Here is a 225,519-nt window from a genome sequence, read left to right on the forward strand (position 1 = left end):
CGGCGTGTCGTCGCCGACGTGCGGCAGGAGGAGGTGTCTCCCCGGGTCGGCTCAGCTCGTGGGCAGGACGAACAGGAGCCACGTGATCACCGGTGCCGTCACCACCATCCCCGCGCCCCAGCCGAGCATCGTGCGGAACAGCGGCCGCCGCTCCTGCTCCGGCGCGGTGGCCAGGGTCAGTGCTCCGACCGAGGAGAAGGGGGTGGAGTCGACGACGGTCGCGGAGATCGACAGCGCGATGATCATTCCGGTCACACCGACCTCGCCCTGGACGAGGAACGGCACCGCGAGCGGGATGAGGACTCCCAGCAGGCCGGCGCTGGAGCCGAACGCGGACGTGAACGCGCCCACCAGGCAGAGCAGGTACGCGGTGAGCAGCGGCGCACCCAGCGCGGCGATCCCGCCGCCGATCACGTCGACCGTGCCGTAGCGCTGCAGTGCCCCGACGAAGGTCACGATGCCGCAGATGAGCAGCACCACCGACCACACGATCCGCTTGTCGGCCAGCTGGAAACGGGACGGGAACGTCAGGTGCAGCAGCGCCGCCGCGATCAGGGCCAGGAAGCCGATCTCCAGGTCGAGGACGAGGGCACCGACGGCGACGGCGACGATGACGACGAGCGTCACCATCTGGTCCAGGCGCAGCCGGGTGCGATCCGGGACGTCGAGGGACGGCTTCGTGGAGGTCGTGCCCGAGGCCGCCCCACCGGGCCCGGCATCGACCGCTCTGCTCGTCGCGTCGCCATCGGCCACATGTGTCCCGGCACTGCCCGCGCGGACGAGCGCGGCGGCGCTCGTCGCCTGCTCGTGACGTCGGCGCAGCAGGTCGCGACCGCCGAAGCAGAGGTAGATCACGACGGCCAGCATGATGTTGTACGCCGCGTTGCCGAGGAAGAGTTCGGCGGCGGAGACCTGGAGTCCGTTGTTCTCGGCGGTCTGGCGGACGATGACCGCAAGGCCGTTGAGCGGCGAGAAGTTCCCGAGGCACGAGCCGTGCATGACCATCAACGCCGCCATCCGGCGGTCGATCCCGTAGCGCTCACCCAGGCGCATGCACAGCGGGGCCAGCATGGCGACGCCTGCCGGGCCGAGTGCGCCCGCGGTGGTCGGGATCGCGGAGAAGACGAAGATCAGCCACGGGACGAGGACGGGGCGGTCGCCCACCAGTTCGATGGCTCGATCGACCAGCCACTCCAGGGTCCCGTTCACCGCGGCCAGGCCGAACAGGTAGGTCACCCCGACCAGCAGGACGAACAGATCGGGGGGGAATCCCGCGATCGCCTCGTCGGGGCTCTCGCCGACGACGAGGGTGCCGACGAGGAATGTCGCGATCAGTGCGAGTGCGCCGATGTTGACCGGTCGGACTGTGCCCACGATGAACACGAGTACGAGGGCCACGACGCCGATGACGTGGATGGACACGGCTCTCCCGCCGACGGTGGGTCGCGCGGCGACCGGGACGGCACGGTCCCGCCCTTCGGGGTTGTTCGCCGCAGGAAGGAAACTTCCTCTGTGATGCAGAAGGACTTTCTGCCAAACTCTCGACTGTGTCAATACACACGGGAAGCCCGGCAACAGGGGGATCCATGGAGATCGAGGACGGGGCCACGGCTCGGACGGGGGCGGACCTCGTCGTCGAGTGCCTGGCCGCAGAGGGGGTCGACCTGGTCGCCGGGGTGCCGGGGACGACGGTCATGGACCTGATCGACAGTCTGGCCCGCCAGCAGGCCGTCCGGTTCGTCTCGACCCGTCACGAGCAGGTGGCGGGGTTCCTGGCCGATGGTGTGTCCCGGTCCGGTGCGGGGGTCGGGGTCTGTCTCGTCTCCCGTGGCCCTGGAGCGGCCAACGCCGCGATCGCCGTGCAGAACGCCTACGACGAGTCGGTGCCGCTGGTGCTGCTGGTCGGGCAGGTGTCTGCCGGGGTCGTGGAGCGCCGCGCGTTCGAGGAGTCCGACGTCGTCGCCACGTTCCGGCCGATGAGCAAGTGGGCCGTCGAGATCCATCAGGCGGAACGGGTACCGGAGCTGCTGCAACGTGCCGTCCGCACGGCCGTCGGTGGCCGCCCGGGACCTGTCGTGGTGTCGCTGCCGCTGGACGTGTTGCAGGACGTCGTGGACGACGCTGTCCGCCCGGCCGTGCGCTCACGGACCCACCCGCCGGGCCCGGCTCCCGCGGCGGTGCGGGACGCGGCCGCGCTCCTGCGCGCCGCAGAGCGCCCCGTGGTGCTGGTCGGCGGTGGTGGTGGCGGGGACCCGGCCGCCGTGCTCGAGCTCGCCGACCGGCTCGGAGCTCCGCTGCTCACGACATGGCTGCGGCAGGGCTCCGTCCCGCACGACCATCCCGCGTTCCTCGGTGCGCTGGGCTACGGCGCGCACTCGGTGACCGAGGACGTGGTCCGCGACGCCGACGTACTGGTCGCGCTGGGCTGCCGGTTCTCCGAGTTCACGACCAAGCGGTGGACCCTGGTGTCGTCGGACACCCGGCTGGTCCACGTCGACGTCGACCCGGAGGAGCTCGGGCGGGTGTACCTGCCGGAGGTGGGCATCGTGGCCGACGTCGCGCTCGCCGCCCGGGCGCTGACCGAGGCTGTGGACGGGACCGCACCGGACCTGGCCGCGCGCCGCGCCGATCGCCGCAGTGCTCTGCGGGAGTCGTACGAACGGGCGTCCTCCCTCTCCTCGCCCGCGCTGGCCGACGACGATCCCGCCGGGGGCGTGAGCAGTGCGGCCGCGGTGTCCGCCCTGCAAGGGATCGCCGACACCGACGGCGTCCTGCTCGTGCAGGACGCGCCCAGCTTCGGCCCGTGGAGCCACCGCTACCTGCGCCTGCACCGCCCCGGGTCGTTCTTCGGCTCCGCGGGCGGGGCGATGGCGTGGGGCCTTCCCGCCGCGATGGGGCTGGCGCTGGCCCGCCCCGGCCAGCGCGTGGTCGCGGTCAGCGGGGACGGCAGCTTCTGGATGGTCGCCCAGGACTTCGAGACCTGTGTCCGGGAGTCGATCCCGGTCGTCAACGTCGTGATGAACAACAGCGCCTACGGCAACACCCGCGACCGGCAGCGGGCGGCGCATGCTGGGCGCTATCTCGGGGTCTTCTACGGCAATCCCGACCTGGCCGAATTCGCCCGGTCCCTGGGCGGTTACGGCGTACGGGTGACGGCCGACGACGAGCTCGGCCCGGCGCTGGAGAAGGCCCTGGCCCAGGACGGCCCGGCGATCGTGGACGTCGTCCAGGACCAGATGTATGGGCTGCCGCCCGGGCTGCTGCCCCCGGCAGCCCGCTGAGTCCGCCGTGTCGGAGAGGCTGCGGCTCCCGGTGACGGTGTCGGCCACCCGCCGGCCTCTGCCCGGGCGTCACGAGCAGCTCCACGCCTGGGCGGCGGAGCTCGGCGCCGAGGCTTCCCGCGTCCTCGGCCACCTGGACTCGCAGGTCGAGCGCCACGACGACGGTGCCGTCACGGTCGCGTTGGTCTTCGACAGCGCGGCCACGCTCGCCGTCTGGGAGGCGAGCGCCTCGCGGGCCCGGTGCCTGGCTGCCGCCGACCTGCTCACCGACGGGGCACCGGCCCCGGTCACCGTCGGCCGGGCGCAGCCTTCCGGTGCGCCGCCCCGGTGGCGGACGGCCGTGGTGGTCTGGGCCGGCTTGTTCCCGTTCTCTTTGCTGTTCACCGCCACCGCCGGCCCGGTCGTGACGACGTTGCCGGTGCTCGCCCAGTCCCTGGTCACCAGCATGGTGCTCGTCCCGCTGGCGGTGTACGTCGGCATTCCGCTGGTCAACGCGATGCTCCGTCGGTGCGGTCGTTGACCCGCCCTCCCGGCTGTGCTCACCGACTCCGGCAGTCGCACGAACGACGGCGACGAGCCCGACCCGGATCCGCCCCCCCCGAAGGAGCTGAACATGATCTGCGAGGAAGACATGACCTGCGAGACGAGCGGGCGACGCGCCGCGGGGCGCCCCGGACCCGGAGGTCCCCGATGAGCCGCGTCCCGCTCACCCTGGCCTGCTGGGACTACGACCGGACCCGCGCGCTGGCCGACGGCACCGTCCGGCCCGACGGCGTCGACCTCACCTATCTGAGCCTCCCGGTCGAGGAGACCTTCTTCAGGATGCTCCGGCACCGGGAGTTCGACGCAGCAGAGATGTCACTGGGGTCCTATGCGACCGCAGTCGCGGCCGCACCGGACGCCGGCGGTCTGATCGCGATCCCGGCGTTCCCCTCGCGATCGTTTCGGCACCACGGCATCTACGTGAACGGCGACAGTGGGATCGAGAACCCGTCGGACCTGGTCGGCTGCACGGTCGGCGTGCCCGAGTACCAGCTGACGGCCGTGGTGTGGATCCGCGGGATCCTGGCCGACCGGCACGATGTCCCGGTGGCGTCGGTGCGGTACCGGACCGGTGGCATGCACTCTCCGGGCCGGGTCGAGAAGCAGGCCCTGGACCTGCCGCCGGAGATCGACGTGGCACCCATCGCTCCGGACCGGACGCTGGTGGACATGCTCGTCACCGGTGAGATCGACGCGCTCTACGCGCCCCGCACGCCACGCCCGATGCTCGAGGGCCGGCCCGAGGTACGACGCCTGTTCGCCGACCCCCGCGCGGTCGAGGAGCAGTACGCCCGGGACACCGGAATCTTCCCGATCATGCACACCGTGGTCCTGCGGCGGGACGTCTACGAGGCGCGGCCCTGGCTGGCCGGTTCCCTGCTCAGTGCGTTCGAGCAGGCCAAGTCGCTCTCGATGGCGCGCATGGCGGAAACGGCGGCGAACCCCTACGCCGTCCCCTGGCTCTACGACGAGGTCGAGCGGATCCGAACGCTGCTGGGCCGGGACTTCTGGCCCTACGGCCTCGATGCGAACCGCCGGACGCTGGACGTTTTCCTTCGCTACGCATACGAGCAGGGCCTGACCGACCGCCAGCTCGCCCCCGCTGAGCTCTTCGCGCCCGAGACACACGAGGCCTACGTCATCTGAACTGCGTGGCCGCTTCGTGGAGGCCATCGAGCAGACGACCGGTGTGGAGCCACCGCTCGGGTAGGTCCGTTCAGCCCGGGCGCCGGCAGGGTGAAGTCGGCCAGCACGCCGCGGACGCCCCAGGGACGGAGGACGGTCAGCGCCGCATGGGCCAGTGCTGTCGGGGTAGAGGACGTCGACGAGGCGGTCACGTGTCGCGCCCGCGGCCGGTCGACCGTCCTGAGGAGTACCGGAAGCACGACGGGGACGGCACGGGTGTGGGGGAGCCCCGCGCGGTGTGGGGTGCGGTTCAGCCCTCGAGGTGGTGCCCACCGGACCTCGGCGGGCATGGTGCATGCCGTGTCGGGCTGTCCTCGACGGCTCGCGTGGGCGAGGGCTCTCTGCCCGGACGTCCGCCGTGGCGCTCAGTCGAACGCTGACGCGGTACCGCAGGAGGGACGCGAGATGGAGGGGCCATGCGCGATCCGTACTGGGTCTCTCTCAGCGCTGCGCTCGGGCTGGCCGGCAGCACCCGCTACGCCATCGGATTGGACACGAGTTCACATCCGCGAGCGGGTCGGCTGAGATCCGGTGTGTTCCTACTCCGTGGCCTGGTCGACCACGGCGGCCTGGAGCGTGACTACGCCCGTACCGCACCTGTCTCGACCTACCTGTTCTCCGATCCCCAGCACCACCCCGAGCGGTGAGACGGTGTCCCGCCCGACCGCGGCCCACGGCTCCGACGTCGTAGGCACCCTTGCCCTCGCCGGCCAACCGTCCACACTGGCACCCGGCCGGCAACAGCTGGACGTGCAGATGATCGCCTACTGGGCCTTCGCCCGCACCGGCGACCCGAACGGGCCCGTGCCTCCCCGGCATGGCCGGCCACCACCCCGACCTTCGTCCCGGCGCTCGAACGGACCGCGGCACCGGGACCCGGGCCGGTGTGCCGATGACAGGTGGGTCGAAGAGCGAACGACGTTCCTCCCTTCGTAGGGGCGTGGTCCTCCGCCGGAACGATGCGCAGAATCGGATGAGATCAATACCGTGCGTCCCATGTCGCGAACCCGTCGGACCGCGGTCGGTGGGGTCTCCCCGACACCGGATTCGGAGCGCCTCCTGGCGCCGGATCTGGCGCGGGGGGTGATGCTGCTGCTCATCGCCCTCGCCCACTCCCGGATGCTGCACGCGGGCGGGAACCTGCTCGCCAGACCTGCCGGTGGCGGCCCGGTGGACGTCGCCGTGCAGTGGCTCCTGACCTCCGTCGTCGACGGGCGGGCCGCGCCCCTGTTCGGGCTCCTGTTCGGCTACGGCCTCGTACAGATGACCCGGCGCCAGACCGGCCCGGGCGGGGACCCCGCGAACGCGCGGCGGCTGATCCGGCGGCGCGGTGCCTGGCTGGTCGTGTTCGGCATCGCCCACGTCGTCCTGCTCTACAGCGGTGACATCATCGGTTCCTACGGCGTGTTCGCCCTGCTGTTCGCCGGTGTGGTGACCTGGTCGGGCCGTCGGCTGTGGACGGTGTTCGTGGTCACGCTCGTGTTCGGGGTCGCGTCTGCTACTGCCCTGCAACAGTTCGCCGCGGACGCTCCGCTGGCCGTCGGGGCGACCCTGCTCGACAGCGCGGTGCTGCGCGCGTCTGCCCTCGTGGTGCTGCCCCTCGCCGGGTTGAGCGTCGCGCCCGCGGTACTGATCGGGGTCTTGGCCGGCCGGATGCGGCTGCTCGAGCAACCCGACCGCTACCGGCGTCTCCTGACCCGGGTCGTGCTGGTCGGTTTCCCGGTGGCGGTGCTGGGCGCGCAGCCGGTCGCGCTGCAGGCGGTGGGTGTGTGGGCCCCGGACTCGGTCGTGGCCGGTGTGCTGGCCGAGGCGACGTTCGCGGCGACCGGTGTCGCCGGGGGGCTGGCCTTCACGGCCGCGATCGCGCTCGTGGCGGACCGCCTCGGCCGGCGGCGCGGACCGGTCACGAACGCGTTGGCCGCCTGCGGTCGCCGGTCGATGACGTTCTACATCGCGCAGTCGCCGGTGTGGTTCGTCGCCACCGAGCCGGCGTTGCTCGACCTCGGCGGCCGGCTCGGCGCCGCCGCGGCTGCCGCGGTCGCCGTCGCCACCTGGATGGCCACCGTGGTCGTCGCCGCTGCTCTGGATCGCGCGGGCCGGCGGGGGCCGGCCGAGGCCCTGCTGCGCCGCCTCACCTACGGCGCCGGGCGAACTGCTCCACGCCCGGCGACTGCCTGACCACGTGCGCAGGGCGCGTCAGCAGCCCTGCGTGTTCCGGAGCTGCAGGCGGTACGAGTCCGCACCGCGACGCGGAGCGGACGGCGGGTGGCGGCGCGTGCGCTCAGGCCCCACCGGAGCGCAGCGTCCGGAGGTAGCGAGCTTCGCTCGGCGGCACGCCAGGCACCCTGACGACGCGCCCGTCGGTCAGCTCGAGCCGCACCACCTCGTCCCCGGGGCGTGGGTCGAGTACCGCTGCCACCCGGCACCAGGGCAGGGCCGTGCCCGACAGTACGAACCGGATGCCCCTGTCGGAGACGACCGCCACCGGCACCAGCCACAGCGCTGCGATGATCACCACGGTGATCGGCGCGAGCACCAGCCATGCCGACGTGTTCTGCAGGATCGACAGGTAGATGCCGACCGCCAGGGGTGCCCCGACGAGCATCGTGAACCAGCTGCGGGTATATCGCGCGCCCCAGTACGTCCTGCGGCCGGGATTCGGCTTGTCTTCCATCGTCGCCTACCGCCGGGTACCTGCGGCCGAGGTCGGTTCCGGCAGACATCCCGAACGCGGCGGACCGGACAGTCGCACCACAGCCGGAGGACGGTCCATGTCGTGATCCCGGGTCGCGCTCCGATGCAGGCCGGCGTTGTACCGACGCGAGAGGCGGTCTCGTGTCGCCCGAGCACCGCAGGCGCGGGCGTCGGACCGGCCGGGCGGCGTGCTGACGGGCTCGCCCCCCGTGGGCTTCCGGCTCCTGGTCCACATCGTGGTCCTGTACCCGCGACAGCGGGGAGTATCGCCGAGACCGGCGGTGCATCCGGTCACCGGGCGCCGGTCGAGTTGCCGGGGCGCGGCAGGAACCGGTGGTGCAGCGGGGCGGCCCCAGCGCCGTCCTGGCTCCATGGCAACGGAATACCGTCGCGGTCGCCGCCGGGCTCGGCCGGCCGCTGGTCAGCCTTGTTGTCGGAGGTGACGACGGTGGGATCCGTGGTCACTGTTCCGCTGGTGGCCGCTGCCGAGGCGGCGCGGCGGGCGAGAAGTCCCACGGCGGACGGACATGGAGGATCGGGTTCCGGGCCCTCGGCTACGTTCGCGCAGGGTGCGGCTCGGCGGCACCGCGTGTGCGGCGCGGTAGCAGGCCCGCGAACCGCGACGGGTCACCGAAGACCCACCTCGTGGCGATCTCGCCACCCGTCACGGTCGCGGGTTGCGGCGGGGCGGAATCCGGGTGGTCCTGGGCTCGTGCCGTGAGGTGTGGGCCGCGACGATTCGGGTAGCTGCACGGCACCGGGTTGAGTACAAGCTCGCCGTTCCGCCCGGAGCGCTCCGCGCGCGACGGACCTGTGCTGGGAGCCGACCATGGAGAATCTCGGATCTGCGACCCCCGGCGGTCGTACCTCACCGCCCCGACCGGGCGCGGAGCGACCGTTCGTGACCCACCCTCATGACGGCACGACGGTCATCCGGACACGGGGCCATCTCGACTCGGCCTCCGGTGGCCGGTTGTTGCGCCTCCTCGATGCGGAGATCGAGATGGCCCGGACCGGTCACCGACGGCTCGACGTCGTCGTCATCGACGTGTCGGCGTCGGACACGATCAGCCGAGGCGGCCCCGAGGCGCTCGCGCACGCGCTTCATGCCTGTACCCGTCGTCGGATCGGCTTCGCCGTGGCCGGGACCTTCGACCTGCGTTTCCTGTCGCCCGCCGCGCAGCGGAGGTTGGCTGCGCTCACCTGGTACCCGACCGTCGAGGTCGCCATCACCTCCGCCACCGGGCGGAGGTGACGTTCCCGGCGGATGTCTGCCGACGCCGGGTCAGGCGCACTTCACCGGTTGCGGCCTGCGCGCTCGGCGGGGTGGTGCGCCGGGTCGGCCTCGGTCAGCAGGCGGGAGTGGTCGGCCCGCTGGTCGTCGGGGCGCGCACTCGCGACCCCGACGCTCATGCTCAGGGTGCCGCGGGCGGCCCTGTCGTGAATGACGGCGAGTGCCCCCACCGCGTGCCGGATCCGCGCCTCGACCCGGCTCGCGTCGGCGAGACCGGTGTGGGGGAGCAGCACGACGAACTCCTCGCCGCCGTAGCGGGCCGGCAGGTCGGTCGGGGTCCGTAGCGTCGACCGGATCGCTGCGGCGACCACGACGAGGACGCGGTCGCCAGCCGGGTGGCCGAAGCGGTCGTTGTAGGACTTGAACTCGTCGACGTCGAGAATCAACAGGGACAACGGCTCGCCGCGGACGCCCCTGGATTGTCCGGCTGTGGTGGGGTCCCGGTCGAGGCGGCGGCGGTTGGCCAGACCGGTCAGCCCGTCGGTGTCGGCGGCTCGGCGCAGATTCTCCAGGTCGTCGTGCCGGCGGCGGTCCGCTGTGGCGTCGCACCGGTCGAGGGCGGCCACGACCGCGAGGTTGGTGGCCATCACCAGGGCGAGGAACACCTGGGCGAGGATCATCGCCGTCTGCAGGCTCGGTGTCGCCGTGACGAACGGGCCGTGGCCGAGCCGGGTCAGCCCCGGGGTGACCGGGACGGCGACGAGCGCCCCCCCAGGGTGGCCCCCATGGCGCCATGGCGCACGGCCATGACGGTCAGCGGTACCGGAAGGAGGAGGGGGACGAGCAAGAGGACACGGACCTGTTCCTGTCACGCCCATCGGGGCCGTCGAGCCGCAGCGTTCACACCGCCCCCGCCCGCGCCGGGCGACCCGGTGCTGGGGATCGAGGGGCTGCGCCGGGCCGGGCGTTGGTATGCGGCGGGGACCGCCCTGGACGATCCCGAGGTCAGTCCCGTCGACGCCGACCTGCGTGGACTCGGCCGGATCGCCGCCTTCGTCGGCACCCGGGCCCTCCTCCTCGCTGACGCCGGGCGGCTACAGCGTGACGCCGAACGGGCGGGGCAGGAGATCGAGCTGCGCCGGTGTCCGGGCATGTGCCACAACTGGATCATGCATCCGCTGCCCGATGCCCGGGTCACGACTCGGACCGTCCGACGAGACCGGCGAGCGCGGCCCGGCCGAGCCCGTCCCGGCGTCGGTAAGTGGCGATCCGCCTACCCACCGAGTCGTCGGCCACGTGCTCGTTCTCCCATGAATCGCGTGATCGTCGCAGTGGATCTGACGGCCTTGTGACGGCGAATCTCGCTGGTCAGCTGCGGTGATCGGAGCGGCGTTCGAGGAATACGGTGTCCCGCCAACGACCGTCGTGCTGTCCGATGCGTTCGCGGACGCCGAGGGTGCGGTAGCCGGCAGCGCGGTGCAGAGCGAGGCTGACGCGGTTCTCGGGGAAGATCGAGGTCTGCAGGGTCCAGAGGCCGGCATCGTCCGCGGCGCAGACCTGCCGACGGATGAGTGCTCTGCCGACGCCGCGGCCCCGGAAGCCGTCGGCGACGTAGATCGAGGTCTCTCCGACGCCGCTGTAGACGGGCCGGGTCGAGACGGGGCGCACGGCGGTCCAGCCCACGACCTGGTCGTCGATCTCGGCGACCCAGCGGTGCTCGCGCAGCCAGCCGGCGTCGAGGTCGGTGCGGTCGGGCACGTCGGTCTCGAAGGTGGCGTGCCCGGTGGCGATGCCCTCGCCGTAGATCCGGAGCACCGGGTCCCAGTCGTCGTCGGTCATGGCGCGGACGGTGACGTCGTCGGGGATGTCGTCCGGGCAGCAGGGGCCGGGGGCGAGCAGGCCCATGACGGCGTCCGCGGCGTGAGGCAGGCCGGTACAGCAGTGCGGATTGACCGTGACCTGCGTGGTGGTGCCTTCCTTGCGCAGGATGACGAAGCCGGTGTCGGCCAGCTTGCGCAGGTGGTGCGAGCAGGTCGCCTGGCTGATGCCCACCAGCTCGGCGAGCCGGCCGACCGGGACCGGGTTCCCGGCCGTGGCGACGGCGTGCAGCAGACGCACCCGCACCGGCTCGGCGAGGCAGGCGAACCAGTGCGCGTAGGTGGTGGCGTCGTGCGCAGGGAGCTGTGCTGCCTGCGAGTCGGTGTGGAGCACGCTCATGAACCCAGTATCGACGACGATCGATGGTTGCATCCATTGATGTGGGTCGATACATTCGGCCGGATTAATCGATACGCATCGATGGAGGCGGGATGGACGAGAGTGCGGGGCTGCCGGTCGTGGTGATCGGTGCCGGCCCGGTCGGGTTGGCTGCGGCGGCCGAGCTGGCCGAACGTGGCGTGGAGCCGCTCGTCCTGGAGGCCGGGGCGAGCGCGGGAGCGTCGGTGCTGGAGTGGGGCCATGTCCGGCTGTTCTCACCGTGGGGCTGGCTGATCGACCCGGCCGCGGAGCGGCTGCTCGCCCCGACCGGGTGGGTGAGCCCGGATCCCGAGGCCTATCCGACCGGTGCGGAGTGGGTCGCGGGCTACCTTGCGCCGTTGGCCGCTGCTCTGGGGGAGCGAGTGCGGACCGGGGCTCGCGTGGTGGGAGTGACCCGCCGCGGCCGGGACCGGGTGGTCGACGCCGGTCGCGACAGCGAACCGTTGATCGTGCGGACCGCGGACGGACAGCGCATCGCGGCTCGAGCGGTGATCGACGCGTCGGGGACCTGGACGAGCCCGAATCCGCTCGGCGGTGACGGTCTGCCCGCGGTCGGTGAGGCGGAGGTCGCGCAGCGGGTGCGGGCCGTGATCCCGGACCTGACCGATGCCGCGCAGCGGGCCCGCTACGCCGGTCGGCACGTCGTCGTCGCGGGGTCGGGGCACTCGGCGTCGACCGCGTTGGCCGGCCTGGCGACGCTCGCCCGTGAGGAGCCGGGAACCCGGATCTCGTGGGTGCTGCGCCGGCCGGGCTTCGGTCAGGTGTTCGGCGGTGGCGAGGGTGATCAGCTTCCCGCTCGCGGGGCGCTCGGGGTTCGGGCGTCCGAGGCTGTCGGAGCCGGGCTGGTGGATCCGGTGTTCGGATTCCGCACCGAGCGGATCGAGCAGGTGGCCGACGGGACGGTGGTCCTGATCTCGGACGAGGCTCGCACGCTGTCCGGCGTGGACGAGGTGCTCGTGCTGACCGGGTTCCGGCCCGAGCTGGGCTGGTTGTCGGAGGTGCGGACCGAGCTGGATCCGACGCTGCAGGCGCCGGTCCGGCTGGCGCCGCTGATCGACCCGAACGTGCATTCCTGCGGAACCGTGTACCCGCACGGTGCCGCCGAGCTGGTGCACCCCGAACCGGGGTTCTACCTGGCGGGGATGAAGAGCTACGGGCGCGCGCCGACGTTCCTGGCCCGCACCGGCTACGAGCAGGTCCGATCGATCGCCGACGCCCTGATCGGTGATCACGAGGCTGCCGCACGCGTGGAGCTGGTGCTCAACGAGACCGGCGTCTGCGGGGGAGCGGGACTGTTCGACGCCGACGAGTCGGACGCCGCGACGGCATCGGGTAGCGGTTGTTGCGGTCCCGCCGTCCCTGTTCCGGACCCGGCCGGGGCGGCCTCCTCGTCGTGACCTCCGACGAGTCGACGACCCGGCCCGCTCGCCGTCGCGGTGGGCGGTCCGGCGGAGGGTTGACGTCCCGTGGCCGGTGGCGGGTCCTCGCGGTCCTGTGCGTCACCGAGATCACCAGCTGGGGGGTGCTCTACTACGCCTTCCCCGTGCTGGCGCCGTCGATCGCGGCCGACACCGGATGGTCCGTCCCGTCGGTCACCGCGGCGTTCTCCGCGGGGCTGGTGGTCTCCGCGCTGGTCGGGATCCCGGTCGGGCGTGTGCTGGACCGTCACGGTCCCCGCTGGGTGATGACCGCGGGCGCGGTCGTCGGCGTGCCGGCCACTCTCCTGATCGCCGCGGCCGGATCGTTGCCGGCCTTCGTGGCGGCGTGGCTGCTGGCCGGGACCGCGCAGGCGGCGACGTTCTACCCGCCGGCGTTCGCGGCCCTGACCCGGTGGTGGGGTTCGGACCGGGTTCGTGCGCTGACCGTGTTGACCCTGGTCGCGGGCTTGGCCAGCACCGTGTTCGCCCCGCTCACCGCGGCGTTGCTGGAGCGGTTCGGATGGCGGGAGACCTACGTGGTCCTCGCCGTCGTCCTCGGGGTCGTCACGATTCCGGCGCACCTGTTCGGGCTGCGCGGCTCGTGGCCCGAGCCGGTCGCCGATCCCGTCCACCACGGCGCCGCTCCGGCGGTCGTCGACGACGATCCGGCACGGATCCGGCACAGCAGGGCGTTCGGACTGCTGGTCGTGGTGGTCACTCTCGGCGGGTTCACCAGCTTCGCCGTCACGGTCAACCAGGTACCACTCCTGCTCGACCGCGGGATGTCGACCGATCTCGCCGCCTGGGCCCTGGGTCTGGGCGGACTCGGACAGGTCCTCGGCAGGCTCGGCTACGGCCCCCTCGTCCGGCGCAGCACCGTCCGTGGCCGCAGCATCGCCGTGATGGCCGCGCTCGGCACGACCACGATCCTGCTCGCCGTCCTGCCCGGGCCGGTGTGGGCACTGATCGCAGCAGCGATGCTCGCCGGCGCCGCCCGCGGGATCTTCACCCTCCTGCAGGCCACCGCGCTGTCGGACCGCTGGCACCCGCGCGCCTACGGCCGCCTCAACGGGATCCTGTCCGCACCCGTCATGATCGCCGTGGCGATCTCCCCCTGGGCGGGGAGCGCACTCGCGGGTCCGCTGGGCGGCTATCCCGAGGTGTTCGTCGTACTCGCCGGAGCCGCAGTGGTCGCCGCCGCTCTGGCCGGTGGGACCCTGCCGCGTCGAGGGGACTGACGGCGGCGACCCGGTCCGACCCCATCTGTTCACTTGACCCATGGATTCGATGCTGATCAAAATAGACGAGTGTCGAACCAGGAGCCGATCTGTCGCTCGGTGCTCGTGGAGCGCCCCCTCGACGAGTCGGAGTCGACCGAACTCGCACGAGTGTTCAAGGCACTCGGGGAACCGGTACGCCTGCGGCTGCTGTCGCTGATCGCCTCGCACGCGGGGGGCGAGGCGTGTGTGTGCGACCTGTCCGGCGTGTTCGAGGTGTCCGGCCCGACGATCTCGCACCACCTCAGGGTGCTGCGCGAGGCGGGTCTGATCACCGGGGAGCGCCGGGGGACCTGGATCTACTACCGCACGGTCCCGGCCGCTCTCGGTCGTCTCGCGGGCCTGCTCGGTCCCGCCGCCGACACCCACGCGGCCCCTGTATCCACCGCACCTGCGAACTGACGTACGAGGACTGACGTGACCACCCAGAACACCACCGACGACGGTGCCGCTGTCGTCGCCCGGCTGTCGACCCTGGACCGCTTCCTGCCGGTCTGGATCATCGCGGCGATGGCGGCCGGCCTGTTGCTCGGCCGCCTGGTCCCCGGGCTCGCCCCGGCGCTGGACGCCCTGGCTGTCGACGGCGTCTCGTTGCCGATCGCGCTCGGCCTGCTGATCATGATGTACCCCGTGCTGGCGAAGGTCCGCTACGACCGCCTCGACACCGTCACCGGCGACCGCAGGCTGCTGCTGACCTCGCTGCTGCTGAACTGGGTCCTCGGCCCGGCGCTGATGTTCGCGCTGGCCTGGCTGATGCTGCCCGACCTGCCCGAGTACCGGACGGGTCTGATCATCGTCGGGCTCGCCCGGTGCATCGCCATGGTGATCATCTGGAACGACCTCGCCTGCGGTGACCGCGAAGCCGCCGCCGTGCTGGTCGCGCTGAACTCGGTGTTCCAGGTCGTCATGTTCGGCGTGCTGGGATGGTTCTACCTCTCGGTCCTGCCCGGATGGCTCGGCCTGCCGGTGACCGACCTCGACGTCTCCACGGGGGAGATCGTCACGTCCGTGCTGATCTTCCTCGGCATCCCGCTGCTCGCCGGTTACCTCACCCGCAAGCTGGGAGAGCGGGCCAAGGGGCGTGACTGGTACGAGGGGAAGTTCCTTCCCCGGATCGGGCCGTTCGCGCTGTACGGCCTGCTGTTCACGATCGTGCTGCTGTTCGCCCTGCAGGGCGAGGCCATCACCTCACAGCCCCTCGACGTGGCCCGCATCGCGCTGCCGCTGCTCGCCTACTTCGCCCTGATGTGGGCCGGCTCCTACGCTCTCGGGCGGGCCGTCGGCATGGGCTACGAGCGCACCACCACCCTCGCGTTCACCGCCGCCGGCAACAACTTCGAGCTCGCCATCGCCGTCGCCATCGGGGCGTTCGGCGTGACCTCCGGGCAGGCGCTCGCCGGCGTCGTCGGGCCGCTGATCGAGGTGCCGGTGCTGGTCGGGCTGGTCTACGTCTCCCTGTGGCTCCGCCGTCGCCTGTTCCCGGCACGGCCCGATGCGGTGTCCCGCACCTGACCCACCACGTCCACACCACGATCGCCCGTCGAGGAAGAAGGCCCGCCATGACCGGTCCGTGGCACCGCGACACCCTCTCGATCGACCAGCAGCTCGCCCTGACCACTGCGGCGACGAACCTGGCCCGGGAGTTCGACGACACGTTCGGCAGGGAGACCATCGAGCGGTTCCTGCACTCGTCCTACGGCGAGTTCGCCGGCCGCGCGGTCGTGCTGAACTTCCTGCCGCTGCTGGCCGAGCGCTTCGCACGCCAGCGGCTGCGGGCCCTGGCACGGGTCGAGGGCGATGGCGACGACGGACGACCGGTCGCGCTGTTCCTCTGCACCCACAACGCCGGCCGGTCACAGATGGCCCTCGGCTTCTTCACACACCTGACCGGGGACCGGGCCATCGGCTGGTCGGGCGGCTCGTCCCCTGCGCACACGGTCAACCCGGCCGCCGTGGCGGCCATGGCCGAGGTCGGCATCGACATCAGCTCCGAGTTCCCGAAACCGTGGACCGACGAGATCGTCCGGGCCGCCGACGCGGTGATCACGATGGGCTGTGGCGACGCCTGCCCCATCTTCCCCGGCCGCCGCTACGAGGACTGGGACATCGCCGACCCGGACGGTCTCGACCTCGACGCCGTCCGTCCGATCCGGGACGCCATCGAGCAGCGGGTCCGCCAACTCGTCGACGAGCTGCTGCCCGCCCCGGTCTGACATCGACCCCACCCCCGGACCACCGATCCCAGGAGAGCACCTGATGGCCCACGCCATCCCCGAAGTCCTGTTCGTCTGCGTCCACAACGCTGGCCGGTCCCAGATGGCCGCCGCCCTGCTGGACCACCACGCCGCCGGGACCGTCCGTGTCCGCTCCGCCGGCTCCGCTCCGGCCGAGAGCATCAACCCCGCGGTCCGCGAGGTCATGACCGAGATCGGTATCGACCTCGGCACCGAGATCCCGAAGCGCCTGACCACCGACGCCGTCGGCGCCGCCGACGTCGTGATCACCATGGGCTGCGGCGACGCGTGCCCGGTGTTCCCGGGCAAGCGCTACCTCGACTGGCAGCTCGACGATCCCGCCGGGAGGACGGTCGACGAGGTACGGCCGATCCGCGACGACATCGACGCCCGGGTCCGTGCGCTGCTGGGCGAGCTGACCGGTGGCACAGCGGGGGCGGGACCGTCGTGACCGCTATCCCTTCGGTCCTGTTCGTCTGCGTCCGCAACGGCGGCAAGTCCCGGATGGCTGCCGGCCTCATGCGGGCCGCTGCCCAGGACCGGGTCGAGGTCCACTCCGCCGGCACCAGCCCGGGCACTGCCGTCAACGCCCTGTCCGCGCAGGTACTGGACGAGTCCGGTGCGGACATCACCGGTGAGACGCCCACGCCGATCTATCCTGAGCTGCTCCAGCGCGTCGACCTCGTGGTCACCCTCGGCCGGGAGGCACACGTCGACGGCGGGGACACCGAGGTCCGCAACTGGGACACCGACGAGCCTTCGGCACGAGGGATCGAAGGACTCGAACGAATGCGCCTGATCCGCGACGACATCGCCGCTCGGGTCGACCTGCTGCTCGCCGAGCTGGCCGGTCCACCGCCGGGATCGTGAGGCCCGCTCATGCCGTTGTCGACGTTGCGGCCGGCGCGTGCACGCCCGCCACCGCGGGCCCGTCCGAACGCACGACGGTGCTGCGCATCGGCTGCGCCGACCGACCGTCGCCCTGCCCGACACCCTGTTGCGTCCGTGCCGCCCGGGGTCCGTTCGACGAGTGCGAGCAGCGTGCCCGGACCGGGCGCCGGACCGTGACCCGCCCGATGCACCACGGCAGGCACGGACCGGTCGCCCCGTCGTCGAGCAGCCCGAGCCTCTGTCGGACGGCCGAGCACGGCCGGGTCGACGACGGCGCCCGGCTCGGCCAGCACCACGTGCTCGAGCCACCACCGCCGGGACGACCGCCCGGCGCCGGCGGCCTGCAGCGTCAGGTCGATCCGGGCCGCGGCCGGCTGCACCCCACCCCGCCGATGCTGTGGTCGGCGACGACCGGGTCCTCGGTGGTGACCGTGCGGGATGCGGTCATGTGACGAGCTCGAATCCGTCGCCGGCGACGACCCGCCCGTTGACCTGGAGATCGACGACGTGGGTGCCGGGGTGGTAGCGGCGGGTTGTGACCTCGCGGACGGGGTGACGCTTCTCCAGCACGCGGCTCTCGCCGGGCCCGAGCTCGACCGCGGCGAGCTTGAACACCTTGGGCAGGGTCCGCCCGTTGCCCCGCACGTGGTGCACCACGTGGTCGACGGCGACGGTGTGCGCCCGCCGGTCGGTGTTGCGGATCTCGGCGCGCAGGGTGACCGACTCGCCGAGCCGGATGGTGACCGGGCTGAGCACCAGCCGGTCGGCCCGGACGTGCTCCCCACCGGTGACGCCGGACAGGGCGAGCGCCCGCTGGTCCCCGTTCTTCACCAGCACGCGCAGTGCGTGCCTGCTGATCCACGCGGTCTCGGGGGTCGGACTCTCCACCGCCCAGCGCTCCAGCACGTCCAGCACGGCGTCCGGGTGGTCGCGGGCGATGTCGTTGAGGTTAGGCGGGCCGCCCCGCCGTCGAAGTGTCGCTTCAGGCCGTACTCCGTCATGGACGTACTCACTCTCCGGGGTCGCTCGTCCTTTCGGTCGGCTCTGCTCCTGTCGTGCGGTGTCCCCGTCGCCGACCCAGTAGCGGCTGCGGGCGAACGGGAACCGCGGGAGGTCTGACATTCCGGGGCCGGGCCGCCGGGTCGACCTCGGGATCGGTGGTGTCGGACGGGCCGTCGTGTGCGGCGATCTGCAGCTCCGGATGGTCCCGCAGCAGCCGGCGACGGTCGCCCGGTCGGACTGCACGACGGCCGTCGAGCCGTTCGCGGGTACCGGCGCGCTGCTCACGAGGCGCGACGGTGGTCATGACAGGACTCCTCGGGGAGATCGACGTACCATCGGTACGTTCGAGAAGGCCGTAGCACACTCACATACCGACGGTACATGAGTTCGGGAGGGTCCATGAGCGGAGTGCGGATCCGGCAACGGGAGCAGACGCGGAAGGCCCTGATCCGCGAGGCGCGGACGTTGTTCGCGCAGCGTGGCTACGGTGCGGTCGGACTGGCCGAGATCGTGGCCGCCGCGGGCGTCACCAAGGGCGCCCTCTACCACAGCTTCGACGGCAAGATCGGCCTGTTCCGCGAGGTCCTGGCCCAGGTCCAGGCGGAGGTGGCCGACCGGGTGTCCACGTCGGTCTCCTCCGACGCGGACCCCTGGACCTCGTTCGTCGCCGGCTGCCGGGCGTTCCTCTCGGTGTCCAACGTCCCGGAGCTGTCGCGGATCATGCTCATCGACGGGCCCGCCGTCCTCGGCTGGTCGGAGTGGCGCCGGCTGGACGAGCAGACCTCCGCGCGTCATCTGGCGGAGTCGCTGCAGCAGCTCGTCGACGACGGGGTGATCGTGTCCCAGCCCGTCGAGCCGCTGACCCGGCTGCTGTCCGGCGCGATGAACGAGTCCGCTCTGTGGCTGGCGGAGTCCGGGCGTGCGGGGGACGGGGCAGCCGTCTGGAACGCCTTCCACGGGCTGCTGTGTTCGCTCCGCGAGCGGCAGCCGCACGGGCGCGGTCGCGCCACGGCTGGTCAGACATCGGTGGTCCCGTAGTCGTCCGACGGCCCGGTGGCGTGGCGCGCGATCGGCTCGTTCGCCTCCGACGGTGTCGGACGGGCGCCTCCTGCGGACGTGGGGCCTGTCGCGTCCGTGCCGTGGTCTCACCGGGGAGGCCGCGGCACGACGTCGGCGTGCGCCTGCGTCCGGTAGGGGACGTCGGCGATCGAGGGTTGCGTGCGTGCCGACGGCCGGGCCCCGGGCTCCCGCATTCATGGGGCCACCGTCCTTCGGCCGCGTCCTCATCGGACCGTTGTGACGGGTGCAGCACAGCACGGGTGCCGCCAGGATCTTTCCCGGGGAATCCTTCCTGCGTAGCTTAAGAGGTATGCCTAACTTAAGTCGCCGGGTCTTCCTCGGTGCCGCCGTGTGCGGCGCACTGCTCTCCGGGACCGTCGCCTGCGGCAGCGAGCCCTCCGGCGCCCCCGACACCGCCCAGGGCTCGGTCACGGTCACCCACGCACTCGGCACCACGACGGTGCCGCCGGGCGTGGCGCGGATCGTGGCCCTCGGGCCCACCGGGGTCGACGTCGCGCTGGCCCTCGACGCACCCGTCGTCGGAGCATCCTCCAGTGGTAGCGAGTCCGGTCTCGCCCCGTGGACGTCGCAGGCCCAGGGGGCCTCGGACGTCCAGGTGCTCCCCGTGAGCGGCGAGGCCACCGAGGTGGACATCGAGCAGGTCGCGGCCCTGAAGCCGGACCTGATCTTCGCTCCGGGCTACTTCGCCCTGGAGAAGTCCTATCCGCAGCTCAGTGCCATCGCGCCGACGATCGGCTACCAGAAGGGTCCGGCCCAGGACACCTGGCAGGAGATGACGACGCAGCTCGCGACGGCGCTCGGCCGGCCGGCCGACGCCGAGCAGGTCATCGGCCGGGTGCAGACGAAGCTCGACGAGACGCGGGCGGCGCACCCGGCCCTGCAGGGCGCCACCTACACCTTCGGCTTCGTGCAGCCCGGCGCGGTGACCGCGCTGCGCGACCCGGACGACGCGATGAACTCGGTGCCCACGGCGCTGGGACTGTCGCTGTCGCCGCAGATCCTCGCGCTGCCGAAGGGGGAGTCGTTCGGCGTGCAGATCTCCTCCGAGCAGATCGCCTCGCTCGACGCGGACGCCCTCGTCCTGTTCGACGGCGGCGACGCGGAGGCACGCAGGACGCTCGAGCAGAACCCGCTGTTCGAGCGGCTGCCGGTGGTCCGGCGCGGGGCCGTCGTGAACTACGACTACGACGAGTTCATCGGGCTGCGGAACCCCTCCCCGCTGTCGATCCCGTGGATCGTCGATCGGATCGCCCCCCGCCTGTCGGAGGCCGTGTCCCGGTAGTCCGAGGAGTGGTCCCCGTCCGTCCACAGCGGCCGGCGCCGGTGTCCCGGTGCCGGCCGCCGTCGTGTGCGGAGCGTGGGTCTGCGGGCTCGGATCCCAACCGAACGGCGGCGACGGGGCCGGGGTCCGACGTGCCGCACGACGTCTCGCTGACGCTGAGTAGTTTCACCCGAAAGTGTGACAGCGTGCCCGGAGAAGGTCGCCGACCTGGGGATTCGGGCGGTGTGGGGTTTTTGGGTGATGTCACTCTCTAGGCGGGACGAGGATCGGCGTGCTGAAGTTAGCCTCGGCCCGGCCGGACCTGGTCTCCCGGGTCGTCGCGATGGCCGCGCACGCCCGGCTCGGCCCCGTGCAGCGGGCGGTCACCGCCGGCGAGATCGCGCTGGCCGACGCCGGGGTCGAGCTGCCCGAGGACTACCACGCCGCGGTGTCCGCGCTGCAGTACCTGTCGCCGGCGACCGTGCGCACCGACCGTGAGGCCCAGGACTGGCTGGACATCCTGGCGTTCGCCGGGGCCGGTGTGTCGAAGGGGCACCGGGCCCAGCTGCAGGTGTCGATGGCGCTGCGCGACCGGACCGAGGCCTACCGCGCGCTCGCCGTCCCGCTGCTGGTGCTCGCCTTCGCCGACGACGCGGCCATCCCGCCGCACCTGAGCCGCGAGGTCGCCGACGCCGTGCCCGGCGCCCGCTACGTCGAGATCGCCGACGCCGGGCACTACGGCTACCTCGAACGGCCGGACGAGGTGAACCGGGAGACGGTCGCGTTCCTCAGCGGCCGGTAGCGGGCGCGGCCGCCACCCGTTCCAGCGCGGGGCGGAGCCGGTCGAGCAGCCAGCCGGTGGACACCACGTTCGGTGCCTGCAGCGCGATCGCCTCGTCGAGGCCGATCGGGACGTACGTCGTGCGCGACAGCGCCCGCGCGACCACCGGGTCGCCCTCGAAGCGCCGCCGGTCGGCCGCGGTCGGGAAGCTCATGACGACCAGATCGGCCTCGGCCAGGCGCCCCGCCTCCTCGTAGGACAGCGCGACCGTGCCGGGGGCGACCCCGTCACCGGCGGGCGGGTCGGTGGCGAAGGTCGGCGGCAGACCCAGCCCGAGTGCGCGGGTCAGCGCCGTCGACTGGTTCGCCGGGTCGACGATGACCGGGATGACGTCCCCCCTCGCCTGCCCGACCAGCACCGACCGGCCGGCGAGACGGGGCAGCTCCGCCCGCAGTGCGGCGACGGCGCGGTCGGCCCGGGCGATGAGCTCCTCGGCCCGGTCCGGGACGCCGAGGGCCGCCCCGATCCGCCGGGCGTCGTCCTGCATCGTGGTGCCGAACAGCGTGTCGCGGTGGACGACGGTCGGGGCGATCGCGCTCAGGCGCTCGTAGGCGTCGCGGTCGGTCACGAGGTAGGACGACACGGCCAGGACGACGTCCGGGCGGTACGCCGCGATCCGCTCCAGCGGCAGCGGCTCCAGCTCGTCGATCGTCAGCACCCCGTCCGGGAACGGCGCGAGGTAGGGCGCCTGCGGCTGCGACTCCCCGGCGTTGCGCAGGCCGCCGACGACGTCCGCCCCGAGCTCGCGCGCGAGAGCGACGTCGGCCGCCCCCAGCGCGACGACGCGCTGCGGACGGGCCGGGATCGTCGTCGCCCCGAAGGCGTGCTCCAGCGTCAGCGGGAACCCGGCGTCGGGTTCCGCCGGACCGGGGCCGGGTGGCGTGCCGGTGCACCCGGCGACGAACAGCAGGGCCGCGGCGACGAGCGCGACGACCGACGAGCGGGCCGGGGAGACCGGTGGGGGACACACACCCCGACAGTCGTCCGCGGGCGGCTCCGGGTTCCGGGGAGCGGCGTCCCCCACACCCGTGGCGGTCCGGCGACCTCACGCGCAGACGCGCCCGGGGGCGTGGGCGCGCCGTGACGGACCGCCGGGGACCCGTCGGGGCGCGTGACGTGCCGCGTCGTTCCCGGTAGGTTCCGCTAGTGAACAGCTGATCACCTCACGACGGCGTGGGTGCGCGGAGCGCGGTCGTGGCCGAGGAGGACCCGCCGATGAACATCGCCACGCTCCTGCGCCGCAGTGCGGCCGACCACCCGGCGGACGTCGCGCTCCGGCTGGACGACGACGAGGTCGACTACGCCGGGTACGCCGAACGCGGCGCCCGCTTCGCCGCGTACCTGAGGCACACCGGGGTCGAGCCGGGGGAGCGGGTCGGGTTCCTCCTGCCGAACTGCCCCGAGTACCTGGTCGGGCTGCTCGGTACGTGGCAGGCCGGCGCGGTCGGCGTGCCGCTCAACCGGATGTTCCCCGACGCGGCGCTCCGCCACGTCGTGCGCGACTCCGGGCTGCGGGTGCTCGTGCTGCCCGCCGCGGACCGGGACCGGGTCGCCGCGCTGCTGGGCGACGAGTGCCCGGAGCTGCTGACGACCGACGGGTTCGCCGCGGCCCTGGCGGCCCACGAGCCCGCGGCCGACGTGCTGCCCCGGCTCGACGGCGAGGACGCCTGCATCATGTACACCTCGGGCTCGACCGGGGTGCCGAAGGGCGTGCGGCAGACCCACCGCAACCTCGCCGCCGAGGCGGAGGGCGCCATCGGCCGCTACCGGCTCACCGCCGCCGACCACGTGCTGAACTGCATGCCGCTGTTCCACGTCGGCGGCCTGCAGCTGGCGAGCCTGCCGTTGCTGCTGCTCGGCGGGCAGATCACGTTCATGCCGCGCTGGGACGTCGTGCGGTGGCTGGAGCTGGCCCAGGAGCTGCGTCCGACCTTCGGTGGCCTGATCTCCACGATGATGATCGACGTCGGCAACCGGACGGTGGGGTCGCCGGTGGTGCTCGACTCCTTCCGGATCTGCATGTTCGGCGGTTCCCGCACCCCCACGGCCGCGATCGAGCGGCTCGAGGCGGGGACCGGGATCGCGGGCGTGGAGATCTACGGCCAGACCGAGCAGAACGGCCTGGTGGTCACCTACGGCCCGGACGACGTGCGGCGTCCGGACTCGATGGGCACCCCGCTGGAGCAGATCGTGCGCACGCGGCTCGTACCCGTCGGCGGCGGCCCGGACCTGCGCCCGGGGGACGACGGCGTCGGCGAGCTCTGGGTCCGGGGGGACGCGGTCACACCGGGGTACTGGAACATCGACGTCCCGGAGAAGTGGTCGGCGGACGGCTGGTTCCGCACCGGTGACCTCATGTCGCAGGACGCGGACGGCTACCTGTACTACGTCGACCGGATCGACGACATGATCGTCTCGGGTGGGGAGAACGTGTTCCCGCAGATGGTGGAGGAGCACCTCGCCGACCATCCCGACCTGGCCGAGGTCGCGGTGATCGGCACGGCCCACGAGCGCTGGGTCGAGCAGGTGACCGCGGTGGTCGTCCCCAACAAGCCCGGCGTCACCGTGGAGCAGATCGCCGCCTGGTGCGCCGCCGACCCGAACCTGCGGGGGATGCACGGACCCAAGCGGATCGAGATCGTCGACGCGCTTCCCCGCACGGGCAGCGGCAAGCTCGACCGGCCCGAGCTGCGCGCGATGTTCCCCTGACCCGGCGCGGGGCCGCCGCCCCGGTCAGCCGGGCAGCAGGGCGACGGGGACGTCGACGAGGCGGCTGCGCAAGTACTCGCCCAGCCCCTTGGCCTGCGGGTCGGGGCGGGTGGCGGAGGCGACGCCGGCCCCCAGGATCCCGACCACGACGATGTTCAGTGCGCGCAGGTTCGGCAGGGCGAAGCGGCGGATCTCCAGCCCGGCGGCCTCCGGCAGCAGCTCGCGGACGCGCTCGACGGTGAGGTGGCCGCGCAGCCACGCGTACTCGTCGTCGGTGCGGGTCCAGAGCCCGATGTTCGCGTTGCCGCCCTTGTCGCCGGAGCGGGCCGCCGCGATCTCGCCCAGCGGCAGCCGCCGGGTGGCCCCCGCCACGGGTGCCGGCACGACCGGCTCGGCCGGGGCGGGGATCCCGGCGGTGACCGGGCTGTGCGGCACCGGTGTCGTGGTGCCGTCGGGCAGCGTGACCAGGTGCTCCACCTCGGAGGCGGGCACCAGGGTGGGCCAGTACACGCCGAAGGCGCTCTCGGACGAGGGTGGCGTCGTGGTGTGGAAGCCCGGATAGCCGCCGAGGGCGAGCTCCATCGTGGTGTTGGAGAAGGCCCGCCCGACCGTGCGTCGGTCGGGATCCTTCACGGTGACCCGCAGGTGGGCGGTGGCCTCGGCGTTGGTGGGGGCGTCGGGGTGGTCGAAGCGCAGCAGCTGCGCGTCGAACTCGGCGAAGCGCTCCCGCCCGCCCAGCAGCTCGACGAGCTGCTGCTCGGCCCAGGCGGCCTTCTCCTCGATCCGGGTGCCGGTGAGCACGAGGGTCATGGTGTTGCGGTAGCCGCCCTCGTAGTTCAGCGCCACCTTGAGCCGGTCGGTGGGCGCGCTGCCTCGGGTGCCGGAGATCAGTACGCGGTGCTCGCCGTCCTGCGTGAGCTGCAGCGAGTCGAAGTGCGCCACGGCGTCCGGGCCGAGGTAGGCGGGTTCGCCGATCTCGTAGAGCAGCTGGGCGGTGACGGTGCCCGGCGAGACGAGCCCGCCGGTGTCCGCGTGCTTGGTGATCACGCTGGACCCGTCGGCGGCGACCTCGGCGATCGGGAAGCCGGGGTAGCGGCGGTCGGTGATCTCCTCGAAGAAGGAGTAGTTCCCGCCGGTGGCCTGCGGGCCGCACTCGATGACGTGCCCGGCGGCCATGGCGCCGGCGATCGCGTCGAAGTCGGTGCGCTCCCAGCCGTGCCACCACGCGGCGGGGCCGACGACCACGGAGGCATCGGTGACCCGCCCGGTGACGACGACGTCCGCATCGGCGCGCAGGGCCTCGGTGATGCCCCATGCGCCCAGGTAGGCGTTGGCGGACACCGGGTTCACCCCCGCGTCGGCGAGCGTGACGCCGGTGTCGAGGTGGGCCAGGGTGTGCCCGGCGGCCTGGATGTCGTCGAGCCGGTCGACCAGGTCGTCGCCGTGCACGTAGGCGATCCGCGGGGCGAGGCCGAGCCGCTGCGCCAAGGCGGTGAGGTCGGACGCCAGCCCGGCGGGGTTGAGCCCGCCCGCGTTCGACACGATCCTGATGCCGCGGTCCAGGCAGGTGCCCAGCACGTGCTCGACCTGGGTGAGGAAGGTCTTCGCGTAGCCGCTGGTCGGGTCCTTCCGCCGCGCCTTGTAGAGGATCAGCATCGTCAGCTCGGCGAGGTAGTCGCCGGTCAGCACGTCGATCGGCCCGCCCTCGACCATCTCCCGCGCGGCGGTGATGCGGTCGCCGTAGAAGCCGGAGCAGTTGCCGATGCGCACCGGTGCGCGGGTCATGCGGGCCCTCCTGCGGGGGTACGGGTCGGGGCGGGGAACGCCGCGGTGACGGCGCCGGGGGCGCGGCCGGGGCCGGGCGGGTTGGCGAAGGTCTGGGCGATCGAGACCCAGTCGGCGGCGACCGGCCCGGTCGTGGCCACGTCGGTGTCGTCGGGGTGCCTGCGCTGGGTCGCGACCAGGCAGAAGCCCAGGGCGGAGCCGGTGACCCGGTCCGCGGCGTCCTCCGGGCCCCAGGTCCACAGCGCGCCGGAGGGGGCGACCAGCTCCACCCGCACGGGCGCCTCCGGGACCTCACGGCCGTTGTTGCGGAAGGTGAAACCGAAGGTCTGCACCCCCAGGTGGGCGACGTGGCGCAGCCGGTCCGTCGGCTCCCGGAGCATCCCGAGTGCGTCGGCGACGTCCTGGCCGTGCGCCCAGGTCTCCATCAGCCGGGCGGTGACGGAGGACAGGGCGCTCATGTCCGGCCCGTACCAGGGCAGCCGGGTCTTCGGCCCGATGCCGCGGAAGGTGCTGACGAGGGCGTCGCGGGCCCCGGCGAACCAGGCCCGGACCTCCTCGGCCCGCAGACCCGCGTGGTCCGCGGCGATCCGGTCGGGGAAGCCGGGCCCGAGCTCCTGCAACCCGTCCGCCCGCGTGCGGAAGGTCGCCGGGTCCGTCGCCGCGAGGGTGGCCGCCTCGTCGAACCAGGCGAGGTGGGTGAGCTGGTCGCGGACGGTCCAGCCCTCGGCCGGCGTGGGGCCGCCGATGGCGGCGTCGTCGAGATCGGCGACCATCGCGCGGACGACCGCGCTCTCGGCCTCCAGGTCGTCGAGGACCGTCTCCATGGTCACCATGGTCAGGCCCCCTGCCAGACGGGGGCACGCTTCTCCCGGAACGAGAGCGGGCCCTCCTGGGCGTCCTGCGACAGGTAGACCGGTTCCCAGATCTCCTCGGCACGCTCGTAGGCCTCGGCGCGGGTGTGGCTCGCCGACAGGTACACGGTCCGCTTGGCCGCGAGCACCGACAGCGGGGCGTTGGCCGCGATCCGCTCGGCCAGCCGCTGGGTGTGCCCGCGCAGCTCGGCGGCGGGCACCACGTCGTTGACCAGCCCGTGGCCCTGCGCCTCGGCCGCGCCGATCGGGTCGCCGGTGAGCAGGATCTTCATCGCGACCCGCGGCGGGACCAGCCAGGACAGCGGCGCGGCCCACGGGGAACCGCGACCGATCCTGACCTCGGACACCGCGAAGCGGGCGTGCTCGGCGGCCACCACCAGGTCGCACTGCTGGGCCAGGAGGAACCCGCCGCCGTAGGCGATCCCGTTGACCGCCGCGATCGTCGGCTTGGGGACGTCGATGTTGCGGCCGAGCTGGGGCAGGAAGTCCGGGGGCGGGACCCGGAGCGCGACGTCGTTCATCTCCTTGAGGTCGCCGCCCGCGCAGAACGCCTTCTCCCCGGAGCCGGTCAGCACCAGGACCTTCGCCGTGTCGTCGGCGTTGAACCGGTGGACGCCGTCGAACAGGCCCTCGCGGACGGCCCTGCTGAGGGCGTTGCGGGCCTCGGGGCGGTCGATCGTCAGCCAGGCGACGCCGTCGGTCACCTCGTAGGTCACGTCGCTCATGTCAGGCCTGCGCCTCCTCGATGACGGCGAGGACCTCGCCGGACTCCACGGTGTCCCCGACCTGCACGCCCAGCTCGGCGACGGTGCCGGCGACCGGGGCGCGCACCAGGTGCTCCATCTTCATGGCCTCGAACACCACGACGACCGCACCCCGCTCGACCTGCTGCCCGACCCCGGCCGCGACCCGGACGACGGTGCCGGGCATGGGCGCGAGCAGCGAGCCGGGGGCGGCGTCGGTGCCGGGCTCGGGCAGCCGGGCCCGCTCGGTCAGTGTGGTGGCGCCGAGCGCGCTGTCGACGTGGACGGTGTCGCCGACGCGGTGCACCCGCACGGCGCGCCGCACACCGCCGACCTGCAGGTCGACCCGGTCCGCGGTGGCGGCGAGCACGGCCGCGCCCGGGAGCGCGGTCCCGTTCACGCCGGCCTCGAGCGTGCCGCGGCCGAGCCGGTAGGTCACGTCGAGGTCGGTGTCGCCGGCCCGGTACTCCGCGTGCTGGAAGGCGCTGCGGACGTTCCGCCAGCCCGACGGCACCGGCTGCTGGACCGCGGCGCCCGCCCGGCGGTCCGCCTGGTCGGCCAGGGCGGCGACGAGGGCGTGCACGGCGAGGGTGGACTCCGCCGGGGTGCCGACGAGTGCGGTGGGCTGATGGCGGGTGAGGTAGCCGGTGTCGGTCCGCCCGGCCAGGAACTCCGGCTCGCGCAGGACGGCGACGAGCAGGTCCCGGTTGGTGACCGGGCCGTGGATCTCGGCCTCGGACAGCGCCCGCGCGAGCTTCCGGGCGGCCTCGGTGCGGGTGCGGCCGTGCGCGATCACCTTGGCCAGCATCGGGTCGTAGTGCGTCCCGACCACCGAGCCGTCCCGCACACCGGTGTCGACGCGCACACCGGGCAGGGCGGGCACGGAGAACCGGTGGAGGGTCCCCGACCCGGGCAGGTAGTCCCGGCTCGGGTCCTCGGCGTAGAGCCGGGCCTCGATCGCGTGCCCGGTGATGGTGGCCCCGGTGGCCTCCACGGGCAGCGGCTCGCCCTCGGCGACCGCGATCTGCAGCGCCACCAGGTCGAGGCCGGTGATCTCTTCGGTGACCGGGTGCTCGACCTGCAGACGGGTGTTGACCTCGAGGAAGAAGAACTCGCCGTCCTGCGCCATGACGAACTCGACGGTCCCGGCGCCGGTGTAGCCGATCGCCGCACCCGCGGCGACGGCGGCGTCCCCGAGACGGGTGCGCAGCGCGTCGTCGACGGCGGGGGAGGGGGCCTCCTCCACGATCTTCTGGTATCGGCGCTGGATCGAGCACTCCCGCTCGAACAGGTGCACCACGGTGCCGTGCGTGTCGCCGAAGATCTGCACCTCGACGTGGCGCGGGTCCTCGACGAACCGTTCGAGGAACACGGTGCCGTCGCCGAAGGCCGACGCGGCCTCGCGCCGGGCCCCGGTCACGGCGTCGACCACCTCGGACGCGGAGCGGACGATGCGCATGCCGCGTCCGCCACCGCCGAAGGCGGCCTTCACCAGCAGCGGGTAGCCGATGCCGTCGGCGAGGGCGGAGACGGCGGCGGCGTCGGCCTGTGCGGCGTCGTCGATCGTGGCGCCGGGCAGGACGGGCACGCCCGCCTTCTCCATCAGCTCCTTCGCCGCGATCTTCGAGCCCATCGCCTCGATGGCCTCGACCGGCGGGCCCACGAACGTGATGCCGGCGGCCGCGCAGGCGCGGGCGAAGTCCGCGTTCTCGGACAGGAAGCCGTAGCCGGGGTGGATCGCGTCGGCGCCGGTGAGCAGCGCGGCCTCGATGATCAGGTCGGCGCGCAGGTAGGTCTCCGACGGGGCGGCGCCGGGGAGCCGCACCGCCTCGTCGGCGGCCTCGACGAACAGGGCGTCGGTGTCCGGGTCGGAGTGGACGGCGACCGTGACGATGTCCAGGGCCCGCGCGGAGCGGATGATCCGTTCGGCGATCTCCCCGCGGTTGGCCACCAGCAGCTTGTGGATGGTCATGCCTCACTCACATCCGGAAGACGCCGTAGCCACGCTGGCCGGCGACGATGTTCGAGTGCGCGGTCGACAGGGCGATGCCGAGCACGGTGCGGGTGTCACGGGGGTCGATCAGGCCGTCGTCGTAGAGCCGGGCCGTGACGAAGAAGGCGTGCGACTCCTGCTCGATCTGGGCCTCGACGGCGGCGCGGTTGCGCTCGTCGGCCTCGGCGTCGAACTCCCGGCCCGACGACGCGGCGGACTGCCTGGCGACGATCGACATCACGCCGGCGAGCTGCGCGGCGCCCATGACGGCGAGCCGGGAGCCCGGCCAGGCGAACATCAGCCGCGGGTCGTAGGCGCGTCCGGACATGCCGTAGTTCCCGGCGCCGAAGGACGCGGCCAGGTTCAGCGTGATGTGCGGGACCTTGCTGTTCGCCACCGAATTGATCATCTTGGAGCCGTCCTTGATGATCCCGCCCTGCTCGTAGCTCTTCCCCACCATGTAGCCGGTGGTGTTCTGCAGGAAGATCAGGGGCGTGTCCGTCTGGTTCGCCAGCTGGATGAACTCCGAGGCCTTCTTGGCCTCCTCGCTGAACAGCACGCCGCGGGCGTTGGCGAGGATGCCCACGGGGTAGCCGTGGATCGACGCCCAGCCGGTGACGAGGCTGGTGCCCCACAGCGGCTTGTAGTCGCCGAACCGGGAGCCGTCGACCACGCGGGCGATCACCTCGCGCGGGTCGAAGGGCACCTTGATGTCCGACGGCGCGATGCCCAGCAGCTCGTCGGGGTCGTGGACCGGCTCGTCGGCGGGCAGCGTGGGACCGGGGCCGAGCTTGCGCCAGTTGAGTTCGGAGACGATCCGGCGCCCGATCCGGATGGCGTCGCGCTCGTCGACGGCGAAGTGGTCGCACAGGCCGGAGACCTTGGCGTGCATCGCGGCGCCGCCGAGCTCCTCGTCGTCGGACTCCTCTCCGGTGGCCATCTTCACCAGCGGCGGGCCGCCGAGGAACACCTTGGCCTGCTGGTCGACCATCACGGCGTGGTCGCACATGCCGGGCACATAGGCGCCGCCCGCGGTGGAGTTGCCGAAGACGAGCGCGATCGTCGGGATCGCCATCGAGGACAGCTCGGTCAGGTCGTGGAAGATCTTGCCCGCGGGCACGAACAGCTCGGACTGGGTGGGCAGGTCCGCCCCGCCGGACTCGACGAGGTTGATCGTGGGGAGCCGGTTGATGCGCGCGATCTCCAGGGCGCGCAGCGTCTTCCGCAGCGAGTACGGGTTCATCGCGCCACCGCGGACGGTGGGGTCGTGGGCGATGATCATGCACTCGACGCCGGAGACGACGCCGATCCCGGTCACGATGGAGGCGCCCACGGTGAACGGGGTGCCCCAGGCCGCGAGCGAGGAGAGCTCGAGGAACGCGGCGTCGCGGTCGAGGAGCAGCTCGATGCGCTCCCGGACGAGCAGTCGCCCGCGGTCGCGGTGGCGCTGCTGGTAGCGCTCGCCGCCCCCGGCGATGGCGGTCCGGACCTGCTCGTCGAGCTCGGCCAGGACCGTCTCCGCGTGCGCGCGGTTGGCGAGGTAGACCTCGTCCGAGGTGTCGAGCGCGGAGCGCAGGACGGTCGTCACGGGTGTCCCCCCTGGTCCGAGCGGGCCGGGCCCGGGCCGTGTTCCCGGAGGTCCCTGTGCCCGGAGCTCTCCCGAACGTCCACATCGACTCCTCTGCGCATCCGGCCGGCCGGGCGTCGTCGCCCGCAACGAGTGCATCGTCGTTCACTAACCATGCCGGTGGCAAGTCCTGTCGCCACCACCGGCCGGGCCCGGCGCGGGCGCGTCCGGACCCGCATGGGCGGCCCGGCCGCGGCGTCGCGCCGGCGCCCGGGAAGTTGTGAACGACGAGTGACTAAGGGCTTGTGGTCGGCAGGTGATGCCGCGATGCTGTCCGCCTCAGGTGAGCTCGGCAAGGAGGCTGGTGTGGACCTGCAGGGACAGCTCGGGACGATCGATGTCACGCGCCTGCGCGGACGGCGTGCGGTGAACCGCTGGGAGCGGACCTCGGTCGGGGACGTGTTCGAGCGCCTGACCTGGAGCTACCCCGAGAAGACCGCGCTCACCGGCCGGCCCGGTGCCTACGGCGAGGAGCGGTTCGCCTCCGTCACCTACCGCGAGGCCGACGGGATCACCAGCCAGGTCGCCCACGCCCTCGCGGCCCGGGGGCTGGAGCCGGGCGCGCGGGTGCTGCTGTTCTGCGAGAACTCCGTCGAGGCCTACCTGGCCAAGGTCGGTGTCGCGAAGGCGGGCATGGTGGCCGTACCGGTGAACCCCGCCCTCGCCCCGGACGTGCTCGAGCACCTGATCGGACAGGCCGAGCCGGGCCTGGCCATCGTCGACGCGGAGCTGTGGCCGCGGGCCGAGCAGGCGTTCACCGCCACCGGCCTGCGGGTCGGCGCCACGATCGCGATCGGCGGCGGGCCCGTCGCGGGGAGCCCGAGCTTCGGGGGTCTCCTCGACGGTCTGCCGACGACCGAGCCCGACGTCGAGATCCACGCGGACGACATCTGGGAGATCCTCTACACCTCGGGCACCACGGCGATGCCCAAGGGCGTGATGATCTCGCACGGGTCGACCCACCTCGCCGCGCTGAACTTCACGGTCTCGCTGACCCGCGGCCTGCGGGTGGAGACCGACCTCAGGGTCGCCACCGCGCTGCCGATGATCTACCACGTCGGCGACCAGATCTTCACCTTCTCGGCGTTCCTGGCCGGTGGCTCCCTGGTGCTCGGCCGGCGCCCGCTGCCCGACCAGCTCGTGGCCACGATCGCCGAGGAGCGCCCGACCGCGCTGTGGGCGGGCTCCCCGCAGTTCGTCGCCGCGATCGACGCCGTGGCGGAGCGGACGGGCGCGGACCTGTCCAGCCTGACCGTGCTGGTGTACGGCTGGGGAGCCCTCGAACCGGCCGTGTACGCGCGGCTGCAGGACCGGGCCCCCGGCCTCGTGGTGCTGGGCATCTTCGGGCAGACCGAGGCGATCGCCTGCCACCGGTTCTGGCCCGCCACGTGGAGCGAGGTCTACGCGCGGACGGCTCCGTCGGTGAACTACGTCGGCGTCCCGAGCCCGCTCCTCGCCTCCGACGTCGTCGACGAGACCGGGGTGTCGGTTCGGGACACCCCGCACGTCCCGGGCGAGGCGGTGTACCGCAGCCCCGTCGTCACGGCGGGCTACTACCTGAACGAGGAGGCCACGCGGGAGGCGTTCCGCGGAGGCTGGTTCCACTCCGGGGACAGCGCATCCGTCGACGAGGACGGTCTGCGGATCATGGTGGACCGCTTCAAGGACATCGTGAAGTCCGGTGGCGAGAACGTCTCCAGCCTGCGGGTGGAGTCCGTCCTGCACGGGCACCCGGCCGTGGAGAAGGCGGCGGTGATCGGGCTGCCGCACCCCCGCTGGGGCGAGGCCGTCACGGCGGTCGTCGTGCTGCGGGAGGGCGCGGAGGCCGACGCGGAGTCGATCATCGCGCACTGCCGGGCGACGCTGGGCGGGTACGAGACGCCGAAGGCGGTCGTGTTCGTGGACGGTCTGCCCGAGACCGTGGGCGGGAAGGTCCTGAAGTACCGGCTCCGGGCGCGGCACGGCGCCCTGTTCGAGCAGGTCTGAGCGCGGACGATGCGCCCCGGCGCGGCCGGCCCGCGGCCCCGCCGGGGCGGGCCGCGGGACGACCGGCACACCGGTCACGCCCAGCGCAGCGGGTCGTCCTCCAGTGCGGAGCGGTCCCAGCGCCCGAGGTCCGCGGCGGCCCCGTAGGTCGTGCGGAGGAACTCGGCGACCGCGCGGTCCGGGTCCGGTGCGGCGCGGGCGATCTCGTAGGGCAGCAGGAACTGCTGGAAGTCCGCGCTGTAGAAGGCACCGTCGGGGCCGACCGGGGCCTCGGCGAAGCCGTCGGGCGCGGGGTAGGCGTAGGAGTAGAAGGCGCCCTCCTCGCCGCCACCGGGCCAGAAGCCGCAGCTGGACAGCTCCCGCGAGTAGCCCTCGACCATGACCCAGTCGCCGCAGTTGGGCACTCCGCCCGGGTGCGGTGGCGCCGTCCGACCGGAGAAGCGGGTGCAGGCCAGGTCCATGCCGCCCCAGAAGAAGTGCACCGGGCTGACCTTGCCGACGAAGTGCGACCGGAACTCACCGATCACCCGGTTCGCCTGCAGCAGCTGCCGCCAGAACAGGGTGGCCGCCTCGGCGTCGTAGGAGGCGTGGGTGTGGTCCTCGGCGAACGGGATCGCCGGGTCGACCTCGTTGGGGTGCGGCCGGATCGGCGCGGAGACCCCGAGCCTGTCGAGCACGTCCAGGACCGTGCCGTAGAACTCGGCGACCGGCATCGGCGCCAGCCCGAAGCCGAGCGCGCCGCCGTCGCTGCTGCGGACCTCGAGCCGGTGGCCCAGCAGGTCCAGCTCGATCTCGAAGGCCCCGGTGCCGAACGGGACCGCCGACGTCGTCAGCCCGCGCGGGCCCACGTACAGCGTCACCTGCCACCAGTGGTTGAGCAGCGGGGCGTGGGCCATGCGGATCTTGCCCACGATCTGGGTCCACATGTGCAGGGTCTCGCGGGTGGCGGTCCAGTCCGCCACGCGCAGGCTCGGCCAGCTCGTCGTCGTGCTGCTCATCGGGTCTCCTCGTGGGCGTGGGTCGGCCGTCGCCCGCGTCAGCGGTACTCGGGGTTGGTGTGCCCGGGGTGTGTGCCGTCGTCCCAGGCCGTGCGCTGGTTGCCGTGGGCCGGGAACCCGCCCGCGCCCCGGATCATCGCAGCGAGGTGCATCAGGTTGTAGGTCATGAACGCGATGTTGCGGTTGGTGAAGTCGTTCTCCGGACCGCCGGAACCCTCGTCCAGATAGGACAGGCCGGGGCCGACCTCGCCGAGCCAGCCGGCGTCGGCCTGGGGCGGGACGGTGAACCCGATGTGCTGGAGGCTGTAGAGGATGTTCATCGCGCAGTGCTTGAGGCCGTCCTCGTTGCCGGTGAGCAGGCACCCGGCGACGCGGCCGTAGTAGGCGTACTGGCCGCGGGGGTTCAGCACGCCCGAGTGGCCGTACAGGCGCTCGATGACCCGCTTCGTCACGGAGCTGTTGTCGCCCAGCCAGATCGGCCCGCCGATGACGAGGATGTCGGCGGCGAGGACGCGGTCGAGCAGTGCGGGCCACGCGTCGGTGTCCCAGCCGTGCTCGGTCATGTCGGGGCGGACGCCGGTCGCGATGTCGTGGTCGACGGCGCGGAACCGGTCGACGCCGACCCCGTTCGCCTCCATGATCTCGATGCTGCGGTCGATGACGCCCTGGGTGTGGCTGCGGCCGGGGGAGCGGTTGAGGGTGCAGTTGACGTAGGTCGCACGGAGCCCGGTGAAGTCCGGACTCCCGGACGGCGCGGACGCATCGGTGGGTGCGGGGCGGGTCACCCGGCGAGTGTCGGGTCCGGCCGGTCCCGGCGGATCGGTCACCGGATCGGTCGCCGGGACGATCCGGACGACGTGGTTACGGTGGTGCGACGGATCGGCCGTGCCACGGTCGCCGGCGGGACGGGGCTGCGGGGGATCATGGAGCTGTTCGGGCGGCGTACCGAGACCGCGGCGCTGGAACGGTTGCTGGCACGCGCGGCCGGCGGCGCGGGTGCGGCGCTCGTGCTGTGGGGGGAGCCGGGAATCGGCAAGACCGCACTGGTCGACCACGTCGTCGACGCCGCGTCCGGGGTCACGGTGCTCCGGACCCGGGGTACCCGGATCGAGACGGGGCTCGCCTTCGGCGCACTGCACGCGCTGCTGTGGCCGGTGCTGGACCGGCTCGACGAGCTCCCGGACCCGCAGGCCGCCGCGCTGCGCGGCGCGTTCGGGATCAGCCGGGACCCGGCCAACCGGTTCCTCATCGGCGCGGCCGTGGTGTCGCTGCTCTCCGGCCTGGCCCGGGAGCGGCCGGTGCTCGTCGTCGTCGACGACGCGCAGTGGGTCGACGAGGCGACGGCGCACTGTCTGGGCTTCCTCGCGCGCCGGGTGCGGACCGAGCCGGTCCTGGTGATCCTGACCGACCACGCGGACCCGTCCCCGGGGCCGTGGGACGGGGTGCCGGCGCTGGAGGTCGTGGGCCTCACCGACGACGCCGCCCGCCGGCTGGTCGCCGCCGCCGTCCCCGGCGCCGACGAGGCCCTCGTCGAGGGCACGGTCGCGACGGCGGGGGGCAACCCGCTCGCGCTGCAGGAGCTGCCCACCGTCGCCCGCGACGCCCGCGACGGGGCGTCCGGGGAGCCGATGCCGGTGGGGCCCCGGTTGCGGCAGGCGTTCTGCGCCCGTGCCGAGGCGCTGAAACCGGCCACCCGGGCGTTGCTGCTGCTGGCGGCCGCCGAGGGGCGGGGCGACCGGCACGTCGTCGACCGGGCCGGTGCCGGGTGGGGTGTCGACGCCTCCACCTGGGACGAGGCGCTGCACTCCGGGCTGCTGCAGGCCTCGGGCCCCCGCCTCCGGTTCCGCCACCCGCTGGTGCCGGCCGCCCTCTACGACGGCGCCCCCTTCCCGGACCGCCGGGCCGCGCACCGCGCGCTGGCCGCGGCGCTGCCACCCGAGGCCACCGAGCACCGCGCCTGGCACCTGGCGGCCGCCGCGGACGGCGCCGACGAGGACGTCGCGGTGCTGCTGGAGCAGGCGGCCGCCCGGTGCCTGGAGCGCAGCGCCGGCCCACTGGCGGCACGCACGCTGCGGCGGGCCGCCGACCTGTCACCGGACCCCGTGGACGCCGCGCGCCGGCTGGCGCTCGCCGCCCGCGCCGCCTGGGACGCCGGCGACGCCGAGGGGGCCCGGCGGCTGCTCGACGACGCCGAGCGCCTGGGCGGAATGGAGCCCGTCGTGCGGCGCAGCGGCGGGCTGCGCGGGATCCTCGAGTTCACCGTCGGCCTCTCCGAGCGCGCCCACCACTACCTGGTGGGGGACATGGCCGTCGTCGACGGGACGCGCACGGCGATGGAGCTGGGCACGGTGGCGGCCCGCGCGGCGTGGTCGGCGGGCCGCCCGGACCTGCAGCAGACGGCGCTGGCGCGGCTGCTCGCCCTCGACCCCGCCGGCGAGCCGGCACCGGTCATGCGGACGCTGCGGTCCTGGTGGGCCTGCTACGACGGGACCGGCCGGGCCGCCGGGCCGCTCCCGGCCACGGACGCCGCCACCGTCGGCCTGCTCGGGACCGTGCCGTGGGAGCTGCTGCCGCCCGTGCCGCTGGCCCAGGCCTGCGGGGTCGAGGGGCCCCTGCACGACGTGCTGCGGATGCAGGCCGCGCAGCTGCGGCGGCGGCACGAGCTCGCCGCGCTCGCGATGGTCCTCGCGCAGAGCGCGGTCCTCGACGTCGCGGCGGGCCGGTGGGAGACGGCCGAGGCCGGGGCCACCGAGGGCCTGCGGCTGGCCGAGGAGGTCGGGGCGGACCACGTGGCGAGCCAGTGCCGGCTCTGTCTGGCCAACCTGGCCGCGGCCCGCGGCGACGCCCCCGGACTGGACGGCCACACCACCCGGGCGCTGGCCGTCTCGGTCCTGCAGGGGGTGCGCGCGCTCACCGCGTCGGCGTACTGGGTGCGGGGCCGGGCCGCGCTGTTCGAGGGCAGGCCCCGCGACGCCCTGCACCACCTGATGCCGCTCGGCGAGCCCGGCCACGAGGCCGCCCACCCCACGTTCGCGCTGCTCGCCGCCCCGGACACCGCCGAGGCCGCGACGCAGGAGGGCCGTACGGAGACGGCCGCGGCCCGGCTGGTGGCCGTCGAGACGTGGGCCCGGCGGACCGGCGCCCACTGGGCCCGTACCGCCGCCCACCGTCTCCGTGCCCTCGCCGCCGGCGGCCCGGACACGGAGGCCGCGTACCGGGCTGCGCTCGACGGCGCGGGTACCGTCCCGGATCCGTTCGAGCAGGCCCGCACCCGGCTGCTCTACGGCGAGTGGCTGCGGCGGGTCCGCCGGCGCGCCGACGCCCGGCACGAACTCACCGGGGCGGCCGAGACCTTCGCCCGCCTCGGCGCGGCGCCGCTGCGGGCACGGGCGGTGCGGGAGCTGGGCCTGGCCGCGCAGTCCGGGGCGCGGCACGAACCGGCCGGAGCCGGGCTCACCGCCCAGGAGCTGCGGGTCGCCCAGCTGGCCGCCGAGGGGCTCACCAACCGGGAGATCGCGGCCCGGCTGCTGATCAGCCACCGCACGGTCGGGCACCACCTGGGCAGCGTCTACCCCAAGCTCGGCGTCACCTCCCGTGCCGAGCTCGCGCGGCTCGACGTGGCGGGCGACCTGAGGTTCCGCACCCCCGGGCGCAGGCAGTGACCCGGCCGCCGGTAGGTGACCGATCGCGCGCCGGCTCGCGTCGGAAGCGAGCCGTCCCCACCTGCCGTGGGCGAGGCGCGTCCCCGTCCTGGACCACGGTGCCGGCCACCCGTCGGAGGCGGCCGGCACCGTGGCCGGGGAGCGGAGCTCAGAAGCCCCGCGCGAGCCGGTGGTAGGCGTTGTTCCACCGCAGCTCGTGCAGGAAGGTCCGCGGGCTCGTGGTGTCGCCGATGTGCACCAGCTCGGTCCCGACGATCTCGGCCAGGTCGTCCAGGGCCTCGACGCCGACGGCGGTCGACAGCACCGTGTGGTGCGGGCCGCCCGCCATCAGCCAGCACTCGGCCGAGGTGGCCAGCGACGGCTCCGGGACCCAGGTCGCCGTCGCCACCGGCAGCCTCGGCATGGGCTCGTCCGGGTCGACGACCTCGACGTCGTTGCTGACCAGGCGGAAGCGCTCCCCGAGGTCGCAGATGCCGAGCACCACGCCCGGGCCCGGGTCGGCGGTGAACCGCAGCCGGACCGGGTCCTCGCGCCCGCCGATGCCCAGCGGGTGGATCTCCAGCGACGGCCGGGACCCGGTGATGCTCGGGCAGACCTCCAGCATGTGCGCCCCGAGGATGCGTTCGCGGCCGGGCCGCAGGTGGTAGGTGTAGTCCTCCATGAACGACGTGCCGCCGGGCAGCCCGGTGGCGACGACCTTCACCGCGCGCAGCATCGCCGCGGTCTTCCAGTCGCCCTCGGCGCCGAAGCCGTAGCCGTCGGCCATCATGCGCTGCACCGCGAGACCGGGGAGCTGGCGCAGTCCGCCGAGGTCCTCGAAGTTCGTGGTGAACGCCTGCGCGCCCGCCGCCTCCAGGAACGAGCGCAGCCCGATCTCGACCCGCGCGCCGTAGCGGAGCGCCTCGTGCCGGTCGCCGTCGGGGAGCAGTTCGGGGACGACGGCGTAGACCTCGGCGTACTCGGCGACGAGCTTGTCGACGTCGGTGTCGGGGACCTGGTCGACGACGGCGACGAGGTCGTTCACGCCGTAGGTCTGCACCGACATCCCGAAGACCCGGGTGGCCTCGACCCGGTCGCCGTCGGTCACGGCGACGTCGCGCATGGAGTCGCCGAACCGGACCAGCCGCAGCGAGCGCAGCTCGGCGGCACCGGCGGCCGCGCGGGTCCAGGTCCCGATGCGGTCCCGGAGCACCGGGTCGGAGACGTGCCCGGCGACGGTCTTGCGGGCCAGGCCGAGCCGGGTCTGGACGTAGCCGAACTCGCGGTCGCCGTGCGCGGCCTGGTTGAGGTTCATGAAGTCCATGTCGATCTCCGACCAGGGGAGGTCGACACCGGCCTGGGTGTGCAGGTGCAGCAGCGGGCGGGTCAGGGCCTCGAGCCCGGGGATCCACATCTTCGCCGGGGAGAAGGTGTGCATCCAGGTGATGACGCCGAGGCAGCGGTCGTCGGCGTTGGCCTCCAGGCAGATCCGCCGGATGGCGTCGGCGTCGGTGAGGACGGGCTTCCACACCACCCGCACCGGTATCTCGTCGGCGGTGTCGAGCCGGTCGGCGACGACCTTCGACTGGTCGGCGACCTGGGCGAGGGTCTCCTCGCCGTAGAGGCCCTGGCTCCCGGTCAGGAACCAGACCTCGTAGCTGTCGAGCAGCGAGCCACTCATCGGACGTCCCTCCTGCGGGGTGCGGCGGCGCTCAACGCTGCCCGTAGACGTTCTGGTAGCGGTCCCAGAGGCTGTCGATCTCGGCCTGGGGGATGGGCACGGTGTCGCCGAGCTGGCGGGCGAGGTGCACGGTGCGGGCGACGTCCTCGCACATCACCGCGGCCTTCACCGCGGCACGGGCGTCGGCACCGATGGTGAACACGCCGTGGTTCTGCATGATCACGGCGGGGGAGCGGCTGCCGGCCAGTGTCTCGACGACGCCGCGGCCGATCGACTCGTCGCCGATCAGCGAGAACGGACCGATGGGGATGTCCCCGCCGAATTCGTCGCTCATCGCGGTGAGCACGCACGGGATCGGCTCGGCGCGCGCCGCCCATGCGCTGGCGTAGGTGGAGTGGGTGTGCACCACGCCGCCGACCCCGGGCATGGCCCGGTAGACGTGGGCGTGCGCCGCGGTGTCCGACGACGGCGTCAGGTCGCCCTCGACGGGGGTGCCGTGCAGGTCGCACAGCACCATGGTCTGCGGGGTCAGGTCGTCGTAGGAGACCCCGCTGGGCTTGATGACCATCAGGTCGTGGCCGGGGACGCGGGCCGAGACGTTGCCCGCCGTCCAGACGACCAGCCCGTAGCGGACGAGCTCGGCGTGCAGCGCGCACACCTGCTCGCGCAGCCGCGCCACGGTGGCGGCGACGCCGGGGGAGGCCAGGGTGTCGGTCATGCGTCGAGGTCTCCTTCTCGCTGGGCGCGCGCCTCGCGGCGGATCGCGCGCAGGCGGTGCATCACGTCGTCGCCGCCCCGGCCGAAGTGGTCGTGCAGGCGGGTGTACTCGGCGAACAGGGCGTCGTAGGACTTCGCTGACTCCTCGTCGGGCAGGTGTGCGCCCTCCCGGACGCGGCCCATCGCGGCGGCCGCGGTGGGCATGTCGGGGTGGACCCCCGCGGCGACGGCCGCGTGGATCGCCGAGCCCAGGGCCGGGCCCTGCCCGGTCTCGACGACGGTGAGCGGCAGCCGGGTCACGTCGGCGTAGATCTGCATGAGCAGGGCGTTGCGGGTGAGCCCGCCGGAGACGATCAGCTCGGTCACCGGGATGCCGGAGGCCGCGAAGGTCTCCACGATCATCCGGGTGCCGAACGCGGTGGCCTCCAGCAGCGCCCGGTAGGTGTCCTCGGGCCGGGTCGCGAGGGTCTGCCCGACGACGACGCCGGACAGCTCGTGGTCCACCAGCACCGACCGGTTGCCCGAGTGCCAGTCGAGCGCGACGAGCCCGTGCTCGCCGACCGCCTGCCCGGCGGCCAGCTCGGTGAGGTACTCGTGGATGCCGAGCCCGCGCGCCCGGGCGGCCTCGTGGTGGGCGGGCGGCACGCCGTGCTCGACGAACCAGCCGAAGATGTCGCCGACGCCGCTCTGCCCGGCCTCGTAGCCCCAGAGCCCGGAGACGATGCCGCCGTCGACGACACCGCACATCCCGGGCACCTCGCGCAGCACGTCGGAGCTCATGACGTGGCAGGTGCTGGTCCCCATGATCGCGACCATCTGCCCGGGCCGGACGGCGTTCGCCGCGGCGGCGGTGACGTGGGCGTCGACGTTGCCGACGGCGACCGCGATCCCCTCGGGCAGCCCGGTCCAGCCTGCCGCCTCGGCGGTCAGCGTCCCGGCGACGGCGCCCAGCTCACCGATCTCGTGGGCGACCTTGGTCTCGGCGAACCCGGCGAAGGCCGGGTTCAGCGCAGCGAGGAAGTCGCGGCCGGGGTAGGCGCCGTCCTGCAGGATCCCCTTGTAGCCGGCCGAGCAGGCGTTGCGGACGTAGCGGCCGCACAGCTGCCAGACGATCCAGTCCGCGGCCTCGACCCAGCGCTCGGTCCTGGCGTAGACCGCGGGGGCCTCCTCCAGGATCTGCAGACCCTTCGCGAACTCCCACTCCGAGGAGATGAACCCGCCGTAGCGGGGGAGCCAGCTCTCGCCGCGTTCGGCGGCGAGGGCGTTGATGCGGTGGGCCTGCGGCTGGGCGGCGTGGTGGCGCCAGAGCTTGGTGTACGCGTGGGGCTCGTCGGCGAGGTCGGGCACCTCGTTCAGCGGGGTGCCGTCGCGCAGGGTCGGGACCATGGTGCAGGCGGTGAAGTCGGTGGCGATGCCGACCACCCGCGCCGGGTCCACCCCGGCGGCGGCGACCGCCTCGGGGACGGCGCGGCGCAGGACGTCGACGTAGTCCGACGGCACCTGCAGCGCCCAGTCCGGCGGCAGGCGCAGGTCCGGCCGGCCCGGCAGGGCGTCGGTGACGACGGCGTGGGTGTAGGCGTGGACGGCGGTGCCGAGCTCGGCCCCGTCGGCGGCACGGACGACGGCCGCCCGTCCGGACAGCGTCCCGAAGTCGACGCCCACCACGAGGGCGTCGGTGGGGTCGACCGGTGGTCGGATCATGAGCACTTCCTCGGGTCACGAACGCGGCCGACCGGAGACCGGTCGGCGGCCGGATGTTATCGCTAACAGCATATGGGCTCAATGGTCCCCGGACGAGCGAACCCTGCGAACCGTTCACGGCGGTGCACGCTCACTCTCCGGTCGCCGTCGGGTGAGAAAGTGCGGTGGTCGGGGATCGTCGGGCCGGCTCGGGACGGAAAGACGCGGCGCATAACGGACGGGTAACGCCACTTCCGTGGCGACGACGGTGTGGTTAACGTTCACATTTCCGGGTTCAGTTCCCGATCGGGCGCGTCCCGCCCGCTGCCGTCTCGACGAGGAGATCGCCTGTGTTCACGAGGATGCGCACCGTCGCCGTCGGTGCCCTGCTGGTACTGGGTCTGGCCGCCTGCGGCGGCGAGGGCGCCGGGGGAGGTGGCGGCGCGGGGGCCGGGGAGGCACCCGGCGACCTGACGGTCGGGGTCTCCATGCCGACCCAGACCTCCGAGCGGTGGATCGCCGACGGCAATGCCGTCCGCGACCAGCTCACGGCCGCCGGCTACCAGGTGGACCTGCAGTACGCGAACGACGACATCCCCACCCAGTCCCAGCAGATCGACCAGATGGTCACCAGCGGGGCCGACCTCCTGCTCGTCGCGGCCATCGACGGGACCGCCCTGTCCGGGCAGCTGCAGGCGGCCAAGGACGCCGGCATCCCCGTGGTCGCCTACGACCGGCTGATCCGGGAGAGCCCGAACGTCGACTTCTACGTCACCTTCGACAACTTCCAGGTCGGGGTGGCACAGGCGAACGCGCTGCTGCGCGGCATGGGTCTGCAGAACGCCGACGGGTCGCCCGGCCCGGAGCGCGGCCCGGTCGTCGTCGAGCTGTTCGCCGGCTCGCTGGACGACAACAACGCCTTCTACTTCTTCGACGGCGCCATGTCGGTGCTGAAGCCGCTGATCGACGACGGCACGGTCCGGGTGAAGAGCGGTCAGACCACCATCGAGCAGGCCGCCACGCTGCGGTGGGCGCAGGAGACCGCGCAGAAGCGGATGGAGGACCTGCTCACCTCCTCCTACAACGACGGCAGCAGCCCCGACGGCGTCCTCTCGCCCTACGACGGCATCTCCCGCGGTGTCCTCACCGCCCTGCAGAACGCGGGCTTCGGCACCCCGGCCAAGCCGATGCCGACCGTCACCGGCCAGGACGCCGAGATCGCCTCGGTCAAGCTGATCGACGACGGGGTGCAGAGCTCCACGGTCTTCAAGGACACCCGTCAGCTGGCCGAGCAGGCGGTCGTCGCCGCGAAGGCGTTCCTCGACGGGGGCACCCCCGAGGCCAACGACACCACCACCTACGACAACGGGGTGAAGGTCGTCCCGTCCTACCTGCTGCCGGTCCGGACGGTGTTCAAGGCCGACATCGCGCCGGTCCTGGTCGACTCGGGCTACTACACGGCCGAGGACGTCGCCCGCGGCCGCCAGGGCTGAGTCCCGCGACCGGCCCCACCCCTTCCGTGACGGAGGACGACGTGACCGACCACGATCCCGGCGGCGACCCGCCGGACACCATCCTCGAGATGCGCGCCATCACCAAGACCTTCCCGGGGGTGACCGCGCTGTCGGAGGTCTCGCTCGCCGTGCGCCGCGGCGAGATCCACGCGATCTGCGGCGAGAACGGCGCCGGGAAGTCGACGCTGATGAAGGTGCTCTCCGGGGTGCATCCCGCAGGCACCTACGACGGCGAGGTCGTGCTGGACGGCCGGCCCGCCCGGTTCACCGGGATCCGCGACTCCGAGGCCGACGGCGTCGTGATCATCCACCAGGAGCTCGCGCTGGTGCCGCACCTGTCGATCGCCGAGAACGTGTTCCTGGGCAACGAGCGGCGCGGCCGGCTGGGACTGGTCGACTGGCGGCGCACGCACGCCGAGGCCGCCCGCCTGCTCCGCGAGGTGGGGCTCACCGAGAACCCCGCGACGCCGGTGGGCCGGCTCGGTGTCGGCAAGCAGCAGCTCGTCGAGATCGTCAAGGCGATGACCAAGGACGTCCGGCTGCTCATCCTCGACGAGCCGACCGCCGCGCTGAACGACACCGACTCCGCGCACCTGCTCGAGCTGATCAGGCGCTTCCGCGACGACGGCATCACCTCGATCATCATCTCGCACAAGCTCGACGAGATCGTCTCCACCGCCGACCGCACCACCGTCATCCGGGACGGCCGCACCGTCGAGACGTTCACCGTCGCCGACGAGCCCGCCCCGCGGAACCGGATCATCCGCGGGATGGTCGGCCGCGACCTGACCTCCTTCTACCCGGACCGGGTGAGCAGCCCGGGGGACGAGCTGCTGCGGATCACCGACTGGACGGTCTGGCACCCGACCCAGGACCGCAAGGTCGTCGACGCCGCGTCGCTGTCGGTGCGGGCCGGAGAGGTCGTCGGGATCGCCGGGCTGATGGGCGCGGGCCGCACCGAGCTCGCGATGAGCGTGTTCGGGCGGTCCTGGGGCCGCGAGGTCAGCGGCACCCTGGAGGTCGGGGGGCGCGAGGTCCGTGCCCGCTCGGTGCCCGAGGCGATCGAGGCCGGGCTGGCCTACGTCACCGAGGACCGCAAGCACTTCGGCCTGAACCTGATCGACGACATCCGGCGCAACGTGTCCGGTGCGGGACTGCACCGGCTCTCCCGCCGCGGCTGGGTCGACGGCGACGCCGAGCTGCGCGTCGCCGAGACCTACCGGCGCGACCTCGGGATCCGGGCCGCGAGCACGAGCGTCGGGGTGGGCACCCTGTCCGGCGGCAACCAGCAGAAGGTCGTGCTGGCCAAGTGGCTGTTCACCGAGCCCGACGTGCTGATCCTCGACGAACCGACCCGCGGGATCGACGTGGGTGCGCGCTACGAGATCTACGTGATCATCAACCGGCTCGTGGAGGCCGGGAAGGCGGTCCTGGTGATCTCCTCCGAGCTGCCCGAGCTCCTGGGGATCTGCGACCGCGTCTACACCCTGTCGGCCGGACGGATCACCGGTGAGGTGCCGGTCGCCGAGGCCACCCAGGAGGGCCTGATGACCCTCATGACCCAGGAGGCGGAGAGCTCCGCATGACCAGCACCCTCCCGAAGAAGGACCCCTCCTCCGACGAGCGTCCCGGCGCCGGCGCGGCCGCCCTGCACTCCGGCACGAGCAACCTGCGCCGGCTGCTCGCCGGCAACGTCCGCCAGAGCGGGATCGTGATCGCCTTCGTGGCGATCGTCGCGCTGTTCGCGGTGCTCACCGGAGGTGTCTCGCTGAGCCCGGGGAACATCACCAACATCGTCCTGCAGTACTCCTACATCCTGGTCCTCGCGATCGGGATGGTGATCGTCATCGTGGGTGGCCACATCGACCTCTCGGTGGGGTCGGTGGTCGCGCTGACCGGTGCGGTGGCCGCGGTCCTGGTGATCGGCGGCGGCCTGCCGTGGTGGGTCGGCGTCGTCGCGGCCGTCGGCGTCGGGGTGCTGGTCGGTGTCTGGCACGGGTTCTGGGTGGCCTACGTCGGCATCCCCGCCTTCATCGTCACCCTGGCCGGGATGCTGCTGTTCCGCGGCCTGACCCTGCAGGTACTGGGCAACATCTCCCTGTCGCCGTTCCCGGCGGGCTACCAGCAGATCGCGGGCGGCTTCCTCAACGGGCTCATCGGCGGCCAGGGCTACGACGCCTTCACCGTCCTGATCGGCGCACTCGGCGTGGCCGGGTACGCGGTGCTCGCCTACCGCAGCCGGGTCGCCAAGGTGCTCGACCTGCAACAGGTCGAGTCCTTCCCGCTGTTCGCCTGCCGGATCGCACTCGTCGGGCTGGTCGTCATGGCGTTCGCCTGGCAGCTCGCCTCCTCCCGCGGGCTGCCCGTGGTGCTGGTCGTCCTGTCGGTTCTGGTGCTCGCCTACGGGCTGCTCACCCGGCGCACCGTGTTCGGCCGGCACGTCTACGCCCTGGGCGGCAACGCGGCCGCGGCCCGGCTGTCGGGGGTGAAGGTCAAGGCCGTCACGTTCTGGATCTTCGTGAACATGGGCTTCCTGGCCGGGGTGGCCGGTGTCATCTACTCCGCACGCTCCAACGGCGCCCAGCCCGCGGCCGGGAACATGTTCGAGCTCGACGCGATCGCCGCCGCGTTCATCGGCGGTGCCGCGGTGACCGGCGGTGTCGGGACCGTGGTGGGCGCGCTGGTCGGCGGCCTGATCATGGCCGTGATGAGCAACGGGATGCAGCTCATGGGCGTCGACCAGTCCGTGCAGTCGGTCGTGAAGGGACTCGTGCTGCTGTTCGCCGTCGCGTTCGACGTCTGGAACAAGCGGCGCGCCCGTGGCGACGCCTGAGCGGGTGTGATCGCCCTCCGTAGAGGATGATCACGGACGGCTACGCTGCACCGATCGGAGGGGGAGGGGCGTGGGGATCGCGATGGAGCCGGGACCGAGGCCGCAGCGGGCACCGTCGATGTTCGACGTGGCCCGTCGTGCCGGTGTCTCGCACCAGACGGTCTCCCGCGTCCTGAACGCACACCCGAACGTCCGGGAGAGCACCCGGGTGCGGGTCCGGACCGCGATCGAGGAGCTCGGCTACCGGCCGAACCGTGCCGCCCGCACTCTGGTGACCGGCCGCGACCGGGTGCTCGGCGTCGTCGCGCCGCGGTCCACCCTGTTCGGCCCGGTGTCGCTGCTCGCCGCGTTCGAGGAACAGGCGGTCGGCGCCGGGTTCGGCGTGAGCGTCGTGCGGGTGCGCGAGATCGACGGCGGGTCGGTGCGCCAGGCCGTCCAGCGCCACCTCGACGGGCAGGTCGCGGGGATCGTCGTGATCGCGCCGGTGGCGTCGGTGGCCGAGGCGCTCGACACCGTGCCGCGTGACGTCCCGCTCGTCACCGTCGACGGCGATCCCGACCAGCAGCTGCCGATGGCCACGGTCGACCAGGTGGAGGGCGGCCGGATCGCGACCGAGCACCTGCTGGCCGCGGGGCACGCGACCGTCTGGCACGTCGCGGGCCCCACCGACTGGTTCGACGCGGCGGGCCGCGCGGCCGGCTGGGTCGCGGCACTGCACGCGGCCGGGGCCGAGGTGCCCCCGGTGATGGCCGCGGACTGGAGCGCGGACGCCGGGTACCGGGCGGGCGAGCTGATGGCCCGGATGCCCGAGGTGACCGCGGTGTTCGCCGCGAACGACGCGCTGGCCACCGGCCTGCTCCACGCCTTCCACGACCGCGGCCGGAGCATTCCCGGGGACGTCAGCGTCGTCGGGTTCGACGACGTGCCCGTCTCGGCGCACCTCATCCCGCCGCTGACCAGCCTGCGCGCGGACTTCGAGGCCGTCGCCCGCGAGGCGCTCGACCTGCTGCTGAACCACGAGGCCGGACCGGACGTGTCGCAGGCGGTGCACCGGAAGATCGCCCCGGTGCTGGTGTCCCGCGACAGCGTCGGCCCGCCGCCCCGCTGACGTCGTCGTCAGCTCGTGTTCTGGACCTTCGTCGCCAGCAGCTCCCAGCTGCGCCACCAGCTCTCCCGGCGCGGCGCCGGGCCGGTGACGATCAGCTCGTCGGCGTCGGCGTGGGCGGCGAAGTCCTCCAGGTACGCGGTGACGGTATCCGGTGTCCCGACCGCGGTGTAGCGGGTCATCGACCGGATCTGCCCGCCCGAGGCGCTGTCGAGGACGGCGTCGGCCTCGGCGTCGGTGAGCGAGGCCCCGCGACGGCCGGTGAACAGCCGGACCCGGGACCGCTGCACCTCACGCTGGATCTGCTGTGCCTCGTCGTCGGAGTCGGCGGCGATGACGTTCACCCCGGCCAGGACGTGCGGGGCGGACAGCTGCTCCGACGGCCGGAACTCCCGGCGGTAGAGCGCCACGGCCTGCTCCAGGGCGTCCGGCGCGAAGTGCGAGGCGAAGCCGTAGGGCAGTCCCAGCGCGGCTGCGACCTGGGCGCCGTAGAGGGAGGACCCCAGGATCGTCAGCGGGACCCCGGTGCCGCGGCCCGGGTGGGCCTCGACGCCCGGGACCAGGCTGGTGGTCCCGAGGAACGCCTGCAGCTCCTGTACGTCCTGCGGGAAGGTCTCCGACGCGCGCGGGTCCCGCCGCAGCGCCGCGACGGTCGCCTGGTCGGTGCCGGGCGCGCGGCCGAGCCCCAGCTCGATGCGGCCGGGGTGGAGTTCGGCGAGGGTGCCGAACTGCTCGGCGATCTGCAGCGGCGAGTGGTTCGGCAGCATCACGCCGCCGGAGCCGAGCGTGATGCGCTCGGTGTGCGCGGCGACGTGGGCGATGAGCACGCTCGTCGCCGCCGACGCGATCGAGCCCATGTTGTGGTGCTCGGCGTACCAGATCCGGCGGAACCCCCACTCCTCGGCGCGTTGCGCCAGCAGGGTGCTGGCCTCCAGGCCCTGGGCGACGGTCTCACCCCGGGCGACGGTGGCCAGGTCCAGGATCGACAACGGCAGCGGTAGCGGCATGACAGCACCTCACGATCGACATGGTGACCTCTCCGTCAACGAACCGGAGGCGCATCCTCTTCCGCTCCGCGGGATCCGGATCGGAAACGGGGTGAGTACGGGCCGCCGCTACGGTCGCGGCTCGGGGACGAGGGGACGCCGACGCCCGCCACGTGCTGGGCCGCCGGGTCCTCGGCGACGGCTGACCGCGCCGTCCCGTCGCGCCGGCTCAGGACGGCGGGAAGTCCTGCACCCCCAGCGCGACGGCGATCCGGCTCAGCGCCGCCCGGTCCGCCGCGTCGAGCCGGTCGAGGACGAGGGCACGCACCGCGCGCAGATGGGTCGGCGCCGCGGCGTGCACGACGTCGAACCCGGCGTCGGTGAGGGCGGCGAGGGTGTAGCGGCCGTCGTCGGGGTCGGGGGAGCGGTGCATCCAGCCGCGGCCCTCCAGTCGTTTGACCACGTTGGACAGCCGGGACAGCGAGCCGTTCGTCAGGAAGGCGAGCTCGCTCATCCGCAGGCTGCGCCCCGGAGCCTCGGACAGGTGGCTGAGCGTCAGGTACTCGAACAGCGTCAGGCCGTGCGCCTGCTGCAGCGGTGCCTCCAGCCGGCCGGGCAGCAGCATGATCAGCGAGACCAGGCCCGTCCACGCGGCCTTCTCCCCGCTGTCGAGCCACGTCGGCCCGTCACCGCCGGCCTCCGGTGTCGCCCGGTCCGTCATCGCCCGTCGCTCCCGTCCGTGGGTGTCGGAGCGTACTTTACAGGTGAAGCCATGACTTGTAGATTGAATTCATGAATGAAGTCATCGAGCGCGAGACCGCCACCTTCCACGTCACGCCGGGCTACGGTGTGACCGCCCGCGATCTGCTCGGATACAGCCAGGCGGTCCGGATCGGCAACCGGGTGGAGACTTCGGGCCAGGGTGGCTGGGACGACGACCTGGTCGTCGCCGAGGACCTGGAGCAGGAGATCGTGCGGGCGTTCGACAACGTCGGGCGCACGCTCGCCGAGGCGGGCGCGACCTGGGCCGACGTCGTGCACGTGAACTCGTACCACAAGGTCGCGGCCGGGGCCGACGCCATCGGCGACGAGCACAACCGGATCATGGTCCGGGAGTTCCGCAGCCGGCTCGGCGGGCGGGCCCCGGTCTGGACCCAGACCGGCGTCACCGTGCTCGGGCTCGCCGCCATGCGGGTCGAGATCCGGGTGACCGCCCTGGTGGAGGGGCCCGGCTGAGGAGCGCCTCAGCGGGTCCGTTCGTAGTGCCGGCGCGCCTTGGCGCGGTTCCCGCAGACCGCCATCGAGCACCACCGGGCGCGGTTCGCGCGGCTGCGGTCGAGCAGGAACAGCCGGCACGCGTCGTTCGCGCAGGGGCGCAGCCGGCCGGGCAGCTCCTCCTCGACGGCGGCCCAGGCCAGGACGGCCTCGACGGCGAGCCGGGCGTGCGGCGGGGAGACGGTCCGCCAGGTCAGCCGCCCGTCGGTGAACTCCGGCGTCCGGTGCATGCCGTCGAGGAGCGGGGCCAGCGCGACGCCCGGGTCGGCGCCGCCCCGGGCGACCCGGGTCAGGGCGTCCCGCGCGTCGCGCAGGACCGTCAGCTCCTCCGGGCCGCCGTCGCGACGTCGTCGCCGGCCACCTGCGGTGCTTCCTGGAGCGGGTCCCGGCGTGAGGCACGTGCCCGGAGCGGGGCGTGTGATCAGGACCGGCCGTCGCCCCGGGTCCCCCCGCCCGGGTCGCCCAGGACGGCGTCCACGGCCAGGTACAGCGTCTCGGTCTCGGTCCGCAGGATCGGGTCCGCGGCGGGCAGTGCCCGTTCCATGCCGAGTCCGTCGACCACGGTCATGAGGAACCGTGCCCGCGGGGCGTTGTCGCCCGGGGCGAGCGCGCCCTCGTCGACCAGGGTCGTCAGCCAGTACTCGATCCGGCGCCGCACCTCGCGCTCGATGGCGAGGTAGGCCGTCCGGAGCTCCTCGGTCGGCTCGGGTGCGACGAAGGTGTCGATTGCGGTCCGCAGCGCCCGGCGCGCCTGCTCGCCGACCCCTGTGCGGTTCAGCACCTCTCGCAGGCAGGCTGCGAGCCTGTCCCGGGCCGGCACCGCGGTGTCGTGGATGGCGTCGTCGGGGGCGACGAGGTCGTAGACGCGGGTCAGGACCTCGTCCTGCAGCGCCCGCTGGGTCGGGAAGTGGTGGCGCAGCGAGCCGGTGCTGACCCCGGCCCGCGCGGCGACCGCGCGCACGCTCAGCCGGGTCCCCGGGTCCTGGCCGAACAGCTCCATCGCGGCCAGGAGCACCCGGTCCCGGCTGCCGAGCCTCCGACGCTGCGTCTCGTCCACCCCTGGCAGGCTACTAGTACACCGTGTTAGCGTGCCGCCGAACGGACCAATACAGTGTGTTGGTCAGGACGCGGGTTCGGGGGGACCGGATGCTGACCGAGTGGCGACGACACCGCGCCGTCCGACGGGTGAGGCCGGGCGACGGCAGCCCGCTGAAGCATTTCCGCTGGTGGCAGCTGTTCCTGGGGCGCGCCCTGCTGCACCTGGACCTGACCGGCGCCGACGGGCGGCCGGTGCGGTACTCCGTCGACGTGCGCCACCAGGGCAGCGGGGAGACCGGGCAGGTCGTCGCGCAGGTGTATCGCGACGGGCAGCACCACGCGTCGTCGCGGGTACCGGCCGTCGTCCCGGTCGAGGGCGGCGCCATCGAGGTCGCGACGAGCGCGTTCGGGGTGAAGCGCTGCCGGTACGTCACCGCCGCCGGTGCGGTCCGGCAGCTCGTCCCGGACCCGCGCTCGGCGGAGGGCCGCCGGGCCCGCCTGGAGCGCGAGCACCCCTCGCTCAGCCGCGTGCTCGGCGTCGTCTCGGTGGTGGCGCTGGTCGTCGGCGTCGGGCTGAACCTGCTGCAGCTGCTGGAGCCGCTCAGCCGGATCCCGCCGGTCGCGGCGGCGGTCGGAGTGTTCGAGTCGCCGGTCCACCTGCCGATCTGGCTCAACATCGCGCTCGGTGTCGCGGCCGCCCTGGCCAGCACCGAACGCGCGCTGCGGCTGCGCTACCACTGGCTGCTCGACGGCGTCGGCAACTGAGCCGGGCGTGCCCCGGCGGTCCGCCCGCCGGGGCACGCACCCGGTCAGGCGGCCGGCCCCCCGAACCAGCGGCGGTCCGCCCGCCGCAGCGCCGCGGGATCGGGCCGGTCCCCGCCGACCCGGGCCACGGCGCCGTCGGGACGCAGGAGCACGGTGCCGGTGCCGAGGTCGTCGCGCAGCGGGCCGGTGACGCGGCGTATCCGGTCCGCCCAGCCGTGTGCCACGGCGCCCGGCGCGGGGTCGGCCCCCGGGCCGAACAGCACACCCGAGCCGGTGGCCGTGAGCTCGCCGAGCCGGGTGCCGTCGGCGAGGCGGAACCCCGGCGCGACCCGGCCGAGCATCGGATGTGCGTCGCCGAGGTCGAGGCGCAGGCCCGCGCCGGAGGTCCGCAGGTAGACGTAGCCCGCGCCGTCGCGGGGTGGTGAGCAGGTCGCGCACCACCGACGGGAGGGCGCGGCCTGCGGGCCGGGCCGCATGAGCGCCACCTGGGCTCGGCTCGCGCCGGCGTGCCCGGGAGACCACCGCGCCCCGTGCCGGTGGGTGACCCGGGTCACGATCGCTGGAGTGTGCCGCGACGGCCGACGGTGCCATGGGGCCCAAGCACCGGGGACGGTCCCCGGCTCCGTGAGGAGGCACCGATGACCCACGCACCGACGACCCGGACACCCGCCCGCACCCGCATCACCCTCGAGGACTTCTTCGCCGACCCGGAGTTCGCCGGGCCGTCGCTGTCGCCGGACGGGACGCGCATCGCCTACCTGGCCTCGCACCGCGGACGGCGCAACCTCTGGGTCCGGGGCGTCGACGAGACCCACGCCGACGCCGTCCCGGTCACCCACGACACCCGCCGCGGGATCTCCCGCTACCACTGGACCGGCGACCCGCGCTGGATGCTCTACGAGCAGGACACCGACGGCAACGAGGACTGGCACCTGTACCGGGTCGACCTCGACGCCCCCGGGGAGCCCGCCGTCGACCTCACGCCGATGGCGCCGGGCTCGCGGGTGTTCGGGGTCGAGCCCGCGCACGAGCGCCCCGGCACCGTGCTGGTCTGGATGAACCCCGACCCGATGTCGCTCGACATGTTCCGGGTCGACCTCGCGACCGGCGAGACCACCCTGGAGCTGGCCCAGCCCGGGTTGCGCGAGACCTGGCTGACCGACCGCGAGGGGCGCCCGGCGTTCCACTCGGTCATGACCGAGGCCGGCGACTACGAATTCTCCGCGGTCGACCCCGACGGCGGGCGACGGCTGCTGCTCACCGTCGGCGGCCCGGAGCACCCGGTCGGCGTGTACCCGCAGATGGTCACCCCCGACGGCACCGGTCTGCTCCTGGGGCTCCATCAGGACTCCGACGACCTGCGGCTGGTCCGGATCGACCGGGAGACCGGCGAGCAGACCGTGATGTCCGCGGTGGACGGGAGGAGCCTGGACACGCTGGGGATGCTCGGCCCCGGCCTGCCGCAGACGCTGCTCACCGACCGCGCCACCGGCGAGGTCGTCGCCGCCCGGTACGTGGGGGACCGGCCGCACCTGGAGATCCTCGACCCGGAGTTCGCGCCGGTGTTCGAGGCCCTGTCCGCACTGTCCGACGGCGTACTGGAGTCGGTCTCCTCCGACGAGTCCGGGCTGCTCTGGATCGCCGGGTACACCCACGACCGCGAGCCGGGCGTGTACCGGCTCTACGACCATGCCACGGGGGAGAGCCGGGAGCTGTTCCGCGGTCACCCGCACCTCGACCCGGCCGACCTCGCACCGATGGACGCGGTGTCGTTCACCGCCCGCGACGGCCTCCCGCTGCACGGCTTCCTGACCCTGCCCGTCGGCACGACTCGGCAGGACACCGAGCGCCTGCCCCTGGTCCTGGTCGTGCACGGCGGGCCGTGGGCGCACGACGCCTGGGGCTACGACCCCGAGGTCCAGTTCCTGGCGAACCGCGGGTACGCCGTGCTGCAGGTCAACTTCCGGGGCTCCACCGGCTACGGCCGCCGCCACCTCACCGCCGCGATCGGTGAGCTCGCGGGCGCGATGCACGACGACCTGATCGACGCCTGCGACTGGGCCGTCGGGCAGGGCTGGGCCGACCCGGACCGGATCGGCATCTACGGCGGCTCCTACGGCGGGTACGCCGCGCTGGTCGGCGTGACCGCCACCCCGGACCGCTTCGCCGCCGCCGTCGACTACGTCGGCATCTCCGACCTGGCCAACTTCATGCGGACCCTGCCCGACTTCGTCCGGCCGTACCAGGTCAACGCCTGGTACCGCTACGCGGGCGACCCGGACGTGCCGGAGCAGGCGGCCGACCTCGCGGCCCGCTCGCCGATCACGATGGTCGACCGGATCCGCACGCCGCTGCTGGTCGCCCAGGGCGCCAACGACGCCCGGGTCGTGCAGGCCGAGTCGGACAACATCGTGGCCTCGCTGCGCGAGCGCGGGGTGCCGGTGGAGTACCTGCTGGCCACCGACGAGGGGCACGGCTTCGCCAACCCGGAGAACCGGATCCGGCTGTTCCGGGCGATGGAGCGCCACTTCGCCGAGCACCTCGGCGGCTCCGCCTGAGCCCGTCGTTTCGCCGCACCGCCCCGGGGTAGGCCTCCGGGGACAGGGTGTCGAGCGACACGTCGGTGCACGCCGGCGGAACGGAGTGGACGTGGCGAAGCAGGTGGCAGCGGTCTGGGTGCCGGTGACCGACATGAAGCGGGCGACCGCGTTCTACCGGGACGTCCTCGGCCTGGCCGTGACGATGGAGAGCGACGACTGGACCGAGCTCGATGCCGGCGGCCTCACCATCGGGCTCAACGGCCGGGAGACCGCGGAGACCGCCGACCACGGCGGTGCCGTGATCAGCTTCCACCCGGAGACGTCCATCGAGCAGGCCCTCGACGACCTGGAGCAGCGCGGCGGCCACGTCCAGGGCGCCATCAGCGAGCACTCCTGGGGCCGGATCTTCCCGTTCCGCGACACCGAGGGCAACGACCTGCAGTTCTACACGCCGCCGGCGAGCTGACCCGGCCGCTCACGCCGCCAGGTCGGCCTCCAGCGCCTCGGTGAGCAGCGCGACCAGGGCCTCGCGCTGTACGTCGGCCGACGACCCGGACACGTCGTCGGCGCCGTCGAGCGCCGCCGCCGCGAGGCCGGCCTTGGAGTCGATCAGGTCGGCGATCCGGGCGTCGATCGTCTGGGCGGCGAGGATCCGCCACGCGGTCACCGGTTCGGACTGTCCGATCCGGTGGCTGCGGTCGATCGCCTGGGTCTGCTCGGCCGCGGTCCAGGACAGCTCCGCGAGCACGATGTTCGAGGCGACCTGCAGGTTCAGCCCGACCCCCGCCGCGGTCAGCGAGCACACCGCCACCGCGACGCCCGGGTCGTTCACGAACGCGTCGATGTTGCGCTGGCGCACCGACGGCGTCTGGTCGCCGCGGATCGAGGAGTACCGCACGCCCTGCTTGGCGAAGGTCTGCTCGGCGGCGTCCATGACGTCGACGTGCTTGGCGAAGAACACGACCTTGCCCGCGCTGCGCGCGATCTGCACCGCGTAGTCCGCCGCCAGCCCGGCCTTGGCCCGGCCGAGGCGGCGCATCATCGTGAACACGTTGTCCCCGGAGCCCGCCTCCGCGGCGTCCTTCTGCTCCCAGCCCGCGACGTCGCGGACCAGGCCGTGGTCGATGCCCTCGACCGTCGGGCCGGACCGGCGGGCGGCGAGCGCGGCGGTGTAACGGGCGACCATCCGCCGGGCCAGCGCCTTCTCGGCGGCCCGGATGGACCGGCCGGTCGGGCCGTCGATCTCGACGGGCAGGTCGGCGATGCGCCGGGCGGGGATGTCCGCGGCGACGTCGATCTTGCGACGGCGCACGATGCCCATGTCGACGACGCACTGGCGGGCGGCGCGCTCGAACAGCCCGTCGGCCGGGGTCATGCCGGTCGCGGTCAGCGCGTCGAGCAGCTGGGCGCGCGGCTTGGTCGCGTCGATCCAGCCGAGGAACTGCCAGATGGCCAGGAAGTCCTCGACGTCGTTGATCAGCGGGGTGCCGGTCAGCGCCATCAGCAGCGGCCGCGGGATGAACGACCGGATCTTCTCGGCGATCTCCAGGACGTGCTTGGACCGCTGCGAGGTGCGGTTCTTGATGAAGTGCGCCTCGTCGACGACCATCCCGCGGAACCCGAAGTCGCCCAGCCAGCCGATGTGCCGGTCGAGCACCTCGTAGTTGACGACGACGATGTCGGCGAAGCCGTCGACGGAGTCGCCGTTGCCCTGGATCGCGGTCGCGGCCCGGCGCGGCGCCCACAGCGCGGCCTCGCGCACCCAGTTGGTCTTCACCACGTTCGGCACGACGACCAGCAGCGGATAGGCGTTCGCGGCCTCCGCCGCGCGCAGTGCCTGCGCGGTCTTGCCCAGGCCGGGCTCGTCGGCGAGCAGGAAGGTGCGGTGCCCGTTCTCCGCGGCGGCGACGAGCTCCGCCTGGTGCGGCATCAGCTCCCGCCCGCCGGGGACGGGACTGGTCGAGGGTTCGGGCAGCTCCATGCAGGCCGGCGCACCCGCCCCGGCGCGCTCGAAGGAGCGCAGCAGCGGGCCGAGCAGCTCCCAGCCGGTCAGCGGCGTCGGGCGCGGGCCGCTCGGCGGCGCGGCGGAGAAGTCGGGGGCGAGGAACGGGTTGGCCATCTGCCGGGCCACCACGGACTGCGGCACGACCTGCGGCTTCGCCGGGACGAGCGGGACCTCGACGGGCTCCGGTTCCGGCTCGGGCTCGTCGACCTCGATCCCGGCCGACCGCAGCATCTCCCGCTTGAGCGCGCGTGCCGAGTCGGAGACGACGGCGTCGTCGGCGAGCAGCGCCAGCAGGCCCGCGTCGCGGACCGCGTCCATCGCCAGTGCCTTCGCGATCTCGTCGAGACGCTGCAGGGTCTCGGCCCGCTTCGCGTCGTCGTGGCGGTCGCGGACGCGGGCCCGTTCGTCGCGCAGCAGCAGCGCCACCGTCTGGAACTTGGTGCGGGTGGCCGGGGTGACCCGGCCGGTCCGCAGGGCGGTCCGCACCTCGCGTGCGGCCCCGGTCAGCACCGACATCACGTCGTTGCCGCGCGTGCGGCGACGTCGCTGGGGGGTGCTCTGGCGAGCCCCGGTCCGGGGCCTGCCTCCTCGCGCCACGTACTGCTCCTGTCGACGTCCTGCGGCGCCGGTCCGTGGCCGCGTCCCGTGGGGGCCGCGGCCGGACGTGCTCGACATGACGAAGGGCCGGATGGCCCCTCCGCACCACGAACCGGCCGGTGGGGGATCGCAGTCACGGAGGTCGGCGGTCCGGCTGCGGGAAGCGCCACAGGCCGTCGACGGTGTCCGGGACCCGCCGTACGACCCGGCCGTGGAACACCCGGGACGGTCGGCAGATCTGATCCGGGTCCCACCCTACCCCGCGCGGGCCCGTACGGCGCGTGACACACCGGTGGCGGACGACACCACCGCCGCTACCGGTCCGGGCCGACCGGTCCCTCGATGCGGAACAGCCGTCGCGCGTTGCCCTCGGTGAACAGGTCGCGGTCAGCGGCGGCGAACCCGTCGAGGAACCCCGCGACCTCCGCCCGTGACGGGTGCTGGAAGGGGTGGTCGGTGGAGAACAGCAGCCGGTCGGGCGTCGTCACCGCCAGCGCGTGCCGCAGGTGCGCGGGGTCGAGCATCCCCGAGCAGGTGAGCACGATGTTCTCGCGCACGTACTCGGGTACCGAGCGCTCCAGCCCGGCGACCCGGGCGACGCCGTTCGCGCGGTCGGCCCAGTAGGGCAGCAGCTCGCCCCAGTGTCCGAGTACGACGGTCAGGCCGGGGTACCGGTCGAAGGTGCCGCGGGCGATCAGGCGCAGCACCGCGACGGCGGCCTCCACGTGCCAGCCCCACCCGAACGTCGCGAGCGCCAGGTCGGTGGTGTCGCCGAACCCGGAGTAGGACGCGTCGCGCACGGCGGGCGGCGGGACCTGCGGGTGCACGAACACCGGCAGCGCGCGTGCCGCGGCGACGGCGAACAGGTCGTCGAGGCGGGGGTCGTCGAGCAGGATGTCGCCGCTGCGGCCGTAGACCATCGCCCCGACCAGGCCCCGGTCGGCGGCGCGTTCCAGCTCGGCCGCGACCGCCGACGGGTGCGCGGTGGGCAGGGTCGCCATCGCACGCAGGCGCCGCGGGTGGTCGGCGACGGCCGCGGCGGCGGTGTCGTTGAGCTCGCGGGACAGCGCGACCGCGTCCGCCGGGTCCAGCGGTCCGGTCGACGGCGGGGCGACCGAGAGCACCTGCAGGTCGACGCCCTGGGCGTCCATCGCGGCGAGCCGGCCCGCGCCGAGGTCGTGCAGCTGCGCGAGGTGGTCGCCGATGTCGTTGAGGGCCGTGCTCGGGTCCCGACGGTGCGCCGGCAGGGCGGCCAGCGCCGCGTCCAGCGCGGGGGAGGTCCAGTGCTCCTCGACGGCGATGATCGACATGCGATGCTCCCGTCCTGCCCGTCGCGGGACGCGACCACGGCCCGCACCGATGCTGCCGGCCCGGTCCCGGGTCAGCCGCGCAGGATCCGCGGGATCGCCTGCCGCACCGCGGCGAGGTCGGTGAGGACCTCGACGGCGCCTGCCGCGGTCAGCTCGTCGACACCCGCTCCGCCGGTGCGCACCGCGTAGGCGGGGTGCCCGGCGGCAGCGGCGGCGCGCACGTCCCACTCGGAGTCGCCCAGGACGAACGCGGTCGACCCGGCGACCCGGCGCACCGCCGCCCTGACCAGATCCGGGTCGGGCTTGGTGCGGCGCGCGTCGGGCCGGGTGAGGCAGGCGTCGGCGAGGGTGCGTCCGTCGAACAGGTCCAGGTAGGCCTCGACGTGCTCGGGATCGCCCGAGCTGGCCAGCACCACCTTCATCCCGAAGCCGTCGCGCAGGTCGGTGAGCAGCTCCGCGGCCTCCGGCAACGCGACGACCTCGCCGAGCAGCGGGTCGAACTCCTCCTTCCACGCGGCGCGGGCGTCGTCGCCGTGGGTGTCCTCGAACTCCTGACCGGCGACGGCGGGGACCAGCTGGTCCCCGCCCATCCCGACCGCACGGTGCAGCCGCCACAGCGGCACCGTGACGTCGAACCGGCGCAGGGCGCGGGACCAGGCGATGGTGTGGTGGTAGTTGGTGTCGACGAGCGTGCCGTCGACGTCGATCACCGCGGTGTCGGGGGTCGTCATCCGCGCGGTGTACCCGCACACCGCCGGTCCAGTCGGGGCCGCCCGATGATCTGCGACCCACGGGCGGGCCGGGGCAGGGCCGGCCTGCCGGGGCCCGGCGCCGCACCTAGGGTCGGGCCGGTGCACGCCTGCCCCAAGCGGATGCAGTTCGGCCCGTGCGGCGGGGTCCGTCCCGACCACGGCTGCGAGCTCGGCACCGGCCCGTGCCCGTTCGCCGCGGCGCCGCTGGTGCCCTGGACCGGCCCGGCCGGCCGGTCGGTGCGGCCCTCGGCCTTCGACGGCGGCGGCCCGGTGGTGCTGACCGACCTGACGAGCCCGCCCTACGACCCGGTCGCGCTGCGCCGGATCGTCGCGACCACCGCTGCCGGTTGCGACGCGGTGCTGGTCGGTCAGCACCACGACGCCCCCGACTTCCCGCCGACCATGCTGGCGGCACTCGTGCGGGAGGCCGGTGCCCGCCCGTGGGTGACGCTCACCTGCCGGGACCGCAACCGGGTCGTGCTGGAACAGGACGTGGCCGGGCTCGCGGCCGCCGGGGCGGACGCCGTGTTCTGTGTGACCGGGGACGCCCGCGGGCCCGGGGTGCGCCCCGACGTCACGCAGGTGTTCGACCTCGACGGCACCCGGCTCGCGGCGCTGGCCGCGGCCGCCGGGATGGCCGCCGTCGTGCCCGAGGCGCCGGACGCGGCACCGGTGGCGCTGCGTCCGGCGCGGCTCGCCGAGAAGCAGCGCGCCGGAGCCGGCGCCGCGGTGCTCAACCACGCGGCGTCCCCGGCACGGGTCGCGCGGTTCACGGCCGCCGCGCGAGCACACGGGGCGAGCCTGCCCGTCGTCGCCGGGGTGGCGGTGTTCACCGACGAGCCGGGCGCCCGCACCCTGGCGGCGTTCCCCGGGCTCGGCCTCGACGCCGCCGCGGTGGAGGCGGTGCTGCGGGCCCCGGACCCGGTGGAGGCGGGCATCGCCGCCGCGACCGCCGAGGCGCTGCAGCTGCTCGCCGTCGACGGGGTGGACGGGGTCAACCTGTCCGGGCGTGGCACCTCGGCCGGCGACGACGCCGCCGCCGAGATCAAGGCCGAGATCGGCAGGCGGATCCGGCGTGAGGTGGCGTCGGCCGGGTAGGCGCCGCCCATGGCCGACCTCGTCCCGCAGCGGATGGCACTGGAGTTCGACACCGTCGCCGGGTGGACCCGCGGTGCGGTCGCGGAGCTGGGCCCCGACCACGCCCTGCCCGCCGCCTGCCGGGGCAGTGCCAGTCCGGCCGGGCTCGACTGGTTGGTCGAGGCCTGCGGGCTGGGACCGGGCACGCGGCTCGCCGACGTCGGGGGCGGCACCGGCGGTCCCGCGGCCTGGGCCCGGCGACGGGTCGGGGCCGACCCCGTCGTGGTCGATCCGATGCCGGGCGCCTGCCGGACCGCGGCCGCGTTGTTCGGGCTGCCCACGCTGGTCGGGGCCGGGGACGCCGTGCCGCTGGGTGACGGCTCGTTCCCGGTCTGCTGGTGCCTCGGCGTGCTCTGCACGGTCGAGGACAAGGCCGCGGTGCTGGCCGAGCTGCACCGGGTGCTGTGCCCGGGTGGGTCGCTGGGGTTGCTGGTGTTCGTCGCCGACACCGAACGGCCGGCCGGGTCCCCGGAGGGGAACCGGTTCCCGTCGGCGCGGGGGCTGCGCAGGCTGCTGCACGACACAGGGTTCGCGATCACCGACGAGGCGTCCCTCACCGCGTTCCCGCCCTCGCCCCGGGACTGGCAGGACTGCACGGCCCGGGTGGAGGCGGTCCTGGACCGTGACCACGGGGACGACCCCCGCCACGCCGCGGCCCGCGAGCAGTCCGACCGGATCGGGCGCCTCATCGGCGACGGCGTCGTGGCCGGCCTGCTGGTGCACGCCCTGTCCCGCTGACCCCGTTGCGCCGACCGTGTCGCCGCGACCCCGCCCGTCGGCCCCGGCGTGCCCGGTGTGGGGCCGCCCACAGCGGGTACACCGCTCGACGACGCCGAGGACGGGAAGCGGTCGAATGGCACAGGTGCGGGTGAAGGGGGTCGGCGTCGACGCCGGCTCGCGCGACCGGGTCGTGCTGCTGCAGGAGTCCGCGGGGGCGGGCCGGATCGTCGTGGTCGCGGTGGGCGAGCCCGAGGCGCTGGCCACGGCCGCCGCCCTGGACGGTGTCCGCGGCACCCGCCCCGACACGTACGGCCTGATCGGCGCGGTGCTCGAGGCCGCGGGCCGTCGCCTGGTCCGGGTCCGCGTGCACACGCTGCGCGACAACGTGTTCCATGCCGAGCTCGACCTCGACGACGGCACCCGCGTCGACTCCCGGACCAGCGACGCGGTCGTCCTCGCGCTGCTGCTCGGCGCCGACATCGAGGTGGCCGACGCGGTGCTGACCGTGGCCGGGGTGGACCCGGCCTCGGTCACGGTGCAGGGCGACGACGGCCGGGCCGAGGAGCTGGAGAGTTTCCGCCGCTTCCTCGACTCGGCGGTACCCGACGACTTCGAGGAGCGGGACTGAGCCCCCCCGGGGGCACCGCAGACACGCACCCGCGGCGGGTCCCGGGTGCAGGCACCGGGAGCGTCACCGGGTCCGCCCCGGCCGCGAGCACGCGGGCCGCGGCCCCGCCGGCCGACGCCCGCGGTGCTCATGCGACCGGCCGACCCGCCCCGTCCGCACCGACGTCCGGTCCGGTCCGGGGGAGGCCCGCCGCACCGGTGTCGCGCAGCAGGTCGGCGAGCCCGCCCCGGGCACGGCCGCGGGTACGGGCGCTGGTCCGCACCGTCGCGGGCGCGCCGGCGACGACCCGGTAGCCGCCGGCCCGCAGCCGGGCGACGAGCCCGTGGTCCTCGCCGCAGGCCAGCGGCGGGAACCCGCCCACCGCGGCCCACGCGTCGCCGCGCACGCCCAGGTTCGCGCCGTACACCGGGTAGTCGGGCGGCGCGGGCTCCCCGGGCGGGCGCGGCAGCCCGGGCACGTCGAGCACCACCCCACCGGCGACGGCGTCGGCGCCGGCCGCGGCCAACGCCAGGTGTGCGGCGACCCAGCCGGGGGCCACGGTGCCGTCGGCGTCGGTGCCGAGCAGCCAGGTCGTCGCCGGGGCGGCGCCGTCGGCGGCGAGCACTGCGGCCAGGGTGACGGCGGCGAGCTCGCGGACCGCGCCGATCGTGAGCGGCCCGGCCACCTCGTGCGGCCGCGGCGCGGACCGGCAGCCGGGCAGCGGGGCCACCCCGGCTGTGGGTTCGAGCACCGTCACCCGCACCCGGTCCGCGGCCGGGTGCGTCGCGGCGGCGGTCCGGGCGAGCGCGGCGGTGGCGTCGGAGCAGCGGTCGGCGACCACGCACAGCGCCCGCGCGGTGAGCCCGGGCGTGTGGTCGAGGGCGGTCAGCACGGACCGGACGCAGGCGGTGATGGTGCCCGCCTCGTCGTGGGCGGGGACGAGCACGCCCGCGGCGGACGGTGCGGTCCCCGACCGCGTGGCCCGGCTCACCGGCGCCGGACCACGTGCAGGAGGAACTGCTCGTCGGTGTGCTCGATGAGGGTGTCGAAGCGGTCGTCGGCCACCACCCGCGCGTGCACGGTGGCGGCGTCGGCGGGCGCCTCGGCGGGCCACTGTCGCCAGTGCACCAGTACCAGGTCGCCGCCCGGCACCAGCGCGTCCGCGATGCGGTCGAGCACGGCGCCCACCCGCGCGGCGGGCAGGTAGTAGAGGAACTCGGCGAGGACGACGAGGTCGACTCCGCCGGGGACGGCCCGGTCGTCGTCGACGTCGGCCGCCACGACCTCGACGCCCGTGATCCCGCCGAGGGCGTCGGTGGTGGCGGCGACGGCCTCGTCGACCACGTCGGAGGCCACCACCCGGTCGCAGCGCGCCGCCAGGCCACGGGTCAGCTCGCCGAGCCCGCAGGCCGGTTCGGCGGCCAGCGCGTAGCGCTCCCGTGGCAGGCAGGCCAGCAGCACGTCGCGCTTGCGCCGCTCGTAGAACGACGTGCGCACGGCCCAGGGGTCGGCGCCGTCGCGGTAGAGCCCGGCGAACAGCTCCGGCGGCGCCCCCGCGGGCGGCGGCTCCCGGAAGTAGACCTCGTGACCGCCGTGGAAGTGGGCGAGCGTCGCCGCGGACAGCACCGCGCGGGCCCCGCCGGGCGGCACCGCGGACTGCGACGCGTGCGCGGCGATCGCGCGGCGCTTGGCGTCCCGGTCGTCGGCGGACAGGGCCAGCCGGTGGGCGCGGTCCCACGGCACGCCGGGATCGGTCGGCGCGATCCGGGTGCGGGCCCAGATCGGGAACCCGAAACCGTGCGCGGTCACCGGGGCCGCCGCCGGGCAGGCCCGGCCGACCGCGGCGTGGTCGGGGTGCGGGTCGCCCCGCCACGGACTCGCCCACGCGTCGGCGCCGGCGAGCAGCCCGGCCAGGGGACCGACGAGCTGGTCCTCGCGCAGCGCCGAGTCGGGCAGCCCGAGCCGGTGCACCGTCGCGGGCACGCCCAGCTCGGCCAGCGCCGCGTCGAGCTCGGCGCGGCGGGTGCGGGCCAGCCCGGCCCGGTCGATCGACCCGACCTCGGGCAGGGCGGCCTCCCCGTCGCTGGCCAGGACGATCTCGACGGTGCCGCCCGCGGCGACGACCCCGCGCATGAGCCCGGCCGCGCCGAGGGTCTCGTCGTCGGGGTGGGCGCACACCACGACCAGGCGGCCGAACGACGACGGGTCGAGACCGCGCCGGGCCAGGGTCGCGGCCGCGTCCTCCCAGACGTCCGGGGTCTGCACGGGCTCCATCAGGTCGCCGGGGTGACCAGGGCGCGCCCGAGCGCGGCGAGGTCGCGTCCGCCGTGGTGCTGGCGCAGGTAGATCTGCAGGTCCGCGAGGCGTGCGGTGAGCAGCGGCGACCCGGCCAGCACGGCGACCCCGGCGATCTCCGGGGCGGTGTCGAGGACACTCCGGCACGCCCGCTCGACGGCGGCCCGCACGGTGGCCACCGCGTCGTGGTGGGCGGTGGCGGGGTCGGCGTCGATGCGGGCGGCGGTGACGGCGAGCAGGGCGTCCGCGGCGGCGACGGCGGCGTGCACCGTCCCGAGCGCGGCCAGCCGGTGCGGGTCCGGCTCGGTGGTGCGCAGCGGCTCCGCCACGTGGTCGACGATCGCGGCGGCCGCGCCCAGCCACACCGCGGCGACCCCGGCGCCGCCGTGGGCGAACCCGGGGCGGGCGGTGTAGGCGTCCGGCCCGCCGACCACCGCCTCGGCCGGCACGGGCACGTCGTGCAGGACGACGTCGTGGGTGTCGCTGGCGGCCATCCCGGCGGCCCGCCATGCCGTCACCCGTTCCACCTGTGGGGCGCGCAGGTCCAGGTCCACGAGCCGGGTGCCGTCCCCGGCACCGGCGACGACGAGTGCCCGGTCGAGCAGGTGGGTGCCCGAGCAGAACCGCACGGTGCCCGACAGACGGAGCTCGTCGTGGCCGCCGTCGAGCCGGGCCCCGCCGCCGGACCGCGACGCCCAGACCCCGTAGCCGGCGCCCGGGGCGGGGGAGCGGTGGTGGTCTGCGAGGATCGCGACGGCGTCGGCGTGCCCCTCGGCCAGCCGCGCGACCGGCAGGTCGCGTCGTGCGATCCGGGCCAGCCGCGCCCACCGGGTCGCGGTCGCCCCGGAACCGGGCAGCGGGAGGTCGAGCCCACCGGCGGCGACGGCGGCGGCGAGCGTGGCCCCGGCCCCGCCGGGGAACGGCTCGGCGGGGCCTGCGGGTGCGGGCACCGGGTCCAGGACGCCGGTGGCGGGCCCGGATCGGCCACCCCGGTGGTCGGCGCCGGGGACGTCGGGTCGGTGGTCGAGGCTCACGGGCTGCCGTATGTCCGGTCCCGGCGGGTCCAAACCCGACCGCGGGGCCGGGGCTCAGCCGTACAGCCGCCGGTGGGCGAACCGCACCGCGCCGCGGTAGAGCACCCCGGTCGCCCCGGACGCGGCCAGCGCGGCCCGCGCCGCGTTGGCGCCGGGCCCGCCGTGCACCGCGCCGCCCGGGTGCGCCGACGCCCCGGCGAGGAACAGCCCCGGCACCGGGGTGTCGGCGCGGCCCAGGCCCGGCACCGGGCGGAACACCAGCTGCTGGTGCACCGCGGAGGTGCCCGCGGTGATCGCCCCGTCGACGAGGTTGCCGTCGCGGCCCTGCAGGTCCGCGGGCCCGGCGACGGCGCGGGCCCGCACCCGCGACCCGAACCCGGGCGCGTGGTCCTCGACGACCTGCTGCATCCGGTCGGCCCAGCGCAGCACCTGGTCGCGGCCCCAGCCCAGGCCGCGCGGCACATGGGTGTAGGCCCAGGCGGACTCGGTGCCGGGCGGGGAGCGGGTCGGGTCGGCCGTGGTCATCTGTCCGAACAGCAGGAACGGGTCGCGGGGCAGCCGGCCGGCGGTCAGGTCGGCGGCGTAGCGGCGCAGGCCGTCGAGGTCGGCGCCGAGGTGCACGGTGCCCGCCGACCGGGCACCCGGCGCGGTCCAGGGCACCGGCCCGCCGAGCGCCCAGTCCACCTTGACCGTGGAGAAGTCCCAGTCGAACCGGGCGAGGTCGGCGACGAAGCGGGCCGGCAGGTGCTCCTCCCCGACCAGGTCGCGGTAGAGGCGGGGCGCGTCGACGTCGGCGAGCACCGCCCGGCGGGCGAGGACCCGCCGGCCGTCCGCGTCCACGACGCCGCAGGCCCGGCCGGACGGTCCGACCAGGACGGTCCGGATCGGCCGTCCGCAGTCGATCCGCCCGCCGCGGGCCGTCAGCCGGGCGACGAGCGCACCGGTCAGGGCCCCGGCCCCGCCCGCGGGGACCGGGAAGCCGACACGCTGGCCGAGCATCGCCAGCAGCCAGCCGTAGGCGGCGCCCGCCGCGGAGTCCGGCCCGAGGTCGGTGTGCAGGGCGTTGCCCGCCAGCAGCAGCGGGGCGGCCCGGCCCCCGAAGTGCTCCTGGGCCATCCGCGCCACCGGCTGCACCAGCATCCGGGCCAGCCGCAGGGCGTCGCCGGTGCCGAGCGTGCGCAGGAGCCGGGAGGCCGGTCGGATCGGTGGGAACGGGCGCAGCGCGGCGGCGACGACGTCGTCGCCGATCCGGTCCCATTGCGCGACCAGTGCGCGCCAGGCGTCGCCGTCGCCGGGGTGGTCGTCGTCGAGCGCGGCGGCGGTGTCGTCGAGGCGGCGGTGCAGCACCGCACACCGGCCGTCGGGGGTGGGGTGGGCGAGGACGGTGGGGGCGTGGCTCCACTGCAGCCCGTGCGCGCCGAGGTCGAGCTCGCGCAGCACCGGTGAGGCGGCGCCGAGCGGGTGGAACGCGCTGGCCAGGTCGCTGACGAAGCCCGGCGCGGTGATCTCCGCCGAGCGCACGGCGCCGCCCGGCGCCTCGGCGGCCTCGCAGACCAGGACGTCCCAGCCGGCGTCGGCGAGCAGGTTCGCCGCGACGAGGCCGTTGTGCCCGGCCCCGACCACGACGGCGTCGACCCGTTCGGTCACCCGGTTCCCCCTCCCGTGCCGGCGGCCCGCGCGGGGCGCCGCGCACCGCGCTACCCGGGTCCGCGGAGGTCGTGCCCGTCACGATCGGCATCCGCTGCCGGTGGGCGGGTAGCCGCGCCGTCACGCCGGACCGACCGGTGCCGCACCACCCGGAGGACGAGTATGCCCACCCAGTCCCAGCACCACTCCCACGGCCACGCGGTGTTCCCCTGGCCGCAGCTGCTGGTGGTCGTCGCGGCGTTCCTGCTCCTGCTCTACGGGCTCCTCGGGTTCCGCTACAGCGGCCCTCCCGGGCTGCCCGCGGCGAGCGGGGAGCTGCTGGGCATCGGGGTGGACCCGCTGCGCGACCTGGCGCACCTCGTCCTCGGCGTGGCCGGGCTGCCGTGCGTCACGCGGCTGTCCTGGGCACGGGGCTTCGGGGTGGTGCTCATGGTCCTGGGCACCGCCGAGGTCCTGCTCGGGCTCCTGACCGGAGTGCTCCGGCTGGTCCCGGCCGGGCCGTTCGCCACCAACACCGGTTCGGTGCTGGTGGGGGTCCTGCTGCTGGTGCTGGGCGCGGTCGCGGTGTTCGGACGCGCGTTCGGCGACGCCCCGTACGCGGGTCTCCAGCGCACGGTGGAGGCGGCGGGCCGCCGGGTGACGGGGTTGCGCGACCGAAGCGTGCACGCGGGCACCGACGACGTGGGAACCGAGGACAGGGACCCGGCGGCGTGGATCGACGAGCCGGCCGGTGACGGCGACCGGACCGGCGGGCACGACGCCGCCCGCGGGCCGCGGTGAGGCGGGCGGGGCGGGCGCGCGCCACCACGGCCTCAGGCGTCGAAGGGGAGCGTGCACCGCACGACGGCGTCGTACTCGACCAGGCGCTCCAGCGCGGCCCGCGTGGTCTCCGGGGCGGCCCGGTCGCGGTGGGCGACGACGAACCGCTGACCACGGGTTCCCGGCGCACCCCGGTCCGCGGCGGAGAAACGGAGGAACGCCTCGGCGACCTCGCGGTAGCGGCGCCGCGTCGCCTCGTCGCCGACCTGTGTCGCGAGCCAGGCGACGTACGGCTCGAGGCGGTCCGTGACGCCGTCGGCCGGACCGGCCGGGTCCTCGGTGACGGGCTGGGGCTCCATGGCGGTCCTCCGCTGGTGGGGGTGTGACCGCCGACGCCTACCCGCCGGCCGGACGCCCATGCCGGTTTCGCCGGGTGGCGGCCGGGTAGCCGGACGCCCGCACCACCGGCGACACCGAGGAGGACCCCATGCGTGCCCTGACCTGGCACGGCCGCCGCGACGTCCGGGTGGACACCGTCCCCGACCCGGTCGTCGAGCGGCCTGACGACGTGGTCGTGCAGATCACCAGCTCCGGCCTGTGCGGCTCCGACCTGCACCTCTACGAGGTGCTCACCCCGTTCCTGTCGCCCGGCGACGTCCTCGGCCACGAGCCGATGGGCGTCGTGGCCGAGGTGGGGCCCGCGGTCACCGAACTGTCGGTCGGTGACCGCGTCGTCATCCCGTTCAACGTCAGCTGCGGGCACTGCTGGATGTGCGAGCGCGGCCTGCAGTCCCAGTGCGAGACCACCCAGAACCACGAGCAGGGCACCGGCGCGTCCCTGTTCGGCTACACCGCGCTCTACGGGCAGGTGCCCGGCGGGCAGGCCGAGTACCTGCGGGTGCCGTTCGGCAACTCGCTGCCGATCCGGGTGCCCCAGGGACCGCCGGACGACCGGTTCCTGTTCCTGTCCGACGTGCTGCCGACGGCGTACCAGGCCGTGCAGTACGCCGCGACCCCCGCCGACGGGACACTGGTGGTGCTGGGGCTCGGACCGATCGGGGACATGTGCACCCGGATCGCGGCGCACCTGGGCGTGCGGCAGGTGGTCGGCGTCGACCTCGTGCCCGAGCGGCTGGCCCGGGTCGAGGCGCGTGGGATCCCGGCGCTGGACCTGAGCCACGGCGACGACGAGGTGCTCGGCGCGATCCGGTCGATGACCGGTGGCCGCGGCGCCGACGCCGTCATCGACGCGGTCGGCATGGAGGCCCACGGGGCCCCGGTCGCGGCCGCCGCCCAGAAGGTGGTGGCCGCGATGCCCTCCGGGCCGGGCCGCACGGTCATGGAGACGGCGGGCAGCGACCGCACCGCGGCGCTGGAGCTGGCGATCGGCGCGGTGCGCCGGGGCGGCACGATCTCCCTGTCGGGGGTCTACGGCGGCAGCGCCACCCCGCTGCCGATGCTCACCCTGTTCGACAAGCAGGTGCAGATGCGGATGGGGCAGGCCAACGTGTGGCGCTGGGTCCCGGACCTGCTGCCGCTGCTCGGCGACGACGACCCGCTCGGCGTCGATCACTTCGCGACCCACCGGGTCCCGCTGGAGGAGGCCGCGCAGGCGTACTCGATGTTCCAGGACAAGACCGACGGCGCGGTGAAGGTGCTCTTCACCCCCTGAGCCCGGCACCGCCCCCGACGTCCGGTCCCCCCGGGGCTCGCTCCGCGCCCCGGGGGGACCCGGTCAGCGGGTCTCGTCCTCGCGGTGGTCCTCGGCGAGCGCCTCCGCGCGGGCCTCGGCTCCGGTCCGGCCCGCGTAACCCTCGTCGCGGCCGGCGACGCGGCCCACGAACTCGCCCGACGCGCCGGTGCCGGTGGTGGACGCCGCGTCGCCGTCCTCCCGGGGCAGGCCGCCGGTCTCGCGGGAGTTGGCCAGGTTCGGGTCGGGCTCGACGTCCTCGGCCGGGCCGCGTCCGCGCAGCCGGTCCACCAGTCGTCCCAGGAAGGAGGTCATACCAGGGGGGTACCTCCGCGGGCCGCGTCCACACCCGGTGCCCGATGTCGTCGTACGGGCGGGCGCGCCGGTGCTCCCGCCGGGCGCCGAGAGGGCCTGCGGGGCCTGTGCGGCGCCCCGGTGCGCCGGTGCCGGGCGGCGTCGGGTGGCCGCCCGGCGGCCGGCTCAGCCGTTGCGCGGGAAGCCGAGGTTCACGCCCGCGTGGCTCGGGTCGAGCCAGCGGGTGGTGACGACTTTGCCCCGGGTGAAGAAGTGCACGCCCTCGGTGCCGTGCGCGTGGGTGTCGCCGAACAGCGAGTTCTTCCATCCGCCGAAGCTGTAGTAGGCCATCGGCACGGGCACCGGCACGTTGATGCCGATCATGCCGACCTCGACCTCGTTCTGGAAGCGGCGGGCGGCGCCGCCGTCGTTGGTGAAGATCGCGGTGCCGTTGCCGTAGGGGTTGGCGTTGATCAGCTCCACGGCGCGCGCGTAGGTCTCGACGCGCACCACCGACAGCACCGGGCCGAAGATCTCGTCGGTGTAGACGGTCATGTCGGTGCCGACGTGGTCGAGCAGGGTCGGGCCGACGAAGAAGCCGGACCCGTCGGCGTCGAACTCGCCCTGCCTGCCGTCGACGACGACGACGGCGCCCTCGGACTCGCCGGCGTCGATGTAGCCCGACACCCGCTCCTGGGCGGCGCGCGTGACCAGCGGGCCCATGTCGCAGGAGCGGCGGCCGTCGCCGGTGCGCAGGGCGCGGGCCCGGTCGGCGATCTTCGAGACCAGGGTGTCGGCGATGTCGCCGACGGCCACGAGCGCGGACACGGCCATGCAGCGCTCGCCCGCGGAGCCGAACCCGGCGTTGACCGCCTGGTCCGCGGCGAGGTCGAGGTCGGCGTCGGGCAGCACGACCATGTGGTTCTTCGCCCCGCCGAGCGCCTGGACGCGCTTGCCGTGTGCGGTGCCGGTCTCGTAGACGTGGCGGGCGATCGGGGTGGAGCCGACGAAGCTGATGGACTTGACGTCCGGGCTGGTCAGGAGCGCGTCGACGGCGGTCCTGTCGCCGTTGAGGACGTTGAACACGCCGTCGGGCAGGCCGGCCTCGGACCACAGCTCGGCGATCCAGAGCGCGGCGGAGGGCACCTTCTCCGAGGGCTTGAGCACCACGGTGTTGCCGGTGGCGATCGCGACCGGGAAGAACCACATCGGGACCATCGCCGGGAAGTTGAACGGGCTGATGATCCCGACGACGCCCAGCGGCTGGCGGACCGAGTGCACGTCGACGCCGGTGGAGGCGTTCTCGGTCGCCGAGCCCTTGAGCAGGTGCGGCATCCCGCAGGCGAACTCGACGACCTCCTGGCCGCGCGCGACCTCGCCCGCGGCGTCGGAGAGCACCTTGCCGTGCTCGGCGGTGATCAGCGCGGCCAGCTCCGGTGCGCGGGCGTCGAGCAGCTCGCGGAAGCGGAACAGGATCTGGGTGCGCCTGGCGAGCGAGGTGTCGCGCCAGGCCGGGAACGCGGCCTTCGCGGCGGCGATCACCGCGGCGGCCTCGTCGGCGCTCGCGAGGGGCAGGTGCGCGGTGACCTCGCCGGTGGCGGGGTCGGTGACCTCGGACGTCCGCCCGGAGGTGCCCTCGACCCGCGCTCCCGCGACCCAGTGGTGGAGCGTCTTCTGCATCGTGCTCGTCATGATCGGCCCTTCTCAGCTGGTCGGGCGCCAGCGTCTCACCCGGCCCGGCCGGGGGCGAGCCCGTGCTCCAGCGGCAGCCCCCGGTCGGCGACGACGTCCTTCATGACCAGCGTCGAGGACAGCCGCTGCACCCCGGGCAGGGTGGTGAGGCGCTCGTCGTAGAGCCGCTGGAACGCGGGCAGGTCCCGGGTGATGATCCGCAGCAGGTAGTCCGGGTCGCCGAACAGCCGCTGGGCGGCGACGACCTGCTCGATGTCCTCGACGGCCGACTCGAACGCCTGCACCGTGTCCTGCACGGCTTCGTGCATGGTCACGAACACCAGGGCGTCGAAGCCCAGGCCGAGCCGGTGCGCGTCGAGGTGGGCGCGGTAGCCCGCGATCGCCCCGGAGGACTCCAGGGCACGCAGCCTGCGGTGGCACGGCGACACCGACAGCCGCACCCGTTCGGCCAGCTCGGTGACGGTCAGACGGCCGTCGGCCTGCAGCTCGGCAAGAATCTTCCGGTCGATCGCGTCCACGGACAGAATTCTTGCACCATCCGGAGCGTATGGTGGAATCATCGGGAACACCTGTCGGCGCATCCTGCCTAGCGTCGGGGCATGCCGATCGGAAGCGTGCTGGGGTTCTCCGGCCTGTCGTTGCTGCTGGTCCTCACACCCGGCGCGGACTGGGCGTACATGATCCGCGCGGGGCTGCGCGGGCGGACGGTGCTGCCGTCGCTGGCGGGTCTGCTCAGCGGGCACCTGGCGCTCGCCGCGCTCGTCGCGGCGGGGATCGCGGCGGTCGTCGCGCGCCGGCCGGAGGCCCTCACCGTGCTCACCGCCGTCGGTGCCGCCTACCTGCTGGTGCTCGGCGCGACGACGCTCCTCCGCCCGGCCGGCCCCGCCGCCGCGGCCGTGGACCGCGGCGGGTCCGGGCTCGGCGACCTGGTCCGCGGCGCCGGGGTCAGCGGGCTCAACCCGAAGGCGTTGCTGCTGTTCCTGGCGCTGCTGCCGCAGTTCACCGACCCCGCCGCCGCGGTCCCCGTCGGCGGGCAGATCCTCCTGCTCGGCCTCGTGCACGTGCTGGGCTGCGCCCTCGTCTACACCGGCGTGGGCGTCGGCGCCCGCACCGTCCTGGCCGCGCGGCCCGCCGCGGCGCGCGTCGTGTCCCGGGTCGCGGGCGCCGCGATGGTGACCCTCGGCGCCGTCCTGCTGGCGTCCCAGCTCATTACGGTGTAATCCTGTAATCATCGATGCAGGAGGTGCGCGATGACAGGACGAGGACGCGGACGGGGCGGCTGGCAGCAGGCCGACCTCCCCCCGGCCGACGACGCCGCGGCGTGGTTCACCGGACGGCTGCCCGACGGGTGGTTCACCGGCGCGCCGGAGGTGACGGTCGACCGGGACGAGATCGTCGTGGTGGGGGAGCTGCCCTCGCCGGGCGGCGACCACCCCGACACCGATGCGGGGCGTGCGGACGCCGCGGCCGCCGAGACCGGGCGGATCTCGCGGTTCCGCGAGGAGACCCGGGACCGGCGGATCGAGATCGCCCGCGAGGCCGAGAGCCGCTACCGGCGCAAGGTCGCCTGGGGCGCGCGGATCGGCGGGACGCGCGAGCTGTTCACGACGATCTCGGTGCCGGTGATGACCCGGCTGCGCCAGCCCGAGCGGGCGGTGCTCGACACCCTCGTCGACGCCGGCGTGGCCCGGTCCCGGTCGGACGCGCTGGCCTGGTCGGTGCGGCTGGTCGGCCGGCACGCCGACGAGTGGCTGACCGAGCTGCGCGAGGCGATGGGACGGGTGGAGGAGCTGCGCTCCCGGGGCCCGGAGTGACCCCGCGCTGAGACGGTCGGCCGCTGCCGCTCGCCCGGACGTCGCGGCGGCTGCGGCCGTCCGTCGCAGCCGCGGGGCCGCCCGTCCCCTCGACCCGTCCGGTCGCGTGTGAGGGCGGTGCCGGCGGGACACCTCCCGGTCATGTCGATCCTCGCGTGCGCACACCGGGCCCTGACCCGCCGTGCGCGGCCGGGCCGGGCGTCGGACCTGTGCTACTCGTGCATGCGCCCGGTGCAGTTCTGCGCCTGCCCGCCCCGCACCGCCCGCTGAGACCCGGCCGGTCTCATCCGACCCGCAGCACGTCACGCCGCGGGTCGAAATCGACCGCGCCCGTCGCGTGCAGCTCGCGCAGCCAGCCCGCCATGGGCCACCACCCCCAGCGGTCGTGGAACAGCCGGGCGTTGGCGACGATCTCGGCGATCCGGGCCGGGTCGGTCCGGGCCGGCGGATGGTGCTGGTGGTACGCGTGCGCCCCGCCCACCCACACCAGGTCCAGCCCGCAGGAGAGCGCGAAGTCGGTGTCCTCGCCGCCGTAGCCGGCGTAGTCCTCGCAGAACCCGCCGCCGGCCCGCCACGCGTCGGCGGTGACGGCGAACGACAGCGACCAGAACAGCTCCCGGCGCGGCTCGGCGACCAGCGCCCCGTCGGCCGGCGCCGGGCGCGCCGGGTGCGGGTCGGTGTGGTGGTGCAGGTCCCGCTCCGGCAGCACCCCCGCCGGCAGGTAGGTGACCGGCCCGCACAGCAGCGCGTCCGGGCGTCGTGCCGCGGCGCGGAGGTAGCCGTCGACCAGGCCGTCCCCGGGCAGGCAGTCGACGTCGAGGAACACCAGCAGCGTCGCCCCGCCGGCGAGCGCGGCGCCCGCCCCGGCGTTGCGCGCCGCCGCCAGCGGCAAGGGCCCCGGCGCGGGCACGGTGAGCACCCGGGTCGGCGGGCCCGCACCGTCGGTGGCGGGCTCCGCACCCATCCCGACGACGACGTGGGTCACCGGCGGTCCCGCGGCGAGCGCCCGGCGCTGGCGGGCGAGGTGGCCGGCGCGGCCGCGGACCACGGTGACCACGGCGACCCGCGCTCCGGGCGCGCTCACCCGGCGATCCCGTCGAGCACCGCGGCCGCGCGTTCCGCGGCCCGCCCGTCGGACCAGCGCGACCAGCCCGCCCCGCCGCGGGACACCGCCTCGTCGAGCACCCCGGGCCAGTCGGCCGGTGCGGGCCAGCGGTCGCGGACCGTGGCGAGCCCGGCCGCCCGCAGCACCGCGCCGGTGGCCACCTGCTCGCCGTAGGGACGCTCGGCCGGGACGATGACGGCGGCGCGGCGGGCGGCGGCGATCTCGGCGACGACGTTCTGCCCGGCGTGCCCGACGACGACGTCGGCGTCCTGCAGCTCGGCCCACACCTCGCCCGTCCACCCGGCGCAGGCGAGGTTCGGCGGGGCGTCGCGCAGCGCGCCGGTCAGGCCGCCGGCGACCCGCCAGGTCCAGTCCGGGGTGGCGGACGCCGCGGCGGCGAGTGCGGCCGGGTCGGCGCCGCCGTCGCCGCCGCCGGTCAGGACCAGCACCCGGCGACGGCCCGGACCCGGGCGGGCGGTGCGGTCGTCGTAGCGGGACAGGCCGCCCAGGTGCAACGTCCGGCCGCTCAGCTCCGGGCGCCACGGCCGCGGCGGGTCGGCGGGCCACGGCGCGAGCAGGACCTCCGCCAGGTCGTAGACGGTGCGGTGCGCCCGGTCGAGCCGTTCCCCGGGCTGCGCGACGACGGCGACCGGCACCCCGTGCAGCCGGGCCAGCAGCGCGATCTCCACCGACACGTCGGCGACGAGCAGCCGGGCCGGGCCCGCGGCGAGCAGCGCCGAGACCGCGGCGGTCCGGGCGCGCAGACCGTCGTGGTGGCGGGGCACCCAGTGCAGCGTCCCGCCCGCGGTCACGTCGGCCGTGTCGCCGTCGCCGGTGTCGCCGCCGCCGGTGTCGAGGGGCAGCTCGTGCCAGGCGCCGGGCCAGCCGTGCGGGGCGGGCCGGGACCCGACCCCGACGACCGGGGTGCGGCAGTGCGCGGCGATCGCGGCGGCGCGGTGGGCGTGCCCGCTGCCGTGGTGGTGCACGTAGTAGACGATCGTGCCGGTCATGCCGCGGCCAGCGCCCGGTACAGCCGCTCGTAGCCGTCGATCATCACCTCGGCCGAGCAGGTCGCCTCGGCGTGCCTGCGGGCGTCGGTGCGCGAGAGCAGCGATGCCGCGCGGATCGCCTCGGCCAGCGCCTCGACGTCGCCGGGCTCGGCCAGCACCCCGCTGAGCGGATCGACGATCTCCGGCAGCGCACCCCGGGCGAACCCGGCGATCGGGGTGCCGCACGCCAGCGCCTCGGCGACGACCAGGCCGTAGGGCTCGTCCCAGCACGGCGACACCACGGCGACGGTCGCGTCCCCGACCAGGCGGGCCAGCGCCCGGTGGTCGAGGTGGCCGACGTAGTCGACGCCGTCGCCGAGCAGCGGGGCGACGCAGGAGTCGAAGAACGCCCGGTCCGGGCACGGCCCGGCCAGGCGCAGCCCGGTCCCGGCCAGCCGCGCCGCCCGGATCGCCTCCACCGGGCCCTTCTCCGGGACGACGCGGCCCGACCACACCGGGACCCCACCGCCCGGCCCGTACTCCCAGGCCGTGGTGTCGACCCCGTTGCGGACCACCGTCGCGCGGGCACCGGTCGGCGCCCAGGCGCGCGCGGTGTGCGCGCTGACCGCGGCGAACCGCAGCCGCTGCGGGTCGCCGAGCCGCACCGCGGACTCCATCCACGGCGTCGGCGGGGTGTGCAGCGTGGTCAGGACGGGCGCGTCGAGGGTGTCGGCCAGCGCCAGCGGCAGGTAGTGCAGGGAGTTGTTGTGCACCACGTCGTAGCGGCCGCGTTCGCGCGAGAGCGCCAGCAGCAGCTCCAGGTAGGAGTGGTGCTCGGCGAGGAACCACTCCGGCGGCATGCCGACGTCGCTGCGGGCGGCACCCGAGATCGGGGGCAGCACCGCCATCTCCCGCACCCGCAGTCCGGGGTCGGAACCGGGCGCGCCGAAGACGGTCACGTCGTGACCGCGGCGTCGCAGCCGGGACGCGAGCCCGGCGGTGTGCGCCTCGAGCCCTCCCGGGAACGGTTCACGGATCGGGTAGCGGGCGGAGGCGATGAGGGCGATCCGGGCGGTCACCGGTGGAAGGCGGGCGGGGTCATGGGTCGACACGCTCCGAGGCTCGTAGGGCGGAACCGTGCGAGCTGGCGGCTGAACCCGGACGTTCCACCGATCATGCGGTGCCCCGGGCCCCCCCACAACTCGACCTTGGGCCCCGGCCCGGCTACAGCCCCAGCAGCTCCAGCGTGTCGGCGTGCCGGGCCAGCCCGGCGTCCACCCATTCGGGGTGCGTGGCGTACCAGGCCCGTTGCGCGGCGGCGACCTCGTCCTCGCCGATCGCCCGGTCGGCGACGCACCAGTGCGGGCGCGGCGGCGTGTCCAGCCCGAGGGCGTCGACGACGTCGGCGCGCAGCGGGGACCGGATCCCGCCGAGCAGGGTGCGTCCGGGGTCACACACGACGCCCGGCATCCCGGCGGCGTCGAGGATCCGCCCGGCGAGCAGCATCAGCACCCCGTTGCCGGGGTGGTTGAGGGTGTGCGCGGCCGCCGCCCCGAACCCGGCGATCGCGTCGGACACCCCCGCGTCGGTGTCCCGGGCCTCCCGCCGGGCGAGCTCGGCGACCCCGCGGCGGCCCACCTCGCGCAACGCCTCCGGCGTCGGCGGCGGCCCCGGCGCGCGTCCCGCGGCGGCCGCGAGGGCCCGCAGGTCGTGGTAGGGCACCCCCGGCGGGACGGCGGCCGGGTCGGCCGCGTGGCGCACGATCGCCGACCACGGGTGCAGCGCGGGATGGCGGATCACCGGCCAGCGCACGACGACCGCCCCCGGCGCCAGCCCGGCGGCGACCTGGGCGGTGCCCAGGGGCAGGTCGCGGTAGTCGTCGCGGACCGGCTGGGACGCCAGCAGCCGGGTCCGGGACAGCAGCCGGCGCAGGTGGGGCAGGTCGTCGGCGGTGAGCTCGTGCACCGGCGGGATGCGCACGGGGGTGACCGGCAGGCCGTCGACGCCGGCGAGCAGCACCCGGACCGACTCGGCCTGGCAGTTGCCCCACACCAGGGCGAGCGGTCCCGGCGGCGGGGCCTCGAGGCCGTAGAGGACGCCGTAGTGGCGGCGGCGCGGATCGGTCACCCGGTCATCGTGACCCGTGCGGTTGATCAGCGCCCGGACGGGCATCCCGGGGGACCCGAGGAGAGGAGCCGTCGCGTGCGCGTGGCGTCCGTGCCCACCGCCCATCCCTACGTGGCGTCGCTGCACCACCCCGAGGTGGTCCGGCTCCCGGACCCGCCGGTCCCGGGTGCCCGTCCGGGGGTGTGGTGGCCCTCGCCGTGGCTCGACGCCGACCATCTGCGCGCGCACGCCGCGGACGTCGACCTGCTGCACGTGCACTTCGGCTTCGACGACCGCACCCCCGACCAGCTCCGCGCACTCGTCGCGGCACTGGGGGAGACGGGTGTCCCGCTGGTGCTGACCGTGCACGACCTGCGCAACCCGCACCACGCCGACCCCGCGCCGCACGCCGCGGCCCTCGACGTGCTGGTACCGGCCGCCGCCGGGCTCGTCACGCTGACCCCGGGGGCCGCCGCGCGGATCCGGCAACGCTGGGGCCGCGAGGCTCTGGTGCTGGGGCACCCGGCCGTCGTCGGGCCGGAGTGGCTGCGCCGTCCCCGGCCCCGCCGCGCCGACGGGTTCGTCGTCGGTCTGCACGCCAAGAGCCACCGCACCAACGCCGACCCGGTCGGGGTGGCCCGCGCGCTCGCCGCGACCGCCCCGCCCGACGTCCGGCTGCGGGTCGACGCGCACGACGACGCGCGTGGCCGCGCCGTGGCGCACGCGCTGCGCGACGAGCCCCGCCTCGAGCTGCGGGTGCACCCCCCGTTCGACGACGACGCCCTCCACACCTACCTCCAGGAGCTCGACGTGTCGGTGCTCCCGTACCGGTGGGGGACCCATTCCGGCTGGCTGGAGGCCTGTCACGACCTCGGCACGACCGCGCTGGTGCCCGACGTCGGACACTTCCGGGAGCAGGCGCCCTGCCTGACCTACACCCTCACCGACGACGGCCCCGACCGCGCCTCGCTCGGCGCCGCCGTCGCACTGGCGCACCGGACCCGTCCGGCCTGGCGGGCCGACCCCGGCGACCGGGAACGGCGCCGCGCCGAGGTCGCCGACGCCCACGCCCGCGAGTACCGCCGCGTCCTGGCCGGGGTGGCGCGGTGACCGTCACCGTGCGGGTCGTCGCGCCCGGGGCGTCCGGGCACGGCGTGGTCCGGCACGCCGCCGCCGTCGCCGCCGCGGTGGTCGCCGACGGCGTGGTCCCGGTCGGTTCCGGCCAGGCCGACCTCACCCACGCCCAGTTCACCGACGCGCTGTGGGGTGCCGGGGTCGCCGCGGCCGCCGACGCCTTCGTCGAGCAGGTGGAGGTCCTGCCAAGGCCGCTCGTCGTGACCCTGCACGACCTGCCCGGCGCCGACCCCGACCCGGCCCGCGACGTCCGCCGGTCCGCCGGCTACCGGCGCGTGGTCGCCGTCGCCGACGCGGTCGTCGTGTCCGCGGGGCACGAGGCCGACAAGGCCCGCGCGCTCGGCGCGGCCGACCCGGTGACCGTGGCGCTGCCGCTGCCGGTCGTCGTTCCCGCCGAGCAGGCCCCGGGCTGGGCGGGGCGCCCCACGCTCGGCGTGCTCGGGTTCGTCTACCCCGGCAAGGGGCACGAGGCCGTGATCGACGCGGCGGCGGCGCACCCGGACCGGCCCGCGGTCGTCGCCGCGGGGGCGGTGTCCGACGGGCACGACGAGCTCGCCCGGTCCCTCGCCGGGTACGCCCGGTCCCGCGGGGTGGACTGGATCCTCACCGGACACCTGGAGCCGGCGGCGCTCGCCGCGGCCGCGGCGGCGGTCACCGTCCCGGTCGCGCCGAGCCGCACCGTCAGTGCCAGTGGCTCGCTGCTGGCGTGGCTGGCCCACGGCCGCTACCCGCTGGCCGCGGCCGGTGCCTACGCCCTCGAGGTCGACGCCGCGGCCCCGGGCGCGGTGGCGCTCTACGACGACGACACCCGCCGCGACGCCCTCGTCGCCGACGCCCTGACACGGCCCGGCGCGACCCGCGGCCCGGTCCCGGACTGGCCGGACGCCGGGGCCGGGCACGCCGCCCTCTACCGGAGGATGGTCGCCCGGTGAGCGTGCCGGGGAACCGCTGGGACCTGCTCGCGCCGCACATCGGGCCGCCGCCGTCGGTGGGGGTGGTGGTGTGCCACTACCGGCAGCCCGCACAGCTGGCCCGCACCGTCGCCGCGCTGCAGACGCAGACCCGACCGCCGGTGTCGGTGGTCGTCGCCGACGACGGGTCCCCGGAGCCGCCCGACCCGGCCGCGCTCGCGGGGCCGGTCCCGGTGCGGGTGGTGACCCAGGACGACCGCGGGTTCCGCGCCGCCGCCGCGCGCAACCGCGGCGCCGCGCAGGTCGAGGGTGACGTCCTGGTGTTCCTCGACGCCGACTCCGTCCCCGGGCCCGGCTTCGTCGCGGCGCTCACCGCGCGGATCGCGGCCTGCCCGGACGTGCTCGCCGTCGGGCGTCGCCGGCACGCGGACCTGTCCGGCACCGACCCCGGCGACGACCCGGCGGCCGCGCCGCAGCTGCCCGACCCGGCCTGGCTCGCCGACGGCTACTGCCGCACCCGCGACCTGCTCGACGCGTCGGGCACGGACTGGCAGCTGGTCATCAGCGCCGTGCTCGCCCTGCACCGCAGCCTGTTCGACGACCTCGGCGGCTTCGACGAGCGCTACGTCGGCTACGGCGGCGAGGACTGGGACCTGGCCTACCGGGCCTGGAACAACGGTGCGCTGCTCGTCCACGAACCGGCCGCGGTGGCCTGGCACGACGGCCCCGACTGGGGTGGCCGCCCGGAGGACCACGACGCCGTCGGCGGTGGCAAGGACGGCGAACGCATCCGGATCGCCGCGCTCGTCCCCGACCCCGGCGTGCGCGGCGCACCGCTGCCCGGCGCGGTTCCGGACGTGCTCGCCACCGTCGACGGGGACGCGCACGGGTGGGAGCTGGTGGAGATCGTCGACGCGGTGCTGAACCAGACCCATCGCGACGTCCGGGTCCGGCTGCCGGGCGGCGACCCGCGGCTCGACGAGCTCTACCGCGGCGTCGCCGACACCGGCCCGTGGAGCCCCGACCGGCTGCGCCGCGCCCGGGCCCGGCTGCACGTCCACGCGCCGCTCCCGCCCGACGCGCTGGCCCGTGCCATGGACCTGCTCACCGGCCACGACCTCGGCCGCGTCGGGATCGCCGGTCCGGACGGGCGGACCCTGGCCGTACTCGTCTCCACCCGGGCGGCGGGCCGGGCCCGGCGCGGGCGGGTCGACGACGCCGTCGCCCAGCACCGGGAGGGCGTCGCGACCCTGCTCGCCGGGATGCCGTAGCCCTACGGAGGCCCGACCGCCCCGGATGGCCCTAGCCTCGCCGGCATGACCGCACCCGCTGCCTCCCCGGTCCGCGGGGCCCGCCGCGCGATGATCGTCGCGGTGGTCGCCTCGCTGCTCGTCGCCTCGCTCTGCGGGATCGTCGCCCTGCTCGGCGGTGGCTTCGGTGACCTGCAGGCCCGGATCGTCGCGACCACCCTGATCGTCGCCGCGTTCGGCACCTCGGCGCTCTGCCACCTCGCCGTCGTCACCCGTGCCGTGCGGGCCCTCGGGTTCGCCGGCCTGGCGGCGAGCGTCGTCGCCGCGGGAGCCGCGCTGTGGCTGGTCTGGGGCGGCGACGGGCTCCTCGAGGGCGACGGCGACGGCTCGGTGCTGAAGAGCCTGCTGGTGGCGACGATCGTCGCGATCAGCCTGGCACACGCGAACCTGCTCCTCCTGCTCGCCGAGCGGCGCCGCACCGTGATCCGTGCGGGCCTCGGGCTGACGCTGGCCGCGATCGCCGTCGTCGCGACGATGCTGGCGCTGCCGGTGATCACCGACGGCGAGGTCGGCGACAGCGAGTGGTACTGGCGCTGGTTCGGCGTCGCGGGGATCGTCGACGCGCTCGGCACCATCGCCCTGCCGGTGCTGGCCCTGGTCCTGCGCGGCCGGGGGCACGAGCCCGCCGCCACCGGGGCCCGGCCCGCGTCCGACGGGAACACGGCCACGCGGGCCGCGGCCCACGGCACCGCGTCGGCCGGTGCGCGGGCCGACGCGGCGGAGCCGGCGGCACCCACGGCCGCGGTGACGGGTTCCGACGGCGCCGGGGGCGACGGTGTCGGCAGCCCGAGCACGACGTCGGACGTGGCGCCGGTCCGGATCGTGCTCGACCTGCCCGCGGACCTGGTCGCCCGGCTCGACGCCGCCGCGGACGGGCAGGCGCGGGACGCCGCGGCGCTGCGCGTCCTGCGGAACGCCCTCGTCCAGGGCTGACCCGCCGGATCCACGCCGGTTCCGGGTGCACCGCACCGCACTGCGGCCCCGGCGCGTCGCCGGTGGGGGTCAGGCCGGGGTGTCCCTGCCGCGGTCACCGTCGTCGGCCCGGTCCAGCCGCGCCCGCCGCTCCTGCTCCCGGCGGCTGTACGCGGCCTGGCGGACCGCGCCGTCGTCGGCGAACCCGGAACCCAGTGCCCCGGCGACCGTCCCCATGGACGTCGACAGCCAGGCGATCATGATCCAGTCGTCCGGACCGGACTCGCGCATCAGGGTCGAGGCGAGGTAGTCCGGCGGGATGACGAGGACCGCCGCGACCAGGGCCAGGACGAACAGCAGCGCGAACATCACCAGCACCCCGCACCCCACGGTGATCACCGTCGAGAGGTTCGACAGCAGCATCTCCTCGCGCAGCGAGCGGTGTCGCCGCGACTCCCACAGCCGGTTGTCGAGGATCAGCCACGCGGTCATCCCGACCAGGGCGATCAGCATGACCGTCACCTGCCGGGCGGTCCCGAGCGCGGTCGCCAGCTCCCAGATGTTGGAGTAGAAGATCCCGAACGCCGCCCCGGCCGCTGCCGCGGCGATGGCGGGGGACAGGCTCGGCACCAGCCGCCACGGACGGTTCGCGCGGACCATCCCGGCCAGCAGCCGGACCCGCCCGCGGAGCCCGGTCAGCGCGAGGCGGACGTCGATGTCGTCCTCCACCCCGCCGCTGCCGGCATCGGAGTCGTCCGCGCGCACCCGATCGCGGTCGCGGTCCTGGTCGCGGTCCTGGTGGCGGTGGTCGCCGTCGGTTCCGGCGCGGGTCCCCGGGTCGATCCGGGTCAGTGGCCCCGCATGACCGGCGTCCGGCGCTCCGCTCCCCTCGGCGCCCGCGCGGTCGGGGGGCACCAGGTGCCCGGTCACGAGACGGACCACCGTGTCGCGGCACCGCCGGTACTGGTTGATCGCGCCCAGCGCGGGCAGCGACACCAGGCCCACCCGGTGCCCGGTCCCGCCGTCGGCGACGACCGGGTCCGCCCCGGATCGGCGCGGCAGGTCGGTGAGCAGCACGACGGCGTCGGCGCCGTCCCGCTCGCGCACCCGGTCGCCGATGTCGAGGGCGGGCAGCGCGCCGCGCTCGTCCAGGACGATCGGCTCGTCGGCGAGGCGGACCTCCCAGCGGGCGTCGTCGTGCTCCTCGAGCGCGGCGGGCAGGTCGCGGACGAGCCGGTGGGCGAGCTCGGTCGGCAGCCCGGGGTCGGCGACGAGGTCGAGCACGGTGGTACGGGTCGCGTCGGTCACGGCGCGCGAGGCTAGTTGCTGTCGGTCGCGGTCGGGTGGTGGGCGGTCGGGCGGTGCGGTCTCCCGCTCGAACGTGTGCTCGTACCGGTGCGGACGAGGGGCCCGGCTGCCCGGGGCGGGTCGGGAGGGGGACGGGGCTGTGGGGCCGCCACCGCCACCGATGGTGCCGGTCAGGACCCGGCGCGCAACCACCCCGCGGCGATCGAGGCCAGCGGCTCCAGCTCCTTGTACTCCGCGACCTCCGGGGGCAGCGTCTCCAGGACCGACGCGAGGCGCTCGCGCCAGGCCGGTACCCGCGCGACCTCGTCGAGCGGCAGCAGGCGGACATCGATCAGGAACAGCACCGCGCCGGTCAGCGGCAGCCGCACCAGGTGCTGCACCTCGGTGCGCAGGTGGATCTGCCGGCCGGGGTCGGTGAGGTCGAGCCGGGCCCGGGCGGGCTGCCACAGCGGGGCGGCGTCGAGGGACAGGTCACGGCGGTCGTCGGGCTGCAGCCCCCAGTTCAGACGGCGGTAGGCCTCGCCGGGGTGCAGGTGCAGCAGGAAGCGTTCGGCGCGCTCGAACACCCCGCCGGGACCGTTGCCGGGGACCGGGCCGTGCAGCTCCCGGAAGCTCATGCCGGCGTCGAACCCGAGCGACCAGACCGAGGCGAACGCGACGGCACCGGCGTCGAGCCACAGCGCGTCGTCGCGGGCGCCGAGCACCACCACGTCCTCCGCGACGAGCCGGGACACCCAGCGCAACGGGTGCTCGGGCAGGGTGGCGTCGTCGCCGAACACGAACTCCTGGTCGGTGCCGGTGGCCGCGTCACGGAACCGCCAACCGCCCGTTCCGCCGGTCCGGCCGGGGGTGCGGGTCAGGGTGCAGGTGCCGGGCTGCTCGGCAGCGAGGCGCCCGAGCAGGTACAGGCAGGCGTCCCAGCAGGACGCGCGGGCGTGCGGCGCGGCGACGAAGCGCGCGGGTCCACGGTCCAGGATCGACGCGCGCTGGGCGGCGACGGCGGGACGGTCCGGGCCGTCGTGCACGATCCGCGCGCCCCAGGAGCCGGCCTCGGTACGGCGCTCCACCCCGGCCGGCTCGACGTTCGCGCTGATCCGGTAGGTCGGGTGCGGCAGCGGGAACGGGTAGTCGTCGACGCCGGTCACAGGTCCAGCTCCAGTGCCGTCCCGGCGGCGCGGGACACGCAGAGCGCCATCCGGTCGGCGCGCTCGTCGGCGGTCAGGACCGTGTCGCGGTGCTCCACCCGGCCGTCGACGACGGGTGTCACGCACTCGCCGCAGACCCCGCGCCGGCACATCGCGGGCGCGGCGACCCCGGCGCGGTGCACGGCGTCGAGCAGGGTCTCGCGGGCACCGACCTCGACCGTGCGGCCGCTGCGGCGCAGCACCGCACGGAACGGGGTACCGGGCCCGGCTCCGGGGACGAACGCCTCGGCGTGGATGCGGGCGTCGACCCAGTGCGCGGCGCGGGCGGTCCGCGCGGCCGCGGCGATCAGACCGGGCGGGCCACAGGTGTGGACGTGGCTGCCGAACGGGGCCGTGGTCAGCAGCCGCTCCAGCGCGGCGTGGGCCTCGACGCGGCCGGTGGCCTCCACCAGCCGTTCCCCGCAGAGCGCGCGCAGCTCGTCGCGGTGTGGCGCGGGACCGGGGCGGTGGACGGTGAGCACCGTGAACGGGTTCCCCCAGAACGCGTGCCAGCGGGCGTGGGACAGGACCGCGGTCACCCCGATCCCGCCCGCGACGAGCAGGGGGTGGCGTGCGGTGTCGACCGGCGGGAACGAGCTGCGCGGCGTCGTCGCCACGACCGCGTCGCCCGGGGCGAGACCGTGCGCCCACACCGAGCCGCCGCGGGAGTCCGGGCGCCGGGCGACCGAGACGTGCCAGCGGTCGGGTGCGGGGGACGGCGCGGTCAGCGAGTAGGAGTTCCAGCGGCCCGGCGCCCACTCGACGCCGATGTGGCCGCCGGGCGGGGCCGCGGGCAGCGGCCCGGTCCCCGGTGCGGCGGCGAGCTCCAGGGAACGGACGCCGGGCGCGGCGTCGGTGACCGCGGCGACCCGCAGGTGCACGGCGGGCCGGGTCACGGCGCCCGCTCCGGGGTGGGCGCGCCGAGGAACGCCGCGAGCCGGCGCGAGTGGTGCCCGGCGACGTGCAGCACGAGCCGGCAGCCGGGGCAGGCCACGGCGTCCCCGACGTCGGCGTGCACGACGACGCGGTGGTGACAGTGTCCGCAGTGCACCGTCCGGTCCCGGGTGGAGCCGGTGACGTCGGTCGGGACCAGGACGAGCTCCTCGTCGAGGGCGCCCCGGTGCAGCGCCGCGGCGCGCACGGCCTGCACGACGGTCTCGGGGCCGGTGACCAGGATCCGGGTGCCGGTGACCAGCGTCGCGAGCTCCCGGTCCAGCAGGCCCGCCGCGTCCCCGCCGGTGGGCAGCCGGACCAGGCGGTCGGCGGGCCCGAGGTCGGGATCCGGCGCGGACCCGGCGACGACGACCAGGTGCGGGGCGTCGCCGCGGCCGGCCGGGCCGGCGTAGCGCGGCACCGTGGTCCGGCCCGGTGCGACGTGCGCGGACGGGGCGGCCGCGCCGGTGCGCAGCGGGCGGAGGGGATCGGCCATGACGGACGCGATGCTACGAGCGTCGGGTGAACGGCGGACGGCGCCCAGCGAATGCGCGGGTCGCCATTTCTGGTGACACTGGCGGGGAGTCGGTGACGATCTCGGCGCCGGCGCGATGCACTGCGTGAAGCGCCCGCACGCCGGAGAGGGGGACGTCATGGACGGCACGTCGTACCACCCGCGGCACGCCCTGCGTGAGACCCCGCCCACGATCGCCGTCCCGGCGCAGCGGGGCGCCCCGCGGGGCGAGGCCGTGACCCGGCCGGACGTCGACGGCCACCGCCCCGCCGCACCGCAGCAGGAGGTGTCCGCCCACCGGATCGCCGTCCCGCAGCCCCGCCCGGCGCCGCCGACCACCGCGCCGCGGCACGGCACCGCGCCCCGGTGGGCGGCCGTCCCCGCACCCCGCGACGGAGCGGACCCCGCGCCGCCCGCCCCGGCCCCGGAGCGGCCCTGGTTCACCCCGGCCCCGGTCGTCGTCGAGCCCGCCGCCGGGCCCGGCGCCGACGGGACGCTGCCCGGCTTCCCGGCCACGCTGCTGCCGCGCCGCCGTCGTCCGCTCGCGGTCGGCGCGGGCCTGGCCGCCGGGATCGCCGGGATGCTCGTCGTGTTCGCGGTGGTCGTCGGCGCCGCGGGTGCGGCGGGCCGCGGGATCGACGACGCCGCCACCGCGACGGCCGCGGTCGGCGACTGGCGCGCCGCGGGTGGTCAGGTGCACGTCACCGCGATCACCGAGGCCCTGCGCGACATCGCGCGCGCCGGGTCCGGCGGCGGGACCGTCGCGCTGGCCGATGCCTGCCGCGACCTGCGCGACGAGGTCGCCTCCGCGCAGGCGTACCCGGCGATCCCGGACGCCGTCGCCCAGGTGTACTGGCGTGACGGGCTCGCCGCGGGCGCCGACGCCGCCCGGCACTGCATCGCGGGCGCCTCCCTCGGTGACCCCGGGCTGCTCGGCGACGCCGCCCAGGAGCTCAACGGGATGAGCACGCAGCTGGGCGCCGTCGCGGACCGGCTCACCCTGCTGTCGGGCGGCTGACCCCGCGGGCACCGCGGACCGTGCGCATCCACCCCACGACCCGCATGATCACGCCATGACCACCATCGCGATCGTCGGTGCCGGACCGGGACTCGGCGCGGCGACGGCCCGGCGCTTCGGGCACGAGGGGTTCGACGTCGCCCTGATCGGACGGCGCCGCGACCGCGCCGAGGCGCTGGCCGCCGGACTGGCCGACGACGGCGTCGCCGCGCACCCCTTCACCGCCGACGCCCGTGACCCCGCCGCCCTCGCCGCGACGCTGGAGCGGGTCGCGGAGACCGTCGGCCCGGTCGAGGTGCTGCAGTACAGCCCCGCACCGCAGAAGGACTTCCTGCGGCCGCTGCTCGAGACCACCCCGGCCGACCTCGTCGGACCGGTCGAGATGTCGGTGTACGGCCCGGTCGCGGCCGTGCACCAGGTGCTGCCCGGGATGCGCGCGCTGGGCCGCGGCACGGTGCTGTTCGTCAACGGCGGCAGCGGGGCGCGGCCGTCGTCGCGGGTAGCGGGCACCTCCATCGCCTTCGCCGGGCTCGGCGCGTTCGCGGCGATGCTGCACGACGAGCTCGCCGGCGACGGCGTGCACGTCGCCCAGCTGATCGTCCCCGGCGCGATCGAGCCCGGGCACCCCCGCAAGGATCCCGCCGCGCTCGCCGCGACCCTGTGGGCGCTGCACCGCGACCGGCCCGCCGGATTCCGCCATCTCGCCGACGACCTCTGAGCGCTCCCCGACGGGTGTGGTGTGGGCGTTGCGGCGGGCACCGGGGCTCCTGCGCCGCTAGGGTTCCCGCCGCAGGTCGACCGGTACGAACGGAGTGGGTCATGGATTCGGGGTCGCAACCGGCCGCGCGCGCCGAGAACCGTGGGGCGCGGCGGGACCCGGCGGGGGGCGGGCTGCTGAGCCCGTCGCCGACGGCCCCGGCCGCCAGCCGCGGCACCGTCATCGGCAACGGGCTCACCTGGCTGGCGGCGTGGAGCCTGCGGGTCGCGCTGATCGCCGTCGGACTGGTGATCGTCGGCTACGTCATCGGCATGCTGTGGGTCGTCGCCTGGCCGGTCGTGCTCGCGATCCTGCTGGCCACCGTCCTGCGTCCGCCCGCGGCGCTGCTCATCAGGTGGCGGGTCCCGGCCGCGGCGGCCTCGGCGATCGTGCTGCTCGTCGGCATCGCCGCGGTGACCGGGCTGTTCGTGAGCATCGCGCCGTCGATCGCCGGGCAGACCCAGCAGATCACCTCCGGGGTGATCGCGGCGCTCGGGCAGATCCAGCAGTGGGTGTCCGGGCCGCCGCTCAACCTCGGCGACAGCCAGATCGGTGACATCGTCGACCAGGTCACCCGGCAGCTGCAGCAGAGCGCCACCGCCATCGCCGGCGGCGTCCTGACCGGGGTGTCCACCCTGGCGTCCGGGCTGATCTCGCTGGTGCTGGCGCTGGTGCTGACGTTCTTCTTCGTGAAGGACGGGCCCCGGTTCCTGCCGTGGCTGACCTCGATCACCGGGCGCAGCGCGGGCGGGCACATCGCCGAGGTACTGCGCCGGATGTGGGACGTCCTCGGCGGCTTCATCCGCGTCCAGGCCCTGGTGAGCCTCATCGACGCCGTGTTCATCGGCATCGGCCTGGTGCTGCTGGGCATCCCGCTGGCGCTGCCGCTCGCCGTGCTGACCTTCATCGGCGGGTTCATCCCGATCGTCGGTGCGGTCGTCGCGGGCTCGCTGGCCGTGCTCATCGCGCTGGTCACGCAGGGCTTCGGCACCGCGGTCGCGGTGGCGGTGCTGGTCGTGGCGGTGCAGCAGATCGAGGGCAACGTGCTGCAGCCCTTCCTGCAGGGACAGAGCCTCAAGCTGCACGGCGCCGTCGTGCTGCTGGCGGTGACGGCGGGCGGGTCGCTCGCCGGGATCGCCGGTGCGTTCCTCGCGGTGCCGGTCGCGGCCGTCGTCGCGGTCCTGCTGCGCTACCTCGGTGAGCAGATCGACCTGCGGGACCGCCGGTTCGCCGGTGTGGACGACGTCGCCGCGGGCACCCCCGTCACCGCCGCCAACGGCACGGCCCCGGCCTTCGGCGCACGCGGCACCGAGACCGGCACCGGCACGACGACCGGGACCGGGACCGGGACTGGGACCGCCACCGGGGACGGGAGCGAGACCGTCGGGGGCGACGGCGTGCCCGCCCCACCGGACTCCGCCCGTCAGGACGGCGGCTGACCGACCCGCCCGGGCAGCCGGTCGGTCCCCAGCATCCGGTCCATCAGCCGGAACCGCAGCACCACCCACATCAGGGCGAACCAGCAGACCAGGACCGGCAGCACCACCAGGAACACCGGCCGCGCCGCGCCGGTGAGCCCGAAGTACGACGACAGCGCCGGGGTCCCGACCACGCCCGCGAACACCACGGTCAGGCCCAGCACCAGCCAGGCCGGGCGACGGTCGGACACCGGCGCCGTCCACGCGGCGAGGAACCGGTGCGGCGGCAGCAGGAACAGGATCAGCACGAACGACGCCGGCCCCACGAACGTCGACAGCCCGGTCTGGGCGCCGAGCGTCGCGGCCGCACCGGCGAAGTCGGCGTCGGTGCCGTAGGTCAGCCCGGTGTAGCTCTGGAACTGCTCGATCACCTGCGCCGGGGTCCGTCCGCTGGTGAAGCCCGCCAGGATGCCCTGGTAGAGCACCGTGTAGACGACCGTCCCCGCCGCCGCGGTCACCACCGACGCCGGCACCACGAAGCGGGCGAGGTTGCCCAGCAGGTCCGGGTCCGGCTCGGACGGCGTCGCCCACAGCGTCAGGAACAGCGTGGGCACACCCACGGTCAGCAGCGTCAGCCCGACCTGGGTGGGGGAGTAGGGGAACCCGAGCCCGAGCATGGTCACGGCCATGATCACCAGGCCCTGGGTGGCGACCCGGGTGAGGAACACGTACATCGACACGGCGATGCCGTCGATGATCCGGCGGCCCTCGGTGCGCGCCGGCAGCAGCGCGGCGAACGAGTCGTCGACGAGCACGATGTCGGCGACGTCGCGGGTCACCGCCGAGCCGCTGCGCATCGCGACGCCGACGTGGGCCCGCTTGAGGGCACGCGCGTCGTTCACCCCGTCACCGAGCATCGCGACGTGCGCACCGCCCCGGCGCAGGCTCGCGACGACCCGCTCCTTCTGCTCTGGGGTGACCCGCCCGAACACCGTGGTCCGGGCGACGAGCGCGTCGAGCGCGGCCCGGCCCCCGGCGGAGTCGTCGAGCTCCTCGATCTCGGACCCGGCGACCGCCTCACCCACGTCGAGCCCGGCCTTCGCCGCGAGGGCGGCGACGGTGCGCGGGTCGTCGCCCGAGAGCACCTTCACCGCGACCCCGTCCGCGGCGAACCGCTCCAGGGCGTCGGCGACGCCGGGGCGCAGCTCGTCGGACAGCACCACCAGCGCCACCGGCTCCAGGCCGGGCAGGGCGGGACGGCCGTCGTCGTCGCGCAGCCCGGCGCCCGCCCGCGCGGCCCGGGCCAGCAGCAGTACCCGCAACCCGACTGCGGCGCGGGCCTCCACCCGGTCGGCGACGGCGTCCGGGTCACCCAGATGCGGCGCGAGCGCGTCCGGGGCGCCGAGCACGAACGCCTCCCCGCCGGTGGTGACCTGCCCGGACCAGCGCAGCGACGAGGTGAACGCGACCTCGTCGCGCAGCTCCCACGGCGTGCCGGGCAGTGCCGCGGCGAGCGCGGCTGAGGTGAGGTTCGGGTCGGCCACCGTCGCCGCGAACCGCGCGAGCACCGGCCCCGGGTCGGTCCCGTCGAGCGGGTCGAGCCCGTCCAGGCGCAGCGCGCCGGTGGTCAGGGTGCCGGTCTTGTCGGTGCAGACGACGTCGACGTGGGTGACCGCCTCCACCGCGTTGACCTGCTGCACCAGCGCACCGCGCCCGGCCAGCCGGGCCGCGCCGCGGGTGTAGGCGACGGCGATCAGGAAGAACAGGCCGTAGGACCAGCCCGGACAGCACCGCGGTGATCTGCACGACCCGCAGCAGCGAGAACCCCTCCAGGAACGCCTGGGCCAGGATCGCGCCGCTCATCAGCACGACCAGCACCATGGTCAGCCGGACGACGAAGTCGATGCGCCGCTGCAGCGGTGTCGCCTCGGTGGTGTCCGCGCGGGCCTGCAGCGTCAGCCGGCCGGCGTAGCTGTCGGCGCCGACGGCGGACGCGCGCTGGCGGGCGGTGCCGGCGACGCAGTGGCTGCCCGAGCGCAGCAGGTCGCCGGGGGTCCTGACGACCGGGTCGGACTCGCCGGTGAGCAGCGACTCGTCGGCCTCGGCCCGCCCGGTCAGCACCGGCCCGTCGACGACGACCTGCTCGCCCGCCCGCACCACCAGCACGTCCCCGGCGACGACGTCGGCGGCCGGCACCCGCTGCTCGGCCCCGTCCCGCACGACGGTGACCTCCGCGGCGTCGAGCAGCTGCAGCCGGTCCAGCTTCCGCTTGGCCCGCATCTCCTGCACCGCCCCGACGACGGCGTTGACCAGGCCGAGCCCGACGCTGGTCAGGGCGTCGCCGTAGCGGCCCAGCACCAGCAGGACCAGGCCGATCGCGAACAGGATCGTGTTGTAGGAGGAGAAGACGTTGGTGCGCAGGATCCGCCCGTAGCCGCGCGTCCCCGCGGTGACCGGCGCGTTCGTCCGGCCCGCCCGGCGCGCCGCGGCGACCTGCGCCGCACTCAGCCCCTGGTCGGCCGCCGCCTCCACGATCCCGGCCGCCACGCCGTCCCCTCCCCGCCGTCGGTCCCGTGCGTGGCGATCATGGCAGGCCCCGATGTGTGCCGACTGTGCGTGGGCTGAGGGCTCACCACCGTTCCAGGCCCCCGCGCTTGACGAGCTGGGCGGCGATCACGTTGCGCTGGATCTCGTTCGTGCCCTCCCCGACGATCATCAGCGGGGCGTCGCGGAAGTACCGCTCGACGTCGAACTCGGTCGAGTAGCCGTAGCCGCCGTGGATGCGCACCGCGTCGAGGGCGACCTCCATGGCGGTCTCGGAGGCGAACAGCTTCGCCATGCCCGCCTCCATGTCGCACCGCTGTCCGGACTCGTACCGCCGGGCGGCGTGCAGGATCAGGGTCCGTGCGGCGGTGATCTTCGTGGCCATGTCGGCGAGGTGGTTGCCGACCGACTGGTGCTGCCAGATCGGCTTGCCGAACGACTCGCGTTCCCGGGCGTAGGCCAGGGAGTCGGCCAGCGCGGCGTCGGCGACGCCGAGTGCGCGCGCGGCGACCTGGATCCGGCCGGTCTCCAGGCCCTTCATCATCTGGGCGAAGCCGCGGCCCTCGGTACCGCCGAGGACCGCGTCGGCGGGCACCCGCATGTCGTCGAAGGACAGCTCGCAGGACTCGACGCCCTTGTACCCGAGCTTGGGCAGGTCACGGGAGACGGTGAGCCCGGGTCCGTGCTCGACCAGCAGCACCGAGATGCCGCGGTGCTTCGGCTCGGCAGCCGGGTCGGTCTTGCACAGCAGCGCGATCAGTCCCGAGCGCCGCGAGTTGGTGATCCAGGTCTTGGACCCGTTGATCACGTAGTGGTCGCCGTCGCGGCGGGCGTGGGTGGTCATGGCCTGCAGGTCCGAGCCGCCGCCGGGCTCGGTCAGGGCCATCGTCGCGCGCAGCTCACCGGTCGCCATCCGCGGCAGGTACCGGTCCTGCTGCTCGCGGGTGCCGAAGGCGACCAGCAGCTTCGCGACGACGGTGTGCCCGCCCATCGCGCCGGCCAGGCTCATCCAGCCACGGGCCAGCTCGGCGGTGACCAGGGCGTAGCAGGGCATCGACACCGGGGCCTCGCCCCACGGCTCGGGGACGGCGAGCCCGAAGATCCCGAGTTGCTTCATCTGCTCGATGAGCTTCTCGGGATAGGTGTTCGCGTGCTCCAGTTCCCGCACCACCGGGCGGACGTCCCGGTCGACGAAGTCGCGCACCGTCTCCACGACGGCCCGTTCCTCGGTGGTCAGTTCCTCCGCGCCCGCTCCCATGTGTGTGAGCATCGGTCATCGGCGGGGCCGGCGCGAGACCGGGAGACCCGTCGTGCGCGACGGAACATCGGCGGTGCCCGCACCGTTGTAGCCGTCGAGACCCGACACAGGGAGGTTCAAGCCTGATGACCGAGACCGCGATCCTCGCCGGTGGGTGCTTCTGGGGTGTCCAGGAGCTGCTCCGCGAGCGCCCGGGCGTCGTGTCCACCCGGGTCGGCTACTCCGGCGACCCGAACACCCCGAACGCGACCTACCGGCGCCACGGCGACCACGCCGAGGCCGTCGAGATCGTCTTCGACCCGGAGCGGATCTCCTACCGCGAGATCCTGGAGTTCTTCTTCCAGATCCACGACCCGTCGACGAAGGACCGGCAGGGCAACGACATCGGCCGCAGCTACCGCTCCGCGATCTTCTACACGAACGAGGAGCAGAAGGCGGTCGCCCTGGACACCATCGCCGACGTCGACGCGTCCGGCCTCTGGCCGGGCCGCGCGAGCACCGACGTCGAGCCGGCCGGTGACTTCTGGGAGGCCGAGCCGGAGCACCAGGACTACCTGCAGAAGTTCCCGTACGGCTACACCTGCCACTTCCCGCGCCCGAACTGGGTGCTGCCGCGGCGGGCGGCCAGCACGAGCTGACCCACCACCGCTCCCACCCCATCCGGACCGGCCCGCGACCTGACGTCGCGGGCCGGTCCGGCGTGGTCTGCGCCGGACGGGGCTGACGACCGGCTCGCGGACGGCGAGGTCGCCGGGGACGGACGCGGGTCGCCCGCGTCGCTCCTCCGCACAGATCGGATCCCCGCCGATGACCCAGCCCCCTCACCCGCCGGACCCGCACCGGCTCCACCCCGCCGGTCCGCAGCCGGTCGGACCCCCGCCCGCCGGTGACGCCGGGTACGGCGCACCCGCCGGGTACGGAGCTCCGGGGCCGCAGGCCCACCCGGCGCCCGGTCCCCACAGCGGCCCGGGCACGGGACTCGACCCGTGGCACCCCGGCGAGCTCGCGGCGCCGCCGCACGCCCCGGTCGGGCTGGCGATGAAGCGCCGCAACCCGGTCGCGGTGTGGCTCGGTCTGCCGCTGATCACCCTCGGCATCTACGGGCTCGTCTGGTACTACAGGATCCACCGCGAGATGGCGGAGTTCGACCCGCGCCGCCAGGTGCCCGTCGCCGGGCCGCTGCTGGTGCTGCTGTTCCTGGGCTGGACGGTCGTGGCGCCGCTCGTGTCGTTCTACAACACGGGGCAGCGGATCGCCGACAGCCAGCGCTCCGCGGGCCTGCCCGTCACCTGCAGCCCGGTCGTCGGACTGCTGCTGTGCTTCGTGTTCGGCCTGCAGACCCTCTACTACCAGATCGAGCTGAACCGGGTGGTCGACGCCTACCGGGCGCCCGAAGGCACCCGGATCGTCCTGCCGGGCTGACCCGCGGACCGGGTCGGTGCGGCTCAGGCCCGGCCGTGGGCCTCCGCGCGGTGCCTGCGTTCCACCGACCCGTTCACGACCTGCACCTTGTCCCCGACCTGCAGGGTGTCGAAGAACCGCTGCGCGTCGCGGGCGCCGAGCTTGACGCAGCCCGCCGACTCGCGGCTGAGGTCGCCGCCGTGGAAGGCGATCCCGCCGTCGGCGAAGAACACCGACCACGGCATCCGCGCCGGGCGGCCGTCCGGGCCGGGGAACTCGCCGCTGCGGTGGTCGGCCTCCTTGCGGTACACCCGGAACGAGTGCCCGACCGGGGTGGCCTTCCCCTCGCCCCCGGTGGTGACCCGGAACGGTCCGCCGGTGACCTTCCCGTCGCGGACGAGCCACGCCTGCCGCGTCTCCAGGTCCACGCACGCCCGCACCGACGCCGCGCACGGTGTCCCGGGGACGGCGGGCTCGGCGTGGGCCTGCGCGGCGACCCGGCTCTGCTCCGGGTCGGCGGTGGCGATCGCGGTGCCACCCAGCCCCACCCCGGCCACGAGCACGAGCCCGGTCACCAGAACGCCACGACGGCGACGGAGCCGCTCGGTCCGGGACATGCCCACCTCCACGTCACAGATCACCCACCCGGGTGACATCGGGGCAGACGCCCGTCGGAGTGCCGCGGTTGCCCGGGCGCGCCCCGCGGCGGCGAATGGGCTGCGGTGCATGGCGAACGGGTGGGTGGCGGGCCCGGCGGCGGATCGTTGCGCGGCCGACCGCCCGGGTACGGAAGGGGACCGCACGGCGTCCGGTGGGCGTGATCTCCGTCCCGGGGGATGTCACGGGGCGATAACGGGGGTAGTCCTCGGTGATCGCCCCCTCACCCGCGGTGGTGGGGAGGACCCGTCGTGACCGACCCCAGGAGGAACGATGCGCGCAGCCGACCCGCCGGGCTCCGAGCCGGGACCCGCTGACCGGCTCCGTCGTCGGGCGTCCCGTCGCGAGGACCTGCTCGCGGTGGTGCTCGGGCTGCTCGCCGCCTGCGGGCTGGTCGTGGCGTGGCTCGCCGGTGCCGCGGCCCACGGGTCGGTCCTGGAGCGGGGCGCGGTCGAGGCCCGTGAGCGCGTGCCGGTCGCGGCGACGGTCACCGCGCGGGCGAGCGCGGTGGGCGACCTGCAGACCGGCCAGCAGTCGCTCACGCTGAGCTGGACCGGCCCCGACGGGCTGCCGCACTCGGGCGGCAGCACGCTGCCCGGCGTCCACGACGTCGGTGACCGGGTGCCGGCCTGGGTCGGCACCGACGGCCGGCTGGCGCCGCCGCCGTCGACCCCCGCCGACGCCGTCACGGTGGCCGTCGCCGCCGGGTTCCTCACCGCCGTGGTGTGGGCCGCCGTGGTGTGGGTCGCCGGGCGGCTGGTCTTCGCCTGGAACGGGCGTGCGTTCGCCCGTGCCTGGGCGGAGGACTGGGCGGCTGTCGAACCCGCGTGGTCGGGCCGTCGCACCCCCTGAGCCGGGCGCCCGGGCCGGCGGGTCGGGCCGGGGTCAGAACATCAGCCGCCGCACCCGCTCGGGGTGGATCACCAGCCGCACCTGGTCCTCGGCGAGGATCGCCGCGAGGTCCGCGGCGCGCGCGGGGTCGTCGAGGTCCCAGTAGCGCTGCGCCAGCCGCTGCGCCAGCGCGTGTGCCCCGTCGGTCTCGACGGTCGTGGAGCCGTCGACCGCGACCCAGCGCTCGCGTTCCCCGACCGGCGCGGCGACGACCAGCGAGGCCCGCGGGTCCCTGCGCCTGCGGCGGATGTGCAGCGACTCCGGCCCGGTGAACAGCTGCACGGTGCCGTCGTCGGTCGCCTCGAACCAGACCGGGCGGGGCTGCGGCGGCACCGGGCCGCCCGCGACGCTCAGGAAGCCGTGCAGCGGGCGGGCGAGGAAGACGCGGTCGCCGTCGGTGAGAGCGGTGCGGCTGTCGGTGGTGGGGGTGTCGGTGGTGGGCATGGGGCCACCACACCACCGCGGCGCGGACGACGACATGGGTGAGACGCCGGAACTCCTGTCCGGTCGTCTAACCTCGGTGCGGTGGACCCCTTCGGTGACCTGGTCCGCGGGCTGCGGTCGCACGGCTCGCTGTTCGGCAGCAGCACCCTGACCCCGCCCTGGTCGCTGCACTTCGTCGACGGCGCACCGCTGACCCTGTGCGCCATGCTGACCGGCGCGGGGTGGATCCTCGTCCCCGGCGCCGACCCGGTGCGGCTGGCCGCGGGGGAGACCGCCGTCGTGCGCGGCCCGGCCGGTTTCCACGTGGTCGACGAGGTCGGCACCCCGGCCGAGCCGATCGTCTGCGGCGTGGACTGCGCGACGCCCGACCAGGGCGGCACCCGCCACCGGCTCGGCTGGCACGACCCGGCGCCGGCGCCGGGCAGCGACGCGAGCACCCTGATCACCGGGGCCTCCCCGGCCGGGGGCGAGGTCGGCGCCCGGCTGCTCGACGCGCTCCCGCCGGTGCTGCGGGTCGGTGCCGGCGGCAGCGGGGACACGGTGCTCGACCACGTGGCCGCCGAGGTCGCCGTCGACGCCCCCGGTCAGCAGGTCGTGCTCGACCGGCTCCTGGACTGGCTGCTGGTCTGCACCCTGCGCGAGTGGTTCGACCGGCCCGGCGGAAGCCGGCCGCGGTGGTGGACGGCCCAGCACGACCCGGTGGTCGGGCGGGCGCTGCGGCTGCTGCACGCCGACCCCGCCGCGGCCTGGACCGTCGCCGGGCTCGCCGCCGCCACCGGTGTGTCCCGGGCGACCCTGGCCAAGCGGTTCACCGACCGGGTGGGCGAGCCGCCGCTGACCTACCTCACCGGCTGGCGGATGACCCTGGCGGCGGACCTGCTGCTCGCCGAGCCCGGCGCGACGCTGGCCGGGATCGCGCGCCGGGTCGGGTACGCCGACCCGTTCGGCTTCAGCGCGGCCTTCACCCGGGTCCGCGGCGTCACCCCGAGCGCGTTCCGCCGGGGTGAGCGGCAGGGCGCACGGCACGGTGACCGGGTGGGTGCTCCGGACGGGGTGAGCGGCTAGCCTGCGGCGCCGTGACGACCCCGCCGACGGTCCGGCTGGCCAACCTCGACCTCAACCTGCTCGTCTCGCTGCGCGAGCTGCTGCGCGAACGCAACGTCACCCGCGCCGCCGCCCGCATCGGCATCTCCCAGCCCGCCGCCAGCGCGGCCCTGTCCCGGCTGCGCCGTCACTTCGACGACGACCTGCTGTCCCGCCACCCCGGCGGCTACGTCCTCACCCCGCTCGCCGCCCAGCTCGTCGAGCAGGTCGAGGGCGTCTGCTCGGTCGCCGAGCGGCTGTTCGGCACCGGCCACGGCTTCGACCCGTCGAGCGCCCGGCGCGGGTTCACCCTGCTCGTCGCCGACTACACCGTCGCCGTGCTCGGGCCCGCGCTGTCCGCGGCGGCGGCCCGGCGCGCCCCCGGCGTCGAGCTGCGGCTGCGGCTGGTCCGCGAGTCCTTCTCCGCCGACATCGGCGAGACGATACGGCTCATCGACGGCCTCATCGCCCCGCCCGCCGCCCGCTTCGAACGGCCCGAGCTGCGCTCCACCGCCCTGTTCGACGACCGCTGGGTCTGCGTCGTCGACGCCGACAACCCGGTCGCCGCCGGGCCGGACCCGACCCTGGACCTCGACGAGCTCGCCGCGATGCCCTGGGTGGTGCCGTTCGCCCCGGACCGCGGCATGTCGGCGGCCGCGCCGATGACCCGCCAGCTCGCCCGGCTCGGGGTCGAACCCGACATCAGGGTGCGGGTGGAGAGCTACCTGTCGGTGCCCTACCTGGTCGCCGGGACCGACCGCGTCGCGCTGCTGCAGGAGCGGCTCGCCCGCCAGGTCGCCGACCGCCTCGGGCTGGTCGTGCTGCCCTGCCCGGGCGATCCCGGACCGATCCGCGAGCGTCTCTGGTGGCACACCGACCTCGACCCGGACCCGGCCCACCGGTGGCTCCGCGAACTCATCGTCGAACTGTCGGCCACCCTGTAGAGCTGCGACTATTCGTCCGGTCGATGGTCCGGCAGGCGAACGTTCTATTTCCGGGGCGGCGCGCGCCGTTCCTAGTGTGTGAGCCATGCCTCACCCGCTGACGCCCCTGCCGGTCCACACCGTGATCCGGGACGCCCCACTGCGCGCCGGCGACCCGGCCGAGCACGCGGTGACCGCCGACGTCTGCGTCGTCGGCTCCGGCATCGCCGGGCTCTCCGCCGCCGTCGAGTCCGCCCGCCTCGGCCGCGACGTCGTCCTCGTCGACGCCGCCCCCGTCCTCGGCGGGCAGATGGTCAACTCGCTGATCGGGCTGTTCTGCGGGGTCTACGGCAACGGCCCCGAGTTCCGGCAGCTGACCCACGGCCTGTTCGACACCATGTTCGCCGACCTCGAGGCCGGCGGGGACCTGTTCCGCCGCACCGGCCACACCCTCACCGTCGGCTACGACGAGGTGCGCCTCGGCCGCTGGGTCGAGGACACCGTCCGTGCCCACGGCATCCGGGTCCTCACCAACGCCACCCTCACCGGCGTCGAGCGTGACGGCGACCGTGTCCTGGGCGCCCGCTTCGCCACCCGCTACGGCGCCGTCGACGTCACCGCGGCCGGGTTCGTCGACGCCAGCGGCGACGCCGCGCTCGCCTGGGCCGCGGGCCTGGAGTGCCGGCTGCCCGACCGGGAGATCTACGGCAGCCAGCAGCTCGTCGTCGAGCACCTCGACACCAGTGCCGCACCGGAGCCCGGCGAGCTCGCGGCCCGGGTCGCGGCCAAGGCCGACCAGTACGGCCTGCTCCGTCGCGACGGCCTCGCCTTCTACTTCCCCGGCCGCGACACCGCGGTGCTCAACATGACCCACATCGAGGCGCCGCTGGACCCGATCGCCGCCGCCGAGGCCCAGCTGGAGGGCAAGGCGCAGGCCGACCGGGTCGTCGAGTTCCTGCGCGCGGAGTTCCCCGAGGTGTTCGGCAAGGCCACGGTGCGCTCCTACGGGCTGCCCGGCCGCCGCCAGACCCGCTGGATCGCCGCCGCCCACCAGCTCACCGTCGAGGAGGTGCGCGGCGGGGTCCGCTTCGACGACGCCGTCGCCCGCACCGCCTGGCCGATCGAGCTGCACGACAGCCCCGACGGCTACGTCTGGGAGACCTTCGACGCCGACCACCTGCACTACGTGCCGCTGCGCTCGATGCTGCCGCCCGCCGCGTCGAACCTGGTCGCCGCGGGCCGTTGCATCGACGGTGACGCCGCGGCGCTGTCGAGCGTGCGGGTCATGGGGCCGTGCGCGGCGATGGGCCACGCGGCCGCGCACGCTCTCGACCTCGCCGGACCGCAGGGCAGCCTGCACGACGTGCCCTCCGACGCCCTGACCGACCGGATCCGGGAGAACGTCGGGGACTGACCCGTCCCACCGCCACCACCACGAGGAGACAGGCAACGATGCCCGGAGGCGCCCCGTGATACTCACCGACGACGACCGCAGGATGCTCGACGGGGCCGAGGGGCCCGCCGTCGCCGCCGCGATGGACCTGCTCACCCGCTACGCCGAGGCACTGGACGCCGAGCGGCTCTGCTCGGTCCGCAACGTGGCCGGGACCGCCACCCAGCCCTCCCCGCTCAAGGCCCGCCTCGTCGCCGAGGGCGGCTGGGACCGCGCCTTCTCGGTGATCAACCTCGACAGCGACGAGACCCACGAGATCCCGCCGATGGCGGTGCCCACCTGCCAGCTCCAGCAGGGCTTCGGCGCCGACGCGGCGGCCGTCGCGCCGTACCCGGCGCAGTTCGTGGAGCTGCAGGCCGACGCGGAGACCTTCTACGGCCGGCGCGGCGTCTCCATCCTCGCCACGTGCACGCCGTACCAGGTCGGGAACCTCCCGGTCCGCGGCGAGCACTGCGCCTGGATGGAGTCCTCCGCGGTGGTCTACGCCAACTCGGTGCTCGGCGCCCGCACGAACTGCGAGGGCACCGCGTCGACCGGCGCGGCCGGCCTCACCGGGCGCGTCCCGTGCTGGGGCAACCACCACGACGAACACCGGCGCGGCACCCACCTGGTCCGGGTCGACACCCCGGTCGGCGGGTTCCTCGACTGGGGCCTGCTCGGCTACTTCACCGGTGACGTCGTGCAGGAGGCCCGCCCGGTCGTCACCGGTGACCTCGCCCTGCCCGACCTCACCGACCTCAAGCACTTCGGCGCCGCGGCCGCCTCCTCCGGCGGGGTCGAGATGTACCACGTCCCCGGCGTCACCCCCGAGGCCCCGACCGTCGACGCAGCGTTCGGCGGCGGTGTCCCGGCCGACGCGGTCGTCTACGGCGCCGCCGAGCGGGCCGCCACCTACGCCCGGCTCAACGACCAGGGCACGAGCACGCAGGTCGACTTCGTCCTGCTCGGCTGCCCGCACGCCTCGCTCGACCAGATCCGCGACGTCGCCCGGCTCCTCGACGGCCGCAGGCTGCACGACGGCACCTCGCTGTGGATCATGGCGCCGCGGGCGCTGGCCGCGGTGGCCGAGCGCAGCGGCTACACCGCCACCATCGAGGCCGCCGGCGCGAAGGTCCTCACCGACTCCTGCCCGGCGATGTCCCGCCTGGCCCCGCCCGGGACCCGGGTGTTCGCCACCGACTCCGCCAAGCAGGCCCACTACCTGCCGGCGATCCTCGGGATCGAGGCGTGGTTCGGCACCACCGAGGACTGCGTGCAGGCCGCGGTCACCGGCCGCTGGTCGGGTGAGCTGCGATGACCGCGACGGTCGGGACCGTCCTGCGCGGACGGACCGTGGTGCCCGGCGTGGTCACCGGCGAGGCGCTGGTGTCGCCCGAGACCATCTCCGGCTGGGGCGGCATCGACCCGGCGACCGGCACGATCGTCGAGGCCCGGCACGCCCTGCAGGGCGTCTGCTTCACCGGGAAGATCCTCGTGTTCCCCGGCGCCAAGGGGTCCTCGGGCTGGTCGGCGTTCTTCCAGAGCACCCGGCTGCTCGGCACCGCCCCGCTCGGGATGGTCTTCACGGTCACCACGACGAAGGCCGCGCTCGGCGCCGTCGTCACCCGCGTCCCCGCCCTGGCCGACCTCGACGCCGACCCGGTGCAGGTGCTGCGCACCGGCGACCGCATCCGGCTCGACGCCACCGCGGGCACGGTCGAGCTGCTGGCCGGGGCGGGGGAGGGGACGTGAGGCTCGCCGTGCTGCCCGCCGACGAGCTCGCCCCCGGCGAGCACCGCGTGGTGCGGGTCGGCACCCGCTCGATCGGCGTCTTCCGGGTCGGCGACGACTACTACGCCCTCGCCGACCACTGCCCGCACCAGGGCGGCCCGCTGTGCCGCGGCTCCGTCGCCGGGGCCCCGGTGGCGACCGGTCCCTCGGACGTGCGGCTCGACGAGGGCCACGTGCTCGTCGCCTGCCCCTGGCACGGCTGGGAGTACGACGTGCGCACCGGCCTCTCCTACCAGCCCGGCGACGCGCCCGCCCGCAGCCTCCCGGCGTCGGTCGAGCCGGGCCCGCCGGGCATGACACCCGGTCCGTACACCGCCGAGACCTTCGAGGTGACCGTCGAGGACCGCTGGGTGGTCGTCGACACCGGCCGCCGTCCCACCACCGAGGAGGCGTCATGACCAGCACCGCACCCGTCACCGGCCGGGCCCCCGCCCGGCGTCGCGCCCGGACCCCGATCGTCGACGCCGACATCCACCCGGTCGTCACCGCCGACCGGCTCGCGGCCGCGCTGCCCGAGCCCTGGCGGCGCCGGTTCGTGCGCTTCGGGCTGCGCGGCGCGCCGCCGCCCGCGGTCTACCCCCGGGTCCGGCACGGCGGCATGCGCCGCGACTCCCATCCCGAGGCGGGCCCGCCCGGCAGCGCCGTCCGGCCCCCGGGCAGCGACCTGGACCTGATGCGCAGCCAGCTGCTCGACCCCTACGACGTCGTCGCCGGGGTGCTCATCCCGATGCAGGGCCACACCGCGGGCGCCGAGGAGCCCGCGTTCGCGGCTGCGCTGTGCCGCGCGTACAACGACGTGCTGGTCACCGACTGGCTCGACCCCGAGCCGCGGCTGCGGGCCAGCATCTGCATCCCGCACGAGTCGCCGGCGGAGGCCGTCGCCGAGATCGAGCGCCGCGCCGCGGACCCGCGGTTCGTGCAGGTCCTGTTCCCCAGCGGCACGTTCCTGCCGTGGTCGGACGCCAAGTACCGGCCGATCTACGCCGCGGCCGCCGCGCACGGGCTGCCGGTGGCGATCCACCTCGGCGGCACCGAGGGCCACCGCGGGGACGGCTGGCCGTCGTTCTACCTGGAGCAGCACGCGTGGTACGGCAACGCCGTCGCCGTCGCGCTGACCGGGCTGGTCGCCGGCGGTGTCCTCGAGGCGGTGCCGGACCTGCAGTTCGTGCTCGTCGAGGGCGGGGTGTCCTGGCTGCCGTCGCTGCTCTGGGGGCTCGACGACGCCTGGGAGCTGTGCCGCGACGACGTCCCGTGGCTGACCCGCCCGCCGTCGGAGGTCGTGCGCGAGCGGGTGTGGTTCACCACCCAGCCGATCGACGAGCCGCCGGTGCCCGCACACCTGGCGACGACCTGGGAGCAGACCGGGATGACCGACCGGATCCTGTTCTCCTCCGACTACCCGCACTGGGACTTCGACGACCCGATCACCGCGTTGCGGGTGCTGCCCGCAGCACTGCGCCGGCCGATGGCGGCCGCCAACGCCGCCCGCCTCTACGGCCTGCCCCTGCCCGGGAGCGAGGCATGAGCGCCGACCCGCCCGAGGAGTTCTTCGACGCCGACACCCACGTCGCGCCGGCGTCATTCGCCGACATCGCGGAACTGCTCCGCCCGTACTGGCGTGACTACGCGGCGGGCGCCGCCCTGCGCGCCGACCCCGTCCAGGCCGGCGCCTACCCGCCCGCGATGGTCGACGGGCCCGCCCCGCACGACGTCGCGGCCCTGCGAGCCGCGGTCCTCGACGCGCCCGCACCCGGGGGCGGCCGGGTCGGTACGGCGGTCCTGACCTGCACCACCGCGTTCGACGTCAGCCGCAACCACGCCTTCGAGGCCGCCCTGTGCCGGGCGGTGAACACCTGGACCGCGCAGCGGTTCCTCGACCACGAGCCCCGCGCCCGCGGCTCGGTCGCGGTGCCGCTCGGCGACCCGGCCGCGGCCGTCGCCGAGATCGAGCGCCGGGCGGACGACCCGCGCTTCGTGCAGGTGCTGCTCCCGGTGCGCGGGCACGACCTGCGGTGGGGGCACCCGGTGTTCCGGCCGGTCCTCGCCGCAGCCGCCGCGGCCGGGCTGGTCGTCACCCTGCACGCCTGGGGCCGGGTCGGCAGTGCCCCGACCACGACCGGGTTCACCCACACCTACCTGCAGGACTACCTGTCCCACGGGCAGGTCGCCCAGTCCCAGCTGGTGTCGCTGGTCGCCGAGGGCGCCCTCGGCGCGCTGCCGGATCTGCGGGTGACCGTCGCCGAGTGCGGCTCGTCCTGGCTGCCGCCGCTGCTGTGGCGCCTGGACAAGGAGTGGCGCGGCATCCGCCGCGAGGTGCCGTGGGTGGACCGGATGCCGTCGGAGTACGTCCGCGAGCAGGTCCGGTTCACCACCGCGCCGGTCCACCTGCCGCGCGACCCCGGCGAGCTGCACGACGCCCTGGACGTTCTGGGCGCCGCCGGGCTCCTGCTCTACGCGGGTGACCACCCGCACCGCCACGGCGACGGGGTGGCCCGTCTCCTCGCCGCCCTCGACCCCGCCGCCCGGGCCGCGGTCCGCCACGGCAACGCCACCGCGTGGTACCGCGGCACGGACACCGTCGCCCCACCTACGCCGTCCCTCGCGTCGACCCAGCACGCTCCGGAGGTCCCCCGATGACCCGCACGACGACCCGGCTCGCCGCGGTCCTGCTCGCCGCCTGCCTCGTCCTCGCCGGATGCGGCGCGGGCGGCGGTGAGGACGGCCGCGACCGGATCACCTTCCTCAACATCCTGCCTATGGAGTCGCTCGGCTACGCCGCCGAGATGATCGCCGACACCAAGGGCTTCTTCGCCGCCCACGGTCTCGACGTGACCTTCGAGGCCACCCAGGGCTCGGCGCCGGCCATCCAGACCCTGCTCGCCGGGTCCGCGGAGATCTCCCGGATCGGCGACATCGAGACGATGGTCGCCGCGGGCGAGCGCGGCGCACCGCTGGTCGCGATCGGCGGCGTGGTGCACAACGGGCCGCTGCGTCTGGTCTCCTCGCAGCGGGCGCCGGTCACCGACGCCGCGCAGCTGCGCGGCAAGCTGGTCGGGACGCCGTCGGAGGGCGGCACCAGCTCGATCACCCTCGACCTCGTCGCCGGGTCGGCCGGGATCGCCCCCGCCGAGCTGCGCCGCCAGGTCGTCGGGCTCAGCCCCGGCGTGTTCGACCTGGTGAACACCGGCCGCGTCGACGCGTTCATCGTCTCGCTCGACACCGCGATGCTGCTGCAGGCCACCCGCCCCGAGGCCGTCGTCTACGACCCCAACGACGCCATCTCCGCCGGGTCGCAGATCTACGCCACCTCGAAGGCCACCGCCACCGACCCGCAGGAGCAGGACAAGCTGCGCCGCTACCTCGCGGCGATCGCCGACGCCACCGCGTTCATCACCGCCGACGAGGGAGGCGGCTTCGCCGAGACGCTGCGGCTGATCGGCTCGAAGTACCAGGTCTCGGCGCTGGACCGGCCCGAGGTCGCCCGCGCCGCGCTCGCCGCCTACGTCGACGGCTACGCGGCGGGCCAGGGCCCGACCGGCATCTCCCCGCAGCGCTGGCAGGCCACCTACGACGAGGTGTCCTCGGTCGGTCAGGTCCCCGCCGGCCTGGACCCGTCGCAGTGGCTCGACGCCGGCCTGAACGGCACGGAGGGTGCCCGATGAGCACCCCGACGACACGACGGTCCCCGGCAGCGGAGCAGGAGACGAGCATGACCCAGGAGACAGCGACCCAGGCGACCGCGACCCGTTCCGGGGTGCACGCGGCCCCGACCGGGGGCGCGGTCGGCCTGCGGGTCTCCGGTGTGGACAAGGTGTACCCGACCCGGCGTGGGGTGGTGCGCGCACTGTCCGGGATCGACCTGGACGTCGCCCGCGGCGAGTTCGTCTCGCTGGTCGGGCGCTCGGGCTGCGGCAAGACGACGCTCCTGCGGATCCTGTCCGGCCTGCTCGCCCCGTCCGCGGGGCTGGTCGAGGCGGGCGGACGGCCCGCATGGGCCGCCGGCCGTCGTGACGACGCGGTCTTCGCCGAGTTCGGCCTGGTGTTCCAGGAGGCGAACCTGTTCCCGTGGTTCACGATCACCGACAACGTCGCGCTGCCGCTGAAGCTGCGGGGGGTGCCGCGTGCCGAGCGTCGCGCCCGGGCCGCCGAGCTGTGCGCCACGGTCGGGCTCGGCGGGTTCGAGGACTCCTACCCGCGGGAGCTGTCCGGCGGCATGCGCCAGCGGGCCGCGATCGCCCGTGCCCTGGCCTGCGACCCGTCGGTGCTGCTGATGGACGAGCCGTTCGGTGCGCTGGACGCCCTGACCCGCGACCGGATGAACCTGGAGCTGCAGCAGATCCACGCGGTCTCCGGCGCCACCGTCGTGTTCGTGACCCACTCGATCCCCGAGGCGGTGTTCCTGGCCGACCGGGTCGTGCTGCTGACCCCGCGCCCGGGACGCATCCGGTCGATCACCACGATCGACCTGCCCCGGCCGCGGTCCGCGGCGACCGAGACGACACCGGAGTTCGGCGCGCTGGTCGCCGGGCTGCGCACCGAGCTGGACCGGGAGGACTGAACCGATGACCACGACCGAACGGCCCGCTCCGGCGACCGACCCGGCCACCCCCGTGACCGACCCCGGCGGCCCCGAGAAGGAGTCGCCCTGGCTGCGGCGCCTGCCGTGGATCTCCGGGCCGGTGCTCCTGCTGCTGCTCGTGGGGGCCTGGCAGTTCACCGTCTCGGTGGTCGGGGTCTCGGAGTTCATCCTGCCCGCACCGGCCGCCGTCGTCGGCGCGCTGGGGGAGCTGCTGGCCGACCCGGCGATCTGGGGCCACATCGGCGTGACGCTGCTCGAGGTCCTCGTCGGGTTCGGCGCCGCGCTCGTCGCCGGTGTCTGCGTCGGCGCACTGCTCGGGCGGATCGAGTGGCTGCGCCGCGCGGTGCAGCCCGCCCTGGTCGCGCTGCAGGTGGTGCCCAAGGTGGCGTTCGTGCCCATCTTCGTGATCTGGTTCGGCTTCGGCCCCACCTCGAAGATCATCATGGCCGGGCTGCTCGCGTTCTTCCCGATCATGCTCAACGTGATGCTCGGGGTGCGCTCGGTCGAGCGCGGGCACCGCGACGTCATGACCGGGCTGGGCGCCTCGCGCTGGGCGACGTTCCGGAACCTGGAGCTGCCCGCGACCCTGCCCTACGTGTTCGCCGGCGCCGAGGTCGCGATCGTGTTCTCGGTGATCGGCGCGATCGTCGGCGAGTACCTCGGCGGCAGTGCCGGGCTCGGCTACCTGGTGGTGTCGAGCCTCAACGCCCTCGACGCGCCCCGTCTGTTCGCGGTGATCGTGCTGCTCGCGGTGCTGGGGTCACTGCTCTACCTGATGGTGACCACCGCGAAACGCCTGGTCATCCCGTGGCACGAGTCGGTGAACACCGGGGTCTGAGCCGCAGCGCCCGCACGCCGACGCCGCCGGGGTCACGCCCCGGCGGCGTCGCGGGCCCAGCCGGTCAGCAGCGGCACGACGACGTCGAGTGCGGCCGGCTCGCGGGCCCACCCGAAGTGCGGGCGTGCCGCGGGCACGTCGAGCCGGTGGCGGGTCACCGTGGCCGCGCCGAACATGCCCAGCAGCGCGTCGACCGAGCGGGCGGGGCGAGCCCGTCGCGCTCGAACCCGATCCCGAGGACCGGCAGGTGCACCGCGGCGATCGACGGGGTGTGGTCGACCCGCGGCGTGCCGAACGCGAGCCGCCCGGTGCGGGCCCACCGGCCCCAGTCGCGCATCTGCCCGCGGGCCTCCCGCCCGGCGAAGCCGACCCGGTCGCCCGGGAAGTGCCCGATCAGCATCGCCGCGGCCACGACGGCCTGGGTCCGCAGCAGGTGGGCCGGCCCCCAGACCCGCCAGTCGACGCTGCCCGACCCGACGAGGGCGACACCGTCGACGCGGTCGGGGTGCCGTGCGGCGTACGCGGTGGCGAGGTGCCCGCCGAGGCTGTGCCCGACGACGAACACCGGCGCGCCGGGCCGCCCGGAGTGCACCGCCTCGACGGCGGCGGCGAGGTCGCCGACGAGGTCGTCGTAGCCGAAGTCGTGGCGGCGCCCGGGCGGGGGAGCGGGGCGGGCCTGGTGCCCGCGCAGCTCGGTGACCGCGGCGGCGACGCCGGCGTCGGCCAGCGCCCCCAGCAGCGGGGTGTAGAACGACGCCCGCATCCCCATCGCGGGCACGACCAGAAGCACGGGCGCACCGGGGTCGGGCGCCGGGTGCAGGGTCAGCTCCAGCGGTGCCGGGGCCGGGCGGTCCAGGACGGTGGTGACGGGCACGCCGGTGATCCTCTCCCGGCCGCCCGCCGGGTCAGGCCGGGGCCCCCGCCAGGGCGCGCAGGCCGGCGTCGAACACGGCCATGGCCTCGTCCACCAGCTGGGTCAGCGACGGCGAGCGCGGGTCCGTGCCGTGGTCGCCCAGCCAGTGCTGCACCGCGACGCGCAGCCCGGTCACCGCGGCGGCCGCGGCCAGGGTCGGGTAGAGGTCGCGGGCCGGGTCGGACCCGGTCCGGGCGACGACGGCGTCGGCCAGCGCCCGCTCCTGGGCGGCGAACGCGGCCATCTGGTGCGCGACGATCGCCGGGTGCCCCCGCAGCGCCCGCAGTGCCTGCACCCGGTCGAGGTAGCCGGGGTCGGTGACCACGGCGCGCAGCGCGTGCCGCAGCGACTCGGTGACCGGCTCGTCGTCGGGGCGGGCGGCGAACGCGGTCAGCAGGGTGTCCGCCGACGACGCGTAGCCCGCGACGACCGCCTCCTCCTTCGAGGTGAAGTAGTTGAAGAAGGTGCGGGGCGCGACGTCGGCGGCGTCGGCGATCTGCTCGACGGTCACCGCGTCCGGGCCGTGCGTGCTGCACAGCCGCAGTGCGGCGCCGGCGAGCGCGGCCCGGGTGGCGGCCTTCTTGCGCTCGCGACGCCCGGGGGCGGCCTGCTCAGCCACGGTCGGCCCCCGTCCGCTCGCGCTCGGGCGCCTCGATGACCGAGACGAGCTCGTGCCGGCCCGGATGCCCGTCGGCGGTGCGTGTGGTGCCGTCGGCGGGTGTGCCGGCCGGCAGGTCGACGTCGAGTCGGAGCCCGTCCGCGCCGACGGTCACCCGGCGCGCGGCCGGACGGCCCTCCCAGCGGTACACGGTGGACACGATGCCGGTGGCGACGCAGATGCGGTAGTGCCCGTCGGCGTCGGCGCGGGTGCGGCCGAGCTCGTCGCCGGTGCCGTCGAGGACGGTCAGCACGGCGCCGCCCGCCGGGGCGCCGTCGGCCCGCACGAACCCGTGCAGCACCGGACCGGTCGGCGGGGCCGGGGTGGTGGCCGGGGCACCGGCCGCGGGGTCGGCGGGCTTGGCGATGTCGAGGGTGTCGCGCAGCGGGACCTCGCGCAGGGCCAGGATCGCCAGCAGGGCCAGGAAGGCCAGCGGCGCGGCCACCAGGAAGATCATCGAGGTGGCGTGGCCGTAGGACTCCATGACGATCGAGCGCACCGGCTCGGGCAGCTCGGCCAGGTGCGGCACCTGCCCGCCGCCGACGGCCGCCCCGCCGTCGACGCCGGCGTCGGCCAGTCCGGCCGCGGTCCGGGACCCGACCACGGAGGCGAGCAGCGCGCCCAGCCCCGCGACTCCGGCCGAGCCGCCGAGCGAGCGGAAGAACGTCACCGTGGAGCTCGCGGCGCCCATGTGCCGCAGCGCGACGGTGTTCTGCACGGCGAGCACGAGGTTCTGCTGCGTGGTGCCGACGCCGATGCCGACCAGTGCCATCGCGACCGCGACCAGCCAGTACGGCGTGGTCGAGGAGATGACCGCCGCCCCGAGCGCCAGGCCCGCGGTCAGCGAGACCGCGCCGCCGACGAGGTAGCGCTTCCAGACGCCGGTGCGGGTGATCAGCTGGCCGGCCACGTTCGACGCGCCGAACATGCCGACGATCATGGGCAGGGTGAGCAGCCCGGCCTCGGTGGCGCTGGCGCCCCGGGCGAGCTGGAAGTACTGGGACAGGAAGATGGTGGAGCCGAACATCGCGACGCCGACGAACAGGCTCGCGACGGTGGCGAGCACGACGGTGCGGTCGCGGAACAGGAACGGCGGCACGACCGGGTCCTTGGCCCGTCGCTCGACGACGATCGCGCCCACCAGCAGCACCAGGCCGGCGCCGATCAGGCCGAACGAGGTCGGCGAGGCCCAGCCGAACTGCTTGCCGGCCAGCGAGGTCCACAGCAGCAGCGCCGACACCGCGGCGGCGATGAGGGTGGCGCCCAGGTAGTCGATGCTGGGGCGCTCGCCGTCGGCGCGGACGGGGGTGGGCACGTTCAGGGTGCGCTGCAGCACGAGCAGTGAGAGCGCGGCCAGCGGGACGCCGACGAAGAAGCACCAGCGCCAGCCCAGCGGCGAGTCGACGATGATGCCGCCGAGCAGCGGACCTCCGACGACGGCGATCGACATGATCCCCGAGAGGTAGCCCATGTAGCGGCCGCGCTCGCGCGGGGTGATGATCGCCGCGATCACGACCTGGGTCAGCGCCTGCAGCCCGCCCATGCCGAGGCCCTGCAGCACCCGGAAGCCGATGAGCTGCCCGGTGGAGACCGCCAGCCCGCAGAGCAGCGAGCCGATCAGGAAGATCCCGATCGCGGCCTGGACCAGCAGCTTCTTGGAGTAGAGGTCGGCGAGCTTGCCCCAGATCGGGGTCGAGGCCGTCATCGCCAGCAGTGACGCCGAGACCACCCACGTGTACTCGGCCTGGGTCCCGCCGAGGTCGCCCAGGATCCGGGGCAGCGCGTTCGACACGATCGTGCTGGACAGCACGCCGACGAACAGCGCCATCAGCAGGCCGGTCAGGGGGAGCAGTACGTCGCGGCGGTGGGCCGCGGCCTCCTCGGGGGTGCGCACGGGGCGGGTAGTTGACGGCACGCAACGAGTCTGGCCCAAAGATGCAGGCTGTGCAACTTTGCCGAACGTGCGTCGGCGCACACCGTGCACCGATGCGGCGCGGCGGCCGGCTCAGCCGCGGCGGGGGAGCACGACGGTGACGGTGCTGCCCCGGTCCGGCGCGCTGCGGACCTCCAAAGTCCCGCCGGCGTCGGCCACCGCGCGGCGGACGAGCAGCAGCCCGATGTGGCCGGGTTCCGGGCCGCGGCCGGGGTCGAAGCCGGTGCCGTCGTCGGTCACGGTGAGCCGGGCCCGGCCGGCCGCGACGTGCAGGCCGACCTCGACGGTGCGGGCACGGGCGTGCGCGCGGGCGTTGCGCAGCAGCTCCGAGGCGACGCGGTGCAGCAGGACCGCGCCGCGGTCGTCGAGGGTCCCGGCGGGGTCCCCGGTCGTGACGACTGCCGCGGGCGGGTCGCCGCCGGCGGCGAGCGCGGCCAGCGCGGCGGGCAGACCGGCGGCGTCGACGTCGGCCGGGTGCAGGGCGTCGAGCACCGACCGGATCCGGACGACGCCGTCGCCGACCGTGGCCCGGGCCCGGTCCAGCAGCTCGGGCCGGGCCGGGGCGAGGTCGAGCATCAGCCCGGCGCCGGCCAGGGTCGGCAGCACGTCGTCGTGCAGGCGGCGGGCCAGGTCGCGGCGGGCGAGCTCGCCGGCGGCCAGCCCGTACAGGGCGGCGTCGCGGCGCTCGGTCCGCTCGCGCTCGCGCCGCCGCGCCAGCGCCACCGACAGCGGCAGGACCGCCGCCGCGACGAGCAGCATCCCGGCCACCGCGGGTGGCAGCAGCAGCCCCACGGCGTGCGCGGTGGCCCCGTCGACGTCGACCGGGACGTAGACCTCCAGCCGGGCCGGGCGCCCGGCACCGTCGGTGAAGCCGAGGAAGACCTCGCGGAGCCCGTCGCCGTGCTCGTAGCGGTGCTCGCCGTCGTCGGGGACGGGGAGCACCACCGCGGCGCCGCCGTCGAGCCGGGCGGCGAGGACGGGATCGAACCGGCGGGTCAGACCCTCGATGCGGGCCTCGTCGGAGAACACCAGCCGCGCCACCGGGCCCTCGACCAGCCACACCTTGACCCGGCTGACCATCCCGGTCGCCCGGAACGGCGCGAGGTCCGCCAGCAGCCGTTCGCGCCCGGCGGGCCCGGCGGTGGCGAGGTCGCGGTCGGCCAGGCCGACGACGACGGCCGTCTCCACCCGTCGCGACACCTCCTCGGCGCGCCGCTCGGCCTCGGCGTGGGCCAGCCACCAGACCCCGGCGGCGACCAGCGCGCACACCAGCGCGACCGCGGCGGCGGTGACGACCGCGTGCCGCGCCAGGGTGCGGGCCAGCAGCCGCCGGTCCGGACCGGCGACGACGTCCGGGCCCGCGGTACCGGGTGCGCTCACGGCACGGGCTGCCCGGCGGCCCGGGGGACCGGCTCGCCCCCGGGGTCCAGGGCGACGAGCCCGAGCCGCTCGGCGGCGACGACGGCCTCCAGCTGCGAGCGGGCGCCGAGCTTGCCGAGCAGCGCGCGGACGTGGTCGCGCACGGTGTGCGGCGACAGCCGGTGCGCCGCGGCGATCCGGGTGACGTCGCGGCCCCCGGCCAGCCCGCGCAGCACGTCGAGCTCGCGTGGGGTCAGCCGCGGCAGGGTCGCCCCGGTCGCTTCGGACTCCGCGGCGGACGGGTGCGCGGTGCCGCCCGCGGCGACCGTCCGCACGGCGGCGACGATCCCCGCCAGCGGGGTCTGCTTGCCCAGGAACCCGGCCGCGCCCGCCTCGAGGGCCTCGCGGGCCGGACCGGGCCGCGGGTGCGCGGTGAGCACCAGGGCGCGGGCCCCGGCGGCGTGGACGTCGCCGAGCAGGGTCAGGCCGCCCCCGGGCAGACGCACGTCGAGGACCACGACCTGCGGCGCCCGCCGGGGGTCCCCGCCGGCCAGGGCGGCCCGGGCGGCCGCCGCGTCGTGCGCGACGCCGACGACCTCCGCGTCACCGTGGACGGCGAGGCCGAGCGCGAGCAGGTCGGTGTACGACCGGTGGTCGTCGACCAGCAGCACCCGCAGCACCTGCGCGCACCCCCTCAATTCTCGGGAGATCAGGACGTCCTCGCCAGAGGTTAGCCTCCCCTCGCTCGAAAAGGGACCGACCCGGCGAACCGGGCGGATCCCCCATGCACCCCGGAGGACCACGTGACCCCATCGACGACTCGACCGACCCGGCGCGGCGTGCTCACCGGCGCCGTCCTGGCCGCCGCCCTGCTCGTGGCCGGCTGCGGCGGTGCCCCGGCCGACCCGGCCCCGGCGGCGGGCGACGGGCCGCGCACCCTGACCCTGTACTCGGGGCGGGAGGAGGACCTGGTCGGCCCGCTGCTGGCGCAGTTCCAGCAGCAGTCGGGGATCACCGTCGACACCCGCTACGGCTCGACCACCGAGCTCGCCGCGCAGCTCGCCGAGGAGGGCGCCGCGACCCCCGCCCAGGTGTTCCTCTCCCAGGACGCCGGCGCGCTGGGCGCGCTGGCCGGGGCGGGCGCCTTCGCGCCGCTGCCCGAGGAGGTGCGCGGCGCGGTCACCGCGCCCTACACCGCCACCGACGGCACCTGGACCGGGCTGACCGGCCGGGTCCGGGTCGCGGCCTACAACACCCGGGTGCCCGAGGCCGAGGTCCCCGCCGACGTCACCGAGCTCACCGACCCGCGCTGGCGCGGCCGGGTCGGCATCGCCCCGACCAACGCCTCGTTCCAGGCCTTCGTCACCGCGCTGCGCGTCCAGGAGGGCGACGACGCCGCCCGCGCGTTCCTGGAGGGACTGCGCGCCAACGAGGTGCAGGTCTTCCCACGCAACACCGCGATCCTGGAGGCGGTGGACAGCGGCGTCGTCGACGTCGGGCTCATCAACCACTACTACGTGGCCGCCGCCGAGACCCCGCCCGCGAACACCGCGCTGAAGTTCGGCGCGCCCGGCACCGCGAGCGCGCTGGTGAACGTCACCGGCGCCGGGGTCCTCGCCGGGGCCGCGGAGTCCACCGAGGCCCGGGAGCTGCTCCGGTTCCTGGTGTCGCCGCAGGCCCAGGAGTACTTCGCCCGCGAGACCGGCGAGTACCCGCTGGTGGCGGGCGTCGCCGGGCCCGCGGGGATGCCCGCGCTGGCCGACCTGCGGGCGCCGCGGCTCGACCTGGCCGACCTGGAGGACCTCGACGGCACGACGCAGCTCATGACACAGGTCGGGCTGCTCTGACCGTGCTGCTGCGCCGGTCCCCGCCCCGTACCGCGCCGGCCGGCCCGCCGGCCCCGGTGCGGCGCCGGCGACGACCACCCCGTGCCCTGCTGGGCGCGGCGGTGGTCGTCGCCGCGTGCGCCGCGCTGCCCCTGGTGTGGCTCGTCGTCCGGGTCGCGGGTGCCGACCCCGGGCGGGTCGCCGCGCTGCTCGCGCGCGAACGGACGCTCACCCTGGCGCTGAACTCGGCGGTGCTGGTCGCCGTCGTCGGCGCCGGCTGCCTGCTGCTGGGCCTCGCCACCGCGACGGTGCTGGTCCGCGTGCGGCTGCCCCGACCCGGGCTGTGGTGGGTGCTGGCCGCGCTGCCGCTGGCCGTGCCGTCCTACCTGCTCGCGTTCGCGGTGCTCGCGGTCCGGCCCGAGGCCCGCGGTCTCGGCCCGCTGGCCGTCGTGCTGGTGCTGGCCTGCACGCCGTACGTGACGCTGCCCGCGGCCGCCGCCCTGCGCGCCGCCGACACCGGGCCGGAGGACGCCGCCCGCACCCTCGGCCTCGGCCCGGTGAGCGCGTTCTGCCGGGTCACGCTCCCGCAGGCGCTGCCCGCCGCGCTGGCCGGGACGCTGCTCGCGGCGCTGTACACCCTCGCCGACTTCGGGGCGCCCGCGCTGCTGCGCTACGAGTCGTTCACCTGGGCGGTGCAGGCCGCCTACGAGGGGACCGTCGACCGGACCGGCGCGGCGGTGACCGCGCTGGTCCTGGCCGCCGCGACGCTCGGCCTGGTCGCGGCCGAGCGGGCCGCCCGGCGCCGCTTCACCGGGGCCAGGGCGGGCACCGCGCCGACCGCGGCCGCACCGGTGCGGCTGCGCCCGGCCGCCGGCGCCGCGGTCGTCGCCGGTCTGGGCGCGGTCGCGGCGGTGACGCTGGTCGGGCCGCCCACGGTGCTGGTCGGCCGGGTCGTCGCCGCCGGCGGGGTGGACGCCGACCTGCCGCGGCTGGCCGTCGCCGCCGGGTGGACGCTGCTGCTGTCCGGCGCGGCCGCGCTGCTGGCGGTGGCGATGGCGCTGCCGGTCGGGGTGCTCGCGGCCCGGTACCGGTCCCGCGCGGTCGCCACGACCGAGTCGGTGGCCTACCTCGGGCAGGGGCTGCCCGGGGTGGTCGTCGGGCTGGCCCTGGTGTTCCTGTCCCTCGCGCTGGTCCCGGCGCTCTACCAGACCGCGGCGGTGCTGGTGTTCGGGTACGCGATCCTGTTCCTGCCCAAGGCGCTCGGCGCGACCCGCACGGCGGTCGAGCGGGTGCCGGTCGAGGCCGAGGAGGTCGCCCGCACCCTCGGCCGGACGCCGTGGTCGACCTGGTGGTCGGTGACGGCGCCGCAGGCCGCGACCGGGGTGGCCGCCGGCGGGCTGCTCGTGGCGGTGACGGCGATGAAGGAGCTCCCGGCGACGCTCATGCTGCGCCCGACCGGGATCGACACCCTGGCCACCCGGTTGTGGTCGCAGACCTCGCTCGGGGCCTACGGCGCCGCCGCCCCGGCGGCGCTGGCGCTGCTGCTGCTGGCGTGCGTCCCCGCGGCGCTGCTGGTCCGGGCCACCGCGGGCGGGCCGGGAGGAGGACGATGAGGACCGGGTTGTCGGTGCGCGGGGTGCGGGCGGGCTACGGCCGGGACCCGGTGCTGCACGGGATCGACCTCGACGTCGCGCCGGGTGAACTGGTGTCGGTGCTCGGCGCGTCGGGCAGCGGGAAGACGACGCTGCTGCGGGTGGTCGCCGGGCTGCACCGGCCCTCGGCCGGGACGGTGCACCTCGACGGCGACGACGTCACCGCCGTCGCGCCGGAGCGGCGCCGGGTCGGGCTCGTCCCGCAGGAGGGGGCACTGTTCGCGCACCTGACCGTGGCCGGCAACGTCGGGTTCGGGCTGCGTCGCGGGCCCGGCCGGCGCCCGGCCGCCGCCGCGCGCGGGCGCGTCGCGGAGCTGCTGGCGCTGGTCGGCCTGACCGCCGAGGCCGACCGGCTGCCACACGCCCTGTCCGGCGGGGAGCGCCGCCGGGTCGCCCTGGCCCGAGCACTCGCGCCGGACCCCCGGGTGGTGCTGCTCGACGAGCCGTTCTCCGCGCTCGACGCCGGGCTGCGCGAGCAGGTCCGTGGGGAGGTCGTCGCGGCGCTGCGGGCCGCGGACGCCACCGGGGTGCTCATCACCCACGACCGGCGGGAGGCGCTGGCGGTCAGCGACCGCGTCGCCGTCCTGCACGACGGCCGCCTGGAACAGACCGCACCGCCGCGCGAGCTCTACGCCGCCCCCGCCTCGGCCCGGGTCGCCGGGTTCGTCGGCGACGCGGTGCTGCTGCCCGCCCGGGTGGCGGACGGCACGGTCACGACCGCGCTGGGCGCCGCACCCTGCCGCACCGTGGACGTACCGGCGGCACCGCTGGTGGCGGTGCTGCGCCCCGAGGAGCTGGAGCTGGCCGGCGCCGACGGTCCCGGCGCGCCCGCCCGGGTCGGCACCGTCGACTTCGTCGGCGACGCCGTGCTGGTCACCGTGCTGCTCGACGGACGGGTCCCGGACCGGGGCACCCTGCTGCGGGTGCGGGCCGGGACGGACCGGGTGCCGCACCCCGGCGACCGGTGCCGCGTGCGGTCCCGGGGTGCCGTGCACGTCGTGCCCGCCGTCCCGGGACCCCGCTGAGCGGGACCCCCCGGGGCCGGGCTCAGGCGGCGGCGGGCTCGTCCGGCCGGGCGGCCAGCTTCGCCAGCCGCTTCTCGGTCGGCCAGCGGACGTTCCACGCCCACCCGAGCTTCTCGAACAGCCGGATCGTCCCGGCCGAGATGTCGATCTCGCCACGGCCGACGCCGTGCCGGGCCGAGGTGGGGTCGGCGTGGTGCAGGTTGTGCCAGGACTCGCCCATGCTCGGGACGGCGAGCAGCCAGACGTTGGTGGAGCGGTCCCGGGCCCGGTACGGCCGCTCACCGACGAGGTGGCAGATCGAGTTGGTCGACCACGCGACGTGGTGCGACACCGCGACCCGGACCAGCCCGGCCCAGAAGAACGCGGTGAACGCGCCCCACCAGGACCAGGTCACCAGGCCGCCGACGACGCCGGGCCCGAACACGGACAGGATCGTCAGGACGGTGAAGCCGCGGTGGACCCGGTCGATGTCGGGGTCGGCGAGCAGGTCCGGGGCGAAGCGGCGCTGGTCGGTCAGCGACCGGTCGAAGATCCAGCCCATGTGGGCGTGCCAGAAGCCGCGGACCAGCGCGGCGGGGGAGGTGCCGTAGCGCCACGGCGAGTGCGGGTCGCCCTCGGCGTCGGCGTAGGCGTGGTGACGGCGGTGGTCGGCCACCCAGTGCCGGACCGGCCCCTGGACGGCGAGGCTGCCCGCGACGGCGAGCGCGATCCTCAGGGGCCGGTTCGCGGTGAACGACCCGTGGGTGAAGTAGCGGTGGAAACCGACGGTCACCCCCAGCATGGACACGACGTAGAGGCCGAGTGCGAGGCCGGCGTCGAGCCAGGTCAGACCCCAGCCCCACGCGAGCGGGACCGCGGCGACGACCGCGATCGCCGGGACGATCGCGAACGCGTAGACGAACAGGTGCGGAACGGGATGCCGGAGCCGGTCGGAGAAGTCGGAGCGCGGCGCGGGCCGGGTGTCGGTCACACCCCCCGATGGTTCCGGCTCGCACCAGAACGGGCAGTGGGGACAACCCCCCTCACGCACCGTGAGTGGGGACTCCTCAGGCCGTGGCGGGCTGGGCGGCCTCCCGCAGCAGCGGCTTCACGCGCTCGCCGAACTTGGTGACGCCGTCGACGAAGTCGGGCCAGGTGAGCAGCGCCCCGTCGATGCCGGTGGTCGCGGCGATCTCGTCGAGCTGGGCCGCGACCCGCTCGTAGGAGCCCTTCACCACCGGCAGTGACAGGAACGCCATGTTCCCCTCCGAGGCGGGGCGCTCCAGCGACGCCAGCAGCTGGGCCGAGGTGCCGTCCGGGTTGGTGTCCAGCGACGCCCCGGTGGTCATGTAGCTGATGGCCTCGAGGTCGGCGTTCTCGACGATGTGCGCGCACAGCCGGTCGGCCTCGTCGTCGGTCTCCTCGGCGATGATGCAGTACAGCGCGTAGGTGCCGACGTCGCGGCCCGCCTCGTCGCCGAGCCGGCGCACCCCGGCGGCGATGTCCCCGACCTTCGAGCGCTCGGCCATGATGAAGTTCCGGTCGCCGTGCTCGGCGGTGAACGCCTGGCCCGCCGGCGACTGGCCCGCGCAGACGATCGTCGGGGTGTGCAGCGGCTTGGGGCGCATGTCGGCGTCGTCGAAGGAGAAGAACTCGCCGGAGAAGGTCGCGGTCCCCTCGCTCCACAGCGCGCGCAGCGCCCGGACGTACTCGGCGGCGTAGGCGTAGCGGCGTTCGAAGTACTCGTCGCCGGGCCACAGCCCCATCTGCGTGTACTCGGGCTTGTTCCAGCCGGTCACGATGTTGAGCCCGCAGCGTCCGCCGGAGATCTCGTCGATCGTCGCGACCATCCGGGCGGCCATGATCGGGTGGGTGGCCAGCGTGGTCACCGACGGGTAGAGCCCGATCCGCTCGGTCACCGCGGCGAGCCCGCCGAACAGGGTGAACGACTCCAGGCACTCGCCCCAGAAGTCGCTCGGCCCGCCCGCCCCGCGGTGCTTCATCATCGAGAGCACGAAGTCGAGGCCCTGGCGCTCGGCCTCCTGGGTGATCGCCACGTTGTGGGCGAAGCTCGGCCGGTACTGCGGGCTGCCGGGGGACAGGATGTAGCCGTTGGTCGCGTTCGGGATGAAGACGCCGTAGTGCACTCAGACCTCCGGGGTGGACAGCTGTGTGACGGTGCTGGGCAGGTCGGCGACGTCGGCGTACTTGGCGTCGAGGTCGGCGAGGTTGCGGGCGTGGACGCCGGCGTCGCGGTCGGCGCAGGCGTCGGCGACGACGACCGGGCGGAACCCGGCGGCGAGCGCGTCGGTGGCGGTGGCGCGGACGCAGCCCGACGTCGACACCCCCGTGACGACGGTGTCGACCCCGCGGGCCCGCAGCGTCGCGGCGAGCGAGGTCCCGGCGAAGGCGGACGCGTGCTGCTTGGCCAGCAGCGCCTCGCCCGGCGCCGGGTCGAGGACGAGCCGGCCCCAGTCCCCGGGGGCGCCCTCGGCGAAGCAGGACAGGGCGGGGACCTTCGCGGCGAAGAACCCGGCGTCGGCGAGGTCGGCGGCGTAGCGCACGACGGTCCAGACGACCGGGTGCCCGCCCGCGCGGGCCGCGGCGACCACGGCGTCGCAGCCGCCGGTGACGCGCTCCGCGGTCGCGGTGTCCCCGAGGAAGAAGGGCCCGTCCGGCTCGGTGTAGGCGGCCACGAGGTCCACCACGACGACGGCCGGTGCCGCGCCCCAGCCGACCCGGCCCGAGAACGGCGCACCGTGCGGTCCCGCCCCGGCCCCGGTCACCGGCGGTCCCCGGTCATCATGGCGCGGGCGTTGGCGATGTGGCTGACCATCACCGCGGAGGCCCAGCCGCCGTCGCCGGCGCGCAGTGCGGCGACGATCTCGGCGTGGTGGGCGAGGCTGCGGGCCAGCGACGCCGCGTCGTAGGTGTGGAAGGTGCGCAGCACGACCGGTGCGTGCACGACGCCGGCCAGCGCGGAGGCGAGCGCGGGGGTGTCGGCGATCTCGAGCAGCCGGGCGTGGAACCGCCGGTTCAGGGCGACCAGGGCGTCGAGGTCCTGCCCGGGGCCGGGGCCGCCGACGGCGAGCATGCGGCCGGCGAGGTCGTCGAGCTCGTCGAGGTCGGCGGCGGTCGCGCGGGCGGCGGCCAGCGCGGTGGCCCGCGGCTCCAGCGCGGTGCGGACCCCGAAGATGTCGTCGAGGTCGGCTTCGGAGAACGTGGCGACCCGCGCACCGCGGTGCGGGTGCAGCTCGACCAGCCCCTCCGCGGCGAGCCGGGACAGCGCCTCGCGGACCGGGGTGCGCGACACCCCGAGGCGGTCGGCGAGCTCGACCTCGCCCAGGTGGGCGCCCGCGGCCAGCGCGCCGGTGAGGATCTCCTCGCGCAGCGCAGCCTGGGCGCGCTCGGAGGCGCGCCGGGGAGTCGTGTCGACCATCGCCACCTCCGGCGTCGGGCTGTATGCAACCTACGAGTGTCGCCGGTCACGCACAAGGCTCCACCTGTTGCTACGTCCGGATGACGTGCAGAGTGGGCGAGGCGTGTACACAATTCAGCTCGACGAAGGGACCCCGCCGTGGCCGACCTCCTCAGCCGACCAGGGAACCGCCGGGCGCGCCTGCGTGCCCTGCTCGACGCCGGCACCCCGGTGCTCGCCCCCGGCGCCTACGACGCGCTGTCCGCGCGGCTGGTCGAGCAGGCCGGGTTCGACGTCGTCTACATGACCGGGTTCGGGACGACGGCCGGGCTCCTCGGGCGGCCCGACGTCGGCCTGCTCGGGGGTGCGGAGATGGCCGCGCACGCGGGCAGGCTGGCCGACGCCGTCGACCTGCCGCTGATCGCCGACGCGGACACCGGCTACGGCAACCCGCTCAACGTCATCCGCACCGTCCGCGACTACGAGCGGGCCGGGGTCGCCGCGCTGCACCTGGAGGACCAGGTCATGCCCAAGCGGTGCGGGCACCTCGCGGGCAAGCAGGTGGTGCCCGCCGCGGAGATGGCCGCGAAGGTGCGGGCCGCCGTCGACGCCCGCACCGACCCGGACCTGCTGGTGATCGCGCGGACCGATGCCGCCGCCGTCGACGGGCTGGACGCGGCGATCGACCGGGCCCGCCGGTTCGCCGACGCCGGCGCCGACCTGCTGTTCGTGGAGGCGCCGACGTCCGAGCGCGACATCGAGACCGTCGCGACCGCGCTGGCCGGGCACCGGCTGGTGTTCAACTGGGCCGAGGGCGGCCGCACCCCGCCGCTGTCGCGCGACCGGCTCGCCGAGCTCGGGTTCGCCCTGGTCCTGTTCCCCGTGGGCACCCTGCTCGCGGCGACGGCCGGGATGCGGGAGCTGCTGGAGCGGCTGCGGGCCGAGGGCACCCCGGCGTCGCTGATCGGCCGGCTCGGCGGCCTCGACGCGTTCGCCGAGCTCGCCGGGATCGGGGAGGTCCGTGAGCTGGAGCAGCGCTACCGCGCGGAGGGGGAGTGAACAGTTCCCGGACGCCCCGTGCGGCAAACGTCGGCCCCGCGGAGCCGACGTCAGTACACGCCCAGGAGTGGCGGGTCGATATGTCGTACACCACACTCGGTGCAGATGACCTTGCCGACCTGCGGACGTCGATCGGAACGGGGCGGGCGGGCAGGGTCCCGGAATCGCCCCAGGCGGTGGATCGTGCAGCAGAACACTCCCCGGCTCCGCATCTGCGAACGATGCTGGTCGTCGGTCGCGGACGGCTCGGTCTGTCGGATCTTCCGGCACTCCGACCCCGCGGCCCCGCTGGAGAGGCCCGCCTTCTCCTACCGGCACCTCGACGGAGACCCGGCGTGCAGCGGGGCGCAGCAGCCCGAGCTGGAGAGGGGGTGGGCCGCGTGAGCGCACCCCCCGTGCCGGGACGCGCGCTGCGCCCGGTCCCGGCCGCCCGGACCGTGCTGTCGCCGGTCGACCCGCTGCCGGTGTCGCCGGGCGACCTGGAGCGGCTGCGCGAGAACCTCGGACGCGTGCTGGCCGGTCTGCGCTGGCCCGCCCACCGCTGGCAGGTCCTCGCCGAGGCCGAGGCGTGGGGTGCGAGCGGCGTGGTCCGCCAGCAGCTCCTCCCGCTGCCCGACGGGCGGTACCCGTCGTTCGAGGCCGTCGTCGAGGTGCTCACGGCCGCGGCGCGTGGCCGGCTGCGCCCGGTGCCGGTCCGGCCCGCGATCGGCGCGGACCGGCTGCACCCCGCCGAGCGGGCCGGTGTCGCGCCGCGCCCGCCGCGTGCCCACGGCAGGCCCGCGCCCGCGCCGGGGCACCGCCCGGCCTGATCTCCGACGGGGCCGTGCGACCGCCCCGGACGGTGGTGGGTGGGGCCGAGTCGGCCGGGGTCGGCGGTCCCGAATCCGCCGGCCCCGGCCGGGGTGACCACCCGTCCGCTCCCCAGCGACGGGTGGTGGGTCCTCGGGGTGCGTGGCCTGCGACGAGGCGGGTGCGTGCCGGTGGGAGTCCGGCTGCTCACGCGAGGTGATGTATATCACGCGGTGCGGCCGGATTGGTCCGGTTTCCCCGAACCGGGCGACGGTATCGATCAAGCCGTCCCTGCGCGTGTAGACCGCGGAGCTCCGGGAAGGCCGCGGGTGTCCGGGCCCGGGCGGGCCCGGCGCGGCGAGGAGGCGGACGTGGCGGGGCAGACGGGGATCGGGCTCGCGGTCGAGACGGCTGGACCGGGGGTGCGGCTGATCCGGGTGTCCGGGCGGCTGGACCGTCCGGGAGTGGAGGCGCTGGCGCGGATGCTCGACGCGCAGGCGCGGTGCGGGCGGACCCCGGGACACGTCGTCGTCGACCTCTCCGGGGTCAACGCCTTCGACGGGCCCGCCACCGAGCGGCTCGGCGCGGTCGTCGCCCGCTCGCGTGCCGAGGGTGTGCGTCTGCACCTGGCCGGGTGCGGCGGCCGGGCGGAGCTGCTGCCGCTGCGCGCCCGCCAGGTCCTGCAGCGCTGCAGTGCCTTCCCCTCCGCCGAGGTCGCCGTCCGGACGCTGACCGCGGCCCGTGCCGGCACCGCCGGTGGTGCCGGGACCGTGCCCGGACCGCGCCGGGCCGGCGACGACCGCGCGGGTGGCAGGCCGGTCTCCTCCGGTACCTGACCCCGACCGGCCCCGGGGCCGTCAGCCCGCCGCGTCGAGGGCGCGGCGCACGGCGGCCGCGCCGTCCTCGTCGAGCTCGCCCCAGCACCGCAGCCGGGACAGCCCGCCGTCGGGGAACACGTCCAGACGCAGGTGGGTGGCCGGTGCGGCGCCCGGCAGCAGGAACCGGTGCCGGGTGTCGGGCTGCACCCGCTCGCGGTCGCGCAGCACCGTCCACGACCCGCCGGTGCGCTCGTCGCGGGTGCTGACCGAGACCCAGCCCGGCGCGTTCCCGACGAACCAGGTCGTGTCGACCTCCACGTGCCGCGGGACCCCGCCCGCGGCGAGCGCGAACTCGACCCAGTCGTTGCCGCCGTCGCGGCGCCGCGCGTTCTCCCAGCCCTCGCCCATGTGCCGCGCCTTCCCGGGCAGCAGCAGGTTGCCGGGGGAGGAGTAGAACTCGTCGGAGCAGCCGGTGACGTGTCCGCCGTTCTCCGCCGCGAGCAGGTCCACGGTGCCCTCGAGGAACCGCGGGTCGGGCAGCACCCGGCCGAGCACCCGGAACCGGGCGATCCCGCCGTCCGGGTGCATGATCAGCCGCAGGTGGGTGGCCCGGCGGGTGTCGGTCACCGGGTAGACGTTCGCGGTGTGCCCGGCGCAGGGCCGAGCGCGGCACGATCTCGTGCCAGGGCGCCTTCTCCAGCTCGTCGGGGGAGGGGTGGCCGTCGACGGCGGTCGCCTCGACGGCGATCTCCGGCGGGTAGTTGCCCTTGAACCAGGAGGTGTCGACGACGACGTGGTCCACCACGCCCGGCGCACCCAGGCGGACCAGCGCCCAGTCGTGGCCGGGCTCGCGGCGGCGCCGGGTCTCCCAGCCGTCGTAGACCTTGCCCTTCAGACCGAACTCGTCGGGGTCGAAGCGGGGCGGGGCGGCGGTGATGAGGTTCTCGCGCTGGGCGAAGAACTCGTCGTTCGCGGCGACGACCGAGCCGCCGAGCGCGCGGGAGGCGAGGTCGATGAGCGAGGGGTCGGTCACGGTCTGCTCCTGATCATCGGGCGGGTGGGGGACGGGTGGTCGGTGGCGATCCGGGCGCCCAGCAGACGCAGCAGCTCGGCGGCGCGGTCGACCGCGTCGCGGTGGTCGAGGGCGGTGTCGGTCAGGGCGTAGGTCGCGACGAAACCCGCGGCCCGCAGTGCGGCCGGGCCGAGGGTCACCTGCCCGGCGACGGCGACGATCGGGGTCCCGGCCGCGCGGGCGGCGGCGGCGACCCCGGCCGGGGCCTTGCCGCGCAGGGTCTGGGCGTCCAGTCTGCCCTCCCCGGTCACGACGAGGCCGGCACCGGCCAGCTCGTCGTCGAAGCCGGTCAGCTCCAGGACGGTACCGACGCCGGGTGCGACGCGCGCCCCGCAGACGGCGGTCAGCGCGAGCCCCGCCCCGCCCGCGGCACCGGCGCCGCGCGCCGCGGCGAGCGCGTCGGCATCGGTGCCGGTGGCGGCGGCGAGCACCCGCACCCAGCGGGCCAGCGCGTCGTCGAGCGCGGCGACCCCGGCGGCGTCGGCGCCCTTCTGCGGACCGTAGACGGCCGCGGCGCCGTGCGGGCCGAGCAGCGGGTTGTCGACGTCGGCGGCGAGCCGGACCCGCACGGCCGGGTCCCGCAGCCGCGGGTGCAGCCCGGCCAGGTCGAGCCGGTCGGCCAGGGCCAGCGCCGCGCCGCCCCGCCCGATCTCGGCGCCGCCGGCGTCGAGCACGCGGGCGCCGAGCCCGCGCAGCAGCCCGGCGCCGCCGTCGGTGGTGGCACTGCCCCCGAGCCCGACGACGACGTCGGTGCACCCGGCGTCGAGCACCGCGGCGAGCACGGTGCCGAGCCCCTCGGTGCCCGCACCGCCCGGGGCGCGCTCCCCGCCGGGCAGGACCGCGAGCCCGGCCGTCGAGGCCAGCTCCACCAGCGCGGACACGCCGTCGCGGGCCCAGACGGCCGTCAGCGGAGCCCCGGTGGGGCCGGTCGTGGCGGTCGTGACCGGCTCCCACCCGGCGGCGAGAGCCGCGGCGACGGTGCCCTCGCCGCCGTCGGCGACCGGGCAGCGGCGCACCGGACGGCGCGGGTCGACGTCGGCGATCCCGGCCGCGAGCGCGTCGGCGACGGCGGCGGCGTCCAGCGAGCCCTTGAACTTGTCCGGGGCCAGCAGGATCGCGCTCACCGGCGGTGGGCCAGCGCGGTGGGGGCGTCGGCGGGGGTCTCGGCGAGGTCCTCGAACTCGGTGACGGCGTCGATCTCGGTGCCCATCGCGATGTTCGTGACCCGCTCCAGCACCACCTCGACCACGACGGGCACCTTGTGCTCCGAGGCCAGCTGCGACGCCCGGCGCAGGGTCGTGGCGATCTCGTCGGGCTCGGTGACCCGCAGCCCCACGCAGCCCAGCCCCTCCGCGACGCGGACGTGGTCGACGCCGTAGCCCTTGGGCAGCCCGGTCAGCTCCTCGTCGGCGTGCATGTTGTCGAAGGCCAGGGAGACCTGGAAGTCCATGTCGAACGCGCGCTGCGCCTGCCGGATCAGGCCCAGGTAGGAGTTGTTGACCACGACGTGCACATAGGGCAGTCCGAACTGGGCGCCGACCGCGAGCTCCTCCAGCATGAACTGGAAGTCGTAGTCGCCCGAGAGCGCGACGACCGGGGTCGACGGGTCGGCGACGACGGCGCCCAGCGCGGCCGGGATGGTCCAGCCGAGCGGTCCGGCCTGGCCGCAGTTGACCCAGTGCCGGGGCCGGTAGACGTGCAGGAACTGGCCGGCCGCGATCTGGGACAGCCCGATCGTCGTCACGTAGCGGGTCTCCGGGCCGAAGACCCGGTTCATCTCCTGGTACACCCGCTGCGGCTTGATGGGGACGCAGCCGAAGTCGGTGCGCCGCAGCAGCGTCGCCTTCCGCTCGCGGCACGACTCCGCCCACGCGCTGCGGTCCGGCAGCGTCCCGGCGTCGCGGCGGCGGCGGGCCTCGGCCAGCAGGACGCGCAGCGCGGCCCCGGCGTCGGAGACCACGCCGTAGTCGGGGGCGAACACCCGCCCGATCTGGGTGGGCTCGATGTCGACGTGCACGAACCGGCGCCCGCGCCGGTAGGTGTCCAGCCCACCGGTGTGCCGGTTGGCCCAGCGGTTCCCGATCCCGACGACGACGTCGGAGGCCAGGAAGGTGGCGTTGCCGTAGCGGTGCGCGGTCTGCAGCCCGACCATCCCCGCGGCGAGCGGGTGGTCGTCGGGGATCGAGCCCCAGCCCATCAGGGTCGGCACGACCGGGACGCCGAGGATCTCGGCCAGCTCGACGAGCTCGGCGGAGGCGTCGGCGTTGACGATGCCGCCGCCCGCGACGATCAGCGGCCGTTCGCCCTCGGCGAGCAGGTCCAGCACCCGCGACGCCTGCGGGCCGGTCATCGCGGGGCGGTGCACCGGCAGCGGGGCGTAGGTGTCGGGGTCGAAGTCGATGACGGTCTGCTGCACGTCGATCGGCAGGTCGATCAGCACGGGACCGGGCCGGCCGGACCGCATGAGGTGGAACGCCTGGGCGAACGCGCCCGGCACCTGCGCGGCCTCGCGCACGGTCATCGCCATCTTGGTGACCGGTGCCGCGATGGCCGCGATGTCGACGGCCTGGAAGTCCTCCTTGTGCAGCCGCGCGACCGGAGCCTGCCCGGTGATGGCCAGGATCGGGATCGAGTCCGCCGACGCCGAGTACAGCCCGGTCACCATGTCGGTGCCCGCCGGGCCGGAGGTGCCGATGCAAACGCCGATGTTCCCCGGGCGCGCGCGGGTGAAGCCCTCGGCCATGTGCGAGGCGCCCTCGACGTGGCGGGCCAGGACGTGGCCGATCGTGCCGCGGGCGCGCATCGCGGCGTAGAAGGGGTTGATCGCCGCACCCGGCACGCCGAACGCCTGCGTGGCACCCTCGGCCTCCAGGATGCGGACGGCGGCCTCGGCCGCGGTCATCCGGGTCATGACGACTCCCCGTTCAGGCGGCGGACGGTGCGGTGCAGGGCGGAGTGGTCGAGGCCGCCGTCTCCGGCGGCCCGGGTGGCGGCGACGAGCTGGGCGACGAGCGCGGCCACCGGGGCGACCACCCCGGCCTCGCGGGCGGAGTCGGCGACGATGCCCATGTCCTTGTGGTGCAGGTCGATCCGGAAGCCGGGGGCGTAGTCCCCGGCCAGCATCCTCGGGGCCTTCTGGTCGAGGACCTTCGAGCCGGCGAGCCCGCCGCCGAGCACACGGACGGCGGCGTCGAGGTCGGCGCCGTGCGCACGCAGGAACTCGATCGCCTCGGCGAGCAGGGCGATGTTCCCGGCGACGATCAGCTGGTTCGCGGCCTTGACGGTCTGCCCGGCCCCGGACGGGCCGACGTGCACGACGGTGCTCCCGACGACGTCGAGCAGCGGGCGGGCGGCGGCCACGTCGGCCTCCTCCCCGCCGACCATGATCGACAGGGCGGCGTTCTCGGCGCCCGCCTGGCCGCCGGAGACCGGGGCGTCGAGCATCCGCAGGCCGCGCTCGGCCGCGCGGGCGGCGAGGTCACGGGCGACGTCGGGGCGGATCGTGGAGAAGTCCACCACCAGGGTGCCGGGCTCCGCGGTGTCGAACACGCCGCCGTCGCGGGTGCAGACGTCGACGACGTCGGGGGAGTCGGGCAGCATCAGCGCGACCACGTCGGCGCCGGTCACCGCCTCGGCGACCGTCGCGGCGGCCCGGCCGCCGTCGGCGGCGAGGGCCTCGGCCTTCTCCGGGCTCCGGTTGTGGCCGACGACGTCGTGCCCGGCCTTCACGAGGTGGCGGGCCATCGGGCCGCCCATGATCCCGAGGCCGACGAAGGCGATGGCGCTCATGCGGAGGCTCCTTCCCTGGTCAGCCAGCCGAACGGGTCGGCGGTGACGGGCTTGTACTCGAGGCTGACCGGGCCGTCGTAGCCGACGGCGACGACCCGGGCGAGCAGGTCGGCGATCGGCAGGTCCCCGGTGCCGGGTTCACCGCGGCCGGGGGCGTCGGCGATCTGGACGTGGCCGATCCGGTCGGCGTGGCGGTCGATCGCGGCCGCGGGGTCGTCGCCGTTCACGGCGAGGTGGTAGACGTCGAGCAGCAGCCGCAGATGCGGCGACCCGACCCGGTCGAGCACGGCGACGGCGTCGTCGGCGGTCTTCAGGGGGTAGGCGTCGACGCCGCTGACCGGTTCGAGCAGCGCGACCGCGCCGATGCGGGCGGCGGCGTCGGCGGCCAGTGCGAGGCTGCGGACGGCGGTCTCGTCCTGGACGCGCGGGTCCAGGTCGTCGCGCCGGTTGCCGTACAGGGCGTTGAAGCCGAGCGTGCCGAGCCGCTCGCCGATGCCGAGGGCGACGGCGACGTTGTCGGCGAACTCGCTCGCGCGGGCCGGGTCGGACAGGATGCCGCGCTCGCCCGCGGGCATGTCGCCCGCGGTGAAGTTGAGCCCGGTGAGGGTGACGCCGGCGTCGGCGACGGCGGTGACGAAGGCGTCGACCTCGTGGTCGCCGGGCACGGAGTCGGTGAACGGCCACCAGAACTCGACGGCGTCGAAGCCGGCCGCCGCGGCGGCCGCGGGCCGGTCGAGCAGCGGCAGGTCGGGGAACACGATGGAGCAGTTGACGGTGTAGCGCACTTCAGGGCCTCCTCGGTCCTCAGGTGGGCTCGGGCAGTCCCCGGTAGGCCCGCCAGCCGCCGTGGGTGGTGATGTCGGTGAGCTCGTCGCGCTGGCGCTCCAGCACACCGGGCCGCAGCCCGACGGCGAGGACGTCGCGGCCGTCGTCGAGCTCGATGACGGTGAGCTCGAGCTCCGGCGGCTCGTCGGGCAGGAAGTCGGTGCGGATCGCCGAGAGCGGGACGTCGTAGATCTCCCCGGCCAGCGGCACGCCGCCGGAGGGGTCCTCCAGCAGGGCCGGGAACTGGTCGCGTACCGAGTACATGCGGTAGTGCGGAGCGGTCCGGACCCCGCCCAGGAACGGGTGGGCGGACACGTTGTGGTGGAGCCGGCCGCCGCGCATCGCGTCACCGGAACAGAAGAGGGCAGTCACCGGAGCCTCCGATCATTCCGCAATGCGGAAGAGTGATTCCGTTGTGCGGTGTGAATCGGACCACGGCGTCAGGGGGCTGTCAAGCATCGTCGTCGGCGGCGACCCCTTGACGCTTGCGTGACCGGCGCCATAGCGTGATTCCGCTACGTAAGAGATTCGTTTCACATCGCGGAAATCGGCGCGTTACGTTGGTCGCGCCACGACGTGGGATCCGAGGTGGCCCCGATGACGGGACCCGGAACGAGCGACCTATCCGCAGCAGCGCCGACCGGTGAGCGGGTGGCCGCCGTGCCCGTCACGCAGGACGGCGCCGCCGCACCGAGCCCCCGGCTCTACAACCGCGACCTCGCGCCGACCACCGTCGAGGGACGGTCGTGGAAGGCCTACAACATCTTCACCCTGTGGGCCGTCGACGTGCACAGCCTGGGCAACTACGGCTTCGCCCTCGGCCTGTTCGCGCTCGGCCTCGGCGCCTGGCAGATCCTGGTCTCGCTCGGCATCGGTGCGCTGGTGCTGTTCGTGCTGCTCACCGTCGCCGGGTACATGGGCTACCGGACGGGCCTGCCGTTCCCGGTGATGAGCCGGATCGCCTTCGGCGTGCGCGGTGCCCAGCTCCCGGCCCTGGTGCGGGGCGCGGTCGCGATCGCCTGGTTCGGCATCCAGACCTACCTCGCCACCCGGGTGCTCGTCGTGATGGTCCTGGCCGTGGCGCCGTCGGCCGGTGCGCTGGAGCAGGTGTCGTTCCTGGGGCTGTCGGTGCTGGGCTGGATCTGCTTCGTCGTCCTGTGGGTCGTGCAGGTGGCGATCCTGCTGCGCGGCATGGACGGCATCCGCCGCTACGAGGCCGTCGCCGGCCCGATCGTGCTGGTGACCCTCGCGGTGCTCGCGGGCTGGGTGCTGTGGCAGACCGGTGGCGACATCGCGCTGTCGGTGCCCGAGCCGCTGACCGGCGGGGCGATGTGGGTGCAGATTCTCGCCGGGGCGTCGCTGTGGACGGCGATCTACGGCACCTTCGTCCTCAACTTCTGCGACTTCACCCGCGGCGCGGTGTCCACCGGAGCGGTCCGGCGTGGCAGCTTCTGGGGGATCCTGCCGAACACCCTGTTCTTCGGTGTCGTGGTCGTGGTGCTGGCGGGCGGCCAGCTGCGGATCGGCGGCCAGGTGATCTCCAGCCCGGCCGACGTCGTCAACACCATCCCCAACACCCCGCTGCTGCTGGTCGCCTCCGCGGCGCTGCTGATCCTGACGATCGCGGTCAACCTGATGGCGAACTTCGTGGCCCCCTGCTACGCCCTGTCGAACCTGTTCCCGCGGGTGCTCGACTTCCGCCGGGCCGGGGTGGTGAGCGCGCTGATCGGGCTGATCATCCTGCCCTGGAACCTGTACGACTCCCCGGTGGTGATCACCTACTTCCTGGGTGTGCTCGGCGCGCTGCTCGGCCCGCTGTTCGGGATCGTGATGGCCGACTACTGGCTGGTGCGGCGCGGCCGCATCGACGTCCCCGCGCTCTACACCGAGGCGAGCACCGGCGCCTACCACTACCGCGGCGGGGTCAACCGGCGCGCGGTCGCGGTGTTCGTGCCGTCCGCGGTGGTCGCCGTCGCCGTCGGGTTCGTCCCCGCGCTGGAACCGGTCGCGCCGTTCAGCTGGTTTCTCGGCGCCGGGGTCGCGGCGCTGCTGACCGTGCTCGTCGCCCCGCGCGGACGGACCTACCGCGCGGTCTCCGGGGAGCCGCTGGCCGTCGCACCGGCCGGGGGCCACTGATGAGGATCGTCGTCGTCAACGTCAACACCACGGTGTCGGTCACCGAGGCGATCGCCGCGTCGGCCCGCTCGGTCGCCGCGCCCGGCACCGGGATCGTCGGGCTGACGCCGCGGTTCGGCGCCGAGTCGGTCGAGGGCAACCTGGAGAGCTACCTGGCCGCGGTCGGGGTCGCCGACGCCGTCGCGCGTTACGCCGCCTCCGGCGAGCGGTTCGACGCGGTGATCCAGGCCGGCTACGGCGAGCACGGCCGCGAGGGCCTGCAGGAGATGCTCGACGTGCCCGTCGTCGACATCACCGAGGCCGCCGCGACCACCGCGATGTACCTCGGCCACCGCTACTCGGTGGTGACCACCCTGGGCCGCACCGTGCCGCTCATCTCCGACCGGCTGCTGCTCGCCGGGCTGGACCGGCGCTGCGCCTCGGTGCGCGCCTCCGGGCTCGCGGTGCTGGAGCTCGAGCAGGACCCGGACCGCGCGGTCGCCGCGATCGTCGAGCAGGCCCGGGTCGCGGTCGAGCAGGACCACGCCGAGGTCATCTGCCTCGGCTGCGGCGGCATGGCCGGGCTGGAGGCGACGGTGCGCGCGGAGACCGGCGTCCCCGTCGTCGACGGGGTGCAGGCCGCGGTCACCGTCGCCGAGTCGCTGGTCCGGCTCGGCCTGACCACCTCGACGAGCCGCACCTACGCGGCACCACGAACCAAGAAGATCACCGGATTTCCCTGGAGATGTCATGACCAGCTACGACCTGGTGGTCCGCGGGAAGCGGATCATGACCACGGCGGGCGAGCAGCCCCGCGAGATCGGCGTGACCGGCGGGCGGATCGTCGCCATCGAGCCGCTCGGCAACGGCCTCGACGGGGCCCGGGTGATCGACCTCGCCGACGACGAGGTGCTGCTGCCCGGTCTCGTCGACACCCACGTGCACGTCAACGAGCCCGGCCGCACCGAGTGGGAGGGCTTCGCCTCGGCCACCCGGGCCGCCGCGGCGGGCGGGGTCACCACGATCGTCGACATGCCGCTGAACTCGATCCCGCCGACCGTGGACGTCGCGGCGCTGGAGGTGAAGCGCAAGGTCGCCGAGCACCAGGCGTTCGTCGACGTCGGGTTCTGGGGCGGCGCCGTGCCCGGCAACCTCGGTGACCTGCGCGGCCTGCACGACGAGGGCGTCTTCGGGTTCAAGTGCTTCCTGCTGCACTCCGGCGTCGACGAGTTCCCGCCGCTCGACGCCGACGAGATGGAACGCGACATGGCCGAGCTGGCCACCTTCGACGCCGTCATGATCGTGCACGCCGAGGACTCCCGGGCCATCGAGAAGGCCCCCACCCCGCACGGCGCGAAGTACGACACCTTCCTGCGCTCGCGTCCGCGCGGCGCGGAGAACCTGGCGATCGCCGAGGTCATCGAGCGGGCCCGCTGGACCGGGGCACGCGCGCACGTGCTGCACGTGTCCTCCTCCGACGCGCTCCCGATGATCGCGACCGCGCGCCGCGACGGCGTCCGGATCACCGCCGAGACCTGCCCGCACTACCTCACGCTGTTCGCCGAGGAGATCCCCGACGGCGCCACCACGCACAAGTGCTGCCCGCCGATCCGCGAGGCGTCGAACCGGGAGCTGCTGTGGGAGGGGCTGCTCGACGGGACGATCGACTGCATCGTGTCCGACCACTCGCCCAGCACCGCGGAGCTGAAGCTGCTCGACTCCGGGGACTTCGGGCTCGCCTGGGGCGGGGTGTCGTCGCTGCAGCTGGGGCTGTCGCTGGTGTGGAGCGAGGCCCGCCGGCGCGGCATCGGGCTCGCGCAGGTGGTCCAGTGGATGGCGTCGAAGCCCGCCGACCTGGTCGGGCTGCGCTCCAAGGGCCGGATCGCGCTCGGCTACGACGCCGACCTCGCCGTCTTCGCCCCCGACGCCGCCTTCGTCGTCGACCCGGACCGGCTGCACCACAAGAACAAGGTGAGCGCCTACGCCGGCCGGTCGCTGTCCGGCGTGGTCCGGCGCACCGTCCTGGGCGGCCGCGACGTCGACGTGTCCGGTGAGCCGCACGGCAGGCTGCTGCGCCGCGGCTCGGTGGAGCGGATGACGGGTGCACCCGGCGCCCCGGACGGCACCGAGGTCCCGGCCGCACCGCCCGAGCAGGGCTAGACTTCCGTCATGCGGAAGAACGATCCCGACAGTCGCGTCGGTGCCGCCGCGGACGTCGCCGCGGCGGCACCGGCCCGCTCGGGGACCGTGCAGTCCGTGGAACGGGCCGTGGACCTGCTGGAGGCGATGGCCGACGCGGGTGGCACGGTCAGCCTGTCCCACCTCGCGGCCACCTCCGGGCTCCCGTTGCCGACCATCCACCGGCTCGTCCGGACGCTGGCCGGGCGCGGCTACGTCCGCCAGCAGTCCTCGCGCGAGTACGCCCTCGGCCCCCGCCTGGTGCGCCTCGGCGACACCGCCGGACGCCTGGTGGGCATGTGGGCGCGCCCGCGGCTCGCCGGCCTGGTCGACGACCTGGGGGAGAGCGCCAACCTGGCGCTGCTGGAGGGGAACCAGGTCGTCTACGTCGCCCAGGAGCCCGGCCGTCACTCGATGCGGATGTTCACCGAGGTCGGGCGACGGGTGTCGCCGCACTGCACCGCCGTCGGGAAGGCGCTGCTGTCCCGGATGCCGGTCGAGCGGGCGCGGGAGGTGCTGCGGCACACCGACTTCGTGCGGCACACCGACAACACGATCACCTCGCCCGAGGAGTACTTCACCGAGCTCGACAAGGTCCGTGCCGCCGGGTACGCCGTCGACGAGGGCGAGCAGGAGCTGGGGGTGCGGTGCGTCGCCGTCGCGCTCGACGGGCCGCTGCCCGCCGCGGTGTCCATCTCCGGCCCGACGATCCGGATGACCGACGCGCTCCTCGACTCCGCCGTGCCGAAGCTGCGGTCCGTGGCCGACGCGCTGGTGACCGAGCTGGCCCGGCAGGACGCCGCAGGGGTCTGAGGCTCGAGATGATCGCGACGGGTGAGGGGATCGGTGCCACGTCCGGCACCGATCCCCTCACCCGTGATGATCACCGTTCCTCACCCGCGGCGAGCTCGCCCGCGTCCTCGGACTCGACCCGGACCGGGTCCGGGTGCACACCGCGCGGGTCGGTGGTGGGTTCGGCGGCAAGCAGGAGATGTTCGCCGAGGACCTCGTCGGGTTCGCGGTGCTGCGGACCGGACGCACCGTCGTCCACGAGTTCACCCGGTCCGAGGAGTTCACCCGCACCGCGCTGCGCCACCCGATGCGGGTCGCGGTCACCCTCGGCGCCGACGACGACGGCCGGCTCACCGCGATGAAGCTCGACGTCCTGTCCGACACCGGCGCCTACGGCAACCACTCCCGCGGGGTGCTGTTCCACTCCGTCGCCGAGTCGGTCAGCGTCTACCACTGCCCCGTCAAGCACCTCGACGCCGAGGTCGTCTACACCCACAACGTGCCCAGCGGCGCGTTCCGCGGCTACGGCCTGGGCCAGGTGATGTTCGCCGTCGAGTCCGCGATGGACGAGCTGGCGATCGCGCTGGACGTCGACCCGTTCGAGCTGCGGCGACGCAACATGGTCCGGGCCGGGGACCCGCTGCACGTCGCCCACCACGGCGAGCCCGAGCACGACCTGCACTGGACCAGCTACGGCATGGACCAGTGCCTCGACCTCGTGCAGGACGCCCTGGCCGACGGCACCGGCGAGCCGGTCCCCGACGGCCCGACGTGGCGGGTCGGCGAGGGCGTCGCCCTGGGCATGATGACGACGATGGCCCCGTTCGGGCACGCCGCCACCACCACGGTCACCCTGCTGCCCGGCGGGCGCTACCGGCTCGGCGCCGGCACCGTCGAGTTCGGCAACGGCACCACGACCACGCACCGTCAGGTCGTCGCCACCGTGCTCGGCACGACCCCGGACCGCGTCGACGCCCACCACGGCGACACCGACGCCTGCGGCTACGACACCGGGGCGTTCGCCTCCGCGGGCACCACCGTCGCGGGCAAGGCACTGCACGCCGCGGCCACCGCGCTGCGGGAGCGGATCCTCACCGTCACCGGCGGCGGGGAGCTGCACGCGGGCGGTGTCACGGGCCCCGGCGGCGAGTGGTCGTTCGACGACGTGCTGGCCGCCGCCGCGTCGCCGGACGGGCTGTCGGCGACGGGGGAGGAGCCCGGCACCGCGCGGGCGATCACCGCGAACTGCCACGGCGTGCGGGTCGCGGTGGACACCGCGACCGGCGAGGTCCGGGTGCTGCGCTCGGTGCAGGCCGTCGACGCCGGCACCGTGCTCAACCCCGAGCAGCTGCGTGGGCAGGTCGAGGGCGGCGCCGCGATGGGGCTGGGCAGCGCGCTCTACGAGGAGGTGTACGTGGGTGAGTCCGGGGAGGTCCTCAACCCGGCGTTCCGCACCTACCGGGTGCCGCAGATGGCCGACGTCCCGGTCACCGAGGTGCGCTGTGCACGCACCCACGACGCGCTCGGCACCTACGGCGCGAAGTCGATGAGCGAGGCGCCCTACAACCCGGTCGCGCCCGCGGTCGCGAACGCGATCCGCCGCGCGCTGGGGGTGCGGCCGTACCACCAGCCGTTCAGCCGCGACCGGGTGTGGCGGCTGGCGGCCGGTGGTACGGCGCCCTGAGGTGCGTGGTTAGCCGCGGCGTCGGGCGTGCTCCAGCAGCGCGGTCGCGGTGAGCTTGCCCAACTCGTTCGCGGCGAGCGGGCTGTCGCCGGTGATGACGTTGCGGTCGGTGGTGCAGCGGCCGGACATGTCGTCGTTGACGATGCGGACGCCCTCGTCCCTCAGGGCCTTGCCGAGCAGCCACGGCATCTCACCGGGCAGGTAGCCGATGTCGATGTTCGCGCCGGCGTCGAGCGCGTCGGGGAACACGCACATCTCGTAGCCCTCGAACACCGAGCGGCCGCGGCCGATCCGGGTCGAGAGGAACGCGGCGGGCCCGTGGCACAGCGACACCACGAGCCGGTCGGTGCGCATCGCCCACTCCAGGGTGTCGCGGACGTCGGTGGAGAACGGCAGCCCGGACAGCGCACCGTGCCCGCCGGGGACGAACACCGCGAGGTAGTCCGAGTCCTCGCCCAGCTCGCGTTCCACGACCTCGGCCAGCGACTTCGGCGCCCGCCACTGGGCGAGGAGCTTGTCGCGGGCGCTGCCGACGGCCTCGTCCTCGCCGGGGTGGGCCCACCACTCGAACTTCGCCGGGTTGCCGGTGAGCGTCGCGATCTCGACGCCGAACCCGGCCTCCAGGACGTGGTGCAGGGGGAGCAGCGTCTCCACCGGGTGGTTGCCCGTGGAGAAGAAGGTGCCGTTGCCCATGCGCAGGTAGCGCTCGTCGGTGGCCAGCACGAGCACCTTCCAGCGTCCGCCGGACCAGGCGTTCCGCTCGGTGGCGAGACCGTCGAAGTCGGTCCTCGGCGCGGTGTAGGCGTCCAGCGAGTACGGCGACGGGAAGTACGCCTCGTGTTCCGCCGGGTCCGCGGTCGGGTCCTTGCTGAGCGTGCTGTCGGACATCGGGGTGCCTCCGGGTCGTTCGTGCGGTGCCCGCACGGCGTACCCCCGCCCGGTGTCGGCGAACCGCGCCGCCGTGCGTTCACCAACTTGTCCATACAGGGTGGTGGACGGGCCGGCGAGGTGGTGCGACCGTCGCGGGTATGGCAGCTCCCGTGACGACCGCCCGCTACGCCCGCTGGGACGGTGTCGGCGCCCCGTTCCGCCTGGTCACGACCGCGCTCGGCGAGCCGGGGCCGGGTGAGGTCCTGGTGGCGGTCGACCTGGCGACGGTGTGCGGTTCGGACCTGCACACGACCCGCGGCCACCGCTCGTCGCCGGTGCCGGGGGTGCTCGGGCACGAGCAGGTCGGGCGGGTCGTCGCGACGGCGCCGGGCCTGCGCCACGTCGACCGCGCGCCGGTCCGGACCGGCGACCGGATCGTCTTCTCGGTCGCCGCGTCCTGCGGGGAGTGCCGCCGCTGCCGTCGCGGGATCCCCCAGAAGTGCACCGACCTGCACAAGTACGGCCACGCCCCGCTGGACGAGGCCCGTCCGCTGACCGGCGGGTTCGCCACCCACTGCCTGCTCGCCCCGGGCACGGCGACGGTCGTCGTCCCCCCAGCGGTGCCCGACGAGGTCGCCGCACCCGCCTCGTGCGCGACGGCCACGGTCGCCGCGGTCCTCGACGCCGCGGGCTCGCCGGGACCGGGAACGCGGGTGCTGGTGACCGGTGCCGGCATGCTCGGTGTGACCGCGGTGGCGATGGCCTCCCGCGCGGGTGCCGAGGTCGTGGTCGCCGACCCGCACGCCGACCGTCGCGCCCGGGCCCGCCGCTTCGGCGCAGCGGACACGGTCGGGACCCCGCCGGAACGGGGGTTCGACGTCGCGCTGGAGCTGTCCGGTGCACCCGCCGCCGTGCGCGCCTGCCTCGATGCGCTCGATGTCGGCGGTACCGCCGTCCTCGCCGGGTCGGTCTCGCCCGGCCCCGCGGTGGGACTCGACCCGGAACGCCTGGTCCGCGGGCTGCACACGGTCGTCGGCGTGCACAACTACGCGCCCCGCCACCTCGCCGCCGCGGTCGCGTTCCTCGTCGCGGAGCACACGCGGTTCCCGTTCGCCGAGCTGACCGGTGGCCCGTGGTCCCTCGACGCGCTCGACGACGCCTTCGCCGCCGCCGGGGCGCCGGGTGCGGCGCCGCGCCAGGCCGTGCGTCCCTGACGTCGCTCCCGATCGGCCGGGCCGGGCCGGGCCGGGTACAGGTCCGGTCGGGCGCGGGTGCGGGCCGGTCCAGTGGGGCCGGGTCGCTGCCGTCGCCGCCGCCCCGCCCGAAGAGGTCCGGAGTACTACGTCTGCGGAGACGGTCCATGCGGCGGGGTGTGTGCGGGCCTCTCCGGTCGTAAGGATGCCGGCCGCTGGTGGTCGCGGCGGATCCGACTCCGGGGGTCTGTCTGCGGGAACAGCTCATCGCACGAACCGAATCGGCAGGGCGGTCGTCCTCCCGCCTCCGGAGGGGAGATGTGTCGATTCGCTTACCCGGTAAGCGACTTCAGAACAGGGGCACCTCTGGGTCGGAGAGGCAGCGACAGAGGCAGCGACAGTGGCGGCAGGGGTGGCCGCAGTGGTGGCCGCACCGCCGTCGCCGGCGGGTGCGCGTCGCCGCCCACGCGCGGGCGACCCCACCCCACCCGCTCACTCCCGCGCGAACCCACCCCGCCCGCTGCGGGTGTTCGTCACCGTCACGGTCGCGACGTCCGGGCGGTAGCGGTCCTCCGACCACTCGAGGGCGTCCCCGGAGGAGTCCCAGGTCAGCCGCCGTTCGCGGAGCAGTGGATGTCCGACCTCGACGTCGAGCAGGGACGCGTCCAGCTCGTCGGCGGCGACGGCGTCGAAGGTGTGCCGGGCCGCGTGCAGGTCGACGCCCTGGCCGGTGAGCAGGGCGTAGATCGACCCGGCGTTGAGATCGGCGTCGAGCAGGGCGCGCCCGACCTTCTCCACGTAGGTCATCCGCTCCAGCATCGCGGGACGGTCGTCGAGCAGGCGCAGCCGGATCAGCTGGACCGCGTAGTCCTCGGGCTCCAGGCCCAGCGCCGCCGCGACCGCGGGCGACGGGTGCCGCAGCGCGATCTCGTGCAGGCGCTGGCCCGGGACGTGGCCGGTCAGCTCCGCACGCCGGGTGAAGGACAGGAACGACTCGAACGGCTGGGCGGGTACCGCGTCGAGCACCACCGGGCGCCGGCCCTGCCCGCCGCCGATCAGGCCCTCGTCGCGCAGGGCGGCCAGGGCCTGGCGAACGGGGCCGCGCGACGCCGAGAACTCCCGGCACAGCTCGGCCTCGGACGGCAGCGCCTCCCCGACACCGATCGCGCCGCTGCGGATCCGGGTGCGCAGCTCGTCGGCCAGCGTGCGGTGCAACGGGGTCCCCACGGATGGTGACTCTACAAGTGCCAGGGCGCTGAGCACGACGTCCAGCGGTCGGGCAGGTGAACGGATTCCGACTTGTATCGACAAGTCATTGCGGTCCGGGACATCCGGCTGGCACCGTCGCCGCCGTGACCCGGACGAGTGACCTCCTGATCGTCGGGGCCGGCGTCGTCGGCCTCGCCCACGCCGTCGAGGCCGTCGAGCGCGGCCTGGACGTGACCGTGCTCGAGCGGGACGAGCACGCCGTCGGGGCCACGGTGCGCAACTTCGGCCACGGCTGCCTCACCGCCCAGACCGGCGACGCGCTGGAGTTCGCCACCCGCAGCCGCGGCACCTGGTTGCGACTGGGTGCCGCGGCCGGGTTCGGCGTCGCCGAGTGCGGCACCGTGGTCGTCGCCCGGTCGGCCGAGGAGCGCGCCGCGCTCGAGGAGCTCGCGGCCACTCGGGGCGACGACGTCGAACTGCTCGACCCGGCGCGGGTCGTCGACCGGGTCCCGGTCGCCCGCGAGGGACTGCACGGCGGGGCGTTCCTGCCGCGTGACCTGCGGGTCGAACAGCGCCGGGCGGCCGGGGCGATCGCGGCGTGGCTCGCGGCCCGGCCCGGTGCCGAGATCCACTTCGGCTGCCCGGTGCACAGCATCGACGCGGCCGGCGCCGTGCCGGGCGAGATCGGATACGACAACGGCGACGGCCCGGTGGTCGTCCGCACCGGGCGCGGGGAGTTCCGGGCCCACCGGGTCCTCCTGTGCGTCGGTCACGACCTGGACCGCCTCGTCCCCGGCCTCGCCGACGACGCGGGCCTGCGGCGCTGCGTCCTGCAGATGCTGCAGGTCCGCCCGTACACCCCGCTCACGATCGGCCCGGCCGTGCTCACCGGCAGCTCGATGCTGCGCTACCCGGCCCTGTCGGGCACCGCGGGCGCCGCCGCGCTGCGCGAGCGCTGGCGCACCGAGCGCCCGGACCTGCTCGACGCGGGCGTCAACCACATGCTCACCCAGCTGCCCGGCGGCGACCTCGTCGTCGGCGACACCCACCACTACGACCGCACGCCCGAGCCCTGGACCGACGAGACCCTCGACGACCTGCTGCTCACCGAGACCCGGGCGCTGCTCGGGACCGACGTCGACGTCGTCCGCCGCTGGCGGGGCGTCTACGCGGACGCCCCCGGCGAGTTCCTGATCCGCCCGGTCGCACCGGCGACGACCGCCGTCGCGGTCACCTCCGGCATCGGCATGACCACCGCGTTCGGCCTCGCACCGGCCGTGCTCGACCGCGTCCTCTGAAACGGGAGACCCCCATGCGCCGCCCCCGCCTGCTCGCCGTCGCCGCACTGGCCGCGAGCCTCGCCCTCACCGCCTGCGCCGGCCCGTCCGGCCCCGCCGTCGCCGGGTCGCCCACCTGCCCCGGCGGGCAGATCCGGATGGGCATCGAACCCTTCGAGGACCCGGCGAAGCTCGTGCCCGCCGCGGAGATCCTCGGCGACGCCCTCGAACGCCGGCTGAGCTGCCCGGTCCGGGTACAGGTCACCGAGGACTACGCGGCCGAGGTCCTCGCCATGCGCAACGACCGTCTGGAGATCGGGATCTTCGGCCCGCTCGGCTACGTCTTCGCGTCCGAGCGCGCCGGGGCCGAGCCGGTCGCCTCGTTCGGCACCTCGACCGGGGAACTGTCCGCCTACACCGCCGGGATCTGGGTGCCGCGCGATTCCGACGTCACCACGGTGGCCCAGCTGCGCGGCCGCACCCTCGCCCTGGGCTCGGTCGGCTCCACCTCCGGTGACGCCCTCCCACGCAAGGCACTGCTCGACGCCGGGCTCGCCCCCGCCGACGTCCGGGTCGACTACGCCGGCGGCCACCCCGAGGCGCTGCTCGCGCTGACCAACGGCACCGTCGACGCCGCCGAGATCAACTCCCAGCAGCTGGCCTCGGCCACCGCGTCGGGGACGTTCGACCCGGCCGGGTTCCGCCGGGTCTGGACCTCCGCGCCGATCCCCAACGATCCGGTGACCGTGCGCGGCAACCTCGACCCGGCCTTCAAGGCCGCCGTCACCGACGCCCTGCTGAACCTCGACCCGCAGGCGGTGGGGGAGATCGGCGCGCTGCTCGACGTCACCCCGCCCGGGAAGCTCGTCCCGGTCACCCGCGACACCTACGCACCGCTGTTCGAGCTGGCCGGCACGCTCGGCCTGACCGAGAAGGACGTCCAGTGAGCGCGCTGCTGGCGGTCCGCGGCGCCCGGGTGCGCTACGGCGACCGCGAGGTCCTCCACGGCGTCGACGTCGACGTCCACGCCGGGGAGCTGCTCGCCGTCCTCGGCGCCAACGGCTCGGGCAAGTCGACGCTGCTGCGCGCTGCCGCCGGGCTGACCCCGCACCTCGGCCGGGTGCTCGTCGGCGGCCGGCCGCGCGGACGACTCGACGTCGCCCTGGTCTTCCAGCGGATCCACCTCGTCACCCGGCGCACCGTGCTCGACAACGTCTGCGCCGGCGCTCTGGGACGGCTCCCGCTGCGGTCCTCGCTGGTCCCGGCCCTGTTCCCGCGGGCGCTGCGGGAGGAGGCGATGGGCTGCCTGGACCGCGTCGGCCTCGCCGAACGCGCCCACGACCGCGCCGGGTCGCTGTCCGGCGGGCAGCAGCAGCGGGTCGCCGTCGCCCGCGCACTGTGCCAGCGCGCCAGGGTCCTGCTCGCCGACGAGCCAGTGTCCGCGCTCGACCCGGCCGCCGCCGAGCAGGTGCTCGGCCTCCTCGCCGAGCTCGCCCACACCGAGCGCCTCGCCGTGCTCGCCGTCCTGCACCAGCCCGACCTCGCCGCGCGGCACGCCGACCGCGTCGTCGGGCTGCGGTCCGGGCACGTCGTCCTCGACGGACCACCCGGCGGCGACATCCGCGCGCTCTACCCCGACACCGCCGACCACCGTGAGCCGGCGTCCGCCCTGGAGGCCGCACCGTGACCACCACCGCACCGGACGTCCGTCGCGTCCCCGTCCCGCCGCGCCGCCGCGACCCACGCACCCTCGTCGTGGCCGCGACGGTCGTCGTCGTGCTGCTCGTCGTGCACGTCATCGCCTGGCGCACCACCGAGATGTCGTTCGCGACGCTGCTCGGCGGCGCCGACGGCATGGCCGAGTTCCTCACCGAGGCGGTCCCGCCCGACTGTCCTGGGCGGTACTGGGGCCGAGCCTGCAGGGAGCCCTGGTCACCCTGTGGATCGGGCTGCTCGGCACCACCCTGTCGATCCCGTTCGCGCTGGTGCTCGCCCTGGCCGCCGCGCGGGGTACCGCCCCGGGGCCGGTCACCTACCAGGTCGCCCGTGGCCTGCTGTCGTTCCTGCGTGCCGTGCCCGACGTCGTGTTCGCACTGGTCTTCGTCACCGCGGTCGGGCTCGGCCCGTTCCCCGGGGTGCTCGCGCTGGTCCTGCACAACATCGGCGTGATGGGCAAGCTGTGGGCCGAGACGGTCGAGGACGCCGACCCCGGCCCGCCCGCTGCGCTGCGCTCCGCGGGTGCCGGACGGCTGCAGGTCGCCGTGCACGCGCTGCTGCCGTCGGTCACCCCGCAGCTGGTGGGGCTGCTGCTCTACCGCTTCGACGTCAACGTCCGCTCGTCGCTGGTGCTCGGCCTGGTCGGCGCCGGCGGCATCGGGTTCCTCATCAACCAGTCCATCCAGCTGTTCCGGTTCGACGAGATGCTCACCCACATCCTCGTCGTACTGGTGCTGATCGTCGCGGTCGACCAGCTGTCCGCGCTGGTCCGCCGCCGCCTCGGGAGTGACACGTGATCCGACTCGCCGCACTGGACATCGCCGGGACCACCGTCGACGAGGGGGGAGCGGTCTACCGGGTCCTCGCCGACGTCGTCGCCCGCGCCGGGCATCCGGCCGACGACGTCGCGATCCGCCGCTGGATGGGGGCCGACAAGCGCGAGGCCCTCGGCGCGCTCACCGGCGTCCGCGACGCCCGCGCCGTCGAGGGCCTGCACGACGCCTTCGTCGCCCGCCTCGCCGACGCCTACGCCGCGTCCCCGCCGCGTCCCCTGCCCGGGGTCCCCGAGGCGCTGGCCGCGCTGCGCGCGGCGGGGATCGCGGTGGTGCTGACCACCGGGTTCGACCGGCAGGTCACCGACCCGCTGCTGGCCGCGCTCCCCGGGCGCTTCACCGGGCAGCTCGACGCCGTGGTCTGTGCCGAGGAGGTCGCGGCCGGACGGCCCGACCCGGCGATGATCCGGCGCGCGATGGCGCTGACCGGGGTCGACGACCCCGCGGCGGTGCTGACAGCGGGGGACACCGTGCTCGACGTCGAGGCCGGCCGCAACGCCCGGGCCGGGCGGGTCGTCGCGGTGCTCACCGGGGCGCAGGGCCGCGCCGAGCTCCGCGCGGCGGGGCCGACCGACGTCGTCGACGGGGTCGCGGTGCTCCCCGGTCTGCTCGGGGGCACCCGGCGGGCGGGCTGAGCGGGACGGATCAGAAGTCGTGGCCCGCCTCCGGCGGCGCCCCGGTGATCCGCCGCAGGTGCACCCGGCGCGCGAGCCGGATCACCGGGCGGATCATCAGCTCGATCGAGCCGATGAGGAACAGCCAGGTCCCCGCGTAGGTGGTGGCCTCGTGGAAGAACAGCACGCTGCCGATCACGAACCACAGCGCGACCAGGATGTCGTTGACGATGCTGAGCACCTCGTACCGCTGCCGGACGACGAGCTCCTCGCGCCCGATGGTGAACGTCAGCGGCCGGTCGTGCGCGGTCTGTCCCATGAGCCGCCGGGTACCCCGCCGACCGGCCGGTCGCACGTCGGGGAAGGGTGAGCACGTGCACACGACCCCGCAGCGCCGGCTCGGTACCGGCGACGCCGTCGTCCTCGGTGTCGGCTCCATGCTCGGTGCGGGGGTGTTCGCGGTGTTCGGGCCCGCCGCGGCGATCGCCGGGACCGCGCTGCTCCCGGCGCTGCTGGTGGCCGGGGTGATCGCGACGGCGAACGCGATGTCCTCGGCCTGGCTCGCCGCCCGGTACCCGGAGTCCGGCGGCGCCTACGTGTACGGGCGTCGCAGGCTGGGGGAGACGTGGGGGTTCCTCGCCGGGTGGGCGTTCGTCACCGGCAAGACCGCCTCGTGCGCCGCGATGGCCCTGACGCTGGGCTCCTACGCGTGGCCGGAGCACGCCCGCGCGGTCGCGGCGGCGGCCGTCGTCGCGATGGTGGCGGTCAACCTGCGCGGCATCACCCGCACCGCGCTCGTCACCCGGCTGCTGGTCGTGTGCACCGTCGCCGTGCTGGCCGCGGTGGTCGTCGCCGCGTTCTCCCGGCCGGCCGTCGTCTCCCCGTTCGACGGCTGGGCCGGCGCCGGTCCGCTCGCGGTGCTGCAGGCGGCCGGGCTGCTGTTCTTCGCCTTCGCCGGGTACGCCCGCATCGCCACCCTCGGGGAGGAGGTGCGCGACCCCGCCCGCACCATCCCGCGGGCGATCCCGCTCGCGCTCGGCCTGGTGCTGGTGGTCTACGCGGTCGTCGCGGTCGCGGCGCTGCGGGCCGCCGGTCCGGACGCACTGGCGGCCTCCGCTGCGCCGCTGGCCACCGCGGCCGGGGACCCGACGGCGCCGCTCGTCCGGGTCGGGGGTGCCCTCGCCTCGGCCGGGGTGCTGCTGGCACTGGTCGCCGGGGTGGGCCGCACCGTGCTGGCGATGGCGCGCGACCGGGAGCTGCCGGGCGCGCTGGCCGCGGTGCACCCGCGGTTCGCGGTGCCGCACCGCGCCGAGCTCGCCACCGGCGCCGTCGTGCTGCTGCTGGTCCTGACCGCCGCCCCGGTCACCGCGATCGGCCTGTCCGGGTTCGCGGTGCTGCTGTACTACGCGGTCGCGAACGCCGCGGCGCTGACCCTGCACCGTGACCGGCCGTGGCGACGGGCGCTGTCGGGGTCCGGGCTGCTCGGCTGCGTGCTGCTGGCGGTGCTGCTGCCCCCGGTGTCGGTGCTCACCGGGACGGTGGTCCTGGCGGCCGGGACGGCGGTGCGGGCCGTGGTCCGGACCGGGCGCGACCGGGGGTCGCGGCCGCCGACGGGGTGCGGCCGGTCGGACCCCACCGGGCTCTGAGCCCGGCGACCTGGCCGCGCCCGGGAGCGGCGGACCACGCCGGCGCTCAGCAGGGGCGGTGCCCGTCGGTCCCGTCGCGCAGGACGCCGAGGATCCGGGTCAGCTCGCGACGGTCGGCATCGGACAGCCGGGCGAACAGGGCCTCGGCGCCGTCGGCCCGAGCGGCCCGCACGGCCTGCGACGTCGCCGCGCCCTTGTCCGTGACCCGCACCAGCACCGCACGCCGATCCGCAGGGTCGGTGGCCCGCTCGACCATCCCGAGCCCGGCCAGTGCGTCGACGACCTCGGTCGCCGAGCGCGGGGTGATGCGCAGGTGCCCGGCCAGTGCGCCCGGGCGCATCTCGCCGTGACGGACGAGCGTGCCGAGCGCCCGGGCCTGCGACGGCGTCAGGCCCCAGCCCGCCAGCCGCTCGGCCGAGGCGTGGCGCAGCGAGCGCGCCACCGACCAGAACGTGTCGACGAGGTCGCTGCGCGAGGTCCTGGTCTGGTCCCGGTCCGGCACGGGAACAGACTAGCAAGCAATGCTGTTGCTGCCTCATAGTGAGGTAACCACAGCATTGTGAGGAGCGCTCCTTGGATCCCCGACCCCCGAACCGGCCCGGCCGGCCCGACACCCGTACCCCCTCCCCGGAGGAGAAGGAACAGGCCCGCGCGGTCTCGCTGCGGCGCATCGGCGCCCTGTTCGCCCCGCACCGGGGCCCGCTTTCGGTCGTCGTCGCGACGATCGTCGCCTCGTCGATCGTCGGGATGGCCTCGCCGTTCCTGCTGCGCGAGGTCATCGACGTGGCGCTGCCGCAGCGCGACGTCGCCCTGCTCGCCTGGCTCGCCGGCGGGATGGTCGCGGTCGCCGCGGTCACCGCCGCACTCGGCGTCGCCCAGACCTGGATCTCCACCCGCATCGGCCAGGAGGTCATGCACGGGCTGCGCACCGGCGTCTTCGCCCACCTGCAGCGCCAGAGCCTGGCCTTCTTCACCCGCACCCGCACCGGTGAGGTGCAGTCGCGCATCACCAACGACATCGGCGGCATGCAGTCGGTGGTTACGAACACCGCGACCTCGGTCGCGTCCAACCTGACCAACACCGTCGCGACCCTGGTCGCCATGCTCGCACTGTCCTGGCAGCTCACCCTGGTCTCGCTCGTCGTGCTGCCCCCGGCGATCCTGCTGACCCGCCGGGTCGCCCGCACCCGCCGCGCGATCACCGCCGCCCAGCAGCGGGAGCTGGCCGACCTCAACGTCACCGTCGAGGAGAGCCTGTCCGTCGACGGCGTCGCCCTGTCCAAGACCCTCGGCAGCGGACCGGAGCTGACCCGGCGGTTCACCGACTCCTCGTCGCGCCTGATCGGGCTGGAGCTGCGCTCCCAGCTCGCCGGACGCTGGACGATGGCCGTCACCCAGGTCGTGTTCGCCGCCGTCCCGGCGGTCATCTACCTCGCCGCCGGCCTGCCCTTCGCGGCCGGGACGATGAGCATCGGCACCCTGGTCGCGTTCACCGCGCTGCAGGGCGGGCTGTTCCGCCCGGTCATGGGGCTGCTGAGCGTCGGGGTCCAGATCGTGGCGTCGCTGGCGCTGTTCGCCCGGATCTTCGAGTACCTGGACCTGACCGTCGACGTCGTGGAGCCCGAGCACCCGGTCGCGGTGGACCACGACCGCGTCCGCGGGCACGTGCGCCTCGAGGGCGTCACCTTCGCCTACCCGGGCAGCGACGCCGCCGCCGTCGCCGGGATCGACCTCGACGTCCCGGCCGGGACCACCCTGGCGCTGGTCGGCGAGACCGGCTCCGGCAAGACCACCCTGGCGGGGCTGGTCGCGCGGCTGCACGACCCGACCGCGGGCCGGGTCACCATCGACGGCGTGGACCTGCGGGACATGGCCGCCGCCGACCTCACCCGGATCGTCGGCGTCGTCGGGCAGGACACCTACCTGCTGCACGCCACCGTGCGGGAGAACCTGCGCCACGCCCGTCCGGACGCCACCGACGCCGAGATCGAGGCCGCCGCGCGCGCAGCACAGGTCCACGACCTGATCACCGGCCTGACGGACGGCTACGACACCGTCGTCGGGTCGCGCGGGCACCGCTTCTCCGGCGGGGAGAAGCAGCGCATCGCCATCGCCCGGACGCTGCTGCGCGACCCGAAGGTGCTGGTCCTCGACGAGGCCACCAGCGCGCTGGACACCCGCACCGAGCGGGCCGTGCAGGCCGCGTTCGACGCGCTGGCCCACGGCCGCACGACGATCACCATCGCGCACCGGCTGTCGACCGTGCGCGACGCCGACCGGATCGCCGTCGTCGACCACGGCCGGATCGTCGAGTCCGGCAGCCACGACGAGCTGCTCGCCGACGCGGGCCGCTACGCCGCGCTGGCCACGGTGTGAGCGGCGACGGGATGGGCGCCTACGCCACGCCCGGGGCCGTGACGACCTCGACCAGCCGCGGCCCGTCGGCAGCGAACGCGTCCTTCAGCGCGGCCGCCGCCGACGCGGCGTCGGACACCGACACCGCCGGGACGCCGTAGCCCTCGGAGATCTTCACGAAGTCCAGGCCGGGGACGTCCAGGCCCGGTGTCTCCCCGGTGCCCAGCAGCCCCGCGAAGCCGCGCAGCGCACCGTAGGTGCCGTTGCGCAGGATCACGAAGACCACCGGCACCCGGTACTGCGCCGCCGTCCACAGCGCGGTGATGCCGTAGTTGGCCGACCCGTCGCCGACGAGTGCGACCACCCGGCGCGCCTCGCCGTGGGCCAGCTGCGCCCCGACGGCGGCGGGCAGCCCGAACCCCAGCCCGCCGGAGGCGGGGAACAGGTAGCTGCCCGGCTCGGTGAGATCGGCCTGGGCGACGAAGTCGTCGATGGTCGAGGTGGACTCGCAGACGTGCACGGTCCCGGCCGGGGCCGCGTCGCGGACCAGCGCGAACAGCTGCTGCGGCGGCACGTGGTCCTCGGCGCCCTGCGGTGCGGGCGGCCCGGACCGGGGCGGCAGCGGCTCCCGCCCGGAGGCGGGCACCCGTCCGGCGAGCGCGGCCAGCGCCGGGCCGACCGGGCCGACCCACGCCTCGCCCATCGGGGCCCGCGCGGCCTCGGCCGGGTCCGCGGTCAGGTGCAGCAGCCGGGTGCCCGCCGGCAGCAGGTCACCGGGGACCCACTGGTGGTAGCGGAACACCGGCGCGCCCGCGACGAGCACGACGTCGTGCCCGGCCAGCCGGTCGGACACGTCGCGCACCGAGGCCGGGAGGATCCCGCGGAACGCCGGGTGCCGGGTCGGGAACGGGCACCGCGACGCCGACGGTGCGATCCAGACCGGGCAGGCGAGCCGCTCGGCGAGGGCGACGGCGTGGTCGTTGGCCCGGTCCGCGTCGACCTGCGGGCCCAGCACCAGCACCGGGTTCGCCGCCCCGGCCAGCGCCCCGGCCAGCTCGGAGAGCGCCGCCTCGCCGAGCTCGGCGGCGGCGGTCGCACGCCGGGACGGCAGGTGCGCGGCGTCCGGGCCCGCCTCGCGGGACCAGTCGTCGTAGGGGATCGAGAGGTAGACCGGCCCCCGGGGGGCCAGCAGCGCGGTGTGCACCGCCTGGGACAGCGCACGCGGCACGTCCTGGGCCGACGCGGGCTCGGCGGCGTACTTGACCAGCGGGCGTGGCAGCGCGGCCGCGTCCACGTTGGTCAGCATGACCTCCTGGCCGACCGTGGACCGCACCTGCTGGCCCGCGGTCAGCACGAGCGGGGAGTGGGAGTAGACGGCGTTGGTGAGCGCGCCCATCGCGTTGCCCGACCCGGACGCCGCGTGCAGGTTGACCAGCGCCGGGCCGCCGGTGGCCAGGGCGTAGCCGTCGGCCATGCCCAGTACGGCACCCTCGTGCAGGCCGAGTACGTAGCGCACCCCGTCGGGCATCGCCGCGAGGAAGGGCAGCTCGTTCGAGCCGGGGTTGCCGAACACGGTGTCGATGCCGTGGGCGGTCAGCACCTGCCAGCCGGCCTCGCCGACGGTCGTCATGGGGCTCCTCGGGTCGCGGGACCCCACCGTAGGTGCCCTCAGCGGTGTGCGGCGACCCGCTCGGCCCGGGCGCCGCGGCGCACGTGGGCGACGACCAGCGGCCGCACGGCCAGCGCGGCGGCGGCCAGGACCAGGGTGACGGCGGTGGGTGCCAGCGGCACGGAGACGATCGTGGCGACGGCCAGCAGCACCATGAGCACACCGGCGAGCACGACCGTGCGCACCTCGGTCGACCGCGACTGCGGAGCGGCTCGGAACATGGCGTCCACCTCCTGATCGGCGCCCGGGCCCCTGCTCGCTCCGTGCGCCCCGAACACCGGAGTTCGGTCCGGCTAACTCTACTCCTCGGCGCGCCTGAACAACAGCGTCGGGTCGCCGCGGACCCCGTGATCACTTATCGTGTACGCAGCGTCACACCTGTCGGGGGGCCGTCGGGGACGCCACGACGGGGGTGACGTGTGACCGCACCGGTACGAGATCCCCGCCGTCACGTGCTGACCGTGCCGGTCAGCGACGAGCAGCTCGCCGAGGACGTCGCCGCGTTCCTGGCCGAGGGGCTCACGGCGGGGGAGCGGGTCGCCTACTTCGACGACGACACCGCCGGGCTGGTGCTGTCCCGCCTGGCCGACGACGGCGTCGACGTGACCGGCCCGCTGCGGTCCGGGCAGTTCCAGCTCGTCCCGGGCGACTTCACCCGCGCCGCCGTGCACGCCCCGCTCGACGAGCTGACCGGGGTGATGGAGCAGAACATCACCTCCGCCCTCGACGACGGCTGGGCCGGGCTGCGCTTCAGCGGCCAGATGGACCACGGGTTGCGCCGGCCCGGGGGACAGGTGCTCGACGAGTACGACCGCAGGCTCGACGACGCCGTCCGCGACCACCCGCTGCGCGCGCTGTGCGTCTACGACCACCTGCGCTACCCCGACGAGCTCATCGCGACGATGCGCAGCCTCCACCCCGCCGAGCTGACCGCCGCCCCGCTCTACGACGACAGCCTGCTGCGCGTCACCGAGATCGGCCCGGCCCGGGTCCGGCTGGCCGGCGAGGTCGACCACGCCAACCGGCCCCAGGTCCGCCGGGTGCTGGCCAGACTGATCGACCAGGTCGTGCGCGGCGACGTCGGCGAGGGGACCCTGACCGCGGACCTGTCCGCGCTGCGGTTCGTCGACGTCGCCGGTGCGGTCAGCCTCGTGCACGCCGCCGACGAGCTCCCGGTCAGCGTGCGGCTGCGGCTGGTGAACCTGCGCCCCGGTGTGGCCCGGCTGCTCGAACGCTGCGGTGCGGGGTTCGCCCCGCAGCTGGAGATGAGCACCCGCGAGCGGCACGTCCTCTGCCCCGCCGACGCGCTGGGCCTCGCCGGGGGTGCGGCGGAGTGAGCGGGCTGGTGCACGCCCTGTGCCGGCACGGCGACGACGACCTGACCGACCGGCTCGCCGACACCGTGCTCGACGCGCTCGCCGCGGGCGGGTCGGTGGCGACCCTGCTCCGCCCGGTCACCGAGGTCGCGCTGCGCGGCCGGGTCGCCGAGGCCCTCGGCGCGGACGCCGTCGCCGGGCTGCTGCGGCTGCGCCGCGACTGCGGGCCCGACGGCCCGTCGGGCCAGACCGAGGCGGCACGGCTGGCCCGGGTCCTGCGCGCCCGCCACCGGGCGGTCGTGGGAACCGTGACCGTCGTCGTCGAGCACTCCGCGGACCTCGACGACCCACGCGGCGCCTACTGGGGCGAGGTCGAGGCGGCCGCGGCGCTCGCCCTGGCCGACCTGCCGCTGCGGCTGCTCTGCTTCTTCCCGGCCGACCTGCCCGGGCCCGTCGCCGAGGTCGTGCGGCGCGCGCACCCGTTCGTCCTCGACGACGGCAGACCCGTCCCGACCGGCGTCGACGCCGACCCGCGCCGGCTGCTCGACGGCCTCGGCGCCCCGGTGCCCGCCGAGCTCGGCGCCCCCGCACGGGAGTTCCGCTTCGACGCCACGCAGCTGCGCGACGTGCGCCGCGCCGTCGACGAAACACTGCGCGGCCAGGGGTTCCCCGACAGCCGTGCGGAGGACGTCACCGTCGCGGTGAACGAGGTCGCCACCAACGCCGTCCACCACGGGACGCACACGGCGCGGCTCATGCTGTGGACGCCCGAGCAGGATGTCGTCTGCGAGATCCACGACGGCGGACGGCTCGCCGACCCGCTGCCCGGCCTGGCCCCGCCGGACCCGGGCCGCGCGCACGGGCGCGGGATCTGGATCGCCCGCCAGCTCTGCGACCTGCTGCACGTCTGGGGCGACGACGCGGGCACCCACGTCCGCATCCGCGCCGCCGCCTGAGCCCACCCGGGCCCGGGGGCCTCAGCGCGTGTCGAGCGCGTGGAAGGACTCCACCAGGCGACCGGACGGGAACCCGGCCCGCTTCGCCAGCGACCCGGACCACTGCCCGATCATGTCCTCCAGGCCGGTCATGTGCGCGGTCTGGCTCGCGTGCGCGCGCAGCGCCGCGATCTTCACGTCGATCGTGTCGGTGATGTCGACGTGTCGTGCCCCCTCGGGGTCGTCGGCCGGGGCCGGCCCCAGGACCCACACCTCGCCGACCGTGTGTGCCTCGTACCCGGCCTCGGCCAGCTCGGGGAAGGCGTAGGGGTTGCGCGCGTCGGGGTAGACCGCGCACAGGGCCGCCTCGCCGGTCGCGGTGTGGTCGGGGTGGCTGCCGTACATGCTGCGCAGGTCGCGCACCGGCTGCGGCACGACGACCCGGTCCGGCCGGACCTGCCGGATCACCCGGGCCAGGTCCCGGCGCAGCTCCAGGGTGACGGTCAGCCGCCCGTCGGGGTGGCCGAGGAACACCAGGTCGGTGACGCCGGCCTCGGCGGCCGCGGCGGTCTGCTCGGCCCGGCGGATGCCCGCGATGTCGCTGCGCGGCACGGCCGGGTCGAAGCCGCCCGCGTCGCCGTCGGTCACCAGGCAGTAGGTCACCGCGACCCCGGCCGCGGTCCACACCGCGACGGTGCCGCTGCAGGAGAAGTCGATGTCGTCGGGGTGCGCGGCGATCACCAGCACGCGCTCCACCCCGGTGTGCGCGCGGTCGTCGGCCGCCGTGCGCTCGTCCTCGGTCGCAGTCACCCGGCCATCCTGGGTCACGCGCCGGAGGCGGTCGTCAGCAGGACCCCCACCACGGACCCGGCCGACCACACGAGCGCACGGACCAGGTTGACCCGCAGCAGCCGACGCAGGTCCCCCGGGTGCGCGGCCGGGTCGAGCCGGCCGTGCAGCGACACCGCGGGCAGCGTCACCGCGACACCCGCGGCGGCCGCCACCGCGGCCACCCACACCAGCGGCTCGCCGGGCGCGAGGACCAGCAGCGCCGCCGTCGCGAGCCCCTGCGCGACCCACGGCGGACCGACGACGAGCGTGATCGCCCGGCTGTGCGCGGCGTGGTAGCGGGCCCACGACCCGGCCGGGACGAGCGCGAAGGCCGGGTAGACCACCACCTGCACGGTCCAGGCGATCCCGGCCAGCAGCACGGTCGCGACGGTCTGGACGACGGCGGCGATCAGCACCGCCCGATTCTCGGGTGAACCGGCGCCGCGCGCGTGCCAGGCTGCCGGGGTGATCACCACCGCGATCGGGCCCGAGCTGCTGCACGGCGTCCTCGACGTCGTCGACGGCGAACGGGGCCTGCTCCCGCAGCGGCTGCCCGGCCCCGCCCGCGCCCGCAACACCGACCCGCAGCTGGCCGGCGCGCAGAGCCAGCCGTCCGGGGTGCGTGTCGTGTTCCGCACCGCCGCGCGGACCGTCGAGCTGGAGACCCTGCGCACCCGGATCGGTCTCGTCGGTGCCCCGCTGCGGCCCGACGGCGCCTGCGACCTGATCGTCGACGGGCGGCCGGCGGGCAGCGCCACGACCTCCGGCGGCAAGCTCCTGATGACCGATCCGGCGACGGGGGAGGTCGCGGTCACCGACGGCCCGCCCGGTCCGGTGCGGTTCACCCTGCCCGGCCGCGACGCGCTCGTGGAGATCTGGCTGCCGCACAACGAGATCACCGAGGTCGTCGCGCTGCGCACCGACGCGCCGGTCGCCGTCGTCCCGACCGGTGGGCGCCCGGTATGGCTGCACCACGGCAGCTCGATCAGCCAGGGCAGCAACGCCGCGGGGCCCAGCACCACCTGGCCCGCGCTCGCCGCCCGCACCGCCGGGGTCGAGCTGGTCAACCTGGGGTTCTCCGGCAGCGCGATGCTGGACCCGTTCGTCGCCCGCACGCTGCGCGACACCCCTGCCGCCATGATCAGCGTCAAGATCGGGATCAACGTCGTCAACGCCGACCTGATGCGCCGGCGGGCGTTCGCCCCCGCCGTGCACGGGTTCCTCGACACGATCCGCGACGGGCACCCCGACACCCCGCTGCTGGTGGTGTCCCCGGTGCTGTGCCCGATCCACGAGCACACCCCGGGCCCAGGCGCGCCGGAGGTCGTCGACGGGCGGCTGCGGTTCCGCGCGACCGGCGACCCGGCCGAGGTGGCGGCGGGGAAGCTGACGCTGTCGGTGATCCGCGAGGAGCTCGCCCGGGTCGTGGCCGGCCGCACCCCGCAGGACCCGGCGCTGTCCCACCTCGACGGCCGTGAGCTCTACGGGGACGCCGACGCGGCCGAGCTGCCGCTGCCCGACCGGCTGCACCCGTGTCCCGAGGCGCACCTGCGGATGGGGGAGCGGTTCGCCCGGCTGGTGTTCGGTGCGGGGGGCCCGTTCCACGCCGCGGGCCCGCGTGACCGGTGACCGGCCACGGGGCCCGCGGGCACGGGCTCAGTTGCCGTCCTGGTCCAGCTGCCCCTGGAGGCGGTCCTCGAAGTCCTGCTGGCACTGCGCGATCGCGGACTGGTCGGTGCCCGCCTGTTGCACGCAGCTGACGTACTCGTCCCCGCCGACCTGGTTGAACACGCTGAGACCGAAGGCGACGACGGCGATCGCGATGACGATGCCGACCAGACCGAGCACGAGCCCGGTGATCGCGACCCCGCGGTTGGTGGCGGCGCCCTTGGACGCCCGGCTGATCCCGACGATGCCGAGCGCGACCGCGACGACACCGAACAGGGCGCCGACCAGGAAGAACCCGAGCAGCACGGCGAGGATGCCGAGCACCAGCGCGGCGATCCCGATGCCGTTGCGCGGCGGGGTCGTGGGCGCCCCGCCCTGCGGCCACCCCGGCGGCCCGGCGGGCGGACGGTCCGGGTAGGCGGCCGGGTCGTGGCCCTGCGCGCCGTACTGCTGCTGTCCGTACTGCTGCTGCCCGTACGGCTGACCGGGCTGTTCGCCGTACTGCTGCCCGCCGTAGGGCTGGTTCTGCTGCGTCGGCTGGTCCAGGTTGTGCGGGTCCTGCGGGTCCCCGGGGCGACCCGGGTACGGGGGTGGGCTGCTCACGCTCGTCCTCTCCTCACCGACGCACCGGGTGGTTCCCGGTGCCGGCGGTGCCGTCCGGCGGAGTCGCCGTGACCGTCGTCGCCGTCGTGTCCGGTTCGATGATCCCCAGGTGCCCGGGCTCGGTCCAGGCAAAACACCCACGGGACGGCACAGGGGCCCCGGTCGTGGTGGGATCGGTGCCCGTGAGCGGTATCGACGAGATCGAGGAGTGGACCCGGGCGCAACGCCGGGTCATCGACCTGGTGCGGGATCTGCCGCCCGAGCGCGCGGAGCTGAGGGTCCCGTCCTGCCCGGACTGGACGGTGCGCGACCTGTTCTCGCACATGGTCGGCCTGGGTGCGGACGTGGTGCGTGGCGACGAGCCCGACGACCACAACGAGGAGTGGACGGACCGGCAGGTGCGGGCGCGGCGTGACCACGACGTGGCGGCACTCGTCGCGGAGTGGGAGTCGCTGACCGGCCCGCTGCGCGACTGGATGGCGGCCCACAACACCCGCCCGCTCGGCGACGTGATCATCCACGAGCAGGACCTGCGCGGTGCCCTGCGCGAGCCCGGCGGGCAGCACACCCCCGGCCTCTACGCGGTCATGGACACGTTCCTGGGCCGGTTCGCCGGCGCGGTCGGGGACCGGGCGTCGATCGCCCTGGTCGGTGACGGCCGCCGCTGGGTGTCCGCGGGCGACGAGGCGGGGGCTGCGGTCGTCGTGCGGGCCCCGGACTTCGAGCTGGCCCGTGCCCTGGTCACCCGCCGGTCGGCGGCGCAGCTGCGGGCCTGGACCGAGCGCGGCGACGTCGAGCCCTATCTGGATGCGTTCGCCCTGCTCGGGCCGCTGCCCGGCACCGATCTCACGGAGTCCTGACCACGGTCGTCACCGGATTGTCAGCACCGTCGACGTGACACGGTCCTGACAGCGGGTCCAGACTGGGCGGGTGAGCGTGCACCCCACCCACCCCGTCCCCGCCCTCGACGACGCGCTGACCGGGCGCGCCGTCGAGCGCGTCCGCCGCTGGACCGAGCGCACCGGTACCGCACCGTCGTCGGGCTCCGGCCGCGGAGCGGACCCGACGCAGCGGCTGGCCGCGCTGATGCACGACCCCGCCGGGGTCGACTTCACGCTGCGCTTCGTCGACCGCGTCGCCCGCCCCGCCGACGACCGGGTCGCGGCCCGTGAGCTGGCCCGGCTCGCCGGGGCGGGCGCCGCACTGCCCGCGTTCGTCACCGGCACCGACCGGTTGCTGCTGCGGGCCGGCGGCCGGCTGGCGACGGCGCTGCCGCACGTCGTCGTGCCCGCGGCGCGGTCGCGGCTGCGCAGCCTGGTCGGGCACCTGATCGTCGACGCGGGCGGGCGCGGCCTGGACCGCCGCCTCGCCGCGGCCCGGCGCGACGGGCACCGGCTGAACCTCAACCTGCTCGGCGAGGCCGTCCTCGGCCACGACGAGGCGGACCGGCGCCTCGCCCGCACGATCGCGCTGCTGCGCCGGCCGGGCGTCGACCACGTGTCGGTGAAGGCGTCCTCGGTCGTCGCCCAGCTCGTGCCGTGGGACCTCGAGGGCAGCCGCGACCTGCTCGTGGACCGGCTGCTGCCGCTCTACCGGGCCGCCCGCGAGCACGGCGTGTTCGTGAACCTCGACATGGAGGAGTACAAGGACCTCCACCTCACCGTCGTGCTGTTCACCACGCTGCTGGCGCGCCCGGAGTTCCACGACCTGCCCGCCGGGATCGTCCTGCAGGCCTACCTGCCCGACTCCGTCGCCGCGCTCGACGAGCTCGGGGAGTTCGCCGCCCGCCGTGCCGCCGCGGGCGGGGCGCCGATCAAGGTGCGCCTGGTCAAGGGCGCGAACCTGGCGATGGAACGGGTCGACGCCGAGCTGCACGACTGGCCGCAGGCGCCGTACGCCACCAAGGCCGAGGTCGACGCCAACTACGTCCGGCTCCTCGACCGCGGCATCGGCGGCCCGCACGCCGACGGGATGCGCCTGGGCGTCGCGTCGCACCACCTGCACCACGTCGCGCTCGCCCTGGAGCTGGCCGACGCCCGCGGTGCCCGGGCCCAGCTGGACCTGGAGATGCTGCAGGGCATGGCCCCCGCGTTCGCCGACGCCGTCGCGGGCGACCTGCCGGAGTCCGGGCCGGGCTCGCAGCTGGTGCTCTACACCCCCGTCGTGCACCGCGGCGACTTCGACACCGCCGTGTCGTACCTGGTCCGGCGACTGGAGGAGAACGCCTCGCCGGAGGGCTACCTGTACACGCTGTTCGCCCCCGGATCGGGCGGTCCGGCGACCTACCAGGAGCGGTTCCTCGCCTCGGTGCGCGACCGCGACGCCGTCGCCGACACCCCGCGCCGCACCCAGGACCGCACCGTGTCCGCACCCGTCGGGACCGACGGCCCGCTGCCCGGGGACCCGGTGCCGGCCGGGTTCCGCGCCGAGCCCGACACCGACCCGTCACTGCCCGCGAACCGGGAGTGGGCCCGTCGCGCCGCGACGACCGCCGTCGCCCGGACCGAGGTCCCCGTCGTCACCGACCCGGCCGCGGTCGACGCCGCGGTCGAGCGCGCCCGCACCTGCGGCTGGCGCGACGTCCCCGCCGCGGAGCGGGCCGCGACGCTGCACCGCGCCGCCCGCGCGCTGGCCGCCGCCCGCGGCACGCTGCTGTCGGTGATGCTGCACGAGGCGGGCAAGACCGTCGCCGAGGCCGACCCCGAGATCTCCGAGGCCGTCGACTTCGCCGCCTACTACGCCGAGCGCGCCGCCGAGCTCGACGGCGCCCCGTTCACCCCGGACCGGGTCGTGGTCGTGACCCCGCCCTGGAACTTCCCGGTCGCGATCCCGCTCGGCGGCTGCCTCGCCGCGCTCGCCGCGGGCGCCCCGGTGCTGCTCAAGCCCGCCCCGCAGGTCCGCGAGTGCGCCGAGGCCGGCGTGGCCGCGCTGCACCGCGGCGGGATCCCGCGCGAGGCACTGCAGCTGCTGCCCACCGACGAGGCCGACGCCGGACGCCGGCTCGTCACCCACCCCGGGATCGACCGCGTCGTGCTCACCGGCTCGTCGGAGACGGCCGCGCTGTTCCGGTCCTGGCGGCCCGACCTGAACCTCGTCGCCGAGACCAGCGGCAAGAACGCACTGGTCATCACCCCCGCCGCCGACCCGGACCTCGCCGTCGCCGACCTCGTGCGCTCGGCGTTCGGGCACGCCGGGCAGAAGTGCTCCGCGGCGTCGCTGGCCATCCTCGTCGGCCCCGCCGCGACCGGCTCGGCCACCGGGAGGCGGCTGCGCCGCCAGCTCGTCGACGCCGTCACCACCCTGCACGTCGGCCCGGGAACCGACCTCGCGACGACCATGGGCCCGCTCATCGAGGCGCCCTCGGCGAAGCTGCACCGGGCGCTCACCACGCTGGAGCCGGGGGAGCGGTGGCTGGTGCGCCCGCGCCGGGTCTCGGAGACGGTGTGGACACCGGGCGTGCGGGCCTGGGTGTCGCCGGGCAGCTGGTTCCACCGCACCGAGTGCTTCGGCCCGGTGCTCGGCCTGATGGCAGCCCGCGACCTCGACGAGGCGATCGCCTGGCAGAACGACACCGGCTTCGGCCTCACCGGCGGCATCCACTCCCTGGACTCCGACGAGATCGCGCACTGGCTCGACCGCGTCGAGGTCGGCAACGCCTACGTCAACCGGCACATCACCGGCGCGATCGTGCAGCGCCAGTCCTTCGGCGGCTGGAAGGGCTCGGTGCTCGGCCCGGGTGCCAAGCCCGGTGGACCCAACTACGTCGCCCAGTTCGGTACCTGGCACGACGGCGACCTCCCCGGGCCGGGACCGACGTCCGGCCCGGCCGCGGACCGCGTCCTGGCCGCGGCGGCCGACCTCGACCCGGCCGCCCGCGACCGCCTCGCCCGCGCCGCCGCCTCCGACGCCCGCGCGTGGGACACCGAGTTCGGGGTCGAGCACGACCCGACCGGGCTGGCCGCGGAGTCCAACGTGTTCCGCTACCGGCCCGCCCCGTCGGCGACGCTGTGGTGCGGCGTCGGTGCCGCCCGCGCCGACGTCCTGCGGGTGCTGCTCGCCGCGGCCACCGCGGGGGTGCCGGTCCGGCTGCACGGGCCGGGGATCCCGCCGGGCGAGGTCCCCGGCGGGGTGCACGGCGGCGACGGGCTCGTCCCCGTCGCGGGCGAGCGGATCCGGGCCCTGGGCACCGTGCCCGACGGTCTGCGGGCGGCCGCCGCCCAGGTGGGCGCGTCGGTCGTGGACACCCCGGTGGTGCTGGACGGACGCCGGGAGATGCCGTCCGTGCTGCGGGAGCAGGCGGTCAGCCGCACCCGGCACCGGTTCGGCCACCTCGAACGGTGAGCGATGGCGGACGCACCGTCGCCGTGGTTACGGTGCGTCCATGGTGGTGCGTGCCCGCGATGTCATGACCGAACGCGTCGTCATGATCTGGGCGGACGCACCGCTGGCCCGGGCGCAGGAGCGGATGGCGGAGTCCCGGTTCTCCGCCCTGCCCGTGGTCGACCGGCGGTTCTCCCTGGTCGGGGTGATCTCGCTGGTCGACGTGCTGCGCCACCGCGACGACCCGCACGCCGTCGTCGGCGACGCGATGACCGAGCAGGTCGTGTCGGTGCTCCCGACGACGAACGTCTCGATCGTCGCGCACCGCATGCGGGTCTACGGCGAGCTGCGGCTGGTGCCCGTCGTCGACAAGGGCATCCTGGTCGGTGTGATCACCCGCAGCGACCTGCTGCGGCACCGGCACTCCGGTGGGCGGCTGCGCCGCACCGCCCGCCGGATCGGCGGTGTCGTGCCGGTGGCGCCGCTGCCGGAGGCGATGGCGCCGCGCGGTGCGGGCCGGATCGGCGGCCGGCCGACGTCGTCGCTGCGGGTCGCGGACGTGATGACCGACGGCGGGCTGGTCGCGATCCCGCAGGAGCTGGCCCTCGACGAGACCGCCGAGGTCCTGCTGTCCTACCGGTTCACCGCGGTCCCGGTCGTCGACGACCGGGACCACCTGCTGGGCATCGTCTCCGAGGCCGACCTCATGCACGGCTCCCTGGACGGCGGCCGGCGGCTGCGGGCCCGCACCGTCTCGGAGGTGATGACCCGCGACGTCGAGGTCGTGCACCCGGGCGACCCGCTCACCGACGCCGAGGACCTGCTGTCCCGGCGCGGGTTCCGGGTCGTCCCGGTCGTCGACGCCGAGGACGTGCTGGTCGGGGTGCTCAGCCGCAGCGACCTGCTCTGACCCGCGGTCAGGCCCCCGGGACCGGGGCGGCGGGAGCGGCCGGTGCCCGGACCGCGTCGCACTCCTGGGCGGCCTTCGCGACCAGCAGCGAGAACGCCACCGGGTCCTCCAGCGACTGCCCCGGCAGCGCCCCGAAGTCCAGGTACTTCTGCAGGCAGGCGAACTGGGCGGCCTGGTTGGCGGGGCTCAGCGGCGGCTCGGCGGGCGGCGCGGGCTGCGCCGACGCCGTCCCGGCGGTGACGGCGGCCAGGGCGAGTGCGGCGGCGACGGCGCCCGCCGCGGTGGTGGCGGCACGCAGGGCGGTCCTCACGATGTGCTCGCTTCCTGCGCCGGGGGCCGGCGCGGTCGGGGTCCTACCGCCCTCCGCGTGGCGTCCCGGCCGAGCCCGGCGTCCGCGGTGGCACGATCCTGCGGCCCCGGCGGCACCCGGCGCGCCCCGACGGGCACGGGTCGACCCGGAGGTGTGACCCCCGGTCGGGTGGGCGTGGGATCCTGCCCGGGTGCCCCACGACCACACCCCCGCCCGCGATCTGCTCTGCACCTGGTCCCGCCGGATGGTCCGCGACGGACTCGTCGTCGGCACCTCGGGGAACCTGTCGCTGCGCACCGGGGACCTGATCGCGGTCACCCCGTCCGGTGTGGACTACGAGACGATGACCGCCGCGGACGTCGTGCTCGTCGATGCGGAGGGCACGCTCGTCGACGGCACCCGGGAGCCGACCAGCGAGCTCGCGCTGCACGTGGCCGCGCAGGCCCGGCCCGGCACCGGCGCGGTGGTCCACACGCACTCCCCGGCGGCGGTCGCGCTGTCGACGCTGTCCGACCACGTCCCGGCCGTGCACTACCAGCTCGCGATGTTCGGCGACGGCGTGCGGGTGTCGGAGTACGCGCCGTTCGGCAGCCGTGAGCTGGTCGTGAACGCGCTCGCGGCGCTGGGGGAGTCCACCGCCGTCGTCCTCGGCCACCACGGCACGCTCGTGCTCGGCGACACCCTCGGCGCCGCCTACGACGGCGCCCGCCAGCTGGAGTGGCTCTGCGACGTCTGGCTGCGCGCCCGCGCCGTCGGCGAGCCGCGGCTGCTGCCCGACGCCGAGATCAGCGCGGTGCGAGGGCGGTTCGCGGCCCAGCGGTCGAAGGTGCGGGCGACGAGCCCGGTCCCCACGCCCGCTCCTCGGTGACGATCGCGGTCACCAGGTCGAACGGCGTCACGTCGAACGCCGGGTTGTAGACCGGGGTCCCGGGCAGGGTGAGCAGGGTGCCGCCGTGCTCACGGACCTCCTCGGCCCCCCGCTGCTCGACGACGATGTCGGCCCCGGTCGGGGTGTGCGGGTCGATCGTCTCCTCCGGCGCGACCACCACGAACGGGATCCCGGACCGGGCCGCGGCGCAGGCCAGCATGTAGGTCCCGATCTTGTTCGCGACGTCGCCGTTGGCCGCGATCCGGTCGGCACCGACGAACACCGCGTCGACCAGCCCGGACGCGATCGCCGCGGGACCGGCCGAGTCGACGCACAGCCGGTGCGGCGCCCCGGCCGCGGCGAGCTCCCAGACGGTCAGCCGCGCGCCCTGCAGCAGCGGGCGCGTCTCGCACGCCAGCACCTCGGCCAGTGCGCCGCGCTCGTGCAGCCGCAGGACCGCCCCCAGCGCGGTGCCGCCGTCGCCGGTGGCCAGGGGGCCGGTGTTGCACACCGTCAGCGCCCGCAGCGGGCGGTCCGCGCACAGCTCCTGCGCCAGGTCCGCGGCCCGGGCGGTCGCCGCGGCGTTGACCCGCGCGGCCTCCGCGGCGACGGCGCGGGCCTGCGCGAGCACCGCGGCCGGGCCGTCGTCGAGCGCCTCCAGGGCCCGGGCCACCCCCAGCCCCAGCGGGACGGCGGTGGGCCGGGCGACGGCGATCCGCTCGGCCGCGGCCCGCACCGCGGCGACGGCGACCGGCGTCGCCGTGCCGTGCAGGTGCGCGGCCAGCGCGACCCCGAAGGCGCCGGTGATGCCCAGGCTCGGGGCACCGCGCACGGCCAGCGACCGGATCGCCTCGATCAGCTCGTCGACGGTGCGCAGGTACAGGTGCTCGGTCGCGCCGGGCAGTGCGCGCTGGTCGAGCAGGACCACCGCCGGGCCGCCCTCGTCGTCGCCGGCCCAGTCCACGATCCGCATCGGCCCGTACCCTCCCCGGTCGTCCGCCCTCGGGTGACCGGGGTGAACCTACCCCGGCGCCGCGGGCGGCCGGGCCGACTGCGGTCCCGGTCACGGGCGGGTGCTCACCGTCCGGGCGGGGCCACCCGGTAGACCGCACCGGCGTCGTCGTCGGTCACGTAGACCGCGCCGTCCGGCCCGGCGACGGCCGCGACCGGCCTGCCCCAGCGCGCTCCGGACGGGTCCTGGAACCCGCCGACCAGCGTCTGTTGCGCGCCGAGGCGCCCGTCCCGCCAGGGGAAGAACGACACCTCGGGGGCCCTCGGCGGGTCGGCGTTCCAGGAGCCGTGCACCCCGGCCAGGGCCCCGGCCGCGTACGGCGCGGGCAGCACCCCGTCGGTGAACGAGAGCCCCAGCGGTGCCGAGTGCGCCGGGAAGGACTGCTCCACGGGGGCCAGCGCCGCACAGTCCATCGCGCGCCCGCCGGGGTTCAGCTCGGCGTCGGCGACCAGACCGACGTCGGTGAAGTCCTGCGCGGAGCCGGCGACGCCCGGGTCGGTGTCCGGGTCCGGGTTGCAGAACGGCCAGCCCAGCTCGCGGCCCGGGGTGAGGCGGGCCAGCGGCTCGGCCGGATGGTCGGTGACGTAGCCGTCGACGACCTTCCCGAACGACGAGGCGCCGGCGTCGCCGTAGGGCCGGTCGTAGGGGTAGGGCACGTTGTCGCGGCCGTTGACCGCGGTCCAGACCGACCCGTCGGGCGCGGTGGCCAGCCCGGTGCCGTTGCGGACCCCGGTCGCGAACGGCGCGGCGGGCCCGCCGGTGGGCGGCATCCGCAGGATCGACGCGCGCGGGGGAGTGGCGTCCCGGTCGGCGACCGAGATGTTGCCGGTCGACCCGACCGAGACGTAGACCGCGCCGTCCGGACCGACGGTGACCGACTTCAGCTCGTGGCCGTAGGCGCCACGCAGGTCGGGGGAGTTGGCATCGGGCAGGCCGGGGACGACGACCCGCCGCCCGGTCGCCGCGCCGCGCGCCCAGGCGTACGCCGACACCTGGTTCGACTCGGCGACGTAGAGGGTGCCGCCGTCCGGGGAGAACGCGAGCCCGTGCGGCTGGGTGAGCCCGTCGAGCAACGGCCGCTGCTCACCGGTGCGCGACAGCGCCAGCACCCGGCCGTCGTCGGGCACCGAGACGAGCAGCTCGCCGTCCGGGGTCCAGACGGCCAGCCGGGCGTTCGGGACGCGGGCGAACACCGACACCGTCCACCCGGCCGGGACGAGGGCCTCGCGGGGCTCGTCGAACGGGGCGGTCGCGGCCCCGGGCGGCACCGACACCGTGACCGGCACCAGGTCCGCGCCCGCCGCGGCGACCGGGGCCTCGGCGCCGGACAGCGCGTTGGTCACCGGGTTGGGGCCGGTGCCGCAGGCGGCGAGCAGGGGGAGCGTGACCAGGGCGGCCAGCCAGGGGGCGATCCGCATGAACCCGACGCTACGGCCGCAACCGGCCCGTCGCGCGGCGGGGGCGCGCAGCCGTCAGGATCGTCGTCGATGCGCCTGACACTGCACGCCCGCGGACCGCAGCCCGCCGACGAGGTCTGGGAGCGCTACGCCGTGCCCGCCCGCTGGCCGGAGTGGGCGCCCTACATCCTCGGTGTCGACACCGCGGCGGACCGGATACGCCCCGGGGTGACCGGGCAGGTCCGCGGCCCGCTCGGCGTCACGGTGTCCTTCGCGGTCACCGAGGTCGACGAGCGCGCCCGCACCTGGGCCTGGGACGTCGCCCTCGGCGCCAGTGCCTCCCCGCTGAACCGGGTGCGGCTGAGCCTGGACCACGGCGTGCGGCCGTCCGGGACCGGTACCCGGACCTGGCTGACCGTGCACGGCCCGCCCGCCGTGGTCCTGCCCTACCTGGTTCCGGCGCGGCTGTCGCTGGAGATGCTGGTCCGCCGCCCCGCCCGGGCGAGGTGATCGCACGCCAGCGTCGCGAACGCGCCGGGCACCTCGATCTGGGGCATGTGTCCCACCCGGCCGAACACGTGCGTCGTGACCTGCGGGAGCCGGCCCGCCGCGCGCAGCTGGGCCGCGGGAAGGATCAGGTCCCGCTCACCCCACACGACCAGGGTCGGCTTCGGGGCGCGGGCGAACGCGTCGAGCAGCGCGCGCCGCCAGCCCGGCCGGACCCCGCGGACGGTGCCCAGCTCGGCCGCGACCTCGGCGAAGGTCCGGGCGAACTCCGGCCGCCGCGCGATCTCCACGGCGCGGGCGACCCGCTCGTCGGTGACCAGGGAGCCGTCGACGAACAGGGACCGCTCCGAGCGTCGCGCCGCCCTGGCGTCCAGGTGGCCGAGCAGGAACCGGCCCAGCAGCGGCACCCCGATGACCCGCAGCGCCGGGGTCACCTCGGCACCGAACCCGGCGGGGTCGGCCAGCACCAGGGAGACGACCCGCTCGGGGTGCCGGGTGGAGATCAGCAGCGCGACGGCGCCGCCGAGCGAGTTGCCCATGACGTGCGCCGGGCGGGTCTCGCCGAGCGCGTCGAGGGTGGCGAGCGCGGTGTCGGCGAGCTTCTCCAGCGTCGCCGGGCCGGGCACCCGGTCGGAGTGGCCGAACCCGGCCAGGTCGAGCGCGACCACCCGGTACCGGGACAGGAACTCGTGCTGCGGGTCCCAGTCCTCCAGGCTGCGGCCGATCCCGTGCAGCAGCAGGACCGGCTCACCGGCGGGGTCGCCGGTCTCGCGGACCCGGATCCGGGTGCCGCCGACGTCGACGAAGCGGGTCTGCGGGAGGGTCATCGCGTGCGCGCCGCCTTCGCGTTCCCGGAGGCGCCCACCAGCTTCGCGAAGATCCGGATGCTGTTCGCCGGGGCGAGCCGGGCCAGCAGGTCCGGGACCTTCGCGCTGATCCCGATGAGCAGCCGCGGGCGGCGCTTCGCGATCGCGTCGACGATCAGCTCGGCGGCCTTCTCCGCGGGGAAGGTCAGCAGCTTCTCGAAGTCCTTCTTGCCGCGCTCGGCCTCCTCGGCCGGGATGTTGACCCCGACCCGGGCGCCGGCGGCGATCCCGGTCCTGATGCCGCCCGGGTGCACCGTGGTGACGGTGGTGCCGACCTGGGCGAGCTCGGCGCGCAGCGCCTCGGAGAAGCCGCGGATCGCGAACTTCGACGACGAGTACGCCGACTGCCCGGGCGGGGCGATCAGCCCGAACAGGCTGGACACGTTGACCACGTGCGCGCCGGGCCGTGCGGTCAGCGCGGGCAGCAGGGCGTGGGTCAGCCGCACCGGCGCGCGGAAGTTGACGTCCATGACCCAGTCGAACTCGTCGAGGGTCAGCCGGGCGAAGTCCCCGCCGAGCGCGACGCCGGCGTTGTTGACCAGCAGCCTGATCTCCGGGTGACCGGCGAGGATCCGGCTCGACAGCGCGTCGACGGCGTCACGGTCGGCCAGGTCGACGGTCTCGGTGGTCACCGACAGGCCGGGGTGCTTCGCGCGGATCGCCGACGCGACGGTGCCGAGCCGGTCGCCGTCGCGGTCGACGAGCACGAGGTCGCTGCCGCGCTCGGCGAGCAGTCGGGCCACGTGCTCGCCCATGCCACCGGCGGCACCGGTGACGACGGCGGTGCCCTCGGCGAAGCGGAACGGTGAGCGGGCCATCAGGAGGCCACCTCCTGCTGTGCGGTCGCCGGGGTGGCGGCCCTGTCCGCGGCGATGCCGGACGCGGTCGGGGTGGGGACGCGGGCGTCGCGGGCCCCCAGCGCCGAGGCGGGGGTGAGGATCATGTCCCGCTTGAGGTCGGCGCGGCCGAGCCCGACGGCGTCGAGGAAGAAGTTCTGGTGCAGCCGCCACGGGTCCTTGCGGCCCTGGCGCGGGAACAGGTGCTCCGAGCGCTTCACGTAGTTCGACTCGATGTCGAGCAGCGGCCGGTCCGGGGACGCGGTCGGCGCCGGCGTGGCGACGGCGATCCGCTCGCGGTCCATCAGCGCGAGCAGCTTGGGCACGTAGCGGGCGACGAGGTCGGCGCGCAGCGTCCAGGACGCGTTGATGTAGCCGATGCAGAACGCCAGGTTCGGCAGGCCCGACAGCATCAGGCCGCGGTAGGTGACGGTCTTGCCGATGTCGACCTGCTCGCCGTCGACGTGGATCGTGATGCCGCCCAGCGGGCTCAGCGACAGGCCGGTCGCCGAGACGATCACGTCGGCCTCCAGCTCCTCGCCCGACCGGAGCCGGATGCCCTTCTCGGTGATCCGCTCGATGTGGTCGGTGACGACCGAGGCCTCACCCCGATTGATCGACTTGTAGAAGTCGCCCTCCGGGATGACGCACAGGCGCTGGTCCCACGGGTCGTAGCTCGGGGTGAAGTGCTTGTCCACGTAGGACTCGTCCTTGAGGAACTTCAGCGCGAGGCCGCGCAGCACCTTCTTGACACGCTCCGGGCGGCGCCGCGCGAGCTGGTAGAACGCCTGGGTCAGCGTCACGTACTGCAGGCGCAGGATCGCGTGCGCGACCGTGGCGGGCAGGAAGCGGCGCAGCTGGTCGGCGACCGGGTCCTTGCTGGGCAGCACCGTCAGGTACGACGGCGAGCGCTGCAGCATCGTGACGTGCCCGGCCTTCGCGGCCAGCGAGGGGATCAGCGTGACGGCGGTGGCGCCGGACCCGATGACGACGACCTTCTTGCCGGTGTAGTCGAGGTCCTCCGGCCAGAACTGCGGGTGCACCCAGGTGCCGGCGAAGTCCTCCCGGCCCGGGAACTCCGGCTGGAAGCCCTTGTCGTAGTCGTAGTAGCCCGAGCACATGAACAGGAACGAGCAGGTGTAGCGCTTCGGGCCCTGCGCGGTGGTGGTGTCCACCGTCCAGCGCGCGGTGGCCGAGTCCCAGGACGCACCGACGACCTTCGTGCCGAAGCGGATCCGCTCGGTCACGCCGTACTCGCGGGCGGTCTCGGTGATGTAGCGGCGGATGTCGGCGCCGTCGGCGATCGACTTCGGCTCGCGCCACGGCCGGAACGGGTAGGCCAGGGTGAACATGTCCGAGTCCGAGCGGATGCCCGGGTAGCGGAACAGGTCCCAGGTGCCGCCGATGTTCTCGCGGCCCTCGAGGATCGCGTAGTCCTTGCCGGGCAGCTCCTGGTGCAGCCGGGCCGCGGCGCCGATGCCGGAGAGCCCGGCTCCGACGATGATCACGTCGCGGTGCTCGACGGCGGTGCTGTCCGGAGCGGGCGTCGTGCCGGCCTGCGTCATGTGGTCCTCCTCATCGGGCGCGTCCGCGCTGACTACCTCTTCGACCGAGATCCAGTCTGCCCCAAACCTACCCGGAGTAACTTGACTCGGCGCGACAACAACTTACCCTCGTACGACATGGGCACCGGATCACTCACCCGGGCGAGGGCGTTGCGGGGGCTCGTCGCGCTGGTCGGCGAGCTGGGCGGCGACGGAGCGGAGCTGTTCGCGCGGTTCCGCATCCCGATCGACGCCGTCGAGGGGACCGACCCGGACGCGCTGGTCCCGACCCGGTCGGTGGCCCGGGTGCTGGAGACCGCGGCCGCCGAGCTCGGGTGCGGCGACCTGGGCCTGCGCCTCGCGCAGCGGCAGGGCCCGGAGATCCTCGGGCCGCTCGCCGTCGCCGTCCAGAACTCGGCGACCCTCGGCGACGCGCTCGACTGCGCCTCGCGCTACCTCTACGTGCACAGCCCGGCACTGACGATCGGCGCCGTCGCCGACCCGGAGGGCGTCGCCGGGGTGACCGGGCTGGAGTACGGCAGCACCGACCCGCTCCCGCCGCAGGTCGCCGACCTGGGGGTGGGGGTGCTGCACCGGATCGTCGGGCTGCTGTCGGGCGGGCCCTACGGGCTGCGGTCGGTGCACCTGCCGCACACCGCTCCCGCCGACGCCGACCGCTTCCGGGAGTTCTTCGGCGCCGAGGTCCGCTTCGACCGGCCCGCCGCCGTGCTGCGGGTGCCCGCCGACCTCGTGCGACGCCCGCTGGCCGGCGGCGACGAGACCGTGCGCGCCATCGCCATCGAGTACCTGGAGACCCACTTCGACCGGCCCGGGCGCACCGTCACCGACCGGGTACGGGCGGCCGTCGACCGGTCGCTGGGGTCTGGGCCGGTGCGGATCGGCTCCGTCGCCCGGCTGCTGCGGGTGCACCCCCGCACGCTGCAACGTCACCTCGCGGTGGAGGGGACGACGTTCGAGCAGGTCGTCGACGACGCCCGCCGGGACACCGCCGAGCGCCTGATCCTGCGGACCGACCTGCCGTTCACCCAGGTCGCGGCGATGATCGGGCTGGCGGAGCAGTCGGCGCTGTCCCGTGCGTCGAGGCGCTGGTTCGGGAGGCCTCCGCGGGAGCTGCGCAAGGCCGGACCGGCCGGGCTGCCGGTGGCTTGACGACTCCGCCGGCCCCGCGTCCGCGACCGGCTGCGCGTGGCGTGGACGCTCCAGGGTGGGCGGGACCCATGATCGTCGTCCGGGAAGGGATCGGTGCCGTATGTGGCACCGATCCCCTCCGAGAAACTGATCATGAACGTCCAGCCCCGTCTCCGGTGGCCCCGATCCACCGCGCCGGCCCTGCTCCACTCGCCACGACGCCCCGGACGGCGGATGCGTTCTGAGCGCCGCCGTGACCGACACCGTGAGCACTGGTGGCCGTGCGCGACGAGCTGCACGCCGCCGGGATGTCGATCGCCTACAACGTCGGCGTCCTGCAGGTCGGCGGCACCGCACCGCTGGTGTTCACGACCCTGCTCGACACGACGGGGTCGCCGGTCTCACCGGCGTACTCCATGGTGTCGGTGGCGGTCGTCTCGGTGCCGGCCGTCACCGTGGCCCGGCGCGGCTTCGCCCAGCGCCGACGGTCCTACCGGGCGCGCAGCGCGTAGCGGCGCTCGGCGTAGTCGAGGTCGTCGCGCCACAGCCGGGTGGCGGCCGCGGCCATCGCCGGGCGGATCGCCGGGGCGAGCTTCGAGGCGACGGAGAACCCGGGCCGGTCCGACCCGGCGACGACGGCCTCGATCACCGCGGTCCGGGGCCGCCCGTCGCGGTCGGTGCCGCGCGGGGTCGCGTGGGTCTCGACGACCGAGCCGACGCCCTCGCCCTCCACGATGCGCATCACGACCGTCCGCGGCTCCGGGCACACGAACTCCGCCCGCACCGGGACGCCGAGCCCCGGACCGACCTTGAAGGTGACGGTGACCAGGAAGCGGTCGTCGGACTCGTCGACGTCGGTGACGGCGGGCGCGGAGTCCACCGTCAGCTTCTGGAACGAGTACGGGTGGAACCAGGCGCCGTGCCACGGGTCGAGCCGGTTGGCGACGATGTCCTCGGGCTCGCACACCCCGACCAGGGTGGTCACGGCGTCGAGGACCGCGCCGGCCGGGCGGGCCGGGACGACCGGGGCGTCGGTCGGCTCCTCACCGCCGACGTCGTCGAGCCGCGCCCAGACGAGCACCCCGTCGTCGTGGACGGGGTGCACCGCCCAGCCGGGGCCGGACCGGGCGCCCAGGCGCAGCCCGTGCCAGCGGCACACCAGCTCGCCGCAGTCGACGGCCGCCAGCGCCATCGGCGCACCGAGGTGCGGGCAGGCGCCGGGACCCACGCGCACCGTCCCGTCCTCCTCCCGCCACGCGACGAGCTCGACCCCGCCGATGCGCACGCCGAGCGGCCGGTCGCCGCGGATCTCCCGGCTCGCGGCGACCACGAACCAGTTCCCCGACGGGCGCGCCTGCGCCCGCTCCAGCGCGGCCGAGATCAGCTTCGGGTCCGCGCCGGCGTAGGTCGGCTTCTGCGCCGCCCACTTCTGGGACGGCAGCGGTTGCAGCGGCCAGTGGGACGGCCAGTGCGCGGTGAGACGGGAGAGCAGGGTCATGACGTGGTGTCCTTCGACGGGTGTCAGGTGCGCATCGCGTACTCGGCGGCGCGCCGCAGCGGACCGAGGCGGCCGCTGGTGGGGACGGTCTCGAGCGGGTGGCCGGCCAGGCCCCAGCCGGCGAGCAGCCGGTTCGCCGCCTGCCAGCCGGTGCTCGCGGCGCGCTCCATGAGCGCGACCGGCAGGTCGATCCGGATGCCGTCGCCGGCCAGCACCAGGCCGTCCACGGGGGTGGCGACGGTGGGCCGCCGCGCGAAGTCGCCGACGCCGAACATCGGGCAGTCCTCGCGCCACTGGACGAGCTCGCCGACCACCCCGGCGCCGGCGGTCTCCGGGTAGAGCTCGTGCAGCCGGGCGACCGAGCGCCGGCGCAGGTCGGCGGTCCAGGTGTCGTCGTCGACGCCCGGGGGCGGAGCCGCGGAGTAGGCGTGCAGCTCCACGACGGACCCGCCGTGCCGGGCGGCCCAGCCCGCGGCGTCGCGCTCGTAGCGGTCCAGCACGGAGACGTTGTCGAGCGGGTCGAGCCCGCCGGTGCCGAGGAACGGCGGCCGGGTCGCGTCGACGGTCCGGTCGAGCCAGAGCCGTTGCACGAGGAACGGCGGGGCGCTGCCCAGCGCGGCGACGTCGTCGCGCCACCGGGCGAGCGCGTCCGGACCGTCGACGGCCGACGCGGGGTCGCCCAGGCCGGGGGAGGCGGCGACGATGTCGCGCAGCCCCCGCACGTCGGTGGCCAGCACGACCGCGTCCGCCTCGCTGCCGCCGCCGTCGCGATGATTCACGTGGAACCGTCCACTGCCGACACCGTCCACCGGGGACCGCTCCACCGAGGACACCGCGACCCCGGTCCGGAACGTGACACCGCGGGTGGTCAGGTAGTGGCGCAGCGGCTCCCACAGCGCGGTGTCGAAGCCGGCGTCGGGCACGTCGAACATCAGACCCTCGGAGGAGCCGAGGAAGTAGATGTGGAACATCGTCGCGAGCTCGGCGGCCGACATCGTCGAGGGCGGCGCGAAGAAGCTGCGGGAGAACACCTCGAACGCCAGGTGCCGGGCCGCGGGCGGGAAGTTGATCGACTCGACGAAGGTCTGCGCGTCGAGGTGGTCGATCGCCTCGTAGATGCCGGGCACGCTGACCGCGGCCAGCGGCGCGGCGGCGCGGGCGTCGAGCCGCAGCAGGTCCGACGGGCGGAACGTGGGGCTGCGCAGCGCGAACAGCACGGCGTTCCACGGGGGCGTGCGCGGCAACCCGCGGAAGGTGTCCCGGCGCCCCTGGGCGTCGACGAGCGGGTAGTCCTCCAGCGGCACCAGCCGCTCCAGTCCGGGGTCGCCGCGGCGCAGCAGCGCGCGCAGGTTGTAGTACTGCCGGAAGAACGCGTGGAAGCCGCGGCTCATCGACACCGGCGTGCCGTCGGGCAGGGTCTCCGACCAGCCACCGACCCGGCCGCCGAGGTAGGGCTCGCGCTCCAGCACCTCGACGACGACGCCGCGCTCGGCCAGCCCGGTCGCCGCGGCCAGCCCGGCGATCCCGCCCCCGACGACGACCGCCCGCGGCCGCCGCCCCAGCTGCCCGGCGTCGCCGAGGCCACCGGCGGGCTCGTGGCGGACGCGGCGCGGGTCGGTCGGGCGGGCGGTCACGACCGCGTCCCGAGCACGGTGTGCACGACGCCGTTCTGCCAGCCGGTCATGGTCTCGGAGTGCACGGCGTCGAACCCGGCGGCGCGCACCCGGTCGCGCAGGCGGCCGATGCCGTCGAAGGTGTTCACGCTGCGCCACAGGTGCCGGTACAGCGCGGTCTCGCCGGTCGTCATCCGGCCGAGCGGCACGATGATCCCCCAGCAGACCGCGTGCCAGGACAGCCGGGCGCGGGGGGAGTCGGCGACCGAGTACTCGTGCAGTGCGAGCACCCCGCCCGGGCGCAGCAGGTCGTGGAAGCGGCGCAGCTGGGCGTCCGGGTCGTCGAGGTTGCGCAGCAGGTAGGCGGCGAGGATCCCGTCGAACGGGCCCTCGACCCCGTTCTCGGCGAGGGCCTCGGCGGTCGAGTGCACGAACCGCACCGACGCCGGCCACGGCTTGGTGCGGGCGCGCTCGAGCATCCCGGCCGAGGCGTCGACGGCGACGATCTCGGCGCGCGGGGCGACACCGAGCAGCGCCGCGGTGGAGGCCCCGGTGCCGCAGCCCGCGTCGAGCAGACGCAGCCCGGCGCCGTCGCGGGGGAGCCGCATCCGGGCCGCGGAGGCGCGCAGGTGGTCGTGGTAGCCGGGGTTCATCCCGACCAGGCGGTCGTAGTCGGCCGCGCCGTCGTCGAAGTGCGAGGGGACCTGCTCGCGGGGCAGGCCCGCACGGCCGACGGTTCCGGGGCGGGTGGGACGGGACGGGGAACGGTCGACCATGTCCGCGAGCCTAGGACCGCCGGCGTCGCGCGGCGCGTCGGGTCGCATCCTGTTGCACCGCAGCCACTCGCGGGGGCGGCCCCGGTCAGGAGACCCGGTCGGCGCAGCGCACGGCCATCGCGCGCAGCACCGCGGCGACGTCGTCGCCGAGCACCCCGTCGGCGACCGCGCCGTCGACCAGCCGCAGTGCACCCTGGACCCGGGTGGCGATGAGCTCCTCGATGCGGCGGCGGGCCCCGGTCGACTCGATCGCCACCCGCGCCGCGGCGACGTCGACCGGGCCGTCGGCCTCGTCCGAGCCGTGGAGCAGCGCGTCGAGGGCGCCCCGGGTGGCCGGTCCGGCGACCTCGCGGGCCAGCACGACCAGGCTGGTGGCCTTGCGCTCGGCCAGGTCGTCGCCCGCGGACTTGCCGGTGGCGTCGGTACCGAACACGCCCAGCACGTCGTCGCGCATCTGGAAGGCCTCGCCGACCATCGTCCCGTAGTCGCCGAGCGCCGCGAGCAGCTCCGGCCCGGCCCCGGCCATCGCGGCGCCGAGCTCCAGCGGGCGCCGGACGGTGTAGTTGCCGGACTTGCGGCGCAGCACGTCCATCACCTCGTCGAGGGTGGGAACGCGGCGGGCCTCGTTGAGCAGGTCGGCGAACTGTCCGACGGCCAGCTCCGAGCGCATCTCGTCGTAGCGCGGCCAGCCGCGCTCGAGCACCGCACGCGGCAGCCCGCTCTCACGCATCGCCTGCTCGGCCCACACCAGGCACAGGTCGCCCAGCAGCACCGCGCCGGACTCGCCGAACCGGTCCGGGCAGCCGGACATGCCCTGGCCGCGGTGCCAGGAGGCGAGCTGGACGTGCACCGTCGGGCGGCCGCGGCGCATCTGCGAGCGGTCCATGACGTCGTCCTGGAGCAGGGCGAAGGCGTGCAGCAGCTCCAGCCCGGACACGGCCGCCAGCGCGGCGGGGGAGTCCGGGGCGGCGGCCCGCCAGCCCAGGTAGCCGAACATCGACCGCAGGTACTTGCCCCGGCCGACGAAGTCGCTCAGGACCCCGGCGACGAAGTCCGCACCGCGCATCGAGTGCACGTGCTCGGCGCACCGGAGCCGCACGGTCTCGTCGACGTGGGCCCGGACCCGGCCGCGGATCTCCGCGACCCAGTCCGGGTGGGTGGGGACGTGCTCGAGCCGCCGGTCCTGCCCGGTCTCCACGAACATCGCGCGGCCTCCCGTCGGGTCGCCTGGGGTGGTGAGCGGCCGGACGTCGGTGTCCGGACCCGGTCGGGGGCCGAGGGCACAACCCGGGCCGGGTCCTGTCGAGGGTAGGGGGGGTGCCGTGATCGCGCGCGCCGAATCGGACGGACCACCCCGGTCGGGTTCGGACGGAGCGGCCACGTGGTTCGGGTGACCCACGTCACCGGCCGTCCGGGTCGTCAGCCGGTCCGGAGGAACGACCAGGCGGCCAGCCACACCGACCCGGCCACGAGTGCCATCGCCCCGGGCACGTGCACGATCAGGCCCGGGATGTCGCCGAACCACGCCTGGACGAAGGTGAACGCGAAGACCGCCGCGGCGAGGACCGACGGCCACCACGCGCCGGCGGTGACGACACGCAGCCACACCGCGGCCGCCGCGGCGAGCCCGGTGACGACGTGCAGCACGATCGCGCCGGTGCCGTGCGGACCGACGTCGCCGCCGGTGAACAGACCGGCGGCGGTCACGAACTGCCAGGCCAGGACGACGACCGACGCGGTCGCGAGCACCCGCAGGGCCAGGACGGGGGTGGAGCGGGTCACGTCGGGCGCGGCGTGGCGGTGTGGGGCGGACATCCTCGCAGTCTGCCGACAACCGGCCGCAGGTGCACGAACCGGTCGTTCAGGCCATCGCGGGCGCGAGCTCCCGCGCGCCGACGACGGCGGCCCAGGCCGGGAGGAAGTGCCGCACCGGGTCGAGCGCGGGGGAGCCGGTGACCGGGGTGAAGTGGTGGTCCACGAACGCGCGCAGCGCCGCGGAGTGGCCGAGCCGGTCCGGGACGAACGCCACGTCGTCGCGCCAGCCGCACTCGCAGGCCGCGCGGTAGGCGACGGCCGGGGCGCGGCGTGCGTCGCTCCAGATCCCCGTCGCGCGGCCGTCGGCGGTGTCCGCGCTGACGAACCCCTCGTGGTCGTCCGACCCGGGGATCTCCACCGGTCCGATGTAGAGCACTCGGTGATCATCCCCGGGTGCCGGCGGTGCGCAACCCGCGGCGGGACGGGTGGGCCCTCCGGTTCGTCCGGCGGTCGTCCGACGGCCCCGCGTGGCAGGCTGGACCGGTGGCGGACGACGAGCGGGGCGAGGCGGTGCTGGCCGCCGCGACCGACGCGGCCCGCCGCGAGTTCGGTGACGAGCTGGTGGCGGCCTACACGCTCGGCAGCCTCGCGCACGGCGGGTTCGCCCCCGCCGTCAGCGACGTCGACCTGGCCCTGGTGCTGCGGGAGACCGGCGGCGGCACGGCCTCGCGGGTGCACGACGTCGTCGCCGCGGCCCGGGACGCGGCCGCGGGCACCGACGGGCTCGCCGAACGGCTCTCGGTGTTCTGGGCCGACCCGGACACCGTGTGCCACGGCACCGGGCGCCGACCGGCCCGCCTGCCCGCCGTCGACCGGCTCGACCTGCTCGACTCCGGCGTGCTGCGCCACGGCACCGACGTCCGCGACGGGGCCGTCCCGCCCGGCCACGACGAGCTGGTCCGCGGCTCGGCCGGGTTCCTCGTCGAGCGCGTCGACGACGCCTGGCTCGCCGGGGTCGCCGACCCGGCCGCACTGCTGGCCCGCGGGCCGCGCGCGGTCACCAAGACGGTGCTGTTCCCGGTCCGGTTCCTGCACACCCTCACGACCGGGGAGATCGGCCGCAACGACGCCGCCGTCGCCTCCTACGACGGCGCCCACCGCGACCTGGCCCGGGCCGCCCTGCGGTGGCGCGACGGGGCGCTCGGCGAGCGGGTGGCGGCCTGGACCCTGCTGACCGACCACCTGGCGGGCCTGTACCGGGAGTGCGTCGACGCCCATCTCGCGGCGCTGCCCGGTGACGACCCCGCCGTCACCGGGCTGCGGGCGCTGCGCGACGCCCTGGCGGTGCTCAGTGCTTCGCGGGCCTCCGTCCCACGAACGCCCCGATCCCGGTGACCGCGCGCCCCACGACCAGGGTGTTGATCTCCTTGGTGCCCTCGTAGGAGTAGAGGGCCTCCGCGTCGTTGAAGAACCGGCCGACCTTGTTCTCCAGCAGGATCCCGTTGCCGCCGAACACCTCCCGGGCCCGGGCGACCGCGTCGCGCAGCATCAGGGTGGCCTGTCGCTTGGCCAGGGCCGCCTGCTCGTCGCGGAAGGTGCCGTCGTCCTGCATCTGGGCGACCCTGACCGCCATCCCGAGCGAGGCGACGACGGCGCCCAGGATCGAGACGAGGTGGTCCTGGACCAGCTGGAAGGACGCGATCGGCTGCCCGAACTGGACGCGCTCGACCGCGTAGTCGCGGGCCAGCTCGAAGACTCCCGCCATCGCGCCGACCGCGTTCCAGGCGACGCCGCCACGGGTCACCCGCAGTACCCGGTTCGTGTCGGCGAAGGTCTGTGCGCCGGGCAGCCGGTTCGCCTCCGGGACGCGCACGCCGTCGAAGGTGAGGTCGGCGTTCTGGACGGTGCGCAGCGCGAGCTTGCCCTCCATCTTGGTGGCGGTGAACCCGGGCGTGCCCTTCTCGACGACGAAGCCCTTGACCGAGTCGTCCGCCACGTCGCGGGCCCACACGATCACCAGGTCGGCGAAGGTCCCGTTGCCGATCCAGCGCTTGGCGCCGTCCAGCACCCACTCGTCGCCGTCGCGGCGGGCGGTGGTCTCCAGCCCGCCCGCGACGTCGGACCCGCCGTGCGGCTCGGACAGCGCGAACGCGCCGATCTTCTCCATCCGGCGCATGGCAGGGAGCCAGCGGTCCTTCTGCTCCTGCGACCCGCACAGGTCGATCGAGGTCAGCGCGAGCCCGGCGTGCACGCCGAAGAAGGTCGCCATCGACGGGTCGACGCGGGACAGCTCCATCGACACGAACGAGGTGAGCAGCCGCGAGTAGGCGGGCCGGTCCGGCCACTCCCGCGCCAGCCCGACGACGTCGAGCTCGGCGAACCCCGGGAGCAGATCGTGCGGGAACTCCGCGCGGTCCCAGCAGGCGTCGGCGATCGGGGCGATCTGCTCCTCGGCGAAGGAGCGGACCCGGGAAAGGATCTGCTGCTCCTCGGGGGCGAGCAGGTCGACGTAGCCGAAGAGGTCGGCGGGAAGCGGTGCGGTCATGACTCCTCCATCTCCGACCGGGCGGCGAGCACGGACGTCTCGGCGCGGTCGCGTGCGGTGGTGAGGGCCTCGCGGCTGGGGCCGTAGGCGTCCTCGGTGGCGGTGCTGATCGCCTCGACGGTGTCCGGGTCGAGGGTGGGGTCCCCCAGGTCGGCCCATCGGCGCGCCATCCCCGGGCCGAGGTGCTCCAGCAGGTGGCGCAGGCCGCCGTCGCCGCCGCCGAGGTGGAAGCTCAGGAACGGTCCGCCGGTCGCCCAGCGCGGACCGAGCGCCCCGGTGACCACGCGGTCGAGCTCGCCGGGGGAGACCACACCGTCACGGACGAGGGAGACGGCCTCGCGGAACAGCGCCGACTGCAGCCGGTTGCCGACGAAGCCGTACACCTCCTTGTGGATCTCGACCGGGTCCTTGCCCACCGAGCGCAGGAACTCCGCGGCCCGCGCGACGTTGTCGCGCGCGGTGCGCCTGCCGGCGATGAGCTCCACCAGCGGCAGGACGTGCGGCGGGTTGAACGGGTGCGCGACGAGCAACCGGGCGGCGGCGTCGTCGTCGAGCCGGGCGGCGACGTCGGTGGGCAGGATCCCCGAGGTGGAGCTGAGCAGCAGCGCACCGGCGGGGGCGTGCGCGGCCGCGGTCGCCCAGATGTCCTGCTTCACCTCCAGGCGCTCGGGTCCCTGCTCCTGGACGACGTCGGCACCGGCCACGGCGCGGGCGAGGTCCGGTTCGCAGGCGACCCGCTCGAGCAGGTCCGCCGACCCGAACCGGCGCACACCGGCGTCGACGACCTCGGCCAGGTCCGGCCGCGGGTCGGTGACGACGACGTCGTGTCCGGCCGCGGCCAGCAGCACGGTCCAGGAGACGCCGATGGTGCCGGCACCGATCTCGGTGATCCTCACGATTCCTCCAGGTAGTCGTGCACGGTGGTGATCGGCGCGAGCGTGAGGTCGGTCAGCACGTGTGATGCGGAGACGATCTCGCGCACCGGCAGGTCCGCCAGCGGCGCGAGGACGTGGTCGAACAGCTGCAGCCGGGCCGGTCCGGTGAACGCCCGCTTCACGGTCAGGTCGGTGATCCGAGTGCGGACCAGCCGGGCGTCGACCGGTCCGGATCGGCCCGGCACGAGCTTGACCATGAAGGTCGGCACGCCGACCTGCGCGGCGGCCTCCGCCGGATCGAGCTCGGTGTGCTGGTAGGCCATGGTCGCGACGGCCACCGGCAGCGAGCCCTTGTGCAGGGTGCCGACGAGCGCGCCGTCCTCGACGCCCAGTCGTGGTGTGCCGAACGCCTTCGGGTAGGCGCTCTGCTCGCGCCCGGCGAAGGTCGCCGGTGCGTTGTCCAGCCACATGCCGTGCAGGTACTCACCGTCCTCGCCGTCGAAGGAGCACGCCAGCGCCTGCCCGGACTCGGTGTAGGGGCCGAAGCCGTCGACGTCGCCCATGTGCATGACCTCGAACCGGACCAGCGGCTCCCCGGCCACCAACGGCTCGGGCAGCGCGCGACGGAACGCGTCGGGATCGGTGCGGTAGACGACGTTCAGGTACTCGCGGTCGGTGAACCGGTGCGATCCCGGCGTGAACGCGGGCGCGGTCAGCGGGGTGGTCCCGGCGGCGAGGACGTCGGCGGCCCTCATCGGGCGAGCACCCCGTCGGCGACCAGCGCGGCGATCTCGTCGTCGGTGCGGCCCAGCTCGCGCAGCACGTCGGCGCCGTCGGCGCCCAGCGTGGGGGCCGGGGTGCGCATCCCGCCCGGGGTGGCGGTGAACCGGACCGGGAAGCCGATGGACCGGTAGCGGCCCTCGGTGGGGTGCTCGGCCTCGGTGAGCAGGCCGCCGTCGGTGACGTAGGGGTCGGTCTCGGCGTCGTCGACGGCGAGGACGGGCGCGAACGGGACCGAGTGCTGCGCGCACAGCTGCGCCCACTCGTCGGTGGTGCGCCGGGGGGCCAGCTCGGCGATCAGCGCGTACAGCTCGGGCTGGTGCGCGGCCATCGCGGGGGAGGTGGCGAACCGCTCGTCGGCGGCGAGGTCGTCGCGGCCGGCCGCGGTGAAGAAGTCGGCGATGTTGCGCGGGGTGTAGGGCAGGATGCAGGCCCAGCCGTCCTTCGTCGCGACGGCCTCGTGCCCGGCGGCCATCGACCGGTTGAACCCGGTCGGGCCCTCCGCGGGCACGAAGGTGTGCCCGGACAGGTGCTCCACCAGGTTGAACGCGAGGAGCGTGTCGGTCATCGGTACCTCGACCAGCTGCCCCTCGCCGGTGGCCCGCTGGTGGATCACCGCGGCCAGCGTGGAGTAGGCGATCGTCAGCGCACAGACCTTGTCGGCCAGGATCGTCGGCGCGTAGGAGGGGGTGCCGGTCGCCCGGCGCATCAGGTCCACCATCCCCGACGACGCCTGCACGATCTCGTCGTAGGCGGCGCGGTCGGCGAGCTCGGAGTCGCTGCGGAAGCCCTGCGCGCGGACCTGGACCAGGCGCGGGAAGCGCTCGGCGACCCGCCCGGGGTCGAGTCCGAGCCGGTCCAGCGCACCCGGGCGCATGTTCGTCACGAGTGCGTCGGCGGTGTCGAGCAGGTCGTCGAGCACCGCGCGGCCGGCCTCGGTCTTGAGGTCGAGCGCCACCGAGCGCTTGTTGCGGTTCACGTTCAGCGCGAGCGCGCCCATCCCGGGGTTGCGCTGCGGCAGGGTGCGGCGGGTCATGTCCCCGGCCGGCGGCTCGATCTTGATCACCTCCGCGCCCAGGTCGCCCAGGATCTGGCAGGCGTACGGGCCCATGACGACCGACGCCAGGTCGATCACCCGCAGCCCGTCCAGTGCGCCACCCATGTCGTGCTCCTTCCGCTCGCTCGCCGTCACGCTCTCCATGAGCATGGCTAACTTTTCTCGCTCCTGCGAGCTAGGCTTACCCATATGCGTAACCACCACCGGACCGTGGACCGGGTGGCCGGTCTGCTGGAGGCCGCCGCCCGCCGGCCCGGCGGCAGCTCCCTGTCGGCGCTGGCCCGCCGCGTCGGCGCCCCGGTGTCCTCGGTGCAGAAGCTCGTCGACGGTCTGGTCGCCACCGGCTACCTCGACGAGCGCGACCGTCGGTACACCCTGGGCCCCGCGCCCTGGATGCTCGCGGCGAGGGCGGGGGAACCACCCGTCCCGGCGATCCCGCACGAGGCGCTCGACCAGCTCGCCCGGCACACCGGGCTGCCGGTGCTGCTCGCCGCCCGGATCGGCGACGACGCCGTCTACCTCGACTGGGCGGGCGCCGACGAGGGTTTCGACGTGGCGCTGTCGGCGCGGGTCCGCGCGCCGCTGCCCGACACCGCGGCCGGCCGGGTCCTGCTCGCCCACCTCGGCCAGGCCCAGCGCAAGCGGGTCGCGCTCGCCGCGCACGAGGGCGATCCCGGCGCCGCCGTCGCGCTCCTCGACACCTGCGCCCGGATCCGTGCCGACGGGTTCGAACGCGGCGCGAGCGGCGCCGTGCTGCCCGGGGCGGTCGCCGTCGCGGTCGCGCTGCGCCACGACGGCCGGGTCACCGGTGCGCTCTCGGCCGCCGACCGCGGGAACGGGCCGCTGCCCGCCGGCGTCGCCGAGGCCCTCGCCGACGCCGCGGGGGCCTGGTCGACCTGACCCGGCGCGACGTTTGCCGCCCGGTGTGCCGGGAAGGCGGCGGGTGATGCGTACCGACTGGATCCGAACCCTGAACGACAGCGACGGTCCCTTCGCGACCGTCGTGCTCGACGCCACGCACGACACCGCCGACGCCACCGAGCAGTACCGCCTGCGCTGGCGCGAGCTGCGGGAGCGCCTGGCCGACGACGGTGCCGACGAGTCGGCACTCACCGTGCTCGACGAGGCCGTGACAGCCGCCGACGCCCCCGACGGCACGGCCGGGCGGGTCCTCGTCGCCGACGCCGCGCGGGTCCTGCTCGACCGGCACACCGAGTTCCCGCCCGAGCGGGGGACCGCGGCCTGGGGTGCGGTCCCGGACCTGCTGGGCGTGCTCGGCGCGGTGGGGGAGGACGTGGCGACGGTCGTCGTCGCGGTCGACCGGACCGGTGGCCGGGTCCGCGGTGTGGACGGCACGGTCTCCGAGGTGTCGACCGACTCGGGCGGCCCGGTCCACAAGGCGAGCACCGCGGGCCCCGGTGAGGGCACCGCGGACGCCCGGGTCGAGGAGACCTGGAAGCGCAACGCCCAGGCCGTCGCCGAGCAGGTCGAGAAGTCCGTCCGGGCCGGCAACGCGGACCTGCTCGTCGTCGTCGGGGACGCGGAGTCCCGGTCCCGCCTGCGCGACGAGCTCCCGCCGGCCTCGGCCGGGATCATGGCCGAGATCGAGAACACCGGCGGCACGCTGCCCGAGCAGGTCGACGACACCGTCCGTGCCGCGGCCGACGAGGTCCGCGAGACCCGCCGCGGCGAGGCCCTCACGAGCTTCGCGACCGCGTCCGGGCGCGGCGACGGGCTGGCCGTCACCGGGCTCGGCGAGGTCACCGGGGCCACCCGCGCGCACGCCGTCGAGAGCCTGCTGGTCGACCCGGCCGCGGTGCCCGGCACCGAACTGGTCGCCGGCTCCGACCCGGCCGCGGTGGGGGAGAAGGCCGACGAGCTCGTCGGCGACACCCCGACGCTGTCCGGTCCGGCCGCGAACGTCCTGGTCCGCGCCGCCGCCGCGACCGGTGCGGCCGTCGTGCTGGTCCACCCCGGCGACGACGTCACGCTCACCGACGGCGTCGGCGCCGTCCTGCGCTTCCCGGTCGGCCCCGCCTCCTGACCGCGCCACCGTCGTGCCCCGTCCCGGCCGGACCGGCCGGGACGGGACATGATCGGGTCCATGAGCGACCAGCGGATCGAGACCTCGCGCATCGTCGACGCGAGCCCGTCCGAGATCTTCGCCGTGCTCCGTGACCCGCGCGGGCACGTGGCCGTCGACAGCTCCGGGATGCTGATGTCGGCCGAGGGCGGGCCGGTCTCGGCGGCCGGGGACACCTTCGTCGTGCACATGGACCGCGAGTCGCTCGGCGACCGCCCGATGGGCCGCTACGACGTCACCGTGCACATCGCGAGCTACGTGCCCGACCGCGAGATCTCCTGGACCATCGTGGGTGTCATGCGCCCGCCGGTCGGCCACGTCTACGGCTACCGGCTGGAGCCGGTCGCCGAGGCCGACGGCGGCGGCACCCGGGTCGTCTCGTGGTGCGACTGGTCCGACATCCACCCGCAGTACCGCGACTCCGACCTGTTCCCGGTGATCTCCGCCGCGTCGCTCAAGGCGACCCTGGGCATCCTCGCCCGGACCGTGCAGACCTCCTAGGCGATACTGCGGCGGCCCCGCCGCAGCAGGGCACCGGAGCCGCACGCCCACAGGGCCCACACCACCAGCAGCGGCTGGAACAGCAACCGGGTCGCGCGGGCGCCGTCGCTGTCGAGGCCGAACGCGTCGGTGCCGGTGACGTACTGCGCCACGTTGCCGGGGAACACCAGCACGAACAGCGCCGCCGCGACCAGCCCCGCGTGCGGGCGCAGCCGGGCCGGTGCGAGGAGGACCGCGGCCCCGACCGCGATCTCGACGAGCCCGGACACGAGCACCACCGCGCCGGGCGCGGGCAGGAACGGTGGCACCTGGGCCAGGAACTCGGCCGGGACGAGCAGGTGGGCGACGCCCGCGGCGACCAGGAACGCGCCCAGCAGGAGCCGGGCGGTGGTGCGGACCGCGTGCACGGTGCCTCCGGACGTCATCGATTCTGGGTATCCGCCCCCGGCCGAACCGGGGGCCGGACGGGGTGCGGACACCCCGGGACCACCCTTGCACGGAGGCCCGACATGACCGCTCCCGAGATCGTCCCGCCACCCGGCCGCCGGCGCTGACGGGCGGTCGCGGTACCGCCGTGGTACCGACCCGCCGTCACCCCGTTGTCGCAGCGGGATACCGGCGACCGGGTCACGGTGCGCGCCGACACTGGGCGCTGCGGGTGAACCGGAGCTGTTTGCGATTGAGGCGCGCACAGTCGGGGAATCCGGGGTGCACAGCAGAACGACACGGACTTCTGCACGGACCGGGCGCTGGGGAGCCTTCCGGTCCGTCGGCCCCGGGTCCGGGGTGCGACTGCTTCGGGGGTGGTTGCGCCCCGGACCCGTTCCTCGACATCCCCGACCTGCGGGCGGCCGCGGCGCGCCCGATCCTGCGGGCTCGGATGAACTCCCGACATCGAGCGCTTACCCTGTGGGAATGACCGAGCCCGGAACCGTTGCGCCGCTGGCGCTCGACGAGCAGCTCTGTTTCGCGCTCCACTCCGCGTCCCGCGCGATGACCGGGTGCTACCGCCCGATCCTCGACTCCATCGGCCTGACCTACAGCCAGTACGCCGTTCTGCTCGTGCTGTGGGCCGAGGAGACGGTGCCCCAGCGGGAGCTCGGCGAGCGGATGTTCCTCGACAGCGGCACGTTGTCGCCGATGCTGACCCGGCTGGAGGGTCACGGGCTGGTCACCCGCGCCCGTCGCCCGGACGACGAGCGCACCGTGCAGGTGTCGCTGACCGAGAAGGGCAAGGCGCTGCGCGAGCAGGCCGCGGCCGCGCAGGACCAGGTCATCAAGGCCACCGGCATGTCGATGGACGAGCTGTTCCGCCTCCGCGACGACCTGCAGCGGCTCGCGTCCCGGCTCCGGTCCGCCGAGCCGGAGGCCGCTCCCGCCTGACCGTCGCGCCGCCCCGTCCGACCGCGGCCGGCGTGGATCGTTGCGCGGGTATATGCTTGCCGACAGGCAAACATATGGAGCGTGCATGAGCGGTCTCGACCCCGACGAGCTGGCGCGGCTGCGCACGGACCTGGCCCGGATCGCCCGGGGCCTGGACCGGGCCACCCGCGGCTCCGACCTCACCCGCAGCGCCCTGTCGGTACTCGGCACCGTCGCCGTCCGCGGCCCGATCGGGATGGGGGAGCTCGCCGCCGTCGAGGGCGTCAACCCCACCATGCTGTCGCGTCTGGCGGGCAAGCTGGAGGCCGCCGGGCTGCTCGTCCGCGACACCGACCCCGACGACGGTCGCGCCGTACGCGTCGCGGTCACCGAGGCCGGTGCTGCCGAGCACCGCCGACGCCGCGAGGAACGCACCCGGCTGCTCGCCGTCCACGTCGACGCCCTGACCTCCGACCACACCGCGCGGCTGCGGGCCGCACTGCCCGCGCTCGACGCGCTCGCCGGGGCCCTGCGGGACGCCCGGTGAGTGCCGGCCCGGACCAGGTGTCCCGCCGGGCGCTCGCCCGCACCTTCGCCGCGCTGTCCGGTCACAACTACCGGCTCTGGATCGGCGGCCAGTCGATCTCGCTGGTCGGTACCTGGATGCAGTCGATCGCCCAGTCCTGGCTGGTGTACGAGCTGACCGGGTCCGCCGCGGTGCTCGGCACCGTCGTCGCCGTGCAGACCGTGCCCACCCTGCTCCTGGGCCCCTACGCCGGGGTGTGGGTGGACCGCCTCGACCGGCGACGGCTGATGGTCGGCCTGCAGACGATGATGGGCCTGCAGGCCGCCGCACTCGCCGTGCTCACCCTCACCGGCACCGTCGCGCTCTGGCACGTCTACGTGCTGGCCGCGGTGCTCGGGCTGAACAAGGCCGTCGAGAACCCGGCCCGGCAGACCTTCGTGCACGAGCTGGTCGGGCCCGAGGACCTGCGCAACGCCGTCACCCTCAACTCGGTCCTGGTCAACGCCGCGCGCGCGGTCGGACCGGCCGTCGCCGGGCTGGTCATCGTCGCGGGCGGGACCGGTATCTGCTTCGCGGTGAACGCGATCAGCTTCGTCGCCGTCGTGACCTCGCTGCTGCGCCTGGACACCTCCGCGCTCATGCCCACCGCTCCGGCACCCCGGGCGCCCGGGCAGCTGCGTGAGGGGTTCACCCACGTGCGCGACAACCCCGAGCTACGGGTGCCGCTGGTGATGATGGCGCTGATCGGATGCCTGGCCTACGAGTTCCCGGTGGTGCTGCCGGTGGTGGCCTCGCAGACCTTCGGCGGCGACGCGGCCACCTACGGCTGGCTCACCGGCGCGATGGGCGTCGGGGCGGTCGTCGGGGGGCTCGTCGTCGCCGGGAACGGACGGACCGGGGTGCCGATGCTGGTGCGGACCGCGCTGCTGTTCGGCCTGGTCCTGGGCCTGGCCGCGGTCGCGCCGTCGCTGTGGGTCGCGCTGGTCGCGATGGGGCTGGTCGGGATGGCCAGCGTCGCGTTCATGGCCGGCGGCAACTCGACGCTGCAGCTGGCGTCGGCCCCGCACATGCGGGGCCGGGTGATGGCGCTGTGGTCGGTGGCCTTCCTCGGGTCCACCCCGATCGGCGGTCCGGTCGCCGGCTGGGTCAGCGAGCAGTGGGGCGGTCGCGGCGGGCTCGCCCTGGGTGCGGCGGCCTGCCTGGTCGCGGCCGCGATCGGCCTGCCCACGGCGCGCCGCGCCGCCCGGGCGGAGGCCGCCGGGTGAGCACGCCCGGCCGGCCCGCGGTGCTCGCGGTGGTCGCCGCCGGCGGGGTGGTGGGCGCCGAGGCGCGCTGGCTGCTCGGGCTCGTCGGCCCGCCCGCCCCGTGGACGACGCTGCTCATCAACGTCACCGGCTGCCTGTTGATGGGGGTGCTGATGGTGCTGGTCACCGAGCGGTTCCGGGCCCACCCGCTCGTCCGCCCGGCGCTGGGCGTCGGGGTGCTCGGCGGCTACACGACGTTCTCCACCTACGCCGTCGACGTCGCCGCGCCGGCGTTCGGCTCGCCGGGGTCGACGGCGCTGATGGTCGGCACCCCGGTGCTCGCCGTCGCCGCGACGGCGCTCGGCGCGGCGCTGACCCGCGCGTTCGCCGGGGACGCAGCCCGGTGACGGCGCTGCTCGTCGCCCTCGGTGCGGCCGTCGGGGCGCCGCTGCGCTACCTCGTCGACACCGCGGTGAAGGCACGCACGCCCTCGGCGTTCCCGTGGGGCACCTGGGTGATCAACGTGGCCGGGTCCTTCGTGCTCGGCGGCGTGGTGGCGCTGACCCCGCTGTTCGGGCCGGGGTTCGCCGCGCTGCTCGGCACCGGGTTCTGCGGGGCGTTCACCACTTACAGCACCTTCGGCTGGGAGACGCTGTCGCTGCTCGAACGCGGCCGCACCGCGCTCGCCGTGGGCTACGCGGCGGCGAGCGCGGTCGTCGGCGTCGCGGCCGCACTCGCCGGGCACGCGCTGCTCACCGTCGTCGCCGGCTGAACCGGGTCGGGTCCGGCCGGGTCAGCGGATCCGGCCGCCGGTGGCGACCCGCAGCAGGTCACGGGCGGTGCCGCGGGGCGAGGTGCCCTCCCGCCAGACGGCGCGGAACTCCCGGGTCAGGTCCAGACCGCGGACGTCGACGACGACCAGCGACCCGGCCGCGACGTCGGCGCCGACCACCGCCCGCCCCAGCACCGCGGGGCCCTCACCGGCGCGGACCGCCGCACGCAGGGCGGCGTCCGCGGCGTACTCGCGCCGCGGCGGCACGGGCTCACCGGCACCGGCGGCGTCGAGCACGGCGTCCAGCGCGGGCCGGGCCCCGGCACCCGGCGGACGGGTGAGCAGCGGGGTGCGGGCCAGCTGTGCGGCGTCGACGCCCTCGGACCCGGCCCACGGGTGGCCGGGGGCGACGACGAGCACCAGCGGGTCCGATCCCACCGTCGCCGCGTGCAGGTCCTCCAGCGGGCCGGGCGTGGACACCACACCGACCGCCGCGTCACCGGACCGGACCGCCGCCGCCGGATCCGGCGTGTCGCGCAGCACGACCCGCCCGCCCGGACCGTCGCGCAGCTCGACCAGCCAGGCCTGCAGCAGACACTCCGCGACTACCGGGTTCGCGGCCAGGACGACGGTGTCCTCCCCGGCCGGCTCGTCGCGCAGCGCCGCGACCGCGACGTCCAGGTCGGACGCGGCTGCCAGCAGCGGGCCCGCCCACTCCACGAGCAGGACCCCGCGGGTGGTGAGCCTGCTGGACCGCCGCCCCCGGCGTGCACGTTCGAGCACCGGGCCCCCGGCCTGCTGCTCGGCGGCCCGGATCCGCGCGGACGCGGCCTGCACCGTCAGCCCGAGCCCCTCGGCCGCGGCGGACATGCTCCCGGTGCAGGCGATGTCACGGAGCAGGGCGAGAGCGGTCAGGTCGGGGACGCGTGCGGGTGCGGTGGCCATCGGGACCAGCCTAGGTGGCGGGCGGGGTCACACTCCGAGCAGCCCGCGCAGGTAGGCCGCCTGGCCGGCGTGCTGGAGGTCGTCGCCGACCACGCTGACCAGGCGTTCGCCGAGGGTCACGTTCTCCCCCCAGGTGGGCGGCAGGACGCGGGAGAGGTCGTCGTCGGCGAGGCCCGCGAGGTGTCCGACGGTGCGCTCGTGCACCGCCGCGCCGTAGCCGGCCAGCAGGTCCGCGGTCGTGCGCACGGCGTCGACCTGCGACGACGTGTGCCCGAACCCGGTGTCGGCGACGTCGAGGTCCAGTCCGAAGCGCTGCGCCCAGCCCTCGCCGGTCCAGACCTGGTCGGACCCGAACGCCTCGGCGACGTGGTCGTCCTGCACCCGCAGCAGGTGCCACACCAGCCAGCCGATCGGGTTGCCGGGGCCGTCCGCACCCTCCGGGCGGCGGGCGAGGTCGGCCTCGGACAGGCCGTCCACCACCTCGCGCACGAGCTCGTCGATCCGGCCGAGGTGGTCGGTCAGCAGTTCCGCGGTCGTCGTCATGGGGTGGGCTTTCCCGTATGCGGGCCCCGGCATGCGGGTTACGGTGGTCGGCGGTGACCGAGAACGTGAGGACCCACAGCGCGCACTGGGGCGTGTTCCACGCCCGCTGGGACGGCAGCAGGCTGCGGGTCCGCCCGCACCCGGGCGACCCGGACCCGTCCCCGGTGCTGGACAACATCCCCGCGGCCGTCGGGCACGCCGCCCGGGTCGCCGCGCCCGCGGTGCGCCGCGGCTGGTGGGACCGCGGCCCGGGCCGTGACCCCGGTCGTGGGCGCGACGGCTACCGCACCGTGTCCTGGGACGCCGTGCTCGACCGGCTCGCCGAGGAGACCCACCGGGTCCGCTCCACCCACGGCGACGAGGCCGTCTACGGCGGCTCCTACGGCTGGGCGTCGGCCGGTCGCTTCCACCACGCCCAGGGCCAGCTGCACCGGTTCCTCGCGCTGACCGGGGGCTACACCCGCTCGGTCAACACCTACTCCGGCGGCGCCGCCGAGGTGGTCCTGCCGCACGTGCTGGGCACCTTCGACGCGGTGACCCGCTACGCGGTGACCTGGGACCAGGTCGCGGCGCACACCGACACCGTCGTCGCGTTCGGCGGGATGGCGCTGAAGAACTCCGCGATCGCCGCGGGCGGGGTCAGCCGGCACGTCGAGCGCGGGGCCATGCGCGCCGCCCGCGACCGGGGCGCGGTGTTCGTGCTGGTCAGCCCGCTGCGTCCGGACCTGCCGGAGGAGGTCGACGCCACCTGGCTGCCGATCCGGCCCGGCACCGACGTCGCGCTGATGCTGGCGCTCATGCACACCGTCGTGGAGGCGGGGCGGGCCGACACCGACTTCCTCGCCTCGCACTGCGACGGCTGGGACCGGCTGCGCGAGTACCTGTTCGCCGCCCCGGCGCGCGACGCCGGATGGGCCGAGGGCGTCACCGGCATTCCCGCGGCGACGATCCGCGAGCTGGCCTGGCGGATCGCGCACGGCCGCACCCTGGTGACCGTCGCGCAGTCGCTGCAGCGCGCCGAGCACGGCGAGCAGCCGGTCTGGGGCGGGACGGCGCTCGCCGCGGTGCTCGGCCAGATCGGCCTGCCCGGCGGCGGCTTCAACTACGGCCTCGGGTCCCTCGGGCACTACGGGCGCCCGCGCAACGCGGTGCCGGTGCCCACGTTCTCCCGGGCGCCGAACCCGGTGACCTCGTTCATCCCGGTCGCGCGGGTCGCGGACATGCTGCTGCACCCGGGGGAGACCTACTCCTACCAGGGCGTCGAGCACACCTACCCGCACGTGCGGATGGCCTGGTGGGCCGGCGGCAACCCGTTCCACCACCACCAGGACCTGCGCCGGATGCGGCGCGCGGTCGCCGAGCTGGACACGTTCGTCGTCCACGACCCGATGTGGACGGCCACCGCGCGGCACGCCGACGTCGTGCTGCCGTCCACGACGACCCTCGAACGCGACGACATCGGCGCCACCAGCTCCGACCCGCTCGTCGTCGCGATGAAGCAGCTGGTGCCCCGGCACGGGGAGGCCCGCGACGACTACGACGTGCTCGCCGACCTGGCCGTGCGGCTCGGGCACGGCGAGGCCTTCACCGAGGGCCGGACGTCGCACGAGTGGCTGGTCCACATGTACGACCGCACCCGCAAGGGCCTGGCCGACCGCGGGCTCGACGCGCCGTCGTTCGAGGAGTTCTGGGAGCGCGGCGAGCTGGAGCTGCCCCAGCGCCCCGACGACGGCGGGGTGCTGGCCCGCTTCCGCGCCGACCCCGTCGCGCACCCGCTGCCGACGGCCTCCGGCCGCGTCCAGGTCGGGTCCGGCCCGATCGCCGCGCTCGGGCTGCCCGACCACCCCGGTCACCCGGCGTGGATCGAGCCGACCGAGGTCCCCGACGACCGGCATCCGTTCTGGCTGGTCTCCAACCAGCCGGCGACCCGGCTGCACTCCCAGCTCGACTTCGGCGCCCACTCGGCCGGGTCGAAACGCTCCGGGCGCGAGGTCGTGCGCATCCACCCCGACGACGCCGCCCGGCTCGGCATCGGCGACGGCGATGTCGTCCGCCTCCACAACGACCGGGGCGCCTGCCTGGCCGCGGCGCGGGTCACCGACGACATCCGGCCCGGCGTGCTCCAGCTGCCGACCGGGGCGTGGTGGGACCCGCGCCCCGACCCGGACCGTCCCGAGCTCGGCGACGACGGTCTCTGCGTGCACGGCAACCCGAACGCCGTGACCCGCGACCGGGGGACGTCGGGCTTCGCGCAGGGGTGCAGCGGTCAGCTGTGCGCGGTCGCGGTGGAGCCGTACCGCCACGAGGCCCCGGAGGTCACCGCGCACACCCCGCCGGTCACACCGGCTTCGCCGTGACCGGCTGGGCCAGGTCCCGCTCGATCTCCTCCAGGCTGCGGCCCTTCGTCTCGGGCAGCAGCCGGGTCGCGTAGACGTAGGCGGCCGCCGTCGTCACCGCGAAGAACAGGAAGTTCCAGCCCGCGCCGAACGCCTCGAGCAGCGACGGGAACAGCAGCGCGACGGTCATGTTGAACAGCCAGTTGAACGTCACACAGAACGCGACCGCGCCGGCGCGGACCCGCAGCGGGAACAGCTCCGGCAGCAGCACCCACTGCACCGGGCCCCAGGAGATCGAGAACGAGGCGATGTAGACGACGATCCCGGCCAGCGTCAGGCCGAGCAGCAGCGGTCCCTGCTCCAGCCCGACCAGGTTGGTGACGGCCAGGACGATCATCGCCAGGCACATGCCGACCGCGCCCCAGCGCAGCAGCGGGCGTCGCCCGGCGCGGTCGATCAGCCACATCCCGGGCAGCGTCATCAGCATGTTCACCGCGCCGATGCCCACGTTGGCGCCGATCGCGCCGGTCGCCCCGAAGCCGACGTCGGTGAGCAGGGTCGGCGCGTAGTAGATGATCGTGTTGATGCCGACGAAGTTCTGGAAGAAGACCAGCAGCATCCCGATGAGGGTCAGCCGCCGCAGCCGCGGGGAGAACAGCGTCCCGATCGCGACCTTCTCGGTGTTCTCCCGCTCGACGCGCACGCTCTCCCGGATCTCCGACAGCTCGGCCTCGGCCGCCTCCGGGGTGCCGCGCAGCCGCTCCAGGACGACCCGCGCGTCCTCCTCACCGCCGTCGGGCTTCTGCGCGACCAGCCAGCGGGGGCTCTCCGGCTGGGTGTAGATGCCGATGGCGAGGATGACCGCGGGGATCACGCCGAGACCGATCATCCAGCGCCAGTCCCGGGACTCGGCGAAGGCGAAGTCGGTGACGTAGGCCAGGAAGATCCCGACGGTCACCAGCAGCTGCATCAGCGACGTCAGCCGTCCGCGGATGCGGGCCGGGGCCAGCTCGGACAGGTACATCGGCACGACCACCGACACGATGCCGACGCCGACGCCCATCACGAACCGGAACCCGACGAGCATCGCGACGTTCACCCCGAGGGCGGCGCCGAGCGTGCCGATGACGAACACGATCCCGCCGAGCAGGATCAGCAGCCGCCGGCCGAGGGTGTCGGCGAGCTTGCCGGAGACGCCCGCCCCGAGCATCGCGCCGACCAGCAGCCCGGACACCACCGCGCCCTGTTCCAGCGACGACAGCGGGATGTCGTCGGGGATGAACAGGATCGCCCCGGAGATGACGCCCGTGTCGTACCCCCACAGGATCCCGCCGAGTGCCCCGAAGAACCAGATCGCCCACTGCGACGGCCGCTTCGCCGTCTGTGCCCCCGAACTCATCTGTGAGTGTCGTATCGGTGCTCCTGGGAGGAGGACCACCAGGATCGGTGCCGGTGACCCAGCGTGACTCCGAACTCATCTGGCCGCTTCGGTGTGCCTTCGTGCCGACGTGTCCGCTGTGGTTGCCGGCACCGGCCTGGCCCACCAGGTTGGCCTGATCAGAAGCCTGTCCGCCCTGCGGCGTGACCCGTCACAGATGTGCCACTCGGTGACTCCACCCAGGCCGGTGCCGACCCGTGACCCGCTCCCTGCAGGAAGGACCGAGCCGGTGCCCATGCTGGCAGAAATGGTCGACGCCGTCGTCGGTGTCGACACCCACCGCGACACCCACGAGGTGGAGATCGCCCTCCCGACCGGGACCCCGGTCGCCACCTGCCAGATCAGCAACGACAGCACCGGCTACGCCGAGCTGCTCGCCTGGATCGTCGACCACTCGCCCGGCCCACGACTGGCCGTGTCGATCGAAGGAACCCGCAGCTACGGACTCGGACTGGCCCGCGCTGTGGCCGCAGCCGGACTGACAGTCATCGAGTGCGAACAGCCCAACCGCAAAGCCCGCCGGGGCAAAGGCAAATCCGACCCGATCGACGCGCACCTGGCGGTGCTGACCGCGCTACAGCTCAACGCCGACCAGCTCCCGACCCCGCGCGCCGACGGCGATCGCGAGGCGCTGCGGATCCTGCTCGGCGCCCGCCACGACCTCACCAGCAGCCACACCGCGCAGACCAACCGGCTCCGCGCGCTGCTGCTCGGCGGTGACGACACCGACCGACGCGCCGCCCGCGCCAGGCTCACCGACACCGTTCTGGCCGGGCTGGCCAGGCGCAGGAGCCCCCGAGATGCCGACCGGGCCCAGGCCGTGCGCCACGGTGAGCTGCGCCGTCTCGCGGTCGCGGTCCGCGAGGGCGCCCGCGCGCTCAACGCCAACCGCGCCCAGCTCCACGCCATCGTCGATGACCTCGTCCCCGGGCTGACCGAGCGCCGCGGTGTCGGCCCGGTCAGCGCCGCCCAGGCGATCGTGTCCTTCTCCCACCCCGGCCGGTGCCGCAACGACGCCGCGTTCGCCGCGCTCGCCGGCACCAGCCCACTCGAGGCCAGCAGCGGACGCACCAAGCGACACCGGCTCAACCGCGGCGGTGACCGGGCGCTCAACCGCGCCGTCCACACCATCGCCCTCACCAGGATGCGCTGCTGCGAGCGCACCCGCGCCTACGTCGAGCGGCGCACCGCCGAAGGCAAGTCCCCCCGCGAGATCCGCCGCTGCCTCAAGCGCTACATCACCCGTGAGCTCTACAGAACCCTCGCCGCAACCATGATCCCTACCTGAGGTCTTGACAGACATAGAAGCGTCGGCCGATCCTCCGGTGGCCCGTTACGGCCCGCAACAGGAGACGTCAGGCGGCGTGTCGTGAGGCGTCGAGCCGGCGGCATGTCGCCGTAGATCGTCTGGAACTATCCGTTCCGGTCGAGCCAGGCCCGGACCTCGGCGGAGTCGGCGCCCAGTGGCGGGGGAGAGCGGCGGTAGGACGGTGGGGTGGCCGACCAGGTGACCGGGTTGCGGACGGTCGGGACGGCGGCGGCGTCGTCGGCCCGGACGACCGGGTCGAGGCCGAGCTCCTCGGCGAGGGCGACACCGCCGTCGACGGTGTTGATCGGGCCGCAGGGCACGCCTGCGGCGGTGATCGCGTCGTACCACTCCTGGGCGGTGCGGGTGGCGAGGCGGGCGCGCAGCCGCTGCTCGATCTCCTCCCGGTGGCCGATCCGGTCGGACATGCTCGCGAAGCGCGGGTCCTCGGCCATGGCCGGGTCGCCGAGGACGGTCGCGAGCTTGCGGAACTGGCCGTCGTTGCCGGCGATGACGATGAGGTCGCCGTCCGCGGTGGGCATCGGCTGGTACGGGAAGACGCTGGGATGGGCGTTGCCCATCCGGCGGCCGACCGCGCCCGCGGCGACGTAGGCCTCGGTCTGGTTGACCAGGGTGGACATCGCGACCGACAGCAGGTTGGTCTCCAGCAGCTGGCCCTGCCCGGTCCGCTCGCGGTGCCGCAGCGCCGCGCCGACCGCGAGTGCGGCGTGGAGCCCGGTCAGGACGTCGAACACCGCGACCCCGGCGCGGAACGGCGGCCCGTCGACGTCGCCGGTCAGGCTCATCAGCCCGGACACCGCCTGGACGAGCAGGTCGTAGCCGGCCAGGTGGGCGCCGCCGCGGGCGCCGAACCCGGTGATCGAGCAGTACAGGACCCCGGGGTTGCCGGCCGAGACGCTGTCGTGGTCCAGCCCGAACCGCGCCGCGCCGCCCGGCCGGAAGTTCTCGACGACGACGTCGGCCCGCCGCGCCAGCTCGCGTGCCGCCGCGAGGTCGCCCGGATCGGTCAGGTCGAGCACCACGGACCGCTTGTTCCGGTTGATCGACAGGTAGTAGGTGGAGATGTCACCGTGCTCGGGGTCGCTGACCACCGGTGGCTTCCAGGTGCGGGTGTCGTCGCCGCCCGGACCCTCGACCTTGATCACCGTCGCGCCGAGGTCGGCCAGCATCATCGTGGCGTAGGGCCCGGCGAGGACGCGGGAGAAGTCGGCGACCAGAACGCCGTCCAGCGGTCCGCCGGTGGGGTCGTCGCCGAGCGGGGAATGATCCACGTCCCGGCACGCTAGCCGCGTCGCCGCACCGGCGACAGTCGCGAGGCGGCTCACGGTGGGTCGGGTGCGAGGTAGGTGTGTCCGGTGGGGGTGGTGGTCGTGACCCCGGCGGGTCCACGGGCGACGTGCCAGCCGGGTTGTTCGCGGACGTGGTTGTGGAACTCGCACACCCCGCGCCCGTTGTCCAGCTCGGTGCGGCCACCGTCGGCGGTGCGGTGGATGTGGTCGAGGTGGCGGATCGGTGCGTCGCAGTAGGGCTCGGTGCACCGGTTCTGCGCCCGGGCCCTCACCAGGGTGGCGAGCAGGCCGGTGAAGGTGCGTCGGCGGGAGTCGCCGCCGATGACCAGGCCGTGGTCGGTGAGCAGCCGGCGCAGCGCCTTCGTCCCGTCGGAGGTGGCGAGCAGATCGGCCGGGACGGGCCCGAGGCCGGGGATCTCCGCGGGGAGCGGGGAGGTGGGGTCGAGCAGGGCCTGGACCGGGACGGTGACCTGGACCTCGAGGTTCACCGCGGTGGCGGTGGTCTGTCCGGTGACGCGTTCGACGAGGGTGTCGGCGAGGACCTGTCCGCGGGTGCGGGTCAGCGGCGCGGGGTCGACCTGGACCTCGACGAAGGCTTTCTGGAGGGCGGCGAGGCAGGCGGCGCCCTGTTCGGCCGGCACGTAGGCGGTCAGGTAGCTCATCGCGTCCGGCGCCGGCCGCAGCGTGACCCGGCGTTCGGCTCGGGCGGTGTGGACGCGGGCGCGGAACAGGTCGGGGGCGATCTCGGCGACCAGCCGGCGGGTCATCGCGCGGAGCCGTCCGATGCCCAGGCGGGGCAGGTCGTGCAGGGCGAGACGGGCGTCGACCTGTCTGCGGCGACGGGTGTCGAGATCACGGCACTCGACGGCGATCGCGGAGACCTTCGCGGCGCTGAGCTGCCCGGCTATGTGCAGGTCCCGGACACGCCCGAACCCGGCGTACAGGTCCCGGGCGTTCGCCACGCGGGTGCGGGCCTCGGCCGTGGAGACGCGGCAGGCGAGCTGGACCTGGGCGACCACACTGCGACGGAGCCCGTCGGCGTCGGCGCGGTCGTCGGTGAGCCTGTTCTCGACGTGTGCCTGGGCGAACGCCCGGATGCGCGTCGCCTGGAGCGCGGCGAGGGACGACTGCAGGGACTCGATCTGCCGGATCTGGTCGATCAGGTCGGCCTCGGAGAGCACGGAGACGTCGTCGTCGACGACCTGGTCGATTAGGAGCCGCAGCAGCGCGAGCTCACCGGACGCGAACCCGCGCCCGTCCACGCCGGGGGCGTGGACGGGAGGCTCGTGGGTCACAGTCACGCCACCGAGTATAATCGAACACACGTTCGATACAAGTTCAGTCGCCGCAGGTGGAGGGCCGTTCGCCGTCCCCGGTATCCCGGACCTCAGCTCCGGGCGGCGTCGCGGGCCACCGCGTCGGCCAGCCGCGCTGCCACGGCGGAGGCACCGATCGGCTCGGCCTGGGCGTTCACGACCGTCACGTCATCGCGCCCCGAGGTGTAGTGGCGCCCCGTCCAGCGCACCCCACGCGGTGTCCGCAGCTCCCGGACGTTGCCGGTGCCGTACGTGTCGACGAGGCGCTTCAATCCCATCGCGTCGGCCGTTCCGGGCATCTCGACCGCGGCGACGGCCACCACCACCCGCGCGCCACCCTCCCGTACCTCGAACGACGCCCGGCCGACCCCGACACACGGGGTCCCGACGAAGAAGTCGCGCACGCGACCGTAGGACACGGACCCGCAGTCGGTCCGGACGTCGCCGTCGAGGCGATGCACCTCCCGCCCCGCGCGGGACAGCCGTCGTGCCGTCCCGTCCTGGCTGCGGTTCTTCGCCCGGACGCTCCGCGAGGCCGATGCGCCGGACCCCGAGGAGCCTGCCGCGGCCGACGAACCCGACCCGGCGAACCCGCCGGCGGCGCCGCCGCCCAGGCCGCCGCCGGACACGGCAAGCCATAGGGCCAGCAGCAACGCGCCGACGCCCGTGCTCGCCTTCACGAACCGCCCGTCCGGGCCGCGCTCCTTGTGCCGTGCCAACCGTCCCCCACCCGTGAGTCCACGCGGAGTCGTCGCCGGGGGACGGGGTGTTACCTACTCCACGTCCCCGTCGACGTAGAACCACCGCCCGTCCTCCCGGACGAACCGGCTGCGCTCGGCCAGCACCCCGTCCGTCCGATGGGCCCGGAACTCGACGGTCCCGTCGGCGGAGAACATCGTCCCGCCCGAGCGCGCCACGATCTCCAGCCCCGTCCACACCGACCCCGGCTCCAGCCGCAACCGTCGCGGCCGCGTCGACGGGTGCCACGACGCCAGCAGGTACGCACGGTCGCCCCGCACGAAGGCGGTGTAGCGGCTGCGCATCAGCGCCTCCGCCGTGGCGGCGGGGCGCCCGGCGAGCACGGGGGCGCAGCAGGTGTCCTCGGGGCGGCCGGTACCGCAGGGGCAGAGCACGGTCGTCGAGCATGCACCATCCGGCACGTGTGAGGTGCCCGACCGACCCGAAGGGGACAGTTGACCACCTCTGCGGACGTGTGGTCGTCTCATCCGTCGCCGTGCCGTGTACCGCAGGAGGAATGCCGACGTGACGGACTTCTACGACGTCCTGCACTCCCGCCGCGACGTCCGCACCGGCTTCCGGCCCGACCCGGTCGACGACGAGGTCCTCACCCGCGTCCTGCAGGCCGCGCACGCCGCCCCGAGCGTCGGGTTCTCCCAGCCCTGGGACTTCGTCCTGGTTCGCGACGCGGGCGTCCGCGAGCGCGTGCACGCCCTCGTCTCCGCCCAGCGCGACCGTTACGCCGCGTCGCTGCCCGCCGCCCGTGCCGAGGCGCTGCGCGCGATCCGGGTGGAGGCGATCCGTGAGACCCCGCTGAACGTCGTCGTGACCGCCGACGCCACCCGCGGCGGCCGGCACACCCTCGGTCGCCACGAACGCCCCGAGATGGGCCCGTACTCCGCCGCGCTCGCGGTGCAGAACCTGTGGCTGGCCGCCCGCGCCGAGGGCCTCGGGGTCGGCTGGGTGTCGTTCTTCGGCGACGACGGTCTCACCGAGCTCGGCGCGCTGCTCGGGCTCCCCGCGCACGTCGAGGTCGTCGCCTACCTGTGCGTCGGCCACGTCGACGCCTTCCCCGACCGGCCCGAGCTGGAGCAGCACGGCTGGGCCCGGCGACGCCCGCTGGACTGGGCGGTGCACCAGGACACCTGGGGGGCCCGCGGGCTGCCCGGCGCCGCGCCCACCGCCCTGCTGGAGTCCACCGTGGACGCCGTCGCACCGGTCGACGGGGTCGCCCGGGCCGCGGCCCGCGACCGGCTCGACCGGATGACCAAGCCGCGCGGCGCGCTCGGCCGGGTGGAGGACGTGGCCGTCGCGCTCGCCGGGATCGCCGGGGCCGAGGTGCCGCCGGTGCCGTCCCCGGCCGCCGTCGCGATCTTCGCCGGCGACCACGGCGTGCACGCCCAGGGCGTCACCCCGTGGCCGCAGGAGGTCACCGCACAGATGGTCGCGAACTTCACCGCGGGCGGTGCGGTGGTGAACGCGTTCGCCCGCCAGCTCGGGGCGGAGGTCCTCGTCGTCGACGTCGGGGTGGCCGCCGAGCTCGACCCGGTGCCCGGCCTGCTGCCCCGCAAGGTCGCCCGCGGCACCGCCGACATGACCACCGGCCCGGCCATGACCCGCGAGCAGGCCCGCGCCGCGCTCGAGCACGGTATCGAGGTCGCCCGCGACCTGGTCGCCGCCGGGAACCGCTGCCTGCTCACCGGGGACATGGGCATCGCCAACACCACCGCCGCGGCCGCGCTGGTGTGCGCGTTCACCGGCGCCGAGCCGGCCGTCGCGACCGGGCGCGGCACCGGCGTCGACGACGAGACCCTGGCCCGCAAGACCGACGTCGTGCGCCGCGCCCTGGAGCTGCACCGGCCCGACCCGGGCGACCCGCTCGGGGTGCTCGCCGCCGTCGGCGGGCTGGAGCACGCGGGGCTGGCCGGGTTCGTCCTGGGCGCCGCCGCGCTGCGCGTCCCGGTGGTGCTCGACGGCGTCATCGCCGGCTCCGCCGCCCTGGTCGCCGCCGCGTTCGCCCCGGACGTCGCCGGCTACTGCCTGGGCGGGCACCGCTCCGCCGAGCCGGGCGGCGCGCTCGCCCTGGACCACCTCGGCCTCGCGCCGCTGCTGGAGCTCGACATGCGCCTCGGCGAGGGCACCGGCGCGCTGCTCGCGCTGCCGGTGCTGCAGGGCGCGGCGCGGGCGATGGCCGACGTCGCCACCTTCGACGCCGCCGGGGTCACGGACAAGACCGGTGGGTGATCCGCTCACCGTCGTCGGGGTCGGCGCCGACGGCTGGGCCGGGCTGCCGGAGACCCACCGCGACGCGCTGCGCGACGCCGAGGTGCTGCTCGGCGGGCCCCGCCAGCTCGACCTGCTGCCCGCCGACGTGGCGGGGGAGCGGCGGGCGTGGCCGTCGCCGCTGGTCCCGGCGTTGCCGGGGATCCTCGACTCCCTTGCCGACCGGCGCGTCGCGGTGCTCGCCTCCGGCGACCCGATGTTCTTCGGGATCGGCGCCACGCTGGCCCGCGTCGCCGGGCCGGACCGGCTGCGGGTGCTGACCCACCCGTCGTCGGTGGCGCTGGCCTGCGCCCGGCTGGGCTGGGGCTCGGAGCACGTGGCGGTGCTGAGCGTCGTCGGCCGCCCGCTCGACGCGCTGCGCCGGGCGCTGGCCCCGGGCGCCCGGCTGGTCGTGCTCTCGGCCGGAGCCGGGTCACCCACCGAGATCGCCGGGCTGCTCTCCGGCGCCGGATGGGGCGGCTCGCGGATGACGGTGCTGGAGCGGCTCGGCGCGCCCGACGAGCGCCGGGTGTCCGCCACCGCCGCGGCCTGGCGGGGCGACGCGGACGCGCTGAACGTCGTGGCGATCGAGTGCGTCCCCGACGCCGGGCTCGTCCCGCCGGGGGAGACGCCCGGCCTGCCCGACGACACCTACGACCACGACGGTCAGCTCACCAAGCGCGAGGTCCGCGCCGTCACCCTCGCCCATCTCGCGCCGCGCGCGGGGGAGCTGCTGTGGGACATCGGCGCCGGGTCCGGGTCGATCGGCATCGAGTGGATGCGGGCGCACCCGCGGTGCCGCGCGATCGCCGTCGAGACCCGCCCCGAGCGCGCCGACCGGGTCGCCGCCAACGCCGCCGCGCTCGGTGTCCCCGGCCTGCGGGTGGTGACCGGTCCCGCGCCGGACGTGCTGGCCGGGCTGGAACGGCCCGACGTCGTGTTCGTCGGCGGCGGGCTGACCCGCGAGGGCGTCCTCGACGCCTGCCTGGCCGCGCTGGGCCCGGGCGGTCGCCTGGTCGCCAACGCGGTCACCGTCCAGACCGAGGCGGCCCTGGCCGCCGCCCACGCCGCCCACGGCGGGGACCTCGTACGGGTGCAGGTCGCCCGCGCCGTCCCCGTCGGCGGCTTCCACGGATGGCGCCCCGCCATGCCCGTGACCCTGTGGAGCTGGAGGAACGTGCTGTGAGGACCGAGCTGTGACGGTGCACTTCATCGGGGCCGGACCCGGTGCGGTCGACCTGCTGACGCTGCGGGCCCGCGACCTCATCGCGGCCGCGCCGGTCTGCCTCTACGCAGGCAGCCTGGTGCCGCCGGAGATGCTGGAGATCTGCCCGCCCGGGGCCCGCACCGTCGACACCGCGCTGATGACGCTCGACGAGATCACGGGCGAGATGGTGCGCGCGCACCGGCACGGGCTCGACGTCGCGCGCCTCGCCTCGGGGGACCCGTCGGTGTTCTCGGCGATGGCCGAGCAGATGCGCCGCCTGGAGACCGAGGGCGTGCCCTACGACGTGTGCCCCGGCGTCCCCGCCTACGCGGCGGCGGCCGCGGCCCTGGGCCGCGAGCTCACCGTCCCCACGGTCGCCCAGACCGTCACCCTCACCCGGATCGCCGCGCGCGCGACCCCGATGCCAGAGAACGAGGGACTGGACAAGCTGGGCTCGGCAGGCGGCACCGTGGTGCTGCACCTGGCCGTGCACCGGATCGCCGAGGTCGTCGACGCCCTGGCCCCCTCCTACGGCGGCGACTGCCCGGCCGCGGTGGTCGCACACGCGTCGCGTGCGCACGAGATCGTGCTGCGTGGGACCCTGGAGCAGATGCCCAAGGCCGTCGACGAGGCCGGGATCCAGCGCACCGCCGTGATCATCGTCGGGGAGGCGCTGGCGGCCCGGCACTTCCCGGACTCGCACCTCTACAGCTCGGACCGCTGCCGGAGCTGAGGCCCGACCGTTCGCCCTCCGCTCGCCGCGCGCAGCCGGGATCTCGGCGCGCAAAGATCATCCGATGCGTCTGCGCATGGCCCACTTGATACGCCCGATCGGTGGATCGGATCCGTGTAGGAAGGGGAGCCGTGCACATCAGGAGTGTCGTCACCGGGGTCGCGGCCGCGGTCGGGATCGCGCTGGCCGGTGTCGTCGCCGCGCCCACGGCGGCCGCCGCGCCCGCCCCACCGACCGGGTGCCCGCAGATCGAGACGATCGCCGTGCGCGGCAGCACCGAGGCCCAGGGCGGCGGCAGCATCGCCGGTCCGCTGGCGTCGTCGATCCAGTCACGGTCGGCACAGACCGTCCGGACCCACGACCTGGTCTACCCGGCGACGCTGAGCAACTACGCGAGCAGCGTGCGCCAGGGGGTGTCCGCGCTGCGCAGCCGGCTGTCGTCGACGTCGTCGCAGTGCCCGTCCACCCGGTTCGTGCTGATCGGGTACTCGCAGGGCGCCCAGGTCGTCGGGGACACCCTGGCCGGCGGGGGCGTCCCCGGAGCCGACCGCATCCCGGCGGTGGTGCTGTTCGGCGACCCGACCTTCAACGGCCGTGAGAGCTACGACACCGGCAGCTACTCCGCGGCCCGCAACGGCGTGTTCCCGCGCTCGCGCGGCGCGCTGTCGGCCTACGCGTCGTCGATCCGCTCCTACTGCAACGCCACCGACAACTTCTGCCAGAACGGGGCGAGCGGCGCCGGCCACTACCGCTACGCGAGCGACCGCACCGCCGCCACCACGTTCGCCCTGGGGCGGATCGGGGGCTGACCCGGCTCAGTAGTCCTCGTGCCAGGCCCGGCCGTCGCGCTCGATCAGCGCGGTGGCCGAGGCCGGGCCGTGGCTGCCCGCGGTGTAGGGGCGGGGCCGCTGGTCGGTGGCCTCCCAGGTCCGCAGGATCGGCTCGGCCCAGCGCCAGGCGGCCTCGATCTCGTCGCGGCGCATGAACAGCGTCGGGTTGCCGCGCAGCACGTCCATGAGCAGCCGCTCGTAGGCGTCGGGCAGCCGGTCGCCGAAGGTGCGGGCGAAGCTCAGGTCCAGCGGCGCCGGGATCGGGCGGATCCCGCCGGGTCCGGGCTGCTTGGCCGTCATGTGCAGGCGGACGCCCTCGTCGGGCTGCAGCCGCAGGACGAGCCGGTTGGCCGGGATCTCCTCGCCGAACGCCGGGAAGATCGAGTGCGGGACCGGCTTGAACTGCACCACGATCTCCGACGCGTGCGTCGCCAGTCGCTTGCCGGTGCGCAGGTAGAACGGCACCCCGGCCCAGCGCCAGTTGGCGACCTCGGCGCGCAGGGCCACGAAGGTCTCGGTCGAGGAGCGCTCCCGCTCGCGCGGGGTCCCGGCGCGGGACTCGGCCAGCTCGGTGGCGTAGCCGGGCACGGCGGTGCCGTCGACGAGGCCCTCGGCGTACTGCCCGCGCACGGTGTCGCGCACGACGTCGGGACCGTCGAGCGGCCGCAGCGACTGCAGGACCTTGAGCTTCTCGTCGCGCACGCCCTCGCCGTCGATCTTGGCCGGCGGCTCCATCGCGACCAGGCACAGCAGCTGCAGCAGGTGGTTCTGCACCATGTCGCGCAGCGCGCCGGAGCCGTCGTAGTAGTCGGCGCGGTTCCCGACGCCGATCGACTCGGCGACGGTGATCTGCACGTGGTCGATCTGCGAGGCGTTCCACAGGGGCTCGAACAGGGAGTTGCCGAAGCGCAGGACCAGCAGGTTCTGCACCGTCTCCTTCCCGAGGTAGTGGTCGATCCGGTAGATCTGCTCCTCGGCGAAGACCGAGCCGACCTCGTCGTTGATCGCCTGCGCCGAGGCCAGGTCGGTGCCCAGCGGCTTCTCCAGCACGACGCGGGTGCGGTCGTCGACGATGCCGGCGGCCGCGCTGCCGACGCAGATCCGCCCGAACAGCTGCGGGGCGGAGGCGAGGTAGAGCACCCGGGTGCGCCCCGGGGAGGGCGCCCCGATCAGCTCCGACAGCAGCGACCAGTCGTCGTCGGCGACGTCGAGGGTCACGTGGTGCAGCCGGTCCAGGAAGCGGTGGTGCTGCGCGTCGTCGGCGCAGGCGTCGGGGCCGGCCCAGCGCGGCGCGGTGCGCCGCAGCTCGGAGTCGACCTTGTCGCGGTAGCCGGGGTCGTCGAGCCCGGATCGGGACACGGCGACGATGCGGGTGTCGTCGGCGAGCTGGCCGTCGCGGTCGCGGAGGTAGAGCGCGGGCAGCAGCTTGCGCATCGCGAGATCGCCGGTGCCGCCGAACACGACGACGTCGGCGGGGTCCATGACGGGAAGGGGGTGCGGCACGAGCCGTCTCCTCGGTAAGCGAACGGGTTCGGGTCGAGCGGTGCCAGGGCCCGCGTGACGGGGCACTTCCGCACTGTACCGATTCCGTTCCGCTCGCGAAAGGCGGAACGGCCTCGGTCAGGCGAGGCGGCCCGCCCCGTCCGACGGCGTGCCCGGGAACACGACCGGCTCGGCCCAGCCGCGCTGCGCGAAGGCCTCCCGCACCGAGGCGGTGACCGCGGCCGCCCCGTCGGCCTCGACCAGCGCGATCACGCAGCCGCCGAAGCCGCCGCCGGTCATCCGCGCGCCGGTCGCGCCGCCGTCGCGGGCCGCCTCGACGGCCACGTCGACGTGCGGGACCGTGATCTCGAAGTCGTCGCGCATCGAGGTGTGCGAGGCGTCGAGCAGCGGCCCGATCGCCCGCGGGTCCGCGCCGCCCGACAGCAGTCGCACGGTCTCGACGACCCGGGCGTTCTCGGTCACGATGTGCCGGGCCCGGCGCCGGATCCGCTCGTCGGCGATCCGGGGCAGGTCGTCCGGGCCCGCGTCCCGCAGGGCCGGGACGCCGAGGGCGGCGGCCGCGGCCTCGCAGTCGGCGCGCCGGGCGCCGTACTCGCCCGAGGCGTGCGCGTGCGGCGCCCGGGTGTCGACGACCAGCAGCTCCAGGTCGTGCGCCGGCAGGTCGAAGGGGACCAGCTCGACGGTGTCACCGCGGGTGTCGAGGAACACCAGCCGGCCGGCGCGCCCGTGCATCGAGGCCATCTGGTCCATGCCGCCCGTGGGGGCGCCGACGAACTCGTTCTCCGCGCGCCGCGCGATCCGGGCCAGCGTGGTCGGGTCGACGTCGGCCCCGGCGAGCCCGGCGAGCGCGACGCCGACCGCGCACTCCACCGCCGCCGACGACGACAGCCCGGCCCCGACCGGCACGTCGGAGTCCAGCTCCAGCTCCACCTCGCCGACGGGGTAGCCGGCCTCGCGGAACGCCCAGCAGGTCCCGGCCACGTAGGCCGCCCAGCCGGGCACCTCGCCGGGCACCAGCGACGCCGCGGAGAACTCCACCGGGGCGCCCGGCTCCTGCACCGACCGGACCCGGCTGCGGCCCCCGGCCGCGGGCGCCGCGGCGACGACGGCCCGGTGCGGCAGCGCGAAGGGCAGCACGAAGCCGTCGTTGTAGTCGGTGTGCTCGCCGATCAGGTTGACCCGCCCGGGGGCGAACCAGACCCCGGTCGGGGCTGCCCCGTGACGGGTGGCGAAGGCGTCGGCGACGGTGGACATGGCGGCTCCGGTCGAACGAGGGTGCTGGTCGGGAGGTGGGTGCGCGGCGGTGGCCGGGGGCGCGGGCACGGTAGCCGACCCCCGCACCGGCGGGCCGGGCCCCGGGGGCACGATGGCGGCCGTGACCGATGTCCATCACCGCCTCGACGCGGACCTGGCCGACCCGGTGACCTCCGCGCTGCGCGGACGGCTGAGCGGGTTCGGTGCGGTCCGGGGTGCCGCGGTGCGCTTCGACCCGGAGGTGTCGCCGTTCGCGGCGCTCCCGCTCGACGCCGACGGGCACGGCAGCGGCGGGGACTGGGCCGACCTCGCGGCGCTCTGCGCGCCGGGCAGCGAGGTCGTGGTGGTGCGCGCCGCCGCCGGGCCGCCGCGGATCCCGGCGGGCTGGGAGCTGCTGCGCGCGTTCCCCGGGGTGCAGATGGACGGCGGCGCGGTGCCGGGCGCGGCCGCGGACGACCTCGTCGAGCTGGGGCCGTCGGACCGGGCGGAGATGGCGGAGCTGACCGGTCGTACCCGGCCCGGGCCCTGGCTGGCGCGCACCGCCGAGCTGGGCCGCTACCTCGGCGTCCGCCACGACGGCCGGCTGGTCGCGATGGCGGGGGAGCGCATGCGCATCGGCGGCGACGGCGCCGCCGGGGCGACCGAGATCAGCGCTGTCTGCACCGCGCCGGAGTTCCGGGGCCGGGGGCTGGCCCGCCGCCTGGTCGACGCCGTCGCCGCCGGGATCGTCGCCCGCGGCGAGCGCCCGGTGCTGCACGCGGCCGCGGACAACCGCGGCGCGATCCGGCTCTACGAGGCGATGGGGTTCACGCTGTCGCGCACGATGCGGTTCGACCTGCTCCGCGCGCCGCACCGCTGAGCGGCTCAGGCCGACAGGGCGGCGTCGACGGAGCCGGGGGAGAGCACCTCGTCGAGCACCAGGATCGCGCAGCCCATCACGCCCGACCGCCCGCTGAGCAGGCCCGGCTCGATGCGCAGGTTCTGGGTGGCCGCGGCCATCGAGCGCCGGTAGATCGCCTCCCGCACGCCCGCGACGAGTGGGTCGAACGCCCCGACCAGGTCCCCGCCGATCGCGACCAGCGCGGGGTTGACCAGGTTCACCGCGGCGGCGAGGACCTCGCCGAGCCGGCGCCCGGCGATGCGCACCAGCCGCACCGCGTCCGGGTCGCCCTGCTTGACCAGGGCGACGACGTCGGCGATCGCGGTGACCGGCTGCCCGCACTCGGCGAGGTCGCGCACCAGGGCGCGGCCCGAGGCCAGCACCTCCAGGCAGTCGATGTTGCCGCAGCCGCAGCCGATGCCCGGCCCGTCGTGGACCGGGGTGTGCCCGATCTCGCCGGCCGCGCCCCAGGCGCCGCGCTGCAGCACCCCGCCGCAGACGAGCCCGGCGCCGACCCCGGAGCCGATCTTGACCATCAGCAGGTCGTCGACGTCGGGGTGGGCGTCGTGCTCGGCCAGGGCCATGACGTTCACGTCGTTGTCGACCAGCACCGGGGCGGGGAAGCGGGCGGTGAGCAGCGGCGGCAGCGCGATCCGCTCCCAGCCGGGCAGCGCGGGGACACCCACCGACCAGCCGCGCGCGCCGTCGACGGTGCCGGGGATCGACAGCCCGATGCCGCGGATCGTGGCGTCGTCGACACCGGCGGTGAGCAGCAGCTTCTCCAGCCGGATGACCGCCTCGGAGAGCAGGTGCTCCGGCCCGGCGGAGGCGGGGATGTCCACGACCTCCTCGGCGAGCACGGCGCCGGACAGGTCGCACACGGCGGCCTTGGACCGGCTGACGCCGACCGACAGCGCCAGCACGGTCCCGCCCGCGGCGTTGAACTCCAGGCGCGCGGCGGGCCGTCCGCCGGTCGCGGCGGCGCCGACCACCTCGGTGACCAGGCCGTCGGCGAGCAGCCGGTCGACGCGCGCGGCGACCGCGGTCCGGGACAGGCCGGTCTCGCGACCGATCTCGGTCCGGGTCCCGGCCACGCCGTCCCGGACCAGCCGGAAGATCTCGCCCGCCGTGGCGGGCGCGCTGGTCGGGGTGCGTCCTCGCATTCGTCCAGTGAACCACAGGGCTTCGACCTGGTAAAACGCTGATCGGGTCTCGCTAACGTCTTGTGAGTACATAAGTCAGTCGGTAGAGTGCTTATCGAACGGTTCGCCACGCACCCCACCACCTGGAGATCGACGTACCGTGACCGCTTCCGTGCCGCTGCACCCCGTCGTCGACGCCGTCACCCGGCGGGTCACCGCCCGCTCGGCCACCACCCGCGCCGCCTACCTCGAGCGCATCCGCGCTGCGGCCGCCGCGGGGCCCGCGGCCGGTCCCGGCCGCGCCGACCTCGGCTGCGCCAACCTCGCCCACGCGGTCGCCGCGTGCGGGCCGGACAAGCTGACCCTCACCGCGTCGCCCGCCCGCAACATCGGCATCGTCACCGCCTACAACGACATGCTCTCGGCCCACCAGCCGTTCGAGACCTACCCCGGGCGGATCAAGGCCGCGGCCCGTGCCGCGGGCGGGGTCGCCCAGGTCGCCGGCGGGGTCCCGGCCATGTGCGACGGCATCACCCAGGGCCGCGCCGGCATGGAGCTGTCGCTGTTCTCCCGCGATGTCATCGCTTTGTCCACCGCCGTCGCGCTGAGCCACGACATGTTCGACGCCGCGGTGCTGCTCGGGGTCTGCGACAAGATCGTCCCCGGGCTGGTGATGGGCGCGCTGTCCTTCGGGCACCTGCCGGTGCTGCTCGCACCCGCCGGTCCGATGACCTCGGGCCTGCCGAACAAGGAGAAGGCCCGCGTCCGGCAGGCGTTCGCCGCGGGCGAGGCCGACCGCGCCGAGCTGCTCGAGGCGGAGTCGGCCAGCTACCACGGCCCGGGGACCTGCACCTTCTTCGGCACCGCGAACTCCAACCAGCTGCTGATGGAGGTCATGGGCCTGCACCTGCCGGGGTCGTCGTTCGTCAACCCCGGCACCGCGCTGCGCGACGCCCTGACCGACGAGGTCGCCCGCCGCGCGCTCGACGCCGCGGGTGACCCGGACAAGGCGATGGGTGCGGTCGTCGACGAGAAGGCGGTGGTCAACGGGATCGTCGCGCTGCTGGCCACCGGCGGCTCCACCAACCACACGATGCACCTGGTCGCGATGGCCGCCGCCGCGGGCGTGCAGATCACCTGGGACGACTTCTCGGACCTGTCCACCGTCGTGCCGCTGCTGGCCCGGATCTACCCCAACGGCACGGCGGACGTGAACCACTTCCACGCCGCCGGCGGGACGGCGTTGCTCATCCGCGAGCTGCTCGACCACGGCCTGGCCCACGACGACGTCCGCACCGTCGACGGCCCCGGCCTGTCCCGCTACACCCGCGAGCCCTTCCTCGACGGGGACACCCTCGTATGGCGTGAGGGCACCACGGAGAGCCTGGACAAGTCGGTGCTGCGCTCGGTCGCCGACCCGTTCTCCCCGGACGGCGGGCTGCGCGTGCTGCACGGCAACCTGGGCCGCTCGGTGGTCAAGACCTCCGCCGTCGAGCCCGACCACCGCGTCGTCGAGGCGCCGGCCGTGGTCTTCGACGACCAGGACGACCTGCTGGCCGCGTTCGCCGCGGGCGAGCTCGACGGGCGGGACCTGGTCGCCGTCGTCCGGTACCAGGGACCGCGCGCCAACGGCATGCCCGAGCTGCACAAGCTGACGCCCGCGCTGGGGCTGCTGCAGGACCGCGGGCACCAGGTCGCGATCGTCACCGACGGCCGCATGTCCGGCGCCTCGGGCAAGGTGCCCGCCGCGCTGCACGTCACCCCGGAGGCCGCGCAGGGCGGACCGCTGCGGAACGTGCGCGACGGCGACCCGGTACGCCTGGACACCCTGAACGGCACCCTGTCCCTGCTGGTCGACGCCGACGAGTTCGACGCCCGCGAGCCCGCCCGGCCCGCCGGCCCGTCCGGCCCGACGACCGGCACCGGACGTGAGCTGTTCGCGGCGTTCCGCGCCGCGGTCGGACCCGCCGACACCGGTGCGACCGTCGTCCTGCCCCACTGAGGGACCGGTCGAGAGACCGTCCCGTCCGAGAGGAACCATGAGCGAGAAGCTGCTGGAGCTGGCCCCCGTCGTCCCCGTCGTCGTGCTGCACGACGCCGCGACGGCCGTCCCGCTCGCCCGTGCCCTGGTGGACGGCGGGCTGCCGGTCATCGAGGTGACCCTGCGGACCCCGGCCGCGCTCGAGGCCGTCCGCCGGATCGCGGCCGAGGTGCCCGACGCGGTCGTCGGCACCGGGACCGTCCGCACCCCCGACGACGTCCGCGCCTCGGTCGACGCGGGCGCCCGCTTCCTGGTCAGCCCCGGTGCGACGCCGCGGCTCCTCGACGCGATGGAGGACTCCGGGCTGGACTTCCTCCCCGGCACCGCGACGATCTCGGAGATGATGGCCGTCGCCGAGCGCGGCCACACCGCCTGCAAGTTCTTCCCCGCCGAGGCCGCGGGCGGGCGCCCGTTCCTGGCATCGGTCGCCGGGCCGCTGCCGGACCTGCGGTTCTGCCCGACCGGTGGGATCACCGTCGACTCGGCACCGGGCTACCTGACCCTGCCCAACGTCTCCTGCGTCGGGGGCTCCTGGCTCACCCCGGCCGACGCCGTCGCCGCGGGGGAGTTCGACCGGATCCGCGGTCTCGCCGCGGCCGCCGCCGCGCTGGGCTGACGGCGCGGGACCACGAGCACGGCCCTGGCCGCCGCCACGGCCAGCAGGAGGTAGACCAGGATCAGCGCCCACCCGGCGATGTCGCTCATCGCGTCATCGTGCGCCCGCGGCGACACCGACGGGCCGGGTCCTGACGCGATCCTGACGCCCGGGGACGGCACGAGGGGGCCGCCCCCGGGCGTCCGGCGAGGAGGTGGCGAGCGCCTCGAACGGGCTGACGCGGGGGCCCGGGACCGTTAGGATCCCGTTCCGGTGTGCCGGGAAGTCTGGTCGGCGAGCGCTGCCCCCTGCCCTCCCGACCTCCCCGGAGCCCCGTGAACACCACCCCCGCCCCCGCCGCCTGTTCTCCCGCGGTTCGTGGGCACAGGCCCGTCGCGTCGCCGACGTGCTGCGCACCGAGACCGTCGGCGGCGTCCTGCTCGTCATCGCGGCCGCGGCGGCGCTGCTGTTCGCCAACTCGCCCTGGCGCGACGCCTACACCGCGCTCGCCGGGTTCACCGTCGGCCCCGCCGCGCTGCATCTGGACCTGTCGCTCGCGACCTGGGCCGCCGACGGCCTGCTGGCGATCTTCTTCTTCGTCGTCGGGCTGGAGCTCAAACGCGAGTTCCTGGCCGGGGACCTGCGCGACCCGCGCACGGCGCTGCTGCCGGTCGCGGCGGCCGTCGGCGGCATGGCGGCGCCCGCGCTGATCTATGTCGCGATCAACCTCGCGAACCCCGACGCGCTGGTCGGATGGGCGATCCCGACCGCCACCGACATCGCGTTCGCGCTCGCGGTGCTCGCCGTCATCGGGACCCACCTGCCCACCGCGCTGCGGACCTTCCTGCTGACCCTCGCCGTCGTCGACGACCTGCTGGCCATCACGATCATCGCGGTCTTCTACACCGACCGGCTGTCGGTGCCCGCCCTGCTCGGCGCCCTCGTCCCGCTGGCGCTGTTCACCCTCGCGGTGCAGCGCGGGATCCGCTCCTGGTGGGTGCTGCTGCCGCTCGCCGCCATCACCTGGGTGCTCGTGCACGAGTCCGGGGTACACGCCACCGTCGCCGGTGTCCTGCTCGGCTTCGCGGTGCCGGTCCTGGGGCGCCGCCGGGTGCACGGGGTGTCGCTGTCGGAGCACTTCGAGCACCGCTGGCGCCCGTTGTCGGCCGGGTTCGCGGTGCCGGTGTTCGCGTTCTTCGCCGCCGGAGTCACGGTGGTCGGCGGCGACGGTGACGGCGGTGGGTTCGGCGCGGCCCTGGCCGACACCGTCACCCTCGGCATCGTCGCCGGCCTGGTGGTCGGCAAGACCGTGGGCGTGCTCGGCTCGACCTGGCTGGTGCAGCGGTTCACCCGGGCCGAGCTGTCCGACGACCTGTCCTGGTGGGACCTGCTCGGTCTCGCCCAGCTCGCCGGGATCGGTTTCACCGTGTCGTTGCTGGTCGGTGAGCTGGCGTTCGGGACCGGCACCCCGCAGGACGACCACGTCAAGATCGGGGTGCTGTCCGGCTCGCTGCTCGCGGTGCTGCTGGCGACGGTGGTCCTGCGCTCCCGCAACGCCCACTACCGGCGTCTGCAGGAGGTCGAGACGCGCGACGACGACGGTGACGGGGTGCCGGACGTCTACCAGGAGGGCGAACCCCGCCGGGACGGCTGAGCGCCGGCTCAGCGGTGGTCGGCGCGGGCCGCGGCGTGCCGCACCGCGGCCGGCGAGAGACCGCGCCGCCCGCGGTCCCAGTCACCGGTGTCCGGGCGCACACACGGCAGGGCGTGCACGAAGCTGCGGGCCGGTCCGCCGTCGGCCGCGGTCCCGCCGTGGGTGCGCATCCGCAGCGGCTCGCGGGTCGGGTCGATCGGGTTGAGGCAGCGCTCGCACAGCGCGTCCCGGATCACGCGGCCCACCGCCCGGCCGGGACGACGGTGCCCGCGGGGACACACGCCGCGACGTGCACGACGGCCTCGCGCCAGGTCACCTCGCCGGCCGCATCGGCCGACTCGATGTGGGACAACCGGTAGACGCGCTCGGTCGCGGCGTCGACGGGGGCGTAGCAGCGCTCGCAGAGCTGGATCATCGGGCTCGACCTCGCGGCTCTCTCTCGGGATCGGACGGCCAGGGTCTACCCACCGGCCATCGTCCGGACACCGGAACGTGACCGGCGCCGCTGTGTGGGCCGCCCCACCTGACCTGCGGCGTCGTCATCGGTGAGCGGGCGGGCGGTGTCGCGGCGGGGAACGGCGGGGGCCCCGTCCTAGACTCGGCGGTTCCCCGTACCCGACCGCTCCGGGAGTTCCTCCGTGCGCTTCGTGCACGCCGCCGACCTGCACCTCGACAGCCCGCTGCGCGGCCTGTCGCGGCTCGGCGACTCCGGGCTCGCCACAACGCTGCGTGCGGCGACCCGGCGGGCCTGCGAGAACCTCGTCGACGCGGTCGTCGACTCCCGGGCCGAGGCGCTCGTGCTGCCCGGTGACGTCTACGACGGCGACTGGAAGGACTACGCGACCGGCGCGTTCTTCGTCCGGCAGCTCTCGCGACTGCACGACGAGGGCATCCCGGTGTTCCTCATCAGCGGCAACCACGACGCCGAGTCCGAGATCACCCGGTCGCTGCGGCTGCCGCCCAACACCCACCGGCTCTCGGTGGACGCGCCCGAGACCGTCGTCGACGACGACCTCGGCCTCGCCGTGCACGGCCAGGGCTTCGCCCGCCGCGCGGTGCTGGAGAACCTCGTCCCCGCCTACCCCGACCGGATCCCCGGTCTGGTCAACGTCGGCATGCTGCACACCTCCGTGCAGGGCGACGACCGGCACGACACCTACGCCCCCTGCCGCCCCGAGGACCTGTCCGGCTGCGGCTACGAGTACTTCGCCCTCGGCCACGTGCACGAGCAGCGCGCCGTCTGCGACGGCCCGCACCCGGCCTGGTTCTCCGGGAACCTGCAGGGCCGCCACCCGCAGGAGCGCGGCGCGAAGGGCGCCCTGCTCGTCGACGCGGCCCCCGAGCGGTGGGCGACGGTCACCCCGCTGGTCCTCGACGTCGCCCGCTGGGAGCTCGTCGAGGTCGACATCGCCGGGCTCGGCGGCGCGGACGAGGTCTACGAGGCCGTCGAGTCCGCGCTGCGTGAGCGGTGCGCCGCCGCCGCGCCGCGCACCGTCGTCGCCCAGGTGACGCTGCACGGCGCCGGGCCGGCCGCGACGGACCTCACCTCGGCCGAGGGCGTCCGCACCGAGCTGGAGCTGCTCGCCGAGCGCTGCGGCGCGGTGCTGGAGAAGGTCCGCAACCGCACCCGCCCGCCCGCCGGGGCGCTCGCCGTCGACCCGGAGCTGACCGCCGCGGTGTCCGCCGCCGCGGCCGGTCTGGCCGCCGACCCGGACCGCATCCGCGAGCTCGCCGCCCCGCTGGAACGCGAGGTCGGCCGCCGGCTGCGCGAGGCGGGCCTGCTGGACCTGCGCGACGACGAGCGCCTCGCCGCGCTGGCCCGCCAGGCCGAGCAGCAGCTGCTGGCCCGGATGGCCGGGTCGTGAGCACGACCGCGCGGCTGCGCACGCTGGTCCTGGAGCGCTACGGCGCCTACGAGGGCCGCGAGCTGACCCTCGGCGACGGTCTGACGATCGTGTCCGGACCCAACGAGGCCGGCAAGACCACCCTGCTCGACGCCCTGTCCGACCTGCTGTGGGGGATGCCCCGCCCGGTGCGCCACGCCTACGCCGTCGGCCCGTCGCGGCTGGCCGTCGCGGCCCGGGTCGCCGGTGCGGGTGCGGCGGGGGCCGAGACCGTGCTGCGCCGCACCACCCGCGGCCTGCACGACGACACCGGCGCCGTCGCCGACCCGCCCTGGGGCGAGTCCGGTGCCGACGCCCGGCGCCGCTGGCGGGAGGGGTTCGGGCTCGGCCACGAGGAGTTGCGCGAGGGCGGCCGGGCACTGTGCGCGGGGGAGGGGGACCTCGCCGAGCTGGTGTTCACCGCCCGCAGCGGCCGCGACGCCCGCGCCCTGATCGCCGCGCTGGACACCGAGGCCGACGCCCTGTTCAAGGACCACCGGGGCAACCGGTCGGTCGAGGTGCGGGCGGCGTTCGCCCGGTTCGCCGAGACCGAGAAGGCCGTGGGGGAGCGGGTGTCGCGGGCCGGTGAGGTGACGGCGCTGGCCGAGGAGATCGCCCGGCTGGAACGCCGCGCCGCGGAGCTGACCCGCACCCGTCGCGGGGCGGCGGGGGCGGCGGACCGGGCCCGGCAGGCCGTCCGCGGCCAGGAGCCGGCCCGGGAGCTGGCCGCGCTGCGCGCCGAACGCGCCGCACTGTGCGCGACCGGCGCCGCCCTCGACGCGGCCTCGCTGGACGAGTACACCCGCGCCACCGCCGCGCTGGCCGACGCCGAGACCGCCCGCGACGAGCACCGCGCCACCGCCGACGCACTGCGGGCCCGCCGCGCCGAGCTCGACCTCGACGAGGACCTGCTCGCCGACGCCACCCGGGTCCGCGAGCTGGAGTCCGCCGCCCAGGCCCGCCGCGGCGACGCCGAGCGGGCGGCCCGGCTGCGCGCCGACGCCGCCGAGGCCCACCGCCGCGCGGAGACCGCGCTGGCCGGGCTGGTCGCCGAGGACGGGCGCAGCCCCGCCGACCGGCTCGCCGCCGTCCACCTGCCGGCCGACCGGGCCCGCGACCTCGACGAGCACGCCCGCCGCCTCACCGAGGCGATCGCCGAGCAGGCCCGTGCGGAGCGGCTGCACACCGACGCGCTCGCCGAGGTCCGCGAGGTGGCCGACGTCCCGGGCGGTCTCGACGCCGACCGGGTCGGCCGGGTCGCCGAGGTCCGCCGCGCGATCGAGGCCGAGGGGTCGGCCGCCGCGCTGTGCCGGGCCGCCGTCGCCGACGGCGACGCCGCCCGCAGCCGGCGCGCCGAGGCGCTCGTCGCGGCCGGGTACCGCGGCACCTCCGACGGCCCCGCCGTCGACGGTCGCGGTGTGCTGGCCCCGCCGCGCCGCGAGGTCCGGGAGCTGCGGGCCGCACTGCGTACCGCCGAGCAGGACCAGCGCGGCGCCGAGCGGGCCGCCGCGGACGCCGCGGACCGCGCGCACCGCGCCCGCGCCGCCCGCGACGGGGTGGCCGCCGACGGCCGCCCGGTCGGCGCGGACGCGCTCGCCGCGGCCCGCGCCGCCCGTGACGCCGCGCTGGAGCAGCTGCTCGCCGCGGGGCCGGGCGGCGCCGCCGCGGCCGCGGGCAGGCTGTCCGCCGCGCTCGCCGGGGCCGACCGGGTCGCCGACGACATGATCGCCTCCGCGGACCGGGTCGCCGAGCTGGCCCACCGGGACGCGGAGCTCGACACCGCCGACGCCGAGGCCGCCCGCACCGCGGCCGCCGCCGCCGCGGCCGGTGAGCGCACCGCCGCCGCGGCCGCTGCCTGGGCGACGCTGTGGCGGGCGCACGGCGTCGCCGTCCCGGACCCGGACGACGCCGACGCCGTCGTCGCCGCGCTGGCCGAGGCCGCCCGCGCCGAGGACGACGCCGCCCGCGCCGACGAGCGCCTGGCCCGGCTGCGCGACCAGGCCGAGGTGCAGGAACGGGCGCTGGGCTCCGCGCTCGCCGCGGCCGGGCGCCCACGCGACGGCGCCCCGCTGGACGTGCTGCTCGTCGCCGCCGCCGACCTCGCCACCGAGGCCGAGCACGCCCGCGACCGGCGGGTGCTGCTGGCCCGGCTGCGCAGCGAGGCCGAACGCGCCGGGGGAGCGGCCGACGCCGCCCGCCACGAACGGGAGCTGGCCACCCAGCGCTGGCGGTTCGCGCTGCGCGGCGCCGGTCTGCCCACCGATCTGGAGCCCGCGGGCTGGGACACCCGCCGCGACACCGTCGCCGACGCCCGCACCGCGGGGGCGCTCGCCCGCCAGGACGACGAACAGGCCCGCCGTCTGGAGCGCGCCGTCGCCGCCCACGGACGGGCGGTCGTCGCGCTGGTGGAGCGGCACCTGGAGCCCGCACCGACCGGTACCGCGTCCGCGGACCGGCTCGGCGAGCTCGCCGACCGCGTCCGCGAGGTCACCAAGGCCGCGGTGTCGGCGGGCCACCTCGACGACGGCATCACCACCGCCGAGGACGACGCCGCCCGCGCCGCCCGCAGCGCGGCCGCGGCCACCGCGGTGCTGGACCGGCTCGCCGTCGAGCTGGCACTGACCGAGGCCCCGGAGCCGGGCGGGCTGGAGGCCGCGGCGCAGCGCGGCGCGCACGTCGCCGTGCTCGACACCCGCATCGCCGAGCAGGAGCGGCTGCTGGCCGCCGCGGCGCCCGACCTCGACGCGGACGAGCTGGTCGCCGCCGCCCCGGACACCGAGCCCGGTGCGCTGACCGAGGCGCTGGACCGGGCGCAGGCCCACGAGCGCGAGCTCGGGGCCGAGCAGGACGAGGTGCGTGAGCAGCTGGGCGGGCTGCGGGCCCGGCGCCGCGAGCTGGAGGAGGCCGAGGGGGCCGCCGAGCTGTACGCCCGCGCCCAGTCCGAGCTGGCCGGCGTCGCCGACGCCGCGGAGCGCTACCTGGTGCTGCACCTGCAGCGCGAGATCCTGCGTCGCGAGCTGGAGGCCTACGAGCGCAGCCACGCCTCCCCGCTGCTGGTCCGCGCCGGGGTGGTGCTCGAACGCCTCACCGGCGGCCGGTTCGTCGCGCTGCGGCCCCCGGCCGAGGCGGGCGGCGCCGGACGCAGCCTGGTCGCGGTGCGCGCCGACGGCGAGGAGCTCGCCCCGACCCGGCTCTCGGAGGGCACCGCCGACCAGGTGCACCTCGCGCTGCGCCTGGCCGGGATCGAGCAGCTGCAGGCCGACCGGGTCGCCGCCGGGCTGCCGACGGTGCCGGTCGTGTTCGACGACGTCCTCATGACCTTCGACGACGAGCGCGGCGCCGCCGCCGTCGCCGTGCTGGGGGAGCTGGCCGCCACCGCGCAGGTGCTGCTGTTCACCCACCACGAGCACGTCGTCGGGCTCGCCCGCGACGCGGGCGTCCGGTTCACCGTCGCCGAGCTGGGGCCGCCCGCCCCGGTCGAGGTCGTCGGCGACGCCGACACCGCCCGCGCCACCCCGCTGGCCGGCTGAGCGGAGCGATCACGGAGACTCACCGACGTGGACGCGTGCGGTGAACGGTTCGTGATCGTCAGCGGCGACTCCCGGGCCGAGGTCGACGAGGTCGGGGCGGCGCTGGCCGGGTTCTCCCAGGGCGGCCGGGTCCGGGTCGAGCCGCACCCGCCCACGGCCCGCCCGCCGAAGGGCTCCGGCGCGGTGCTCGCACCCTGGCCGAACCGGGTCCGCGGCGGCGCCTGGACCCACCGCGGGACCCGCAGGCAGCTCGCGTTGACCGAGCCGGACGCCGGCAACGCCATCCACGGCCTGCTGCGGCACGTGCCCTGGACCCCCGTGGAGCGGGCGGGGGACCGGATCACGCTGACCGCCGTCGCGCCGGTGCAGCCAGGCTGGCCGCAGCCGGTGCGGGTCACGGTGACCTACGCCGTCGGCCGCGACGGGCTCACCGTCACCACGGTCGTGGAGAACCTCGGGGACGCGCCCGTCCCGTTCGGCCTCGGCTTCCACCCGTACCTGCGGGTCGGTGACGTGCCGACCGACGAGCTGGAGCTGACCCTGTCCGCGCGGACCGAGCTGCCGCTGCGCGACCAGCTCCCGGACGGCCCGGCACGGCCGCTGGACGGAGCGGTCTCCCGGACCCGGCTCGCCGGGCTGGTCCTGGACAGCGCGTTCGGCGGCTGCACCCCCGGCGACGGCCCGGACGGCGGCGCCGACGGCCGGGTCCGGCACCGCGTCGGGTCCCGGGACGGCGGCGGCACCGAGCTGTGGGCCGACGCGGCGTTCGGCTGGGTGCAGGTCTTCACCCCGTCGGACTTCCCGCGCCAGGGCCCGGACGGAGCCGTGACGCCGTCGCGGGCGATCGCGGTCGAGCCGATGACCTGCCCGCCGGACGCGCTGAACTCGGGCACCGACCTGATCGAGCTCGTCCCCGGCGAGTCGCAGGTCCTGCGCTGGGGTGTCCACGCCACCGGGTGATCCGGATCATCCCCGGAGCGGAACACCGGAGAGGTCGTTGAACGCTCTACCTTCTGTGACTGCCCAGACCGCTTCCCCGGTGCTCCTGCCCCGCCTCGACGAGGCCGGCCGCGCCGCCCTGTTCACCGAGGCCCGCACCGCCAACACCTTCACCGACGAGCCCGTCACCGACGAGACGCTCCGCGCGGTGTGGGACCTGGCCCAGTGGCCGCCGACCGCGGCCAACACCCAGCCGCTGCGCGTGACCTTCGTCCGCAGCGACGAGGGGAAGCGGCGTCTGCTGCCGCTGCTCGCCGAGGGCAACCGGGCCAAGTCCGAGGCCGCCCCGGTCGTCGCGATCCTGGCCGCGGACCTCGACTTCCACGAGCACTCGGACACCACGTTCCCGGTCAAGCCCGGCTTCCGCGAGGGCCTGGAGTCCCAGGGCCGTGCGGGCCGCGAGCCGATGGCGCGGTTCAACGCCTCGCTGCAGATCGGCTACGTCCTGCTCGCCGCCCGCGCGCACGGCCTCGCCACCGGCCCGATGGCCGGCTTCGACGCCGACGCCGTCACCGAGGAGTTCTTCCCCGGCGGCCGGCACCGCGCGCTGCTCGTGGTCAACCTGGGCCACCCCGGCCCGGACGCCTGGCACCCGCGGCTGCCCCGCCTCGACGCCGCGGACGTGCTCGACTTCGCCTGAGCGCGCCACGACCGCACCGACGGGGGCGTCCGCACAGCGGGCGCCCCGTCGGCGTCGGAGCTCACCCGCAGGTCTGCAGCGCCGCCAGCAGGCTCGACGCCCGGTCGTCGACGTCCTCGGCGCGCATCTCGTTGGTGAGGAAGGAGAACCCGAGCCCCCGCTCGGGCCAGGCACCGTGCCGCCCGCCGCCCGCGCCGGAGTGCCCGAACGCGACCGGCTCGGGTCCGTAGGTCCCGATCGGGTCGGCGAGCTCGAAGCCGAGGCCGAACCGCAGTGGCCGGTCGTTGACCGCATCGGTCCCCTCCGACCAGGTCCGGGTGGCCCGGGCCAGCGCCGCGGCCGGTACCGGGGAGGCCCCCGGTACCGGGCCCGACGGGCACAGCGCCGCGTAGAACCGGGCCATCGACGGCGCGCTCGCCAGGCCGGCCCCGGCCAGCCCGCCGGACCGGTGGTAGGCGCCCGTGTTCGGCAGGTCCGGCTCCTCGAGCAGCGTCCGGTACATCCGTTCGACGAGTCGTCGACGCCGCGGGTCGGTGAGGAACGTCGAGATCCGGTAGTCCGGGTCGCGCACGATCCGCGCCGGTCCCGGTGGGGCCGCACCCAGGAACACCCGGGCACCGGGGACCTGCGTGACCAGGTCGCGCACGACCGCACGGGGGTTCCGCCCGGTGACCCGCGCCAGCAGCTCCGCGGTCATCGCCCCGTAGGTCGTCGGGTGGTAGGCGACCGCCGTGCCCGGCTCCCACAGCGGCTCCTGCCGGGCGAGCACCGCGGCGCACGCCCGGTCGTCCCACCGGTCGTCCCCGACCGGCTCGGGGTCGGGGTACAGCAGCCCGACGGTGTGCGAGAGCACCTGGCCGACGGTCACGCGCTCCTTGCCGCCCGCAGCGAACTCCGGCCAGTACCGGGCCACCGGAGCGTCCGGCTCCAGCCGGTCGGACACCGCGGCGCAGGCGGCCGCGGTCAGACCCTTGGTGCCGGAGAACAGCACCGCGACCGTGTCCGCCTCCCAGGGCCGTCCGGTGGCGGGGTCGGCGAGCCCGCCGTGCAGCTCGACGAGCACCTCCCCGTCGCGGACCACCGAGAACGCGACGCCGGCACGGCTCCCGGCGAGCACCGCGGCGAAGGCGTCCGCGACGGCGGAGTACCCGGGCGCGACGGTGCCCCGCATCCCCCCGCTCATCGGACCGCCGCCATCGACGGCGTGTGCGCCAGCAGCTCGCGGGTGTAGTCGTTCGCGGGGTTCGACAGGACCTCCTCGACGGTGCCCTGCTCGACGATCCGGCCGCCCTGCAGCACCGCGATCCGGTCGGCCACCTCGCGGGCCAGGGCGATGTTGTGGGTCACGAACACCATCGCCGTGCCCAGCTCGCGGCGGACCAGGGCGAGCAGGTCCAGGATCGCGGCCTGCACCGACACGTCCAGCGCCGAGGTGACCTCGTCGCACACGAGCACGTCCGGTGCGGTGACCAGGGCCCGCGCGATGGCCGCACGCTGTCGCTCGCCTCCCGAGAGCGACCCCGGGTAGCGCGCCGCGAACGACTCGTCGAGCCGTACCTGGCGCAGCATGTCCAGGACCCGGGCCCGGCGGGTGCCGGCGTCGGCGTCGGTGAGGTGGCGCAGCGGCACCTCCAGCGACCCGGCCAGGGTCCGGCGCGGGTTCAGCGACGCGAACGGGCTCTGGAACACGTACTGCACGCTGCGCAGCTGGGCGTGGGACCGCGGGGTGGCCAGCTCCTCGCCCTTGAGCGTCAGCGTCCCCGCGTCGAGCGGCAGCAGCCCGGACAGCCCGCGGGCCAGTGTGGTCTTCCCCGAGCCGGACTCGCCGAGCAGCATCAGGCACTCGCCCGGCCACAGTTCCAGGTCCACCCCGTCGAGGACGGTGGTCGCGCCGTAGCGCTTCCCGGCGCCGGACACCCGCAGCACCGGCTCGCCGCCCGCGTCGCCGCTCGGGACCGGGGTCCGCTCCACACGCCGGTCCAGGTCGGGCACCGCGGCGATCAGGCCCCGCGTGTACGGGTGCTCGGGGGCGGTGAGCACCCGGGCCACCGGCCCGGTCTCGACGACCTCCCCGGACTGCATGACCGCGACCCGGTCGGCCAGCCCGGCGACGACGGCGAGGTCGTGGGTGATATGGAGCGCCGCCGTCCCCGAGCGGGTCACCAGCTCCCGCACGGTGTCCAGGACGAGGTCCTGGGTGGTGACGTCGAGGCCGGTCGTCGGCTCGTCGAGCACGACGACGTCGGGCCGGTTCGCGAACGCGGCCGCGATCCCGACCCGCTGCTGCTGCCCGCCCGAGAGCTGGTGCGGGTAGCGGGCCAGGAACGCGTCGTCGTCGGGCAGGCCGACCTCGGCGAGGACCTCCCGGACCCGGCCGGTGACGTCGCCGTCCCAGGAGTGCGCCTCCAGCACCTCGGCGACCTGGGTGCCGACCCGCAGCAACGGGTTCAGCGACAGCGCCGGGTCCTGCGGCACGTAGCTGACCAGCCGGCCGCGGACCCCGCGCAGCGTGACCGGGTCGAGCGTGAGCAGGTCCTCGTGGGTCTCGGTGTGGCCGTGGAACGCCATGGTGCCGCCGGTGTGCGCGAGCCCGGTCCGGAAGTGGCCGAGCGCGGCCAGTGCCGCCGTCGTCTTCCCGGAGCCGGACTCGCCGACCAGCGCGAGGATCTCGCCCGGGGCGACCGCGTAGTCGACACCGTGCAGCACCTCCCGCCCGCCGGTGGTGGACACGCGCAGGCCCGTGCAGCCGATCGTGGGTGTCGCGGTGGCGGTCATGCGCCCTCCCCGGTGGTGTCGGCCGACTCCTTGGCGAGGGCGTCGGTGATCATGTTGGTGCCGACGGTGAGGACCGCGATGGCCAGCACCGGCAGCAGGACGCCCCAGGGGGCGACGATCAGCGCGATCCGGTTCTCGTTGATCTGCAGACCCCAGTCCGCGGCCGGCGGCTGCACGCCCAGACCGAGGAACGACAGCGAGGCGATGTAGCCGATCGAGTAGGTCAACCGCAGGCCCAGCTCCACCATCAGCGGGCCGGTGATGTTCGGCAGGATCTCGGTGCCGAGGATCCGGCGGCGCGGGACGCCGTACATCCGGGCGGCCAGCACGTAGTCCTGCCCGGCGACCGACAGCGTGGCCTGCCGCGCGACCCGGGCCACCCGGGGGATGTGCGAGATCCCGATGACCAGCACCAGCAGCCAGCCGGACGAGCCGAGCACGGCCACCGCGAGCAGCGCCAGCACCAGCTGCGGGAACGACAGCAGCACGTCGCCGCCCCGCATGATCAGGGTGTCGAGCCGGCCGCCGGAGTACCCGGCGAGCATGCCGGCGACCGCACCGCCGACCAGGCCCAGCGCGGTCGCGGCGAGCGCGTAGAGCAGGACCGGCCCACCACCCGCGAGGAAGCGGGCGACCACGTCGCGCCCGAGGTCGTCGGTGCCGAGGACACCGTCGGAGCTGAACGGGCGGCCGGCGAAGTCGTCGACGCCGAAGCCGGTCAGCAGGGGGCCGAGCGTCGGCCCGAGGAGGGCGACGGCGACGACGACCAGGGTCAGCGCTGCGCCGATCCGGGCCTGGCGGCGCCGGAAGGTGCGCCGGACGAGTCCGGCCGGTGCGGACGCGGCGCCGGAGGTGACGGGGGGACTGGTGACGCTCATCGGGTACCTCCGGCGGTACGGATCCGCGGGTCGGCCAGGATCCCGGCGACGTCGGCGGCCAGGTTGACCACGACGTAGAACGCGGCGATCAGCATCGAGATCGCCTGGACCACCTGCACGTCGCGGTTGTTGACGGCGTCGATCAGCGCCTGCCCGATGCCGGGGTAGCGGAAGAGGAACTCGACCACCACGACGCCGCCGGCCAGCCACGCCAGCTGCAGCGCCAGCACCTGGGCCACCGGCCCGACGGTGTGCGGCACGGCGTGGCGCAGCAGCACCGTGCGTTCGGGGAGGCCCTTGAGCCGGGCCATCTCCACGAACCCGGTGTCGAAGGTCTCCGACAGCGTCGCCCGGGTCATCCGGACGACGTAGGGGATCACGACCAGGGCCAGGGTCAGTACCGGCAGCACGAGCTGCTCGGGCCGGCTCCACACGGGCTCGCCCGGCCGGGCGATCGTGACCGACGGCAGGACCTGCAGCACCGAGGTCGCGAACAGCACCACCAGCAGCACACCGATGACGAACTCGGGCAGGGCGGCCAGCACCAGGCTGCCGCCCGACAGCGCGGAGTCGGTGCGGGTGCCGCGGCGGACCGCGGCCCAGGCGCCCAGCGCCAGCGCGACCGGGGTGGCGACGACCGCGGTCAGCACGAGCAGCACCCCGGACGCCGCGATCCGGCCGCCGAGCAGCTCGGTCACCGGTCCCTGGGTGGCCGCGGAGTAGCCGAGGTCGCCGGTGAGGACGCCGCCCAGCCAGCCGAGGTAGCGCTCCCAGACCGGCCGGTCCAGGCCCAGCTGCTGGGTCAGCGCCGCGACCCGTTCCGGGGTGGCCTGCTGGCCGAGGATGGCGCGCGCCGGGTCGCCGGGCAGCAGCAGCGTCGCCGCGAAGACCAGCAGCGACACCACGAACAGGACCAGGACGCTCACCAGCAGCCGCCGGAGGATCATTCTCGTCACGAGGCTCATGCGCCGACCCATGCCTTCCGGAACTCGTAGCCGGACAGCGACAGCCCGGTGCGGCTGGGCGTGAGCCCGCCGACGTAGCTCTGGTGGGCGTCCACCCGGTTCGGGAAGCCCCAGATGAGGTAGCCGCCGCGGTCGTACTCGATGCGCTGGGCCTGGCGGACCAGCTCGCCGCGCCGGGCCGTGTCCACCTCGGCGCGGGCCCGGCGGACGATCCGGATGTACTCGGCGTCGTCCCAGTGCGTCTCGTTGAACGGCGAGTCCGGGAGCGACGACGACCCGGCCTGCGGCAGGTAGTTGCGGGTGTTCCAGAAGCTCTGCGCGAACTCCCACTGCAGGTACTGGTCGGAGAAGAAGGTGGAGGTGTCCACCCGGCGCAACCCGATGTCGATGCCGGCCGCGCGGGCCTGGGTGACCAGCACCTGCGCCGACTCCACCGAGCCCGCCTGGATCGGCGAGGTGACCAGCTCCAGCGACAGGTTCGGCTTCCCGGCCACCGCGAGCAGGTCGCGGGCCCGTTCCACGTCCCGGTCGCGGCGCGGGTCGAGGTAGTCCGGGTCGAACCGGCCGTACAGGTCGCCCGCGGGAGCCCCCTGGCCGGACAGCACCTGGTTGAGCATCTCGCCGCGGCCGGTGGCCAGGCGCAGCGCCTGACGCACCCGGACGTCGTCGAACGGTTCGACGTCGACCCGTATCGTGAACGGCAGCCAGCTGCCGGTCTCGGCGGTGAGCAGGGAGATCGAGTCGTAGGCGCCGACGACCTCGGTGAGCGACAGCGGGACCTGGTCGATGGCGTCGACCTGGCCCGACAGCAGCGCGTTGATCCGGGCGTCCTCCTCGCTGAAGTTGATCAGCTCGAGTCGGTCGACCCAGGGCTGGTCGGGACGCCAGTAGCCGTCATGTCGCACGAACACGCTCTGCTGGCCGGGGGAGAAGGACTGGTAGCGGAAGGCCCCGGTGCCGACGGGACGGTCGAGCGAGAAGTCGGCGGGGACGATCCCGACGCTGTACTCGGCCAGGTACTGGTCGAACACCGGCCCGGGCTCGGAGAGCAGGAACCGGACCCGGTCGTCACCGGCGACGACGACGTCGTCGAGGGTCTCCAGCTGGGCGGCACCGGACTTGGGATCGGCCGGGTCGGTGATCCGCCGGAAGGTCGCGACGACGTCGTCGGGGGTCACCGGACGCCCGTCGTGGAAGGTGATGCCGGGCCGGATGACCGCCGTCCAGCTGCGGGCGCCGGGGTCGGGGCGGACGGACGCGGCGACGGCGGGCTGGAGCGTGTAGTCGTCGTCCCACCGCAGCAGCGGCTCGTAGAGGCTGACGACGCGGGCGATGTCCGGGTTGGTGGCGGGGCTGTGCGGGTCGAGGGTGTCCGACGACCCGCCGCCGGTCACCCCCACCCGCAGGACGCCGCCGCGACGGGGGGCTCCGGCCTCACGGGCCGTGGCCGGCCCGCCGCAGCCGGTCAGGACGGCCGCCGCGGCCAGGCCGGCCGCTCCGCCCAGCAGGCGGCGGCGGGAGAACCCGCCGCGTACCGGTGTCGGGCTGATCATGAACGTGTCTCCTCGCAGAGGGCCCCGGTCACGCCGGGGCCGCGGTCTCGGGCACATCACGTCGAGGGGCGCCGCACCTCCCCCCGGCCGACGGCCGCGATCGACCGGCCCGCGTGCTCGGGCTCGCCGGGCACGTGGAGCGCGTCGAGGGCGGCGGCGACGTCGGCGGGGAACGCCTCGGCCCCGTCGGGGCCGACGTGCAGGCACATCAGCTCCTCGGTCGCCCGCAGACGCCCCTCGACGTGCAGCTCGTGCCACAGGCGCAGCCGCTTGGCGTCGCGGCCGAGGACCCGGGTGCGGACCTCGAGCGCGGCGCCGGGACCGACCTCGCGCAGGTACCGGACGTGCGCCTCGACGGTGTACAGCGAACGGCCGGTGGCCTCGCGGTAACCGGGGTCCATCCCGGCCCGGTCCATCAGCGCGGTCGTCGCGTCGCCGAACACCAGCACGTAGTACGGCTCGGACAGGTGCCCGTTGTAGTCGATCCACTCGGGACGGACGGTGGCGGAGTACCGCAGCGGCTCATCCACCGGTGCCCCCGGCGGCGCGGGCCGCGGCGACCGCACGCCGGACGGCGATGACGGCCTGGTCGCGCTCGGCGACCAGCTCCGCCATCGGCCGCCCACCGGCGGAGACCTCGGCGCCGGCGACCATGTCGTCGCGCAGCTCCCGGGTCAGCTCCGGGGCCTCCAGACGCGTCCACGGTGCCTTCAGCGACGGTCCGAAGTGGTCCAGCATGTGCGCCATCCCGCCCTGGCCACCGGCCAGGTGGAAGGTCAGGCAGGGACCGTGCACCGGCCAGCGCAGCCCCGGGCCGTCGGTGATCGAGCGGTCGATCTCCTCCGGGGTGGCCTCGCCCGCGGCGACCATGTGCAGCGCCTCGCGCCAGATCGCCTCCTGCAGCCGGTTCGCGATGAAGCCGGGCAGCTCCCGCTCCATCTCGATCACCGACTTGCCGATGTGCCGGTAGAAGTCCGCGGCCCGCGACGCCGCCCAGGCCTCGGTCTTCTCGCCGCCGACGACCTCGACCAGCGGGATCAGGTACGGCGGGTTGAACGGGTGCCCGACGACGAGCCGGCCCGGCTCGGCCGCGGTGGTCGCCATGTCGGTCATCGGGAACCCCGAGGTCGACGACGCCACCACCACGTCCGGCCCGGCCGCCACGGCGGCGTCGGCCAGCTCGGCCAGCAGGGCGCGCTTGAGCTCCAGGTCCTCCGGGGCGCTCTCCTGCACGAAGTCCGCTCCCGCGACGGCCTCGGCCGCGGTCGGGTGCACCGTCAGCGCGTCCCGGTCGGCGCCCTCGGCCAGGCCCAGCTCGGTGAGCGCGGGCCAGGCGGCGTCGACCACCCGGCGCAGCTTCTCCCCGGCGTCCGGGGCGGGGTCCCAGGCCCGGACCCGCAGCCCGCGGGCCAGGAAGTGCGCCGCCCAGCCGGCGCCGATCACCCCGGCGCCGATGCAGGCGACGGTCCGGATCTCCGTGACGGGACGCTGCTCAGGCACCGGTGCGCTCCTTCAGGCCGAGGATCTCGCGGGCGCGGTCCGGCGTCGCCACCGAGGCGCCGAGGTTCTGCACGATCTCCACCGCCCGCTCGGTGAGCTGCTCGTTGGTCGCCTTCACCCCGCGCGAGAGGTAGAGGTTGTCCTCCAGCCCGACGCGGGCGTGCCCACCGGCCAGCACCGACTGGGCCACCCACGGCAGCTGGTCGCGCCCGATCGCGAACGAGGCGAAGTTGGCGCCCTCGGGCAGCAGGTTCACCTCCGCGGCCAGCACACCAGGGTCGGCCGGGGCGCCGTAGGGGATGCCCATGCACAGCTGGAACAGCGACGGGGCGTCGATGAGGCCCTCGTCGACCAGCACGGTGGCGAACCACAGCTGGCCGGTGTCGAAGATCTCCAGCTCGGGCTTCACACCGAGCTCCTGGACCCGCTTGGCGCCGGTGCGCAGCATGTCCGGGGTGGAGACGTAGAGCTGGTTGCCCTCGCCGAAGTTGAGCGAGCCGCAGTCCAGCGTGCAGATGTCGGGCAGCAGCTCCTCGACGTGCGGGAGCCGCTCCAGGGCGTTGACCAGGTCGGTGCCGTCGATCGGCTTCAGCGGGTCCTCGGCGTCGATCACCAGGTCGCCGCCCATGCCCGCGGTCAGGTTGAGCACGACGTCGACGCCCGAGTCCCGGATCAGGGTCACGGTCTCGCGGTAGAGCTCCACCGCCCGCGACGGGCTGCCGGTCTCCGGGTCGCGCACGTGGATGTGCACCACGGCGGCGCCGGCCCGGGCCGCGGCGATCGCGTCCGCGGCGATCTGTGCCGGGGTGACGGGCACGTGCGGGCTGCGGCCCACCGTGTCCCCGGCCCCGGTCACCGCGCAGGTGATGATGACGTCACGGTTCATCCGTTCTCCGTTCGATCCGTGCGTGCCGGTGCCGCGAGCACGGCCCGGTCGATGAAGGCGGCGAGGTCCGCGCGCATCTGCGCGACGGAGGTGCCGGGGGTACGCGCCATGACCTGGATGCCCAGGCCGTCGACCAGCGCGGTGAGCCGGCGGGCGGCGTCACCGGCGTCGGGGACGAAGACCCCGGTGGCGGCGCCCTCGGCGAGGGTCATGGCGACGGTGCGGAACCAGCGGTCGTAGGCGTCCCAGTACAGCTCGCGCCGGGCCGGGTCGATCGCCGACTCCGCCCACACCTGGATCCAGATCGACCACTCGCGCTCCAGTAGCGCGCCGTCGGGGAGCTGCAGGTCGATCAGCCGCAGCAGCCGGTCGTGCGGGTCGGCGATCGTGTCGAGCTCGGCGACCTGGCGGTCGAAGGCGAGGCGCACGTTGTGCCGCAGCGCGGAGTCGAGCAGCTCCGAGCGGGTGGGGAAGTGGTAGTGGATCGCCGCCGGGCTGGTGCCCGCCGCCCGCGCGACGTCGGCGGTGCGGACCCGGTGGTAACCGTGGTCGGCGATCAGTTCCCACGCCGCGTCGAGGATCCGGCCGCGGGTGCCGTGGGTCCCGCCGGGCTCGCGGCCGGGGTCGGGCTCGGCGGCCGCGGCGGCGGCCCCGGTGGGGACCGCGGTCCGGGCGCGCGCTCCGTCGCGGCCGTGCAGCAGGCGGGCCACGGTCTCGCCGGTGACGTCGGCGATGCGGACGAGCTCGTCGGCGGCGAAGCGGCGGCGCCCGGCGAGCGACTTCGACAGCTTGGTCTCCTCGAGCCCGACCGCGGCCGCGAACCGGCGCTGGGTCCATCCGTCGCGCTCCAGCAGGGCGCGCACCCGCCCGGCCACCGCGTCGTCGGCGGCCCGGGGGGCACGGGGGTCGGTCACCGGCCGACCCTAGGACGGGACTTGCGATTAGCGCAAGCATCGACTCGGATCGTTCCTGCGCACGACGTGTTTCGCGGATGTTTCCGGTTCGTCGACCAGTTCGCGGCAACCGCTCGCGGAAGCGCTTGCGTCGGACACCGTGGGCGGTAGGGTCGGCCTCTCACCCGACGGCGCCGTGGGGCGCCGGGGGACGTGGCGAGGGGGACCATGCGTTCGCTGGACGAGACCGGGATCTGGACCGACGGGATCGAGGGCGTGGAGGCCCCCGGCTACGACCGGGGCGCCGTGGGCCGCGGGATCGTCCACATCGGCGTCGGCGGTTTCCACCGCGCGCACCTCGCGATGTACGTCGACGCGCTGCTCGCGTCCGGCGGGGCGCCGGAGTGGGGGATCTGCGGGGTCGGGGTGCTCGCCGCCGACGACCGGATGCGCGACGTGCTCGCGGCCCAGGACGGGCTGTACACCCTCGTGCTGAAGGAGGCCGACGGGACGCTGACGCCCCGGGTCGTCGGGTCGCTCGTCGACTACCTCTACGCCCCCGACGACCCCGAGGCCGTCATCGAGCGGATCGCGCACCCCGACACCCGGATCGTCTCGCTGACGATCACCGAGGGCGGCTACGCGATCGACCAGAAGACCGGCGAGTTCGCCCCGGACTTCCCCGGCATCCGCGCCGACCTCGACGCGATGGCGGCCGGCTCCGCCCCGACCGGGGCGTTCGGGCTGGTCGTCGAGGCGCTGGCGCGCCGCCGGGAGCGCGGCACCGGCCCGCTCACGGTCATGAGCTGCGACAACATGCAGGGCAACGGCGACGTCGCCCGCCGGGTGTTCACCGGCGTCGCCCAGCTCCGCGACGCCGACCTGGGCGCCTGGGTCGCGGAGTCGATCACCTTCCCGAACTCGATGGTCGACCGGATCACCCCGGCCACCGCCGACACCGACCGCGAGGCCCTCGCGGAGCGGTTCGGGCTGCGCGACGGCTGGCCGGTCGTGTGCGAGCCGTTCACCCAGTGGGTGCTCGAGGACCACTTCGCCGCGGGCCGCCCGGAGTTCGAGCGGGTCGGGGTCCAGGTCGTCGACGACGTCGTCCCCTACGAGTTCATGAAGCTGCGCCTGCTGAACGCCACCCACCAGGCGCTGGGCTACCTCGGCTACCTCGCTGGGCACCGCTACGTGCACGAGGTCGCCCAGGACCCGACGTTCGCGTCGTTCCTGCGCGGCTACATGGACGACGAGGCCACGCCGACGCTGCGCCCGGTGCCCGGCATCGACCTCGACGCCTACAAGGACACCCTGCTGGAACGCTTCGCGAACCCGGGCGTCGCCGACACCCTGATGCGGATCAACTACGGCAGCTCCGACCGGATCTCGATCTTCCTGCTGCCGGTGGTGCGCGAGCAGCTCGCCGCGGGCGGGCCGGTCGAGCGGGCCGCGGCCGTCGTCGCCGGATGGTGCCGCTACGCCGAGGGCGCCGACGAGCAGGGGCGGGAGATCACCCAGCAGGACCGCCTGGCCGAGGAGATGACCGCGCTCGCGCGTGCCGAGCGGGACACCCCGGGGTCGTTCCTGTCCCACCGCGGGGTGTTCGGCGACCTCGGCTCCGACGAGCGGTTCGCCGGTGCGTTCCGCTCGGCGCTGGAGTCGCTGTGGTCCCGCGGCGCCGCGGCGACCGTCGCCGACCTCGCGTGACCGGCAGGGGGAACCGATGAGTCCCCCACACGTCTGCGGTCGTAGCCGACGACCCCTCGCCTCTACCCCGG

The 225,519-nt window shown here is 75.2% G+C and carries 215 protein-coding genes and 5 pseudogenes; 110 read left to right on the top strand and 110 right to left on the bottom strand.

Annotated features, from left to right (window positions below; all coding sequences use genetic code 11):
* Nucleotides 1-51 precede the first annotated feature (51 nt).
* A complete protein-coding gene (locus tag ZF1_RS12745) occupies nt 52-1,422 on the bottom strand; it encodes an SLC13 family permease (protein WP_482637342.1) in 1,371 nt (456 codons plus the stop codon).
* Between the two features lie 164 nt (nt 1,423-1,586).
* Between ZF1_RS12745 and ZF1_RS12750 the strand changes: the two genes are divergently transcribed.
* The 4 genes from ZF1_RS12750 to ZF1_RS12765 all read left to right on the top strand — a co-directional run bounded on the left by ZF1_RS12750 (nt 1,587) and on the right by ZF1_RS12765 (nt 7,187).
* Nucleotides 1,587-3,281: a thiamine pyrophosphate-binding protein gene (locus ZF1_RS12750; protein WP_482637343.1), complete on the top strand. Its 1,695-nt coding sequence runs from the start codon at nt 1,587-1,589 to the stop codon at nt 3,279-3,281.
* 7 nt (nt 3,282-3,288) lie between these two features.
* On the top strand, nt 3,289-3,801 hold the full coding sequence (locus ZF1_RS12755) for a hypothetical protein (RefSeq protein ID WP_482637344.1): 513 nt from the start codon (nt 3,289-3,291) through the stop codon (nt 3,799-3,801).
* 170 nt (nt 3,802-3,971) lie between these two features.
* Entirely contained in the window at nt 3,972-4,970 is a 999-nt protein-coding gene (locus ZF1_RS12760) for a substrate-binding domain-containing protein (RefSeq protein WP_482637345.1), read from the top strand.
* A 1,035-nt stretch (nt 4,971-6,005) separates the two neighbouring features.
* Nucleotides 6,006-7,187 (top strand): DUF418 domain-containing protein, encoded by a 1,182-nt coding sequence (locus ZF1_RS12765; protein WP_482637346.1) that lies wholly within the window; start codon nt 6,006-6,008, stop codon nt 7,185-7,187.
* A 103-nt stretch (nt 7,188-7,290) separates the two neighbouring features.
* Here the strand turns inward: ZF1_RS12765 and ZF1_RS12770 are convergent, their stop codons facing one another.
* Both ZF1_RS12770 and ZF1_RS12775 read right to left on the bottom strand, forming a co-directional pair.
* Nucleotides 7,291-7,683, bottom strand: a complete 393-nt coding sequence (locus ZF1_RS12770) for a hypothetical protein (RefSeq protein ID WP_482637347.1) — start codon at nt 7,681-7,683, stop codon at nt 7,291-7,293.
* Between the two features lie 311 nt (nt 7,684-7,994).
* Nucleotides 7,995-8,168 (bottom strand): hypothetical protein, encoded by a 174-nt coding sequence (locus ZF1_RS12775; protein WP_482637348.1) that lies wholly within the window; start codon nt 8,166-8,168, stop codon nt 7,995-7,997.
* A gap of 436 nt (nt 8,169-8,604) precedes the next feature.
* On the opposite strand from ZF1_RS12775, the gene ZF1_RS12780 reads away from it, so the two are divergent.
* Nucleotides 8,605-8,958, top strand: coding sequence for an STAS domain-containing protein (locus ZF1_RS12780; protein WP_405417445.1), 354 nt, complete (start codon nt 8,605-8,607; stop codon nt 8,956-8,958).
* A gap of 41 nt (nt 8,959-8,999) precedes the next feature.
* Here the strand turns inward: ZF1_RS12780 and ZF1_RS12785 are convergent, their stop codons facing one another.
* Nucleotides 9,000-9,617 carry a diguanylate cyclase gene (locus ZF1_RS12785; protein WP_482637349.1) on the bottom strand — a complete coding sequence of 206 codons (618 nt, stop codon included), beginning with the start codon at nt 9,615-9,617 and terminating at the stop codon, nt 9,000-9,002.
* A gap of 126 nt (nt 9,618-9,743) precedes the next feature.
* Between ZF1_RS12785 and ZF1_RS12790 the strand changes: the two genes are divergently transcribed.
* Nucleotides 9,744-10,289, top strand: coding sequence for an alpha/beta hydrolase fold domain-containing protein (locus ZF1_RS12790; RefSeq protein WP_476654863.1), 546 nt, complete (start codon nt 9,744-9,746; stop codon nt 10,287-10,289).
* Between the two features lie 16 nt (nt 10,290-10,305).
* On the opposite strand, the gene ZF1_RS12795 is transcribed toward ZF1_RS12790, so the two are convergent.
* The gene (locus tag ZF1_RS12795; RefSeq protein ID WP_482637350.1) at nt 10,306-11,154 is read right to left on the bottom strand and encodes a helix-turn-helix domain-containing GNAT family N-acetyltransferase; all 849 of its coding nucleotides are present in this window, start codon (nt 11,152-11,154) and stop codon (nt 10,306-10,308) included.
* 92 nt (nt 11,155-11,246) lie between these two features.
* Here ZF1_RS12795 and ZF1_RS12800 point away from each other — a divergent pair, with 92 nt between their 5' ends.
* The 8 genes from ZF1_RS12800 (at nt 11,247) to ZF1_RS12835 (ending at nt 17,465) form a co-directional block, all read left to right on the top strand.
* Entirely contained in the window at nt 11,247-12,590 is a 1,344-nt protein-coding gene (locus tag ZF1_RS12800; protein WP_482637351.1) for an FAD-dependent oxidoreductase, read from the top strand.
* 59 nt (nt 12,591-12,649) lie between these two features.
* Complete coding sequence (locus tag ZF1_RS12805) at nt 12,650-13,849, top strand: MFS transporter (RefSeq protein ID WP_482637352.1); 1,200 nt, start codon at nt 12,650-12,652, stop codon at nt 13,847-13,849.
* A gap of 69 nt (nt 13,850-13,918) precedes the next feature.
* Nucleotides 13,919-14,290 carry an ArsR/SmtB family transcription factor gene (locus tag ZF1_RS12810; protein ID WP_405417441.1) on the top strand — a complete coding sequence of 124 codons (372 nt, stop codon included), beginning with the start codon at nt 13,919-13,921 and terminating at the stop codon, nt 14,288-14,290.
* Nucleotides 14,291-14,305: 15 nt separating this feature from the next.
* Entirely contained in the window at nt 14,306-15,400 is a 1,095-nt protein-coding gene (gene arsB, locus ZF1_RS12815) for an ACR3 family arsenite efflux transporter (RefSeq protein ID WP_476654553.1), read from the top strand.
* 47 nt (nt 15,401-15,447) lie between these two features.
* Nucleotides 15,448-16,101 (top strand): arsenate reductase ArsC, encoded by a 654-nt coding sequence (locus tag ZF1_RS12820; protein ID WP_346104994.1) that lies wholly within the window; start codon nt 15,448-15,450, stop codon nt 16,099-16,101.
* Nucleotides 16,102-16,144: 43 nt separating this feature from the next.
* A complete protein-coding gene (locus tag ZF1_RS12825) occupies nt 16,145-16,573 on the top strand; it encodes an arsenate reductase ArsC (protein ID WP_405417438.1) in 429 nt (142 codons plus the stop codon).
* Complete coding sequence (locus tag ZF1_RS12830) at nt 16,570-16,992, top strand: arsenate-mycothiol transferase ArsC (RefSeq protein ID WP_482637353.1); 423 nt, start codon at nt 16,570-16,572, stop codon at nt 16,990-16,992. Before ZF1_RS12825 ends, ZF1_RS12830 begins: the two co-directional genes overlap by 4 nt.
* A 194-nt stretch (nt 16,993-17,186) precedes the next feature.
* On the top strand, nt 17,187-17,465 hold the full coding sequence (locus tag ZF1_RS12835; protein WP_482637354.1) for a hypothetical protein: 279 nt from the start codon (nt 17,187-17,189) through the stop codon (nt 17,463-17,465).
* On the opposite strand, the gene ZF1_RS12840 is transcribed toward ZF1_RS12835, so the two are convergent.
* Nucleotides 17,458-17,928 carry a hypothetical protein gene (locus ZF1_RS12840; protein WP_482637355.1) on the bottom strand — a complete coding sequence of 157 codons (471 nt, stop codon included), beginning with the start codon at nt 17,926-17,928 and terminating at the stop codon, nt 17,458-17,460. The two genes, ZF1_RS12835 and ZF1_RS12840, sit on opposite strands and share 8 nt — an antisense overlap.
* Nucleotides 17,929-18,414: 486 nt before the next feature.
* Here ZF1_RS12840 and ZF1_RS12845 point away from each other — a divergent pair, with 486 nt between their 5' ends.
* The 3 genes and pseudogenes from ZF1_RS12845 to ZF1_RS12855 all read left to right on the top strand — a co-directional run.
* Complete coding sequence (locus ZF1_RS12845; protein WP_482637356.1) at nt 18,415-19,053, top strand: TetR/AcrR family transcriptional regulator; 639 nt, start codon at nt 18,415-18,417, stop codon at nt 19,051-19,053.
* Between the two features lie 331 nt (nt 19,054-19,384).
* Complete coding sequence (locus tag ZF1_RS12850) at nt 19,385-20,377, top strand: iron-siderophore ABC transporter substrate-binding protein (protein WP_482637357.1); 993 nt, start codon at nt 19,385-19,387, stop codon at nt 20,375-20,377.
* Between the two features lie 253 nt (nt 20,378-20,630).
* Nucleotides 20,631-21,158: pseudogene (locus tag ZF1_RS12855) on the top strand (alpha/beta fold hydrolase); the annotation flags it as partial.
* Here ZF1_RS12855 and ZF1_RS12860 read toward each other — a convergent pair.
* Nucleotides 21,145-22,167, bottom strand: a complete 1,023-nt coding sequence (locus ZF1_RS12860; protein WP_482637358.1) for an ABC transporter substrate-binding protein — start codon at nt 22,165-22,167, stop codon at nt 21,145-21,147. The pseudogene ZF1_RS12855 and the gene ZF1_RS12860 overlap by 14 nt on opposite strands.
* A 224-nt stretch (nt 22,168-22,391) precedes the next feature.
* On the opposite strand from ZF1_RS12860, the gene ZF1_RS12865 reads away from it, so the two are divergent.
* Nucleotides 22,392-23,906, top strand: coding sequence for a class I adenylate-forming enzyme family protein (locus ZF1_RS12865; RefSeq protein ID WP_482637359.1), 1,515 nt, complete (start codon nt 22,392-22,394; stop codon nt 23,904-23,906).
* A gap of 24 nt (nt 23,907-23,930) precedes the next feature.
* On the opposite strand, the gene ZF1_RS12870 is transcribed toward ZF1_RS12865, so the two are convergent.
* From ZF1_RS12870 to ZF1_RS12890, 5 genes are read right to left on the bottom strand one after another with little or no spacing between them, the layout of a single operon-like run.
* The gene (locus tag ZF1_RS12870) at nt 23,931-25,691 is read right to left on the bottom strand and encodes an acyclic terpene utilization AtuA family protein (protein ID WP_073575115.1); all 1,761 of its coding nucleotides are present in this window, start codon (nt 25,689-25,691) and stop codon (nt 23,931-23,933) included.
* Complete coding sequence (locus ZF1_RS12875) at nt 25,688-26,515, bottom strand: TIGR03084 family metal-binding protein (protein WP_308292830.1); 828 nt, start codon at nt 26,513-26,515, stop codon at nt 25,688-25,690. Before ZF1_RS12875 ends, ZF1_RS12870 begins: the two co-directional genes overlap by 4 nt.
* An 11-nt stretch (nt 26,516-26,526) precedes the next feature.
* Complete coding sequence (locus ZF1_RS12880; protein WP_073575113.1) at nt 26,527-27,288, bottom strand: enoyl-CoA hydratase/isomerase family protein; 762 nt, start codon at nt 27,286-27,288, stop codon at nt 26,527-26,529.
* Between the two features lies 1 nt (nt 27,289).
* The gene (locus ZF1_RS12885; RefSeq protein WP_073575112.1) at nt 27,290-29,278 is read right to left on the bottom strand and encodes an acetyl/propionyl/methylcrotonyl-CoA carboxylase subunit alpha; all 1,989 of its coding nucleotides are present in this window, start codon (nt 29,276-29,278) and stop codon (nt 27,290-27,292) included.
* Between the two features lie 7 nt (nt 29,279-29,285).
* A complete protein-coding gene (locus ZF1_RS12890; RefSeq protein ID WP_073575111.1) occupies nt 29,286-30,887 on the bottom strand; it encodes an acyl-CoA carboxylase subunit beta in 1,602 nt (533 codons plus the stop codon).
* Between the two features lie 306 nt (nt 30,888-31,193).
* Between ZF1_RS12890 and ZF1_RS12895 the strand changes: the two genes are divergently transcribed.
* Nucleotides 31,194-32,912 carry an AMP-binding protein gene (locus ZF1_RS12895; RefSeq protein WP_202416943.1) on the top strand — a complete coding sequence of 573 codons (1,719 nt, stop codon included), beginning with the start codon at nt 31,194-31,196 and terminating at the stop codon, nt 32,910-32,912.
* A 74-nt stretch (nt 32,913-32,986) separates the two neighbouring features.
* On the opposite strand, the gene ZF1_RS12900 is transcribed toward ZF1_RS12895, so the two are convergent.
* Together ZF1_RS12900 and ZF1_RS12905 are read right to left on the bottom strand one after the other, a co-directional pair.
* Nucleotides 32,987-33,910, bottom strand: a complete 924-nt coding sequence (locus tag ZF1_RS12900; protein ID WP_073575109.1) for a DUF5996 family protein — start codon at nt 33,908-33,910, stop codon at nt 32,987-32,989.
* Nucleotides 33,911-33,948: 38 nt separating this feature from the next.
* On the bottom strand, nt 33,949-34,695 hold the full coding sequence (locus tag ZF1_RS12905; protein ID WP_073575108.1) for a flavodoxin family protein: 747 nt from the start codon (nt 34,693-34,695) through the stop codon (nt 33,949-33,951).
* Nucleotides 34,696-34,776: 81 nt separating this feature from the next.
* Between ZF1_RS12905 and ZF1_RS12910 the strand changes: the two genes are divergently transcribed.
* Entirely contained in the window at nt 34,777-37,572 is a 2,796-nt protein-coding gene (locus ZF1_RS12910; RefSeq protein WP_217266876.1) for a helix-turn-helix transcriptional regulator, read from the top strand.
* 148 nt (nt 37,573-37,720) lie between these two features.
* Here ZF1_RS12910 and araA read toward each other — a convergent pair whose 3' ends face one another.
* From araA to araB, 3 genes are read right to left on the bottom strand one after another with little or no spacing between them, the layout of a single operon-like run.
* Complete coding sequence (gene araA, locus ZF1_RS12915; RefSeq protein WP_073575107.1) at nt 37,721-39,232, bottom strand: L-arabinose isomerase; 1,512 nt, start codon at nt 39,230-39,232, stop codon at nt 37,721-37,723.
* A gap of 31 nt (nt 39,233-39,263) precedes the next feature.
* On the bottom strand, nt 39,264-39,950 hold the full coding sequence (locus tag ZF1_RS12920; protein WP_073575106.1) for an L-ribulose-5-phosphate 4-epimerase: 687 nt from the start codon (nt 39,948-39,950) through the stop codon (nt 39,264-39,266).
* The gene (araB, locus tag ZF1_RS12925; RefSeq protein WP_073575105.1) at nt 39,947-41,650 is read right to left on the bottom strand and encodes a ribulokinase; all 1,704 of its coding nucleotides are present in this window, start codon (nt 41,648-41,650) and stop codon (nt 39,947-39,949) included. The genes ZF1_RS12920 and araB overlap by 4 nt, the downstream gene beginning before the upstream one ends.
* 341 nt (nt 41,651-41,991) lie before the next feature.
* Between araB and chvE the strand changes: the two genes are divergently transcribed.
* The 4 genes from chvE (at nt 41,992) to ZF1_RS12945 (ending at nt 47,084) form a co-directional block, all read left to right on the top strand.
* A complete protein-coding gene (gene chvE, locus ZF1_RS12930) occupies nt 41,992-43,122 on the top strand; it encodes a multiple monosaccharide ABC transporter substrate-binding protein (RefSeq protein WP_062402894.1) in 1,131 nt (376 codons plus the stop codon).
* A gap of 89 nt (nt 43,123-43,211) precedes the next feature.
* Nucleotides 43,212-44,729, top strand: coding sequence for a sugar ABC transporter ATP-binding protein (locus ZF1_RS12935; RefSeq protein WP_073575378.1), 1,518 nt, complete (start codon nt 43,212-43,214; stop codon nt 44,727-44,729).
* On the top strand, nt 44,726-45,976 hold the full coding sequence (gene mmsB, locus ZF1_RS12940; protein WP_073575104.1) for a multiple monosaccharide ABC transporter permease: 1,251 nt from the start codon (nt 44,726-44,728) through the stop codon (nt 45,974-45,976). The genes ZF1_RS12935 and mmsB overlap by 4 nt, the downstream gene beginning before the upstream one ends.
* 70 nt (nt 45,977-46,046) lie before the next feature.
* Nucleotides 46,047-47,084, top strand: a complete 1,038-nt coding sequence (locus ZF1_RS12945; protein ID WP_253068320.1) for a LacI family DNA-binding transcriptional regulator — start codon at nt 46,047-46,049, stop codon at nt 47,082-47,084.
* 8 nt (nt 47,085-47,092) lie between these two features.
* On the opposite strand, the gene ZF1_RS12950 is transcribed toward ZF1_RS12945, so the two are convergent.
* Both ZF1_RS12950 and ZF1_RS12955 read right to left on the bottom strand, forming a co-directional pair.
* The gene (locus tag ZF1_RS12950) at nt 47,093-48,088 is read right to left on the bottom strand and encodes an LLM class flavin-dependent oxidoreductase (RefSeq protein WP_073575103.1); all 996 of its coding nucleotides are present in this window, start codon (nt 48,086-48,088) and stop codon (nt 47,093-47,095) included.
* 208 nt (nt 48,089-48,296) lie between these two features.
* Nucleotides 48,297-48,788 (bottom strand): MarR family winged helix-turn-helix transcriptional regulator, encoded by a 492-nt coding sequence (locus ZF1_RS12955; RefSeq protein ID WP_073575102.1) that lies wholly within the window; start codon nt 48,786-48,788, stop codon nt 48,297-48,299.
* 71 nt (nt 48,789-48,859) lie between these two features.
* On the opposite strand from ZF1_RS12955, the gene ZF1_RS12960 reads away from it, so the two are divergent.
* A complete protein-coding gene (locus tag ZF1_RS12960) occupies nt 48,860-49,303 on the top strand; it encodes a Rid family hydrolase (RefSeq protein ID WP_073575101.1) in 444 nt (147 codons plus the stop codon).
* Between the two features lie 8 nt (nt 49,304-49,311).
* On the opposite strand, the gene ZF1_RS12965 is transcribed toward ZF1_RS12960, so the two are convergent.
* Together ZF1_RS12965 and ZF1_RS12970 are read right to left on the bottom strand one after the other, a co-directional pair.
* Complete coding sequence (locus ZF1_RS12965) at nt 49,312-49,767, bottom strand: CGNR zinc finger domain-containing protein (RefSeq protein ID WP_073575100.1); 456 nt, start codon at nt 49,765-49,767, stop codon at nt 49,312-49,314.
* Nucleotides 49,764-50,399, bottom strand: coding sequence for a TetR/AcrR family transcriptional regulator (locus ZF1_RS12970; protein ID WP_304580088.1), 636 nt, complete (start codon nt 50,397-50,399; stop codon nt 49,764-49,766). Before ZF1_RS12970 ends, ZF1_RS12965 begins: the two co-directional genes overlap by 4 nt.
* Nucleotides 50,400-50,527: 128 nt before the next feature.
* On the opposite strand from ZF1_RS12970, the gene ZF1_RS12975 reads away from it, so the two are divergent.
* Nucleotides 50,528-51,145, top strand: coding sequence for a hypothetical protein (locus ZF1_RS12975; RefSeq protein WP_304580087.1), 618 nt, complete (start codon nt 50,528-50,530; stop codon nt 51,143-51,145).
* A gap of 44 nt (nt 51,146-51,189) precedes the next feature.
* On the opposite strand, the gene ZF1_RS12980 is transcribed toward ZF1_RS12975, so the two are convergent.
* A complete protein-coding gene (locus ZF1_RS12980; protein ID WP_357438132.1) occupies nt 51,190-51,699 on the bottom strand; it encodes an aromatic-ring hydroxylase C-terminal domain-containing protein in 510 nt (169 codons plus the stop codon).
* An 84-nt stretch (nt 51,700-51,783) separates the two neighbouring features.
* On the opposite strand from ZF1_RS12980, the gene ZF1_RS12985 reads away from it, so the two are divergent.
* Together ZF1_RS12985 and ZF1_RS12990 are read left to right on the top strand one after the other, a co-directional pair.
* A complete protein-coding gene (locus tag ZF1_RS12985; protein ID WP_073575097.1) occupies nt 51,784-53,703 on the top strand; it encodes a S9 family peptidase in 1,920 nt (639 codons plus the stop codon).
* Nucleotides 53,704-53,794: 91 nt separating this feature from the next.
* Entirely contained in the window at nt 53,795-54,151 is a 357-nt protein-coding gene (locus ZF1_RS12990; RefSeq protein WP_139282757.1) for a VOC family protein, read from the top strand.
* A gap of 9 nt (nt 54,152-54,160) precedes the next feature.
* Here ZF1_RS12990 and ZF1_RS12995 read toward each other — a convergent pair whose 3' ends face one another.
* From ZF1_RS12995 to ZF1_RS13005, 3 genes are all read right to left on the bottom strand, one after another.
* A complete protein-coding gene (locus tag ZF1_RS12995; protein WP_202416385.1) occupies nt 54,161-56,206 on the bottom strand; it encodes a DEAD/DEAH box helicase in 2,046 nt (681 codons plus the stop codon).
* A gap of 395 nt (nt 56,207-56,601) precedes the next feature.
* Complete coding sequence (locus ZF1_RS13000) at nt 56,602-57,597, bottom strand: amidohydrolase family protein (protein WP_073575095.1); 996 nt, start codon at nt 57,595-57,597, stop codon at nt 56,602-56,604.
* A gap of 71 nt (nt 57,598-57,668) precedes the next feature.
* Complete coding sequence (locus ZF1_RS13005; RefSeq protein WP_482637360.1) at nt 57,669-58,328, bottom strand: HAD family hydrolase; 660 nt, start codon at nt 58,326-58,328, stop codon at nt 57,669-57,671.
* A gap of 120 nt (nt 58,329-58,448) precedes the next feature.
* Here ZF1_RS13005 and ZF1_RS13010 point away from each other — a divergent pair, with 120 nt between their 5' ends.
* From ZF1_RS13010 to ZF1_RS13020, 3 genes are all read left to right on the top strand, one after another.
* Nucleotides 58,449-59,447, top strand: coding sequence for a methylenetetrahydrofolate reductase (locus ZF1_RS13010; protein WP_238589967.1), 999 nt, complete (start codon nt 58,449-58,451; stop codon nt 59,445-59,447).
* A gap of 9 nt (nt 59,448-59,456) precedes the next feature.
* Nucleotides 59,457-60,224, top strand: coding sequence for a class I SAM-dependent methyltransferase (locus ZF1_RS13015; RefSeq protein WP_202968153.1), 768 nt, complete (start codon nt 59,457-59,459; stop codon nt 60,222-60,224).
* Nucleotides 60,225-60,339: 115 nt separating this feature from the next.
* Nucleotides 60,340-60,834, top strand: a complete 495-nt coding sequence (locus ZF1_RS13020; RefSeq protein ID WP_062394515.1) for a bifunctional nuclease family protein — start codon at nt 60,340-60,342, stop codon at nt 60,832-60,834.
* 127 nt (nt 60,835-60,961) lie between these two features.
* On the opposite strand, the gene ZF1_RS13025 is transcribed toward ZF1_RS13020, so the two are convergent.
* From ZF1_RS13025 to ZF1_RS13040, 4 genes are read right to left on the bottom strand one after another with little or no spacing between them, the layout of a single operon-like run.
* Nucleotides 60,962-61,804, bottom strand: coding sequence for a glycosyltransferase family 2 protein (locus ZF1_RS13025; protein ID WP_482637361.1), 843 nt, complete (start codon nt 61,802-61,804; stop codon nt 60,962-60,964).
* Nucleotides 61,801-63,087, bottom strand: a complete 1,287-nt coding sequence (locus ZF1_RS13030) for a PIG-L family deacetylase (RefSeq protein ID WP_482637362.1) — start codon at nt 63,085-63,087, stop codon at nt 61,801-61,803. Before ZF1_RS13030 ends, ZF1_RS13025 begins: the two co-directional genes overlap by 4 nt.
* On the bottom strand, nt 63,087-64,142 hold the full coding sequence (locus ZF1_RS13035) for an acyl-CoA dehydrogenase (protein WP_308819342.1): 1,056 nt from the start codon (nt 64,140-64,142) through the stop codon (nt 63,087-63,089). The genes ZF1_RS13030 and ZF1_RS13035 overlap by 1 nt, the downstream gene beginning before the upstream one ends.
* A 54-nt stretch (nt 64,143-64,196) precedes the next feature.
* A complete protein-coding gene (locus tag ZF1_RS13040; protein ID WP_482637363.1) occupies nt 64,197-65,789 on the bottom strand; it encodes a phytoene desaturase family protein in 1,593 nt (530 codons plus the stop codon).
* Nucleotides 65,790-65,951: 162 nt separating this feature from the next.
* Between ZF1_RS13040 and ZF1_RS13045 the strand changes: the two genes are divergently transcribed.
* Nucleotides 65,952-66,569, top strand: coding sequence for a DUF4383 domain-containing protein (locus tag ZF1_RS13045; protein ID WP_482637364.1), 618 nt, complete (start codon nt 65,952-65,954; stop codon nt 66,567-66,569).
* Nucleotides 66,570-66,601: 32 nt separating this feature from the next.
* On the opposite strand, the gene ZF1_RS13050 is transcribed toward ZF1_RS13045, so the two are convergent.
* A complete protein-coding gene (locus ZF1_RS13050; protein ID WP_482637365.1) occupies nt 66,602-66,907 on the bottom strand; it encodes a hypothetical protein in 306 nt (101 codons plus the stop codon).
* 128 nt (nt 66,908-67,035) lie between these two features.
* On the opposite strand from ZF1_RS13050, the gene ZF1_RS13055 reads away from it, so the two are divergent.
* On the top strand, nt 67,036-68,220 hold the full coding sequence (locus ZF1_RS13055) for an alcohol dehydrogenase catalytic domain-containing protein (protein ID WP_482637366.1): 1,185 nt from the start codon (nt 67,036-67,038) through the stop codon (nt 68,218-68,220).
* Between the two features lie 63 nt (nt 68,221-68,283).
* On the opposite strand, the gene ZF1_RS13060 is transcribed toward ZF1_RS13055, so the two are convergent.
* The 3 genes from ZF1_RS13060 to ZF1_RS13070 form a co-directional block, all read right to left on the bottom strand.
* On the bottom strand, nt 68,284-68,553 hold the full coding sequence (locus ZF1_RS13060; protein ID WP_405417374.1) for a hypothetical protein: 270 nt from the start codon (nt 68,551-68,553) through the stop codon (nt 68,284-68,286).
* Nucleotides 68,554-68,718: 165 nt separating this feature from the next.
* Nucleotides 68,719-70,212 carry a CoA-acylating methylmalonate-semialdehyde dehydrogenase gene (locus tag ZF1_RS13065; RefSeq protein WP_476654868.1) on the bottom strand — a complete coding sequence of 498 codons (1,494 nt, stop codon included), beginning with the start codon at nt 70,210-70,212 and terminating at the stop codon, nt 68,719-68,721.
* Nucleotides 70,213-70,259: 47 nt separating this feature from the next.
* Entirely contained in the window at nt 70,260-70,742 is a 483-nt protein-coding gene (locus tag ZF1_RS13070; protein WP_100877935.1) for an Lrp/AsnC family transcriptional regulator, read from the bottom strand.
* An 81-nt stretch (nt 70,743-70,823) separates the two neighbouring features.
* Here ZF1_RS13070 and ZF1_RS13075 point away from each other — a divergent pair, with 81 nt between their 5' ends.
* On the top strand, nt 70,824-71,444 hold the full coding sequence (locus ZF1_RS13075) for a LysE family translocator (protein WP_482637367.1): 621 nt from the start codon (nt 70,824-70,826) through the stop codon (nt 71,442-71,444).
* A gap of 30 nt (nt 71,445-71,474) precedes the next feature.
* Nucleotides 71,475-72,038, top strand: coding sequence for a hypothetical protein (locus tag ZF1_RS13080; protein ID WP_208823552.1), 564 nt, complete (start codon nt 71,475-71,477; stop codon nt 72,036-72,038).
* A gap of 283 nt (nt 72,039-72,321) precedes the next feature.
* Here the strand turns inward: ZF1_RS13080 and ZF1_RS13085 are convergent, their stop codons facing one another.
* The 4 genes from ZF1_RS13085 to ZF1_RS13100 all read right to left on the bottom strand — a co-directional run bounded on the left by ZF1_RS13085 (nt 72,322) and on the right by ZF1_RS13100 (nt 76,259).
* Nucleotides 72,322-73,122: a glycosyltransferase family 2 protein gene (locus ZF1_RS13085; RefSeq protein WP_482637368.1), complete on the bottom strand. Its 801-nt coding sequence runs from the start codon at nt 73,120-73,122 to the stop codon at nt 72,322-72,324.
* Entirely contained in the window at nt 73,119-74,153 is a 1,035-nt protein-coding gene (locus ZF1_RS13090) for a glycosyltransferase (protein WP_482637369.1), read from the bottom strand. Before ZF1_RS13090 ends, ZF1_RS13085 begins: the two co-directional genes overlap by 4 nt.
* On the bottom strand, nt 74,150-75,244 hold the full coding sequence (locus tag ZF1_RS13095) for a glycosyltransferase (protein WP_482637370.1): 1,095 nt from the start codon (nt 75,242-75,244) through the stop codon (nt 74,150-74,152). Before ZF1_RS13095 ends, ZF1_RS13090 begins: the two co-directional genes overlap by 4 nt.
* Nucleotides 75,245-75,356: 112 nt before the next feature.
* The gene (locus ZF1_RS13100; protein ID WP_482637371.1) at nt 75,357-76,259 is read right to left on the bottom strand and encodes a WcbI family polysaccharide biosynthesis putative acetyltransferase; all 903 of its coding nucleotides are present in this window, start codon (nt 76,257-76,259) and stop codon (nt 75,357-75,359) included.
* Between the two features lie 75 nt (nt 76,260-76,334).
* Here ZF1_RS13100 and ZF1_RS13105 point away from each other — a divergent pair, with 75 nt between their 5' ends.
* Genes ZF1_RS13105 through ZF1_RS13120 form a run of 4 tightly spaced genes read left to right on the top strand, consistent with a single transcriptional unit; the run spans nt 76,335 to nt 80,526 of the window.
* Entirely contained in the window at nt 76,335-77,348 is a 1,014-nt protein-coding gene (locus ZF1_RS13105) for a glycosyltransferase family protein (protein WP_482637372.1), read from the top strand.
* Nucleotides 77,345-78,304 carry a hypothetical protein gene (locus ZF1_RS13110; protein ID WP_482637373.1) on the top strand — a complete coding sequence of 320 codons (960 nt, stop codon included), beginning with the start codon at nt 77,345-77,347 and terminating at the stop codon, nt 78,302-78,304. The genes ZF1_RS13105 and ZF1_RS13110 overlap by 4 nt, the downstream gene beginning before the upstream one ends.
* Entirely contained in the window at nt 78,301-79,554 is a 1,254-nt protein-coding gene (locus tag ZF1_RS13115) for a glycosyltransferase family 2 protein (protein WP_482637374.1), read from the top strand. The genes ZF1_RS13110 and ZF1_RS13115 overlap by 4 nt, the downstream gene beginning before the upstream one ends.
* A 45-nt stretch (nt 79,555-79,599) precedes the next feature.
* Nucleotides 79,600-80,526 (top strand): hypothetical protein, encoded by a 927-nt coding sequence (locus ZF1_RS13120; protein WP_482637375.1) that lies wholly within the window; start codon nt 79,600-79,602, stop codon nt 80,524-80,526.
* Between the two features lie 69 nt (nt 80,527-80,595).
* Here the strand turns inward: ZF1_RS13120 and ZF1_RS13125 are convergent, their stop codons facing one another.
* From ZF1_RS13125 to ZF1_RS13140, 4 genes are all read right to left on the bottom strand, one after another.
* Nucleotides 80,596-81,813, bottom strand: a complete 1,218-nt coding sequence (locus tag ZF1_RS13125; protein WP_482637376.1) for a hypothetical protein — start codon at nt 81,811-81,813, stop codon at nt 80,596-80,598.
* A 170-nt stretch (nt 81,814-81,983) separates the two neighbouring features.
* On the bottom strand, nt 81,984-82,958 hold the full coding sequence (locus tag ZF1_RS13130) for a heme-dependent oxidative N-demethylase subunit alpha family protein (RefSeq protein ID WP_405417358.1): 975 nt from the start codon (nt 82,956-82,958) through the stop codon (nt 81,984-81,986).
* Nucleotides 82,955-83,893 (bottom strand): PDR/VanB family oxidoreductase, encoded by a 939-nt coding sequence (locus ZF1_RS13135; protein WP_482637377.1) that lies wholly within the window; start codon nt 83,891-83,893, stop codon nt 82,955-82,957. The genes ZF1_RS13130 and ZF1_RS13135 overlap by 4 nt, the downstream gene beginning before the upstream one ends.
* A complete protein-coding gene (locus tag ZF1_RS13140; RefSeq protein WP_405417354.1) occupies nt 83,890-84,426 on the bottom strand; it encodes a dimethylamine monooxygenase subunit DmmA family protein in 537 nt (178 codons plus the stop codon). The genes ZF1_RS13135 and ZF1_RS13140 overlap by 4 nt, the downstream gene beginning before the upstream one ends.
* A 157-nt stretch (nt 84,427-84,583) precedes the next feature.
* Here ZF1_RS13140 and ZF1_RS13145 point away from each other — a divergent pair, with 157 nt between their 5' ends.
* From ZF1_RS13145 to ZF1_RS13155, 3 genes are all read left to right on the top strand, one after another.
* Nucleotides 84,584-85,462, top strand: coding sequence for a hypothetical protein (locus ZF1_RS13145; RefSeq protein WP_482637378.1), 879 nt, complete (start codon nt 84,584-84,586; stop codon nt 85,460-85,462).
* 55 nt (nt 85,463-85,517) lie between these two features.
* Nucleotides 85,518-86,180 (top strand): SDR family NAD(P)-dependent oxidoreductase, encoded by a 663-nt coding sequence (locus ZF1_RS13150; RefSeq protein ID WP_251782841.1) that lies wholly within the window; start codon nt 85,518-85,520, stop codon nt 86,178-86,180.
* 101 nt (nt 86,181-86,281) lie between these two features.
* Complete coding sequence (locus tag ZF1_RS13155) at nt 86,282-87,658, top strand: AI-2E family transporter (RefSeq protein WP_482637379.1); 1,377 nt, start codon at nt 86,282-86,284, stop codon at nt 87,656-87,658.
* Here the strand turns inward: ZF1_RS13155 and ZF1_RS13160 are convergent.
* From ZF1_RS13160 to ZF1_RS13170, 3 genes and pseudogenes are all read right to left on the bottom strand, one after another.
* Complete coding sequence (locus ZF1_RS13160; protein ID WP_482637380.1) at nt 87,643-89,337, bottom strand: HAD-IC family P-type ATPase; 1,695 nt, start codon at nt 89,335-89,337, stop codon at nt 87,643-87,645. The genes ZF1_RS13155 and ZF1_RS13160 overlap by 16 nt on opposite strands.
* Before the next feature lie 157 nt (nt 89,338-89,494).
* A pseudogene (locus ZF1_RS13165) lies at nt 89,495-89,917 on the bottom strand (P-type ATPase actuator domain-containing protein); the annotation flags it as partial.
* Nucleotides 89,918-90,266: 349 nt separating this feature from the next.
* Nucleotides 90,267-91,439, bottom strand: a complete 1,173-nt coding sequence (locus ZF1_RS13170) for an acyl-CoA dehydrogenase family protein (RefSeq protein ID WP_346108231.1) — start codon at nt 91,437-91,439, stop codon at nt 90,267-90,269.
* A 125-nt stretch (nt 91,440-91,564) separates the two neighbouring features.
* Here ZF1_RS13170 and msrA point away from each other — a divergent pair, with 125 nt between their 5' ends.
* Complete coding sequence (gene msrA, locus ZF1_RS13175; protein WP_482637381.1) at nt 91,565-92,077, top strand: peptide-methionine (S)-S-oxide reductase MsrA; 513 nt, start codon at nt 91,565-91,567, stop codon at nt 92,075-92,077.
* Nucleotides 92,078-92,246: 169 nt separating this feature from the next.
* A complete protein-coding gene (locus ZF1_RS13180; RefSeq protein ID WP_482637382.1) occupies nt 92,247-92,861 on the top strand; it encodes a DUF4234 domain-containing protein in 615 nt (204 codons plus the stop codon).
* A gap of 23 nt (nt 92,862-92,884) precedes the next feature.
* Here ZF1_RS13180 and ZF1_RS13185 read toward each other — a convergent pair whose 3' ends face one another.
* The gene (locus ZF1_RS13185) at nt 92,885-93,457 is read right to left on the bottom strand and encodes a L,D-transpeptidase (protein WP_405417346.1); all 573 of its coding nucleotides are present in this window, start codon (nt 93,455-93,457) and stop codon (nt 92,885-92,887) included.
* Between the two features lie 313 nt (nt 93,458-93,770).
* On the opposite strand from ZF1_RS13185, the gene ZF1_RS13190 reads away from it, so the two are divergent.
* Nucleotides 93,771-94,349, top strand: a complete 579-nt coding sequence (locus ZF1_RS13190; RefSeq protein WP_251782835.1) for an Rv1733c family protein — start codon at nt 93,771-93,773, stop codon at nt 94,347-94,349.
* 33 nt (nt 94,350-94,382) lie between these two features.
* On the opposite strand, the gene ZF1_RS13195 is transcribed toward ZF1_RS13190, so the two are convergent.
* A complete protein-coding gene (locus ZF1_RS13195) occupies nt 94,383-94,832 on the bottom strand; it encodes a pyridoxamine 5'-phosphate oxidase family protein (RefSeq protein ID WP_405417344.1) in 450 nt (149 codons plus the stop codon).
* Nucleotides 94,833-94,913: 81 nt separating this feature from the next.
* Here ZF1_RS13195 and ZF1_RS13200 point away from each other — a divergent pair, with 81 nt between their 5' ends.
* The 11 genes from ZF1_RS13200 to ZF1_RS13250 all read left to right on the top strand — a co-directional run bounded on the left by ZF1_RS13200 (nt 94,914) and on the right by ZF1_RS13250 (nt 105,478).
* Nucleotides 94,914-95,897, top strand: coding sequence for an AraC family transcriptional regulator (locus ZF1_RS13200; RefSeq protein ID WP_482637383.1), 984 nt, complete (start codon nt 94,914-94,916; stop codon nt 95,895-95,897).
* Nucleotides 95,898-95,908: 11 nt separating this feature from the next.
* The gene (locus tag ZF1_RS13205) at nt 95,909-96,859 is read left to right on the top strand and encodes a LysR family transcriptional regulator (RefSeq protein WP_482637384.1); all 951 of its coding nucleotides are present in this window, start codon (nt 95,909-95,911) and stop codon (nt 96,857-96,859) included.
* 85 nt (nt 96,860-96,944) lie between these two features.
* On the top strand, nt 96,945-98,252 hold the full coding sequence (locus tag ZF1_RS13210; RefSeq protein ID WP_482637385.1) for an FAD-dependent oxidoreductase: 1,308 nt from the start codon (nt 96,945-96,947) through the stop codon (nt 98,250-98,252).
* A 55-nt stretch (nt 98,253-98,307) separates the two neighbouring features.
* Nucleotides 98,308-99,588 carry an aconitase X gene (locus ZF1_RS13215; RefSeq protein WP_482637386.1) on the top strand — a complete coding sequence of 427 codons (1,281 nt, stop codon included), beginning with the start codon at nt 98,308-98,310 and terminating at the stop codon, nt 99,586-99,588.
* Nucleotides 99,585-100,022, top strand: coding sequence for an aconitase X swivel domain-containing protein (locus tag ZF1_RS13220; protein ID WP_482637387.1), 438 nt, complete (start codon nt 99,585-99,587; stop codon nt 100,020-100,022). The genes ZF1_RS13215 and ZF1_RS13220 overlap by 4 nt, the downstream gene beginning before the upstream one ends.
* Nucleotides 100,019-100,459, top strand: coding sequence for a Rieske (2Fe-2S) protein (locus ZF1_RS13225; protein WP_062394627.1), 441 nt, complete (start codon nt 100,019-100,021; stop codon nt 100,457-100,459). Before ZF1_RS13220 ends, ZF1_RS13225 begins: the two co-directional genes overlap by 4 nt.
* Complete coding sequence (locus ZF1_RS13230; protein WP_482637388.1) at nt 100,456-101,586, top strand: amidohydrolase family protein; 1,131 nt, start codon at nt 100,456-100,458, stop codon at nt 101,584-101,586. The genes ZF1_RS13225 and ZF1_RS13230 overlap by 4 nt, the downstream gene beginning before the upstream one ends.
* On the top strand, nt 101,583-102,698 hold the full coding sequence (locus ZF1_RS13235) for an amidohydrolase family protein (protein WP_482637389.1): 1,116 nt from the start codon (nt 101,583-101,585) through the stop codon (nt 102,696-102,698). Before ZF1_RS13230 ends, ZF1_RS13235 begins: the two co-directional genes overlap by 4 nt.
* The gene (locus ZF1_RS13240) at nt 102,695-103,723 is read left to right on the top strand and encodes an ABC transporter substrate-binding protein (RefSeq protein WP_224402633.1); all 1,029 of its coding nucleotides are present in this window, start codon (nt 102,695-102,697) and stop codon (nt 103,721-103,723) included. Before ZF1_RS13235 ends, ZF1_RS13240 begins: the two co-directional genes overlap by 4 nt.
* Before the next feature lie 47 nt (nt 103,724-103,770).
* Nucleotides 103,771-104,619, top strand: a complete 849-nt coding sequence (locus ZF1_RS13245; protein ID WP_482637390.1) for an ABC transporter ATP-binding protein — start codon at nt 103,771-103,773, stop codon at nt 104,617-104,619.
* A 4-nt stretch (nt 104,620-104,623) separates the two neighbouring features.
* Nucleotides 104,624-105,478 (top strand): ABC transporter permease, encoded by an 855-nt coding sequence (locus tag ZF1_RS13250; RefSeq protein WP_083474056.1) that lies wholly within the window; start codon nt 104,624-104,626, stop codon nt 105,476-105,478.
* A 32-nt stretch (nt 105,479-105,510) separates the two neighbouring features.
* On the opposite strand, the gene ZF1_RS13255 is transcribed toward ZF1_RS13250, so the two are convergent.
* The 6 genes from ZF1_RS13255 to ZF1_RS13280 form a co-directional block, all read right to left on the bottom strand.
* A complete protein-coding gene (locus ZF1_RS13255) occupies nt 105,511-105,654 on the bottom strand; it encodes a hypothetical protein (protein ID WP_482637391.1) in 144 nt (47 codons plus the stop codon).
* Nucleotides 105,633-106,352: an alpha/beta fold hydrolase gene (locus tag ZF1_RS13260; protein ID WP_482637392.1), complete on the bottom strand. Its 720-nt coding sequence runs from the start codon at nt 106,350-106,352 to the stop codon at nt 105,633-105,635. Before ZF1_RS13260 ends, ZF1_RS13255 begins: the two co-directional genes overlap by 22 nt.
* Before the next feature lie 31 nt (nt 106,353-106,383).
* Nucleotides 106,384-107,010: a TetR/AcrR family transcriptional regulator gene (locus ZF1_RS13265; protein WP_405417338.1), complete on the bottom strand. Its 627-nt coding sequence runs from the start codon at nt 107,008-107,010 to the stop codon at nt 106,384-106,386.
* On the bottom strand, nt 107,003-108,943 hold the full coding sequence (locus ZF1_RS13270; protein ID WP_405417336.1) for an MFS transporter: 1,941 nt from the start codon (nt 108,941-108,943) through the stop codon (nt 107,003-107,005). Before ZF1_RS13270 ends, ZF1_RS13265 begins: the two co-directional genes overlap by 8 nt.
* A gap of 111 nt (nt 108,944-109,054) precedes the next feature.
* Nucleotides 109,055-110,362, bottom strand: coding sequence for a sensor histidine kinase (locus tag ZF1_RS13275; protein WP_482637393.1), 1,308 nt, complete (start codon nt 110,360-110,362; stop codon nt 109,055-109,057).
* Nucleotides 110,359-111,021: a LuxR C-terminal-related transcriptional regulator gene (locus ZF1_RS13280; protein ID WP_476654623.1), complete on the bottom strand. Its 663-nt coding sequence runs from the start codon at nt 111,019-111,021 to the stop codon at nt 110,359-110,361. Before ZF1_RS13280 ends, ZF1_RS13275 begins: the two co-directional genes overlap by 4 nt.
* 123 nt (nt 111,022-111,144) lie before the next feature.
* Here ZF1_RS13280 and ZF1_RS13285 point away from each other — a divergent pair, with 123 nt between their 5' ends.
* The 3 genes from ZF1_RS13285 to ZF1_RS13295 are packed head-to-tail and all read left to right on the top strand — an operon-like array spanning nt 111,145 to nt 114,844.
* Nucleotides 111,145-112,188, top strand: coding sequence for an extracellular solute-binding protein (locus ZF1_RS13285; protein ID WP_405417329.1), 1,044 nt, complete (start codon nt 111,145-111,147; stop codon nt 112,186-112,188).
* A gap of 2 nt (nt 112,189-112,190) precedes the next feature.
* Complete coding sequence (locus ZF1_RS13290) at nt 112,191-113,780, top strand: ABC transporter permease (protein WP_482637394.1); 1,590 nt, start codon at nt 112,191-112,193, stop codon at nt 113,778-113,780.
* The gene (locus tag ZF1_RS13295) at nt 113,777-114,844 is read left to right on the top strand and encodes an ABC transporter ATP-binding protein (protein WP_482637395.1); all 1,068 of its coding nucleotides are present in this window, start codon (nt 113,777-113,779) and stop codon (nt 114,842-114,844) included. The genes ZF1_RS13290 and ZF1_RS13295 overlap by 4 nt, the downstream gene beginning before the upstream one ends.
* 22 nt (nt 114,845-114,866) lie before the next feature.
* Here ZF1_RS13295 and ZF1_RS13300 read toward each other — a convergent pair whose 3' ends face one another.
* The 4 genes from ZF1_RS13300 to ZF1_RS13315 form a co-directional block, all read right to left on the bottom strand.
* The gene (locus ZF1_RS13300; RefSeq protein ID WP_405417324.1) at nt 114,867-115,814 is read right to left on the bottom strand and encodes an acyl-CoA desaturase; all 948 of its coding nucleotides are present in this window, start codon (nt 115,812-115,814) and stop codon (nt 114,867-114,869) included.
* Between the two features lie 76 nt (nt 115,815-115,890).
* Nucleotides 115,891-116,970: an LLM class flavin-dependent oxidoreductase gene (locus ZF1_RS13305; RefSeq protein ID WP_482637396.1), complete on the bottom strand. Its 1,080-nt coding sequence runs from the start codon at nt 116,968-116,970 to the stop codon at nt 115,891-115,893.
* The gene (locus ZF1_RS13310) at nt 116,971-117,609 is read right to left on the bottom strand and encodes an isochorismatase family protein (RefSeq protein ID WP_482637397.1); all 639 of its coding nucleotides are present in this window, start codon (nt 117,607-117,609) and stop codon (nt 116,971-116,973) included. It abuts the gene before it with no gap.
* Nucleotides 117,606-118,262, bottom strand: coding sequence for a GntR family transcriptional regulator (locus ZF1_RS13315; RefSeq protein WP_476654632.1), 657 nt, complete (start codon nt 118,260-118,262; stop codon nt 117,606-117,608). Before ZF1_RS13315 ends, ZF1_RS13310 begins: the two co-directional genes overlap by 4 nt.
* A 138-nt stretch (nt 118,263-118,400) precedes the next feature.
* Here ZF1_RS13315 and ZF1_RS13320 point away from each other — a divergent pair, with 138 nt between their 5' ends.
* The 4 genes from ZF1_RS13320 to ZF1_RS13335 all read left to right on the top strand — a co-directional run bounded on the left by ZF1_RS13320 (nt 118,401) and on the right by ZF1_RS13335 (nt 120,925).
* Nucleotides 118,401-119,300: an isocitrate lyase/PEP mutase family protein gene (locus ZF1_RS13320; protein WP_405417320.1), complete on the top strand. Its 900-nt coding sequence runs from the start codon at nt 118,401-118,403 to the stop codon at nt 119,298-119,300.
* Nucleotides 119,301-119,483: 183 nt separating this feature from the next.
* Nucleotides 119,484-119,684, top strand: coding sequence for a hypothetical protein (locus tag ZF1_RS13325; protein WP_405417318.1), 201 nt, complete (start codon nt 119,484-119,486; stop codon nt 119,682-119,684).
* On the top strand, nt 119,681-120,109 hold the full coding sequence (locus tag ZF1_RS13330) for a DUF2795 domain-containing protein (RefSeq protein ID WP_482637398.1): 429 nt from the start codon (nt 119,681-119,683) through the stop codon (nt 120,107-120,109). The genes ZF1_RS13325 and ZF1_RS13330 overlap by 4 nt, the downstream gene beginning before the upstream one ends.
* 351 nt (nt 120,110-120,460) lie before the next feature.
* Complete coding sequence (locus ZF1_RS13335) at nt 120,461-120,925, top strand: sodium-independent anion transporter (protein WP_482637399.1); 465 nt, start codon at nt 120,461-120,463, stop codon at nt 120,923-120,925.
* A gap of 21 nt (nt 120,926-120,946) precedes the next feature.
* Here ZF1_RS13335 and ZF1_RS13340 read toward each other — a convergent pair whose 3' ends face one another.
* From ZF1_RS13340 to ZF1_RS13370, 7 genes and pseudogenes are all read right to left on the bottom strand, one after another.
* Nucleotides 120,947-121,534, bottom strand: coding sequence for a hypothetical protein (locus tag ZF1_RS13340; RefSeq protein ID WP_482637400.1), 588 nt, complete (start codon nt 121,532-121,534; stop codon nt 120,947-120,949).
* Nucleotides 121,535-121,604: 70 nt separating this feature from the next.
* Nucleotides 121,605-121,940 (bottom strand): annotated as a pseudogene (locus tag ZF1_RS13345) (allantoicase); the annotation flags it as partial.
* Nucleotides 121,937-123,103, bottom strand: a complete 1,167-nt coding sequence (locus tag ZF1_RS13350; RefSeq protein ID WP_482637401.1) for a glycerate kinase — start codon at nt 123,101-123,103, stop codon at nt 121,937-121,939. The gene ZF1_RS13350 and the pseudogene ZF1_RS13345, both read right to left, overlap by 4 nt.
* Nucleotides 123,100-124,890, bottom strand: a complete 1,791-nt coding sequence (gcl, locus tag ZF1_RS13355; protein WP_405417313.1) for a glyoxylate carboligase — start codon at nt 124,888-124,890, stop codon at nt 123,100-123,102. Before gcl ends, ZF1_RS13350 begins: the two co-directional genes overlap by 4 nt.
* Nucleotides 124,887-125,768 (bottom strand): NAD(P)-dependent oxidoreductase, encoded by an 882-nt coding sequence (locus ZF1_RS13360; protein WP_482637402.1) that lies wholly within the window; start codon nt 125,766-125,768, stop codon nt 124,887-124,889. Before ZF1_RS13360 ends, gcl begins: the two co-directional genes overlap by 4 nt.
* Nucleotides 125,765-126,553, bottom strand: coding sequence for a hydroxypyruvate isomerase family protein (locus ZF1_RS13365; protein ID WP_482637403.1), 789 nt, complete (start codon nt 126,551-126,553; stop codon nt 125,765-125,767). Before ZF1_RS13365 ends, ZF1_RS13360 begins: the two co-directional genes overlap by 4 nt.
* Nucleotides 126,554-126,572: 19 nt before the next feature.
* Nucleotides 126,573-126,965, bottom strand: a complete 393-nt coding sequence (locus ZF1_RS13370) for an allophanate hydrolase-related protein (protein ID WP_405417308.1) — start codon at nt 126,963-126,965, stop codon at nt 126,573-126,575.
* Nucleotides 126,966-127,253: 288 nt separating this feature from the next.
* On the opposite strand from ZF1_RS13370, the gene ZF1_RS13375 reads away from it, so the two are divergent.
* From ZF1_RS13375 to ZF1_RS13395, 5 genes and pseudogenes are all read left to right on the top strand, one after another.
* On the top strand, nt 127,254-128,729 hold the full coding sequence (locus ZF1_RS13375; RefSeq protein ID WP_482637404.1) for an NCS1 family nucleobase:cation symporter-1: 1,476 nt from the start codon (nt 127,254-127,256) through the stop codon (nt 128,727-128,729).
* Nucleotides 128,729-129,448 (top strand): annotated as a pseudogene (locus ZF1_RS13380) (aspartate/glutamate racemase family protein); the annotation flags it as partial. The gene ZF1_RS13375 and the pseudogene ZF1_RS13380, both read left to right, overlap by 1 nt.
* A 10-nt stretch (nt 129,449-129,458) precedes the next feature.
* Nucleotides 129,459-130,868, top strand: coding sequence for an allantoinase AllB (gene allB, locus ZF1_RS13385; protein WP_251782810.1), 1,410 nt, complete (start codon nt 129,459-129,461; stop codon nt 130,866-130,868).
* A gap of 9 nt (nt 130,869-130,877) precedes the next feature.
* Nucleotides 130,878-131,699 carry an IclR family transcriptional regulator gene (locus ZF1_RS13390; RefSeq protein WP_482637405.1) on the top strand — a complete coding sequence of 274 codons (822 nt, stop codon included), beginning with the start codon at nt 130,878-130,880 and terminating at the stop codon, nt 131,697-131,699.
* Between the two features lie 85 nt (nt 131,700-131,784).
* Nucleotides 131,785-133,362, top strand: a pseudogene (locus ZF1_RS13395) (xanthine dehydrogenase family protein molybdopterin-binding subunit); the annotation flags it as partial.
* Between the two features lie 9 nt (nt 133,363-133,371).
* On the opposite strand, the gene hchA reads toward ZF1_RS13395, so the two are convergent.
* Nucleotides 133,372-134,250, bottom strand: a complete 879-nt coding sequence (gene hchA / locus ZF1_RS13400; protein WP_482637406.1) for a glyoxalase III HchA — start codon at nt 134,248-134,250, stop codon at nt 133,372-133,374.
* 140 nt (nt 134,251-134,390) lie between these two features.
* Between hchA and ZF1_RS13405 the strand changes: the two genes are divergently transcribed.
* A complete protein-coding gene (locus ZF1_RS13405; protein ID WP_482637407.1) occupies nt 134,391-135,446 on the top strand; it encodes an alcohol dehydrogenase catalytic domain-containing protein in 1,056 nt (351 codons plus the stop codon).
* Between the two features lie 471 nt (nt 135,447-135,917).
* Here the strand turns inward: ZF1_RS13405 and ZF1_RS13410 are convergent, their stop codons facing one another.
* Nucleotides 135,918-136,652, bottom strand: coding sequence for a GntR family transcriptional regulator (locus ZF1_RS13410; protein ID WP_482637408.1), 735 nt, complete (start codon nt 136,650-136,652; stop codon nt 135,918-135,920).
* A gap of 125 nt (nt 136,653-136,777) precedes the next feature.
* Between ZF1_RS13410 and ZF1_RS13415 the strand changes: the two genes are divergently transcribed.
* The 5 genes from ZF1_RS13415 to ZF1_RS13435 are packed head-to-tail and all read left to right on the top strand — an operon-like array spanning nt 136,778 to nt 141,095.
* The gene (locus tag ZF1_RS13415; protein WP_482637409.1) at nt 136,778-137,932 is read left to right on the top strand and encodes a TIGR03364 family FAD-dependent oxidoreductase; all 1,155 of its coding nucleotides are present in this window, start codon (nt 136,778-136,780) and stop codon (nt 137,930-137,932) included.
* Nucleotides 137,933-137,946: 14 nt separating this feature from the next.
* Nucleotides 137,947-138,858: a phosphate/phosphite/phosphonate ABC transporter substrate-binding protein gene (locus tag ZF1_RS13420; protein WP_482637410.1), complete on the top strand. Its 912-nt coding sequence runs from the start codon at nt 137,947-137,949 to the stop codon at nt 138,856-138,858.
* A complete protein-coding gene (locus tag ZF1_RS13425; RefSeq protein ID WP_482637411.1) occupies nt 138,855-139,598 on the top strand; it encodes a phosphonate ABC transporter ATP-binding protein in 744 nt (247 codons plus the stop codon). The genes ZF1_RS13420 and ZF1_RS13425 overlap by 4 nt, the downstream gene beginning before the upstream one ends.
* Nucleotides 139,564-140,424: a phosphonate ABC transporter, permease protein PhnE gene (phnE, locus tag ZF1_RS13430; protein WP_482637412.1), complete on the top strand. Its 861-nt coding sequence runs from the start codon at nt 139,564-139,566 to the stop codon at nt 140,422-140,424. The genes ZF1_RS13425 and phnE overlap by 35 nt, the downstream gene beginning before the upstream one ends.
* Nucleotides 140,421-141,095 carry a phosphonatase-like hydrolase gene (locus ZF1_RS13435; protein WP_482637413.1) on the top strand — a complete coding sequence of 225 codons (675 nt, stop codon included), beginning with the start codon at nt 140,421-140,423 and terminating at the stop codon, nt 141,093-141,095. The genes phnE and ZF1_RS13435 overlap by 4 nt, the downstream gene beginning before the upstream one ends.
* A gap of 10 nt (nt 141,096-141,105) precedes the next feature.
* On the opposite strand, the gene ZF1_RS13440 is transcribed toward ZF1_RS13435, so the two are convergent.
* Nucleotides 141,106-141,393, bottom strand: coding sequence for a YrhK family protein (locus tag ZF1_RS13440; protein WP_476654673.1), 288 nt, complete (start codon nt 141,391-141,393; stop codon nt 141,106-141,108).
* A 55-nt stretch (nt 141,394-141,448) separates the two neighbouring features.
* On the opposite strand from ZF1_RS13440, the gene ZF1_RS13445 reads away from it, so the two are divergent.
* A complete protein-coding gene (locus tag ZF1_RS13445) occupies nt 141,449-142,720 on the top strand; it encodes an APC family permease (RefSeq protein WP_482637414.1) in 1,272 nt (423 codons plus the stop codon).
* A gap of 46 nt (nt 142,721-142,766) precedes the next feature.
* On the opposite strand, the gene ZF1_RS13450 is transcribed toward ZF1_RS13445, so the two are convergent.
* The gene (locus ZF1_RS13450; protein ID WP_476654676.1) at nt 142,767-143,222 is read right to left on the bottom strand and encodes a MarR family winged helix-turn-helix transcriptional regulator; all 456 of its coding nucleotides are present in this window, start codon (nt 143,220-143,222) and stop codon (nt 142,767-142,769) included.
* Between the two features lie 71 nt (nt 143,223-143,293).
* Here ZF1_RS13450 and ZF1_RS13455 point away from each other — a divergent pair, with 71 nt between their 5' ends.
* A complete protein-coding gene (locus ZF1_RS13455; RefSeq protein ID WP_482637415.1) occupies nt 143,294-145,096 on the top strand; it encodes an ABC transporter ATP-binding protein in 1,803 nt (600 codons plus the stop codon).
* Nucleotides 145,097-145,115: 19 nt separating this feature from the next.
* Here ZF1_RS13455 and mdlC read toward each other — a convergent pair whose 3' ends face one another.
* Both mdlC and ZF1_RS13465 read right to left on the bottom strand, forming a co-directional pair.
* Nucleotides 145,116-146,705, bottom strand: coding sequence for a benzoylformate decarboxylase (mdlC, locus tag ZF1_RS13460; RefSeq protein ID WP_405417263.1), 1,590 nt, complete (start codon nt 146,703-146,705; stop codon nt 145,116-145,118).
* Nucleotides 146,706-146,743: 38 nt separating this feature from the next.
* Nucleotides 146,744-146,965 (bottom strand): hypothetical protein, encoded by a 222-nt coding sequence (locus tag ZF1_RS13465; RefSeq protein WP_208825571.1) that lies wholly within the window; start codon nt 146,963-146,965, stop codon nt 146,744-146,746.
* 231 nt (nt 146,966-147,196) lie between these two features.
* Between ZF1_RS13465 and ZF1_RS13470 the strand changes: the two genes are divergently transcribed.
* Together ZF1_RS13470 and ZF1_RS13475 are read left to right on the top strand one after the other, a co-directional pair.
* Nucleotides 147,197-148,081, top strand: coding sequence for an MEDS domain-containing protein (locus ZF1_RS13470; RefSeq protein ID WP_476654679.1), 885 nt, complete (start codon nt 147,197-147,199; stop codon nt 148,079-148,081).
* Nucleotides 148,078-149,016, top strand: a complete 939-nt coding sequence (locus ZF1_RS13475) for an ATP-binding protein (RefSeq protein ID WP_476654681.1) — start codon at nt 148,078-148,080, stop codon at nt 149,014-149,016. Before ZF1_RS13470 ends, ZF1_RS13475 begins: the two co-directional genes overlap by 4 nt.
* Before the next feature lie 21 nt (nt 149,017-149,037).
* Here the strand turns inward: ZF1_RS13475 and ZF1_RS13480 are convergent, their stop codons facing one another.
* Nucleotides 149,038-149,805, bottom strand: coding sequence for a PIG-L deacetylase family protein (locus ZF1_RS13480; RefSeq protein ID WP_253069497.1), 768 nt, complete (start codon nt 149,803-149,805; stop codon nt 149,038-149,040).
* Between the two features lie 14 nt (nt 149,806-149,819).
* Nucleotides 149,820-150,242 (bottom strand): hypothetical protein, encoded by a 423-nt coding sequence (locus ZF1_RS13485; protein ID WP_357460952.1) that lies wholly within the window; start codon nt 150,240-150,242, stop codon nt 149,820-149,822.
* A gap of 49 nt (nt 150,243-150,291) precedes the next feature.
* Here ZF1_RS13485 and ZF1_RS13490 point away from each other — a divergent pair, with 49 nt between their 5' ends.
* A complete protein-coding gene (locus ZF1_RS13490; protein ID WP_482637416.1) occupies nt 150,292-151,455 on the top strand; it encodes an SGNH/GDSL hydrolase family protein in 1,164 nt (387 codons plus the stop codon).
* Nucleotides 151,456-151,482: 27 nt separating this feature from the next.
* Here ZF1_RS13490 and ZF1_RS13495 read toward each other — a convergent pair whose 3' ends face one another.
* The gene (locus ZF1_RS13495; RefSeq protein WP_482637417.1) at nt 151,483-152,097 is read right to left on the bottom strand and encodes a DUF4190 domain-containing protein; all 615 of its coding nucleotides are present in this window, start codon (nt 152,095-152,097) and stop codon (nt 151,483-151,485) included.
* Between the two features lie 182 nt (nt 152,098-152,279).
* Here ZF1_RS13495 and ZF1_RS13500 point away from each other — a divergent pair, with 182 nt between their 5' ends.
* The 3 genes from ZF1_RS13500 (at nt 152,280) to ZF1_RS13510 (ending at nt 157,327) form a co-directional block, all read left to right on the top strand.
* Nucleotides 152,280-152,957: a maleylpyruvate isomerase family mycothiol-dependent enzyme gene (locus ZF1_RS13500; RefSeq protein WP_482637418.1), complete on the top strand. Its 678-nt coding sequence runs from the start codon at nt 152,280-152,282 to the stop codon at nt 152,955-152,957.
* A gap of 70 nt (nt 152,958-153,027) precedes the next feature.
* Nucleotides 153,028-156,438: a proline dehydrogenase family protein gene (locus ZF1_RS13505; RefSeq protein WP_482637419.1), complete on the top strand. Its 3,411-nt coding sequence runs from the start codon at nt 153,028-153,030 to the stop codon at nt 156,436-156,438.
* 40 nt (nt 156,439-156,478) lie between these two features.
* Nucleotides 156,479-157,327: a CBS domain-containing protein gene (locus ZF1_RS13510; protein WP_482637420.1), complete on the top strand. Its 849-nt coding sequence runs from the start codon at nt 156,479-156,481 to the stop codon at nt 157,325-157,327.
* A gap of 7 nt (nt 157,328-157,334) precedes the next feature.
* On the opposite strand, the gene ZF1_RS13515 is transcribed toward ZF1_RS13510, so the two are convergent.
* Nucleotides 157,335-157,637 (bottom strand): hypothetical protein, encoded by a 303-nt coding sequence (locus ZF1_RS13515; RefSeq protein WP_482637421.1) that lies wholly within the window; start codon nt 157,635-157,637, stop codon nt 157,335-157,337.
* A 190-nt stretch (nt 157,638-157,827) separates the two neighbouring features.
* On the opposite strand from ZF1_RS13515, the gene ZF1_RS13520 reads away from it, so the two are divergent.
* Nucleotides 157,828-158,505: a class II aldolase/adducin family protein gene (locus ZF1_RS13520; protein WP_482637422.1), complete on the top strand. Its 678-nt coding sequence runs from the start codon at nt 157,828-157,830 to the stop codon at nt 158,503-158,505.
* Here the strand turns inward: ZF1_RS13520 and mtnA are convergent.
* Together mtnA and ZF1_RS13530 are read right to left on the bottom strand one after the other, a co-directional pair.
* Entirely contained in the window at nt 158,423-159,478 is a 1,056-nt protein-coding gene (gene mtnA / locus ZF1_RS13525) for an S-methyl-5-thioribose-1-phosphate isomerase (RefSeq protein ID WP_482637423.1), read from the bottom strand. The genes ZF1_RS13520 and mtnA overlap by 83 nt on opposite strands.
* Before the next feature lie 104 nt (nt 159,479-159,582).
* Entirely contained in the window at nt 159,583-160,935 is a 1,353-nt protein-coding gene (locus tag ZF1_RS13530) for a PQQ-dependent sugar dehydrogenase (RefSeq protein WP_482637424.1), read from the bottom strand.
* Between the two features lie 69 nt (nt 160,936-161,004).
* Between ZF1_RS13530 and ZF1_RS13535 the strand changes: the two genes are divergently transcribed.
* A complete protein-coding gene (locus ZF1_RS13535; RefSeq protein WP_482637425.1) occupies nt 161,005-161,424 on the top strand; it encodes an SRPBCC family protein in 420 nt (139 codons plus the stop codon).
* On the opposite strand, the gene ZF1_RS13540 is transcribed toward ZF1_RS13535, so the two are convergent.
* The 3 genes from ZF1_RS13540 to ZF1_RS13550 are packed head-to-tail and all read right to left on the bottom strand — an operon-like array spanning nt 161,361 to nt 164,688.
* Nucleotides 161,361-162,248 (bottom strand): alpha/beta fold hydrolase, encoded by an 888-nt coding sequence (locus tag ZF1_RS13540; RefSeq protein ID WP_208825609.1) that lies wholly within the window; start codon nt 162,246-162,248, stop codon nt 161,361-161,363. The two genes, ZF1_RS13535 and ZF1_RS13540, sit on opposite strands and share 64 nt — an antisense overlap.
* Nucleotides 162,245-163,105, bottom strand: a complete 861-nt coding sequence (locus ZF1_RS13545) for an SDR family NAD(P)-dependent oxidoreductase (protein WP_224402586.1) — start codon at nt 163,103-163,105, stop codon at nt 162,245-162,247. The genes ZF1_RS13540 and ZF1_RS13545 overlap by 4 nt, the downstream gene beginning before the upstream one ends.
* Nucleotides 163,105-164,688: a flavin-containing monooxygenase gene (locus tag ZF1_RS13550; RefSeq protein WP_405417250.1), complete on the bottom strand. Its 1,584-nt coding sequence runs from the start codon at nt 164,686-164,688 to the stop codon at nt 163,105-163,107. The genes ZF1_RS13545 and ZF1_RS13550 overlap by 1 nt, the downstream gene beginning before the upstream one ends.
* Nucleotides 164,689-164,805: 117 nt before the next feature.
* Between ZF1_RS13550 and ZF1_RS13555 the strand changes: the two genes are divergently transcribed.
* Both ZF1_RS13555 and ZF1_RS13560 read left to right on the top strand, forming a co-directional pair.
* Nucleotides 164,806-165,837, top strand: coding sequence for an AraC family transcriptional regulator ligand-binding domain-containing protein (locus tag ZF1_RS13555; protein WP_482637426.1), 1,032 nt, complete (start codon nt 164,806-164,808; stop codon nt 165,835-165,837).
* Between the two features lie 254 nt (nt 165,838-166,091).
* Entirely contained in the window at nt 166,092-166,328 is a 237-nt protein-coding gene (locus ZF1_RS13560) for a hypothetical protein (RefSeq protein ID WP_073574996.1), read from the top strand.
* On the opposite strand, the gene ZF1_RS13565 is transcribed toward ZF1_RS13560, so the two are convergent.
* The 6 genes from ZF1_RS13565 to ZF1_RS13590 form a co-directional block, all read right to left on the bottom strand.
* Nucleotides 166,307-167,314, bottom strand: coding sequence for a DUF5914 domain-containing protein (locus ZF1_RS13565; RefSeq protein ID WP_179759945.1), 1,008 nt, complete (start codon nt 167,312-167,314; stop codon nt 166,307-166,309). The genes ZF1_RS13560 and ZF1_RS13565 overlap by 22 nt on opposite strands.
* A gap of 23 nt (nt 167,315-167,337) precedes the next feature.
* Complete coding sequence (locus ZF1_RS13570; RefSeq protein WP_482637427.1) at nt 167,338-168,948, bottom strand: FAD-dependent oxidoreductase; 1,611 nt, start codon at nt 168,946-168,948, stop codon at nt 167,338-167,340.
* Entirely contained in the window at nt 168,945-169,703 is a 759-nt protein-coding gene (locus ZF1_RS13575) for a class I SAM-dependent methyltransferase (protein WP_224402583.1), read from the bottom strand. Before ZF1_RS13575 ends, ZF1_RS13570 begins: the two co-directional genes overlap by 4 nt.
* 85 nt (nt 169,704-169,788) lie before the next feature.
* Entirely contained in the window at nt 169,789-170,907 is a 1,119-nt protein-coding gene (locus ZF1_RS13580) for a polyprenyl synthetase family protein (RefSeq protein WP_405417246.1), read from the bottom strand.
* Nucleotides 170,908-171,122: 215 nt separating this feature from the next.
* Nucleotides 171,123-171,518, bottom strand: a complete 396-nt coding sequence (locus ZF1_RS13585) for a hypothetical protein (RefSeq protein WP_346108862.1) — start codon at nt 171,516-171,518, stop codon at nt 171,123-171,125.
* Between the two features lie 46 nt (nt 171,519-171,564).
* Nucleotides 171,565-171,894 (bottom strand): hypothetical protein, encoded by a 330-nt coding sequence (locus tag ZF1_RS13590; protein WP_251782760.1) that lies wholly within the window; start codon nt 171,892-171,894, stop codon nt 171,565-171,567.
* Between the two features lie 107 nt (nt 171,895-172,001).
* Between ZF1_RS13590 and ZF1_RS13595 the strand changes: the two genes are divergently transcribed.
* Nucleotides 172,002-172,853 (top strand): hypothetical protein, encoded by an 852-nt coding sequence (locus ZF1_RS13595; RefSeq protein WP_482637428.1) that lies wholly within the window; start codon nt 172,002-172,004, stop codon nt 172,851-172,853.
* Here ZF1_RS13595 and ZF1_RS13600 read toward each other — a convergent pair.
* From ZF1_RS13600 to ZF1_RS13615, 4 genes are read right to left on the bottom strand one after another with little or no spacing between them, the layout of a single operon-like run.
* A complete protein-coding gene (locus ZF1_RS13600; protein ID WP_251782758.1) occupies nt 172,807-174,003 on the bottom strand; it encodes an acyl-CoA dehydrogenase family protein in 1,197 nt (398 codons plus the stop codon). The two genes, ZF1_RS13595 and ZF1_RS13600, sit on opposite strands and share 47 nt — an antisense overlap.
* Nucleotides 174,000-174,899, bottom strand: a complete 900-nt coding sequence (locus ZF1_RS13605) for a 3-hydroxyacyl-CoA dehydrogenase NAD-binding domain-containing protein (RefSeq protein ID WP_482637429.1) — start codon at nt 174,897-174,899, stop codon at nt 174,000-174,002. Before ZF1_RS13605 ends, ZF1_RS13600 begins: the two co-directional genes overlap by 4 nt.
* A complete protein-coding gene (locus tag ZF1_RS13610; protein WP_208825417.1) occupies nt 174,896-175,633 on the bottom strand; it encodes an acetoacetate decarboxylase in 738 nt (245 codons plus the stop codon). Before ZF1_RS13610 ends, ZF1_RS13605 begins: the two co-directional genes overlap by 4 nt.
* Nucleotides 175,630-176,820 (bottom strand): CaiB/BaiF CoA transferase family protein, encoded by a 1,191-nt coding sequence (locus ZF1_RS13615; protein ID WP_482637430.1) that lies wholly within the window; start codon nt 176,818-176,820, stop codon nt 175,630-175,632. The genes ZF1_RS13610 and ZF1_RS13615 overlap by 4 nt, the downstream gene beginning before the upstream one ends.
* A gap of 84 nt (nt 176,821-176,904) precedes the next feature.
* On the opposite strand from ZF1_RS13615, the gene ZF1_RS13620 reads away from it, so the two are divergent.
* Genes ZF1_RS13620 through ZF1_RS13630 form a run of 3 tightly spaced genes read left to right on the top strand, consistent with a single transcriptional unit; the run spans nt 176,905 to nt 179,299 of the window.
* Nucleotides 176,905-177,615, top strand: coding sequence for an IclR family transcriptional regulator (locus tag ZF1_RS13620; RefSeq protein ID WP_482637431.1), 711 nt, complete (start codon nt 176,905-176,907; stop codon nt 177,613-177,615).
* A gap of 46 nt (nt 177,616-177,661) precedes the next feature.
* Nucleotides 177,662-178,759 carry a baeRF2 domain-containing protein gene (locus ZF1_RS13625; protein WP_482637432.1) on the top strand — a complete coding sequence of 366 codons (1,098 nt, stop codon included), beginning with the start codon at nt 177,662-177,664 and terminating at the stop codon, nt 178,757-178,759.
* Between the two features lie 60 nt (nt 178,760-178,819).
* Nucleotides 178,820-179,299: an SRPBCC family protein gene (locus tag ZF1_RS13630; protein WP_405417236.1), complete on the top strand. Its 480-nt coding sequence runs from the start codon at nt 178,820-178,822 to the stop codon at nt 179,297-179,299.
* On the opposite strand, the gene ZF1_RS13635 is transcribed toward ZF1_RS13630, so the two are convergent.
* On the bottom strand, nt 179,296-179,724 hold the full coding sequence (locus ZF1_RS13635; protein WP_251782754.1) for a DoxX family protein: 429 nt from the start codon (nt 179,722-179,724) through the stop codon (nt 179,296-179,298). The genes ZF1_RS13630 and ZF1_RS13635 overlap by 4 nt on opposite strands.
* A gap of 490 nt (nt 179,725-180,214) precedes the next feature.
* On the opposite strand from ZF1_RS13635, the gene ZF1_RS13640 reads away from it, so the two are divergent.
* The 5 genes from ZF1_RS13640 to crcB all read left to right on the top strand — a co-directional run bounded on the left by ZF1_RS13640 (nt 180,215) and on the right by crcB (nt 183,203).
* The gene (locus ZF1_RS13640; RefSeq protein WP_062394777.1) at nt 180,215-180,682 is read left to right on the top strand and encodes a MarR family winged helix-turn-helix transcriptional regulator; all 468 of its coding nucleotides are present in this window, start codon (nt 180,215-180,217) and stop codon (nt 180,680-180,682) included.
* Between the two features lie 85 nt (nt 180,683-180,767).
* Entirely contained in the window at nt 180,768-181,208 is a 441-nt protein-coding gene (locus ZF1_RS13645; protein WP_482637433.1) for a MarR family winged helix-turn-helix transcriptional regulator, read from the top strand.
* Nucleotides 181,205-182,452 carry an MFS transporter gene (locus tag ZF1_RS13650; protein ID WP_405417233.1) on the top strand — a complete coding sequence of 416 codons (1,248 nt, stop codon included), beginning with the start codon at nt 181,205-181,207 and terminating at the stop codon, nt 182,450-182,452. Before ZF1_RS13645 ends, ZF1_RS13650 begins: the two co-directional genes overlap by 4 nt.
* Entirely contained in the window at nt 182,449-182,838 is a 390-nt protein-coding gene (locus ZF1_RS13655; RefSeq protein WP_405417232.1) for a fluoride efflux transporter FluC, read from the top strand. Before ZF1_RS13650 ends, ZF1_RS13655 begins: the two co-directional genes overlap by 4 nt.
* Nucleotides 182,835-183,203, top strand: a complete 369-nt coding sequence (gene crcB, locus ZF1_RS13660; RefSeq protein ID WP_208825434.1) for a fluoride efflux transporter CrcB — start codon at nt 182,835-182,837, stop codon at nt 183,201-183,203. Before ZF1_RS13655 ends, crcB begins: the two co-directional genes overlap by 4 nt.
* A gap of 21 nt (nt 183,204-183,224) precedes the next feature.
* Here the strand turns inward: crcB and ZF1_RS13665 are convergent, their stop codons facing one another.
* Nucleotides 183,225-184,148 (bottom strand): LysR family transcriptional regulator, encoded by a 924-nt coding sequence (locus ZF1_RS13665; protein WP_482637434.1) that lies wholly within the window; start codon nt 184,146-184,148, stop codon nt 183,225-183,227.
* Between the two features lie 27 nt (nt 184,149-184,175).
* On the bottom strand, nt 184,176-184,691 hold the full coding sequence (locus tag ZF1_RS13670) for a mycothiol transferase (RefSeq protein ID WP_482637435.1): 516 nt from the start codon (nt 184,689-184,691) through the stop codon (nt 184,176-184,178).
* A gap of 53 nt (nt 184,692-184,744) precedes the next feature.
* Here ZF1_RS13670 and ZF1_RS13675 point away from each other — a divergent pair, with 53 nt between their 5' ends.
* On the top strand, nt 184,745-187,048 hold the full coding sequence (locus ZF1_RS13675; protein WP_405417227.1) for a molybdopterin-dependent oxidoreductase: 2,304 nt from the start codon (nt 184,745-184,747) through the stop codon (nt 187,046-187,048).
* Here ZF1_RS13675 and ZF1_RS13680 read toward each other — a convergent pair.
* A complete protein-coding gene (locus tag ZF1_RS13680; protein WP_482637436.1) occupies nt 187,029-188,426 on the bottom strand; it encodes a sugar porter family MFS transporter in 1,398 nt (465 codons plus the stop codon). The genes ZF1_RS13675 and ZF1_RS13680 overlap by 20 nt on opposite strands.
* A gap of 274 nt (nt 188,427-188,700) precedes the next feature.
* Here ZF1_RS13680 and ZF1_RS13685 point away from each other — a divergent pair, with 274 nt between their 5' ends.
* Nucleotides 188,701-189,753 carry an IS110 family RNA-guided transposase gene (locus ZF1_RS13685; protein ID WP_345647661.1) on the top strand — a complete coding sequence of 351 codons (1,053 nt, stop codon included), beginning with the start codon at nt 188,701-188,703 and terminating at the stop codon, nt 189,751-189,753.
* A 125-nt stretch (nt 189,754-189,878) separates the two neighbouring features.
* Here ZF1_RS13685 and ZF1_RS13690 read toward each other — a convergent pair whose 3' ends face one another.
* The 4 genes from ZF1_RS13690 to ZF1_RS13705 all read right to left on the bottom strand — a co-directional run bounded on the left by ZF1_RS13690 (nt 189,879) and on the right by ZF1_RS13705 (nt 193,530).
* On the bottom strand, nt 189,879-191,063 hold the full coding sequence (locus tag ZF1_RS13690; protein ID WP_482637437.1) for a CaiB/BaiF CoA transferase family protein: 1,185 nt from the start codon (nt 191,061-191,063) through the stop codon (nt 189,879-189,881).
* Nucleotides 191,064-191,113: 50 nt separating this feature from the next.
* Nucleotides 191,114-192,382: an HNH endonuclease gene (locus ZF1_RS13695; protein WP_482637438.1), complete on the bottom strand. Its 1,269-nt coding sequence runs from the start codon at nt 192,380-192,382 to the stop codon at nt 191,114-191,116.
* A gap of 86 nt (nt 192,383-192,468) precedes the next feature.
* Nucleotides 192,469-193,116 (bottom strand): hypothetical protein, encoded by a 648-nt coding sequence (locus ZF1_RS13700; protein ID WP_482637439.1) that lies wholly within the window; start codon nt 193,114-193,116, stop codon nt 192,469-192,471.
* Nucleotides 193,117-193,170: 54 nt separating this feature from the next.
* Nucleotides 193,171-193,530, bottom strand: a complete 360-nt coding sequence (locus ZF1_RS13705; RefSeq protein ID WP_224402566.1) for a YchJ family protein — start codon at nt 193,528-193,530, stop codon at nt 193,171-193,173.
* Nucleotides 193,531-193,660: 130 nt separating this feature from the next.
* On the opposite strand from ZF1_RS13705, the gene cobT reads away from it, so the two are divergent.
* The 4 genes from cobT to ZF1_RS13725 all read left to right on the top strand — a co-directional run bounded on the left by cobT (nt 193,661) and on the right by ZF1_RS13725 (nt 198,146).
* Nucleotides 193,661-195,379 (top strand): nicotinate-nucleotide--dimethylbenzimidazole phosphoribosyltransferase, encoded by a 1,719-nt coding sequence (gene cobT / locus ZF1_RS13710; RefSeq protein ID WP_482637440.1) that lies wholly within the window; start codon nt 193,661-193,663, stop codon nt 195,377-195,379.
* Nucleotides 195,372-196,583 carry a precorrin-6y C5,15-methyltransferase (decarboxylating) subunit CbiE gene (gene cbiE, locus ZF1_RS13715; protein WP_482637441.1) on the top strand — a complete coding sequence of 404 codons (1,212 nt, stop codon included), beginning with the start codon at nt 195,372-195,374 and terminating at the stop codon, nt 196,581-196,583. Before cobT ends, cbiE begins: the two co-directional genes overlap by 8 nt.
* Before the next feature lie 10 nt (nt 196,584-196,593).
* Nucleotides 196,594-197,337: a precorrin-4 C(11)-methyltransferase gene (gene cobM, locus ZF1_RS13720; protein WP_482637442.1), complete on the top strand. Its 744-nt coding sequence runs from the start codon at nt 196,594-196,596 to the stop codon at nt 197,335-197,337.
* Nucleotides 197,338-197,468: 131 nt separating this feature from the next.
* Nucleotides 197,469-198,146, top strand: coding sequence for a cutinase family protein (locus ZF1_RS13725; RefSeq protein ID WP_482637443.1), 678 nt, complete (start codon nt 197,469-197,471; stop codon nt 198,144-198,146).
* Nucleotides 198,147-198,152: 6 nt separating this feature from the next.
* On the opposite strand, the gene zwf is transcribed toward ZF1_RS13725, so the two are convergent.
* Together zwf and galK are read right to left on the bottom strand one after the other, a co-directional pair.
* On the bottom strand, nt 198,153-199,649 hold the full coding sequence (zwf, locus tag ZF1_RS13730; protein WP_226357024.1) for a glucose-6-phosphate dehydrogenase: 1,497 nt from the start codon (nt 199,647-199,649) through the stop codon (nt 198,153-198,155).
* A 138-nt stretch (nt 199,650-199,787) separates the two neighbouring features.
* The gene (galK, locus tag ZF1_RS13735) at nt 199,788-200,924 is read right to left on the bottom strand and encodes a galactokinase (RefSeq protein ID WP_482637444.1); all 1,137 of its coding nucleotides are present in this window, start codon (nt 200,922-200,924) and stop codon (nt 199,788-199,790) included.
* Between the two features lie 121 nt (nt 200,925-201,045).
* Here galK and ZF1_RS13740 point away from each other — a divergent pair, with 121 nt between their 5' ends.
* The gene (locus ZF1_RS13740; protein WP_482637445.1) at nt 201,046-201,783 is read left to right on the top strand and encodes a GNAT family N-acetyltransferase; all 738 of its coding nucleotides are present in this window, start codon (nt 201,046-201,048) and stop codon (nt 201,781-201,783) included.
* A 5-nt stretch (nt 201,784-201,788) separates the two neighbouring features.
* Here ZF1_RS13740 and ZF1_RS13745 read toward each other — a convergent pair whose 3' ends face one another.
* Entirely contained in the window at nt 201,789-202,967 is a 1,179-nt protein-coding gene (locus tag ZF1_RS13745) for an ROK family transcriptional regulator (RefSeq protein WP_179759918.1), read from the bottom strand.
* Nucleotides 202,968-203,106: 139 nt separating this feature from the next.
* Here ZF1_RS13745 and edd point away from each other — a divergent pair, with 139 nt between their 5' ends.
* The 3 genes from edd (at nt 203,107) to nhaA (ending at nt 207,236) form a co-directional block, all read left to right on the top strand.
* Nucleotides 203,107-204,948 carry a phosphogluconate dehydratase gene (gene edd / locus ZF1_RS13750; protein WP_482637446.1) on the top strand — a complete coding sequence of 614 codons (1,842 nt, stop codon included), beginning with the start codon at nt 203,107-203,109 and terminating at the stop codon, nt 204,946-204,948.
* A gap of 37 nt (nt 204,949-204,985) precedes the next feature.
* Entirely contained in the window at nt 204,986-205,603 is a 618-nt protein-coding gene (eda, locus tag ZF1_RS13755) for a bifunctional 4-hydroxy-2-oxoglutarate aldolase/2-dehydro-3-deoxy-phosphogluconate aldolase (RefSeq protein ID WP_345645266.1), read from the top strand.
* Between the two features lie 385 nt (nt 205,604-205,988).
* The gene (nhaA, locus tag ZF1_RS13760) at nt 205,989-207,236 is read left to right on the top strand and encodes a Na+/H+ antiporter NhaA (protein WP_482637447.1); all 1,248 of its coding nucleotides are present in this window, start codon (nt 205,989-205,991) and stop codon (nt 207,234-207,236) included.
* An 8-nt stretch (nt 207,237-207,244) separates the two neighbouring features.
* Here nhaA and ZF1_RS13765 read toward each other — a convergent pair whose 3' ends face one another.
* Complete coding sequence (locus ZF1_RS13765; RefSeq protein ID WP_179759914.1) at nt 207,245-207,472, bottom strand: hypothetical protein; 228 nt, start codon at nt 207,470-207,472, stop codon at nt 207,245-207,247.
* Complete coding sequence (locus ZF1_RS13770) at nt 207,469-207,651, bottom strand: hypothetical protein (RefSeq protein WP_062394822.1); 183 nt, start codon at nt 207,649-207,651, stop codon at nt 207,469-207,471. Before ZF1_RS13770 ends, ZF1_RS13765 begins: the two co-directional genes overlap by 4 nt.
* A gap of 223 nt (nt 207,652-207,874) precedes the next feature.
* On the opposite strand from ZF1_RS13770, the gene ZF1_RS13775 reads away from it, so the two are divergent.
* The 4 genes from ZF1_RS13775 (at nt 207,875) to ZF1_RS13790 (ending at nt 214,288) form a co-directional block, all read left to right on the top strand.
* Entirely contained in the window at nt 207,875-209,101 is a 1,227-nt protein-coding gene (locus ZF1_RS13775) for a metallophosphoesterase family protein (RefSeq protein WP_482637448.1), read from the top strand.
* On the top strand, nt 209,098-212,649 hold the full coding sequence (locus ZF1_RS13780) for an AAA family ATPase (RefSeq protein WP_482637449.1): 3,552 nt from the start codon (nt 209,098-209,100) through the stop codon (nt 212,647-212,649). The genes ZF1_RS13775 and ZF1_RS13780 overlap by 4 nt, the downstream gene beginning before the upstream one ends.
* A gap of 27 nt (nt 212,650-212,676) precedes the next feature.
* Nucleotides 212,677-213,609: an aldose 1-epimerase family protein gene (locus ZF1_RS13785; RefSeq protein WP_073574956.1), complete on the top strand. Its 933-nt coding sequence runs from the start codon at nt 212,677-212,679 to the stop codon at nt 213,607-213,609.
* Nucleotides 213,610-213,688: 79 nt separating this feature from the next.
* On the top strand, nt 213,689-214,288 hold the full coding sequence (locus tag ZF1_RS13790; protein WP_346109369.1) for a malonic semialdehyde reductase: 600 nt from the start codon (nt 213,689-213,691) through the stop codon (nt 214,286-214,288).
* Between the two features lie 61 nt (nt 214,289-214,349).
* Here ZF1_RS13790 and ZF1_RS13795 read toward each other — a convergent pair whose 3' ends face one another.
* Genes ZF1_RS13795 through ZF1_RS13835 form a run of 9 tightly spaced genes read right to left on the bottom strand, consistent with a single transcriptional unit; the run spans nt 214,350 to nt 223,759 of the window.
* Nucleotides 214,350-215,459, bottom strand: a complete 1,110-nt coding sequence (locus tag ZF1_RS13795) for a serine hydrolase domain-containing protein (protein WP_482637450.1) — start codon at nt 215,457-215,459, stop codon at nt 214,350-214,352.
* A gap of 8 nt (nt 215,460-215,467) precedes the next feature.
* Nucleotides 215,468-217,063 (bottom strand): ATP-binding cassette domain-containing protein, encoded by a 1,596-nt coding sequence (locus ZF1_RS13800; protein WP_482637451.1) that lies wholly within the window; start codon nt 217,061-217,063, stop codon nt 215,468-215,470.
* Nucleotides 217,060-217,941 (bottom strand): ABC transporter permease, encoded by an 882-nt coding sequence (locus tag ZF1_RS13805; RefSeq protein ID WP_224402555.1) that lies wholly within the window; start codon nt 217,939-217,941, stop codon nt 217,060-217,062. Before ZF1_RS13805 ends, ZF1_RS13800 begins: the two co-directional genes overlap by 4 nt.
* The gene (locus tag ZF1_RS13810) at nt 217,938-218,897 is read right to left on the bottom strand and encodes an ABC transporter permease (protein WP_482638701.1); all 960 of its coding nucleotides are present in this window, start codon (nt 218,895-218,897) and stop codon (nt 217,938-217,940) included. Before ZF1_RS13810 ends, ZF1_RS13805 begins: the two co-directional genes overlap by 4 nt.
* Before the next feature lie 5 nt (nt 218,898-218,902).
* Nucleotides 218,903-220,459 carry an ABC transporter substrate-binding protein gene (locus ZF1_RS13815; protein ID WP_482637452.1) on the bottom strand — a complete coding sequence of 519 codons (1,557 nt, stop codon included), beginning with the start codon at nt 220,457-220,459 and terminating at the stop codon, nt 218,903-218,905.
* A gap of 56 nt (nt 220,460-220,515) precedes the next feature.
* Nucleotides 220,516-220,989, bottom strand: a complete 474-nt coding sequence (locus tag ZF1_RS13820) for a thioesterase family protein (RefSeq protein ID WP_482637453.1) — start codon at nt 220,987-220,989, stop codon at nt 220,516-220,518.
* Nucleotides 220,982-221,959, bottom strand: coding sequence for a 3-hydroxyacyl-CoA dehydrogenase NAD-binding domain-containing protein (locus tag ZF1_RS13825; RefSeq protein WP_482637454.1), 978 nt, complete (start codon nt 221,957-221,959; stop codon nt 220,982-220,984). The genes ZF1_RS13820 and ZF1_RS13825 overlap by 8 nt, the downstream gene beginning before the upstream one ends.
* Nucleotides 221,952-222,845 (bottom strand): beta-keto acid cleavage family enzyme, encoded by an 894-nt coding sequence (locus tag ZF1_RS13830; RefSeq protein ID WP_482637455.1) that lies wholly within the window; start codon nt 222,843-222,845, stop codon nt 221,952-221,954. Before ZF1_RS13830 ends, ZF1_RS13825 begins: the two co-directional genes overlap by 8 nt.
* Complete coding sequence (locus ZF1_RS13835; RefSeq protein WP_251782727.1) at nt 222,842-223,759, bottom strand: TetR/AcrR family transcriptional regulator; 918 nt, start codon at nt 223,757-223,759, stop codon at nt 222,842-222,844. The genes ZF1_RS13830 and ZF1_RS13835 overlap by 4 nt, the downstream gene beginning before the upstream one ends.
* Before the next feature lie 207 nt (nt 223,760-223,966).
* Between ZF1_RS13835 and ZF1_RS13840 the strand changes: the two genes are divergently transcribed.
* Nucleotides 223,967-225,448 carry a mannitol dehydrogenase family protein gene (locus tag ZF1_RS13840; protein WP_482637456.1) on the top strand — a complete coding sequence of 494 codons (1,482 nt, stop codon included), beginning with the start codon at nt 223,967-223,969 and terminating at the stop codon, nt 225,446-225,448.
* Nucleotides 225,449-225,519 lie beyond the last annotated feature (71 nt).

This window comes from Pseudonocardia sp. ZF1 (assembly GCF_056835605.1).

What these genes read in the sequence shown, in the direction of transcription:
- ZF1_RS12770 (WP_482637347.1), bottom strand. Translation starts at nt 7,683, where the DNA reads ATGGAAGACAAGCCGAATCCCGGCCGCAGGACGTACTGGGGCGCGCGA.
- ZF1_RS13060 (WP_405417374.1), bottom strand. Translation starts at nt 68,553, where the DNA reads ATGACCTCCTTCCTGGGACGACTGGTGGACCGGCTGCGCGGACGCGGC.
- ZF1_RS13020 (WP_062394515.1), top strand. Translation starts at nt 60,340, where the DNA reads ATGGCACAGGTGCGGGTGAAGGGGGTCGGCGTCGACGCCGGCTCGCGC.
- gcl (WP_405417313.1), bottom strand. Translation starts at nt 124,890, where the DNA reads ATGACCCGGATGACCGCGGCCGAGGCCGCCGTCCGCATCCTGGAGGCC.
- ZF1_RS13550 (WP_405417250.1), bottom strand. Translation starts at nt 164,688, where the DNA reads ATGACGCAGGCCGGCACGACGCCCGCTCCGGACAGCACCGCCGTCGAG.
- ZF1_RS13770 (WP_062394822.1), bottom strand. Translation starts at nt 207,651, where the DNA reads ATGATCCAGCTCTGCGAGCGCTGCTACGCCCCCGTCGACGCCGCGACC.
- ZF1_RS13535 (WP_482637425.1), top strand. Translation starts at nt 161,005, where the DNA reads ATGCGCCTGACACTGCACGCCCGCGGACCGCAGCCCGCCGACGAGGTC.
- ZF1_RS13680 (WP_482637436.1), bottom strand. Translation starts at nt 188,426, where the DNA reads ATGAGTTCGGGGGCACAGACGGCGAAGCGGCCGTCGCAGTGGGCGATC.
- ZF1_RS12920 (WP_073575106.1), bottom strand. Translation starts at nt 39,950, where the DNA reads ATGACCGACACCCTGGCCTCCCCCGGCGTCGCCGCCACCGTGGCGCGG.
- ZF1_RS12900 (WP_073575109.1), bottom strand. Translation starts at nt 33,910, where the DNA reads ATGAGCAGCACGACGACGAGCTGGCCGAGCCTGCGCGTGGCGGACTGG.
- ZF1_RS13635 (WP_251782754.1), bottom strand. Translation starts at nt 179,724, where the DNA reads ATGACGTCCGGAGGCACCGTGCACGCGGTCCGCACCACCGCCCGGCTC.
- ZF1_RS12790 (WP_476654863.1), top strand. Translation starts at nt 9,744, where the DNA reads ATGACGGTCAGCGGTACCGGAAGGAGGAGGGGGACGAGCAAGAGGACA.
- ZF1_RS13615 (WP_482637430.1), bottom strand. Translation starts at nt 176,820, where the DNA reads ATGGGTGGCGCACTGGACGGGCTGCGGGTGATCGACCTGGCGTCGGTC.
- ZF1_RS13090 (WP_482637369.1), bottom strand. Translation starts at nt 74,153, where the DNA reads ATGACCGGCACGATCGTCTACTACGTGCACCACCACGGCAGCGGGCAC.
- ZF1_RS12765 (WP_482637346.1), top strand. Translation starts at nt 6,006, where the DNA reads ATGTCGCGAACCCGTCGGACCGCGGTCGGTGGGGTCTCCCCGACACCG.
- ZF1_RS13530 (WP_482637424.1), bottom strand. Translation starts at nt 160,935, where the DNA reads ATGCGGATCGCCCCCTGGCTGGCCGCCCTGGTCACGCTCCCCCTGCTC.
- ZF1_RS13580 (WP_405417246.1), bottom strand. Translation starts at nt 170,907, where the DNA reads ATGTTCGTGGAGACCGGGCAGGACCGGCGGCTCGAGCACGTCCCCACC.
- ZF1_RS13360 (WP_482637402.1), bottom strand. Translation starts at nt 125,768, where the DNA reads ATGAGCGCCATCGCCTTCGTCGGCCTCGGGATCATGGGCGGCCCGATG.
- ZF1_RS13685 (WP_345647661.1), top strand. Translation starts at nt 188,701, where the DNA reads ATGCTGGCAGAAATGGTCGACGCCGTCGTCGGTGTCGACACCCACCGC.
- ZF1_RS13420 (WP_482637410.1), top strand. Translation starts at nt 137,947, where the DNA reads ATGCGCCGCCCCCGCCTGCTCGCCGTCGCCGCACTGGCCGCGAGCCTC.
- ZF1_RS12895 (WP_202416943.1), top strand. Translation starts at nt 31,194, where the DNA reads ATGCTGTCCGCCTCAGGTGAGCTCGGCAAGGAGGCTGGTGTGGACCTG.
- ZF1_RS13405 (WP_482637407.1), top strand. Translation starts at nt 134,391, where the DNA reads ATGGCAGCTCCCGTGACGACCGCCCGCTACGCCCGCTGGGACGGTGTC.
- ZF1_RS13230 (WP_482637388.1), top strand. Translation starts at nt 100,456, where the DNA reads ATGACCAGCACCGCACCCGTCACCGGCCGGGCCCCCGCCCGGCGTCGC.
- ZF1_RS12875 (WP_308292830.1), bottom strand. Translation starts at nt 26,515, where the DNA reads ATGGAGACGGTCCTCGACGACCTGGAGGCCGAGAGCGCGGTCGTCCGC.
- ZF1_RS12885 (WP_073575112.1), bottom strand. Translation starts at nt 29,278, where the DNA reads ATGACCATCCACAAGCTGCTGGTGGCCAACCGCGGGGAGATCGCCGAA.
- ZF1_RS13545 (WP_224402586.1), bottom strand. Translation starts at nt 163,105, where the DNA reads ATGGCCCGCTCACCGTTCCGCTTCGCCGAGGGCACCGCCGTCGTCACC.
- ZF1_RS13645 (WP_482637433.1), top strand. Translation starts at nt 180,768, where the DNA reads ATGAGCGGTCTCGACCCCGACGAGCTGGCGCGGCTGCGCACGGACCTG.
- mdlC (WP_405417263.1), bottom strand. Translation starts at nt 146,705, where the DNA reads ATGACGACCGTCGGCGAGGCCGGCTGGCAGGTGCTGACCGCCCACGGC.
- ZF1_RS13465 (WP_208825571.1), bottom strand. Translation starts at nt 146,965, where the DNA reads ATGTTCCGAGCCGCTCCGCAGTCGCGGTCGACCGAGGTGCGCACGGTC.
- ZF1_RS13815 (WP_482637452.1), bottom strand. Translation starts at nt 220,459, where the DNA reads ATGATCAGCCCGACACCGGTACGCGGCGGGTTCTCCCGCCGCCGCCTG.
- ZF1_RS13015 (WP_202968153.1), top strand. Translation starts at nt 59,457, where the DNA reads ATGGCCGACCTCGTCCCGCAGCGGATGGCACTGGAGTTCGACACCGTC.
- ZF1_RS13220 (WP_482637387.1), top strand. Translation starts at nt 99,585, where the DNA reads ATGACCGCGACGGTCGGGACCGTCCTGCGCGGACGGACCGTGGTGCCC.
- ZF1_RS13075 (WP_482637367.1), top strand. Translation starts at nt 70,824, where the DNA reads ATGCCGATCGGAAGCGTGCTGGGGTTCTCCGGCCTGTCGTTGCTGCTG.
- ZF1_RS12850 (WP_482637357.1), top strand. Translation starts at nt 19,385, where the DNA reads ATGCCTAACTTAAGTCGCCGGGTCTTCCTCGGTGCCGCCGTGTGCGGC.
- ZF1_RS12870 (WP_073575115.1), bottom strand. Translation starts at nt 25,691, where the DNA reads ATGACCCGCGCACCGGTGCGCATCGGCAACTGCTCCGGCTTCTACGGC.
- ZF1_RS13390 (WP_482637405.1), top strand. Translation starts at nt 130,878, where the DNA reads ATGCGGAAGAACGATCCCGACAGTCGCGTCGGTGCCGCCGCGGACGTC.
- ZF1_RS13050 (WP_482637365.1), bottom strand. Translation starts at nt 66,907, where the DNA reads ATGGAGCCCCAGCCCGTCACCGAGGACCCGGCCGGTCCGGCCGACGGC.
- ZF1_RS12955 (WP_073575102.1), bottom strand. Translation starts at nt 48,788, where the DNA reads ATGACGGACCGGGCGACACCGGAGGCCGGCGGTGACGGGCCGACGTGG.
- ZF1_RS13170 (WP_346108231.1), bottom strand. Translation starts at nt 91,439, where the DNA reads ATGGGAGCGGGCGCGGAGGAACTGACCACCGAGGAACGGGCCGTCGTG.
- ZF1_RS13080 (WP_208823552.1), top strand. Translation starts at nt 71,475, where the DNA reads ATGACAGGACGAGGACGCGGACGGGGCGGCTGGCAGCAGGCCGACCTC.
- ZF1_RS13155 (WP_482637379.1), top strand. Translation starts at nt 86,282, where the DNA reads ATGGATTCGGGGTCGCAACCGGCCGCGCGCGCCGAGAACCGTGGGGCG.
- ZF1_RS13120 (WP_482637375.1), top strand. Translation starts at nt 79,600, where the DNA reads ATGACCGCACCCGCTGCCTCCCCGGTCCGCGGGGCCCGCCGCGCGATG.
- ZF1_RS13045 (WP_482637364.1), top strand. Translation starts at nt 65,952, where the DNA reads ATGCCCACCCAGTCCCAGCACCACTCCCACGGCCACGCGGTGTTCCCC.
- ZF1_RS12995 (WP_202416385.1), bottom strand. Translation starts at nt 56,206, where the DNA reads ATGTCGGTGCTGACCGGGGCCGCACGCGAGGTGCGGACCGCCCTGCGG.
- galK (WP_482637444.1), bottom strand. Translation starts at nt 200,924, where the DNA reads ATGTCCACCGTCGCCGACGCCTTCGCCACCCGTCACGGGGCAGCCCCG.
- ZF1_RS12845 (WP_482637356.1), top strand. Translation starts at nt 18,415, where the DNA reads ATGAGCGGAGTGCGGATCCGGCAACGGGAGCAGACGCGGAAGGCCCTG.
- ZF1_RS12800 (WP_482637351.1), top strand. Translation starts at nt 11,247, where the DNA reads ATGGACGAGAGTGCGGGGCTGCCGGTCGTGGTGATCGGTGCCGGCCCG.
- ZF1_RS13255 (WP_482637391.1), bottom strand. Translation starts at nt 105,654, where the DNA reads ATGTTCGGCGCGGCCACGGTGACCCGCCACCGGCTCGACGTGCCCGCG.
- ZF1_RS13600 (WP_251782758.1), bottom strand. Translation starts at nt 174,003, where the DNA reads ATGACCGCACCGCTTCCCGCCGACCTCTTCGGCTACGTCGACCTGCTC.
- araB (WP_073575105.1), bottom strand. Translation starts at nt 41,650, where the DNA reads ATGATCCGACCACCGGTCGACCCCACCGACGCCCTCGTGGTGGGCGTC.
- ZF1_RS13640 (WP_062394777.1), top strand. Translation starts at nt 180,215, where the DNA reads ATGACCGAGCCCGGAACCGTTGCGCCGCTGGCGCTCGACGAGCAGCTC.
- ZF1_RS13240 (WP_224402633.1), top strand. Translation starts at nt 102,695, where the DNA reads ATGACCCGCACGACGACCCGGCTCGCCGCGGTCCTGCTCGCCGCCTGC.
- ZF1_RS13210 (WP_482637385.1), top strand. Translation starts at nt 96,945, where the DNA reads ATGCCTCACCCGCTGACGCCCCTGCCGGTCCACACCGTGATCCGGGAC.
- ZF1_RS13745 (WP_179759918.1), bottom strand. Translation starts at nt 202,967, where the DNA reads ATGCGAGGACGCACCCCGACCAGCGCGCCCGCCACGGCGGGCGAGATC.
- ZF1_RS13805 (WP_224402555.1), bottom strand. Translation starts at nt 217,941, where the DNA reads ATGAGCGTCACCAGTCCCCCCGTCACCTCCGGCGCCGCGTCCGCACCG.
- ZF1_RS13030 (WP_482637362.1), bottom strand. Translation starts at nt 63,087, where the DNA reads ATGGAGCCCGTGCAGACCCCGGACGTCTGGGAGGACGCGGCCGCGACC.
- chvE (WP_062402894.1), top strand. Translation starts at nt 41,992, where the DNA reads ATGCGCACCGTCGCCGTCGGTGCCCTGCTGGTACTGGGTCTGGCCGCC.
- ZF1_RS13575 (WP_224402583.1), bottom strand. Translation starts at nt 169,703, where the DNA reads ATGGTCGACCGTTCCCCGTCCCGTCCCACCCGCCCCGGAACCGTCGGC.
- ZF1_RS13190 (WP_251782835.1), top strand. Translation starts at nt 93,771, where the DNA reads ATGCGCGCAGCCGACCCGCCGGGCTCCGAGCCGGGACCCGCTGACCGG.
- ZF1_RS12985 (WP_073575097.1), top strand. Translation starts at nt 51,784, where the DNA reads ATGACCCACGCACCGACGACCCGGACACCCGCCCGCACCCGCATCACC.
- ZF1_RS13795 (WP_482637450.1), bottom strand. Translation starts at nt 215,459, where the DNA reads ATGCGGGGCACCGTCGCGCCCGGGTACTCCGCCGTCGCGGACGCCTTC.
- ZF1_RS13245 (WP_482637390.1), top strand. Translation starts at nt 103,771, where the DNA reads ATGACCCAGGAGACAGCGACCCAGGCGACCGCGACCCGTTCCGGGGTG.
- ZF1_RS13150 (WP_251782841.1), top strand. Translation starts at nt 85,518, where the DNA reads ATGACCACCATCGCGATCGTCGGTGCCGGACCGGGACTCGGCGCGGCG.
- ZF1_RS13440 (WP_476654673.1), bottom strand. Translation starts at nt 141,393, where the DNA reads ATGGGACAGACCGCGCACGACCGGCCGCTGACGTTCACCATCGGGCGC.
- ZF1_RS13185 (WP_405417346.1), bottom strand. Translation starts at nt 93,457, where the DNA reads ATGTCCCGGACCGAGCGGCTCCGTCGCCGTCGTGGCGTTCTGGTGACC.
- ZF1_RS13055 (WP_482637366.1), top strand. Translation starts at nt 67,036, where the DNA reads ATGCGTGCCCTGACCTGGCACGGCCGCCGCGACGTCCGGGTGGACACC.
- ZF1_RS12750 (WP_482637343.1), top strand. Translation starts at nt 1,587, where the DNA reads ATGGAGATCGAGGACGGGGCCACGGCTCGGACGGGGGCGGACCTCGTC.
- ZF1_RS13510 (WP_482637420.1), top strand. Translation starts at nt 156,479, where the DNA reads ATGGTGGTGCGTGCCCGCGATGTCATGACCGAACGCGTCGTCATGATC.
- mtnA (WP_482637423.1), bottom strand. Translation starts at nt 159,478, where the DNA reads ATGCGGATCGTGGACTGGGCCGGCGACGACGAGGGCGGCCCGGCGGTG.
- ZF1_RS12825 (WP_405417438.1), top strand. Translation starts at nt 16,145, where the DNA reads ATGGCCCACGCCATCCCCGAAGTCCTGTTCGTCTGCGTCCACAACGCT.
- ZF1_RS13250 (WP_083474056.1), top strand. Translation starts at nt 104,624, where the DNA reads ATGACCACGACCGAACGGCCCGCTCCGGCGACCGACCCGGCCACCCCC.
- ZF1_RS13610 (WP_208825417.1), bottom strand. Translation starts at nt 175,633, where the DNA reads ATGAGGGCCGCCGACGTCCTCGCCGCCGGGACCACCCCGCTGACCGCG.
- ZF1_RS12820 (WP_346104994.1), top strand. Translation starts at nt 15,448, where the DNA reads ATGACCGGTCCGTGGCACCGCGACACCCTCTCGATCGACCAGCAGCTC.
- zwf (WP_226357024.1), bottom strand. Translation starts at nt 199,649, where the DNA reads ATGGACCCCGCCGACGTCGTCGTGTTCGGCGGCACCGGCGATCTCGCG.
- araA (WP_073575107.1), bottom strand. Translation starts at nt 39,232, where the DNA reads ATGAGTGGCTCGCTGCTCGACAGCTACGAGGTCTGGTTCCTGACCGGG.
- ZF1_RS13235 (WP_482637389.1), top strand. Translation starts at nt 101,583, where the DNA reads ATGAGCGCCGACCCGCCCGAGGAGTTCTTCGACGCCGACACCCACGTC.
- ZF1_RS12880 (WP_073575113.1), bottom strand. Translation starts at nt 27,288, where the DNA reads ATGAGCGACGTGACCTACGAGGTGACCGACGGCGTCGCCTGGCTGACG.
- ZF1_RS13140 (WP_405417354.1), bottom strand. Translation starts at nt 84,426, where the DNA reads ATGGCCGATCCCCTCCGCCCGCTGCGCACCGGCGCGGCCGCCCCGTCC.
- ZF1_RS12960 (WP_073575101.1), top strand. Translation starts at nt 48,860, where the DNA reads ATGAATGAAGTCATCGAGCGCGAGACCGCCACCTTCCACGTCACGCCG.
- ZF1_RS12795 (WP_482637350.1), bottom strand. Translation starts at nt 11,154, where the DNA reads ATGAGCGTGCTCCACACCGACTCGCAGGCAGCACAGCTCCCTGCGCAC.
- eda (WP_345645266.1), top strand. Translation starts at nt 204,986, where the DNA reads ATGAGCGAGAAGCTGCTGGAGCTGGCCCCCGTCGTCCCCGTCGTCGTG.
- hchA (WP_482637406.1), bottom strand. Translation starts at nt 134,250, where the DNA reads ATGTCCGACAGCACGCTCAGCAAGGACCCGACCGCGGACCCGGCGGAA.
- ZF1_RS13000 (WP_073575095.1), bottom strand. Translation starts at nt 57,597, where the DNA reads ATGTCGATCATCGCCGTCGAGGAGCACTGGACCTCCCCCGCGCTGGAC.
- ZF1_RS13065 (WP_476654868.1), bottom strand. Translation starts at nt 70,212, where the DNA reads ATGCAGAAGACGCTCCACCACTGGGTCGCGGGAGCGCGGGTCGAGGGC.
- ZF1_RS12950 (WP_073575103.1), bottom strand. Translation starts at nt 48,088, where the DNA reads ATGCCGCTACCGCTGCCGTTGTCGATCCTGGACCTGGCCACCGTCGCC.
- ZF1_RS13145 (WP_482637378.1), top strand. Translation starts at nt 84,584, where the DNA reads ATGGACGGCACGTCGTACCACCCGCGGCACGCCCTGCGTGAGACCCCG.
- ZF1_RS13620 (WP_482637431.1), top strand. Translation starts at nt 176,905, where the DNA reads ATGCGTAACCACCACCGGACCGTGGACCGGGTGGCCGGTCTGCTGGAG.
- ZF1_RS13315 (WP_476654632.1), bottom strand. Translation starts at nt 118,262, where the DNA reads ATGGTCGACACGACTCCCCGGCGCGCCTCCGAGCGCGCCCAGGCTGCG.
- ZF1_RS13830 (WP_482637455.1), bottom strand. Translation starts at nt 222,845, where the DNA reads ATGAACCGTGACGTCATCATCACCTGCGCGGTGACCGGGGCCGGGGAC.
- ZF1_RS12760 (WP_482637345.1), top strand. Translation starts at nt 3,972, where the DNA reads ATGAGCCGCGTCCCGCTCACCCTGGCCTGCTGGGACTACGACCGGACC.
- ZF1_RS13555 (WP_482637426.1), top strand. Translation starts at nt 164,806, where the DNA reads ATGGGCACCGGATCACTCACCCGGGCGAGGGCGTTGCGGGGGCTCGTC.
- ZF1_RS12935 (WP_073575378.1), top strand. Translation starts at nt 43,212, where the DNA reads ATGCGCGCCATCACCAAGACCTTCCCGGGGGTGACCGCGCTGTCGGAG.
- ZF1_RS13180 (WP_482637382.1), top strand. Translation starts at nt 92,247, where the DNA reads ATGACCCAGCCCCCTCACCCGCCGGACCCGCACCGGCTCCACCCCGCC.
- ZF1_RS13800 (WP_482637451.1), bottom strand. Translation starts at nt 217,063, where the DNA reads ATGACCGCCACCGCGACACCCACGATCGGCTGCACGGGCCTGCGCGTG.
- ZF1_RS13630 (WP_405417236.1), top strand. Translation starts at nt 178,820, where the DNA reads ATGAGCGACCAGCGGATCGAGACCTCGCGCATCGTCGACGCGAGCCCG.
- ZF1_RS12785 (WP_482637349.1), bottom strand. Translation starts at nt 9,617, where the DNA reads ATGATCCTCGCCCAGGTGTTCCTCGCCCTGGTGATGGCCACCAACCTC.
- ZF1_RS13005 (WP_482637360.1), bottom strand. Translation starts at nt 58,328, where the DNA reads ATGACGACCCCCGACACCGCGGTGATCGACGTCGACGGCACGCTCGTC.
- mmsB (WP_073575104.1), top strand. Translation starts at nt 44,726, where the DNA reads ATGACCAGCACCCTCCCGAAGAAGGACCCCTCCTCCGACGAGCGTCCC.
- ZF1_RS13625 (WP_482637432.1), top strand. Translation starts at nt 177,662, where the DNA reads ATGCGTACCGACTGGATCCGAACCCTGAACGACAGCGACGGTCCCTTC.
- ZF1_RS13540 (WP_208825609.1), bottom strand. Translation starts at nt 162,248, where the DNA reads ATGACCCTCCCGCAGACCCGCTTCGTCGACGTCGGCGGCACCCGGATC.
- ZF1_RS13565 (WP_179759945.1), bottom strand. Translation starts at nt 167,314, where the DNA reads ATGACCCTGCTCTCCCGTCTCACCGCGCACTGGCCGTCCCACTGGCCG.
- ZF1_RS13295 (WP_482637395.1), top strand. Translation starts at nt 113,777, where the DNA reads ATGAGGACCGGGTTGTCGGTGCGCGGGGTGCGGGCGGGCTACGGCCGG.
- allB (WP_251782810.1), top strand. Translation starts at nt 129,459, where the DNA reads ATGACCAGCTACGACCTGGTGGTCCGCGGGAAGCGGATCATGACCACG.
- ZF1_RS13670 (WP_482637435.1), bottom strand. Translation starts at nt 184,691, where the DNA reads ATGACGACGACCGCGGAACTGCTGACCGACCACCTCGGCCGGATCGAC.
- ZF1_RS13840 (WP_482637456.1), top strand. Translation starts at nt 223,967, where the DNA reads ATGCGTTCGCTGGACGAGACCGGGATCTGGACCGACGGGATCGAGGGC.
- ZF1_RS13665 (WP_482637434.1), bottom strand. Translation starts at nt 184,148, where the DNA reads ATGGCCACCGCACCCGCACGCGTCCCCGACCTGACCGCTCTCGCCCTG.
- ZF1_RS13585 (WP_346108862.1), bottom strand. Translation starts at nt 171,518, where the DNA reads ATGTCCGCCCCACACCGCCACGCCGCGCCCGACGTGACCCGCTCCACC.
- msrA (WP_482637381.1), top strand. Translation starts at nt 91,565, where the DNA reads ATGACCGAGACCGCGATCCTCGCCGGTGGGTGCTTCTGGGGTGTCCAG.
- ZF1_RS13195 (WP_405417344.1), bottom strand. Translation starts at nt 94,832, where the DNA reads ATGCCCACCACCGACACCCCCACCACCGACAGCCGCACCGCTCTCACC.